Raw genomic sequence first — 226,165 nt, 5'->3', positions numbered from 1 at the left:
GAGGTCAGCGCCCAGCCCCAGCTCGAATCCCAGAGCGTGGACGCGATCAGCGAACCCATCGGCGCGGTGGTGAAGAGCCCCATCATCACCATGCCGACGGTGAGGAGCGAGAGTGCGACCCAGACGCCGCTGGCGAGCAGCAGGAGGAGCGAGCTGGCGAGGACCAGCGAGGCGAGAACGGTCGTGTCCATGATCGGCCCCTATGCCACCGGCCTGTCGAGCTCGATCTCGTCGGGCGCCTCGTAGCGCGGCTTGCCGCCGGCGAGGAGCCAGATCAGCTCGTCGATGAAGGCGATCGCCAGGGCGGCGATGCCGATGGCGACGCCGGTCTGCGGAATCCAGAACGGCATCGCCAGCAGGCCGGGGCTGACATCGTTGAACTCGCGCGACTGCAGCGCCAGCGATGCGACATGCCAGGCGAGGAACGACACGACGACCGTGCCGAGCAGGCAGTTGAAGACCTCGACGCCGTGCCGCCAGCGTTGCGGCAGGCGGTCGACGATCAGGTTGATCCGCACATGCCCACCACGCCGGAAGGTATGGGCGAGGCCGAAGAAGGTCGACGCCGCCAGGCACAGGCCCGCCGCTTCGGTCGCGTCCACGGTGACGCCGCGCATGCGCCCCACGATCTGGGTGACGATGGCCAGCCCGATGCCGACCATGAAGGCGGCGGCGATGTAGCCGCACGCTTCATAGAACCTGTCGAGAACTCCGCGTATCACCGGTCACCCCACTGGCCATGATTTGATTGAAAGAGTGGCGCGCGGAAGCCGGTTACTTCAGGCTCTTCTGGTAGTTTTCATAGACGGCCTTCTCCTCGGCCGTGGCGGTGCCCAGCCAGTCGGCGACCATGCCCTTTCCGGCCGCCTCGATGGCGTCGAGGATGTCCTTCGGAGACTGGGCGATCGTCACACCATGGCTCTTGAGCACGCCTTCGCGTTCCTCGCCGGCCTTCTTGGAGAGTTCCCAGCCGCGCTTCGTGGCGGCCTCGCCGGCCTCCAGCACCACCTTCTGCGTCGCGGCGTCGAGCTGGCGGAAGGCGCGCTCGTTGACCAGGATCGCATTCTTATTGTGCATCGTGCCGGTATAGGTGAAGTGCTTGACGTAGTCCCAAATTTGGACGTCGGTGCCGGTCTGGGCGCTGGTCCAGAGCGACTGGATCATGCCGGTCGAGAAGGCCTGGGGCACTTCGGCGAAGGGCAGGATCAGCGCTTCCATGCCGAGCTTTTCGCCCATGATCTGCGTCTGCTTCGAATAGATGCGCAGCTTCTGGCCCTTCAGGTCCGCCAGCCCCTTGAGCTCGGCCTTGGTATAGAAGCCCTGCCCCGGCCAGGCGACATAGGTGATGGCGCGAAGGCCGCTCTTCTTGAACATCGCCTCGAAGAACGGCGCCTGCGCCTGCGTCAGCTTGGTCGCCTGGTCATAGGTCGTGGCGACGCCGGGGATGTTGTCGAGATTGTACATCGCCGCCTCGTTGCCGTAGACGCCGAGGCGGATCTCGCCGATCTGGATCTGGCCGGACTGGACGGCGCGCTTGACCGCGTCGAGCTTGATCAGGCTGTCGTTCGAGCGCAGGTCGATCTTGAGCTTGCCGCCGCTCTTCTGCTCGATCTCCTTGATCATCTCCCGGATGTTCTGGGTGAAGAAGCTGCTTTCCGGATAGCCCGAGGCCATGGTCCAGCTCGTCTGGGCGCTGGCGGGAACGGCAAACCCGATGCTCAGGGCAAGGGCGGCGGAGGCGATCAAAGCTCTGCGGTTCATGGTTCCCCTCGTTCTTGTCGCGCTGTGGAGACATCCATGCGCGTTTGGAGCCGGAGCCGAGCCGAAGCCCGATCGACGGCTAACGATAGTCCACCGCGTTCCGCCGATAGCAGCCAATTGAATTTTGCTGTTTTCGCGATGCATTTTCTTTATCGAGGATATGCCGCCATTATCTGCTCGCGCGGCTATGCCGGAAATAAGCGATGCCGAACTGGACGCTGAAGCAGCTCGAAAGTTTCGTCTGGGTGGCCAAGCTCGGCAGCTTCCGGGCGACGGCCGAGCGTCTGAACACGACCCAGCCGAACATTTCCGTGCGCATCTCGCAGCTCGAATCCGTCCTGGGCGTCAGGCTGTTCCACCGCGATTCCGGCTCGGTCGCGCTGACGCCGATCGGCCATTCGCTGCTCGGCCAGGCCGAGCGGGTGCTGCAGGCCTCGGAGGAGTTCTCGCAGCAATCGATCCGCTCCGACCAGCAGATCGGCATCCTCAGGCTCGGCGTCGCCGAGCTCATCGCCCAGACCTGGCTCCGCGACTATCTGCTCGACCTCAGGCAGGTCTTTCCGAATGTCGATGTCGAGCTCAGGGTCGACCTGACGATCAACCTGCGCGAGGAGCTGGTGTCGCGATCGCTCGACCTGTGCCTGCTGAACGGCCCGATCTCGAACTTCAACATCACCAATGTCGATCTCGGCTCCGTGCCCTATCTGTGGGTGGCCTCGCCGCAGCTTGGGCTCACCGGCTCCGAACTGGCGACGATGGCCTCGCACACGATCCTGACCCATGCGCGCAACACACGCCATTTCGTCGAGCTCTCGGCGCATTTCCGCGACAACTGGGAGAGGCCGGTCCGGATCGTGCCGTCGAGCAGCCTCGCAGCCAGCCTGCAGATGACCATCGACGGCCTCGGGATCGCGCCGATGTCGCGGACGCTGGTGGAGAAGCTTCTCGACACCGGAGAGCTCGTCGAGTTCCCCTACGAATGGAAGCCGAGCGCTTTGATCTTCACGGCCTCATACGCCCATACGCCTGCCAGTTTCCTGCTCAAGCGGGCGGCCGAACTCGCCAGCGAGCGGGCAACGCGGCATCATCAGGGCGATGCCCGGCAGCCCGTCGAACACGCCGAGCGCGGACCCAACTGATAAATATCCTTTATCAAATATCATAGATAATAATAATTCGACGACATCGATGCCACATTCCATCCTCGCCTCATCAGACAACGGAGGCGCGTAAGCCATGTCCATTCTCGGGGCCCGACTGGGCGTCGATATCGGGGGAACCTTCACGGATGTCGTGCTCGAGCAGGGCGGACAGCGGTTCTCGACCAAGGTCCTGACCACGTATACTGCCCCTGAGGATGCGATCATCGAAGGCATGCACCGTGTCTGCGAGAAGGCCGGCATCGCGGCCTCGGCGATCGGGCAGATCATCCATGGCACGACGCTGGCGACCAATGCGCTGATCGAGCGACGCGGCGCCAAGACCGCTCTCATCACCACCGAAGGCTTTCGCGACGTCATCGAGATGCGCACCGAAAGCCGCTTCGAGCAATACGACCTCAACCTGACGCTGCCGGAACCGCTGCTGCCGCGCAACCGCCGCTACACGGTCAAGGAGCGCATGGATGCGCGCGGCAACGTCCTGATCCCGCTCGATCGCACCGCGGTCGAGACCCTCGTCGATGAATTGCGCGAAGCTGGCTACGAGAGCGTGGCGGTCGGGCTGCTGCATTCCTATGTCAACGACGCGCATGAGCGCCTGATCCAGGAGGTGCTGACTGCGCGCCTGCCGGGCGCGATGGTTTCGCTCTCATCGGAAGTCTCGCCGCAGATGCGGGAATACGAGCGCTTCAACACGACGATCGCCAACGCTTTCATCAAGCCGCTGATGAAGAGCTATCTCGTCCGGCTCAAGGGGCGACTGGCAGCCGAGGGCGCTTCCTGCCCGATCTTCCTGATGCATTCGGGCGGCGGCATCATCTCGCTGGAGAGCGCCTCGGAATTCCCGGTCCGCCTCGTCGAATCCGGCCCGGCAGGCGGCGCCGTCTTCGCCGCCGACATCGCCGCGCGGCACGGGCTGAAGAAGGTGCTCTCCTTCGACATGGGCGGCACCACCGCCAAGATCTGCCTGATCAAGAACTATACGCCCAAGACCGCCCGCGTCTTCGAGGTCGCCCGGACCTACCGGTTCAAGAAGGGCTCGGGCATGCCGATCTCGATCCCCGTGATCGACATGGTCGAGATCGGGGCCGGCGGCGGCAGCCTCGCCCATGTCGACTCGATGAACCAGATCCGCGTCGGGCCGGAAAGCGCGGGCTCCGAGCCCGGCCCGGCCTGCTACGGCCGCGGCGGCAAGCGCCCGGCCGTGACCGATGCCGACGTCATCCTCGGCAAGATCGATCCGGACAACTTTGCAGCCGGCACGATCCCCCTCTTTGCCGACCAGTCGGCTGCGGCGCTGACGTCGGAGATCGGCGGCAGGCTGGGCATGGACGCCCAGGAAAGCGCCTGGGGTGTCGCCGAGGTCGTCGACGAGAACATGGCCAACGCCGCCCGCGTCCATGCCGTTGAGAACGGCGAGGACCTCTCGGAATACACGATGATCGCCTTCGGCGGCGCCGCCCCGCTGCATGCCGGCCGCCTTTGCGAAAAGCTCGGGATTGCGCGCTGCCTCGTGCCGCCCGGCGCTGGCGTCGGCTCGGCGATCGGCTTCCTCAGGGCGCCGTTCAGCTTCGAGGCCAACCGCACGCTGTTCATGCGGCTTGCGCAGTTCGACACGACGCGTGTCACCAAACTCTTCGACGAGATGGAAGAGGAAGCGACGCGGGTGGTGCGCTCCTGCGGCTGGGCCGGTGCGATCCAGGCCGAGTACAAGATCTACATGCGCTATGCCGGCCAGGGCTGGGAAATCCCGGTGATCCTGACGCCGGAAGAGGCTCGCGCCGCCGATCCGGCCGTCATCCTCCAGCGCTTCGAGCACGAATACGCCAATCTTTTCGGACGCACGGTGAAGGGCCTCGCGGCCGAGATCACCGTCTGGTCGGTCAACGCGCATACGCCACAGGAGGCGGTTGCTCCGGTCGCTCCGGTCTCGCAGATGCGCGAAGCCCCGGCTGAGGGCAGCCGCTCCGTCTTCGATGCCGGGCTCGGCCGCCGCGTCGAGGCTGAAGCCCATAGCCGCACCGCCCTGCCCGCCGGCAGCCGGATCAGCGGCCCCGGCATCGTCACCGAGGACGAGACCACCATCATCCTGCCGTCGAGCCGCTTTGCCGTCACGCTGAACGACGGCTGCATCGACATCCGCCTTGCCGAAGCCGCACCCGCCGCTGCCGTCGCCGCGCGGAAGGAGCCCGCCCATGTCTGAGATCTCCAAGGTCGCCTATCAGGTCATGTGGAACCGCCTGATCTCGGTCGTCGAGGAACAGGCCCAGGCGCTGATCCGCACCTCCTTCTCGACCTCGGTGCGCGAGGCGGGAGACCTTTCCGCTGGCGTCTACAACGAGAAAGGCGAGATGCTGGCGCAGGCGGTGACCGGCACGCCCGGCCACGTCAACGCCATGGCCGATGCCGTTGCCCATTTCATCCGCCGCATCGGGCGCGAGAATATCGCCGAGGGTGATGTCTACATCACCAACAACCCCTGGGAGGGCACCGGCCACCTGCACGACATCACCGTCGTCAGCCCGTCCTTCCACCAGGGCCGCCATGTCGGCTTCTTCGCCTGCACGGCCCATATCGTCGATATCGGCGGGCGCGGCTTCGGTGCCGATGCCAACTCGGTCTATGAGGAAGGCCTGCATATCCCGATCATGAAGTTCGTCGACCGCGGCACGGTCAACGAGACCCTGGTCACGATCATCCGCGGCAATGTCCGCGAGCCCGACCAGCTTGTCGGCGACATCTATGCGCTGGCGACCTGCAACGAGATCGGCCATCGCCGGCTAGTCGACATGATGGTCGAGTTCAGGCTCGCCGACCTCGCCGGCATCTCGGATTTCATCCTGACCAATTCGCGCCAGGCAACGCTCGACAAGATCGCCGCCCTGCCGCGCGGCGAGGCCGAGGGCCATATGCGGATCGACGGCTACAGCCGGCCGATCGACCTCAAGGTGAAGATCTCGATCGAGCCGGACGGCGTGCTCTGCGACTGGGCCGGCACCTCCGGCGTCGACAAGAACGGCATCAACGTCCCGCTGGTCTATACGAAGGCCTATACCTGCTACGCGCTGAAATGCGCCATCGCGCCGGAAATCCCGAACAACGCCGCCTCGCTGGAGCCGTTCCGCATCACCGCGCCGGAGCACACCATCGTCAACGCAGTCTGGCCGGCTCCGGTGGCGCTGCGCCACATCATCGGCCATATGGTGCCGGACACGATCTACGACGCGCTCGACAAGCTCCTGCCCGGCCTCGTCCCGGCCGAGGGCGCCGGGAGCCTCTGCAACTTCCAGGTCTCGCTCCGGCCGCGCAGCGACGGCCCCTGGCCGGCCGATCCCGTGCGCGCCGAGGTCCTGACCTTCAATTCGGGCGGCTCCGGTGCCCGGCCGGCGCTCGACGGCATGAACGCCACCGCCTTCCCTTCCGGCGTGATGACGATGCCGGTCGAGGCGACCGAGCAGGTCGGCCCGGTGATCGTCTGGCGCAAGGAGCTCCGGCCCGATTCCGGCGGCAAGGGCCAGCATCGCGGCGGCCTCGGGCAGCATATGGAGGTCGGCGCCTGGGAGGGCTACGAGTTCGACATCCAGGCGATGTTCGACCGGGTCCACCATCCCGCCCGCGGCCGGCGCGGCGGCGGCGGCGGCGCGCCGACCACCATCGCGCTCGACGACGGCACGGCGATGAAGGGCAAGGGCAAGCAGTTCGTGCCACATGGCCGCAAGGTCGTCATGGCCTTCCCGGGGGGCGCGGGCTATGGCGCATCCGCCGAGCGGCCCGCAAGCAGCGTGGAGCGCGACCTCGCCCTGGGCTATGTCTCGGCGGAGGCGGCCCGCGCCGATTATGGCCTGTCCGAGGAGCGGGTGGCCGATGTGCTGGCCGCGTCCCGGCGCGGTGAGTTGCCCCGTTAGAGGCAGCGGCATGGCGGCCTGCGCAGTGCTGCGGCTTGTCAGCGATCGCCTGTCGATGCCTCACTGCGGCCTTCGACCGGGATGGCCCGAACATGGCCGCACTGGCACGACGGGGCCGTCAGACGCGAGGATAGCATGCCGCATTACAACCGCATCCTGATCACCGGCGCGGCCGGGCGTCTCGGCTCGCAGCTTCGCGCCGGCCTTGCTCCGCTCGCTGGGGTGATCCGCCTTGCCGATCGCGAGCCACTAGGCCCGCTTGCCGCCCACGAGGAGGCGGCGATCTTCGACCTCGCCGATATGGAAGCGACGATCGCCGCGACCGAAGGATGCGATGCCATCGTCCATTTCGGCGGCGCGCCGACCGAACGCGAGTGGCAGGTGATCCTCGATTCCAGTATCCGCGGCTCCTATCACATCTACGAGGGCGCGCGGAAACACGGGGTCAAGCGCATCGTCTACGCCTCGTCCGTCCACGCGATCGGCTTCCACGAGATCGGCGCGCATATCCCAGTCGATGCGCCGGTGCGGCCCGACTGCCTCTATGGCGTCGGCAAGACCTTCGTGGAGAGCCTCAGCCGGCTCTACTGGGACAAGCACGGCATCGAGACGGCGTGCCTGCGCATCTTCTCGTCCTTCCCGGAGCCGGCCGATCGCCGGATGCTCTGGTCCTATCTGTCCTTCGCCGATTGCGTGCGCCTCGTCACGGCGGCGCTGAGCGCGCCCTTCGTCGGGCACACGATCGCCTTCGGCACCTCCGACAACGCGGTGAAGGCGGTGGACAATAGCGGTGCCGGCCATCTCGGCTATCACCCGCAGGACAGTTCGGAGCCGTTCCGGGCCAAGGTCGAAGCCAGCTCCCCGGCACTCGACCCGCTATCGCCCGCGGGACGCTATCTCGGCGGCAAGTTCTGCGAAATGCCGCATCCGGATGACGAAGCGAAAGGCTGAAGGCCATCCCCCGTCAAGCCGCCGCAGGGCAGCTTCGATTGCTGCTCGGGCGTTATGCGTGGTCATGAACTGCGCGGGTGCGCCGGTGACAGCATCGAAATTATAGGCGCGGTGCATTGGACAGCTTCGGAACGAATACCCATTTCTTGGGCCTGAGTTCGAAGGAGAAATCCATGGCAGTCTACAGGAAGACAGAAGCTGCGATCGCCAGGCTGTCGCCCGAGGAATATCGAGTCACCCAGCAGAATGGGACCGAGCGCCCTGGAACCGGGGCACTTCTCCACAACAAGGAACCCGGCATCTATGTCGACATCGTCTCGGGTGAGCCGCTGTTCGCATCATCGGACAAATACGAGTCGGGTTGCGGATGGCCGAGCTTCACCAAGCCGATCGAACCGGCGAACGTGAATGAGCTGGGCGACGACAGCCACGGCATGGTCCGTACGGAAGTGCGTTCGACCCATGGCGACAGCCATCTCGGCCATGTTTTCCCGGACGGGCCCCGCGATCGCGGTGGCCTGCGTTACTGCATCAACTCGGCCTCGCTGCGCTTCGTGCCACGCGACGAGATGATCGAGCAGGGTTACAAGGACTATCTCGACCAGGTGGAGGATATCTGATGACGACCGAACGCGCTGTTCTCGCCGGGGGCTGCTTCTGGGGCATGCAGGATCTCATCCGCAAGCTGCCCGGCGTGGTTTCGACCCGGGTCGGTTACTCCGGCGGTGACGTGCCGAATGCGACCTATCGCCATCACGGCACCCATGCCGAGGCGATCGAGATCACCTTCGACCCCTCGCAGACCAGCTATCGCCGATTGCTTGAATTCTTCTTCCAGATCCACGATCCGACCACGCTCAACCGCCAGGGCAACGACCGCGGCACCAGCTACCGCTCGGCGATCTATTTCAGCGGCGATGAGCAGAAGGCTGTTGCCCTCGATACGATCGCGGACGTCGAGGCGTCGGGACTGTGGCCGGGCAAGGTCGTCACCGAAGTCGAGCCGGTCGGTGATTTCTGGGAGGCGGAGCCCGAGCACCAGGACTACCTCGAACGCATTCCGCACGGTTATACCTGCCATTTCATCCGCCCGGACTGGGTGTTGCCGCGCAGGACAGGTGCCGCAGCCTGACAAATCCAGGGCTCTTCGCGTCCAACCGGTTTCGGCTCGACGCGGAGAGCTTGTCGGTTGATCGCGCCATCGCGCACGCCTCGCCTCACCCGGATACGACCAGACATCGGGCGCGAATCGATCCGGGCCAAGGCCGCTCGATTTGAACGAAACCTGCGGCAAGCGGCTACAAATACAGCGCTTTCCGAACCACCATGATCACCGCAGGCGATTAGTTCGACGGGCACCCTGTCCGCCATGTCCTGACATCGACATGTCTTGTCCAGCGCCGGCGCCTGCTGACCAGCATGCAGGGCGCCCCTTCGCCCGCGCGTGCTTCTCAAGCCGGCGGCTTGCTCCTACGGTCACCGCAGGACACAGACGCAAATCCCGCTCAGGAAGGTTTCCATGGCGCGCCATCACTTTGCTCCCACGCAATATTCGAACGTGCTCGCCACCCTGCCGCCCGTGCTGGAGATCGCCAGCGGCGACAGTGTCGTCACGACCACGCTCGATGCAGCGGGCTTCGGCGGCGATGGCGCGCAGCATGCCCCGCGCGGCAACCCGATGACCGGACCGTTCTTCGTTGCCGGCGCCGAGCCGGGCGATGCATTGCTCGTCACGATCGAGCGGATGACGCCGAACCGGAAGACCGGCTGGACCTATTCGCCATTGGCGCCCGGCGTGCTCGACCCCGCGATGCTGCACGAATTGCCGAAGCGCGAGCGCTATGAATGGGCGATCGATGCGCAGGCCGGCACGGTGAAGCTGCTCGAGCCCTCCGCCCGGATCAAGGACTGGAGCTTTCCGCTCGCGCCGATGCTCGGCTGCTTCGGCGTCGCGCCGGAACGCGCCCAGGCGATCTCGACCGCGACCAGCGGCGCCAATGGCGGCAATATGGATTATCGCCTGTTCGGACCGGGCGCGACGATCGCCTTCCCGGTCTTCGTCGATGGCGCGCTGTTCTTCCTCGGCGACGGCCATGCCTGCCAGGGCGATGGCGAGATCGCCGGCACCGGTGTCGAGACCTCGTTCGAGGTCGAATTCTCGGTGAAGCTCGTCAAGAAGCAGGGCCTCCGCTGGCCGCGCTGCGAGACCGAGACCGACCTGCTGGTGATCGCGAGCGGGCGCCCGCTCGACCAGCCGCTGCAATTCGCCACGACGGAATTGCTGCGCTGGGTCGGCGAGGCTCTCGGCGTCGATCCGATCGAGGCGAGCCATCTGCTCGGGCAGGCGGTGCGCTACGACATCGCCAATGTCTTCAATCCCGCCTATTGCGTCGCCGCGCGGCTGGAGAAGACCGATCTCACGCGGGCGATGTCGTTCCGCGCCCGTAGCTAAGCACTCCATCCTTTTCGAAACGCCGTCCAAGAAGACCACGACCATGTCCGAGACTACCGCCGCCCTGAAGGCCGAACTGCTTCAGGCGATCGATCAGCGCCGCGACGAGATCATCGCGCTGCTGCAACGCTTCCTGCGCATCAAGAGCGTCAACCCGCCGGGCGATACGCGCGAGGCTGCCGCCTTCGTGCGCGAATTGCTCGACGCGGCGGGCGTATCGCATCGCACGGAAGCCTTCGTGCCGGAGATGCCGAACATCATCAGCCGCTGGGAGGCGGGCCAGCCCGGCCGTCATCTCATGCTCAACGGCCATATGGACATCTTCCCGGTCACCAACGAGAAGCTCTGGGAAGCCGAGATCATCGACGGCAAGATCATGGGCCGCGGCGCTTCCGATATGAAGACCGGGACGCTCGCCTCGATCCTCGCGTTCTGCCAGCTCTATCCGCATCGCGAGAAGCTTAATGGGGCGCTGTCCCTGACCGTGGTTTCGGACGAGCAATCGGGCGGGCGCTACGGCACCAAGTTCCTGTTCGATGAATTCGGCGACGAGATGGAGGCTGATTGCTGCCTCAATGGTGAGCCGAGCGGCCTCGCCAATCTGCGCTTCACCGAGAAGGGCACGCTGCGCTTCTCGCTCTCGGCCAAGAGCATCGGCGGCCATGGCGGCTATGCCCACCGGGCGCGCAACCCGATCGCGGATGTGAGCCGGCTCGTGACCGCGATCTATGACCGCTACCATCTCAAGCTGGCGGCGCTGCCGCCCGAGATCGACGCGGTGCTGACCTCGGCGGAGACGATCGCGGCCGCCGATCTCAACCTCGGCAAGGGCGCGGGTGACGTCGCCCGACGCATCACCGTCAATGTCGGCATCCTGCAGGGCGGGCAGAAGGCGACGCAGATCCCGACGCATTGCATCGCCCATCTGGACATGCGCATCCCGATCGGCTCCGACCGCGACGCGATCCGCGCCGATCTCGAAACCCTCGCCCGCGAGGCCGATTGCGAGATGGTGGTCAACGAGGACCACAGCTATCCGGCGAGCCTGACGGACCCGTTCAGCGAGATGGCCAATATCCTGCGCGGCAATATCCGCGAACTGCTCGGCCATGACGCCCCGCCGGTCTCCAGCCTGGGCGGCACCGACACCCGCTACTGGCGCTGGCGCGGGGTTCCTGCGCTGATCTGCGGCCCCTCCCCGATCAGCATGGGCACCGACGAGGAGCATGTCACCATCGACGAGGCGATCGCGGTGATGAAGCTGCACGTCGCCTGCGCGGTCGACTATCTCGGCTCGACGGGGCCGGCGGCCAAGTAAGGCTCAGGCCTCGGGGACCGGCGCCTCTTCGGCCAGCAGGCCCTCGGCCTTTAGATCGCGCCAGAGCGCGGCCGGTACCGGCCGCGCGACGAGGTCGAGATTGCGGGCGACCTCCTGCGGCGTCACCGCGCCGAGCACGATCGTCGCCACCGCCGGATGAGCGGCGCAGAAGGCGAGCGCCGCTTGCGGCAGGGCGACGCCATGGCTGGCACAGACCGCCTCGATCCGGGCGACGCGCGCCAGTACCTCCGGCGGCGCCGGCTTGTAATTGTAGAAGGCGCCGGGTCTGGCCCCGGTCGCGAGAATGCCGGAGTTGAAGACTCCAGCCAGCATCACCGCGATCTTCTTCTCCAGCGCCAGCGGCAGGAACTCAGGCAGCGCGCCCTGCTCCAGCAGCGAATAGCGGCCGGCCAGCATCATCACATCGAAATCGCCTGACCGGGCGAAGCGAACGCACATCTCGGCCTCGTTGACGCCGACGCCGATCGCCTTCACCGCGCCGGACGCGCGCAGCCTCTCCAGCGCGCGATAGGCGCCGTCCATCGCCTCGGAGAAGCGCTGCTCCATCCTGTCGCCATGGGTCCAGACATCGACATCGTGGATCAGCAGGATGTCGATATGGTCGGTGCCGAGCCTGAGCAACGACTGCTCGAAGGAGCGCATCGCGCCATCATAGGAATAGTCGATCACCGCCGGATGCGGCAGGCCGCCGGCATAGCCCGAGCCGTCGCGCTTCGGCTCGCCGGCTTGCATCCAGCGCCCGACCTTGGTCGAGATGATGACGCTGTCGCGCGGCACGCTACGGAGCGCGGCACCGATGCGGTGCTCGGACAAGCCATGACCATAGAGCGGCGAGGTATCGACGAGATTGATGCCGGCCGCGAGCGCGGCACGGACCGTGTCCTGCGCCGTCACCTCGTCGAGATGGCCATAGAGATCGCCGAGCGGCGCGCCGCCAAAGCCGATCGGGCTGGGGATGAGGCCCGCGAAGGGACGGCCCGGCGGAACGAGGGAGGACGGAGCGGCCGCGTTCGCCATGGAAGACCCGTTTCAGACGAGAGGATCGGAATGAATATCCTATTCAGTCCGATCCTCTCAGTCTTTGGTTTTGCATCGACCTTGTCCGAAAACCGCGGGCCACTTTTCGGGCCGATGCTCTGGCCAGCAGAGTTGCGGATCGGCGGCGGGCACGCAAGCCCGCCGCCGATCGCGGGCGCAGATCAGCTGCGCTGGGTCAGGTCGGCCGGCAGGTCGCGATTGTGGAATTTCTTGAAGACGGCGTTGAGTTCGCCATCGGCAACCTTCTTCTTGATCCAGCCGTCGAGCCAGGACTTCAGTTCCGTCTCGCCCTGCGGCAGTGCGATGCCGAGATTAAGCTCCTGCTGCACGAACTTGGTCGCGAGCTTGGCGCCGCTGCGCTTCTCGTTCATCGCCGAGAGCACGGCGGTCTGGGTCGAGACGATGTCGACCTGGCCGGAGACGACGGCGGTGATCAGCGTCGCGTCATCCTCGAAACGGACGATCTCGGCGCCCTTGGAATTCTGCGTCACCATCTGGTCGTTGACGGTGGCGCGGGTCACCGCGATGCGCTTGCCGGTCAGGTCCTTGTAGTCCTTGATCTCGACGCCGTCGGGACCGGCGACGATAATGTTCAGCGTCGCGTAGGGCACAGAGAAATCGACCGCCTTCTTGCGCTCGGCGGTGATGCCGAGATTGGCAACGAGGATGTCGGCCTTGCGCGTCTGGATCGTCGGCACGCGCGCGGCGTTGGTGATCTCGATCAGCTCGAGCTGGACGCCGAGATCCTTGGCGATGAGCTTGGCCGTCTCGACATCGGAGCCGGTCGGCTTGAGCTGGCCGTCGACGAAGGCGAAGAGCGGCACGCCCATCGCGACCGCGACGCGGATCTTGCCGGCCTTCTTGATGTCGGCGAGCTGATCGGCATGGGCTGCGCTGCCCAGGGCAAGGAAGGCGCCGGCGGTCGCGGCGAGACCGAGGGCAGAGCGGCGGGTGATCGTGGTCATGGTCGTTTCCCTTTTCGTTGTCGTTATGGTCGTCGGGCGGCCGGACGGCCGCGGGATCGTCAGAGCCCGTTGGCGAGGAATTCCCTGAGCTCGGGGGTCTGAGGATTTGCGAGCATCTCGCCGGCGCCGGTCTCCCAGACCTTGCCGGTGTGCATGAAGATGACGCGGTCGGCGACGCGCCGGGCGAAGGCCATCTCGTGGGTGACGACGAGCATGGTCATGCCGCCCTTCGCCAGCGCTTCCATGACCTTGAGCACCTCGCCGGTGAGATGCGGATCGAGCGCGGAGGTGACTTCGTCGAAGAGCATGACCTTGGGCTCCATCGCCAGCGAGCGGGCGATGGCGACCCGCTGCTGCTGGCCACCGGAGAGCTGCTCGGGATAGGCGTCGATCTTGTCGGAGAGGCCGACGCGGGCGAGCGCCTCCACGGCGATATGGCGGGCTTCCGCCTGCGGCGTCTTGCGCACGCGCCGGGGGGCCAGCGTGATGTTCTCGGCCACCGTCAGATGCGGGAAGAGGTTGTAGCTCTGGAAGACCATGCCGACATCGCGGCGCAAAGCGCGCAGGTCGAGCTGGGGATCGTCGACGCGCCGGCCATGGACCTCGATCTCGCCGGACTGGATGGTCTCCAGCCGGTTGACACAGCGCAGAGCGGTCGACTTGCCCGAGCCGGAGCGGCCGATGACGGCCACGACCTCGCCCGGCGCTACGTCGAAGGAGACGCCCTTCAGGACCTCCACCTCGCCGAAGCGCTTGTGGACGTCACGCAGGCTGACGGCGGCCGACATTGAGTTTCCTTTCGAGCGCCCGGCTGAGCCGCGACAGCGGGTAGCAGAGCGCGAAATAGAGGGCGCCCGCGATGCCGAAGACGAGGAAGGGCTGAAACAGCGAGTTGTTGATGACCTGGCTGGCGCGGGTCAGCTCGACGAAGCCGACGACCGAGGCGAGCGAGGTGTTCTTGAGCACCTGGACGAGGAAGCCGACCGTCGGCGGCGTCGCGATCCGCATCGCCTGCGGCAGGATGACGTCGACCAGCGTCTGCCAGCGCGTCAGGCCGAGGCATTCGGCCGCCTCGCTCTGGGTGCGCGGCACGGACAGGACGCAGCCGCGCCAGATCTCGCCGAGGAAGGCGCTGCAATAGATCATCAGCGAGATCGCGGCGGCGAGCAGCGCCGGCAGTTCGATCCCCACCACGGCGAGGCCGAAATAGATCAGGAACAGCACGATCAGCAGCGGCGTGCCCTGGATGATGTCGACATAGATCATCGACACCGCCCGGATCCAGCGGGTCCGCGCCGTGCGCGCCAGCATCACCACGAAGCCAGCGAGGCTGCCGAGCCCGAAGGCGAGCGCCGTCAGCACGACCGTCCAGAGCGTCGCCTGCAGCAGATAGAGGAAGTGAACGAGGGTAAAGCCGCCCATCACACCCTCACAGAGCCGTGCCGAGGCGCCGGCGGCGCGGGAAGATGATCTGGCCGAAGCCGTAGAAGGCGAGCTTCAGGAGGACGGCGAGCAGGAGATAGAGCACCGCGACGACGATGTAGGTCTCGAAGGCGCGGAAGGTGAAGGACTGGATGTTGTTGGCGACCGCCGTCAGCTCCTCGGCGGAGATCTGCGAGGTGATCGAGGAGGCCAGCATCATCAGCACGAACTGGCTGGTGAGCGCCGGATAGACCCGCTCCAGCGCCGGGCGCAGGATCACGTCCCAGTAGATCTGCGGCTGCGACAGGCCGAGCGCCTGCGCCGCCTCGATCTGGCCGGGATGGATCGTGTCCATGCCGGCGCGGACGATCTCGGCGGTATAGGCGCCGACATTGATGACGAGCGTCAGCACGGCGGCGACCAGGATCGGCAATTTGATGCCGATGCTCGAGAGCCCGAAGAAGATGAAGAAGATCTGGATCAGGTAGGGCGTGTTGCGGATCGTCTCGACATAGAAGCCACAGAGCCATTGCAGGGCGGGTGAGGCGCTGCGCCGGCCGATGGCGCAGAGAATGCCGATCGCCAGCCCGAAGACGACGGCGAAGGCGGTCATCTGCAGCGTCGTCAATGCGCCGCTCAGGAATTCCGGCCAATGCTCGACGAGGGCGCCGAAATCGAATTTATAGCGCATCGTCCGGCCCTCCCCGTCAGCGCGCGAGCCAGCCGCCGTCGACCGGCAGAACGACGCCGTGGACATAGGCAGCAGCATCGGAGGCGAGGAACACGGCGGCGCCGCCGATTTCCTCCGGCTTGCCCCAATGCCCGGCCGGGATGCGCGCGAGGATCGCCTCGTTGCGGACGGGATCGGCGCGCAGGGCTTCCGTGTTGTTGGTGACGAAATAGCCCGGCGCAATCGCGTTGACGTTGATGCCCTTCCCCGCCCATTCGCAGGCGAGCAGACGCGTCAACCCGGCGAGCCCGCTCTTCGAGGCCGTATAGGAGGGGATGCGGATGCCGCCCTGGAAGGAGAGCAGCGAGGCGATGTTGATGACCTTGCCGCCCTTGCCGTCGGCGAGCATGCGCTTGGCGACCCCTTGAGTCAGGAAGAAGGTCGACTTCAGGTTGACGTCCATCACCGCGTCCCAGTCGGCCTCGGTGAAGTCGATGGCATCGGCGCGGCGGATGATGCCGGCATTGTTGACGAGGATGTCGAGACGCGAGCCGTCGGCCTTCGCGGCGGCGGCGGCCTGCTCGACGATGCCTGCGATCGGTTCCAGCGTTGCCAGATCAGCGGTGATCTCATGGAAAGGATTGCCGGTTTCCGCCACCAGCGCCTTCGTCTCGGCCATGCTGGAACGACCGACCGCGACGATGCCGGCCCCCGCCTGAGCCATGGCGACCGCAATCGCCTGGCCGAGCCCGGTATTGGCGCCGGTGACGATCGCCGTGCGGCCGGTCAGGTCGAAGGGCGAGGCCATCAGCGCAGGTCCCCGGTGGCGACCATGTCCATGTCGGTGTAGTCGACATTGTCGCCGCCCATGCCCCAGATGAAGGAATAGGCCTTCGTTCCGACGCCGGAATGGATCGACCAGCCCGGCGACAGGATCGCCTGCTCGTTGGCGACGACGAGATGACGGGTCTCCTGCGGCTCGCCCATCAGATGGAAGACGCGGGCATCGGCCGGCACGTCGAAATAGAGGTAGATCTCGCAGCGCCTGTCATGGGTGTGCGAGGGCATGGTGTTCCAGATGCTGCCCTCGTCCAGCGTGGTCACGCCCATCACGAGCTGGCAGGTCTCGCAGACACCAGGGATGATGTATTGGCGGATCGTCCGCTTGTTGGCGGTGGCCTGCTCGCCGAGATGCAGCGTCTTGGCATCCGCTTCGCGGATCACCGTGGTCGGGTGCACGGCATGGGCCGGGGTGGAGAGCAGGTAGAACTTAGCCGGATTCGCATCATCGTCGCTGGCGAAGGAAACCTCGCCAGCTTCCTTGCCGACATAGAGCGCATCGCGTTTGGCCAGAGCGTAATCCTTGCCGCCGACCGAGACCTTGCCGGGACCGCCGACATTGACGATGCCGAGTTCGCGGCGCTTCAGGAAGGCATCGGTCCCGACCGCCTTCGGCGTCGGCAGCACGACCGGCTTGCCCGCCGGCATGGCGCCGCCGACGATGACGCGGTCGAGATGGCTATAGGTCAGCTTGACCTCGCCGGAAACGAACAGCGTCTCGATCAGGAAATGGCGGCGCAATTCGGCGGTGTCGAAGCCCTTCACGGCCTCCGGATGCGAAACTTGGCGGATGTCGATGGTCATGTCGTCTCCAGTCGGGCGACCGGCGGAGCGGCGCGCCGTGGCCGCTCCGAACCGTCGCCCATGTCGAAATAGGGGCTGTTGAGGGCGGCGACCGCGTCGAGGTCGTCGAAGAGCTTGCCGAGATGCTCGCCCATGGCGTGGGCCGCGGCGTCCGCATCGCCGCGGCGGATCGCCTCGACCACCGCGCCATGCTCGCGCAGCACGCGCTCCATGCGGCCCTGCTGCGGCAGGGTAAGCCGGCGGAAGCGATCCATCTGCAGCTTCACCTGCTGGGTGAAGCGCCAGATGCCGGGATAGCCGGCAAGCTCGGCGATGCCGGCATGAAAGGCATCGTCGGACTGGTGGAAGAGCTCGCGCTCGCCGCGATCGGCTCGCGCCGCCAGTTCATCCATGATGCGGGCGAGACCATCGGCCCGGCCGGCGCCATGTTGGGCGGCGAGCCTCGCGCAGGTCTCTTCCAGCGAACGGCGGATCACCAATGCCTCGGGCAGGGCCCGGAACGGGATCAGCGCGGCGAAAGTACCCGATTGCGGGAAGATCGAGACCAGCCCCTCGTCGGCGAGCTTCAGCAGGGCCTCGCGCACCGGCGTGCGGCTGACGGCATGGGCCTCGGCGATGTCCTTCTCGACGATCGGGGTGCCGGGCGGGATGGCGAGCGAGACAATCTCGGCGCGCAGCGCATCGCGGATCACCGCGGCGGCCGTGCGCCGTCCCGATGAACCCGAACCCGCAGCCGTGATGCCGCCGACCGTCAATTGCGCGCCCTCCCGAGGCTTTGTTTCGCGATTCATATACTAGTATATTAGTTGCGATCAAGCCGATTTTCGGAAGGGCGCGCAAATGCATCAGGGCCGCTGCAGAGGCAGCGGCCCTGATGCGACCAGCGGGACTATCGCGTGATTTCAGACGGCCGAAGTCAGGCGCCGACCTTCGCGAGTACATCGGCGCGCAGGAAGCGCTCGATGAACAGCATGAACAGCACCGAGGGCACGAGCAGGATCAGCGCCGTGATCGAGGCGACCTGGTAATTGCCGCCCATCGCCGCGCTGTAGAGCAGGAGCGGCAGGGTCGTGACCTGCGGCACACCGACGAAGAAGGTGCCGGTGAACTCGTCGAGCGATTCTAGGAAGACGAAGATGCCGCTGGCGATGATGCCGGGCGCGGCCAGAGGCAGCGTCACCGTGAAGAAAGCCTTGAGCGGCGAGGCCCCGATATTGCGCGCGGCGAGTTCGAGGTCCTTGTCGACGGCGGCGAAGGCCGCGGCCGCGATCCAGACGGAATAGACCAGGCCATGCGCGGCATGGACCAACACCACGGCGAAAACGGTTCCGTTGATGCCGAGCGAATAGAAGACGCGGGCGACGTTGATGTAGATCGCAACCGAGGGGAAGGCCTGCGGCAGCAGGAACAGCACCATGAAGAAGGCGCGCGCCGGCAGCTTCAATCGCGCCAGCGCGTAACCGGCGGGGATCGAGAGCGCGAGCGCGACGAGAACCGTCAGCACCGCGATCCAGACTGAGGTGCCGAGCGAGGCCATGGCGTCGCCGGTCGGCCGAAAGACCTGCTCCCAGTAGCGCGTGCCGTAGACGACCGGCAGCTTGTAGGGCGTGTACCAGCGCTCGGCGACGGACCAGAGCGCCAGATTGACCAGCGGCCCGATCAGGAAGAAGGCGAAGGCCGCGAGCGCGAAGGCCGCAAGGACCATGCGCAGGCCGGAGACGGCGCGGATCATGGCGCGTTCTCCTTCGCCATGCCGCGCTTGAGGTAGATGATCGCCGCGCCGGCCGAGATCAGATAGGTGATGACGCCAAGCGCATTGGCCGTGGCGTAGTCGCCATAGGCGTTGATGCGGAAGGCCATATCGACGGTCAGCATGGTCGGCTGCGAGCCCGCCACCATCATCGGCACCGAGAGCACCGACAGCATCGTCACGAAGGAGAGGACGAGCGCGACGAGGAGTTGCGGCATCACCTGCGGCAGGGCGAGCTCGACGAGGACGCGCATCCGCGAGGCGCCGAGATTGCGGCCGGCCTCCAGCGTGGCCCGGTCAAGCGCGGCGAGCGCGCCGGCCAGCAGCAGCGCGACGAAGGGCGTCTGCTTCCAGACGAAGGTCGCGATGATGCCGCGCCAGTCGAGGAAGCTCATCGCCTGCAGCGGCTCCATCAGGCCGAGCGAGACGAAGGTGTTGTTCATCAGGCCGTTCTTGGCGAGGAAGGTGCGCATGCACTGCGCCGCGACGATGAAGGGAATGAAGAGCGGCCAGCGATAGAGCGCCTTCAGCGTGCCGACGATCCAGGGATTCTCGCCGAGCGTCAGCGTGCCGGCGATGACGATGGCGGCAAGCCCGGTCAGCAGGCAGGACGACAGGACGATGATGACGGTGAAGACGACATCGCCGGAATAAAGCTCCCACGCCTTGCCGAAGGCCTGCAGCGAAAAGCCTCCCTCAGGCCCGGTGAAGGCCGAGATCAGCGAGAAGCAGAGCGGATACAGAAACAGCGCCGCGACCAGCGCGAGGCCGGGCGCGATCAGCAGCAAGGCGAGATTGCGTTGGGAAAGGGACATTCGCGGTTCCGGCTGACCGATCACGACTGGCGGGGAAGGCCGTCATCCTCGGGCTTGACCCGAGGATCTCATGACCAGTTCGCACTGGTTGAAGAGATGGTCGGGTCAAGCCCGACCATGACGGCCCTTGCCCAGAGCGAACCTCAGTTCGCGACCTTCTTCTCGTAGCCCTCGAGGATGTCGTTGAAATAGGGCGCGATCGGGAAGGGCTTGCCGTTCTTGGCGAGCTCGGCCGGGGTGACGTCGGTGAAGAGCTTGTCCCAGGCGGCCTTGTCGAGCTTGCCTTCGAGGTTCTTGGCATCGATGCCCGGATACCAGTTGAACTTCTTGACGATGCCGTCGGCCTGGACCTGCGGCGAGGTCGCGAGCGCGATGAAGGCCTCGGCCAGCTTCTTCTGGGCAGACTTCTCCGGCACGGCGTAATACATCGGCTGGCCGGGCATGCCGGGCGAAACGAGCTTCAGCTTCATGTTCGGCGGCAGCTTGCCGTCGGCCTGCCAGGAATAGAACATGTCGACCCAGACCGGGCCGATCGCTATCTCGCCGCGGTTCAGCATGTCGAGCGTGCCGGCATTGCCGGGGGTGATCACGACATTGGCATTGAAGGCCTTGAGATCGGCGAAGGCCTTGTCCCAGCTCGTCTTGGTGGCCGCGTCATAGGGGCCCTTCATCAGCTTCTCGGCGTCGCCGCCGAAGGCATAGACCCAGCCGGCGACGAAGGAGACGCCGGACATGCCGCCCTTGATGCCGTTATAGCCGAACTGCTTGGGGTTCTTCTTGGCCCAATCGGCGAGCTCGGCGAAGGTCGCCGGCGGCGTCTTGACCATGTCGGCATTGTAGGCGAGCGCGGTCTGCGACTGGAACATCGGAATGACGAAGCCGCTGACATCGGTGCCGAGCGAATTCTTCGCGGAGTCACCGGTGGCGAGCTTGGCCGTCTCGACATTTGCCGTGTACTTGTTGAGCAGGCCTTCCTTGACCATCTGGCCGGCCGCTTTCTGATGGATGACGAGCACGTCGAAATCGGTCGCGCTTGCGCCCTTCTGGGCGTCGAGCTTCTCGTAGATCTTCTGCGAACCGGAATCGCCCGGGCCGGTACCGACCGAGACGACCTTCACGCCGGGATGGGCCTTCTCGAACATCGGCCCGAGATAGTCCTTGACGTAGTCGACCATGTTCTGGTCGCCGGCGGAGGCGACGTTGAGGGTCTGCGCGGATAGCGGCGATGCCACGATCAGCGCAGCAAGCGAGCAGGCAAGCGTGATGATGCGCATGGGTCTGACTCCCTGTCAGGCGGCAATCCCGGCCTCGGTCGCCGGGAAGATGTGAAGGCGCTGCAGCGGAATGCGCAGCCCGACCTTCGTTCCGAGTTCGTGACGGCCGGTATCGTCGACCGTGATCTGGCGGCCGGCGGCTTCGACCTTGTAGCGGTAGATGCCACCGGGATAGGCACGCGCGGCGATCGTGCCGGGGACGACGAGATCGCCGCCGGCCGCCGCCGCATCAAGGGCGCCGAGGCTCGCGACGTCGTCGCGGAAATAGGCGAGCGCATCGCCGTTCGGCAGCTCCGCTGCCGCAGCGCCTGCAAGCGTCGCGCGGGCCTCGCCGGCCGCAACGGAAGCCCGGCCCTCCTCGCGGTTGATGCTGAGCGGCAGGACGTTCTCCGCGCCCATGAAATTGGCAACGAAGGCGCTGGCCGGGCGATCATAGACCTCCTCGGGCGTGCCGACCTGGGCGACCCGGCCAGCCTGCATGATGACGAGCCGGTCGGCCATGGTCATGGCCTCCTCGCGGTCATGGGTGACATGGACGGCGGTCAGGCCGAGCCGCTGCTGGATGGCGCGGATCTCGTGGCGCATGGTCATGCGGATCTTGGCGTCGAGATTGGAGAGCGGCTCGTCGAGCAGGAGGATGCCGGGATCGATCGCCAGCGCCCGGCCGAGCGCGACGCGCTGGCGCTGGCCGCCGGACAGCGCCGTGACCTTGCGGTCCTCATACCCGGCAAGCCCGAGGAAACCCAGCATCTGACCAACCTTGGCAGTGATCTCGGCCTTCGACTTGCCCCGCAGCTTGAGGCCGTAGCCGATATTCTGGAGCACGGTCATATGCGGCCAGAGCGCATAGGACTGGAAAACCATCGCCATGCCGCGCTTTTCCGGCGGCAGTCCGGCGACATCCTTGCCGCCGACGACGATCGAGCCTTCCTCGACCGGAACGAAACCGGAGAGCGAGCGCAGCAGCGTGGTCTTGCCGCAGCCGGAGGAGCCGAGGAGCGCGGTGAAGCTGCCGGGCGTGAAGTCCAGATCGATGCCGTGCAGCACGCGCGTGCCGCCATAGGCGACCTTGAGCCCGCGCACGCCGATGGCTGCGCCGCTACCCGCTCTGGCTTGCGTTTCCGGCTGCAAGGCGCCTACTCCCCCGGTTCTGCTCTTATCGCCTGACAATGGAATATTTCTTCCATCGTCGGCCCAGTTGAAATAAACGTTACGCACGGGGCGCAGTCTATGCAAGAGCTTTGTGAAACTCGGATGACAGTGCGGATTCATTCTCTCTGGCTGATGCCGGCGCCTGCGGACGAAGCGATGCTGGCCGGCATCATCGGCGAGCTGTCGGGCCGTTTCGGCACGCCGCTCTTCGCCCCGCATCTGACATTGCAGGGCGACACCGAGACGACGCCCGAGCTGCTGAGGCAGGCGATCACCGCGGCCGCCGGGGCGGTCGAGGCCTTCGCGGAGCCGGTCTCCGCCGTCGAAGGCAGCGACGCCTATTTCCGCTCGTTCTATGCCCGCTTCGCCGTCTCGCCCGCCCTGGCGAAGCTGAAGCAGGCGCTCGATCCCGACGGCTTCGCGAGCTTCATGCCGCATGCCTCGCTGCTCTATGGGGAAGTCGAGGCGGGTGCGAAGGCTGCAGCCATCGCCGAGATCAACGCCCGCCTCGCCGGGCGCGCCATCCGCTTCGACCGCGTGGGCATCGTGACCTCCGGACAGGATGTGCCGATCGCCGACTGGCAGGTCGTGGCGAGCGTCGCACTGCGTTCAGCCTGAGCCTTCCGGCTATTCCCCGGTCAGCTCGCGATTGCGGCGGCTGACCTCGTCGCTGTAGCGCTTGATCGCATGCGCCTCGCTGAGGATGCCGACAAGGCGGCGGCTGTCGCGATCGGCGACGACCGGCAAGGCCTCGCTTTCCGCCTCATTGAACAGCTTCAGCGTGTCGCGCACCGACATGTCGGCGAGCAGCATCCGATCCGTATTGCGCAGGAGATGGCGAACGGTGCGTGGCGCGGGCTCGGCTGCCGCCTCCTCGTCCAGTGCCGGATCGGGCTCGTAGAGCGCACCGGGCGGCACCATGCCGGCATAGGCATCGCCCGGGCCGACGGCGACGAGATAGCTGGTCGAGCCGGGCGGGTATTTCAGCCGCGCTTCGGCAATGGTGGCATCGGCCGCGATCTTCGGCACCTCGATGCGCATCATGCTGCCGGCCGTGAGATCGCGCATCCAGCCGACATCATGGGCGCCGCGGATGCTCTCGCCGCGCAGGTGGAAGCGCCAGGTCGCGAAGGAGAAGCCGAAGAGGCGGCGCGTCACCAGCGAGGCCGCACCGGCCGCGCCGACCACGGCGAGCGTCAGCTTGAGATCGCCGGTCATCTCGAGCGCGAGCAACGTCATCGTCATCGGGCCGCCGACGATCGAGACCGCAAGCGAGCTCATCCCGACCAGCGCAAACAGCGTCTCGTGGCCGGCGAGGTTGGGGAAGGCGAGCGTCAGCACGCCGATGAAGAGGCGGCCCGTCAGCACGCCGAGCAGGAGCGAGGCGAAGAACAGGCCGCCGCGAAAGCCCGAGCCGATCGAGACCGAGGAGGCCAGCGCCTTGGCGACGAGCACCAGCGCGAACAGCATGAGGCTGGCATCGATGCCGAGATAGAGATTGATCGCGCCGTGGCCGGCCGAGAAGACGGAAGGGTTCCAGACCGCGAGCGCGCCGACGACGAGACCGCCGAAGGCAGGCCGGAGCCAGGTCGGGATCCGCGAGCGCCTGAAGCCTGCCTCGACAAAGGCGGCGGCGCGCATCACGACGATGCCGACGAGCCCGCAGGCGGCGCCGAGCATGACGACCAGAGGCAGGTTCGCCATGGTGATCGACCCGATCGGCGGCACCTCGACGGCGAGCAGCGCGGGTGCAAGCACGCTATGGGTCACGGTCGCCATGAAGGTCGCGGCCATCACCGGCACGAAGGCCGCGATCGAATAGCTGCCGAGGATCAGTTCGAAGGCGTAGAAGGCGCCGGTCAGGGGCGCATCGAAGGCGGCACCAATGGCGCCGCCGGCGGCACAGCCGACCATCAGGCGCATATCCGCCCGGCGCAGGCGCAGGCGCCGGCCGATATGCGAGGCGAGCCCGCTCGCCGCCTGCGTATAGCCGGCTTCGAGTCCAACCGAGGCGCCCGCGCCGCTGGAGCCCATCGTCTGCAGCGCGACGAAGACGCTGTCGCGGAAGGACATGCGCCCGCCATGCAGGGCATTGGCCTCGATCGGATCGATCGGCTGCTTGCGGCGGCGGAAGAACAGCCAGGAGGCGCAGCCGATGACGAGGCCGCCGAGGACTGGTCCTGCGAGCGCGCGCCAGGGCGGGATCGTGGTCGTGATCGAGAGCCGCTGCGTATGCGGCAACCCGAAGATCATCTCATGCAGGAGCTGCGTCGTGAAGGACATCGCCAGCACGACGAGCCCCGCGAGGACGCCGACCACGCAGGCCAGTACCACGATACCGATTTCGCTGGAGCGGACGAGCGCGCGCCAACCCTGCGGCGCATCGCCTGTCCCGGCCGGCGTTTCGGTGGCTTTCACGGTGATCACGGCAAGGCCCGTCAGGCTCGTTCGTCACGTCCGTCCGCGGTCGCATATCGCAGCGGCCGGAACAAGACGGCTCGGCGATAGCAGCCCCGCCCCCGCCGCAGGGCGGTTACGAAATCGGCACCGCAAGCCCGGTCTTGACCCGGTCCATGGCGACGAAGGAGCGGAACTTGCGGATATTGGGATCGGCGAAGAAGAGGCGCCGCGTCAGCGCCTCATAGGCTGCCATGCTCGGCACCAGCACGACCAGCATGAAATCGACCTCGCCGGTGACGTAATAGCATTGCTGCACCTCCGGCGCGGCGAGGAAAGCGCTCTTGGCCGCATCGATATCGGGGGCCGTCTCGCTGACCAGCTCGATCTCGACGAAGAGCGTGATCGGATGGCCGAGCGCGGCGGGATCGACGACCGCGACATTGGCCTGGATGACACCCGTCGCCTCCATCCGGCGGATGCGGCGCTGCACCGCCGGCGCCGACAGATTGACGCGCTCGCCGATCACCCGCTGGGGCGTGGTGTTGTCCTGCTGGAGGATCGCGAGGATCGCACGGTCGAAAGCGTCGGGTTGATGAGCGGTCGGTTCGGCCATGCCTCACCCCGAGAAAGAAACTTGCAAGGACATAGGACAAATCCAGCGCCTTTTTCACCTGGGATGCAATATCCATTCAGGCAACCCAGCCAGACGAGGCCGCCATGTTCCTGCTCAACCATCACCCGGATTACCGCTCGGCCCTGCATCCGGAGGATGTCGCGACGCTGGGGCCGGCCGGCGCCGATGCGATCGCGGCGCATCTGGCGGTGCGGCCGAACCATGTGCCGACGCCGCTGCACAGCCTGCCGGGCCTCGCCGCCGCGCTCGGCATCGGCGCGCTTTCCATCAAGGACGAGGGCCAGCGCCTGGGGCTCGGCAGCTTCAAGGCGCTCGGCGGCGCCTATGCTGTGATCCGGCTTGCGCTCGAAGCGGCTTCCGAAAAGCTCGGCAGGCAGCTCGCCGATGCCGACATGAACGATCCCGCCGTCCGCGCGGCGGCGGCCGGCATGACCTTCGCCTGCGCGACCGACGGCAACCATGGACGCTCGGTGGCGCAGGGCGCGCAACTGCTCGGCGCGAGGGCCGTGATCTTCGTGCATGGCGGCGTCAGCGACGAGCGCGTCGCGGCGATCGCCCGCTTCGGCGCCGAGATGGTGCGGGTCGACGGTACCTATGACGATTCCGTGGTCGAGGCCGCCCGCGTCGCGACCGAGCGCGGCTGGACGATCGTCTCCGACACCTCCTGGGACGGCTATGAACGCATCCCCGGCCTCGTCATGCAGGGGTACACCGCCATCGCCCGCGAGGGGCTGGCGCAGATGCCGGAGCGGCCGAGCCATGTCTTCGTGCAGGCCGGCGTCGGCGGCATCGCCGCCGCGCTCGCCGCCCAGATGCAGACGAGCTTTGGCGACAAGCGGCCGTTCTTCACGGTGGTCGAGCCATCGCGCGCCGCCTGCATCTTCGAGGCGGCCAAGAACGGCAAGCCCGGCAAGATCCCGCATGGCGCACCGACCGTGATGGCAATGCTCGAATGCTACGATCCCTCGCCATTGGCGCTGCGCGTGCTTTACCGCGCCGCCGATGCCTTCATGACGGCCGAGGATTCCGATGCCGTCGAGGCGATGAACCGCCTTGCGCGTCCCGTCGCAGGTGACCCCGCCATCGTCGCCGGCGAAAGCGGCGGGGCGGGGTTGGCCGGCTTGCTGGCAGCCTTGCGCGAACCGCAGGCCCGCGCAGCGCTGAAGCTCGACAGCAAGTCCCGCGTCTTCCTCGTCAATACCGAAGGAGCGACCGACCCCGCGCGCTATACCGAACTCGTCGGCCTCAAGCCGGAGGACGTCGCGTGAGCTTGCCGCCCACCGAGCGATTAACGCTGCATTCGCAGAGCCATTCGCCCTATGCGCGCAAGACCATCGTCTTCGCGCATGAGGCGGGCATCGCCGAGCGGCTCGCGATCATCGACCAGGAGACCAGCCCGACCAACCGCAACCCGGACGTGTTCGCGGTCAATCCGCTCGGCAAGGTGCCGGTGCTGATCACGCCGGAAGCCGGCGCGATCTTCGACTCGCTGGTGATCTGCGACTATCTCGACGGGCTTCATGGCGGGCGCCGGTTGATCCCGGCCGAGGGCAAGGCCCGTTGGCAGGCTTTGCGCCTGCATGCGATCGCCCAGGGGCTCTGCGATGCCGGCATCGCTTTGCGCTGGGAGACGTTGCGACGGCCGGAGCACCTGCGCTATCCGCCCTTGAGCGAGGGACAGACCGCGAAGCTCGTCGAATCCTTCGACCTGCTGGAACGCAGCGAAAGCTTCGACGAGCCCGTCCATATCGGCCATATCGGCCTGGCCACGGCGCTCGCCTGGCTGGAATTCCGCGACCTCCCGGATTTCCGGATCGGACGGCCGAGGCTGACGCGCTGGCATAAGGCGTTCTCGGCGCGCCCCTCGATGCGGGCGACCGCCTATCACGGCGAGACGCAGGATCGGCCGGCGGCCCGGGCCATTGCCGGATGACCGGCTGACGTCGTAGCAGGGCAGCGCGGCCCTTCCGGCTGCGCCGGAGGCCGTGCATGAAGCTTCGTCCCGATACGCTGGCGATGACCGCCGTCCTCGCCATGCTGACGGCGCTAGGGCCCCTCTCGACCGATTTCTACCTGCCGTCCCTGCCCGAGATCGCGCGGGTGATGGAGACCGATGTCGCCGGCGCGCAGGCGACGCTTTCCTCGTTCCTGTTCGGCTTCGCCGCCGGGCAGATCTTCTGGGGGCCGCTCTCGGATCGACTTGGACGCCGGCCGGTGCTGCTCGCGGGCCTTGCCCTGTTCGGGCTCGCGACGCTGGCTTGTGCCTTCGCCCCCTCGATCGGCGCGCTGACACTGGCGCGGGCCTTTCAGGCGCTCGGCGCATCCGGGCCGATCGTGCTCGGCCGCGCCATGGTGCGCGACCTCTATGACGGGCCGCGCGCCGGCCGCGAACTCGCCCGCATGGGCATGATCATGGGCCTCGTGCCAGCGGTCGCGCCGGTGATCGGCGGAGTGCTGCAGGTCGCCTTCGGCTGGCGCTCGACCTTCCTCGCCTCGCTCGCCTTCGGGCTGGTGCTCGCCGTGGTCATCATCACCGTGATGCCGGAGACGCTGCGGGCGCGCTCGCCGCAGCCGCTCTCGCTCGTCAGCATCTTCAAGGGGTTCGGTACGCTGCTGCACAACCGCGCCTTCCGCGTCTATGTCGCGCTGACGGCGCTGGCCTATGCCGGGCTCTTCGCCTTCATCTCAGGCTCGTCCTTCGTGCTGATCGGCGTCTACGGGCTGACGCCGGTCGAATACGGCTTCTCCTTCGGCTTCGGCGTGCTCGGCTACATCACCGGCACGATCATCGCCCAGCGGCTGGTCGGACGGCGCGGCATGGACGGGGTCATCGCCATCGGCGTCGCCTGCCTCGCCGGCGGCGGGCTCGCCATGCTGGTCGGGGTACTGACCGGATTCGGCGGGCCTGCCGGCGTCGTCGTGCCGATGGCGCTCTATGCCTGCGGCGTCGGGCTGACCATGCCGCAGGCCCAGGCCTCGGCGATGATGCCCTTCCCGGATCGGGCGGGCGCGGCCTCCTCCTTCAACGGGCTGTGCCAGATGCTGCTCTCGGCCTGCGTCGGGCTGCTCGTCGGGCATCTCCTGAAGAACGCGGCGCTGCCGCTGCCACTGGTGATGTCGGCGCTGGGCGTCGCCGCCCTCGTCCTGTTCCGCGCGACGCGGGGCATCCGCGCGGCGAAGAGCTAAAGGACCCGCTTCTCACCCGGCAAGAGATTCTCGGGATCAAGCCCGAGAATGACGACAGGGTTCGTCAGCCGCCGAAAAGACGCTCGAAGAAGTTCTTCTCCTGCGGCGCCGGCGGCACCCAGGCCCGGTCGCTGGTCGGCGGGGGCGCCTCCGGCTGGCGGGCCTCGGCGACCGGCGCGCCCAGATCGAGCGGCCGCGGCGCGCCCTGCCAGAAGCCGCCGGGCAACGGAATCGGCTGCGCTCCGGCATGGGCGGCCTTCATGTACTTGCCCCAGATCTCGCCGGGCAGGCCGCTGCCGGTGACGCGCTTCATCTTCGAATTGTCGTCGTTGCCGACCCAGACGGCCGTGACGAGCTTGGCGGTGAAGCCGACAAACCAGGCGTCGCCGTAATCCTGCGTCGTGCCGGACTTGCCGCCGACCTGCCAGCCCGGGATGTTGAACTTGCTGCCGGTGCCGCCGTTCATCACGCCGGTGAACATCGTGTCCATCATCGCGAGATATTGCGGCTGGATGACCTGGCCGAGGCTCGTTGCCTTGCGGGCATACACGACCTTGCCGGTGGTCTGGCGCACCTCGCGGATGACATAGGGCAGCACCGACTGGCCGCCATTGGCGAAGGTCGCGTAGGCCGCGGTCATCTCCAGCGGCGTCACTTCCGAGGTGCCGAGCGCCAGCGACAGGTTCGGCTGCAGGGCCGAGGAGATGCCGAGGCGCTGGGCGGTGCGGACGACCTCCTTGGGCGTCACCTCCTGGATCAGCCGCGCGGCGACCGTATTGAGCGAATGCTGCATCGCCGTCGCCAGCGTCACCGGGCCGCGATAGTTGCGCGAATAATTCTCCGGTTCCCAGCCCTTGATCGAGACCGGGGCGTCGTCGCGGATGGTGTCGGGGGTCAGGCCCTTCTCCATCGCCGTGAGATAGACGAGGGGCTTGAAGGACGAGCCCGGCTGGCGGCGCGCCGCCGTGGCGCGGTTGAACTGGCTCTTGGTATAGTCGCGGCCGCCGATCAGCGCGCGGATCGCCCCGTCGGGCGCGAGCGAGACAACCGCGCCCTGAGACGCGTTCAGCTTGGCGCCCTGCGCGGACAGCGCATCGACCAGGATCGTCTCGGCCGACGCCTGCAATTTCGAATCGATCGTGGTGAGGACGGTGACATCGCCGTCGACCGCGCCGATGAAGTCGTCGAGCACGTCCATCACGTAGTCGGCGGCATAGTTGACCGAGCCCGCCCCGACGCGCTCCGGCACCTCGGCCGGCGCCGTCAGCGCGGTCTTGGCCGCGGCCTGCGTGATGAAGCCCTGGTCGGCCATCGCGGCGATGACGAGCTGGGCGCGCTTCTCGGCCGCCTCGGGATTGCGGTTGGGCGCCAGGCGCGACGGCGCCTGGACGAGGCCGGCCAGCATCGCCGCCTCCGCGATCGTCACCGAGCGCGCCGACTTGTTGAAATAGCGCTGGGCGGCAGCCTCGACGCCATAGGCGCCGGAGCCGAAATAGACGCGGTTCAGGTAGAGCTCGAGGATCTGGTCCTTGGTGTAGGTGCGCTCCAGCCAGAGCGCCAGGATCGCCTCCTGGATCTTGCGGGCGGCGGTACGCTCCTGCGTCAGGAACAGGTTCTTGGCGAGCTGCTGGGTCAGGGTCGAGCCGCCCTGCGCCACGCCGCGCCCGCGCAGGTTGGTGACGAGCGCGCGAGTGATGCCGATCGGATCGATGCCGAAATGCTCGTAGAAGCGCCGGTCCTCGATCGCGACGAAGGCCCGCGGCAGATAGGGCGGAATCTCGCCGATGGTGACGGTGCGCCCGCCGGTCTCGCCGCGATTGGCGAGGAGCGAGCCGTCGGCGGCGAGGATCGCGATGTTCGGCGGCCGCTTCGGCACGGTGAGCTGGTCGATCGGCGGCAATTGCGACGCGTGATAGGCGATGAGCCCGCCAAGGCCGATGACGCACCAGAGGCCGAGCACCATCGTCCAGTAGAACAGCCCGCCCAGGAACGAGCGGCGGCGATGCCGGCCACGGCGCTTGCCCCCACCGCCGCCACCGCTACGCTTGTTGCCGCGCTTGGGCGGGTTGCGGAGCTGCCGGCTCGGCTCGGGCTGTGCCGGAGCGTTCCGGAAACGCGAAGGGCGATCGTCTGGAGAAAGGCGCATGTCACCGTCCACATGGCCTTCGCCACGCTCATATCCAAAGGAGGGCTCGCGCCGCTCGCCTCGTGCAATCCGGTCGTTCATCCTGCCCCGTTTTCGGCCGCCATGCCGCATCGCAATGCGGTCAGGTCACACAGGATTCAAACATGGCGCTTTTAAGGGTTCGTAAAGCGTGCACTGCGGCGGTAAGGACACAGCCGTCGCGCAAACGTGATCGAACTTGCAAACACGCAAACGAAATCGTCATCAAATCGGATATTGCGCAAATTCAGGAGGCTCGCCTAGAACCCGGAACTTGAACACCTGAGCCATCCGCAGTTCTCCCCAACCAAGGACCACCGCATGCAGTTTCTGTCGCGCTTCCAGCCCTATGCACTCGGCCTGCTTCGCATCTTCGCCGCGCTGAGCTTCATCTCGCACGGCACGCAGAAGCTGTTCGGCTTCCCGGCTGCTCCGTCCTGGGGCCTGCCCTCCGCCATGAGCCTGCCCTGGACCGCCGGCGTGATCGAGATCGTCGGCGGCGCGCTCGTCCTCGTCGGGTTCTTCACCCGGCCGGCCGCCTTCGTTCTCTCTGGCCTGATGGCCGTCGCCTACTGGATGGCCCATGGCTCGAAGGGCTTCTATCCGCTGCTGAACGGCGGCGAGGCGGCGATGCTGTTCTGCTTCATCTTCCTCTATATCGCGACCGCCGGCCCCGGCGCCTTTGCGCTCGATTCCCGCAAGAACTGACATTCGACGGCGCATGACGACGAAAGGCCCGCCTCCTTATCGGAAGCGGGCCTTTTTTCATGTCTGAAGCAGGCGGATCAGACCGCCGCGGAGATCCAGCGCGAGAGATCGCTCTTGGGGGCGGCGCCGACCTTCTGGGAGGCGAGCTTGCCGTCCTTGAACAGCATCAGCGTCGGGATCGAGCGGATGCCGAACTGAGCCGGAATCTGCTGGTTCTCGTCGACATTCATCTTGACGATCTTGACCTTGCCGCCGAGCTCGGTCGCGATTTCCTCGAGCGCCGGGCCGATCATGCGGCAGGGACCGCACCATTCCGCCCAGAAATCCACCACGACCGGCTCGGACGACTTCAGGACATCGGCCTCGAAGCTCGCGTCGGTTACCTTGCTCGTTGCCATGACTGGCTGCCTTTCGAATCCATGGGCGGCATCGTCGCCCTTCGCCAGCGAAGCTATGAACGCCGGCCCCTCCGGTCAAGGCGCGTGCACCGCAGGGCGGAGGTGAGGCCGGCGCGTCACGACCCGCCCGAGACCAGGCTCGCCCCGACATTGATCGCCATCGCCAGGATCGAGGTGTTGAAGACGAAGGCCAGGATCGAATGCACAAGCACGACGCCGCGCGCGCGGCGCGTGGTCACGCCGACATCCGAGGTCTGCGAGGTGCAGCCGATCGTGCAGGAGAAATACAGGAAATCGACATAGTTCGGCGTGCCGCTGCCAGGAAAATCGAGGCAGGGCTCGGTCTTGCCGCCGCGATAATAGATGCCGGCATAGTGCAGGGTGAAGAAGGCGTGCAGCAACGTCCAGGAACACAGGATCGTGACGCCGCCGAGCGCGAGATGGGCGCCGCGCTCAGCCGCCGGCACCGCCCCGATGCCGGTGAGCTGGACCGCGATGGCCGCAAGGCTCGCCGTCGCCGCGAGGCAGGATATGACGAGGATGGCGACGGCGCCCTCGTCCTGCTGCTCCGCCCGCGCCCGGATCTGATCGACCGTCTCCGTGAACATCGTCGCCGCCAGCAGGCCGAGATAGAGGACGGCCCCGGCATCCCAGGCGACCAGCAGGCGCGTCGCCCAGCGCCAGTCGCCCGGCAACAGCATGGCGAGCAAGGCGCCCGCGGCCAGAGCGATCAGCAGACGCGGGCGCAGAGCGAGGGAATGCGGCACGAATTTCATGGCGGGAACGATCCCTCGGCGGAAGCGGCTTCCTCACCGGCTGCCAGGGCCGCGAGCGCGGCGTCAAGGCGGCCGGTATCCAGTTCGAAACAGGCGAGGCTCGCCGTATAGATCACCAGAGCCCGAACCTCCCGCCCCGGATAGATCTCCCGCATCAGCGCGGCATAGGCGGCAAGCTGGGCGATCGTCGTGACCGGGATCGCATCGGCCTCGCGCGGGGGCCGGGCCGTGGTCTTGAAATCGGCGACGACGACGCTCTCGGCGGTCACCGCCAACCGGTCGATCCGCCCGGATACGGCCCGCGCCGCGCCATCCGCCAGGCGGATCGAACCCGCGACGGGGACTTCCGCCAGGGCATCCGGGGCGAAGAGCCCGGCCAGCGCCGGGGCGGCCAGCAGGTGCAGGGCGTCCGTGGCGATGGTTGCCCGCCTTTCGGGCGGCAGGGCTCCGCCGCGCGCCTGCGCCAGGGCCGCTGCCGTCGCCGGGCGACGCGCCTCCGGAACGCCCGGCAGGACCTGCAGGAGCAAATGTGCCAGCCGGCCGGCCGCCGCCGCCAAGGCGAGGAAAGGACCGTCGCCCGGCCGCTCCTCGCCATCAGCCGCGGCAAGCGCGCTCGACGGCTTCAGCGGCGGCAAGGGTTCGGCTTCGCGCGCGACCCGCTCGGACAGCCAGGACGGCACGGCGGAAGGCACGGCCTCTCGTTGTATCCGGCCGGTCTCCTCTTCTGCCGATGACGGCGCGGAGACCATGAAGCGCAGCATCGCCTCGTCGCCGTCGCCGATCGGCTTCAGGCCAGCTTCCGACCGCATCAGCCCCTGCTCGATCATCGCGTACCAGCTTCCGGGCGGCGCCTCGCCCGTGGCCTGCACGCCGCAGACGATCAGCCGGTCCTCGGCGCGGGTCATCGCGACATAGAGCAGGCGATGATGCTCCTCGACCATCTGGGCGACCACCACGGCCTTGGCCGCAGCGGTCGCCGATACGTCCTCCGCGGCGGCGGGTGGCCAGAGCGGCACGAGCTCACCATGGGGCGACGGCACGGCCAGGATCTTCGGCAGGCGCCTCGCACCGGGCTCGGTGCCGAGATCGGCTAGGATGACGATCTTGGCTTCCAGGCCCTTCGAGCCGTGCACCGTCATGACGCGGACCTCGCCAGCGCTGGCCGAGAGATCACGCTTCACATCGGCGGCGCTGCCGGCGACATGCTGGAGGAAACCGGCGAGCGAGGGGCCGTAGCGGCGCTCGTGATCGAGCGCGGCGTTGAGGAAGGCATCGAGCGCGTCGCCGGACTCGGCGCCCAGCCGGGCCAGGGCGAGATTGCGCCCGCCGCCGGGGCCAAGCAGGTCGGCGAAGAAGCGGAACGGCCCGCAACGCCCGGCCTCCCGCGTCCAGTGGGTGAGCTTCGCCTCGGCAGCGGCATAGCGCGGTTCGCCGGCCGCCGCCTGCAGGGCGGCGCGCAGCGAGCCCTTGCGGTTCGGCGCAAGGCGCAGGAGATCGTCGTCGTCGAGATCGATCAAGGGCGTCTTGAGCGCGGTGGCGAGCGTCAGGTCATCGTCGGGCAGCAGCAGGGCGCGGCCGAGCACGACGAGATCCTCCACCGCCGGATGCTCGGCCAGCGTCAGGCGGTCGCGGCCGGCGACGGGGACGCCGGCATCCTTCAACGCCTTGACGATCGCCTCGAACAGCGCGCCGCGCTGGCGCAGCAGGATCATGACGTCGCCGGCCGCGAAGGGATGGCCGAGATCGTCGCGGCCGGCGTCGTGCCAGCGCCGCAAGGTGCGCGCGATGCGCTCGGCGAGCTTCACCGTGCCGCTGCGCCGCTCGGGTGCGTCGACCGGCGTCGTCCAGGCATCGGGCGGCTCGCCGGTATCGTTCGCGGCAAGCGGCCAGATATCGACGGTTCCGGGTGCGTTGCGACGGACCGTATCGTGGATTTCCGGCCGCGCGGCGCCGTCGAAGACGAGGCCGCGCGCATGCTCGGGCAAGGCGAAGACGGCGTCCACCGCCTGCATGATGTCGGGCGCCGAGCGGAAGGAGGTGTTGAGGCTGATCGCCTCGAAATCCTGTTTCGCGGCCGTAACCCGCGTCTCGAGCGCCCGGCGTTCCTCGCCGAAGGCTGCGGGAGCAGCGCCCTGGAAGCCGTAGATCGACTGCTTCTCGTCGCCGACGACGAAGATAGTGCGCGGCTTCGCCCGGAGATCGCCGCCGCTGGTGAATTCCTCGGCAAGCTTGCGCAAGATCGCCCATTGCGCCTCGCCGGTGTCCTGCGCCTCGTCGAGCAGGATGTGGTCGATGCCGGCATCGAGCTTGTAGAGCACCCAGGCGGCCTCGACCCGCTCCAGCAGCGAGCGCGTGCGTGCGATCAGATCGTCATAGTCGAGCAGCGAGCGCAGGCTCTTCTGGCGCTGATAGGAGGCGAGCATGCGCGTCACCAGCAAAGCGAGCGCCGCGCTGCGGTCGCGGATGGCGACGGCGTTTAATTGCTCGGCGGCGCCGAGCAGACAGGCGGCGAGCGTCTCCAGCGTTACCAGCAGGGCGCCGTCGAACTCGGATTTGCCCTTGCCGCGGATATTGGCGTTGATCGCGCCGGCTTCGGTGATGAAGCCGCGCCGGCAGAAGCCGATGGGGTCGCCGTCATCCTGCCCGGCGAGGAGCGTTCGCAGGTTCGCCGCGCAAGTCTGGCGAGTCGCGCTGCCGGCCTGAAGCGCGTCGACCAGCGCGTGAAGGCCCGGCAGCACGGCCAGATCGGCGCGGAAGTGCGTCCTGATCGCGTCGGCCGACAGATCCGGCGGGATACCGAGGAAGGCGGCGATGCCGGCCTTCACCGCCTCTGGATCGCGAGCCCGGCCATTCTCGTCGCTGAACAGGGCGCGCTGGCGCAAAGCCTCCTGGAACATCGTCTCGAACGAGTCCTGCGCCGCGAGCCTTGCGAGCAGGTCGAGTGCGCGCGCTTCCGGCCCATTCGGCTCGGCAGTGACGAGGGCAAGCAACTCGCGGCGCGCGGCGCGCAGCATCTCCGCCTGCGCCAGATCGTCGGCGACCTCGAAGCGGGGCGGCACATTCGCCTCGAACGGGGCTGCCTGCAGCACCCGCGTGCAGAAGGCGTGGATCGTCTCGATGCGCAGACCGCCCGGCGTCTCCAGCGCCTGCGCGAAAAGGCGGCGGGCCTTGGCTCGCTCGGCCGCATTCGGTGCCCGGCCGGTGAGGTTCGCCAGCTCCTTGGCGAGCGCCTCGTCGGAGAGCGTCGCCCAGGCACTCAAGGCCCTGAAGATGCGGTTGGCCATATTGGCGGCCGCCGCCTTGGTATAGGTGATGCAGAGCATCCGGCCGGGCGCGACATCGTCGAGCAGCAGCCTGAGCACGCGGTTGACCAGCACATGGGTCTTGCCCGAGCCGGCATTGGCCGAGACCCAGGCGGAAAGGCCGGGATCGGCGGCCTGCGCCTGGCGCTGGTTGGTCAGCGACGGGACGATCCAGCCGGGCCTCATACCTCGCCCCCCTCGTCACCACCGGGCGCCGCCGACCATTCCTTGACGCGGGCGAGGTGGTCATAGGGGCTGGCATAGCGGATATAGTCGGGCGCGCGGCGCGAGACGAAGGGCTCGCGGCCCGAGCGCAAGGCATCGAGATATTCGAGCAGACGTTCGAGATGAAGCGCGGCGACATCGGCCAAAGACTCGTCGCCGAACTTGAGCGGCGTGCTCGTTCCCCAGCTCTTGGGATCGTGGTGGAGCTTGATATAGAGCACGTCGTCGACCGGCAGCGGCCCGGCCAGCCCCTTGAAGCCGGCGCGCGCCGCCAGATCGGCTTCCAGTGTCAATTGCGGTGCAAAGCCCTTCTCGACCTGCTTCTTGGAGGGCGGCGCACCCGTCTTGAAATCGACGATGCGCAGCGAAGGTATTCGCGTCAGCTCGATCCGGTCGGCCTTGCCGCTCAAGCGGAATTCGTTGCCATCGGCGAGCGGGAAACTCGCGGCCGTGAAGAGCTCGACGCCGATGCGGCCGATATCGCCGCGTCGGCGCTCCTCCCAGCGGATGAAATGGCCAGCCGTCAGCAGGAAGCGCGGCCACCAGAAGGCCTTGACCTCCGGCACGTCGTCATAGGCGCGGAAAAGCCGGGCGCCGATCTCGACCAATTGGCCGAGCGCATCGGCCGGCAGCCCTTCGGGATAGGTCGTGGTGAATTCCTCGACGATGCCGTGCAGGAGCTTGCCGCGATCCTGCGCGGTCGGGTCCGCGACGAGGTCATCGAGCGCGTCGAGCTTCAGGATCTTGCGGGCATGGATCTGGTAGGGGTCGCGATAGAGCGTCTCGACCTCGGTAACGCTGAGCGAGAGCGGCTGGAGATCGCGCGGCGGGCGCGGCGCCGGACGGGCGATCGGCCTGGCATCGGCGGGAGCGCTCAGGACACCGGCCAAAGCCCGCAGCTTCGCCCCCTCGTCCACGGCCTTCGCCCAGACCGGCTGCGGCGTCACCGCCTGCAGGCGCTGCCAGAAGCGCGAGGCGATGGTCTCGGCCTCGCCGGCCTTGCGGGGGCGCGTCAGCGTCACCTGCGGCGCCAGAGCGGCCATGACGAAGTCATGCGCAGTCTGGCCGACGCGCCGTTCGGGCGGTGACAGGCCGAGCTCGGCCCGCATCGGCCGGTTGATGAAGGAATCGGTCGTGGTCTGCGGCGGCCAGACGGTCTCGTTGAGCCCGCCGAGCACGACATGGTCGGCCTCCAGCAGGCGCGCTTCGAGCAGCCCCCAGATCGCGACGCGCGGATAGCCGGGGGCGGCTCGCTTGACCACGGTCTCGGCCAGAAGGCCGTCGAGGATGGCGACGAAATCCCGCGCCGTGCCATCCGGCGGCATGACGGCCTCGGCGGCGGCGAGTTCGTCGAAGAGCCCCGACAGGGCCTCGCCATCCGACCCGACGAAGGCGAGCGGCGTGCCCGCCTCGCTCTGGCTGAAGGCAGCGACAGCTTCGCGCGCTGCGGCGACGACGGCGGCCAATGACAGCGTCGCGGCGGCGAATGCCTCGCGCAAGGATGCGCTTGCTGCCCCGAGCCCACGCAATACGGCAGCGGCGGCCGCCTGGTCCTCCGCCGCCAGCCGGGCGCGCGGACGCGGAACGTGCCCGCTTTTGCGGATCGCCTCCCAGTTTGCGAGCGCGACTTCCAGCCCGGGCATCCCCCGGCCCACCGCCTGCCCGCGCCATGTCCCGATATCGAGCGCGGCAGCGCCGTGTGTCAGCGCCGCCTTCCCGAGGCTGAGCCGGCAGAGCGGGTGGGCGAGCAGCGGCACAAGCGCGACCGGCGCCATCTCGGCCAGTACCGCTTCGAGGATCAGGCGCAGCAGCGAACCGGCCGGCCAACGCCCCAGCGGCAGGCCGGCGGAATCGTCGACCTCGACGCCCCAGCGCCTGAGCTCGACCGCGACGCGCTCGGCCAGCCCGCGATCCGGCGTCACCAACGCTGCATGGGCGCCGGGCCGCTCCAGCGTCTCGCGCAGGGCGATGGCGACGATGAGCGCCTCCTCACGCTCATCCGCAGCCTCGACGACGCGCAGATCCTGGAAGCCCTCCGCCGCCATCCCGTCCGGAACACGCGCCCCGAGATCGGACCAGAGTTCGGTGACCGAGGCCGGCAGCATCGCCTCGCGCAGCAGCGCGGCGCGGGCTTCGCGTGCGGCGGCGGGTTGCGCCAGCTCGCGAACATCGTCGCGATCCGCGGCGAGGGTCTCCATCAGGTGATGCAGGGCGGCCTGCGGATGCGAATGGGCCGGCTCCTTCGCGATCGCATCCCAGGCGCGAGCCTCCAGTCCGAGATCGATGCCGGGCAGGACCACCGCTCCGTTCGGCAGTCTCGCGATGGCGGCGAGCAGCCGCGCGGTCGCCGGAACCGTACCGGTCGAACCGGCGGCGATGATCGGCCCGCTCGCCCCGCCGCCGATGAGCCTGTCGCGCTCAGCCGCGAGCATGCGGTTGCGGAAGGCGGCCGGATCGCAGGCGCCGCGCTCGACGAGGATTTCGGGCCAGGCCTCGCCGAGAATGGCTAGGAAGCCGGCATTGAGCTGCCAGACGCGATCGAAACGGGCGGCATCGAGCGAGGCGAGTCGTTCGACCGAAACGCCTTCGGTCTGCATCTGGTCGAGCAGGGCCGCGAGGTCGCCGGCGAGCCCATAGGCCTCGGCCAGCGTCGCCGGCACCAGCGCGGGCTCGGCCGGATCGAGCTTGAGATGGCTGCGATTGGCTGTGCGGCCCCAGGCATCGACCAGCCGCGTCAGCAGCATGCGGCGTTCAAGCGGGGCGATCGGAGAGACGCGTTCTTCTGCCCAGGCACCGGCGCCGATCAGCGCCGTTTCGGCTTCGTCGACATCGCCCAGCGGGACGATGCGCGGCAGCAGCAGCGGCCGACCGCCGAGCTTTCCGGCGAGGATCGCGGCGAAGGCGCGGGCGGCGCGGCGCGTCGGCAGGTAGAGTGTCGCGCGCGCCATCGCCGCGGGATCGGCGGGGTCGTGGACCGGCCCCAGCCGCCCGTCGAGCATCGCCTGCGCCAGCACCTCCAAGAAGGGGGCGCCGGCCGGGATGCTGAACAGGTTGAGCTCAGGCATCGACCGGCTGGGCGGCGGCGAACACGGCCTCGGCCGGCGCGATGGCCTCGGGCGTGCCGACATGCAGCCAGCGGCCTTCCAGCCGCTCGCCGAACAGGCGGCCGCGCGCGATGGCACGGTCGAAGAGCAGGTTGAGCGAGAACGGCCCTTCCGGCGTATCGGCAAAGAGCTCCGGCTTCAGGATCGCGACGCCGGCATAGACGTAAGGTGCGCTCGCGGCGCTGCCCCGGCGGGACAGGCGGTCGTCATCGGCCAGGACAAAATCGCCGGCGCCATCGAAGCCGAGGCTGGTTTCGCGATCGGCGAGCAGGAGCAGCATGTCCATCCGCGCGGGGTCCCAGGCCGTGGCCATCGCCTTCATCGCGGGCCGGCCGGTCTCGCGCCAGAGCGCATCGGAATTGACGTGGAAGAAGGGCGCGGCACCCAGCAAGGGCAGCGCCTTCCGGACGCCGCCGCCGGTCTCCAGCAGCTCCGCGCGTTCGTCCGAGATGGTGATGCGGGGACGGGTGCGATCCACGAGATGCGTTTCGACCTGCCCGGCGAGATGGTGGACGTTGACGACCGCTTCCTCGACGCCGGCCTCGGCCAGCCGGTCGAGCATATGGTCGAGCATCGCCTTGCCGCCGATCCTGACCAGCGGCTTCGGCAGCGTGTCGGTGATCGGGCGCATGCGCTGCCCGAGCCCGGCCGCCAGCACCATCGCCCGGCGGATCGGCGGCGAAGCGGTTGTGGTCACGCGAATCTCCGTAGTGATCGGCTTGAGACTAGAGCGGATTGCGATCGGATACCAACGGCGCTCGCGTCTGTCTCATCGTCATTGCGAGCGTAGCGAAGCAATCCAGGGGCGGCAGAGCGCTACGTCCCCCTGGATTGCTTCGGATCTTGCGCTCCTCGCAATGACGGTCAGTCAGGTCACAGATTGCTTTCATCTGCCGCTTCGGTCTCGAACAGCTTCGGCATATGCGCCTGGTACCAGGCCTTGAGCTCTTCCAGGGCAGGATGCTCGAGGTTGCGGCGCAGATAACCTTCGACGCGCGGCAGATGCTTCAGATAGTCGGGCTTGCCGTCGCGCTTGTCGAGCCGGGCGAAGATGCCGGCGATCTTGGTGTTGCGCTGGGCGCCGAGGATCGCATAGGCGCGGGCGAAACCGGCGAGATCGAAATCGGGGGCATCGCCGCGCCGCGCCGCGCCATAGGCCGCGAGCAAGCGCAGTTCCAGCGAGGCGGGGACGTCGATGCGGGCATCCTGGCCGAGCGAGACCAGATCATAGGCGGGATGGCCGAGCACCGCATCCTGGAAGTCGATCAGGCCGAGCCGGGCATGGCCCTGGCGCTGCTCCAGCCAGATCAGGTTGGGCGAGTGCACGTCGCGCATCGTCCAGGTCTGGGGCGCCGCGAGGATCTCGTCGAAGAGCTTGCTCCAGATGCGCGCGAACTCGGCCTGGGTGACGGCCGGAAGCGTCACGCCGGCGATATGCGGCGCATACCATTCGAGGATCAGCTCGGTTTCGATGGCGAGCGCCTGGCGGTCGTATGGCGGCAGCGTGTGGTCGCGCCCCTCCGCCACCGGCAGGATCGTCGGCAGCGTGTGGCGATGCAGATCGGCGAGGAGCTGCGCCGTAGCCTCGTAGCGCTCGGCGATCGGGCGGCGCTCGGCATCGATCACGCCCTCAGCCCCCAGATCCTCGATCACCAGCAGGCCGGTCGTCAGATCCTGCGCCAGGATCTCCGGCGCCGAATAGCCGAGCGAACGCAGGCCGCGATCCATCGCGACGAAGGCCTCGATCGTCTCGGCGAGATGGGCGAGCGCGCTATAGGGCTTGCCGAGCCGGACCGGGGGACCGTCCGGCCGCGGCGGCGAAATCATCAGCACCGCGGTCTCGCCGCTCGGCCGGGTCAGGCGCTCATAGGCACGCGTCGAGGCGTCGCCGAGCATGAAGTCGCGGCGGGCCTCGCCCCAGCCGGCATTATCGAGGAGACGGCGCGATGCCACCGCAATGGCCACGCGCTGCTTCCAGAGGACACCGCCCGAGAGATCGGCGATGCGGCCGGTTTCCGGATTGTCGGGGTCGACATCGAGCACGATATCGATGCGGCGGGCCGCCGGCAGGCGCGTGCCGGCCCGGTCAGGCCACTCGACCAGCATGATCAGGCGATCGATATCCTCGACCAGCCCGATATCGTCGAGCTCGTCGGGCGAACGCACGCGGTAGAGATCGGCATGCAGCACCGTGCCATGGCCCGTCTCGTAGCTCTGGACCAGGGTGAAGGTCGGGCTCGGCGCCTCCAGCGCCGGATCGTCGGCGAGCTCGCGCAGGATGGCGCGCGCCAGGAACGATTTGCCGGAACCGAGATGGCCGGAGAGCGCGACGATGTCGCCAGGCTTGAGGATGGCGGCGATATCGGCAGCGAGGCGCAGCGTCGCCGCCTCGTCAGCCAGCGAGAGCCGGTGCGTCCCGGCCTTGCGGGCTTCTTCGGTCATTCGGCGGCATCCGAGAGCGGCACGCCCTGTGCCGGGAAGACAGCCGTCACCCGCGTGCCGCGGCCGGGCACGGAATCGAGCTCGACATGGCCGCCATGCAATTCGACGATCGAGCGGACGATGGACAATCCCAGCCCGACGCCGCGATGGCTGGAGCCGAGCGAATGGCTCTCGAAGCGTTCGAACACCTTTTCCACCACCTCGGCCGGGATGCCACGGCCCTGATCGACAACCGTGATGCGGATGTCCCCGCCTGTGCGCGTCGCGTTCACCGTCACGGTCTGGCCGGCGGAGGAGAAGCCGATGGCGTTGGAGAGCAAGTTGAACAGCACCTGGCGCAGGCGCTTGCCGTCGGCCCGCAGCGGGCCGGTGCGCGGATCGATCTCGACCTTGAGGTCGAGTTTGGTGTCGGTTAGCCGGTCGTGCAGCCCGGCCGCCGCCTGGGCGATGGTGTCGGCGACGTCGACATCCTGGATTTCGAGCGTTAGCGCGCCGTTGTCGATGGTGGCGAGGTCGAGGATGTCGTTGATGATGGCGAGCAGCGCGCCGGAGGAGCGTACGATATGGGAGGTGTAGTCGCGCTGCTTGTCATTGAGCGCGCCGACCGTCTCGGTGCCGAGCAACTGCGCGAAGCCGATGATGTTGGTCAGCGGCGAGCGCAGTTCGTAGGAGACATGGTGGACGAAATCCTCGCGCAGCCGCGAGATCGTCTCCAGCGCCTCGTTCTTCTCGGTCAGCGCCCGCTCGACATTCACGCTGGCCGTGACGTCGGCGAAGGAGATCAGCGTCGCGCCATCCGGCAGGGGCGCTGCAGCCATGTCGAGCACCGTGCCGTCGCGCCGCTCGATGCGGCTGCTGTAATCCTCGCGCGCGTCACGGACGCCGGTGACGACGCTGTGCAATTCGCTCCAGACCTCGTCCTGCGGGAAGAGCGGCCGGCAGAGCCGGATGACCTCATCGATATGCGGCGCGCTGGCCGCGAGGTCGCCGCCCTGGATGCGCCAGGACTGGGCGAAGGCCGGGTTGGAGAGCTTGAGCCGCCCGTCCGAGCCGAACACCGCGACGCCTTCGCGCAGCGAGTCGAGCGTCTCGCGCTGGGTGCGGGACAGGGCGTTGAAGCGGGATTCCAGCGTGAAGCGCTCGGTGACGTCGTCATAAAGATAGGTAACGCCGCCCTGCGGATTGGGGCTGGCGACGACATGGACGGTGCGCCCGTCCGGCAGGTACCACCAGTCCTCGCTGGCGCGCGTCGCGGTATAGGCGGCCTGCGCCGCCGCCTTCCAGCTGCGGTAATCGCCGAGCTCGGGCAGGCGCCGCTCGGCGCGCAGCTTGTCGAGAATCTCGCCATCGGTCGGCTGGCCGTCGAGGAAGCCCGCTTCCAGCGACCAGAGCGCATCGAAGCCGGAATTGCGATAGACGAGGCGCTGGGTGCCGTCGAAGACGGCGACCGCCGTCTTGAGCCGATCGAGCGTGCGGACATGGGCGTCCATCTGGCGCTGGAGATCGGCCCGGACCGCCTCGAGCTCGCTCATGTCGGTGGCGAAGCCGGCATATCCGGTCGCGGTCGGCAGTTCCATGATGTCGAGCGTGCGCCGCTGTCCGGAGACGACGGCCGGCGCCCGCAGGGCGAAGGTCGCGCCTTCCCGGCGCGCCCGCGAGGCGGCATCGCGCTCGGTGCGGTCGAGCAGCTCCAGCCCGCTCTTCGCGACGGCGGCCGGATCGGCAGCTTCCACCGCACGCGCATAGGCGGCGTTGACCCAGGTGAGGCGGCCATCGGCATTGCGCATCCAGGCGGGATGCGGCAGCCCCGCGAGCAGGCTCGAAAGCGCCGCGTGGCCCACGGTCACGCGTTCGAGCTCGCCGCGCAGGGTCATGACCTCGGCCCGCTCGCCCGTGACCTCGCGGAAGCGGATCACCGCGCGCCCGGCGACGGGCCGGCCCTCGACGTCGATGAAAGGCCCCGCCTTGCTGCGCAGCGTGAAATTGAAGGCCTCGCCGCGCTGCTTCAGCGCATCGGTCGCGAGTTCCAGACGCTTGGCGTCGACCGGCGGCGCCCAGCTGCCATAAGCCAAAGCGAGCGTCGCACCGGGAGCCCCGAGGAAGCCGCTGTCGCCCTCGAAGATGGGCTCGGCATCACGGCCCTTCCAGCTCACCACCACCTGTGGATCGGCTGCGAGCAGGATCGAGAGCCGCTCCTGGTGGCTGCGCGCCGCTTCGAGATCGGCCGCGAGCTTGGCCTCGCGCTTCTGCCAGCGCGTCCGCTCGCGCACATAGATCAGCGATGTCGTCGTGGCGAAGACGGTCAGGCCCGCCAGGACCAGCGAAAGCCCGCCCGAGCCCATGGTATCGAAGGGTACCGGTGCCAGCCACTCGCTGCGCGCCATGGTCGGAACGGTGACCGACGCTGCCGCCAGCGCGGGCAGCAATGCGCGCGGTCGCCAGCCGCCATCTCGCTCCTGTCGCCTCGCCCGTGTCATCCCTGCGTCCGTCGTCTCTCCGGCGGCCTTGAGCCGCCCTGTCCATCGGGCCCGTCGGAATCGGCCGGGGGAGCTGGCAGGGCTGCCATCTCCGGAGGGGCCGATCCACGCTCGCCACCACGCCAATCACGTCAGAGCTTTCGATCCGGCCCGCGCATCGCGGCGGCCGAATCAGCCCCACTCTAATCATCGCTGGAGTCCGTCAGGAAGTGCTTAATGGCAGGTAAATCGTTCGATTTGCCGGCCGAGCCGGCGCATTGCCGGAGATCGTCAAGCAGTAGATGCCGTTAGCCGACGAGACACAATTTGTAGTGTCCCGGAGCCTGATTCCCGGAAGGCACAGACATGAAAAAAGGCCCGGCTGACGCCGGGCCTCGCGATCGAGAGCGCCGTGGCGCCTTGTCAGTAGCGGTAGAGCTCCGGCTTGAACGGGCCGGTCACCGGCAGGCCGAGATACTTCGCCTGCGCATCGTTGAGCACGGTCAGCTTGGCGCCGACCTTGGCCAGATGCAGCGCCGCGACCTTCTCGTCGAGATGCTTCGGCAGCGTGTAGACCTTGTTCTCGTACTTGGCGTGATGGTTCCAGAGTTCGACCTGGGCCAGCGTCTGGTTCGAGAACGAGCAGGACATCACGAAGGACGGATGGCCGGTCGCGTTGCCGAGGTTCACGAGGCGGCCTTCCGAGAGCAGGATGATGCGCTTGCCGTCGGGGAACTCGATCTCGTCGACCTGCGGCTTGACGTTGTCCCACTTGAAGTTCTTCAGGCCGGCGACCTGAATCTCCGAGTCGAAATGGCCGATATTGCAGACGATGGCGCGGTGCTTCATCGCGCGCATATGCTCGACGGTGATCACGTCGAGGTTGCCGGTGGCAGTCACGAAGATGTCGGCGCGCGGAGCGGCGTCCTCCATGGTGACGACCTCATAGCCCTCCATCGCCGCCTGCAGGGCGCAGATCGGATCGATCTCGGTGACGAGCACGCGGCAGCCGGCCTGACGCAGCGAGGCGGCCGAGCCCTTGCCGACGTCGCCATAGCCGGCGACGGCCGCGACCTTGCCCGACATCATGACGTCGGTGCCGCGGCGGATGGCGTCGACCAGCGACTCGCGGCAGCCGTAGAGGTTGTCGAACTTCGACTTGGTGACGCTGTCGTTGACGTTGATCGCCGGGAAGGGCATGCGGCCGGCCTTGGCCAGCTCGTACAGGCGGTGCACGCCGGTGGTTGTCTCTTCCGAAACGCCCTTGATCGCGGCGCGGGTCTTGGTGAACCAGCCCGGATTGGCCTTCAGCTCGCGCTTGATCAGCTTGAAGAAGATCGTCTCTTCCTCATTGCCCGGCTTGTCCAGGAACTCGGCCTTGCCGGCCTCGGCCTCGGCGCCGAGGATGATCAGCATGGTCAGGTCGCCGCCATCGTCGAGGATCATGTTCGGCGTGCCGCCGTCACCCCAGGTCGCAGTCTTCAGCACGTACTCCCAGTACTCTTCCAGCGTCTCGCCCTTGATGGCGAAGACAGGGGTGCCGGTCGCGGCGATCGCGGCGGCGGCATGGTCCTGGGTCGAGAAGATGTTGCAGGACGACCAGCGCACATCGGCGCCGAGATCCTTCAGCGTCTCGATCAGCACGGCGGTCTGGATCGTCATGTGCAGGCAGCCGGCGATGCGGGCGCCCTTGAGCGGGAACTTGCCCTTGTGCTCGGCGCGGATCGCCATCAGGCCCGGCATCTCGTCCTGGGCCATGTTGATTTCCTTGCGGCCGTAATCCGCAAGCGAGATGTCCTTGACGATGTAATCCGACACGGGTGGCTCCAATCGCTCAGCCTGAATGATGGCGCGCTCTCTAGCAGCGCACGGAGCGAATGGCAATCAAAGATATAAAGATGTCTTTATATGATTGCCTAAGCCTGCACAGCCGCCGTCATGCTCGGGCTTGACCCGAGCATCTCATGACGATGAGGCCATCGACCCGCAGCCTATCTGGAACGAGATTCCCGGATCGGCGCTGCGCTCGGAAATGACGCGCGAGCTACGCCCCTACTCGCCTTCGCCGAACCTGTCGGCGATCAGGGCCGCGAGGGCGTCCAGCGCCGGTTTCGCCTCCGCGCCCTTCGCGACGATGGTGATCGTCGAGCCGATGCCGGCGCCGAGCGTCAGAACGCCCATGATCGAGGTGGCGCCGACCGTCTCGCCGCAGCGGCTGACCGTGATGTCGGCTTCATAGCGGGCGGCGCATTGCACGAATTTCGCCGTGGCGCGGGCGTGCAGCCCCTTCTTGTTGACGATCTGGAATTCACCGTAGAGGGCCCCGGCGGGAATTTCGACTTCGGGGCAATCGCAGTCTTCGTCCATCCGCCCCTCTCGGCGCCGTTACTTGCCGGCCAACACGCGGCTGGCGACGGTGATGTATTTCCGACCCGCATCCTGCGCGCTGGTGACGGCTTCGTCGAGGGTCTTCTCCTCGCGCACGCTGGCGAGCTTGATCAGCATCGGCAGGTTGACGCCCGCGACGACGTCGATGCGGCCGGGCTCCATCACCGAGATCGCCAGGTTCGAGGGCGTGCCGCCGAACATGTCGGTCAGGATGATGACGCCACGGTCGGTCTCGACCTGCTCGACGGCGGCGATGATGTCGCGGCGTCGGCTTTCCATGTCGTCATCGGGAGCGATGGCGATGGTCGCGAGGTTCTTTTGGGGGCCGACGACGTGTTCGAGCGCAGCGCGGAACTCCGTCGCCAAATGCCCATGCGTCACGAGGACCAGTCCGATCATTCAATCCAGCACCGGCGAGCGCCGTCGGGCGCCCGGACAAGGTCGCGGGTTATGCGGCAGACGCGAGATATGCGCAAGCCATCGGCCGTCAAACTTGTCGAAATCGTGGTTAGCGGCCAGCGTCTGTGAATAAGTCGAGCGCGTTCAACGCAAGCCTCTCGTCGCCGGCGCGACCCGTCATGCGCAAGCGAGGGAGATCGATGCCCGCGAGGCTGTCGACGAGATCCTCGGGTTCGGGCATCCGCGCCGGCTCCTCGGCCGCCAGATCGACGAGGAGCCTGATCACGACCGCTCCAGTGTGGGGTTCGGGCGTCAGGCCGAGGCCGCGCCGCTCGACGATACCCTCCAGCGGCGCAACCGGTCGCGCCACCAGCCGATCGCCGGTCGCGACGAGTTCCGTCCGGTCATCGGCGACCAGCCGGGCGAAGCGCCCGGTCTGTCCGGCAAGCGCGATCAGGGCCAGCGCGAGCGTCGACTTGCCGCTTCCCGAAGCGCCGCGGATCAGGATGCCGGCCTCGCCGACGGCCACGACGGTCGCATGGATACGCGTTCGCTGACGCGCCTCGGCAGCCATCCCGCCGTCAGGCTGCATGGGCATAAGCCGCCGGCAGGCAGACGATGAAGCGGGCCCCAAGGCGCTGCGCCTCGCCATCCGGACCGACCGGCCCCAGCCGGTTCTCGGCCCGGATCGAGCCGCGATGCGCTTCGATGATCTGGCGCGAGATCGACAGGCCGAGGCCGGAATTCTGGCCGAACCCCTCGTTCGGACGATCGGTATAGAAGCGCTCGAAGATGCGCTCCAGCGCATGGGGCTCGATACCCGGCCCCTCGTCCTCGACGGTGATGAGCACGTCGTTGGCAACGCGCGAGAGCATGACCTTCACCGGCTTGTCGGGCGGCGAGAAGGAGCGGGCATTGTCGATCAGGTTGACCAGGACCTGGCCGATGCGGGAATCATGGCCGAGCACGAGGAAAGCATCGTCGCCCAGGCGCTGGTTGCGGCGATCGCTGCCCAGCTCGATCAGGGCCCGGCCTTCGCGGCGGGTCTCGTTCTGGATCGTGACCACGGCCTCCAGAACCTGGCTGACATCGACCGGGGCGGAATCGTTGCGAGCGAGTTCGGCATCGAGCCGCGAGGCATCGGAGATATCCGAGATCAGACGGTCGAGCCGGCGGACATCGTGCTGGATCACGGCCATCAGGCGCCCGCGCGCATCCTCGTTGCGGGCGCGGGGCAGGGTCTCGACGGCGCTGCGCAGCGAGGTCAGCGGGTTCTTCAACTCATGAGCGACGTCAGCCGCGAAGCTCTCGATCGCCTCGATGCGGCTGTAGAGCGCCTTGGTCATGTCGCGCAGCGTGCCGGACAAATGGCCGATCTCGTCGTGACGGCTGCTGAAATCCGGGATCTGCTCGCGCGACTTGACGCCGCGCCGCACGCGCTGGGCGGCATCCGCGAGCTTGCGGATCGGCTCGGCGATGGTGCCCGCCAGCAGGATCGAGAGCACGATCATCACGCCGGCGGCGACCGCGAAGACCTGGAAGATCGCGAAACGCTCGGCAGCGATCACCGCATCGATGTCGCCGCCTTGCGTGGAGAGCAGCAGCGCGCCCTTCACGGTGCGGAAGCGCTGCACCGGCACCGCCACCGAAACGATAGTCTGGCCGCGGGTATTGACGCGCACGACGCTCGCCGGCGCGCCGTTCAGGGCGCGGGCGACCTCCGGATAGGATTTGCCGTTGGCGTTCTCGAAATCGTCATAGGTCGGGACATCGGCCTTACCGAGCCGGTTGCGCAGCATGTTCCAGGTGCGCTCCAGCAGCGGCGGCTCGTCGGGCTCGCCGACGCGCGGCAGATCGAGGCGCAGCACGTCGCCGCGCGAATACAGGCTGCGCGAGTCGATGGTGAGCATGCCGTCCTTGTCGTAGACCCGGGCCCGGGTCTTGGTCGGCGTCACCAGCCGGCGCAGCAGCGGCGCGACCTTCTCGGGATTGATCGAGAAATCGAGCGGGTCCTCGGCAATGCCGGCGCTCTCGCCGGCCTGGAGCTGCAGCAGCTTGTCGGGATCGATGGTGATCGTGTCGATCTCGACCGTGGCGGAGGCCGCGATCGCTCCGGCGATGATCTCGCCCTGGGTCAGCAGGCTCTGGACGCGCGCCTCGATCAAGCCCTCGCGGAACTGGTTGAGATAGAGGAAGCCGATCAGCAGCGCGACGAGCCCGCCGAGATTGAGGACGAGGATGCGCCGCGTCAGGCTGGAGGCGGCGCGCAGCGAAATGGCGCGCGCCAGGCGCCGCCACGCGATGCCGGTGCGGCGACGCAGCACGGCACGCCAGCCGGCAGGCGGTGCTGACGCTCTAGCCTCGTTGTCGACGGTTGCCATGGCTGCGGCTTGCTTCCGCTCGGGAGGGTGGCTGCGGCGAATCCGCCGCGCGTCGGCCTTCCTTGCCTCAGGTTTCCTTGAAGCGATAGCCCACGCCGTAGAGCGTCTCGATCATGTCGAAATCGGCATCGACCTGATTGAACTTCTTGCGCAGGCGCTTGATGTGGCTGTCGATGGTGCGGTCGTCGACATAGACCTCGTCGTCATAGGCCGCGTCCATCAGGGCATTGCGGCTCTTCACCACGCCGGGGCGCTGCGCCAGCGATTGCAGGATCAGGAACTCGGTGACGGTGAGGGTCACCGGCTCGCCCTTCCAGGTGCAGGTATGGCGCTCGGGGTCCATGCGCAGCAGGCCGCGCTCCAGAGCCTTGGCATCCTCGGTGCGCGGGGCGGCGGTCGCATCCTTGGCGCCGGCGCGGCGCAGGATCGCCTTGACGCGCTCGACCAGCAGGCGCTGCGAGAACGGCTTCCGGATGAAATCGTCGGCGCCCATCTTCAGGCCGAAGAGCTCGTCGATCTCCTCGTCCTTCGAGGTCAGGAAGATGACCGGAAGATCGGATTTCTGGCGCAGGCGGCGCAGCAACTCCATGCCGTCCATGCGCGGCATCTTGATGTCGAAAATCGCGAGATCCGGCGGGTTCTGCTTCAGCCCGTCGAGGGCCGAGGCACCGTCGGTATAGGTCAGGATGCGATAGCCCTCGGCCTCGAGGGCGATCGAAACCGACGTCAGGATGTTGCGGTCGTCGTCGACCAGCGCAATCGTTGGCATAAGGCCTTCGTCTCTTTTTCTCGTTGCAATATACGGGCTCCCCTCTCGCGGGAGAGAGGCCAAAGCATGGCGGCAATCTAGCCGGAGCGGGGCGATTTGCCTATGTCCCCGTATCACAAGCCGGAAATCGCAGGGAGGTTCCATGGCCAGGGATGTCAAGGACGTGATTCAGCCGATGGACGAAGCCGTCCGACAGGAGGCCAGGGGCCTGCTGCGCGAGGCCCGCTCCGCCGCGCTCGCCACGCTCGGTCCCGATGGCCATCCCTCCGCGAGCCTGGTCGGGCTCGCCACCGACATCCAGGGCACGCCGATCATCCTGATCTCCGGGCTCGCCGCCCATACCGGCAATCTCGCCAACGACCCGCGCGCCTCGCTGCTGATATCGCCCGGCGGCAAGGGCGACCCGCTCGCCCATGCGCGGATCACGCTGAAGGTCCGTGCCCGCAAGATCGACCGCGAGAGCGAGGAAGGCGCGCGCATCCGCCGCCGCTATCTCGCGCGTCAGCCGAAATCGGCGCTCTATGCTGATTTCCCGGATTTCAGCTTCTTTGCACTGGAGATCGAGGGCGCGAGCCTGAACGGCGGCTTCGCCCGCGCCTTTGCGCCGTCACCGGCCGATCTCATGAGCGATCCAGCCCATGCCGCCGCGCTCGCTGAAGTCGAAGCCGGCGCCGTCGCTCATATGAACGAGGACCATGCCGAGGCGATCGGCCTCTATGCCACGCGATTGCTCGGGGCGAAGGCCGGCGATTGGCGGGCTATCGGGCTCGATCCGGACGGGCTCGACATGGCGCTCGGCAGCGCGGCGCTGCGCCTGCCTTTCCCGACCTCTGTGGACGGGCCCGCCAGCCTGCGGCGCATCCTCGCCGAACTGGCAGACAAGGCGCGTTCCCAGGCGACGTGACATCCCGCAAGCCGCCGGCATGCCCGGCTCCGGGAAGACACGCGGCCATTTACCACAGGTTGAAATTCAATCGATTTAGAAAACCTCGCGGCGACGGCGGGCCTTTTCAATGACTTGAGCGAGGCGACGCATCGCCTTAAAGAGCATCGTGGCCGCAAGGCCTCGCCTTCGACGCCCTGGGCCTCGCCACCGGCCCCGGCGCATTCGTGAAGACAACGGGCCGCCCTCAGCATGGCCGGCCTCCGGAGGAATTCAGTGGACATTATCGGTCAGTTCAATGTCGCCCATGGTGCCGAAGGCTTCGGCTTCCGCAAGCTCAAGGCCGTGCACTGGAACCTGGAAGCGCCGCAGCTCTACGAGGAATCGCTTCACCGGGGCGAATCCCAGCTCGCCCGCGGCGGCGCGCTCTGCGCCGATACCGGCAGCCATACCGGCCGCTCGCCCAAGGACAAGTTCACGGTGCGCGACGCGCTGACCGAGAACACGGTCTGGTGGGACAACAACCAGGCGATGAGCCCAGAGCATTTCGAGACGCTGCTCGGCGACTTCCTCGCCCATGCCGAGGGCAAGGAGCTGTTCGCGCAGGATCTCTATGGCGGCGCCGACCCCGTCCATCGCGTCAAGGCCCGCGTCTTCACCGAGATGGCCTGGCATTCGCTGTTCATCCGCAACCTGCTGATCCGGCCGCCGCGCGACGAGATCAACGCCTATGTGCCGGAGATGACGATCGTCGACCTGCCGAGCTTCAAGGCCGACCCGAAGCGCCATGGCTGCCGCAGCGAGACCGTCGTCGCGATCGACTTCACCCGCAAGATCGTGCTGATCGGCGGCTCGGCCTATGCCGGCGAGATGAAAAAATCGGTCTTCACCTATCTGAACTACGTCCTGCCGACCAAGGGCGTGGTGCCGATGCACTGCTCGGCCAATGTCGGCCCGAAGGACGATTCCGCGATCTTCTTCGGCCTGTCCGGCACCGGCAAGACCACGCTCTCGGCCGATCCGGAGCGCACGCTGATCGGCGACGACGAGCATGGCTGGTCGAAGGACGGCATCTTCAATTTCGAGGGCGGCTGCTACGCCAAGACGATCCGCCTCTCGGCCGAGGCCGAGCCGATGATCCATGCGGCCTCGCTGCGCTTCGGCACGGTGCTCGAGAACACCGTCATGGACCCGCTGACGCGCGAGGTCGATTTCGACGACCAGAGCAAGACCGAGAACACGCGCTCGGCCTATCCGCTCGACTTCATCCCGAACGCCTCGCGCACCGGCCGCGCCGGCATCCCGAAGAACATCGTGATGCTGACGGCCGACGCCTTCGGCGTGATGCCGCCGATCGCCAAGCTGACCCCGGCCGAGGCGATGTATCACTTCCTCTCCGGCTACACTGCCAAGGTCGCCGGCACGGAGCGTGGGCTGACCGGCGTCGAGCCGGAATTCTCGACCTGCTTCGGCTCGCCCTTCCTGCCGCGGCACCCGTCGGAATACGCCAACCTGCTGCGCGACTTCATCGACAAGCACCATGTCGATTGCTGGCTGGTCAACACCGGCTGGACCGGCGGCCAGTACGGCACCGGCCGGCGCATGCCGATCCGCGTCACACGCCGCCTGCTCTCCTCGGCGCTCGACGGCTCGCTCAACCGCGCCGATTTCCGCCGCGACCCCTATTTCGGCTTCGCGGTGCCGAGCTCGGTGCCCGGCGTCGAGCCGCATATCCTCTACCCCGTGAAGACCTGGGCCGATAAGGCCGCCTTCGCCGAGACCGCGAAGAACCTCGTCGGCATGTTCGCCAAGAACTTCGCCAAGTTCGAGGACCATGTCGACGACGCCGTGAAGGCGGCGGCGCCGACGAATTACCTCGCGGCCTGACGCCAAGCCCTCCGGGCTGTGCTACGAGAGGCGGCCATGGGCCGCCTCTTTTTCATTGTGCTGAAGCTTCTCCTCACCCTCGTCATTCTCGGCGCCGCGACCTGGGGCGCGGGGCTCCTGCTGTTCCGCCTCTCGGGCACGACCGCGACAATCGCCGCGATCGGCTTCGGCATCGCGGCGCTCGCCGGGCTCGTCGGCATCTGGACCAGCGACGCGCGCCTGTCGCTCGGCTTCGCCATGGTCTTCGTCGGCCTGCTCGGGTGGTGGAGCAGCCTCCAGCCCTCGCATGACCGCGACTGGATTCCAGAGCTCGCGCGGCTGCCCACCGTCACGCGCGAGGGCGAGGCCATCACCGTCTCCAACCTGCGCGATTTCCGCTGGCGCACGGAGGAGGATTACGACCAGCGCTGGGAGACGCGGCGCTATAACCTCGCAGCCGTCACCGGCGCCGATGTCTTCCTGACCTACTGGTCCGGCGAGGCGATCGCGCATCTGATGATCAGCTTCACTTTTTCCGATTCGGTGCCGCTCACCATCTCGATCGAGGTTCGGCGCGAGAAGGGCGAGGACTGGTCGGCGCTGGCCGGCTTCTTCCGCAGCTATGAGATGGCCTATGTCGCGGCCGACGAGCGCGACATCGTGGGCTTGCGCACCCATGCGCGGCGCGAGGATGCAAGGCTCTTCCGGCTCAGCGCCTCGGGAACGCAGGCCCGCGACCTGCTCGTCGCCTATATCGCGGATATCAACGACCTCGCCGCCAAGCCGCGCTGGTACAACACGCTGACGACCAATTGCACGACAGTGGTCTACCATCTCGTCGGCAGCGTCGCGCCGGGCTGGACATTCTCGCTACCGCTCGATCCGCGCGTGCTGCTCTCCGGCTACCTGCCCGGCTATCTCCAGCAGATCGGCGCGATCCGGCAGGATATCCCGCTGGAGGAGCTGGTCCGGCGCGCCCGCATCGGCGATCACGCGCGCACGCTCTCATTGGACGACCCGCAGTTCTCGGCGAAGATCCGCGAGGGCGTTCCGGCAGGGCGGCCGTGACACCCTGCTTTACCGGAAGAACAAGAAGGTCTGCACCACGAAGAGCGGGATCAGGATCGCCCCCGACCAGAGCATGTAGCCGAAGAAGGAAGGCATCTTCACCTTCCGGTCCTTGGCGATGGCGTAGACCATGAAGTTCGGGGCGTTGCCGATATAGCTGTTGGCGCCCATGAAGACCGCGCCGGCCGAGATCGCTGCCAGCGTCAGCGCCCCCGTCGTCATCAGCGCCTTCGGATCGCCGCCGGCCAGCTCGAAGAAGACGAGATAGGTCGGGGCGTTGTCGAGGAAGGAGGAGAGCGCGCCGGTCAGCCAGAAATAGGCTACCGTGTTGGCGCTGCCGTCGGCATTGGTGACGAGCCCGACCAGCGGCGCGAAGGCGCCCGCCTTCCCCGCCTGCAGCATCGCCAGAACCGGGATGATGCAGATGAAGATGCCGGCGAAGAGCTTGGCGACCTCCTTGATCGGCCCCCAGGAGAATTCGTTGCCGGCGCGGATGGGGCCGGGCGTGAGCTTGAGCGAGAGGCCGGCAAGCACGAGCAGGACGACGTCGCGCAGCAGGTTCTGGCCCTCGACGGGGACGCCATGCACGGTGAAGGCGACGCCCGGCTTCCAGTTCGCCGACATCAGGATCGCGACGATGACGCCGGCCAGCAACAGGATGTTGACCTTGCCCCAGAGCTTGATGGCGCGGTCTGGCGTCGGGTCCTTGAGCTTCGGAAAGCCCTCTTCCTTGCGGAAGAGAAAACTGTCGAGCGCGTAGAACAGGGCAAGCAGCACGATGACGGCGAAGGCCGTCTCGGGCAGCAGATGTTTCGTGGTCCAGAAGAAATCGACGCCGCGCAGGAAGCCGAGGAACAGCGGCGGGTCGCCGAGTGGCGTCAGCGAACCACCGATATTCGAGACCAGGAAGATGAAGAAGACGACGACATGGACGTTGAAACGCCGGTCGTCATTGGCGCGCAGCACCGGCCGGATCATGATGATCGAGGCGCCGGTGGTGCCGACGAAGCTTGCGAGCACCGTGCCGATCGCCAGCAGCACCGTATTGGTCGCCGGCGTGCCGTGCAGGTTGCCCGAGATCAGAATGCCGCCCGCGATGGTGAAGAGCGCGAAGAGCAGGATGATGAAGGGGATGTAGTCGAGCAGCGCGGTGTGGAGCAGAGCCCCCAAAGCCGGATCGGCGCCGCGCAGCAGAAACAGCGGCACCAGCGTCAGCAAGGCCCAGAACGCGGCGAACTTGCCATAGTGATGCTCCCAGAGATGCGGGAACAGCACCGGGCCGAGTGCGATCGAGAGCAGCATGCCGGCGAAGGGCAGGGCCCAGCCGACACCCATGCTCGCGCCACCGATATCGCCCGCGGCCCAGGCCGTGCCCGGCGTTACGGCCAGCGCGAGCGACGCCATCGCGATCAGCCTGCCGACGCGCCTCTTCATCGCCCGGCCTCGCCTCAGGGCTTCGGCGGTGCGCCGATGACCGGCGGCGCATTGAGGTCGAACCCACCCGGCAGACCCGAAGCACCAAGGCCGGGGATCTGGATCGAGTCGAACTGCTTGTCGATCGCCTTCTGGTCGAGCTGAATCGCGGAGGCCTTGTAGTGCATCACCATGCTCGGGAAGAGCACGACGAGGGCGACCATGATGCACTGGATCACCACGAAGGGCACCGCACCCCAGTAGATCTGGCCGGTGGTGACGGGCTCCATCATCCGGCCGGTGACGCGATCCTTGTAGGCGTTCTTCGGCGCGACCGAGCGCAGGAAGAACAGGGCGAAGCCGAAGGGCGGGTGCATGAAGGAGGTCTGCATGTTCACGCCGAGGATGACACCGAACCAGATCAGGTCGATGCCGAGCTTTTCCGCCGCGGGTCCGAGCAGCGGCACGATGATGAAGGCCAGCTCGAAGAAGTCGAGGAAGAAGGCGAGCAGGAAGACCATCACGTTGACGACGATCAGGAAGCCCGTCGCGCCGCCCGGCAGGCCGACCAGCAGATGCTCGACCCAGAGATGGCCGTTGACGCCGTAGAAGGTCAGCGAGAACACGCGCGCGCCGACCAGGATGAAGAGCACGAAGGCCGAGAGCTTGGCGGTCGATTCCGTCGCCTGCTTCAGCAGGTCGAAGGTCATGCGCTTCTTGCCGTAGGCGAGCAGGATCGCGCCGGCAGCACCCATCGCGCCGCCCTCCGTCGGCGTGGCGACACCGATGAAGATGGTGCCGAGCACCAGGAAGATCAGCGCCAGCGGCGGCACCATCACGAAGACGACCTGCTCGGCCATGCGCGAGAGCAGGCCGAGGCCGAGGAACTTGTTGACCAGCGCGATGACGAAGGAGATCGCCACCATCAGCGACATCGTCAGCACGACGAAATCGGCGCCCGCCTGCAGCTTGGTGAAGAGCTTCATGTAGGCATAGGCGAGGACGAGCGAGATGACCGCGACCACGAGCAGCGACAGACGGCGGGTCTTACCATCGGCATCCCGCAGGGTCTGCGCCTCCGGCGGCAGGCCGGGCGCGCGATTGGGATAGACGATCGTTATCAGGAAGACATAGCCCGCATACATCGAGGCCAGCACGAGGCCGGGAATGAAGGCGCCCTCGTACATGTCGCCGACCGAGCGGCCGAGCTGGTCGGCGAGCACGATCAGGACGAGCGAGGGCGGGATGATCTGGGCGAGCGTGCCGGAGGCCGCGATGACACCTGACGCGAGGCGCCGGTCATAGCCGTAGCGCAGCATGATCGGCAGCGAGATCAGGCCCATCGAGATCACCGAGGCCGCGACGACGCCGGTGGTGGCAGCGAGCAGCGCGCCGACGAAGATCACGGCATAGGCCAGGCCGCCGCGGATCGGCCCGAAGAGCTGGCCGATGGTGTCGAGCAGGTCCTCCGCCATGCCGGAGCGTTCGAGGATCAGCCCCATGAAGGTGAAGAACGGCACCGCCAGCAGCACGTCGTTGTTCATCGTGCCGTAGATGCGCTCCGGCAGCGCCTGCAGGAAGTTCTCCTGGAACAGGCCGAGCTCGATGCCGATCAATGCGAAGAGCAGGCCGTTGGCGGCCAGCGCGAAGGCGACGGGATAGCCGAGCAGCAGGAAGACGACGAGGGCGGCGAACATCACCGGCGCCATGTTGACGCGCAGGAAATCGCCGACACCGCCGCCCGCCGCAAGGGCGTCGCCGGTATGAAGGCCGAAGAAGACGAGGAGCGTGAGCGCGAGCAGCAGGCCGGCGGCGCGCGGAAGGCGATGAGCGTGCATGGGACGGTTCCGGACTTCTTGCGGGCCGCTCACGAGGCGAGGCCCTGTTCCTTGGCTTGGTCGAGCAGGCGCTGGGCTTCCGCCTCGGCCGCCGCGGCATGGCCGAGCGCCGCCTCGTGATCCTCCAGGTCGCCACGCATGATCGCGATCTGCTTGATGATCTCGGAAACACCTTGGAAGGTCAGCATCACGAAGCCGATGACGACGAGCCCCTTGGCCGGCCATTGCGGCAGGCCGCCAGCCGAGAGCGACTGCTCGTTGATCGCGTAGGAGCGCATGAAGAACGGCCAGGAATGATAGACGATCAGCAGGCAGAACGGCATCAGGAAGAGCACATGGCCGATGAGCTCGATCCATTGCCGCACGCGCTGCGGCAGCATGCTGTTCACGATGTCGATGCGGATGTGCTCCTTCACCTGCATCGTCCAGGACGCGCACATCAGGAAGACCGCGCCGAACAGCATCCATTGCAGTTCGAGCCAGGCATTCGACGAGACGTTGAAGACCTTGCGGATGATGGCGTTGATCGCCGCCACGAGGACCGCGACGAGGATCAGCCAGGCGATCTTTTTGCCGATCTGGCTGTTGACCGCGTCGATGACCCGGCTGATGGCAAGGAGACCCTTCACATTCCCGCTCCCGTGAGGGCGCAATTCTGCGCCGTTTCCGCCCCTTTGTCGGCAGGATCGGTATAGGAGGGATGCGCGCCACGCAAGACGGTACGGGTCTTATCCATTGGACGAAAGGCGGGGTCGCGGCTGCCTGTTTTCGCGTCAGCAGATGGCGGGAGAGTGTCGTCGGCGGCGAAGCGAATAATCGTTATGTTCGCATTCATCTTCGGAGAACATTATTCTCCCGGCTGCTTCCACCCCATCGATTCGAGGCGCAGATGTGCCGCTTCCTCGCCTATTCCGGCGTTCCCGTCTTCCTCGAGGACTTCGTCGCCTCGCCCTGCCATTCGCTGATCCACCAGTCGCTCCATGCCGAGGAAGCCAAGACCGGCACCAATGGCGACGGCTTCGGCGTCGGCTGGTATGGCGAGCGGCCCGAGCCCGGCCAGTACCGCGAGGTCAGGCCCGCCTGGTCCGACGAGAACCTGCTCTCGATCGCACGGCAGGTGCGCTCGCATCTGTTCTTCGCCCATGTCCGCGCCGCGACCGGCACAGCGACGACGCGGGCGAACTGCCACCCCTTCGTCCATGGCCGCTACCTCTTCATGCATAACGGCCAGATCGGCGGCTATGGCACGATCCGCCGGCGGCTGGAGGCCCTGATTCCGGATTCGCTCTACGACGCCCGTGCCGGCTCGACCGATTCCGAAGCGCTGTTCCTGCTCACCCTTTCCCATCTGGCCGAGGGCATGGCGCCCGGCCAGGCGCTGGCCGCAGCGATTGTCGATGCGCTCGCGCTGATGGAACAGGCCGGCATCCGCGAGCCGCTGCGCTGCGCGGCGGCGCTGGCCGACGGCGACAGCATCCATGCGGTCCGCTGGTCCTCGGACACCAAGCCGCCGAGCCTCTATGTCTGCGAACGGCCCGACAGCGTCGTCGTCGCTTCCGAGCCCGTCGATGCCGCGCGCGAATGCTGGCAGGCCCTGCCCTGCAACACGCTGGTCACGGTGCGGGGCGGCGCGGTGACGTTCTCGCCCTTCGAGATTGCGCTGAAACAGGCGGCCTGAGCCGGTATCAGCCCATCATCGCAAGCCGCTGGCGGGCAGAACAGCCATGCGCCGCTCGCCCTGACACGCCCCCGGTTGCGTTCCTACGTCGAGAGCCTAGCCTTGCTGTCCGGCGAGGCTCTCTCCGCGAAAGGCACGGGCGATGAAGAAGGGTTCCGATCTTCTGGTCGAGGCGCTTGAGAACGAGGGCGTCGATCGCGTCTTCGGCGTTCCCGGCGAGGAAAATCTCGACGTCGTCGAATCCCTGCGCAAATCGAAGATCGAGCTGGTGCTGACGCGGCACGAGCAGGCCGCCGCCTTCATGGCCGCGACGCATGGGCGCCTGACCGGCCGCCCCGGCGTCTGCATCGCGACCCTCGGGCCGGGCGCGCTCAATTTCTCGACCGGCGCGGCCTATGCCCATCTCGGCGCGATGCCGATGATCCTCATCACCGGGCAGAAGGCGATCATGACCGCCAAGCAGGCGCGCTTCCAGATCGTCGACGTCGTCGCCTCGATGCGCCCGCTGACCAAGATGACGCGCCAGATCGTCAGCCCCGCCAGCATTCCCTCGGTGGTGCGCGACGCCTTCCGCGTCGCGATGGAGGAGCGGCCGGGCCCCGTCCATCTCGAACTGCCGGAGGACGTGGCGGCCGAGGAGGTCGAAGACATTCCGGCGATCCCGGTCCATCCGCTGGACCGGCCGATCGCGCCGGCCGGAGCGATCGATCGGGCTGCACAGATGATCCTCGCCGCGAAGCGGCCGCTGGTGATGATCGGCGCCGCCGGCAACCGGCCGCGCCTGGTCGAGCCGCTCTCGGCCGCGGTACGCCGCATCGGCTTGCCCTTCTTCAACACCCAGATGGGCAAGGGCGCCGTCACCGGCGGCTCGAACCTCTATCTCGGCACGGCGGCGCTCTCCGAGGGCGACTATGTCCATGAGGCCGTCGCCGCAGCCGACCTGATCATCGCCGTCGGCCACGACACGATCGAGAAGCCGCCCTTCCTGATGCGCAATGCCGGCGGGCCGAAGGTGGTCCATCTCGGCTTCCAGTCGGCCAATGTCGAGCAGGTCTATCACCCCGACGCTGAGGTGATCGGCGATATCGGCGTCACGATGACCGGGCTTGCCGAGCGGCTGGAAGGCAAGCTGCCCGAGCAGAAGCAGACGCTGGAACTGCGCCAGAAGATCCTGGCGAAGATCAATGCCCGCTCGGAAGAGGACCGTTTCCCGGTGACGCCGCAGCGGCTCGTCCACGACGTGCGGGCGGTGATGCCGGAGGACGGCATCGTCTGCCTCGATAACGGCATGTACAAGATCTGGTTTGCGCGGAACTACCGCACCCATGTCGCCAATACGCTCCTGCTCGACAATGCGCTGGCGACGATGGGGGCTGGCCTGCCCTCGGCGATGATGGCGGCGATGCTGCATCCGGAACGGCGCGTCATGGCCGTCTGCGGCGATGGCGGCTTCATGATGAACTCGCAGGAGATGGAGACGGCGGTCCGGCTCGGGCTCAACCTCGTCGTGCTCGTCCTCAATGACGGAGCCTATGGCATGATCCGCTGGAAACAGGCCGTCGACCAGTTTCCGGATTACGGCATGACCTTCGGCAATCCGGATTTCGTCGCCTATGCCAAGGCCTATGGCGCCAAGGGCTCGCGCGTGGCCTCGGCCGAGGCACTGGTGCCCACTCTGGAAGCCGCCTTCAAGGGCGGCGGTGTCCACCTCGTCGATTGCCCGATCGACTATTCCGAGAACACCCGCGTCCTCGTCGAGGAACTCCGGAACAAAGTGCCGGACGTCGATCTCGCCTGATCCCCGGCACTTCAAGCGAATTCAAGGAGACGACCATGCTCCAGGTTGTTCAAGCCTATGACCGCGCTCCGATCACCGAGATCGAGACCGATGACGAGGCCGCGCTCGAACGCAAGCTCCAGGCGGCTGAGGCCGTCTTCAAGGATCGCGACAACTGGCTGAAGCCGCATCAGCGCATCGCGATCCTGCGCAAGCTCGCCGGCCTCCTCGAAGCCAGGCGCGACCATTTCGCCATGCAGATCGCGCGCGAAGGCGGCAAGCCGCTGCCGGACGCCATCGTCGAGGCGAACCGGGCCGTCGACGGCGTCTACAATGCCGCCGAGGAGCTCCGGAACTTCGCCGGGCGCGAGATCCCGATGGGCCTCTCCGCAGCGGCGGCCGATCGCTGGGCCTTCACCACCAAGGAGCCGATCGGCATCGTCGCGGCGATCTCTGCCTTCAACCACCCGCTCAACCTGATCGTGCATCAGGTCGCGCCGGCGATCGCGGTCGGCTGCCCGGTCATCGTCAAGCCGGCCGGTACGACGCCGCTCTCCTGCATCGATTTCGTCAAGCTGGTGCATGAGGCCGGGCTGCCGGAAGCCTGGTGCCAGACCTTCGTGCCCGCAGAGACGGCGCAGGCGGAAAAGTTCGCGACCGATCCGCGCATCGCCTTCCTCAGCTTCATCGGCTCGGCCAAGGTTGGCTGGTACCTGCATTCGAAACTCGCCCATGGCGCCCGCTCGGCGCTGGAGCATGGCGGCGTCGCGCCCGCGATCGTCGACAGGAGCGCCGATCTGGACGCAATCATCGAGCCGATCGTGAAGGGCGGCTATTACCACGCCGGCCAGGTCTGCGTGTCGACGCAGCGGATCTACGTCCATGATGCGGTCATCAACGACTTCACCGAGCGGCTGGTCGCCCGCGTGAAGAAGCTGCGCACCGGCGATCCGACGCTCGCCGATACCGAGGTCGGCCCGCTGATCATCCCGAAAGAGGCTGACCGCGTCGCTTCCTGGATCGACGAGGCCGTGAAAGGCGGTGCGAGGCTCGCGACCGGCGGCAAGCGGCTCTCGGAGACGACGCTGGAGCCGACCGTGTTGATCGATCCCGATCCGGAAGCCCGCATCTCCAGCGAGGAGGTGTTCGGCCCGGTCGTCGCGATCTACCGCTACAGCAAGCTCGACGACGCAATCGCGCGGGCGAATTCCCTGCCCGTCGCCTTCCAGGCCAGCATCTTCGCGCAGGACATCGATGTCGCGATGCGTGCGGCGAACCGGCTCGACGCCTCCGCCGTGATGGTCAACGATCCGACCAGCTTCCGCGTCGACTGGATGCCCTTCGCCGGCCGGCGCGTCTCGGGCTACGGCACTGGCGGCATCCCCTACACGATGCATGACATGACGCAGGAGAAGATGATCCTGCTGAAGCGGCGGTGAGGAGGCGCGGCCTCGCCGTCATGGTCGGGCTTGTCCCGGCCATCCACGTCTTCCCTTGTCCGATGCGGTGTTCAAGACGTCATGCTCGCCACCGGGGCGAGCATCACGGTAGCGGCAAGACGACAACGCCGAGACGCGTGCAGCTCCATGCTCTCGCAAGTATCCGGAGCATTCTCAATAGTTTACGATCATTCTAAACTATCAGGATTTGGTTGACCCCTGCGCTGCGCCTGCCTAGGCACGGAGGATCTGCGCCGCGAATAGCCTGATCGCGACGTGCAACCGGGCCGGGTTCGCCGTGATCGTACCGTTTCTCATCATGCTCCGCGAAGGCATCGAGGCCGCGCTGATCGTCGGCATCGTCGCGAGCTATCTGGTCAGGAGCGGGCGGCGCGAGTGGCTGCCGGCGCTCTGGATCGGCGTCGGCCTCGCCTGCGCGGTGAGCCTCGCGGCCGGCGCGGCGCTCGACATCATCGTCGGTGAATTGCCCCAGCGCGGACAGGAATTGTTCGAGGCCGTGATCGGCCTGATCGCAGCGGCGATGCTGACCTCGATGGTGTTCTGGATGCGCAAGGCGGCGCGCTCGATCAAGGGCGAATTGCAGGCCGGCGTCGATATGGCGCTGGCAGGCCCACATCAGGGGCTCGCGCTGGTCGGACTCGCCTTCCTCGCCGTCGTGCGCGAGGGGCTCGAATCCGTCTTCTTCCTGCTCGCCACCTTCCAGCAGAACAGCGGCTGGGCTCCTGCGATTGGAGCCGGACTCGGCATCGGATTGGCGGCCATCATCGGCTATGCGATCTATGCGCTCGGGGTGAAGCTCAACCTGCGCAGCTTCTTCCGCTGGACCGGCATCCTGATCCTGTTCGTTGCGGCCGGACTCGTCGCGAATGCGGTACGTTCCCTGCACGAGGCCGGGCTCTGGAACCATCTCCAGCAGAGCGTCTACGATCTCGGTACGATGCTGCCGGCCGACAGTGCGCTCGGCACAGTCCTTTCCGGCTTCTTCGGCTATCAGGAGCGGGCGGTGCTCGGCGAAGTCATCGCCTATCTCGCCTTCCTGATCCCGATGCTCGCCCTGTTTCTGGCTGGCGGCCGGCCGGAACAGGCAGCCGCAGCGCCCCGCCTCGAAACGCGGCGCTCGCCCCGCCTGAAACTGGCGGGCATCGGCACGCTGCTGCTGGTCTGTGGCGGTGCCGGCGCCTTCATCTATGCGGCCGGCACCGGCGCACGGCGAGCGGCCCAGGCCGGCACGGCCGATATCGCCATCGCGATCACCGACCGGACCTGCCAGCCGGCATCGCTGACGATCCCCGCCGGCAAGGCCAGCTTCGTCGTGACCAATCGCGGCGAGCGCGTGCTGGAATGGGAGATCCTCGAGGGCGTCATGGTCGTGGAGGAACGCGAAAATATCGCGCCCGGCCAGTCGCGGCGGCTGACGACACGGCTCGATCCGGGCGAATACGCCATCACCTGCGGATTACTGAGCGCACCGCGCGGCCGCCTGGTCGTGCAGGCTTCGACGACGCAGCCGCACCCGGCCCTGACCCTGATGGACGTGGTCGGGCCGGCCGCCGAATATCGCGCCTTCCTGAGCGAACGTTCGGTCGCGCTCGGCACCACGCTCGACGCCCTCGAAAAGGCACGGGGCGCCGGCGATACGCAGGCCGCGGGCAAGGCCCATCGTGAGGCTGCTGCGCTGCTACCCGCCCTCCGGCCCGCGGCGGCGGGCGATGCCGAACTCGAAACCCTCTTCGGCAAGCTGCAGGCGGCCCTGGCGGGCGATGCAACGGCAGCGGATGCCGAGGCCTTCCGCGCCGCGCTCGCCCAGCGCACCGTCCTGCCCGATACGATGCTGGCCGGCGCGATCAACCTCCTGTCGCCTCCGGACAGCGAGACCGGCTCGCCCGAGGATGTCGCCGCCGCGCGCGATATCGCAAAGCTGCTGCTGCCGCTGACGGCACGCGTCGACCCCGAGCTGGCAGGGCGCGTCCGGGCCGACCTCGTGGCCTTGCCCAACGACGCCAAGCCGGGCGGGGCGCTGCGGGCGCTGGCCGAGGATCTCGCGGCCATGCGCAAGGCGCTCGCTTTGCCCGAAGCGGAGCGCAAGTCATGACCAAGCCGACCAATCCCTTCACCCCTTCGCGACGCGCGCTCCTGACCGGCGGCGCAGTCGCCCTCGGTAACGCCTCATTGGCGCAGGCAGCGACCGAACCGGCCCAGAACCCGGCGGCAGCGCCGGAAAGCGGCACGACCGCACAGCGCCAGCCCTTCCATGGCATCCATCAATCCGGCATCGTCACGCCGCGCCCGGCGACCGGGCTCGTCGCCGCCTTCGACGTCACCGCGACCTCGCTCGACGAGCTCGAACGGCTGTTCCGGCTGCTCAGCGAGCGCATCGCCTTCCTGATGCAGGGCGGAGAAGCCCCGACCGCCGATCCGGGCTTTCCGCCGCCGGATAGCGGCATCCTCGGGCCGGTCATCGCGCCCGACAATCTCACCGTCACCATCGCGCTCGGCGCTTCGCTCTTCGACGAGCGTTTCGGACTCGGGCCGCTCAAGCCGAAGCATCTGCAGCGGATGAAACGCTTCCGCAACGATGCGCTCGACGGCGCGCTCTGCCATGGCGACCTCTTGCTGCAATTCTGCGCCAACACCGCCGATACCAGTATCCATGCGCTGCGCGACATCCTGAAGAACGCACCGGACCTGCTCCTGCTGCGCTGGAAGCAGGAGGGCACGGTGCCGGTGCTCAAGCCGAAGCAGGGCGAACCGGCCGAGAGCGCACGCAACCTGCTCGGCTTCCGCGACGGCACCGCCAATCCCGACGCCGCCGACACCGCGCTGATGGACCATCTCGTCTGGGTGCAATCTGGCCCCAGTGAGCCGGACTGGGCCGCAAATGGCAGCTATCAGGTCGTCCGGATCATCCGGAATTTCGTCGAGCGCTGGGACCGCACGCCGCTGGGCGAGCAGGAAGCGATCATGGGCCGCGAGAAGGCGAGCGGCGCGCCCTTCGGCGGCAGACGCGAATATGACGAACCGGTCTATGCCGACGATCCCGAGGGCAAGCGCACCAGGCTGGATGCCCATATCCGGCTCGCCAATCCGCGCCGGCCGGAGACCGAAGGCAGCCGCATGTTGCGCCGGCCTTTCAACTATTCCAACGGCGTCACGCGCGCCGGCCAGCTCGACATGGGGCTGCTCTTCATCTGCTTCCAGCAGGACCTCGAGCGCAGCTTCATCGCCGTGCAGAAGCGGCTCGATGGCGAGCCGCTGGAGGAATACATCAAGCCCGTCGGTGGCGGCTATTTCTTCGCCCTGCCGGGCGTGCCGGATGGCGGGAGCTATCTAGGCGCCGGGCTGATCCAGGCCGCGCGCGGCATCGCACCGGCCTCGACGACCTCTTCCCCCCGCAAGACAGGAGATTGATATGAGCTTGCGTCTCGCAGGGCTGGCCGGAGCCAGCCTGATCGCCGCTGTGACCGTCGGATCGGCGCAGGCCGCCTCGCCGCTCGACCTCGTGGCGCCGGTCGCCGAATACAAGCTCTATGTCTCGAAAGGCGTCGACCAGCTGGTGAAGGACACCAAAACCTTCACCGACGCGGTCAAGGCCGGCGACCTCGCCAAGGCCAGGGCGCTCTATGCGCCGACGCGCGTCTCCTACGAAATGATCGAGCCCGTCGCCGAGCTGTTCAGCGATCTCGACGGCAAGATCGACGCGCGCGCCGACGACCATGAGAAGAAGGAAGAGGACCCGGAATTCACCGGCTTCCACCGCCTCGAATACGGGCTCTTCGCCAAGAACAGCACGGAAGGGCTTGCTTCCTTCGCCGACAAGCTCATCGCCAACGTCACCGAATTGCAGAGCCGCATCAAGGGCCTGACGGTTCCGCCGGACAAGATGGTCGGTGGCGCGGCGGCGCTGATCGAGGAGGTCGCGGCGACCAAGATCTCCGGCGAGGAAGACCGCTACAGCCATACCGATCTCTGGGACTTCCAGGCCAATGTCGACGGCGCCAAGAAGATCGTCGACCTGCTGCGGCCGCTCGTCGTCAAGGAAGACAAGGCGCTGGCCGGCAAGATCGACGCCAATTTCGCGACCGTCGACAAGACGCTGGCGAAGTACAAGCTCAAGGACGGCGGCTTCGAGACCTATGACAAGCTGAGCGAGGCCGACCGCAAGGTGCTGGCCGCGATGATCACGACGCTGGCGGAGGATCTCTCCAGGCTGCGCGGCGTGCTCGGCCTCGGCTGACATCAACCGGTTACGCAAGCGCGCCACTCGACAGGTGGGAGCCGATGCGCCATGGACGGCGCATCGGCGCGTGACGCCCCTCGCAATCCTGTCAACGGACCGCCAGCATGACCGCCTCCACCACGAACGCTCCCGCTTCCCAGGGCCGCATCGCCCTGCTCGGTGCGCCCATCGAGGTCGGCGCCTCGCGCCGCGGCGCCCTGATGGGCCCGGCCGGCTTGCGCACCGCCGGCCTCGTCAGCGTGCTGGAAAGCCTCGGCTACACGGTCAGCGACCATGGCGACATCCTGCCGCGCGACCTGACCACGGTCGACGGCCCGGCCCCGGCCAATGCCCGCTTCTACAACGAGATCGCCGCCTGGATGCGCGCGCTCAGCGCCCGCGCCTACGAGCTCGCCCGCTCCGGCGACACGCCGATCTTCCTCGGCGGCGACCACAGCCTGTCGATGGGCTCGGTCAACGGCGTCGCCCGCCACTGGCAGGAGCAGGGCCGCAAGCTCTTCGTGCTCTGGCTCGACGCCCATGCCGATTTCAACATGCCGGCGATCTCTCCTTCCGGGAACATGCACGGCATGTCCTCGGCCTTCCTCTGCGGCGAGGCCGGGCTCGACGACCTGCTGGGCTCCGAGCCGCGCGCCTCGATTTCGCATGAGCAGCTCAGCCTGTTCGGCATCCGCTCGATCGACCCGCTCGAGAAGGCGGCGGTCAAGGCGCGCGGTGTCGATATCGCCGACATGCGCGCCATCGACGAGCATGGCGTGGGCGTGCTGATCCGCAAGGTGATCGAGAAGGTGCGCGCCGCCAACGGCGTCCTGCATGTCTCGTTCGACGTCGATTTCCTTGATCCGCCGCTGGCGCCCGGCGTCGGCACCACCGTGCCGGGCGGCGCGACCTATCGCGAGGCACATCTGGTGATGGAGCTCTTGCACGATTCCGGACTGGTCCGCTCGATGGACATCGTCGAGCTCAACCCCTTCCTCGACGATCGCGGCCAGACGGCCCGCCTCGCGGTGGAGCTCGCCGGCAGCCTGTTCGGCCAGCAGATCACCGATCGGCAGACGCCGTCGAACGCGATCGGCGCGGCATAAGCCGCATTTCCGCGAAAGCCGATCTTCATCCTTGCCTGATAGAGGCCATTTCGTCGGCTTTCGGTCGATGGAATGGGTTCAAGCATGAAGATCGCGCTCGTCGGTACGGGTTTCGTCGCCGACTACTACATGACGACGCTGGCGAACCACCCGACGCTCACGCTCGCCGGCGTCTGGGATCGCGACAGCGCGCGGCTGGAAGCCTTCCGCGCCTTCCACAATGTGCCGGCCTATCCGGATCTCGATGCCCTGCTGGCTGACGCCGCAGTGCAGATCGTCGTCAACCTGACGACGCCGGAGAGCCATTACGAGATCACGAGTCGAGCACTCGCGGCCGGCAAGCATGTCTATTGCGAAAAGCCGCTGGCGATGGAGCTGGCGCAGGCCGAGGCGCTGGTCGCGCAGGCGCAAGGCTCCGGGCTGACGCTCGCCACCGCGCCCGCCAACGGGCTCAGCGATGCCCATCGCCTCGTCGAGGACGCCTTGCGCTCCGGCCGGATCGGGACGCCTCGCTTGGTCTACGCCGCGCTGGAGGACGGCCCGGTCTTCCGCGACAAATGGGCAAGCTGGCGCTCGCGCTCGGGCGCGCCCTGGCCGGGGCTGCACGAGTTCGAGATCGGCTGCACACTGGAACATGCCGGCTACGCGCTGTCCTGGCTGGTGACGCTGTTCGGCCCGGTCGAGAGCCTGACCGCCTTCTCCGCCGTGACCTTCCCCGACAAGGGACCGGGCACCGAACGGATCACGATGGCACCGGATTTCTCCGTGGGGTGCCTGGTCTTCCGCTCGGGCGTCGTCGCAAGGCTGACCAACGGGCTTGCCGCGCCCCGCGACCGCTCGCTACAGGTCTTCGCCGAGAAGGGCTCGCTGACGGTGCGGGACCTCTGGGACAACCGTTCCGTCGTCCAGGTCGGGGAGACCGGTGCGCCGCGGCCGCTGATCGGGCGCATTCTGACGCGGGCCGAAGCGAAGCTCGGGCGTGCGCTGCCGTGGAAGCCGACGCCGGGGCGCAAGCTGACCTATCCGGCCCAGCCGATGAGCAGGGCCCTGCCGGGCTATCCCTCTCAGATCGATTTCATGCGCGGCGTGGCGGATCAGGCCGAGGCGATCCGGCGCAGCGAACCGCCGCGTTTCTCGGGCGCGCTCGCGCTGCACATCACGGAGCTTGCGCTCGCCCTCAACAATGCCCGCGACCTGGCTCAGCCCTACAGGCCGCGCTCGCGCTTCTGATCGGGGTCGAGGCCGGGCCTCTCAGCTCACAGTCCTGAACTGCTCGCGCTGCGAGAACAGCGAGGCCGTCCCGCCGGTATGGAGGATGCAAGCCGGCTCGCCCGGCGGAATCGTGCCGTTGGCGACGAGATCGAGGAAACCGGCGCAGGTCTTCGCCGTGTAGACATGCTCGATCAGGATGCCCTCGGTGCGGGCGAAGGCGACGATCGCCGCTTCCGATTCGAGGGTCGGCACGCCCCAGCCGCCACCGAGATGAGCCATGTGATAGTGCAGCGGAGCCTCGCCGAGATCACCGACCGCCAGGCCAGTCCGCTCACCGATGCCCTCGTAGATCCGGCGGATGCGCTTCCCCAGCTCTGCCTGCCCGTATTCGACGCTGACGAGATGAACCTGAAAGGGGTGGCCGAGCATGGCATTGCCGAAGATGAAGCCGGCCTCGGTCGGCCCCATCGAGCCCGCCAGGAAGACATGGCGGAGCGGTGCCGATTCGCGTTGCGACTGCTCATGCAGTTCGAAAGCGGCGAGGATATAGCCGAGCGCGCCCAGAACGGCATCGCCGACGATGTAAGGCGCCCGTCCCTGCCGCATCAGCTCCGCGGCCGCAGCCTTCATCGCCGCCCCACGCTCTTCCTCGCCGACCGGGCCGATGAAGCGGGTTTCCGCGCCGAACAGCCGGTTCAGGAACGAGCGCTCGCGATTCGCAGGGCTGTCCTCGGCATTGTGAATGATCACGCAATCCAGCCCCGCCATCGAGGCGGCGGCAGCGGTGAGGCGGCAGAGATTCGAGGTCGCCCCGCCCGCGACGAGCACTATGTCGGCGTGCTCGCGCAGCGCGGCGCCGAGCCAGAATTCGAGGCTGCGCAGCTTGTTGCCGCCGAGCCCGATCTCCATCAGGTCATCGCGTTTCATGTAGAGGCGCGGACGACCGAGCTTTCGCTCGAAACCGGAGAGCCGCTGCAAGGGCGTCGGCGCCTTGACCAGGTCGTAGCGCGGCTCGCGCAGAATGCTCTGCAAACCCGACGTCACGCCGACCGCTTCTTGCGATCGTCCTTGCGCGGATCCGGCTCGGCCGCCGACTTGGACGCCCGCGCGAGCGTCTTGATCGCCAAGGGCGGCTTGCCCGACTTTTCCGAAATGACCTGATCCTGCTCCATGATGGCGGTGCGGGCCGGCTCATCGCCGTCCAGGCCGCCGAGCAACGCCGTCGGAACGCGCCGGTTCGAGGTCCTCGAGCCGTCCTCGTAGACGACATCGAACATGGTGAACTCGGTATCGAGGGCTTTGGATTTCGTGCGCTTGGCCATTCCTGCTTCCTTGTCCGGAGCGTGCAACTCTCACGCTGACGCTCGCACGGCAAGCCGCCGGGATGATTCGCGGCTTCCAGCGGAGCAAAGGGACGCGCCAGCGTGTCGATGAGGCGAGAGGGAGGGAGCGCTTGGCCGATTCCGCCGCTCGGGCTCGGCCGATCCGCGATATGCGGCAGAGCTTGGACGAATCAGGCCAGGCGCGGCGATGATCTTCCATCACGCTTTCAGCCGGCCCCGGACCGTTCGCAATTTGGGGAGCGCCGAAGCGTCGATCCGCAACGAACCAAGGCAGCCGTTCGCGGAGGAAAGAGATTTGGTGGAGCCAGGCGGAATCGAACCGCCGACCTCTTGAATGCCATTCAAGCGCTCTCCCAACTGAGCTATGGCCCCACTCGCGATGATCGGCTTGGGGACCGATCACCAACCGGATTTTGGTACCGCCTCGGCGGTTCCGTCCGGGCCGCCCGGCGGCGACGAAGCGCTCTATAGGCGGCTCGGGCGGAAGACACAAGCGCCTAATGTCGCTTTGTCGTCATCTTTTTCAGAGGCTGAGGATCAGTTGTCCTCGTCGCCCTCGATGTCGCCATCGATCAGGTCGGCGACGTCGTCGTCGCCTTCCTCATCTTCCTCGAGGAAGGTGTTGTCGTCCTCGTCGTCGCCGACGTCCTCGACCTCGATATCGTCCTCGCTGGTGACGACGGCTTCCTTCTCCGACGCCTCGGCATCGGCCTCGTCGAGCGAAACGATCTCGACGGCGCTGTCGGCGGACTCGGTCTCGTCCTCCTCGTCGGGCTCCGGCTTCGGCGCCGGTGCGGCCTTGGCCTGCGGCTCGAAGATCGCCCGGGGATAAGCCTGCCCCGTATAGGGCGAGACGATCGGGTCCTTGTTCAGGTCGTAGAATTTGCGCCCCGTGACCGGGCAAACGCGCTTCGTTCCGAGTTCCGGTTTCGCCACTGCGTCGGACCTTCAACTATCATGTTCTGAAAAGCAGGCGCGTCCGTTAGTCGGGGCGAGCGATGCTGTCAAATACTGATTTGCAGGGAGCGTCAAACCCGGAGCTCGAAGCGACGGTTTCGCGCACCGCGCCGCGCGCGTCTTGGCGCGCCGCGCGCGACCATGCTACGGCCTTGCGCGCATTCCTTTTCGGCCCGCTTGCAGAGACCGCGCCCCGTGTCCCACGACCATGAACCCGTCCCCGTCACCGCCCGCGCAGGCGGCCCCCTCAAGGGCCGCGTCCGCGTGCCCGGCGACAAGTCGATCTCGCACCGGGCGATGATCTTCGGCCTGCTCGCGATCGGCGAGACCAAGGTCACCGGCCTGCTCGAAGGCGAGGACGTGATGCGCACCGCCGCAGCGGCCCGCGCGCTCGGCGCCATCGTCCATCATGACGGTCCGGGCGCCTGGCGCGTGCAGGGCGTCGGCGTCGGCGGCCTGCGCGAACCGGCCGGCATGCTCGATTTCGGCAATGCCGGAACCGGATCGCGCCTGATGATGGGCGTCTGCGGCTCGCATCCGATCACCACGACCTTCGACGGCGACGCCTCGCTGCGCAAGCGGCCGATGCGGCGCATTCTCGACCCGCTCGAACAGATGGGCACCGTCGTCGTCTCGCAGCAGGAAGGCGGGCGCGTGCCGCTGACCCTGCGCGGTCCGAAGGAGGCGATCCCGATCGTCTATCGCCCGCCTGTCGCCTCGGCGCAGATCAAGTCGGCCGTGCTATTGGCCGCGCTCGCCGCGCCCGGCGAGACCACGGTGATCGAGGCGGAAGCGACCCGCGACCATACCGAGAAGATGCTGGCGCATTTCGGCGCCGAGATCACGGTGACGCCTGAGGGCGAACATGGCCGGCGCATCGTGCTCAAGGGCCAGCCGGAGCTGAAGGCGGCGCCGATCGTCGTGCCGGCGGACCCGTCCTCGGCCGCCTTCCCGCTGGTGGCGGGGCTGATCGTGCCGGGCTCGGACATCCTGATCGAGAGCGTGATGACCAATCCGCTGCGCTCCGGCCTGCTGACCACGCTGCGCGAGATGGGCGCCGACATCACCGTCGAGCGCGAGGCCAATGAGGGCGGCGAGACGGTCTGCGACCTGCGGGTGCGCGCCTCCGGCCTGAAGGGCGTGACGGTGCCGCCGGAGCGGGCACCGGCGATGATCGACGAGTACCCGGTGCTGGCGGTGGCCGCCTCCTTCGCCACGGGCACGACGCGGATGCGCGGCCTGCAGGAACTGCGCGTCAAGGAATCCGACCGCCTCGCCGCGGTCGAAGCCGGGCTGAAGGCTGCCGGGGTAAACTGCCGGATCGAGGGCGATGACCTCATCGTCGAAGGCTCGGGCGGCGAACCGGTGCGTGGTGGCGGGCCGATCGCGACCCATCTCGACCACCGCATCGCGATGAGCTTCCTCATCCTCGGGCTGGCGACAGAGCAGCCGGTCGTGGTCGACGACGGCGCCATGATCGCCACGAGCTTCCCGAGCTTCATCCCGCTGATGAACGGCCTCGGAGGCCAGATCGGATGAGCCCGGCGACGCGGCCCGGCCGCCTCGTCATCGCCGTGGACGGCCCGGCCGCTTCGGGCAAGGGCACGCTCGCGCGCCGGCTGGCAGCGCATTACGGGCTGCCCTATCTCGATACCGGCCTGCTCTACCGGATGGTCGCGCGCGCCATGCTCGATGCCGGCCACGACATCCACGACGCCGTCGCAGCCGAGCAGGTCGTCAATAGCTTCGACGAGACCGCCTTCCCTGAGGAGCGGCTGCGCGGCCGCGAGATCGGCGAGGCGGCCTCCGTGGTCGCGGCGATGCCGGTGGTACGCGCCGGCCTGCTCACCCGGCAGCGGCGCTTCGCAGCGCAGCCCGGCGGGGCCGTGCTCGACGGGCGCGATATCGGCACGGTGATCTGCCCGGAGGCGCCGGCCAAGCTCTTCGTCACCGCGACACCAGAAGTCCGCGCGGCACGCCGGCACAAGGAGCTGATCGGGCGCGGCGAGGCGGTCACCCTCGACGGCATCCTCGCCGATATCCGCCGCCGCGACGCGCGCGATTCCGGCCGCAGCGATGCCCCGCTCAAGGCGGCCGAGGATGCGGTGGTGCTCGATACCTCGGCGCTGACCGTCGAGGAGGCGGCCTCCGCCGCGATCGGCATCGTCGAAGGCCGCCGCGCCGCCTGAGAGCGCCGCTCGCGAATTTGCTATCGAAACAGGCGCCGTCAGCCGGATTTTCCGGCTTGGCGAGCGTCCCGGCCAAGCGCACACTTCCCTTCGCGAATAGGCGACGGAGGTGGCGATGCGGCGCTGGCTGTACGGTCTCTCATGTCTGGCAGTGGCGGCGCTCTGGCAGCCCGCCCTGCCACGAGCGCAGACGGCGGCGCCACCGCCCGAGGAGGTCGACGTCGCGCTCGTGCTGGCGGTCGACGTTTCCTATTCGATGGATCTGGACGAGCTCGCTTTGCAGCGCAACGGCTATATCGAGGCCTTCCGCTCCAAGCAGCTTCACGACGCCATCGACAAGGGCGCGATCGGCAAGATCGCCGTGACCTATTTCGAATGGGCCGGCGGCGGTTTCCAGTACATCGTCCGGCCGTGGAAGGTGATCGACAGCCCGGCCGCGGCGATGGCCTTCGCCGAAGAGCTCGGCGAGGCGCCGACACGACGCGGCCGGCGCACATCAATCTCGGGCGCGATCGATCTCGGCGTGCAATTGCTGGAGCAGTCGAACGTGACGGCGATGCGGCGCGTGATCGACATCTCCGGCGACGGCGCCAACAATGACGGGCGCCCGGTCACCACGGCGCGCGACGAGGCTGGTGCCAAGGGCATCGCCATCAACGGCCTGCCGGTGATGCTGAAACAGGCAGGCTATTTCGACATCGACAATCTCGACACCTACTACACCGACTGCGTCATCACGGGGATCGGCGCCTTCGTCATTCCAATCCGCGAGAAGAGCCAGTTCGTCGAGGCGACGAAGACGAAGCTGCTGCGCGAGATCGCCGAGGCGCCGGCCGATGCCACGGTCCAGAAGGCGCAGTCCGGCAATATCGCGACCTGCCTTGCCGGCGAGCGGCAATGGCGCGACCGGATGGGGAACTAGATTTACGTCCCCCTCGGCTTCGCCCGCGTCGTCGGCAGCGCGGCGGCGGGGTCGTCCGGCCAGAGATGGCGGGGATAGCGGCCCTTCATCTCCGATTTCACCGCAGCCCAGGAGCCGCGCCAGAAGCCGGGTAAATCGCGGGTGACCTGGATCGGGCGGTGTGCCGGTGAGAGCAATTCCAGCACCAGCGGCACGCGCCCGCCGGCTAGCGCGGGGTGGATCGCAAGACCGTAGAGTTCCTGCACACGCACCGAGATTGTCGGGCCGGCCTCGGCGGCGTAGTCGACCGCGAACGAGGAGCCGGTCGGCGCGGTGAAATGGGTCGGCGCCTCCTGATCGAGCCGGCGCTTCAGTTCCCACGGGAGCAGCCCTGCCAACGCAGAATCAAGATCGGAAGGCTGTATCGCGGCGAGTGAGGCGCGGCCGACGAGGTGCGGCGCCAGCCAGAGTTCCGGCTCCTCGGCCAGGCCTTCATCGGAAAGGGCGGGCCAGCCAACTTCCGGTTCTGCCTTGCGCAGGAAGGCGGTGCGCTCGCGCAACTGGTTCTGCCCCTTGCTCCAGGGCAGGAGACCGATGCCGAGTGCGGCGATGCCCTTGGCCAACGCCTCGGCATTCTCCGACGTGTTCGCAACGGAGAGGGGTCGCTCGGACAGGGAAAGCGCTCCGTAACGGCGCACGGCCCGGACGCGCAGGGCGCGCGCCGTGCGATCGAAGCTCGCCTCCTCGCGCTCCGCGATGGCGAAGGGAGCGAGGCCATGCGAGACGAGCGCCGCGATCTCGGCTTCGCTGATCGCGGCGGCGGCCATGATGCGGGCCTGCTGGGCCGCGCCGGTCATCTCCGCGACGACGATGTAAGGCTCGCGCGCCAGGCGCTGCGACGGCTCGAGCGCGCCGCCGCGGCCATTGGCGAGGAGGTACTGGCCCGAACCCGGCGCGCGGGCCTTGGCGACACGGTCGGGATAGGCGAAGGCGAGCAGGAGCCCGGGCGACAGGATATCGTCGGTTGAAGCCTGATCCTTGCCGACGCTGCGCCCGGCGATTCGTGCCCAGCCTTCGGCAAGACGGCGCATATCGCCGGCCCGGCCACCGCGCTCGCGGCCGTAGCGTTCCAGCCGTTCGGCCAGATCGATCACATCGCCACCGAGGCCACGCTCGACCAGCACGGCGGCGAGATCGGCGGCAGCGTCCGCCTGTCCGAAGCGGGCGGCAGCCACGACCATGCGAGCCAAGCGCGGCGGCAGGGGCAGCGCCTGCAAGGCGCGCCCGTCCGGCGTGATCCGGCCATCGGCATCGAGCGCGCCGATATTGCTCAGGAGCGCGCGGGCTTCTTTGAGAGCCGGCGCGGGCGGCGGATCGAGGAAGGCGAGGCTCAATGGATCGCCCACCCCCCATGCCGCGCAGTCGAGCAATAACGGACTGAGATCGGCCGAAAGGATTTCGGGCCGGGCGAAGGCTTCGAGCGCGCCGGTCGCGGCCTCCTCCCAGAGCCGGTAGCAGACGCCCGGCTCGGTGCGGCCGGCGCGGCCGCGGCGCTGATCGGCGGCGGCGCGGCTGACGCGGCGGGTCTCCAGCCGGGTCACGCCGATATCGGGTTCGTAGACGGGAATGCGGGCGAGGCCGGAATCGATCACGACGCGCACGCCCTCGATCGTCAGCGAAGTCTCGGCGATGGCCGTCGCGAGCACGATCTTGCGCCTGCCGGCGGGTGCCGGCAGTACGGCACGATCCTGCTCGCGCTGGTCGAGCGCGCCGTAGAGCGGAGCGATCTCGACAGCCGGATCGCGCAATCTCTCGCGCAGGCGCTCCTCGACGCGGCGGATCTCGCCCTGACCGGGCAGGAAGACGAGCTGCGAGCCCGGCTGCTCGTTGAGCGCCAGCAGAACCGTCTCGGTGACCTGATCCTCGATGCGCTTCAGCGGGTCGCGGCTGCGATAGCGCGTCTCGATGGGATAGGCGCGGCCCTCGCTTTCGATCACCGGGGCATCGCCGAGCAATTTCGCGACACGGGCGCCGTCCAGCGTCGCGGACATCACGAGGATGCGCAGGTCCTCGCACAGGCCGCCCTGCGCATCGAGCGCCAGCGCCAGCCCGAAATCGGCATCGAGCGAGCGCTCGTGGAATTCGTCGAACAGCACAGCGGCGACGCCGTCGAGCGCGGGATCGTCGAGGATCATCCGGGCGAAGACGCCTTCGGTGACGACCTCGATACGCGTCTTCGGCCCGATCTTCGAGCCGAGGCGGACGCGTAAGCCCACGGTCTCGCCGACGCGCTCGCCCAGCGTCTGTGCCATCCGGTTCGCCGCGCCGCGGGCCGCAAGGCGGCGGGGTTCGAGCACGATCAGCTTGCCGCCTTTCGTCCAGGGCTCGTCGAGCAGGGCGAGCGGCACGCGCGTGGTCTTGCCGGCACCGGGCGGGGCGACCAGCACGGCATTCGGCCTCGCGCGCAAGGAAGCGGCGAGATCGCCGAGGACGGCATCGATCGGGAGGGGCGTGTCGAAGGCGCGCATGCCCGGCCGATGTGGCGCAGGCGCGTGCCGCACGCAAGCCACTCGCCAGCCGGCGCTCATCATGCTAACCGCTGCGGCATGACTGAGACCGGCCAGACCCGCATCCAGAATCGTTTCCAGGCCTGCGCCCGCGAGGGCCGGGCGGCGCTCGTGACCTTCGTCACCGCCGGCGACCCGGATTTCGAGACCTCCAGCGCGATCCTCGCGGCCCTGCCCGGAGCCGGCGCCGATGTGATCGAGCTCGGCGTGCCCTTCACCGATCCGATGGCGGACGGCGTTCCCGTCCAGCTCGCCGGCCAGCGCGCGCTCAAGGCCGGCCAGACGCTGCGCAAGACGCTCGCCATGGTCGAGAGCTTCCGCAAGGCCGGCCATGACACGCCGATCGTGCTGATGGGCTATTACAATCCGATCTACGCCTATGGCGTCGAAGCCTTCCTGACCGATGCCCGCCGCGTCGGCATCGACGGGCTCATCGTCGTCGACCTGCCGCCGGAAGAGGACGAGGAGCTCTGCCTGCCAGCGCTGCAAGCCGGCGTCTCGTTCATCCGGCTGGCAACGCCGACGACGGACGACAAGCGCCTGCCCAAGGTGCTGCAGAACACCTCCGGCTTCGTCTATTACGTCTCGGTGACCGGCGTGACCGGCGGCGCCATCGCCGATTATGGCGCTGTCGGCGATGCCGTCGCCCGGATCAAGCGCCATACCGACCTGCCGGTGGCCGTCGGCTTCGGCGTCAAGACTGCCGAGGATGCGGCCACCATCGCCAAGCGGGCGGACGGCGTCGTCGTCGGCTCGGCGCTCGTCGAACGCATCCGCCTTTCGCTCGATGACCAGGGCAAGGCCACGGAAAAGACGGTTTCGGCTGTCACCTCGCTGGTCAGCGAACTCGCCCAGGGCATCCGCTCCGTCGCCAAGGCGGCCTGAGCCCGGTTTCATGCGACGGTCGCGCCGCTTGCCCATCGACCGGCGCGACCTATTTCAGGCCTGACGGCGCGCAAGCGCTGAAAGCCCATCAGGGATTCATCCGATGAACTGGATTTCCGAAGTCGTCCGGCCGCGCATCAAGACGCTGTTCAAGCGCGAGAGCCCCGAGAACCTCTGGATCAAGTGCCCCGATTCCGGGCAGATGGTGTTCCACCGGGATGTCGAGGCCAATGGCTATGTCATCCCCGGCTCCGAGCATCATATGCGCGTCACCGCGCCGGAGCGTTTGCGCCTGACCTTCGACGACGGCAAATGGCTCGACGTCGCGCTGCCGGAGGTCGCGGTCGACCCGCTGAAGTTCCGCGACGAGAAACGCTATGTCGACCGCTTGAAGGACGCCCGCGCCAAGACCGGCGCGCAGGACGCCTTCAAGATCGGCTATGGCCGGGTCAAGGGCCTGCCGATGACGCTGGCCGTGCAGGATTTCCACTTCATGGGCGGCTCGCTCGGCATGGCCGCGGGCGAGGCCTTCGTGAAGGGCGCCGAGACCGCGCTCGACAAGAAGACGCCCTATGTCGTCTTCGCCGCCTCGGGCGGCGCGCGCATGCAGGAAGGCATCCTCTCGTTGATGCAGTTGCCGCGCACGACCGTCGCGGTCAGGCGCCTGCGGGCGGCGGGCCTGCCCTATTTCGTGGTGCTGACCAACCCGACGACCGGCGGCGTCACCGCCTCCTACGCCATGCTCGGCGACATCCACATCGCCGAGCCCGGCGCGCTGATCGGCTTCGCCGGCCCGCGCGTGATCGAGCAGACCATCCGCGAGAAGCTGCCGGAGGGCTTCCAGCGCTCCGAGTACCTCAAGGATCACGGCATGGTCGACATGGTGGTGCATCGCCGCGACCTGCCGGAGACGCTCGCCCGGCTCGGCCGCCTCCTGACGAAGCAGCCGGCCGCGAAGGACGAGGCTGCGCCCGCGCGCCCGGTGGCCGAGGCGGTCTGAGCGGTTCGAGTTAGTTCACGGCTGGGGGCCGTTACGTCATGGGGTCTTCCGACGCCTTGCTCGCGCGCTTCATGGCGCTGCATCCCAAGCTGATCGATCTCTCGCTCGGCCGCATCCTGACCCTGCTCGAACGACTCGGCGACCCCCAGAAGAAGCTGCCGCCGGTGATCCATGTCGCCGGCACCAACGGCAAGGGCTCGACCATCGCCTTCATGCGGGCGATCCTCGAGGCAGCCGGGCTGTCGGTCCATGTCTACACCTCGCCCCATCTGGTGCGCTTCCATGAGCGCATCCGGCTGGGGGCGCCCGGCGGCGGGCGCTTCGTCCCCGAGGACAAGCTGGTCGAGGCGCTGGAGCGCTGCGAGGCCGTCAATGCCGGCGATCCCATCACCTTCTTCGAGATGACGACGACGGCAGGCCTCCTGCTCTTCGCCGAGCATCCGGCCGATGTCCTGCTGCTGGAAGTCGGGCTCGGCGGGCGCTTCGACGCGACCAATGTCATCGCCCACCCGGCCTGCACGGTGGTGACGCCGGTGTCGCTCGATCATTCCGAATATCTCGGCGACACCGTCACCAAGATCGCCGGCGAGAAGGCCGGCATCTTCAAGCGCGGCGCGCCCGCCGTGATTGCGCCGCAGGAACCGGAGCCGACCGCGGTTCTGGAAGCTGCCGCCGAGCGCGCCGGCGCCTCGAAGATCCTGATCGGCGCGCAGGATTTCAACGTCCACGAGGCCGGCGGGCGGCTGGTCTATGAAGACCAGGACGGTTTGCTCGACCTGCCGCTGCCGCGCCTCTCCGGCCGGCACCAGCACATCAATGCCGGCACGGCCATCGCGGCCTTGCGCGCTGCAGGCTATGGCGCCCTGCCGGCGCGCGCCTTCGAGGACGGCATGCGCAACGCCGACTGGCCGGCGCGGTTGCAGCGCCTGTCGCGCGGCGCGCTGGCCGAGATCGTGCCTGATCGTGCCGAGCTCTGGCTCGATGGCGGCCATAATCCCGATGGCGGGCGCGTCCTCGCCCAGGCGATGGCCGACCTCGCCGACCGCAATCCGGCACCGCTGGTGATGATCGCCGGCCTGCTCTCAACCAAGGACGCCGCTGCGACGCTCGGGCATTTCAAGGGGCTGGCGCAGGCGCTCTACGCCGTGCCGATCCAGAATTCGCTAGCCGCGCGCCCGGCCGAGGAGGTCGCCGAGGCCGCCCGCAACGCCGGGCTCGCCGCCGAAACCTCCAGCTCGGTGGAACAGGCGTTGCGGACGATCGCAGCACGGGACTGGCCGGCGCCGCCGCGCATCCTGATCTGCGGCTCGCTCTATCTCGCCGGCGAAGTGCTCTCGGCCAACGGCACGCCGCCGACCTAGGTCTTTCCGCGTCTCGACCTGTCTTGCCATCGAGGAAAGCCATGCCCATTCCAGGACTGACCGTCCTCGCCGCCGCCCTGCTCTGCAGCCTGCTCGGCGGCTGCGTCACGACCGAAGGAACAGCACAGGGACAGAGCGAAGGCACGGAGCGGGTCGCATCGGGCAAGCGCACCTTCCTGCAGAAGACCTTCATGACGATGGACGAGCGCTGCCGGCCGATCCCGCGCCCTAAGGGCGTGCTGACCGAGCCGCCCCGGCATGGCAAGGTCAGGCTGGCGACCCGCAAGGCCGCGGCCGAATACGGGCCGGGGCCATTCCGGCATTGCAACGGCAGGGTCGGGCCGTCTCTCGCGTTCGAGTATACCTCCAAGCGCGGCTATCGCGGCGCCGACAGCTTCCTCGTGCGCATCCGCTACAATGACGGCGAGATCCGCTACGAGCGTTTTGAGATCACCGTCGACTAGCTGGAGAAAACGTTATGCAGCGAAGCTTCGGAGCGTCAGGGCCATCCGTCCCGCCGATCGGCCAGGGCAGCTGGTATAGCGAACAGGGTGACCGGCGCGAGGCGATCGCCGCCTTCCGGCGCGGGCTCGATCTCGGGCTCTCCCATATCGACACGGCCGAGATGTATGGCGACGGCCGCTCCGAAGCACTGATCGGCGAGGCCATCGAAGGCCGGCGCGACGAGGTCTTCCTCGTGTCGAAAGTCCTGCCGCATAACGCCTCGCGACGCGGCGTGCAGGCCGCCTGCGAGCGCTCGCTGAAGTATCTCAGGACTGACCGGCTCGACTGCTACCTGCTGCACTGGCGCGGTCCGCATCCTCTAGCGGAAACCTTCGCCGCCTTCGAGGCGCTGAAGCAGGAGGGCAAGATCCTGTCCTGGGGCGTCAGCAATTTCGACGAGGACGATCTCGACGAGGCGCTCGCAACCGCAGGCCCCGGCAAGATCGCCTGCAACCAGGTGCTCTACCATCTGCGTGAGCGCGCCATCGAGCATGCGGTGATCCCGTGGTGCGAACGCAATGGCGTCGCCGTCACCGCCTACAGCCCCTTCGGCCATGACGATTTCCCGGCTGCCGGCAGCGCGCCGGGCAAGGTCCTGGCCGAGATCGCCGCAAGCCATGGCGCGACGCCCCGGCAGGTCGCGCTCACCTTCCTGACGCGGCGCGAAAGCGTCTTCACGATCCCCAAGGCCGGCCGGGTCGCCCATATCGAGGACAATGCCGGGGCTTTGAACCTCGCGCTGTCCGAAGCCGAGATCGCCCGGATCGACGCCGCCTTCCCGCGTGGGCGCAAGCCCGCCTCGCTGCCGATGATCTGAGCCGCCGGAAACCACGTTCCGCCTTCCGGCTTTACAAGCCGGGGCCGTCGGCGCTTTCCTAGAGTCAAGGGCGGCGGCCACCAGAGCTCGACAACGCCTCATTCAGCAGCTTGCGTCTTTCGGAGTGAGTGTGATGCGTCGCGTTCTCGGCCTCCTGGCCGCCCTCGTCCTGTCGGCCTTCGCCGGCTCCGCCCATGCCGGCGTCAGCGTCAATGTCGACATCGTCGCCCAGCGCATGACGGTGACCACGACCGATGGCGAGGTCTACGACTGGAAGATCTCGTCCGGCCGCAAGGGTTTCCGTTCGCCCAACGGCGTCTATCGGCCGACCCGGCTGGAGAAGAACTGGTACTCGCGCAAATATGGCGGCGCGATGCCCCATGCCGTGTTCTTCCGCGGCGGCTACGCAATCCATGGCACCGGGGCCGTCGGCGCGCTCGGCCGCCCGGCCTCGCATGGCTGCATCCGGCTGCACCCCGCCAACGCCGCAAAGCTCTTCGCGCTGGTGAAGAAGCATGGCTCCAGCCAGACCCGGATCGCGCTGCACGGCGCCGTACCCGACAATCTCTCGCGCTTCGCCAAGGCCTCCTCGCCATCGAAGGCCAAGCTCGCGAAGACGACCTCGTCCAAGCACAAGATCGCCAAGGCGAAGCATCGCAGCAACGCCATGAGCGTCGCGCAGCAGCGCCGCGGCGGTGATTGGGAAGCGGCGCGCGGCCAGATCCTGCTGCGCCCCGCCCTGCCGGCCGGCGCCTATGGCTACCAGCCTTATTACCCGAGCGGCTACGGCTGGCGCTAAGCTTTAGAGAGCTTCCGGCGCGATCCTGAGCCAGCCTTCCAGCGTCTCGCCCGGCGCCAGGCGCTTGAGCGGCGCGGCGGCCCGCGCTGCCGGCTCGCTCGGTGCGCCGATCGCATGGCTCTGTGGCTCGACGCAGAGGAAATCCGCGCCTGCCGGCGCCCAGACCACCGGGCAGTCGAGATTGTCGCTCGCGGTCAGGGTGACGGCGAGACCGGTCGAAGGCGTCTCGATCCGGGCTGTGCCGTCCCAGCCGAGGAAGCTCCAGGCGGTCACGCTCTCCGCGCGGAAGGGGTGCGCTTCGGCATAGGGGCCGCCATCGGCGAAAGCCTGCTGGCCGGTGGCGCGGAAGGCTTCGCCGAAGACCAGCGCGCCCTTGCTGCGCATCACGAGGCTCGTATCGGCGGCACAGGGAAACCAGGGATGATGGCCGATGCCGAACGGTAGTGCCGCCTGCGCCTCGTTGGTGATCGCCAGTCGGATGGTCATACCGGCATCGTCGAGGGTGACTTCCTGGACCGCCCGGTAGCGATAGGGGTCCGCCCCCTCGGTGCGGCGATGTTCGAGGACGGTATGGCTGCGGTCATACCGCAGGACATCCCAGGCGGCTTGCCAGCCGAAGCCGTGAATGGCGCCGCCGGGATCGTTCTGCGGAACGAGGAAGCGCTGCTCGCCATCGTCGACGACGCAGCCGAAGGCGCGGTTGGCGAAAGGCAGGAGTGCCCAGGTCCCGAAGAAGTTCGGCGAGGTCGTGCCCGGCTGCCGCCCGGTCGGCGGATAGAGCACGTCATGGCTACGCCCGTCCGGCCCGCGCCAGCTCAGAGAGGAGACGATCCCGCCCGCCTCGGGAGAGATGGCGGCGTCGAGGCCCCCCGCTTGCAGTTCGAGCATCCGGCTTGTCCGATTCGTTCTCGCACCCAAGGCCAGCAGGGTTGCCGCGAAGGCCGACCATATACAAGGCCTCGGCGCCGGCCCTTGACCCGATGGAATGCGGCGGAGACAGTCGCCAGCCTTGGATCACCGCGCGTCCTATCGGACGTGCAGTGATCCATATATTTGCTGTCGCATCGGACCGAAAAGTGGCTCCCACTTTTCGGTCCAATGCTGCTGCCGGAGCCTGCCATGCCCAAACCTCTGATCGCGCTCGACTGGGGCACGACCCGCGCGCGCGCCTTCCTGATCTCGGAGACCGGGGAGGTGCTGGAGCGGCGCATCGCCGATCGCGGCATCCAGTCGGTTCCGGCGGGCGGCTATCCTGAAGCCTTTGCCGAGCTCGCCGGCGACTTCCGCGAGACTGCGCCCGATGCCGCGATCGTGCTCGCCGGCATGGTCGGCAGCCGCAACGGCTGGATCGAGGCGCGCTACGTCGCCTGTCCGGCCTCCCCTGCCGAGATCGCGGCCGCCGCGATCCAGGTCGCGCTCGATGCCGGGACGACGGCGACCATCCTGCCGGGCCTGAGCTGCGACGATGGCGCCTTCGACGTGATGCGCGGCGAGGAGACCCTGATCGTCGGCCTCGGCCTGAGCGACGGCATCGCCTGCCTGCCCGGCACCCATTCGAAATGGGCCGAGATCAAGGAAGGTCGCATCACCCGCTTCGCCAGTTTCATGACCGGCGAAATCTACGGGCTGCTGCGCAACGACTCGATCCTCGCCCGGCTCGCCGAAGCGCCTTCGGACGCTGACACGGCTGATGGCGCCGCGCGCGGTCGCCTGGCTGCCGGCCGGCCGGGAGGGCTGCTCAACACGGCCTTCGCCGCACGTACCGAAGTTCTCGCAGGCCGGATGACGGGTGGTGCGGTCGGCCCCTATCTCTCGGCGCTGCTGGTCGGGCAGGAAATCGCCGGGGCCGAAGCATTGTTCGGCAAGGGCCAGACGATCCATCTCGTCGCAGACGGGGCTTTGGCCGAGAGCTACGGCGCCGGCTTGCAGGCGCGGGGGCATGCCATTCAACTCGTCACGCCCGAGGCGGCCTTCGTCGCCGGCGTGAGGCGGCTCGCGGCGGATCTTTCTGCATGATCGTTGTCTTCGGCTCCATCAATATCGACCTCGTCACACCGGTCGAGCGCCTGCCGGGATCGGGCGAGACCGTGCTCGGACCGGGCTATGCCCTGCATCCGGGCGGCAAGGGCGCGAACCAGGCTCTCGCAGCCCGCCGCGCCGGCGCGGATGTCGTGCTCGTCGGCGCGACCGGGCGGGACCGATTCAGCGATGCCGCGCTGGCGCTGCTCACAGCCGACGGCGTCGATCTCGATCACGTCGCCCAGGTCGACGAACCGACCGGCGCCGCCTTCATCGCGACGGATCGCGAGGGCGCCAACCAGATCATCGTCGCAGCCGGCGCCAATGCTGCTGTCCGCCCGGATGCCTTGCGGCAGCTCGAGCTCGCGGCGGAGGATATCCTGCTCCTGCAACGCGAAGTGCCTGAAGAAGCCTGCCTGCAGGCCGCCCGAAGGATGAAGCAGGCCGGCGGGCGGGTGATCCTCAACCTCGCTCCGGCCGAGGCGCCGTCGCCCGCGCTGCTGGAGCAGCTCGACATGCTGATCGTCAACGAGCACGAAGCGATCGTGCTGGCACAGGCGCTCGGATGGGCGGACCGCGATCCCGACGCCATCGCGCGCCGGCTCGACAGCGAGCGACAGATCGCCACGATCGCGACGCTGGGGGCAGCCGGGGTCGTCGCCTGGATCGACGGCATCCGCCATCGCCTCGCAGCGCCGCAGGTTGCGGTCGTCGACACGGTCGCGGCCGGTGACAGCTTCACCGGCGCCTTCGCCGCAGCCCTCGCGGCCGGGAAGAGCATGGCGGCGGCGCTGCACGACGGGCTCGCCGCCGGCTCGCTTGCCTGCACGCGGCCGGGCGCCCAGCCGAGCATCCCCCGCGCAGCCGAGATCGCGGCATTGGCCGCCACGCTTGCAAACGGACCGCGCCGGTAAGCCTCGATTAAGCCTGTCCGCAATCGGGCAGCCTTCCCCGCCCCGCTTGCACGCAAATGCGTGCAAGCTCTTCACGCTTCGTCAGGGCTCGCTTCTGCATCGTGGAAGGGCTGTGGAAGGGTTGGGGAGCGCCGTGACGACACCACCGCTGATCTGGGCCTTGAGCGTCGCCGGTGTCGCGATCGCCGGAGCGCTGTCCTATACGCAGTTTCTCGCCCCGCGCATGGCGGACGAGGTGCCTTCCGCGGCCATGGCCGCGACCGAACAGAAACCGCCGGGACCCCGCATGCCCTCGACGCTCGCCGTCGCCGCCGATTATCGCGGGCACTATATCGTGCACCCCTCGGTCGACAACTACCGCATCAAGATGATGGTCGATACCGGCGCCAGCATCGTGGCATTGACGGCTGCCGATGCCCGCGCGCTCGGTGTCAGGAACGATGCCTCGTCACGCAAGATCGTGCTCAGCACCGCCAACGGCGCCGTCACGGGCTTCCGGACCGTGCTGCGGGAGATCCGGCTCGGCGATATCGTCGTGCGGAATGTCGATGCCGTCGTCCTGCCCGAACGCGCGCTCTCGATGAGCCTGCTCGGGAATTCCTTCCTCAGCAAGCTCCAGGGCTACGAGGTCCAGACCGGGCGCATGGTGCTGCGCGGCTAGGGCACTTCTGAGCGAACTGGACACCGGTTGGCGTGAAGAACCGAAGGTCCGCGTCAGCGAATAGGCGATAAGGCAAAGACCGGCAACATCGGGGAGCGCCGGCCCGGGCGCGAAGCCCCCTGCCGGCATGATCGCCCGATCGTCAATTGTAGAGCGGGCAGGGATTGGTGCCGGTCCGCACCACCTGTTCGATATTGTTGGTGCCGCCAGCCACGCCGTTACGCGGGCGTGCATAGATCGGGCTGTCGCCGAGCGTGAAGGATTTGGTCAGGACATAACCGACGATGGGCGTGTATTCGTAGCTCGCGCGCGCCATGATGACGGAGGTGCCCGGAACCCGGTAGGTGTCGGGAATGGTGATCGAGGTCCCACGGGCCGGTGCAGTGCCATCGCGCGGCTCGCTCCAGCAGACCTTCGCAACGCCCGCCGAATCGATGACGACGCTGGCGATCACCATCGTAACCTTGTCGCTGTCATACGGCATCAGGATCGACCGCGCAGCATTGAAGATGTTCTGGACATCCGTGGACGAAACCGACTGGACGCGCGCCGTGAGATCGCTGAGAGCCGAGGTCAATTGAGTGACCTTGCGGTTGACCATCACGAGCTGCACCACATCCACCATCCCCGTATAGGTGATGAGCATCACCGGCAGCAGCAGGGCGAACTCGACCGCAGCCACGCCGTCCCGATTGCGGCAGAAGCGGCGCCAAATACGGAGACCTGTCTTTTTCGGCATGTCCATCATTCCCGATCAAGAACCTGCCGGAGGAGGGGTCGCGCCCGACGAGACGAAGGGCTCGGCCCGGAAAGCCATGCTCACGACGATGCCCCGCCGGCCCGATCCGGCGGGCTTGATATTGGCCAGCGCGGAGGAAGCCCAGCTCGTCAGGAAGAGCTTGTAGTCGAGCACCGCGCGCACGACGACGATGTCGTTGCCCTGCGGCTGGACATAGGTGAAGCCGGAGGTGTCGAGGCTCCCGCCCGCAAGCGGATCGCCTGCGGCTGCCGTAGAGGCAAAACTGTCGTAGACCCGCACGTCGACGTAAAGTTTCGAGCAGTCGATCAATCCCAACGGCGCGAGTTCACAGATATTGTCGCGGAATTTCTTCGCGTTCACCGCGCCGGTCGATCCGGTATAGAGGGTCCGCGACTGCCCCGTGACCAGCGAACGGGAGACCTGCGACAGCGACTCTTCCAGGACCTGGCTGGTCCAGAACATCAAGGCCGTCTCGAAGATGGCGAAGAGGATCATCAGGAACGGCACGACGACGAACGCGAACTCTACGGCAGTCGCCCCGTCCTGCGAGCGGCGAAAGCGTCGGAGCAGCGGGCGACAGACGCCGCGGCGCGGCAACCCGTTCTTCGGCAAGGGCGTCTTTTTCGGTCGGTCGAACATCCGTTTGCCCCATCGAGCTTCGGCCCAGGCCGGAAATCTCTACGGCAAAAGAATTTCAGATCGGTTAGGGACGTCGCCGGTCAGCCGAAATCGGCGTGAAGCTTTCGCTAACCATGGGTTCGGCGCGTAACGGAGGTCTCGCGCGCGTACCTGCTAAGCTTCCGCCCCAGAACCTTGACTTTTCCCGGGAACCGCGCGCCGGGTTCGAGCCGGGGCCCTATTTCTTCGGGCCCCCGGTCGCGAGCATGTTGCGCGCGGCGGCCTGCCCGGCGACGCCAGCAAAGTAATCTTTCGCATCGCCCATCTGGACCGAGGGCTGGCAATCCGGGCTGCAGGCATAGCTTTCGCGATCCATGCCCCGCTGGACCGTCAGGACCGCGTCGGAGGCGGAACCGACCCGAACCAGTGATTCAGCCAGCAGCGTCCCGCTGGCATCCAGCGCGATCAGGTTGGTCACGCCGAAGCTCTTGCCGGTGACGATCATGACGCCGTTGCGCTGCATGGAGACATCGGCGATGGCCGGATTGCCGACGACGACCGTCTGAGCCTTCTCCGGGAGCCGCACGACCTTGGCGTGGTCGACCATGACGACCACGCTCTCGGATGGCGCGCGTGGCGCGGCGTGAGCAGCACCAGCGCCGCACAGGATGATCGCGAGGCTTGTCGCGGCCACCCGGCGCGTAAGCCGGCGGCACCCTTCAGGAGCACGGATGATCAACATGGCGGCGCCTCAAGCTCTGCGACCGTGCCAATAAAGCGGAAAATGATGAATCAAACCCTAAGCGCGCGACGAATAGCGATTTCACGCCGCGAGGCACAACTTGTCGCAACGGAACAGCGACCGGCACCAGCGTCGATTGCCGAGCGCCTCAAAAATAAATCAACGAGTCAGGATCAATTAAACACCCTGTTTACCGATAAAAACCCCCACGCCTGGCTTTATTCATAAGCTCACCGCGGTCTTAAGCCTGCTAAATCGAGTGTTAACCACAGAAAAAACCGAGCGCGAAACAAGCCAATTCTTCGATCCGCTTAACCGATCAGCAAGGCGAGCGGGCTAATGTCGTTCCTGTCGCTGACCGAAGCCACCTCAGAGCACAGGCAGCCGTCAAACCGTGGTGTAAAGGAGATCCAGCATGACCAATCTTTTCGCTCGCTTCGTCAAGGACGAGTCCGGCGCCACCGCCATCGAGTACGGCCTGATCGCCGCTCTGATCGCCGTCGGCATCATCATCGCCGCCACCAATCTCGGCACCGAGCTCAGCAGCATCTTCCAGCGTATCGCGAACAAGCTGCAGAACACCACGGTCTCCTGATCGTCGGTACCTTACCGATATGTCGGCAAACGCCCCGGTCATCCCGGGGCGTTTTTCTTTTCATGCTGCGTTTTATGCGGTCGCCGTAAGGGTTTGGTGAGGCATTTGCGGCATCATCGTTCCGTAGCGGAGGAAGTGTCATGACCCTGCCCCACATCGTCATGCTCGGCGTATTTCCCTTCGCCATGGCCTATGCCGCCGCCAGCGACCTGGTCTCGATGACGATCTCGAACCGGCTCTGCCTGTTCCTTGTCGCGGGTTTCGCGGTCTGCTGCGTCCTGTTCGGCCTGAGCCCGGCCGCAATCGGCTGGCATCTCGCAGCGGGTGGGCTTGTCCTTGTGATCGCCTTCGGCCTGTTCGCCGCCGGATGGATCGGTGGCGGCGACGCCAAGCTCGCTGCCGCGACCGCGCTCTGGTTCGGCTTCGATCAATTGATGCCCTATCTGCTCATGGCATCCTTCCTCGGCGGCCTGCTGACCATCCTCGTCCTGCGGCTGCGATCGCGCCCCCTGCCGGCCTTCGCCGAGAACTGGAGCTGGATGCGCCGGCTGCACGCCGCCAACGAGGGCGTCCCCTACGGCATCGCGCTGGCCTTCGCCGCGCTGCTGGTGCTGCCGGATACGACGATCTGGCACGCCGCGATCGGCGTCTGAAAAGCGCCGCGGACGTAACGGAAGCGAATTTCAAAAATATACGTCCAGTTAACCATAAGTTGACGTTTCCAGACGACGATCCGGGACGAGAGCCAATCACGCTTGGCTGAGGGTCGACCGTCAAATGAGTCCCGCACGCATCATCATTCTCGTGGTCGCACTCCTGGCAGGGCTGGGTGCAGCGCTGCTCGTCCAGAGCCCCAAGGCCCCCGCACCCGTCGCGAAGATCCAGCCGGCGCCGACCGTGCCGGTCCTGGTCGCGGCGGCCGAGATTCCCGTCGGCAATACGGTGACGGCCAACGACCTACGCTGGCTCGACTGGCCGCTGGCCAGCGTGCCGGCCGGCGTCATCCGCAAGGACGAAGCGCCCGAAGCCGAGAAGGAGATCATCGGGCAGGTGTCGCGCTACGCCACCCTCGGCGCCGAGCCGATCCGCCGCGAGAAGCTGATCAAGACGGACGGAACCGGCTTTCTCTCGGCCGTCCTGCCCGCGGGCATGCGCGCCGTCGCGATCTCGACCGACAGCCGCGGCGCCAACACCGCCGGCGGCTTCATCCTCCCCAACGACCGCGTCGACGTGATCTCCACCGAGCGCGGCGAAGCAGCGGGCGGCCAGGAATCCTACGCCAGCGAAGTGATCCTGCGGAACATCCGCGTGCTGGCCATCGGCCAGAACGTGCAGGAACGCAACGGCGAGAAGGTCGTGGTTGGCGAAACCGCCACGCTGCAAGTCGAGCCCGGGCAGGTCGAGAGCCTGGTCCAGGCCCAGAAGACGGGCACGCTCTCGCTCGCCCTGCGCAGTCTCAAGGATGCCAACGAAACCGCGCCACCGACCCAGGCAGACAACTCCATGACGCTCGTGCGCTACGGTGTGACCTCGAAGAGCGTGAAGCCATGATCAGATCTTCTCTCCGCATCGCGACGGCTCTCGCGCTCGCCCTCGCCGCCGGCAGCGTCGCCGCCCAGTCGAGCAGGAGCGGCCCCGCTCCCGTCATCAATGTCGGCTCGAGCGAGAACGCGATCTCCCGCAAGCTCGACCTCTCGATCGGCCGCTCGCTCATCGTCGAGCTGCCGCGCGACGCCAAGGAGGTCTTCGTCGCCAACCCGAAGGTCGCCAACGCGGTCGTCCGGACGGCACGCAAGCTTTTCGTGATCGGCATCGCCGACGGCGCGACCTCGATGTTCGTGATGGATGGCGACGGCCAGCAAATCACCGCGCTCGACATCAATGTCGGGCGCGACCTCAACGTTCTCAGGCAGACGCTGCGCACGGCGCTGCCGAACGCGCAGATCGAGATCAAGCCGGCGGGCGATTCGATCCTGCTCGTCGGGACGGTGCCCGATGCCTCGGATGCGACCCAGGCCGTCGACATCGCCAAGGCCTTCGTCGGCAGCGACGCGACAGGAAAGAGCGGGACGGTCATCAACTCGCTGACCATCCGCGACCGCGACCAGGTGATGGTGAAGGTCACGGTGTCCGAGGTCTCGCGCAAGGCGATCAAGCAGCTCGGCATCAATTCCAGCGGCGAATGGAAGCTCGGCAACTTCTCCATCACGCCCTCGATCGACAACCCGTTCTCGCTCTCGCCGCAGGCCTTGTCCGCCTCGGCGATCGGCGCCGGCATCGGCAACTCCCAGAACTTCACGCTGCGCGCCCTTGAACGGGCCGGCATGGCGCGCGTCCTCGCCGAACCGACGGTGACCGCGATCTCGGGCGAGAGCGCGAAATTCACGGCCGGCGGCGAGGTCCCGATCCCGACCGGCTACACCTGCGACCCGTCCAAGGCCGTCTGCTCGCTCGGCGTCTCCTACAAGCCCATCGGCGTCGCCCTGAACTTCACGCCGATCGTGCTCTCGGCCAACAAGATCAGCATGCGCATCGCGACCGAGGTCACCGAACTCGACTTCGAGAACCAGATCGTGCTCCAGGGCGGCTCCGGCCAGCCGACCGTCACCGTCCCCGCCTTCCGCGTGCGCAAGTCCGACACCACGGTCGAGCTGCCATCCGGCGGCACGCTGGCCACCGCCGGCCTGATCCAGCGCGTCTCCAAGAGCTCGATCAACGGCCTGCCCGGCCTGATGAACCTGCCGATCATCGGCGTGCTGTTCCGGTCGCGCGACTACCAGCGTGAGGAGACCGAGCTGATGATCACGGTCACGCCCTACATCGCCAAGCCGATGCAGCCGACCGAGGTCCAGCGACCCGATGACGGCTTCGTCGAAACGCACGACTCCCAGGCGATCCTGCTCGGCCGCCTGAACAAGATCTACGGCAGCGGCGGCGGCCCGGTTCCCCAGGCCTACAAGGGCCGCGTCGGCTTCATCGCCGACTAAGCGCCCGGCGACAACGATGATGGATGGCCCGACCATGACGGTTTCCCACCGGAACGACTCGACAGGACCGCGCCTGATCGTCGCCGTGCTGGCGCTCGGCGCCATCCTCGGCGGCTGCGCCAAGCGAACGGCGGAGAGCGACACGCTCGCCTTCGGGCCGGACGACGTGCGCGAGCGGCACCCGATCGTCCTGCGCGACGCCCCCCGTTCGCTCGACGTCTTCGTCGGGCGTTCCGGCGGCAGACTCGATATCAGGCAGGCCGAGGATGTCGCCAGCTTCGCCCGCGAATTCCGCCGCTCCGGCAAGGGTGGCCTGGTGGCCGAGGTCCCGACCGGAGCCCACCGCGACCATGCGACCCAGGATACGCTGAACGGCATCCGGGCGGCCTTGTCGCGCGGCGGCGTTTCGCCCGGCATCCTCAGCGTCCGCGGCTACCCGGTTCAGGATCCGGGCCTGGCCTCGCCGATCCGCCTGACCTTCGCCTCGCTCCAGGCGAGCGTGCCGCATCGCTGCGGACAATGGCCGACAGACCTGGGCAGCTCCGAGTTCAGGTTCTCGTCCTCGAACGCACCCTACTGGAATCTCGGCTGCTCCTCGCAGGCGACGCTGGCCGCACAGGTGGCCGATCCGATCGATCTCGTCCGGTCGCGCGACGAAGGCCGCCCCGACATCGTCAAGCGCATGGGCGCCATCACGAAGATCCGCGAAGGCAAGGACCCCTCGACCCAGTACCGGCAGGCGACGCCGCAGATCAACTCCACGGTCGGAGGCGGCAACTGATGCATTCCGAAACCCGCGAGAATTCGGCGATCGAGCTGCCCAGCGACGAGACCATCGCACCGTTGCCGCGCATCACGCTGCAGGCCTTCTGCGAAACGCCGGCCATTGCCGCGACCATGCAGGCCGCGGTCGCCGACCGGCGCATGGACAAGGCGCATGCCCGCGTCCAGATGGGCGGCCCGGCTGCCGCCGTCGAGGCCTTCCGCTCGGCCCCGACGCCCAACATCATCGTGCTCGAAGCCGTGGCAGACCCGGCGACGCTGGTCTCGCATCTCGAATCGCTGTCCGAAAGCTGCGACGCCGGCACCAAGGTCGTCGTGATCGGCCATGTCAACGACGTCCAGCTCTATCGCGACCTGATCCGGCGCGGCGTCAGCGAGTACCTGATCGCGCCGCTGGAGCCCCTCGACGTCCTGCGAACCCTGTCGGAGCTCTATGTCGCCCCGGAGGCCCGCAATCTCGGCCGCGTCATCGCGGTGATGGGCGCCAAGGGCGGCGTCGGCGCTTCGACGGTCGCGCACAACGTCTCCTGGGCGATCGCCCGCAATCTCGACGCCTCGACCGTCATCGTCGATCTCGACATCGCCTTCGGCACGGCCGGCCTGAACTTCAACCAGGACCCGCCGCAAGGCATCGCCGAAGCCGTGTTCGCACCCGAGCGCCTCGATTCCAACCTGCTTGACCGGCTGCTCTCGCGCTGCAGCGACAACCTCGCGCTGCTCGCCGCCCCGGCCGTTCTGGACCGGACGATCGATCTCGACGAGGAGGCGCTCGAACAGCTCCTCGATCTGCTGCGCGCCAGCGTGCCCTGCATCATCCTCGACGTGCCGCACCAGTGGGGCGCCTGGGTCAAGCGCACCGTGCTCAGCGCCGACGAGATCGTCATCGTCGCCGAGCCGGAGCTCGCCTCCCTGCGCAACGCCAAGAACCTGATCGACCTGTCGCGAGCGACGCGGCCGAACGATGCCGTCGCCCGGCTCGTCCTCAACCGGGTCGGTGTCCCGAAACGGCCGGAGATCAATGCCGGGGAGTTCTCGAAGGCGCTCGGTATCGACGTGCTCAGCACGATTCCGTTCGACGCCCACCTGTTCGGCACCGCCGCCAACAACGGCCAGATGATCGCCGAGGTGCAGGCCGGGAGCAAGGCGACCGAGGCCTTCACCCAGATCGCCAGCGCCCTGACCGGACGCGGCGAAGCCAAGCGGGGCCGGCGCAGCCTGCTCGAACCGTTCGTCGCGAAGCTGAAGCGCCGCAAGGCCTCGTGACGGGCAGGAACCGACGATGACGGGACGATGCCCGCTCACCAGGCAAGAGACCGGCCCGGACCGGGCGGGAGAGTGACGAGATGTTCGGCAAGCGATCCGCAGGCGCAGGTCACGCGCCCAATCTGAGCGCAAGGGCGCCCGCGGCCATGCCGGCTGCGCCGCGCAGCAAGCCCGAGCCGGTTCAGACCGCCGCGGAAGAGCGCAGGATCACGCCGGTCGCCGAGACGGCCCCGCGATCCGAAGACTACTACCAGATGAAGAGCACGATCTTCGGGGCGCTGATCGAGGCCATCGATCTGTCGCAGCTCGCGAAGCTCGACGCCGAATCCGCCCGCGAGGAAATCCGCGACATCATCAACGAGATCATCTCGCTGAAGAATGTCGTGCTGTCGATCGCGGAGCAGGAGGAACTGCTCGACGACATCTGCAACGACGTGCTCGGCTACGGACCGCTCGAGCCCCTGCTGGCCCGCGACGACATTGCCGACATCATGGTCAACGGCGCCGGCCGGACCTTCATCGAAACCGCCGGCAAGATTCAGCTCACCAACATCCGCTTCCGCGACAACGCCCAGCTGATGAATATCTGCCAGCGCATCGTCAGCCAGGTCGGCCGCCGCGTCGACGAAAGCTCGCCGATCTGCGATGCGCGCCTCGCCGACGGCTCGCGCGTCAACGTCATCGCGCCGCCGCTGGCGATCGACGGCCCGGCCCTCACCATCCGCAAGTTCAGGAAGGACAAGCTGACGCTCGACCAGCTCGTCAAGTTCGGCGCGATCTCGCCGCCGGGCGCCGAGCTCCTCAAGATCATCGGGCGCGTCCGCTGCAACATCGTCATCTCCGGCGGCACGGGCTCGGGCAAGACGACGCTGCTCAACTGCCTGACCAACTATATCGACCATGACGAGCGCGTTATCACCTGCGAGGACGCCGCCGAGCTCCAGCTCCAGCAGCCGCATGTGGTGCGGCTCGAAACCCGCCCGCCCAATCTCGAAGGCACCGGTGCGGTGACGATGCGCGATCTCGTCAAGAACTGCCTGCGCATGCGCCCCGAGCGCATCATCGTCGGCGAGGTGCGCGGACCCGAGGCCTTCGACCTGCTCCAGGCGATGAACACGGGCCATGACGGCTCGATGGGCACGCTGCACGCCAACTCGCCGCGCGAGTGCCTAAGCCGTATCGAATCGATGATCACCATGGGCGGCTTCTCGCTGCCCTCGAAGACGCTGCGCGAGATGATCTGCTCCTCGGTCGACGTCATCATCCAGGCCCAGCGCCTGCGCGACGGCTCGCGCCGGATCACCCACATCACCGAGGTGATGGGCATGGAGGGCGAGGTGATCACGACACAGGATCTGATGCTCTACGATATCGTCGGCGAGGATGCCGCCGGCAAGCTCATCGGCCGGCACCGCGCCACCGGCGTCGGGCGGCCGCGCTTCTGGGAGCGCGCGCGCTATTTCAACGAGGACCAGCGCCTCGCCGCCGCTCTCGACCAGCTCGAAGATGCGGGCGTCAGCAATGCCGTCTGAGCGGAAGGCCTTACCGGGAGGCGGGGCATGAACACGAGCACGCTCGCCGTCGCCCTGCTCGCCATGTTCGCCGTCGGCGGCGTGGTCTATGCGCTGTTGTATCCGACGCTGAGCGGCCAAAAGCGCGCCGAGAAGCGACGCAAGGAATTCGCCGGGCCGAGCACGGTTCGCGGCATCGACCGGGAGGCACAGGCGCGCCAGAAGCGCGGCCAGGTCGCGCAGAGCCTCAAGGAACTCGAGGACCGCGAGAACGCGCGCAACAAGGTCCCGCTCGAGCAGCGCATCGCCCAGGCCGGACTGACCTGGACCGCCAAGAAATATTACGCGATCAGCGCGGGCGTCGCGGCCGTGCTCGGGCTCACGCTGTGGCTCGCGAGCGGAACCTGGGTCCTCGGTCTCGCCGGTCTCTTCATCGGCGGCTTCGGCATCCCCGCCTGGTTCCTGAAACGCTGCAAGATCAAGCGACTGAAGAAGTTCGGGGCCGAATTCCCCAACGCGCTCGACGTCATCGTGCGTGGCATCAAGGCGGGCCTGCCCGTCAACGACTGCCTGCGCATCATCGCCAACGAGGCGGTGGAGCCGGTGAAGAGCGAGTTCAGAATGATCATCGAAGGACAGGCGCTGGGCCTGCCGCTGTCGGAGGCCACGGTCAAGCTGTTCGAGCGGATGCCCTGTGCCGAGGCCAATTTCTTCGGAATCGTCATCGCCATCCAGCAGAAGACCGGTGGCAACCTGTCCGAAACCCTCGGGAACCTCTCGCGCGTGCTGCGCGAACGCCGCAAGATGCGCGACAAGATCCAGGCCGTGTCGACGGAGGCGAAGGCCTCGGCGGCGATCATCGGATCGCTGCCCCCGATCGTGGCATTCCTCGTCTGGCTCACCACCCCGAAATATATCGAGCTTCTCTGGATCACCAATTCCGGCAAGGTCGCGCTGGTCGCGAGCGGCCTGTGGATGCTGATCGGCATCCTGGTCATGCGCAAGATGATCAACTTCGAGATCTGAGGCGGACGATGATTTCCCAGATCGCCAGCGCCGTCACCAATCCGCAGTTCATGATGGGCCTGCTGGCCGCCATCGCGGCGGCCGCGACCGTGCTCACGATCGCGATTCCGCTGACCGAGGGCAACAGCCTCCAGAAGCGGATGAAGAACGTCGCGACGGAACGCGAGAAGATCCGCGCCCGCGAACGTGAACGGCTCAACCGGCAGAACGAGAAGGTCTCGCTGCGGCAGGAGCCGAAAGCCTACATGCGGCGCATCGTGGAGCGGTTCAAGCTGGGCGACTGGCTCGGCACCGAAAACGCCAAGAAGCAGCTCGCCATGGCCGGCTATCGCGGCCCCCAGGCCGAGATCACCTTCCTTTTCTTCCGTCTCGCCGTGCCGGTCGGGCTGTTCCTGCTAACACTGTTCTACGTCTTCGCCATCAACGGTTTCGGCCAGCCCTTCGCGGTCAAGATCGCCATGGCCATCGCCGGCGCCTATATCGGCATCAAGGCGCCGGAGGTCTTCCTGACGAACCAGGCCGGCAAGCGGCAGGCGTCGATGCGCCAGGCCTTTCCGGATGCGCTCGACCTGCTGCTGATCTGCGTGGAAGCCGGCATGTCGATCGAGCATGCCTTCCGGAAGGTCTCCGGCGAGATCGGCAATCAGTCGGTTCCGCTGGCGGAGGAATTCGCGCTGTGCACCGCCGAGCTCTCCTATCTCTCCGACCGCCGCATCGCCTACGAGAACCTCGCGCTCCGCACCGGCCTCGAAAGCGTCCGGTCGGTCTCGACGGCCCTGATCCAGGCCGAGCGCTACGGCACGCCGCTGGGAACCGCACTGCGCACGCTCGCACAGGAAAGCCGTGACCAGCGCATGAACGCGGCCGAGAAGAAGGCGGCCGCGCTGCCGCCGAAACTCACGGTGCCGATGATCCTGTTCTTCCTGCCAGTGCTGTTCGTCATCATCATGACGCCCGCGCTGATTCAGGTCTTCAAGTGGAAGTGAGGTCGATCGACCGCCATGCCTGTCGGGTCTCATTCAAGATGAGACTGTCTCGCTCACGGTGAGACTGGAGCATGCGCGAATCTCACGCGGGTGAGATCGATAGGCCGCTAGTACACGCCAAAAACCCCCGCAATTACAGTTGTTGACCTGATTTCAAACGCATCAGGCCTTGAAGGAGATTTCTGGCGCGGAGCTCTCATGCAACCTAACGGATATCCTTCGTCGTCAAGCGCGGCCAGCTGCCGTCAGCGCGGGCGATATAGGTCCTGGTCCGCCCCAGCCAGGTCTTCCGTACGCTCAGGTCGTAGTTGAGGTAGAGCCGTCCATCGACGATCGACCAGGCTTCCGGCTCGATCTTCACGAGATACCCCCGCGAAGTCCCATAGGCGCAGAAGCCGCCATAGGCCGGCAGGTAGCGCTGCGGATCGGCCTCGAACAGTGCCTTGTGCTCGGCGCTGACGAAACGCCAGGTCGCACCGCCATAATGGGCCGCGAATTCCGGCTTGCCGAGCCGCGGACCTCCGTCGCGAAAATAGGCGACGGGATCGTAGCCGCGGATCGCGACGCCATCCGGCGAGCCGAGCGTGTTGACCGGGCGTCGAGCCTCGGCGCGGACCTCGCCGCCGGCAGCGAGCGTCGCCGCGGCGAGACCGATGAAGGCGCGTCTGTCCAGCATGGCGTCACCTCTCGCGCGCTTCCAGAGCCTCGAAGACATAGGCCGCGAGATAGCCGTAGAGCGCGTGGCCGATGAGGCTCATGAAGGAGAGGCGCGGCACGTCGTTCAGCAGGAAATGCTGCCCGGCGAGCGGCGCGAAGAAGGCGAGCGCGATGAAGTAGGTGATCACGCCCCAGATCCAGCCATCGGCCGGCATGCCGAAGCTCTTCACCCGGCGCGTCAGGATCCAGTAGCCGAGCGGATAGAACAGGAAGCCGGTGACGAAGTGCAGCAGCTTGGCGGTCGGCGTCGAGATCGTCAGGCCGAGCTGATGATAGAAGAGCGACTTCACCAGCTCCGGCGGTTCCAGCGGAAATTCGGCGAACCAGGCGGTCGGTACGGCCGAGAACAGTTCCCAGAAGCCGAGGCCGGCAAAGCCGCCGAGAGCCAGGTTGATGACGGTGCGGGTCGAGGGCAGCGCGAAGCTGCGAGTCATGGTCGTGGTGGTCATGGCAGGGGGCCTTTCCGGTGTCAGTGGGCGATGGCAAGCGGGGTGGAAGCGATGGCGAGGCCTGCGAGCCGCCCGGCTCTGCTGCCGTGCAACTGCGCCAAGCGGCGGGCGGCGAAGAGATTGGAGCCGCCGCGGCGCCTGAGGCGCTCAGTGAGGATTTCGGCGGCACGCTCGTGCTCGTCGGCGCGGATCAGGCTCTCGGCATAGGCCTGCTCGAACAGGTCACGCTGGGCATGGCTGCCGCCGATCGCGATCAAGCCGTTGCGGGCTGAGCCGAGCAGACGGACGGCCTCGTCATAATCGCCCTCATGGAAGGCGATCAGCCCGAAGGCAGCCAGCCCGCCATGACGGGCAGCATCGCGCCGCTCGCTGCTGGGATGCGCTTCCGCATCCTCGATCAGGCTGCGGGCGATGCTCTCGGCCCCGTTGGCATGGCCGGCGCCGAGCAGGGACAGCGCGTAGTGCAGATCGGCAAAGACGAGACGGCCGTCATGGATGCGCCCCTCGGCCTTGGCAGCCAATTCTTCCCAGCGATCGCCGATATCGACGCCGGCATAGTCGAGCCGGGCGAGCAGCGAGGCGCCGTTGGCGATGTCGCGGTAATCGTCGGTCGGCTCGGCCCGGATCTCCTCGTCATAGAGCCGCAGCACCTCGGCGGTCTCGCCGCGTTCCAGACGGAACAGCGCGAGATGCCAGAAGATGTGGAAGCGCAGGTTGTTGGCGTGGGCAACCTCGCGCCCGTCGCCGAGCCAGACGATGCCCTCGTCGGTGCGCCCCGTCATCTCCAGCACATGGGCGACGGCGTGGCGGCCCCAGGCGTCGCGCGGGCTCAAGGCGACGGCACGACGACCGATACGCTCGGCCTGCGCATAGAAGCCGCGCTCCTCCAGCGCGAAGGCATGGCAGCCATGGACGAAGCCGGCGAGCGGATGGCTCTCGCCGAAGCCTGGCGCGAAACGGTTGAGCGTCGCGAGCATCTCGCCCTGGTCGCCGAGCATGAAGCGCAGCCCATGCGAGAGCTTGAGCGCCAGAACGTCGAAGGGATGGGCGAGGAGGATCGCCTCCAGCCGTTCGGCCGCCCGGCGCGGCTGATCGTCGAGCCAGAACGCCAGGGCCTCGACGATCATCGTTTCGCGCCGCGTCACCGGCCGCAACAGCGCCGCCGCGCGCGCTCTGAGCAGGCACTCGCGGGCCGGAGCGACAAGCTCGGCACGGGCCAGCGAGAGCAGCATCAGCCCCTTGGCGGCATGGGCCAGCGCGAAATCCGGGTCGGCTGCGAGCGCCCGGGCGAGATGCTCGGGCGTCGCGGCGGCATGGGCCATCAGCGCTTCGAGCATGTCGTTCCAGGCGAGGCGCGCGGCGTCGTTGAAGACGGTGATGCGATCGCCGGAGAGGTCGTGATGAACGGCATAAGACATGGGCTGCTCCATTGCCGCGCCGGTGAAGGGCGCTCGTCAGGGAGTTCGCAACGGCGCGATCAAGCGGCGTTCAACTCGCTTCACGGACCCGTGTTGTCAGCGGGGCCTGCGCGGCCGGTTCGCTCAGCGGCCCGGCGAGTGGCCTGCGCCCCGGGCCGGCCCATGGCGCGCTCTTGAACCAGCCGACCACGAGCGCGGTGACGAGGATCAGCGCGAAGCCAGTGAGATTGAGCGCCGCCACGATAGGCTCGCTGCGCCCGGCCATATCAGCGATCGTGCCCAGCAGCCGCGCCAGCACGACGCTCGCCAGGAAACACGCGAGCGACTGCCGCCCGATCAGGATGAGCAGATGGCCTGCGCCGCGATCGAGCCGGTCCCGCCAGGGCTCGATCAGGCTCAGCACGAGATAAGCCAGCGCCAGGAAATGCAGCACGCGCAGGATATGCAGGTCGCTCTTCTCGCTGGCCGGGATGACGAGATCGCGAGCCGCTTGCGCCAACGGCCAGTGTTCCAGGACGCCCCAGAAGGACAGCGGCACCGAAAGCAGGAGGAAGAGCGCGGCCGCCAGCATCAATCGCCGGTCACCAAGCGGGGGCATCGGCAGCCATTTCATGGCGATGAAGAAGCCGATGAAGAAGATGAACTGCCAGGCGAACGGATTGAGGAACCAGCCGGCGCCGTTCCACGGGTTGCCGGAAAGATTGAGGCCGGTCGCCCAAACCGCGGCATAGAGGGTTGCCGCGATCAGGAGCGGCAGGGCGGCATGGAGCCGACGCCCGAGCATCATCACGGGCACGAGCGCCAGGATGACGAGATACATCGGCAGGATGTCGAGATAGTCCGGCTGCCAGGACAGCGTGGCAAGGCCGAGCAGAGCGTTCTCGGGATCGGCGAGCAGCGGCTGGAACTGCTGCGCGACCACGGCGAGGCCGAGGAACCGGTCCAGCGCGGCGGCGAGCGCGATCAGCGCCAGCACGAGGCCGATCTGCGCCCAGTAGACCTGCCAGATCCTGTAGGCGATGCGCGCCGTACCCAGCCGCCACCCGCGACGCGTGAAGACGCTGCCGAAGGCGAGCGCGCTAGCGATGCCGGAGCAGAAGACGAAGAGCTCCGCGCCGGAGGAAAAGCCGAAGCGCGCGGGAATCCAGCCGTTCCAGCTGTTCTCCGGCAGATGCGCGACGAAGATGATCAGCATGGTCAAGCCGCGAAAGAGGTCGAGTCGCTCGTCGCGAGGCCGCTTCGCGGGAGCGGTGGAGGCTGCGGCCATCAGAACGCTCCCTCGTAGCTGGAAGCGTCGATGCGGCAGGCGAGCACAGTGAAGCGATCGCGGCGGAAGGCCGCCTCCGCCTCGCGCGCCAGCGATTCGCGGTCGTCGATCGTGGCGCCGTGCCCGCCCATTGCGCGGGCGATGGCGGCGAAATCGGTCTCGCCGATATCGACGCCGGCGCGGACCAGGCCGAGCTGGCGCTGCTTCAGCGCGATCAGCCCGAGCGCCCGATCGACGAGCGCGACGACGATCACCGGCAGGCCGAGATCGCGCAGCGTCGCCAGCTCGCCCAGCACCATTTCGAGCCCGGCATCCCCGACGAAGCACAATATCGGCCGGCCGGAGCCCCGCGCCGCGCCTATCGCCAGCGGCAGGGCGCAGCCCATGGTGCAGAATCCGCTCGATTGCAGCAGGCGGCGCGGGCCGTCGCAGCCCCACATCTGGCTGAGCAGGATGCGGTGCGCCCCGGAATCGGCGGTCGCGATGATGCCGGCCGGCGCGGCCCGGCGCAGCGTCTCGAAGACCGCATGCGGCCCCCATCCGTCGGGAGCGGCGAAGGCGGCGCGGAAGGCCCTACGGATCGCGGCAGGCTCATCGTCCGGCCAGCTTGCCTTCGCCACCCGCTCTTCCGAGAGCCTCGTCAGCGTCATGCCGACATCGCCTTCGAGCAACAGGCTGGAATGATGCATGCCGTGCTGGATCGGCTCCGCAACGATATCGATAACGGGCGTGCCGGCCGGCCAGGGGTTTCGCCAGCCCTGGCGCATCTCGATCGGGTCATAGCCGGCGAGCACGATCAGGTCGGCGGCCTCGATCAGTGGGCGGACGATTGCGTCGGCCCTGGGCGAAAGGCCGACGGCCCCGATCACGCGCGGGTCATCCTCCGGCACCAGTCCCTTGGCCTTGTAGGTGGTGAGCAGCGGCGCGCCGGTGCGGGTCAGGAACTCGTCGAGCGCAACCGCTGCGCCGTCCTGGCCGACAAGATCGAGTCCCGCGATCACCAGAGGGCGCTGCGCGGTGGCGATCAGCGCTTGCGCAGGCCGAAGATCGGCCGGGACGGAAGGCGCCACGAAGAGCACGGCTGGCGCCGTACGCCTGATGGTACGGGCTTCCGCGACCGAGATCGGCAGGTCGATATGGACCGGTCCCGGCCGCCCGCGCCGGGCTATGGCGACGGCCTTGGCCACGACAAGGTCCTCGGTGCCCGGCGCGATACGGAAGCTCGCCTTCACCAGCGGGCGCAGCACGGCCTGATGATCGAAGACCTGATGCGTGTAGCTCTCGGCCAGAGCCTGGTCGACGCAGCCGGTCACGACGATCAGGGGCACGCGGTCCTGCTGGGCATTGGCGACGACATTGACCGCATTGGCGACGCCAGGACCTAGCGTCGCGACCAGCACGGGCAGCGCGCCGGTCGCATGCCAAAGCCCTTCCGCCATGAAGCCGGCCGCGTTCTCGTGCCGCGCGAGCTGGAAGCGGATTCCAGCGCGTTCGAGCGCATCGACCAGCGCCAGCACTTCGCCGCCTGGGATGCCGAAGGCATGGGTCGCGCCGGCCGCCGCCAACCGGGCCGCCAGGAGATCGGCACCGGTCACGAATTCTTCCGGATCGGCTCCAGTCGACTCCACGGCCGCTATCCGTTCGTGACGCATCGTCTCTCTCCGCCTTGCCGCAAAAGCGGCTCTGCGGGAGAGATCGCGCGGGAGCCCGGTTTGGTTACACGATCACGGAGACGTGAGACCGGCAGCCGAGGCAGGCGGCCGCATCGTCAGGCGCCAGGCGCGTTCGACCCAGGCAGCGTCTGCGACATGGCCACCGCCATGCAGGCAGAGCTCCAGCCGCGCCGGGCTGCCACAACCGGTCGCGACGCGGCAGGTCAAGTCTTCCGGCTTGAGAGCGGCGCGGGCAGCTTCCGCCCAGCCTGCGGTACAGCCGCCCGGCGCGAAGACCGCGAGGCTCTTGAAGACATCGGCCTGCCGGGAGCCCTGCCGCAGGGTGCGGCCGGCGAGCGGCACGGTCGTGTCGCTCATGCCATGGACATGGATCAGCGGCGGGCGCGGACCTGCGCAGCTTTCCGGCACCGGCTCCCAGAAAGCACCCGCGATCGGCGCGAAGGCAGCAAAGCGCCCGGGCATCCGGCAGCCGAGATACCAGACCATCGAACCGCCCTGCGAAAAGCCGCTCGCAAGGATGCGGCCGGCATCGATGGGAAAGCGCGCGGCGACATCGTCGAGCACCTGTCCGACGAAGACGAACTCATCGCGATGACGGGCAGGCGAGCCAGGATAGGACCATGAGCGCCCGGCGCCGTCGGGCGCGATCAGCGCGACGCCAAGACGTCGGGTAACAGCGACGAGGCCGGCATCGGCGATCACCTCCTCGGCCGAACCCTGATAGCCGTGGAAGTACATGATCGCGCCGACCTTCCGCCCTGCCGACGCCTGCGGCGGCAGCACGATGCGATAACGGCCGCTCGCCACGCTGCAGCCTGCATCCGCAGGGCAGGCATCGTGGGACTGGACAGGGGCGAGCGTCTGCGCAGCGGCCGACGCCATCAGGACGAAGCCGGCCAGCGCACCGACGAGCCCTAGCCTCGATGCCATTTGCGATCTCTCCGCTGCTTCGCTGAAGCCTGCCCTTGCGCGCGAGCGTAGCCGGAGCGCGCCGGCGCTTCACCCGGCCATCGCGGGCTTGTGAGCCGGCCCCGGCCATGCAACGGACTTGCGTTGCGAATCCCCCTGCGAACAAGCGCAAGACGTGTCGCTGCAAGAGCTCGAAACCCAGCTCCGACCGATCTTCCTCGCGGCCCTTGCCGGCGATGCCGCGGCCTATCGCCTGTTCCTCGACACGATCAGCCTGCGGCTGCGCGGCTATCTCCGCCAGATGCTCGCCCGTGCCGGTCGGAGCGAGGCGAGCGAGGCCGAGGACGTGCTGCAGGAAACCCTGCTGGCGCTGCACCTGTCGTGCCACACCTACGACGCCGCGAGCCCGGTGACGGCCTGGGCGCATGCGATCGCGCGCTACAAGCTGGTCGATCATCTGCGCCGCTCCGGCCGCCATGTCGGAGCCCTGCCGCTCGAGGACGAAGCCCATCAGCTCGCAGGCCCTCCGGAGAGTGCCGCGGTCGACGCAAGGCTCGATCTGGCACGCGCGATGGAAGCTCTGCCGGAGCGCACACGGCGCCTGATCGATCAGGTCAAGCTCCAGGGCACCAGCGTCGCCGACGCCGCCACCGCTGCCGGGATGACGGAAACGGCGGCCAAGGTCGCGATCCATCGCGGCCTTCAGGCCATGGCACAATTCCTCTCGAAACGGAGGAAACAACCATGACGATGTGCATCAGGCATCGACGCGCCGTAACCTTTCGCCGGCTCCGCGCGAACTCCCCTTGAACCGGACCATCTTCGAAGATCGGACATGCAGACCGACGATTTGATCTCCCTGATGAGCATGGACAGCCGGCCGGTGGATAGCGGCTGGCTGCGCCGCACGACCTGGCTCTCGGCATTCGCGGCGCTCGCGGCAACCGCCGGGCTTGTCCTGCTGACGCTCGGAACCAGGCCCGACCTCGCAAGCGCCTGGACGACGCTGCCGGTCATCGCCAAGGCCGCATTCGGCGCCAGCGTCGCGGCCATTGCGCTCGTGCTGTTCCAGAGCAGCCTGCGGCCCGGCCTGAAGCCGGCGCGGCACCTGCCGCTCGTTGCGCTCCCGCTGCTGGCTGCTGCTGGCTGGGCCCTCCTGACGCTGGCGCAGGCGCCGGCCGAGCAATGGCATGCCTTGATCTTCGGCCGCTACTGGCGAGCCTGCCTCATTGCGGTACCGCTCTACGCGCTGCTTCCGCTCGTCGTGCTTCTGCTGCTGGCTCGCCGCGGCGCACCGGTCGACAGCGCCTTGACGGGGGCCTGCGCCGGCCTCGCCTCCGCCGGGCTCGCCACGATCGCCTACAGCCTGCACTGCCCGGACGATACCGCGCCCTTCCTGGCGACCTGGTACACGATCGCGACCGCGATCATGACCACGTTCGGCGCGCTCATCCTGCCACGTTTCCTGCGCTGGTGACGCGAATGCGCACGGTGCACCAAAACGATGCTCTGACTTCCAGCAATTGTCGTCGCCGCTGGTACGGAGGGCCCTGCACGCGTGCGGAAGAACTGCGTCTGCTTATGGCGCGGGCAGCCCTGTTTCCTTAAAGACCCGCCGTCTGGGCAACAACCGTTCGCAGCGCTGCTCGGTGCCGCACCAAGCTCCGGTCGCCACTTCCAGCATGTCTCGACAGCGTCTTCGAGACGGCCCGGATACCAGCGCCGGGCTTTTTTGAACCCGCCGATCCCTGGAAATGGCAGTTCAGGCGGACGGAGTTGCGGCCGGCGGGGAACCCGCTCCCCGCGCCGGCGGCGGCTGCCTGGCGGGCGACTGGGCCTGGCCCGACTGGGACTGGCCATTCTTGCTGCCCTTCAGCATCTCCCAGCTGTTGCGCTGGCTGACGCTGCGCTTGAGATAGGCGATCGTCTGGGCGGCTTCGGCCGGGCTCTGGTCGCGCCGCGCCCAGGTCTCCGCCTCCCCGAAGCGGCCCTGCAGGCCGAGGACCAGGACGAGGTTCTGACGGACGCGGGCATCGGCGCGCTCGGAGGCCGCGGCCTCGGCGAGGATGCGCTCGGCCTCCGGCAGATTGCGCGAGAGGGCGAGCGACAGCCCGTAGTTCGACATGATCGTCGGCTCGTTGGGAGCGAGCTTCAGCGCGGACTGGTAGATCTGCTGGGCACGGGTGTGATCGCCCAGCTGATCGGCGACCGTGCCTTGCGCCGACAGGATGCGCCAGTCGGGGCGCTCGGGCGAATGCGCCCGCGAGAGAACGTCGTCCGCCTCCCGCAGGCGCCCGTTATCGGCGAGCGAACGGCCATAGGCGCCAAGAAGCTCGCGATCGTTCTGGTGGATCAGGACGGCGCCCTGAAGCACGGCCAGGGCCTGTGCGTTCTGGTCGAGGCTGCGCAGCGCGCGCGCATAGTAGAAGGCGGCGTCCCGGTCCTTCGGATTGGCGTCGTAGCGCTTCGCCCAGGTCTCCCGGTCGGCCTGCCAGCCCGCCGCCGTACGCGGCTGGCTCGCCTGGCTGCGGCCGATCGAGCCGGTGATGTCGCCCGGGCCGCCGCGCCCCTGGCAGCCCGCCAGGACGAGCGCCGCAAGGCAGACCGCGAGGCCGAGGCCGGCCCGCGAGCCGCGATGGGCCACGGGAGCGGACAGGGGCTGCATCGAGGCTGCAAGGCGGACTGAGGAATGGGGCCGGGCTAAAGAAGACATGGGCCGGATCGCCTCCCGAACACGGGTCGTCTGGATGGGTTTGTCTGGTCGATCCGGTGATAAAGCGTTAACCCTAATGCATTCTTAATCGCCGCCCCGATGCTCCCGCTCGAAATCGAACACCGCTCGTGCACAGCCTCCTGACCTCGACCGCCGCAGGCATTCCCGTTCACGCCGTCTCGACCGGCACATGGCCCGCCCTTCTGGACCAGTTATCGCCGGCCAACCGCAGCTTTGCCCTCGCCCAGGGTTTCGCCGGCCGTGCCGGCCAGCATTGCCTGCTGCCGGATCCGCAAGGGGCCATCGCGACCGTCCTGTTCGGCGTCGACACCACCGGGCGCCGACCCGATCCGTTCGCGCCGGGCCGCCTCGCCGCATTGCTGCCGGCCGGCGACTACACGCTGTCCGGCGCTATCGACGATCCGGCACTGGCGACGCTGGGCTGGCTGCTGCAGGGCTATCGCTTCGATCGCTACCGCAAGCCGAACCCGGCCCGCGCCCGGCTGGTCGTACCCGACGGCGTCGACGGCGAGGAAATCAGCCTGATCGCCGAATCCGCGATGCTGGCGCGCGACCTCGTCAACACGCCGGCCAACGAACTCGGGCCGGGCGAAATCGAAGCGGCGATCCGCGGACTCGCGGCCGAATGCGGCGCGACGGTCGCCAGCATCGTCGGCGACGACCTGATCGCCCGCAACTTCCCGATGATCCATGCCGTCGGCCGCGCCTCAACGCGTGCGCCGCGGCTCGTCGACCTGGTCTGGGGCGACCCTGCCCATCCCAAGGTCACGCTCGTCGGCAAGGGGGTCGCCTTCGACACGGGCGGGCTCAACCTCAAGCCCGACGCCTCGATGCTGCTGATGAAGAAGGACATGGGCGGCGCGGCGGCGGCGATCGCGGCGGCGCGGATGATCATGCTGGCGAAGCTGCCCGTGCGGCTGCGGCTGCTGGTGCCGGCCGTCGAGAATTCCGTGTCCGGCAACGCCTTCCGGCCCGGCGACGTGCTGGCGAGCCGCAAGGGCCTCTCGGTCGAGATCGGCAACACCGATGCCGAAGGCCGGCTGATCCTGGCCGATGCGCTGGCGCTGGCCGACGAGGAGGCACCCGAGCTGCTCGTCGATTTCGCGACGCTGACCGGCGCCGCGCGGACCGCGCTCGGCCCGGACCTGCCGCCGTTCTACACGCATGACGAGGGCCTCGCCGCCGAGATCGCGCGGCTCGGCATGGCCGTGAACGACCCGGTCTGGCGGCTGCCGCTCTGGCCGCCCTATGACGGCCTGCTCGATTCCAAGATCGCCGACGTCAACCATATCTCCACTGGCGGTATGGCCGGCTCGGTCACGGCAGCCCTGTTCCTCAACCGCTTCGTCGAGAAGACGCAATCCTATGTCCATTTCGACATCTATGCTTGGAATCCCTCGGCCAAGCCGGGGCGGCCGGAGGGCGGCGAATGCCAGGGCGCGCGGCTGATCCATGCGCTGGTGAAACAGCGTTTTTGATCCCGCATCGGCTGGTCCGAAAACCGGTCTCCACTTTTCGGGCCGATGCTTCATCCGCGCGGTTAAGGCTGATCAGCAAAGGCGATTGCGCGGCAGCCCCGCCGGGATAATGATACGGGTCCGTAACGATCTGGACCCGTTCATGCCCCTGGAGATCAGGCCTTCGCAGGCGCTCAAGCTGTGGCGGCAGGTGCATCTCGATCTGGTGCGGGATCATGATGCCGATCTCTCGGCCCGCCAGACCGCGATCCTGCTCACCGTCTACCTCGAATTGCCGCCGCATACGGTGCGGGGGCTCGCCCAGCAGCTCGGCGTGACCAAGCCGGTGATCACCCGCGCCCTCGATACGCTCGGCAAGCTCGGCCTGCTGACACGCAAACGCGACGAGGCCGACCGCCGCAATGTCGTGATCCAGCGCACCGTCGCCGGGGCGCTCGCCGTCGAGCGCCTGGCCGATCTGGTGACAGAGCATGCCAGGGAGATCGGCGGAAGCTGAGGCCCCTCCCGAACCGTCTCCCGCCACGCTAGATTGCCGCCATGACCGCGATTCTCGACCGCCGTATCCATGCCTTCCGCCCCGATCTCGCAGCGCGCGCGCTGACGGGCCAGGTCGAGGCCGCCCGCTTCGCCGATCCGCAACCGATGCGCATCGTCGCGGCCTCCGCCCCAGTACGGCGTGAACCGCGCCCCGATGCCGCGCTCGATACCGAGGCGCTCGCAGGCGAACTGGTTGAGGTCTATGAGCGCGAGGAGGGCTGGGCCTGGGCGCAGCTCGCCCGTGACGGCTATGTCGGCTACATCCCCGACGATGCCTTGCGCCCGGACCAGCCGGCGCCCACGCATCGCGTCGCTGGCTTGCGGACCTTCGTCTATCCCGGCCCCTCGATCAAACTGCCGCCGCTCACCGCGCTCTCGCTCGGCGCCAATGTCGCCGTGGTCGAAAGCAAGGGCGATTTCGCGGTTCTGGCCGATGGCGGCCATGTCTTCGCCGCCCATCTCGCGCCGCTCGACCAGTCGGAGCCGGATTTCGTCGGGGTCGCCGAGCGCTTCGTCGGCGTACCCTACCTCTGGGGCGGCAAGACCAGCCTCGGGCTCGACTGCTCGGGGCTGACGCAGCTCAGCCTCGCGGTGGCCGGGATTTCCGCGCCGCGCGATTCCGACATGATGGAAGCGACGCTCGGCCGCCCGGTCGAACTGCGCGAGGATCTATCGGGACTCCAGCGTGGAGACCTGATCTTCTGGAAGGGCCATGTCGGCATCCTGACCGCCCCCGACACGCTGCTCCACGCCAGCGGGCATGTGATGAGCGTCTACCGCGAGCCGCTGCGCGAGGCGCGAGACCGCATCCGCGCCAAGAGCTTCGGCGAGATCACCAGGATCAAGCGACTGGACTAACTCAGCCCAACCCCTTCAGGCGGTAGAGCGCTTCCAGCGCCTCGCGCGGAGTCATCTCGTCCGGGTCGATACCGGCCAGAGCCTCACGTAAACCGTCCGGCTCGCCTTCGACAGCGACCGGCGCTGGCCGGCGCTGCGGCACGGCGAAGAGCGGGAGGTCGTCGACCAGCGAAGCCACCGGCTTCTCGCGCTCGGTCTTCTCCAGTTCGCCGAGGATGGCGCGCGCACGCTCGACCACGGCCGGCGGGAGGCCAGCGAGCTTGGCGACCTGGATGCCGTAGGAGCGGTCGGCCGCGCCCGGCACGACCTCGTGCAGGAAGACGACCTCGCCCTTCCATTCGGTGACGCGCACGGTGGCGTTGGCGACGCGGTCGAGCCGGTCTCCGAGCGCCGTCAGCTCGTGATAGTGGGTCGCGAACAGGCTGCGGCAGCGGTTGATCTCGTGGAGGTGCTCGATCGCAGCCCAGGCGATCGAAAGGCCGTCGAAGGTCGCGGTGCCGCGCCCGATCTCGTCGAGGATGACCAGCGCGCGCGGGCCGGCCTGGTTCAGGATCGCCGCCGTCTCGACCATCTCGACCATGAAGGTCGATCGCCCGCGCGCGAGGTCGTCGGCGGCGCCGACGCGCGAGAACAGCCGGTCGACGATGCCGATATGCGCGGAGGTCGCCGGCACGAAGGAGCCCATCTGGGCGAGCACCGCGATCAGGGCGTTCTGGCGCAGGAAGGTCGATTTACCCGCCATGTTCGGGCCGGTGATCAGACAGATGCGCCCGCCCTTGGCCTCGCCGCCCGGCGGCGACAATTCGGTGTCGTTGGCGACGAAGGGTTTCCCGTCCCGCTTCAGCGCGGCCTCGACCACGGGATGGCGGCCGCGCTCGATGGTGAAGGCAACGCCGTCATCGACCTGCGGGCGGCTCCAGCCCTCGCGGGTGGCGAGATCGGCCAGCGCCGCAGCGACATCGAGCTCGGCCAGCGCCAGCGCCGCGGCCTTGATCGGTTCGGCCTGGGCGAGCACGGCCTCGCAGAGCGCGGCGAAGATCGCGAGTTCGAGCTTCAGCGCCCGGTCGGCGGCGGAGGCGATCTTGGCTTCGAGCTCGCCGAGCTCGACCGAGGAAAAGCGCATCGCGTCGGACATGGTCTGGCGATGCACGAAGGTCGCGCGCCAGGGATCGCGGAGGAACTCCTCGCCGGCTGCCTGCGGCACCTCGACGAAATAGCCGAGCATGGCGTTGTGCTTGATGCGCAGCGTCCGGCAGTTGGTCTCGGCGGCGTAACGCGCCTGCAACTGGGCGATGACCTTGCGCGAGTCGATCTGGAGCAGGCGCAATTCGTCGAGCGCGGGATCGAATCCCTCGCGCACGAAACGGCCGTCGCGGCGGTTGAGCGGCAATTCGTCGGCCAGCGTCGCATTGAGGCGCACCGGCAGATCGGGATCGCTCTCGCCCAACGCTCGCATGGCGCGGGCCAGCTCGACCGGAAGCTCGCCTCGCCGGACGAGCAGCGCCGCGATCGCGCGGGCCGCATCGAGCCCGGCACCGAGCGCCGCGAGATCGCGCGGGCCGCCCCGGTCGAGCGAGAGGCGCGCCAGCGCGCGGGCGACATCCGGCACCTTCTCCAGGGCGGAACGCAGATCCTCGCGCAAGCCGGCATCCGCGACGAGCAGCTCGACCGCATCATGGCGCGCCGCGATGGCGGCGGAGTCGGTCAGCGGGCCGGCGAGGCGTTCGGCCAAGAGGCGCGCTCCGCCCGGCGTCACCGTGCGGTCGATGGTGGCGAGCAGGCTGCCCTGGCGCTCGCCACTGAGGGTGCGCGTCAGTTCGAGATTCGCGCGCGTCGCCGCGTCGATCAGCATCGTCGCCGAGCCGGCATCGCGCACCGGGGCCGAGAGCGGCGGGCGGGCGCCGAGCTGGGTGCGCTCGACATAGGCGAGCGCCGCACCGGCCGCGGCGATCTCGGCCCGCGTGAAGGCACCGAAGGCATCGAGCGTGGCGACGCCGAAGAATTCCTTCAGGCGCCGCTCGGCCGAGGCCGCGTCGAGTCCGTCACGGGCGAGCGGCGTCACCGGAACCGCGATCTCGCGCCAGAATTCCTTGAGCTCGGGATCGTCATGGATCGCGTCCGGGCAGACGATCTCGCGCGGCTCCAGGCGCGAGAATTCGATGGCGAGCCGTTCCTGCGGCGTCTCCATCACGGTGAAGCGGCCGGTCGAGATGTCGATCGCCGCGAGCCCGTAGAGGGAGGCCGATTCTCCGGTCTTGCGGCGCGCGACGGCGACCAGCAGGCTGGCGCGGCCGGGTTCGAGCAGGCGCTCCTCGGTGATGGTGCCCGGCGTGACGAGGCGCACCACGTCGCGCTTCACCACCGACTTGTTGCCGCGCTTCCTGGCCTCGGCCGGATCTTCGGTCTGCTCGCAGACGGCGACGCGATGGCCGGCGGCGATCAGGCGCTGGAGATAGTCGTCGGCACGCTCCACCGGCACGCCGCACATCGGGATGTCGTCGCCCTGGTGCTTGCCGCGCTTGGTCAGCACGATGCCGAGGGTGCGCGAGGCGATCTCCGCGTCGGTGAAGAACAATTCGTAGAAATCGCCCATCCGATAGAAGAGCAGGCAGTCCGGGTTGGCGGCCTTGATCTCGACGTACTGCGCCATCATCGGCGTGACGCGGTCGGCGGCCGCAGCCGGGGGCGCGGGACGGGCGGGTTCGGAAGAGGAATTCTGGCGCATTGCGCGGCACGCTAGCAAAATGCCCGGGCAAGGCCATCCGTTAGGACGGCTTTCAACAATTGAAAGCAATATTCGGGCGCCGAATCGGGCCAGGGCCTCCACATTGCTGCTGATCAATCTCGCCGAGAGCCTGTTCTTCCTGCTGCTGGCGGGACTGCTGCTGACCGTCGCGACGCCTCGGCTCAATGACCGCTCCTGGCTGCGTCAGGTCATTGTCGGCGTGCTGTTCGCGGCCGGCGCCCTCGTCAGCATGGGCAACCCCTTCGAGATCATGCCCGGCCTCGTCGTCGATTCGCGGAACAGCTTCGCGATCCTCGCCGGCCCGGTCGGCGGACCGATCGCCTCCGTCCTGACGGCTGCGCCGCTCGTCGTAATGCGTTATCTCAGCGGCGGCGTCGGCATGGTGACGGGCATCACCGGCATCCTCGCCCGCGCCGCGATCGGCATCGCCTATGCCCTGTGGCTGGCGCGCCGCCGCCGGCCGCTCGGCATCGGTGATCTCGCCGCGCTGAGCGCCATCGACGCCCTCATCCTGATCGCCTCGGTGGGCTTCATCCCCGGCGCGGCCGGCGAGCGCTTCCTGCGCGAAGCCGTGCCGGTGATGATCCTGGTCGGAACGATCGGCATCTTCCTGACCGGCATCATCGTCATCAACGACAGCGAAAGACGGGAAACGGCCTATCGGCTGCGCACGCTGATCGATCGCGCGCCCGGCACGCTCTACCAGCGCATCGTGCGACCGGACGGCACGCTGACCTATCAGTTCGCCTCCTTCGCCATCGACAGGCTGCTCGGCATCACCAGGGAAGAGGTTGAACGCGACCCGGAGATCTGGCTTGGAAAACTCGTGCCGGAGGATCGCGCCCGCTTCGAGCAGCAGCGCCGCGACCAGCAGGACACCGAGACGCTCTGGCGCTTCGAGGGACGCTATCACGCGCCCGACGGCGGTATCGTCTGGCTGCGCAGTGAATCGACCAAGCGGCGCCTGCGTGACGGAACGCTGGTCTGGGACGGCATCCTGCTCGACGTGACAGCCGAGAAGACGCTGGAAACCCGCCGCGGCGAGATCGAGACGCTGCGCAAGACGACCCTCGACGCGCTGGCCGGTGATCTGGAGCGAACCGTCGGCAAGGCGCTCCGCGATGTCGGCGCCTCGCTGCGCGGCATGCACGATGCTGCCGGCCAGATGGTCGAGAACGCCAACAAGACGACTCAGCGCGCCGAAAGCGTGACGCAGGAGGCCGGCAGCGCCTCGCGCCGGATCGGCAGCGTCGCGATCGCGGCCGAAGAGATCGAGGCCTCGATCCGCGAACTCACCCAGCAGACCAGCCATGCTGACGACACCGTGCGCGCCGCCGCATCCTATGTCCGCAGCACGCGCAGCGACGTCGCCGGGCTGACGGAAGCCGCCGACAAGGTCCGCGCCGTGCTCGACTTCATCGAGGAGATCGCGGCCCGCACCAACCTGCTCGCCCTCAACGCGACGATCGAGGCGGCCCGCGCCGGGGCGGCCGGACGCGGCTTCGCGGTGGTGGCCGGCGAGGTCAAGACGCTCGCCGAGCAGACGCAGAAGGCGACCCGCGACATCGCCGCGACGCTGGCCGATATCCGCGGCGCCGCCGCGGCCGCCTTCGAGGCCGTCGCCCATATCGAGGGCACGATGACGACGATCGAGCAGACCTCGGGCGCGATCGCCGCCGTCGTCAGCCGCCAGGCCGGCATCGCCTCGACGATCGCCACCGATGCGCAGGCCGTCGCGCTGAGCGCCGACACCGTCACCACCAATGTCGGGGCCGTCGGCGCGGAGGCACGCGTCACCGGCGATGCCGCGATCCATGTCGCGGAGGCTGCCCGCAAGGTCGACGAGCAGGCCGAGGCGCTCGACCGCTATGTCGCGGATTTCGTGCGCAGCGTGCGCACCGCCTCGCAGACCTGACCCGCCCGGGATATCCCTTCGCCACGACAAGAGTTCTGTGAAGCACTCGCCGCTTGTGATCTCGGGCGCCGCCGCCTTATGGTCGGTACCCCTCGAGGAAACGCACAAGAAAAGACGCTTCGATGAACGACCGTCCGAAGACCAAGAGAGCCCGCCCGACCTTTACCGATCAGGAAGCCCTGCTGTTCCATTCGCAGGGACGGCCCGGCAAGCTGGAAATCGTGCCGACCAAGCCGATGGCGACGCAGCGCGACCTCTCGCTGGCCTATTCGCCCGGCGTCGCCGTACCGGTGCTGGCGATCGCGGAGGACCCGTCGCGCGCCTATGACTACACGACGCGCTCGAACCTCGTCGCCGTGATCACCAACGGCACCGCGATCCTCGGCCTCGGCAATCTCGGCGCGCTCGCCTCGAAGCCGGTGATGGAGGGCAAGTCGGTCCTGTTCAAGCGCTTCGCCGATGTCGACTCGATCGATCTCGAGGTCGATACCGAGGATCCGGACAAGTTCATCGACGCCGTGCGCTATCTCGGCCCGTCCTTCGGCGGCATCAATCTCGAGGATATCAAGGCGCCCGAGTGCTTTATCATCGAGCAGCGCCTGCGCGAATTGATGGACATCCCCGTCTTCCATGACGACCAGCACGGCACCGCGATCATCGCCGCCGCCGGCCTGATCAACGCGCTGGACATCACCGGGCGCGACATCAAGACGACCAGGCTTGTCATCAACGGCGCGGGTGCCGCCGCCATCGCCTGCATCGAACTGCTGAAGGCGATGGGCTTCAAGCCCGACAACGTCATCCTCTGCGACACCAAGGGCGTGATCTACCAGGGCCGCACCGAGGGCATGAACCAGTGGAAATCGGCCCATGCCGCCGTCACCGACCGGCGCACGCTGGCGCAGGCGCTGGACGGCGCCGACGCCTTCTTCGGCCTGTCGCAGAAGGGCGCGGTGACGCCGGAGATGGTCGCCGCGATGGCGCCGAACCCGATCATCTTCGCCATGGCCAATCCCGATCCGGAGATCACGCCGGAGGAGGTCCATGCCATCCGCGACGACGCGATCATGGCGACCGGCCGCTCGGACTATCCGAACCAGGTCAACAACGTGCTGGGCTTCCCCTTCATCTTCCGCGGCGCGCTCGACGTGCGGGCGACCACGATCAACATGGAGATGAAGATCGCCGCGGCCGAGTCGCTGGCGATGCTCGCCCGTGAGGACGTACCTGACGAGGTCGCCGCCGCCTATCAGGGTTCGCGGCCGCGCTACGGCAAGGACTACATCATCCCGGTGCCCTTCGACCCGCGCCTGATCCATGTCGTGCCGATGGCCGTCGCCAAGGCCGCAATGGACTCAGGCGTCGCCGGCAAGCCGATCGTCGACGTCGCCGCCTACAAGGCGCAGCTCTCGGCCCGGCGCGACCCGATCGCCGGCACGCTCAACCGCATCTTCGAGCGCGTCCGGCGCTATCCCAAGCGCGTCGTCTTCGCCGAGGGCGAGGAGGAGCAGGTCATCCGCGCCGCCGCCTCCTTCGTCGCGCAGGGGCTCGGCCATGCCATCCTGGTCGGCCGCGAGGACCGCATCACCGAAGCTGCGACCTTCCTCGGCGTCGATCTCGAAGCCAAGGGCATCTCGATCCAGAATGCCCGGCTCTCGCATCGAAACAGCGCCTATGCGCAATATCTCTACGAGCGGCTGCAGCGGCAGGGCTATCTGTTCCGCGACTGCCAGCGCCTGATCAACCAGGACCGCAACCATTTCGCCGCGGCGATGGTGGCGCTTGGCGATGCCGATGCGATGGTGACCGGCGTCACCCGCAACTACTCGATCGCGCTGGAAGAGGTCCGCCGCGTCATCGACGAGAAGCCCGGCCACCGGGTGATCGGCATCTCGGTCGTGATCTCGCGGGACCGCACCGTCCTCGTGGCGGATACCGCGATCACCGAGATGCCGACCGCGCGGCAATTGTCGGAAATCGCGATCGAGGCGGCCGGCGTCGCCCGCAGGCTCGGCTACGAGCCCAAGGTCGCGATGCTCGCCTTCTCGACCTTCGGGCATCCGGCCGGCGAACGTTCCGAGAAGGTGCGCGAGGCTGTGGCGCTGCTCGACGGCCAGCGCGTCGATTTCGAGTATGACGGCGAGATGGCGGCGGATGTCGCGCTCAATCGCGAGGTGATGAGCCAGTACCCGTTCTGCCGCCTCTCGGGGCCGGCGAACGTGCTGGTGATGCCGGCCTTCCACTCGGCTTCGATCTCGACCAAGCTGCTGCAGGAGCTTGGCGGCGCGACCGTGATCGGCCCGCTGATCGTCGGCCTCGACAAGCCGATCCAGATCGTGCCGCTCGGCGCCAAGGATTCCGACATCGTCAACATGGCCGCGCTGGCCGCCTTCAATATCGGCGGCTGATTGCCCGACAACGCCTGAGCCGGACGGATCGTTCGGCTCAGGATGCCTTCTTCCTGCGCGTCTCGGCTGCCTTTTTCGCTGAAGCGGAACGCGCCGCTTTCGGCCGCGCGGCGGAAGTCTCGCCACCCAATTTGCCACCCCGTTTTGCGGCTTCATCGGTGTCCGGCTGCCCCCGACCTGAGCCGGACTTGTTGCCGCCGCCGCTGTCCTTGTTGACGGTCGCCCAGGCGCGGCGCTCAGCCTCTTCGTGCGAAACGCCACGTTCCTCGTAGCTTTCCTCGATATGCTCAGCCTTGCGCTTCTGCTTGTCGGTGTAGGCGGACTTGTCTCCCTGAGGCATGGCAAAACTCCCCTGTGAATTCGAACTGGAAACGCAAGGCTCCGCATCGCTGTTCCCACCCCCGCGATCGCACGCTCCTGGCCATGGTCGGGGGGTGAGCGCATCGCGCCAGTCGCCTCCTTCATCGGCGTCATTCGTCGCAGCGGCTTGTGCATTGCCGCCGAGGCGTTATCTGTCGGGCGGAGCTTGAACCCGAGCCCCGCCCGCCACCGCGCCGCCGCGATCCCGCAGCGCCGCGCAACCCCGAGAGCGCATGTCGTTCGGCCCGCATGAGCCAGGAATGCCCCTGCGCAAGCGCAGCCGCTGGTGGTGGCTCGGCCCGCTGGCGAGCTTCGTCATCTTCGGCGCCTCGCTGGTCGTGCTCTGGCATATCATCAGCGGGATGGAGCCGGGCCAGCTTGCCGGCGCCTTCGCCAATGCCAGCCTGCGCCAGCTCGGCCTCGCCGTGGCCTTCACCGCGCTGAGCTATCTGCTGCTGACCGGTTACGACAAGCTGGCACTGCGCCGGCTCGGCCTCTCGATTCCCTATCGCACAACCGCGCTCGCCTCCTTCACCAGCTATTCCGTCTCGTTCACGCTCGGCTTCCCGATCGTGACCGGCGGCACGGTGCGCTACTGGATCTATTCGCCGAAGGGAGTGCGCGCCTCCGAGGTGGCGAGCCTGACGGTGATCGCCGGCATCACCTTCTGGCTCGGGCTCGGCGCCATCCTTTGCGCCAGCCTGATCTATTCGGCCGATGCGGTGGCGATGCTGGCGCGGACCTCGCCGCTGGTCGTCCAGATCGTCGGCGGGCTCGTGGGCCTGGGCATCCTCGGCTATCTCGCCTGGATCGCCACGGACGAACGGACGATCCGGGTGCGCGGCTGGAACCTGCACCTGCCCGGCCTCGGCACCACGCTCGGCCAGATGGCGCTCGGCGCCTGCGAGGTCTGCGCGGCCGCCGCCGTGCTCTTCGTGCTGCTGCCCGGCGGCTACGGCCTGGAATATCCGACTTTCCTCGCCGCCTATATCTTCGCCTGCCTGATCGGCATCGCCAGCCATGCGCCGGGCGGGCTCGGCGTGTTCGAGGCGACGATGCTCGTCGCGCTCAACCGCTTCCCCTACGAGCATGTGCTGGGCGCGCTGCTGATATTCCGGGTGGTCTACTACATCCTGCCGTTCATCCTGGCGCTGGTGCTGCTGGCGCTGAACGAGATGATCCGCCGCATCCGTCGCCACGAGCCTTAAGGGCTGCCCGCTACTTCATCGCCACGATGATCAGCAGGAAGGCCAGCATCAGCAGGAGCAGGCGGAAGCTCCAGTTGATTTTGCCCAGCTGCTCGGCAGCGGTTTCCGGCCAGTCATCCTCGGTCTCATGGACGGGAGCCGGCACGGGATCGGGGATCGGCGCGGTCTCGATGGCGACCGGAAGCTCGCGAGGCCGCCACTCGATCGTCTCGATGAAGCCGCGCGCGGGCTGGGCCGAGCGCCCATCGGCGTCGAGGCCGAGATACCAGTCGAGCGGCTCGCCCTGCGTGCGCCCGCGATCCTCCTCGCGCATCCAGAGGCTCGTCGTAGCGCTCAGCGAGATGTCCTGCGCCAGGCCCGCGAGCATATCCGCCTCGAGCGCTGCGAACACGGCGGGCGCCAGAAAGGCCTCGGCGAAGGGCTGCGAGGCGCCATCTTCGTCGCGGCAGCCGAGCATCAGGAGGAGGCGCGGCTGCTCGCCAGCCTGCGACAGCGGGCGCAAGGTCAGGGCGATCGTGCCGGCCTCGCCTTCGCGCCCGGCGCGGCGCAAACCGCCATCGACAACCGTCGCCTCGGCGAGGAAGCGCCGGCTTTCATCCAGACGGCCGTCGCGGCTTTCGAAGCCGCCGACGAAACGCAGGCCCGAAGCCGACAGCCGGAAGCGCCGCGCCGCATCCTGGACATAGCGGGTCGACAGACCCTCGATCGCCATCCGCCCGTCGCTGACGGAAACGCTGCGCGCCACGCCTGATTCGTTCATGTTTCCGTCCTGTTTCGCCGCGACGATAACAGCTCAGGCTGCCCGCGTCAGGCGACGGGCTCCTGACAGCGTCACGCCGATGCCGCAGGATAAGGGCATCCTCGAACCATCACGGAGGCAAAAGACGATGGCCGACGAACTCGTCCTTTACACCAACCCGATGTCACGCGGACGCATCGCCCGCTGGATGATGGAGGAAATCGGCCAGCCCTACCGGGCCGAGATCGTCGGCTTCGGCACGCCGATGAAGAGCGCGGACTACAAGGCGCTGAACCCGATGGGCAAGGTGCCGACGCTGGTCCATGGCGATACGGTCATCACGGAATGCGCCGCGATCTGCGCCTATATGGCCGATGCCTTCCCGCAGGCTGGGCTCGCGCCCGCGCCGAACAGCCGGTCGCGCGGCCCCTATTATCGCTGGATGTTCTTCGCCGCCGGCCCGGTCGAGGCCGCCGTCGCCAGCAAGGCCTTCGGCCTGGAAGTGCCGCCCGACCGGGCGCGAGCCATCGGCTACGGCACCTATGCCGATACGATGGACACGCTCGAATACGCGGTGACCCGCGGCGAGTACCTGACCGGCGACCGTTTCAGCGCCGCCGACGTCTATGTCGGCTCGCAGGTCCTGTGGGGGCTGCAATTCGGCACGATCGAGAAGCGGCCGGCTTTCGAGGCCTATGGCGCCCGCATCTCCGCGCGGCCGGCGGCTCGGCGCGCCGCCGAGATCGACGATGCGCTGATGGCCGAGATGCAGAAGCAAGGGTGAACGCGCCCGGCGCATGGCGCATGGCGCATGGCCGATTGGACCGGTTGCCCGGCGGACCCGGCGGGGCTAATGCTGCGGGCAGAATTTTGCCCGCCGCTGCCGCATGACCGCAGCCGCCGGGTCTAGCAGCAAGCTTCGCGATCGCCATGAACGACATGTCCGCCCTTGCCCGGCCGCGCCACGGCATGGGCTTCTACCCCTTCGTCGGCCTGACCGCCGCCTTGATGGCGACGAACGCGCTCGCCATCGATTCGATGCTGCCGGCCCTGCCGCAGATGGCCGAGGCGCTCGGCATCGCCGAGGCCAACCAGCGGCAATGGATCATCACGGCCTATCTGCTCGGCTTCGGCGTCTCGCAGATCTTCTACGGCACGATCTCGGATCGTTTCGGCCGGCGCCCGGTGCTGCTCACGGGCCTTTCGATCTATGTCGTCGCCAGCATCGCCGCTGCCTTCGCCGGTTCGTTCGAGGCGATGATGGCAGCGCGCGTGGTGCAGGGCATCGGCGCCGCCGCGACGCGCGTGCTCGTCGTCTCGATCGTGCGCGACTGCTATTCCGGCCGCGAGATGGCGCGCGTCATGTCGCTCGCCATGATCGTCTTCCTGGCCGTGCCGATCCTGGCGCCCTCGATCGGCCAGGCGATCCTCTGGGTCGCGCCCTGGCGCTGGATTTTTGGCGTGCTGACCAGCTTCGGCGCTGTCGTGATGGTCTGGGTCCTGCTGAAACTGCCCGAGACCCAGCATCCCGAGGACCGCAAGCCGATCGAGCCGGCGAGCGTGCTCGCCTCCTTCCGGACGACCCTGACCAGCCGCATCGGCGTCGGCTACATGCTGGCCATGGCCTTCGTGCTCGGCGGCCTCTTCGGCTTCATCAACTCGGCACAGCAGGTCTTCGTCGACGTCTTCCACGCGCCGGAGCTGTTCACCACCATCTTCGCCTTGATCGCGATGTTCATGGCGGCGTCCTCGCTGCTGAATTCGCGCATCGTCGGCAAGCTCGGGATGCGCCGCGTCTCGCATGGCGCGCTGCTCGGCTATATCGCGCTGACCGGCATCCATGCGCTGGTGGCGCTGGCCGGCCATGAATCGCTCTGGAGCTTCGCGATCCTGCAGGGCGGGGCGATGTTCTGCTTCGGGCTGATCGGCCCCAATTTCGGGGCGATGGCGATGGAGCCGCTCGGCCATGTCGCCGGCACGGCCTCCTCGGTGCAGGGCTTCGTCACCACGGTGATCGGCGCGCTGCTCGGCTTCTATATCGGCCAGCATTTCAACGGCACGGTCGTGCCGCTGACGCTGGGCTTCGCGCTCTGCGGCATCGCGGCGCTCGTCGTCGTGCTGATCGTGGAGCGAGGCCGGCTGTTCCATCCGGCGCCGGGCCGGGTCTGAGAAAGCCCTTAGGCCATTGTCATCGCATCGGGTTTTTCCGAAAAGTGGGATCCACTTTGCGGCCCGATGCTTTCACCTTCGCACCGCCGCCTGCGGCGACGGGTATGCCTGGAATCCGCTTCGGTCCGACCTGGACCGAGAGCGGTCCGCCTAGGCTCGGGAAAGACGCCGCCACCGCCTTCCCGCAGAACGCATAGACGCGCTCAGGTCGTCTGCAGGTTCACGGCCGAATTCTTGCCGGTCTTGCGATCGGGCTCGAGATCGTAGCTGACCTTCTGCCCTTCGTTCAGACCGCGCAGACCAGCGCGCGTCACTGCGCTGACATGGACGAAGACATCATTGCCGCCGCCATCCGGGGTGATGAAGCCGTAACCCTTGGTCTCGTTGAACCATTTCACGGTTCCCGTACTCACATGCCGTTCCTTCCATAGGCTCGCCGGTTCCCCCGGCGGGGTAATGTAAGGAGCAAATCGTCCCACTTGCAACGACGCGCCGCACAACCCGTGCCGCGCCTGCGAAAAGCGTGCCGCAATGCCTCCCGTGCAGGCCCGCCGCCGCCGCAAGCCGCTTGCGGTCCGGGCGCCGCTCGCCCATGAACGGCGCAAGCTTGTGATCAAGGGAGCAGCAGGATGAGCAATTTTGTGATCGACCCGCCGGCCGTGACGGCCGTCCCGGTCGCGGGCGGCGGCTCCTTCCCCGTGCGCCGCATCTTTTGCGTCGGCCGCAACTACGCCGAACATGCCCGCGAGATGGGTCATGATCCCGATCGCGAGGACCCGTTCTTCTTCACCAAGCCGGCCGACGCGCTGCTGATCAACGGCGCCGACATGCCCTATCCGAGCAAGACGAAGGACCTCCACCACGAGATGGAGCTCGTCGTCGCCATCGGCACCGGCGGCAAGGACATCCCCGAATCCGAGGCGCTGGCCCATGTCTACGGCTATGCCGCCGGCCTCGACATGACCCGCCGCGACCTGCAGAACGTCGCCAAGAAGGCCGGGCGCCCCTGGGACATGGCCAAGGGCTTCGACCTCTCGGGCCCGATCGGCGAGATCGTACCGGCGAGCCATGCCGGCCATCCCAGCGCCGGCAAGATCGAGCTCACCGTCAACGGCGTCGTGCGCCAGACATCCGACCTCGCCAAGCAGATCTGGAATGTCGAGGAGACGATCGCCTATCTCTCCGGCCTCGTCGAACTGAAGCCGGGCGACCTGATCTTCACGGGCACGCCGGAAGGCGTCGCCGCGGTGAACAAGGGCGACGTACTCGAAGGCGAGATCGTCGGCGTCGGCACCGTCCGCACCCGCATCGCCTGACCTAACGACACGACAAGGACCGCATCATGCGCCTCACCCCCGACGCTTCCGGCGTCTTCCCGATCGCGCCGACCCCGTTCAACCCGGACGGCAGCATCGACTGGGCCTCGGCCGACCGGCTGTTCCAGTTCTATCACGACATCGGCTCGGACGGCGTCACCGTGCTCGGCATCATGGGCGAGGCGCCCAAACTGGAGCCCGAGGAATCGGTCGAGCTGGTCAAGCGCTGCGTCGCCCGGATGGGCGGCAAGCCGATCATCGTCGGCGTCTCGGCGCCCGGCTTCGCCGCGATGCGCTCGCTCGCCCGGCAGGTGATGGATCTCGGCGCCGGCGGCGTGATGATCGCCCCGCCGCCGTCCCTGCGCACCGACGACCAGATCACCGGCTATTACGCGCAGGCCGTCGAGGCGATCGGGACCGACATCCCCTTCGTCATCCAGGACTATCCGCTGACGCTCTCGGTGGTGATGACGCCGGCCGTGATCCGCAAGATCGTCATGGACAACCCGTCCTGCGTGATGCTGAAGCACGAGGACTGGCCGGGGCTGGAGAAGATCTCGACGCTGCGCAAGTTCCAGAAGGAAGGCTCGCTGCGCCCGATCTCGATCGTCACCGGCAATGGTGGGCTCTTCCTCGATTTCGAGATGGAGCGCGGCGCCGACGGCGCCAATACCGGCTATGCCTTCCCGGAACTGCTGATCGACGTGGTTCGCCTGCAGAAGGCCGGCAAGCGCGACGAGGCCCATGACATCTTCGACGCGCATCTGCCGCTGATGCGCTACGAGCAGCAGCAGGGCGTCGGCCTTGCCGTGCGCAAATATACGATGATGAAGCGCGGCATTCTCAGTCACGACGCCCAGCGCAAGCCGGGCGCGGCGCTCAGCGCCGCGGCCAAGGCCGAGGTCGATTACCTGCTGTCGCGCATCGCCAAGCGTGATCCGCGCGCGAAGATCTGAAGAACCGCAACCGTCATGCTCGCCCCCGTGGCGAGCATCCACGGCTTGAACTCAGCCTTCGACCAGGGAAGACGTGGATGGTCGGGACAAGCCCGACCATGACGGCATGTGGCAGCCTGGGGGCTCAGTGCCCCTTGTGCTCGCCCTCGCCGCCCTTGGCGGCGATCGAGTCGACCTTGAACTCGACATCGACGGTCCCGGCCTTCTCGAAGGTCAGCGTGCCCTTCATCATCTCGCCCTGCTTGAGCTGCTGCTTCAGGTCCATGAACATGATGTGGTAGCCGCCGGGCTTGAACTCGACCTTGGCGCCGGCCGGAACATCGACGCCATTATCCAGTGGCCGCATCGTCATGATGCCGTCCTTGACTGCCATCTCATGGACTTCCGCGCGCGCCGCGAAGGGAACGGACACCGAGACCAACCGGTCCGCGACCGTGCCCGTGTTCTCGATCGAGAGATAGCCGCCGCCGACCTTGGCGCCGGCCGGCGTGGCGCGCGACCAGGGATGGCCGATCTTGAGCGGACCCGCCTTGAATTCATGGGCGGTGGCGAAGCCGGCCGAGAGCAGGAGAGCCGCGGCGGCGAGTGAATAGGAAAGCTTCATGATGGATATCCTGGATGAACGGGCCGCTGACGCAGCCTCGTGAAGACGTGCCCTCGCTCCCAAACGAAGCGGACAGGCCGGAATTGGATGCGGATGGGCAGGCGGAGGTTTCAGCCCAGCGGCGGCGCGCGCGATTGCGCGAGCCCGGCCGCGAAACGATGCGGCAAACCCTCGGCCCATAGCTCGACCGCAACGAGCCGCGTGGCGAGGCGTCCCGGTACGGGCGCAGCCTCGACTGGCGGGCCAGCGAGAACGGGATTGAGCGGGCAACCCTTGCAATGGGCGAGATCGCCGAGAGGAACCGGCTGGCCTTCATTGGGAACCGGAGCGCCCGAGCAGAGCACGACGCCGTCCGAACCACCGAACGCCGCCATGGCAGGAGCCGGCGCGAGCGCCAGGGCCATGACGCAGAGCGCATAGGCCATCGCCAGCCAGGCCCCGAGCCCGGAGCGGCGAAGACGATCGAGAAGGGCGGCGCGAGCCTGCATGGCCGCAAATGGCGCCGCTTCCCCGGCTTCGTCAAGCCGCGCATTGCCGCATCCGTCATCGAAGCAGCGAGTCTGCGGAGAAAATTCTTCTCCACGCCCTAGTTTCTTTAAAAGAACGATCCGGTTGACAAAGAGGACGCTCTCCATCAGATTGCAGATCGTTCCTTGAGCGATCAGGGAGCCGCGGAGATTTGAGCAGCAGCTTGCGCCGCGTCACCAAACGCTAAAGCGCCACGACTGGGTCGTGGGCTCCAGATCGAGGAGACTGACATGACCGTTGCGAAAACGAGCCGAAGCCAATCCCGCTTCCGCCGAATGTCCTGCCGCTGTCGACGCTGAGATCGCAAGGCCGAGAGGCCATTCCCATTCGATCGTTTCGACGAACGCCGCCAGCGGCGAAAGGCAGTTCCATGTCCCAGATTCAGTCTCTTCCCAGCCGGGCGCGCCCGGCGCAGCAGGCTTATGTCATCGAGCTCGGCGAGGCCCAGATCGGGCTGGTGAGTCGCCGCGCCGACGAGCGCGACTTTACCTTCGTCTCGGCCTCCGCCGCCTTCCGGGCTCTGGACGGGCAGCGTTTCGCGACGCCGGGCGCCGCCGAGACAGCCGCGCGCCGGTTGTCCCGCTTGCAGCGGCGATCCCCCCTGCTGCTGGCTTCGTGAGGCGGCGATGCAGCTTCTTGCCGCTCTCTGGAACGGTATCGCGAACTGGTTCGCGCAAGCCGTCCCTGCCACCTTCGACCCGCTCGACGCCGCGACCGCGGACGACCAGCGCCGCTCGGTCCATGACGTGACCATCGAGCAGCTCGGCATCGCCCACTGGTCCTGCCACACGCATTTCTGAGGACATGATGAACGCCCCCGTCAGACCCGGCACGCTCAGTGCCGGCGTCTCTTCTGTTTCCTTGCCCCTATCCTTGCCCGAACCGGCGATCCGCTTCGAGCGGGTCGGCAAGACCTATCCGGGCCGCCGCGGCCAGCAACCGGTCGGCGCGCTCGCCGGGATCGATCTCGACGTGCCCGCCGGCACCATCCTCGGCGTGATCGGGCGCTCCGGCGCCGGCAAGTCGACCCTGATCCGCCTCGTCAACGGGCTGGAGCGCGCCACCGAAGGGCGCATCCTGATCGAAGGCACCGATGTCACGGGCCTCAGCGAATCCGGCTGGCGGCAGCAGCGCCGGCGGATCGGCATGATCTTCCAGCATTTCAACCTGCTCTCGTCGCGCACGGTCTTCGACAATGTCGCGCTGCCGCTGGAGATCGCCGGCGCCGGCAAGGCCGAGATCACGGCCAAGGTCGAGCGCCTGCTCGCGCTGGTCGGCCTGTCCGACAAGAGCGCGCGCTATCCGGCCGAGCTCTCGGGCGGGCAGAAGCAGCGCGTCGGCATCGCCCGCGCGCTGGCCACCGATCCGAAGGTGCTGCTCTGCGACGAGGCGACCTCGGCGCTCGACCCCGAGACGACGCGCTCGATCCTCGCCCTGCTGAAGCAGGTCAATCGCGAACTCGGCATCACCATCCTGCTGATCACCCATGAGATCCCCGTCATCAAGGAGATCTGCGACCGCGTCGCCGTGATCGAGGGCGGGCAGATCGTCGAGCAGGGCGAGACCTTCGCGGTCTTCACCAACCCGCAGCACCCGACGACGGCGAGCTTCGTCGAGACGGTCACGGGCGTCGAATTGCCCGAGCACCTCGCCCATCGTGTCCGCAAGGAGGCCCGTCCCGGCGACAATATCGTGCTGCGCATCACCTTCCTCGGCGAGAACGCGACCGCGCCGGTGATCAGCCGGCTCAGCGCCATCGTCGGCGTCGACGTCAACATCCTGGCCGGGCGGATCGACGCCATCGCCGGCCAGCCCTTCGGCAGCCTGCTCGTCTCGGTGCCCTCACGTGCCCCTGAGAGCGACGCCGTGCTCGGCGCCCTCAGAAGCCTCGGACTCAAGGCGGAGGTGATCGGCCATGTCTCCTGAAATCATCCGCCTGATCGCGCAATCGACGCTGGACACGCTGGCCATGGTCGCGGTCGCGGCAGGCATCGGCACGGTCTTCGGCCTGCCGCTCGGCGTCTTCCTCGCCACCAGCAAGCGCGGCGAGCTCTTCGCGGCGCCGGCCGCCAACCTCCTGCTGGGCACGCTGGTCAACGCCACGCGTTCGACGCCCTTCATCATTCTGGTCGTCGCGATCATCCCGTTCACCCGCCTGATCGCTGGCACCTCGATCGGCACGGCAGCGGCGATCGTACCGCTGACCGTCGCCTCCACGCCCTTCATCGCCAGGTTGATCGAAGGCGCGGTGCGCGAGGTCGATCAGGGGTTGGTCGAGGCGGCGCGCGCGATGGGCGCCACACCCGTCCAGATCGTGCGCAAGGTTCTGGTGCCCGAGGCGCTGCCGGCGATCGTGCTCGGCCTGACGCTGGCGCTCGTCAGCCTGATCGGCTTCTCCGCCATGGTCGGCGCGGTCGGCGGCGGCGGGCTCGGCGACCTCGGCATCCGCTACGGCTACCAGCGCTTCATGCCGGACGTGATGGCGGCGGTCGTCGCCGTACTCATCGTCCTCGTCCAGCTCGTCCAGAGCATCGGCGACCGGCTCGCCCGCCATCTCAACAAGCGCCTGCGTCACGCCTGACGCTTTCAAGCTCATCCGCATCCGACAGAAGGAACGACCCTCATGACGACCCTCCTCAACCGCCGCGCCGCGCTCCTCGCCGGCCTCACCCTAACGCTCGCCGCCGTCCCCGCCCTTGCCCAGCAGAACCAGGTGATCCGCATCGGCGTCTCGCCCGGCCCGCATGCCGAGATCCTGGAGAAGGTGAAGCCCGTCCTCGCCAAGAAGGGCATCGAGCTCAAGATCATCGAGTTCTCCGACTATGTCGTGCCGAACCAGGCACTCGACGCCGGCGAGCTGGAGGCCAATTCCTTCCAGAACCAGCCCTATCTCGACAACCAGGTGAAGGATCGCGGCTTCAAGATCGAAAGCGCCGGCCTGACCGTGAACTTCCCGCTCGGGATCTACTCGGCCAAGTACAAGGAATGGTCGCAGGTGCCTGATGGTTCGACCGTCGCGATCCAGAACGACCCGACCAATGGCGGCCGCTCGCTGCTGCTGCTGCAGGACAAGGGCGTGATCAAGCTGAAGGACGGCGTCGGCTTCAAGCCGAGCCCGGCCGATATCGTCGGCAACCCGAAGAAGCTGAAGATCATCGAGATCGAGGCGGCGCAGACCCCGCGCTCGCTGGCCGATGTCGCGGCCGCCGCGATCAACACCAACTATGCCGTCGATGCCAAGATCGACCCGGCTTCTGCGATCCTGCGCGAGGATGCCAAGGGCCCCTATGTCAACCTGATCGCCGTGCGCAGCGCCGACAAGGACAAGCCCTGGGTCAAGACGCTGGTCGAAAGCTACCACACGCCCGAGATCAAGACCTTCGTCGCCGAGCGCTTCAAGGGCGCCGTCCTCGCCGGCTGGTAACCGCTCCTCCCCACCTGGCTCTCCAGTCATATGGCCAGGCGCCTTGCCCCGGATGCGACCCGCACCCGGGGCTTTTTATTTGCGAGATCAGCGCGGCAGCGGGCCGAAGGCGAAGAACTGGGTCTCGCCGGAGGAATCGTCGACGCCGTCATTATCGGTGACGACGAAGAGGTTTCCGGCCTTGTCGACCGTCATGCCCTCGACCTTGTCGAGGCCGTAGCCGCCGGCCTTCATCAGGTCCGGCGTCAGGTCGCGCAGCAGGGTCTTGGTCACGGTCGGGATTTCGGTCGCGCCGATCGCTGCCGGCTTCAGGCCCTTGATCGAGAAGGTCTGGAGCGTCTTCACCGCCTTGGCGCCGAAGCCGTTGTCGCGCTCGATCACGGCGAAGCGGTCGTCCCCGAGTGCGACAAGCTCCGACAGCCCCATCCAGAAACCGGCGGCCGGTTGCGACAGCGGGTAGTGCAACACGCCCCACTCCTTGGTCGCCGGCTTGTAGGAGAGGAGCTTGGCCTTGCCCTTGGGATCGTCCTTCCACTCGCGCTGCACGGCGAGCCAGACGGTCTCGTCCGCGCCCGTGCCGATCACTGCCACGCCCTCGAAGCCGAAGCGGACCGCATGCTTGGCGAGCGCCTCAGGCAGGTGAATCTCCTCCTCGACCTCGCCCTTGGCTGAGACACGCAGCAGGATATCGGCGAGCGGCGCATCCTTCTTCTCGGGGTTGCCTTCAGAAGCCAGCCAGAAGCCGCCCTCGCGGGTGGCGATGCCCTCGAGGTCGTAGGAGGCGGGCTTGCCGTCCCTGGTCACGGTGATGGCCCCCGTGATCTTCACCGGCTTCTGCGTCGCGTCGATCTGAAGGAGGCGCGAGGGCGTATAGGCACTGTCGGTGATCGCGAAGAGCTTGCCGGGTGCCGTGCGATCGGCCGCGAGGCCGGAGAGCGCGCCCCAGCCGATCGGCAGGCCGTTCTCGTCGGCGGACTGGATTGTCGGATAGGCGGCAACCTGCTCGGCGCGGCGATAGATCATCACGGCCGAGCGGGCACCGCCCTTCTCGCCGACATCGGTCTCGGAGGCCGAGACGAAGAGATCGCGCTGCGGGATGGCGAGCAGGCCTTCCGGGCCGATGCCGGTCGGCAGCGCCTGCAGGAAGCGCGGTGCCTTGCCGGCCCCCTCGTCCTTATAGACCAACACCAGCGAGGCGCGCTCCAGCCCGACGAAGATCAGACGGTCGTTGCCGTAGGTCGCAACCTCGATGCCCTCGGGCTCGCTGCCCTTCGCGCCCGAGCGCTTCTCGGGATAATGGCCGAGGCGCATGGCGGTGTGATCGACATCGGAGCCGGAATCGAACTCGACGGTGCCGTCCTTGCGGAAGATCGTGAAGCCGCGCGAGCCACCCTTCCAGTCGCCCTCGTTGGCGGTGACGAAGCGGTCATTATCGAGCCAGCGCACGGCGTCGGGTTCACGCGCGACACCTTTCAATTCCTCGGCCGGGCTGATCTTGCCGTCGCGGGTCTTGTCGATGTTCTTCAGGTCGACCGAGCCGGCGGAGAAATGCGTCACGACCTTGCCGGTCTTCGAATCGACGATGGCGAGGTGGTTGTTCTCCTGCAGCGTCACCACGACGAGACCGTCCTGGTTGACGTCGACGAATTCCGGCTCCGGATCGGTCGGCTCGACGGCGGCGATGCCGGTCATGTCGACGACCTGGCGGGTGGCGCAGTCGATGGCGCCGCCCTTGATGCCGATCAGGGTGAGATTGCCGGCGGGAAGCTGCGGCAGGGCGCCCTTGTTGAGCTTCTCGTCACGCTCGTTCTCGATGGCGATGACGATCTTGCCCTTGTCCTTGGTCAGCGTGACCGAGTCCGGCTGGCCGCCGAGATCGCATTTCGCCACGACCTGCTTCGTCTTGAGGTCGACGGTGGCGAGATGGCCAGCCGGCTCCTTGAAATTGTCGCCGGATGTGACGACGGCGACGAAGGCCTTGTCGCCGAGGATGGTGACCGAGGTGGATTCGCCTTCGAGCGGCACGAAGCCGGCGGGCTTGGGGTTGGCGGGATCGGCGATGTCGATGATCCCGAGCGCCTTCTGCTCCGCGTCGGTATAGGCGAGCAGCGTGCCGTCGCCATTGGCGGCGATGATCTCGGAGACGGTCTTCTTCTTCGGATCGCGATCGGCCGGCAGGTTCTGCGGCACGGAGAAGGTGGCGATCCGGTTGAAGAGCGGCTCGGCCATGGCCGTGCCGCTGAGCAGGACAGCGGCGAGAGCCGCGAGGACGAAGGGCTGGCGCATGGGATCTCACCGCTGACGGGGACAGAGGCCCGTCGGCTAATCAGCCCATGCGACAGTCACATGACGGTTTTCAACGAAGCGACGCGGCCTCGCCGGAAAGGGCTGCCGCACCCGAGCGCTTGAAGCCGATGACTTCGAGCTCGGTCACGATCGCAACCGCAGCAGCCTGGGCCAGGACGAAGGCGATGCCGAGCCCGGTCGGGGCGAACCAGCCCATCAGCAGGATCGCGATGCTGTCGGCGATCCAGAGCAGATTGATGCCGATCACGGCATAGACCGCGAGGCGCGGCAAAACCCTGCGGCTGGCGAACCAGGCGATCAGCGCCGCGCAAGGCAGCAGCACGAGGCCGGCGCCGCGCAGGAACTCCGCGGGCAGACCAAGCGGGGCGGCGAGCGGCCCGGCCGCAGCGGCGAGGATCAGACCCATGCCGCCGCAGGCCGCAGCATCGAGGGCGAGGGCGTTGCGCAGCAGGGGCGAGGACTGGATGAGCGACATGGCATTCTCCTTCGCGATTTGGGGCCTCAAGCCCGTTTCGATGAGGGGAATGCTGACGGAACCGCGTCAGCCCGTCGATTAAGCGGGAGGTAATTGGAACCGACCGTCGGGATCGCTAGCTTCTCCGCCATGACGACACACCACCCTCCCCCGATCGGCGCGCTGCTGCGCGACTGGCGCCAACTCCGCCGCTTCAGCCAGCTCGATCTCGCGCTCGAAGCCGAGATCTCGCAGAAGCATCTCAGCTTCATCGAAAGCGGGCGTTCACGCCCGAGCCGCGAGATGGTGCTGCTCTTGGCCGAGCATCTCGGCGTGCCCCTGCGCGAGCGCAACGCGCTGCTGCTGGCGGCGGGCTACGCCCCGATCTATCCGGAGCGCCCGCTGGAGGACCCTTCGCTGAACGCCGCCCGCAGCGCGATCGACCTTATCCTCAGGGGGCACGAGCCCTACCCGGCTGTCGCCGTCGATCGGTACTGGACGCTGCTGGCCTACAACAGCGCGGTGACGCGATTGCTCGGCCTCGTTGCGGATGCGGAACTGCTGAAGCCGCCGGTCAATGTGCTGCGCCTGTCGCTGCATCCGCAGGGGCTTGCGCCCTTCATCCTCAATCTCGCGGAATGGCGCGCGCATCTGCTGGCCAGGCTGCGCCAGCAGGTCCGGGCGACCGCCGATCCCAAGCTCGGCGAATTGCTGGGGGAGCTCATGGGCTACCCCGACCCTGGCGGGGGGACGCAATCGCGTCACGAAGCCGAGGCGGAAGCCGCGATCGTAGTCCCCATGCAGTTGAAGCTCGGCGAGACCACGCTGTCGCTGATCTCGACGACGACCGTGTTCGGCACGCCTGTCGACATCACGCTTTCGGAGCTGGCGCTGGAGACGTTCTTTCCGGCCGATGCGGCGACGGCAGAGGCGCTGCGTGGCCTCGCCGCTCAGGCGGAAAGTGCGGCCTGAAACCCGGAACCTTTCCGCGCCGCGCCGGTTTCTTCAGCGGAAAACGGCTGGGGGCCGACCTTTCAGGAGTCAAGCGCGATGGGCAGCACGACCGACAAGATCAAGGGCCTGGCCAACGAGGCCGCCGGCAACGTCAAGCAGGCCGCCGGCAAGGCGTTCAACAAGCCGGACCTCGAAGCCGAGGGCGCGGCCCAGGAGCTGAAGGGCGAGGCCCAGCAGGCGCTGGGCAAGGGCAAGGACGCGATCAAGAAGGCCGTCGACAAGGTCTGAGGCATCCGCCTCAAAGCAAAAGGGCCGCCGAAAGGCGGCCCTTTTCATATCCGGGTCCAATTGCGGCTCAGGCCGTGCCGCCGAAACCGCCGAGGAAATCCTTGACCCGGCCGAAGAAGCCGGCCGTCTCCGGATGGTTGTTGTGCGAGCTCTCGCGCTCGAACTCCTCGAGCAGCTCGCGCTGGCGGGCCGTCAATTTCTGCGGCGTCTCGACCACGACCTGGATGTAGAGGTCCCCGACATCGCGCGAGCGCAGCACGCTCATGCCCTTGGCCTTCAGGCGGAACTGCTTGCCGGTCTGGGTGCCCTCGGGAATCTTGACCCGCGCCTGCTCGCCCGACAGCGTCGGCACTTCGATCTCGCCGCCGAGCGCGGCGGAAGCCAGCCCGATCGGCACGCGGCAGAACAGGTCGGCGCCATCGCGCTGGAAGATCGCGTGCGGCTTGATCGAGAGGAAGATGTAGAGATCGCCCGCAGGCCCGCCGCGCAGGCCCGCTTCGCCCTCGCCGGCCAGGCGGATGCGCGTGCCGTCCTCGACGCCGGCGGGGATGTTGACCGAGAGCGTGCGCTCGCGCGTGACACGCCCGGCGCCCTGGCAGTTCTTGCAGGGATCGTCGATGACCTCGCCGCGGCCCGAGCAGGTCGGGCATGTCCGCTCGACCGAGAAGAAGCCCTGATTGGCACGGACGCGGCCATGGCCGCCGCAGGTCGGGCACTGGCGCGATTTCGAGCCGGGCTTGGCGCCGGTGCCCGAGCAGGAGTCGCAGGAGATCGAGGTCGGCACCCGGATCGACTCGTTCTTGCCGGTGAAGGCCTCTTCCAGCCCGATCTCGAGATTGTAGCGCAGGTCGGCGCCACGCTCGCGGCCATTGGCGCCGCGCGCGCCGCCGCGCCGTGCATCGCCGAAGAAGGAATCGAAGATATCCGACATGAAGTCGGAGAAATCGGCATTGCCCCCGGGGCCACCGCCGCCGCCATTCTCGAAGGCCTGATGGCCGAAGCGGTCATAGGCCGAGCGCTTCTGGCCGTCCGAGAGAACCTGATAGGCCTCGTTAATTTCCTTGAACTTGATCTCGGCTTCCTTGTCGCCGGGATTCTTGTCGGGATGATGCTGCATCGCGAGCTTGCGGAAGGAGCCCTTGAGCTCGACCTCCGTCACGGTCCGGCTGACGCCGAGAATCTCGTAGTAATCGCGTTTCGACATCGAAATGTCTGTCCCCGCAGCTTTGACGCGGCATGGCCGGGCAGCGAGCCCGGCCATCCGTACAGCATGCAATTCCTGGACGCGATGACCGGGTCGAGCCCGGCCAAAACGTCGCTTGCGTTACGAGCGCGCGATCACGCGCTCTTCTTCTTGTCGTCCGAGACGTCCTTGAAGTCGGCGTCGATGACGTCGTCCTTCTTGGCTTCCTCAGTCGGCTCGCCCTCGGCGGCGGCAGCGCCTTCGGCCTGGCTCGCCGCATACATCGCCTCGCCGAGCTTCATCGAAGCCTGCATCAGCTCGTTGGTGCGGGCCGTGATGGCCTCGGCGTCCTCACCGGTCAGCGCGGTCTTGAGGGCCTCTACCGCGGTCTCGATCGCCGCCTTGTCGGCTTCGGAAACCTTGTCGCCGTAGTCGTTCAGCGACTTCTCGGTCGAATGCACCAGGCTCTCGCCCTGGTTCTTCGCCTCGACCACCTCGCGGCGCTTCTTGTCCTCGGCGGCGTTGGCCTCGGCATCCTTCACCATCTTCTGGATATCGGCCTCGCTGAGACCGCCCGAAGCCTGGATCTTGATCTGCTGCTCCTTGTTGGTGGCCTTGTCCTTCGCCGTCACGGACACGATGCCGTTGGCGTCGATGTCGAAGGTCACCTCGATCTGCGGCATGCCGCGCGGGGACGGCGGAATGCCCATCAGGTCGAACTGGCCGAGCAGCTTGTTGTCGGCCGCCATCTCGCGCTCGCCCTGGAAGACCCGGATCGTCACCGCGTTCTGGTTGTCCTCGGCGGTGGAGAAGACCTGGCTCTTCTTGGTCGGGATCGTGGTGTTGCGGTCGATCAGACGGGTAAAGACGCCGCCCAGCGTCTCAATGCCGAGCGACAGCGGGGTCACGTCGAGCAGCAGCACGTCCTTGACGTCGCCCTGCAGCACGCCGGCCTGAACCGCGGCGCCGATGGCGACGACCTCGTCAGGATTGACGCCCTTGTGCGGCTCCTTGCCGAAGAACTGCTTCACGACCTCCTGCACCTTCGGCATGCGGGTCATGCCGCCGACGAGGACGACCTCGTCGATCTGGCCCGCCGACAGGCCGGCATCCTTGAGCGCCTTCTTGCAGGGCTCGATGGTGCGCTGGACGAGATCGTCGACCAGGCTCTCGAACTTGGCGCGCGAGAGCTTGATGGCGAGGTGCTTCGGGCCCGAGGCATCCGCCGTGATATAGGGCAGGTTGATCTCGGTCTGGGCCGTGGTCGAGAGCTCGATCTTGGCCTTCTCCGCCGCTTCCTTCAGGCGCTGGAGAGCGAGCTTGTCCTTCTTCAGGTCGATGCCCTGCTCGCGCTTGAACTCGTCCGCGAGATACTCGACCAGGCGCATATCGAAGTCCTCGCCGCCGAGGAAGGTGTCGCCATTGGTCGACTTCACCTCGAAGACGCCGTCGCCGATCTCGAGGATCGAGACGTCGAAGGTGCCGCCGCCGAGGTCATAGACAGCGATCGTGCCGGCCTGCTTCTTGTCGAGGCCATAGGCCAGCGCAGCCGCGGTCGGCTCGTTGATGATGCGCAGCACTTCGAGGCCGGCGATGCGGCCGGCATCCTTCGTCGCCTGGCGCTGGGCGTCGTTGAAATAAGCGGGAACCGTGATGACGGCCTGAGTGACGGGCTGGCCGAGATAGGCCTCCGCCGTCTCCTTCATCTTGGTCAGCGTGAAGGCCGAGATCTGCGACGGCGAATAGTCCTTGCCGTCGGCTTCGACCCAGGCATCGCCCGAGGAGGCCTTCTTGATCTTGTAGGGAACGAGCTTCAGGTCCTTCTGCGTCATCGGATCGTCGAAGGTCCGGCCGATGAGGCGCTTGATCGCGAAGAAGGTGCGCTCCGGGTTGGTGACGGCCTGGCGCTTCGCAGGCTGGCCGACAAGGCGTTCGCCGTCATCCGTGATGGCGACGATGGATGGCGTGGTGCGCGCGCCTTCCGAATTCTCGATGACCTTGGGCGTCGAGCCTTCCATCACTGCAACGCAGCTGTTGGTCGTGCCGAGGTCGATACCAATGACTTTACCCATGGATGGGATCCCTTTCGATTGAGCAGATCGCCGACCTGCGACGGTTGTCCGTCGCCTGCCGGCCCATGGACCGGATCGCCCCCGCTTCAGCGGCGAACGAAACCGGCATTCCACGTTTGACGGTGGTTAAACCGCCCCTTGGCGGCGTATATAGTGAGGGTGTTCCACCCCTTGCAAGACAGGCGAGCCGATTAAGCAACGGGGAGCACCGGCCGGGCTGCCCGCGAAACGCGCTTTCCGGCCGGGTGTGGCCTTCCCGTCCTTGTCTAACCCGGCTCGCGCCTGCATGCAGAAAGGCCGTTCAGGCTTCACTGGGCCGCCATGACTCGACCGATGCGCCTTATCCTGGCCTCGATAGCCCTCGCCACGGCCGCAACCGTGGCGCATGCGCAGCCACTGCAACTGCCCGGCGCCCAGCCGTTCAACGCGCCCGGAACCCAGCAGGCCGCGCCCTCCCGGCCCGGCGCCCCGGCAGCGCCGCGCCCACCCAGCATGCCCGCCATCAAGGTCGCCGGCGAGGATGCCATCATCGGCAAGACCCTGCACCGCCACGGCCATCACGGCGAGGCGGTGTTCTCGAAGACGGCGACGGGCTATGGCCTCAAGCTCAATCTCGACGGTTTCCAGAGCACGAACCTCGTCGAGCCCTGCGCCGTCTCCTTCGGCGACGCGCCTCTCCCCGTCACGGCGCTCGGGCGCCCGGCCGGCGTGCCGCGTTACCGGCTGGAGGCGCCGATCTGCCCGATCGTCTTCGACGTGCTCGACGGCGCCTTCCTCGTGGTCGAGCCGACGGAGCCTTGCGTCGTCCAGGCCGCGCAATGCCGGATCGACCCGCGCGGGCTGTGGGGGCCCGATGCGCGCGTGGTTTCAGGGCAGGCCAAGGAGATCGAGCGCGCGCGCGGCGTCGCCGAGCGCGCCGTGCGCGAGGGCTACCGGACGCTGACCGCCAAGTCCGACGCCATCGAGCAGCGCGTGCTCGCGCGCGAGCAGGCCGGCTTCTCGGCCGAGCGCGAGATGATCTGCCGGGATTTCCAGCGCGAGGGCCAGTTCGGCTTCTGCGGCGCGCGGGTCACCGAGGCGCGGGCCGCCTCGCTGCGCGCCCGGCTCGGCCTCAACACCGAGCCGAAGGCCGCCGCGACCAAGCCGAGGCCACGCCCGAAGCCTGCGCCGCTCTCGCTGACGCCGACGCAATAGCGCGGCAGAGCACCGCCATAGAGCGCTGTCATCCCGTGCGCGCTGCGGCATGAAATGCCGCTGCGCAGACACGGGACCGCGTGACGAGAGGGCGCCTTTCAAGCGCGCGCCCTGCCCGAGAGGGCGCCTTTTCCTGCGGACGGTCCCGCATCTGCGCAGCAGCACTCTCGTGCCGCAGCGCGTGCGGGATGACAGCGGTGGCTTCAACTCATCCGGGCCGCGAGCGAGACCTCGTCGAGCCCGGCGAGCGCATCGATCAGATGCATCGCGAAGCTGCCGGGCCCGGCGGCCCGTTCGGCCGCGATCTCGCCGGCGATACCATAGGCCGTGAGTGCCGCCGCCGCCGCGATCATCGGGTCAGGCTCGACCGCCCGGCAAGCCGCGACCAGCGCGCTCGATGCGCAGCCGAGGCCGGTGACCTTCGTCATCCACGCATGGCCATGCGCCAGCGACAGGCTCCGGCCTTCGGTCTCGATCCGGTCGACCGCGCCGGTGGTGACGCGCACGATATCCCGCTTCGGTACGAAAAGTGGCTCCAGCACGGCCATTTCGGTGGCATTGCCGCGCACCAGCACGTCGAACGATGCCAGGACGTCGCCGACCAGCCGCAATCTCAGGGGTGAGAGCTCGACGAAGACGGGGTCGAGCACCAGTGGAATGCGGTGCTCCTGAGCCACGGCCAGGAGCTTCGGGATGGCCCGCTCGCCCTCCGGGCTGATCGTGCCGAGATTGATCAGGATCGCGCCCGCGCCCGCCGCGACGGCCGCGACCTCGTCGGGGTGACCGGCCATCGAGGGCATCGCCCCGAAAGCCAGCAGCATGTTGGCGGTGACGTTCTGCGCCACCGTATTGGTCAGGCAATGGACGCGCGGGCGGCGTTCTGCCACCCGCGCGAGGATCGATGCGACGCCGGCGGCGTCGAGCTTTTCACTGAAAGCGCTCATTCTGCCGCAGGTAGATAGATGCTGCCGCCCTTGTCGAGGAATTCCTTCGACTTGGCGGCCATACCCTCGTCTGCAAGCGCCTCCAGCGCCTTGCGCTCGTTTTCACCCATGGCCAGCACCTCGGCGCGCAAATCCTGCGTGATCTTCATCGAGCAGAATTTCGGGCCGCACATCGAGCAGAAATGCGCGACCTTGTGGGCGTCCTTCGGCAGGGTCTCGTCATGGAATTCGCGCGCCGTGTCGGGGTCGAGCGCCAGGTTGAACTGGTCCTCCCAGCGGAAGTCGAAACGGGCGCGGCTGACCGCGTCGTCCCGGATCTTCGCGGCCGGATGGCCCTTGGCGAGATCGGCAGCATGGGCCGCGATCCGGTAGGTGATGACGCCGGTCTTGACGTCGTCGCGGTTCGGAAGACCCAGATGCTCCTTCGGCGTGACGTAGCAAAGCATGGCACAGCCATACCAGCCGATCATCGCCGCGCCGATGCCCGAGGTGATGTGGTCGTAGCCCGGCGCGATGTCGGTGGTCAGCGGTCCAAGCGTGTAGAACGGTGCCTCGCCGCATTCGCGCAATTGCTTGTCCATGTTCTCCTTGATCTTGTGCATCGGCACATGGCCGGGACCCTCGATCATCACCTGGCAGCCCTTGTCCCAGGCGATCTTGGTGAGTTCCCCTAGCGTCTCCAGTTCGGCGAACTGGGCGCGGTCATTGGCATCGGCGATCGAGCCGGGCCGCAGGCCGTCGCCGAGCGAGAACGAGACGTCGTAGCGGCGCATGATCTCGCAGATCTCGTCGAAGCGCTCGTAGAGGAAGCTCTCCTTGTGATGCGCCAGACACCAGCGCGCCATGATCGAGCCGCCGCGCGAGACGATGCCGGTGACCCGCGATGCAGTCAGCGGGACATAAGGCAATCTGACGCCGGCATGGATGGTGAAATAGTCGACGCCCTGCTCGGCCTGCTCGATCAGCGTGTCCTTGAACACCTCCCAGTCGAGCTTGATCGGATCGCCGCCGACCTTCTCCAGCGCCTGGTAGATCGGCACGGTGCCGATCGGGACCGGCGAATTCCTGAGGATCCAGGAGCGGATGTTGTGGATGTTGCGGCCGGTGGAGAGGTCCATCACCGTGTCGGCGCCCCAGCGGATCGCCCAGACCAGCTTCTCGACCTCCTCGGCCGCGCCGGAGGTCACGGCGGAATTGCCGATATTGGCGTTGATCTTGACCAGGAAATTCCGGCCGATCGCCATCGGCTCCAGCTCGGGGTGGTTGATATTCGCGGGGATGATCGCTCGGCCGCGCGCGATCTCGTCGCGGACGAATTCCGGCGTGACGAATTCCGGTACATTGGCGCCGAAGCTCTCGCCATCGGCATGGCGTTCGCGCGCGCCCTCCAGCATGGCGGCCCGGCCGAGATTCTCGCGATGCGCGACATAGATCATCTCGGGGGTGACGATGCCGGCCTTCGCGAACTCGTATTGCGTCGTCATCTGCCCTGGCTTCGCCTCGAGGATCGGACGCTCAGCCGGACAGGCGGGAACGAGCTGCGCTTCGCTGATATAGCCGTTATCGGCGGCCGTCACAGCGCGCCCGGGCACAGTCTGGAAGCCACGCGCATCGAGCCAGGCGCGGCGCGGCTGATTGAGGCCGGCATTGAGATCGATCTTCGCATCGGTCTCGGTGAAGGGCCCAGACGGATCGTAGAGCCGTACCGGCGGCTCGGCATCGGTCGTCAGCACGACCTCGCGGAAGGGCACGCGCATCTCGGGATGCTCGGGCGCCGCGACATAGATCTTGCGCGAGCCGATGATCGGCCCGGTCGTCACGCTCTGGGGAGCGGTCTTGACGCTGTTCTTCTGGGGTTTTGCGTGGGCATTCATAAGGGGATCTCCTCCTTGGTACAGGTCAGGAGATCCGGCGTCGAAGCGGTTCAAGCGCTGTGATGCGGGTGCAGGCCAAGGCTGCACCGCGTTCCAGTCCCTCCGCCGGTATGACCCGGATCAGGTTCGATGGGTTCAGCTTCGAAAGCCGTCTCAGCCCTTGCGGGCACCCCTCGGAACGCAGACGAGGTTAGGCGCAGCGCCGCCGCTTGGCAACGGGCTGTGCAAAGGTCTGGTCGGATAGGACGGAGGGCTCAGACAGTCAGGTCGACCAGCGTGCCCTGCCCGGCCGGCAGCGCGGCTTGCGTCTGCTCGGCGCTCTGCTGGAGCATGGCGACCAGAGCCTGATCGGCCTGCGCATTCTGCCTGAGCATCTCGACGGACAGCGCCTGCTGGGTCGAGGCGGCCTGCATCGTGACGATGCTCTGGGCAAGGGAAACGGTGTCGCTCATGGCGGGCACCCTAGCCGGGCAACCCTACCAAATCCTCAACCCGGTTGCTCAAGGTGCGATGATCGAGGGCACCGGCTTGGGCATCGGCGGATCACGCTCGGGCCGGACCTGCGCCTTGTCCTCGCCGGTACCGCGCTTTTCGTCGCGGGGCGCCACAGTGTTGGGCGTCGTCGGACGAGCCGCCTCCCCCGATCGCGGCGCCGGCGGCACGCCGGGAGCCTGCGGCCTGGCCGGAGGCGATACCGTCTGGGCCTGCACCGGCACTGCACCAGGCAGGCTGGCGGCCAGTAATCCAGCCAGAACCGGAACGAACTTTCTCATGGCGGCATCTCCCTTCGGCCTGGACCATTGCTTGTCGCATTTTCTTCACGCGAACCGGTGCCCACCTCGCTCGAAAATGCTCTGTCCTCCGCAAATGAAACAGGCGCAGGGAACGGGTGTTCCCTGCGCCTGCGGAAGAGCGGGGCTGCCTGGAAAGCCGCCCCGCCCGGGTGTCACTGGTTCTGGCCGTTGAGCAGCGGCGTGATGCGCCGGAGCGTGACGCGCCGGTTCTCGCGGGAAGCCTCCTGCGTGTTCAGCTTCAGGTACTGCTCTCCATAGCCCTGGGTCGTCAGGTTTTCCGGCGGGATCTGGAAGTCGCGCGTCAGGATCTCCGCGACCGACTGCGCCCGGCGGTCGGAGAGCGAGAGGTTGTCAATATCGGCGCCGACAGCGTCGGTGTGGCCCTCGACGAGGAAGACCTCGTTGGGCGAGCGCTGCAGCGCGCGCTTCACCGAATCCGCGATCACCGAAAGGCGGCGCGCCTGATCCTGCCCCACCTGCCAGGAGCCGGTATCGAAATTAATCGTATCGATATCGACGCTGCGCATGCGGGCGCGCAGATCCGGCGAGTAGCGGACCTCGTCCAGCGTGTAGCGGCGCGGAATCGCGGCGATCGGCGGGGCGATGATCGTCTCGTAGATCAGGTCCTCGTCGGCCTGGTCCGCATCGACGATATAGCGCTCGCGCGGGATCGGCAGCGGCGGCGGCGGCAGCACGACGACATCGTCGGCAAAGCGCCCCGGACGGTCGCGCAGCGTGTTGTCGATGATGATCACCTCGCGGTTGTCGCGGTCGATGCGGGTGCGGCGGATCAACCGGCCCTGCTCGTCCGTGACGGTGACGATCCGTGTGCCGTCGGGGCGCTCGAAGATCGTGCGGTTCTCGTCGCCACGGCGTTCGGAGCGGCCCTGCCAGCCGAGATCGCGGAAGCGCTGGTCCTCGTCGCGGCGGATGATGGCGCGGCCGTCATCGTCGCGGATGATGGTGCGGCCAGGCTCGCGGATGATGGTGAGGTCGCCCTCGCGCTGCTCCCGCCGCTCGCGACGGATGTCGTCGAAGCGCTCGGCGCCCTGCGTCGCCATGATGCCACCGATGACGCCGGCGCCGAGGCCGATCGCACCGGCCACGCCCGGCGAGATGCCGCCGCGGCGGCCCTCACGCTGGGGCGGCTGGCCGGGAGGTCCGGCTGGCGGCTGGCCCGGAGCGGCGCCCGGCTGCGCGGGAGCAGCCGTACCTGGCGCTCCCCCGGAAGGCATGCCGGGAGCCGTGCGTCCCGGCTGGACCGGCGCGGCACCGGCGGGCGGCGTCGGGACTGCGGCGCCCGGCTGTGCAGGAGCCGGAGCGCCCGGCGTCCCGGCCGGAGGTGTTCCCGGAGCCGGGCGCGACGGCCGCGTCGGGGCCGTCCCTGCAGGCGGCGTCGGAACGGTCGCATCCGGCTGGACGGGAGCACCTGGCTGCGGCGCTGCGGCCGGCGGGCGCTGCCGGTCCGGCGCAGCCGAAGGCGGAACGGCCGGGCCGCCACGCGGAACCGCAGAGGGCGGCGCGCCGGCACCGGGCTGGGACGGAGCGGCCGGCGCCGTCGCAGGCGGTGTTCCCGGCGGGCGGGGCTGGGTCGGCGCAGCCGAAGGCGGAACCGACGGACCACCACGCGGAACCGCAGAGGGCGGTGCGCCGGCACCGGGCTGGGACGGAGCGGCCGGCGCCGTCGCAGGCGGCGTTCCCGGCGGGCGGGGCTGGGTCGGCGCAGCCGAGGGCGGAACAGCCGGGCCGCCACGCGGCGCGGCTGCCGGCGGCGCGGCAGCCGGAGGTGCGGAAGGTTTGGGAGCAGCGCGCGGTGGCGTCGGCGCAGTCGGCTCGGCCGGCGGGCGTGGCGCTGTCGGGCGGGCGGCCGGGGCCTCCCGGGGAGATGGCGCGGCATTCGGCGCGGGGCGAGGCGCAGCAGGCACCTCACGCGGCATCGCCGGGCGCTCGGGCTGCGGACGCGCGGCCGGGGGCTCGGCGCGCGGCGCGGGCATGGCGGGAGGCTGCGGCCGGGGTGCCGCCGGAGCGGGCTGCATCTGCGGCGGGCGCGGCGCATGCGGCTGGGCGGGGGCGCTCGGGGCAGCAGGGCGTTCCGGGCCACGCTGACCGGGCTGTGCGCCTGGCTGTTGCGGGCGCCGCGGCCCGCGCGGATCATCCTTGTCTCCGGGACCCGGGGCCTGTGCGACCCGGTATCCGGCCTCGGCGAAGGCCTGCCCGGCTTGCGAAAGGACGAGGGCCGGCAGGACGGTCCCGACCAGCAACCAGCGTTTCGTGCGCATTTTCTTTTCCCGTCGTTCGTTTCAACGTGCAGGTATCAGGCCGCCTCCGGCCTGAACCCCCGATGAAGCGAAAACGGCAGGAATCGGGCAGCGGTTCCGCCGCCCTGCCGATTTAGATGCCCGCCTCAGCCTTCACATAGGCCGCGATCTCGGCATGGGTCGCGAACCAGCAATCGCCCTTCGCCTTGGCCAGCCGGACCAGCTCCTCGAGGATCCAGAAGCGCGAGCGATAGGTGATGACGTGCGGATGCATGGTCAGCAGGAAGAGGCCGCCATCCGCATAGGCCCCCTCGAACTCGCGGCGGAAGATGTCGAAGACCGCTTCCGGCGACGTATAGGGCCGGAGCGCCTGGAAGCGGTTCATGCTGAGATAGGGTGCGTCGTCGCGGATCCACTCGACCGGCAGTTCGACGATGCCGGTCGCCTCACCCTTCTCGACGATCTCGTAGGGATCGTCATCGGCGAAGAGCGAGCTGTCGTAGAGCAGGCCGAGCTCGCGCTCGATCGCAAGCGTCACCTCGGAAAAGTCCCAGGACGGGGTGCGCATGCCGACCGGGCGGATGCCGGTGATCTTCTCCAGCGTATCGGCCGAGCGCAGATGCAGTTCGCGCTCGTTTGCGGGCGGCACCGCCGTGTTGACCTCATGAATCCAGCCGTGAAGGCCGATCTCATGGCCGGCGCCGACGATGCGGCGCTGCTCTTCGGGATAGAGCAGGGCGGTGACGGCCGGCACGAAAAAGCTCGCCGGGATATCGTGCCGCTTCAGCAGATCGAGGATGCGCGGCACGCCGACGCGGTTGCCGTACTGGCCCCAGGAGAGCCGCCCGACCGACTTGCCGCCGTCGCGCAGTTCGTTGGTCTCGTGATCGACGTCGAAGGAGAGGGCGACGGCGCAGCGGGCGCCGTTCTTCCACCTGGCCGGCTTCAGGTTCCGGCCGGCGCGGACCTGCTCGACCTTGCCGCGCCAGACCTCTTCCGGCCATTGCCAGGGCAGGAGTTCGTTGGCGTCGGTCATGGCAGCTCTCCTCAGGTCGTAGCAGTGCCCGGCAGCACCGGCACCGCGGCAAGCAGGCGCTTGGTGTAGTCGTGCTGCGGATGGTCGTAGACCGCGCCGGCCGGGCCGCTCTCGACGATCCGGCCGCGATACATGATGGCAACGCGGTCGCAGAGATGGCGGACGACCGAGAGGTCGTGCGAAATGAAGATCAGCGTGAGATCCAGTTCCTGCCGCAGGCGGATCAGCAGGTTGATGATCTGCGCCTGGATCGAGACGTCCAGCGAGGCGACCGGCTCGTCGCAGACGACGACATCGGGCTGCATCGCGAGAGCACGGGCAATGGCGACGCGCTGGCGCTGGCCGCCCGAGAACTGATGCGGATAGCGGGCCGCGAAATCGGGATCGAGCCCGACCGCCGCCAGCCATTGCCGGACATAGGTCTTCGCCTGTGCGCGCTCGACGAGCCCGTGCGCCAACGGCCCCTCGGCGATGCTGTCGCCCACGGTCATGCGCGGGTTGAGCGAGGCGAAAGGGTCCTGGAAGATGGTCTGGACGCGGGTCGTGACCTTATGCGGGTTGTCGCCCGCGCTCATTACGGCTGAGCCGTCGATGCGGACGAGACCCTGATCCGGTGCGTAGATGCCGGCCGCGACGCGCCCGAGCGTCGACTTGCCCGAGCCGGATTCGCCGACAAGGCCGAGCGCCTCGCCGCGCTTCAGCACCAGCGTGACATCGTCGACCGCCTGCACCACGGCCGGCGCCTTGGACAGGCCCGCCTTCTGGGCCAGCTTGCGGAACAGGCCGGGCGTCTGGGTGAAGCGCTTGGCGACATGCTCGATGCGGACATAGTGCACGGCGTCGGCGACGGCAGGCGGCACCTGCCTGGCGAGGCGCGGCGGCGGCGCGACGTCGGAGCCGACACCGCCTGCCAGCAATTTTCCGGGCTCGGAACGCGAGGGCAGGGCGTCGAGCAGGGACTGCGTATAGGGGTGCTGCGGATGGGTGAGCACCGCGAGCGTCGGTCCGGCCTCGACGATCCTGCCGTGGCGCATGACGCAGACATGGTCGGCGAGCGAAGCGACGACGGCGAGGTCATGGCTGATCCAGATCAGCGCCGTGCCGAGCTCGGCGACCAGCTCCTTCATCTCGGCGAGAATCTCAGCCTGCACGGAGACGTCGAGCGCCGTGGTCGGCTCGTCGCAGATGATCAGCTTCGGCCGGTGCAGCAGGGCGATCGCGATGGCGACGCGCTGGCGCATGCCGCCGGAGAACTGGTGCGGGTAGAAATCGACCTTGGCTTCCGCGTCGGGAATGCGGACCTGCGCCAGCGCTGCAACGGCGCGGCGGCGCGCCTCGGCGCCCGAGACCGTCTCATGCGCTTCCAGGGCGAGCCGGATCTGCGTGCCGATGGTCAGCATCGGGTTCAGCGTCATCATCGGGTCCTGGAAGACCATCGAGATCTGCTTGCCGCGGATTTTTCGCAGATCCGACGGCGCCAGACCGACGAGTTCACGCCCCTCCAGCTTCACCGAGGAGCCTGCCTCGACGCGGCCCGGCTGGTCGATCAGGCCGATGATCGAGAAGCCGGTGATGCTCTTGCCCGAGCCGGACTCGCCGACGAGCCCCATCACCTCGCCGCGCTTCAGGGCGAAGGAGACGCCGTCGACCGCCTTAACCACACCGGCGCGAGTATGGAAATGGGTTGTGAGATCGGTCACTTCGAGGAGAGGCGTGTCGCTCATCGCTTCAGCCTCGGATTGACCTGGTCGCGGATGCGGTCGCCGACGAGGTTGATCGCGACGATCAGCACGATGAGAGCGATGCCGGGATAGATCGAGATCCAGTAGCGGCCCGAGAGCATGTACTGGAAGCCGTTCGCGATCAGCATGCCGAGCGAGGGCTCGGTCACCGGCAGGCCGACGCCGAGGAAGGAGAGCGTCGCCTCGAGCGCGATGGCATTGGCCACCTGCACGGTCGCGACCACGATCAAAGGCGGCAGGCAGTTCGGGAAAATGTGGCGCAGCACCACGCGCCAACCCGGCAGCGGCGTCGAGAGCACGGCCTCGACATAGTCCTTGCCGCGCTCGGCCGAGGCCGCGCCATGAGCGGTGCGGGCGAAATAGGCGTATTGCGCAGCGGCGAGCGCGACGATGAGCTGCATCTTGCCCTGACCGAGCGAGGCCGAGAGCACGAGCGCCAGCAGAATCGCCGGGAAGGCGAGCTGCAGGTCGATGACGCGCATGATGAAGGCCTCGCGGCGCCCGCCGGCATAGGCTGCGCCGATACCGAGCGAGACACCGAGTACGAAGGCGAAGGCGCCGGCGACAAGCCCCATCTGCAGGGAGATGCGCAGGCCGTAGAGGATGGCCGAGAGCAGGTCGCGCCCCTGCGCATCGGTGCCGAGCCAATGGGTGTAGCCGCCTTCGCCAACGAAACCGGGCGGGCGGCGCGCATCGGAGAGCGAGAGATTGGCGAGGTCGTAAGGGTCCTGCGGCGCGACCAGCGGCGCAAGCAAGGCGATGCCGATCATCAGGACGACGACGGCGAGCGCGATGACAGCGGTCCGGCTCTCGCGGAACTCGGCCCAGAAGCGGGCGGCGGGGGACGCGTCCTTCATCGCGCGCCTCCCTTCCGCAACCGCGGATCGAGCCCGACATAGGCGAGATCGACGAGGAAGTTGATGGTGATGAAGACGAAGGCGACGAGCATGAGATAGGCGACCATCACCGGCCGGTCGAGCGACTGGATGGAGTCGATGATCAGCTTGCCGATGCCAGGCCAGGAAAAGATGGTCTCGGTAACCACGGCGAAAGCCAGCGTCGAGCCGAATTCGAGGCCGAAGACGGTGACGAGCGGGATCGCGATCAGGCGCAGCACATGACGACGCAACACGGTCCATTCGGAGAGGCCTGCGGCGCGGGCGAATTTCACGGTGTCGGAGAGCATGGTCTCGCGCGTGCCGGCGCGGGCGAGCCGCGTCATCAAAGCAAGCTTGAAGAAAGCCAGATTCAGCGCCGGCAGCAGCAGATGGCTCAGGCCGTTCAGAGTGAGGAAGCTCCACTCGACGCCGAAGAGCGAGACCGTCTCGCCGCGCCCGCCCGCCGGAAGCCATTGCAGTTCGACGGCGAAGGCCATGATCAGCACGAGGCCGATCCAGAAGGTGGGCACGGAGAAGCCGAGGATCGAGATCGTCATGATCAGCTTGGAGGCGTAACTGTCCGGCCTGTAGCCGGCATAGATTCCAGCGGGAATGCCGATCAGCGCCGCCCCGCAGACCGCGGCCAGCGTCAATTCCAGCGTCGCCGGCAGCCGCGACAGGATCAGGTCCATCACCGGCATGCCGAAGACAAAGGAGCGGCCGAAATCGCCATGCAGCACGCGGCCGAGGAAGGTCAGGTACTGCTCCCAGAGCGGCCGGTCGAGCCCGTAATGGGCGATGGTCTGAAGGCGCAATTCCTGGCTGACATCGGGGCCGATCAGCACGTCGATCGGGTTGCCGATGGCGTAGACGCCGACGAAGACCAGCACCGACATGACGAGCATGACGACGAGCGCCTGCGCGAGCCGGCTGGCGACGTGGCCTAGCATCGGTGAAGCTTTCGGCGCGGCATCACGGCCAGTTCTCGACCATCGCGGCCCGCGTCTCCTCGACGCCGACCTGCCAAAGCCCAAGCATCTCCTCGTCCGGCCGCTGGTAGAGGCCGTGGAAATTGCCGTCGCCGAGGATCTCGCGACGCTTCGCCGGGCTCGCCGCCTGATATTCGGCCGCATTGAAGGGCGGCTTCGACGTCTCGGGCATGGCAACGCCGGCGAGCCGCGTCCAGGGGAAATTCTCCATCCAGGAGGCGTGCGAGGCGGCCGGATCGACGGCCTTCACCGCCGCCTGGAATTGCGGCGCCGCCCACCAGTTATGCAGGCGGATGCTCGCATCGGGGTGCTTGTCCAGCCATTCGGTCGAGAAGTTCAGGGCCGGCGAATTGCCGCCATGACCGTTGACGAGGACGATGCGGCGGAAGCCGGAGCGGTAGAAGCCGTCGAAGATGTCGCCCAGCAGCGCCGCATAGGTGCTCAGGCGCAGCGAGATGCTGCCGGGGAAATTCAGGAAGCCCGGCGTCAGGCCATAGGCGAGCACCGGAAAGACCGGAATGCCCAGCGGTTCGGCCGCTTCCTGCGCCACGCGCTCGGACAGGATCACATCGGTCGCGAGGCTCAAATAGGCGTGTTGCTCGACGCTGCCGAGCGGCAGCACGCAGCGGTCGTCCCGCTTGGCCTGGGCCTCGATCTGCATCCAGTTCAAATCGGCGACACGCACGGCGCGATCCTTGCTTCGCTCTGACAAGCGGTAGACAATCCCGGCAGGCGGCACGGGCTGCCCGCCACAGCCATCCTTGACTCCGGCGTCCGGGAGCGTCAAGTTCCATTTGGAACTAAATCCGCCGAGAGATTTCCTGATGCGGCGCGCGCCGACCTCTCCTTCCCGCGTCGACCCGGAGCGCGAAGCCGCGCTGGCCGATCTCGACCCGCTGACCGTGACCAAGCTCTGGGACAATCCCTGCTGGCTCTCGTTCCGGCTGAACTTCATTGCGTTCCGCTTCAACGACCCGGTCTATCGCTGGATCGAAACCCGCTACGGCCTCGTGCGCCCCGAATTCGTCGCGCTCTATGCGGTCGGGCTCAAGGAGGGCGTCGCCGCCAAGAACATCGTCGCCTCCTCCGGCCTGCCGAAGAACACGCTCTCGCGCGCCGTGCAGAAGCTGCTGCAGCGGCGCCTGCTCAAGCGCGAGACCGATCCGGCCGATCTGCGCAGCTACGTGCTCCATCTCACGCCGGCCGGCCGCAACATCTTCGACGAGACCATGGGGCCGATGATCCAGCACCAGGCGACGATGCTCGCCGGCCTCAGCGGAGACGAGCAGCGGCAGCTCTGCGTGCTGATGGACAAGCTCGTCATCGCCTCGCCCGCCTGGCCTCAGGAACTCCAGCCAGAACCACACAAAACAACAGGGGATCTCGCATGAAACTCGCGCAAAGCTTCCGCCTCGCCGCCTTCGCCGCCCTGCTCGGCGCCGCCGTCTCGACCGGCGCGCTTGCCCAGACCCTGACCATCGGCGTCCGCGCCGGCCCGGAATCGATCGACCCGCATTACACCGCGACCGGCACCCATGCCGAAGCGCTGAAGCAGGTCTTCGACACGCTGATCTGGTCCGGCGACAAGCTGCAGCTCGAGCCGCGGCTGGCGACGAGCTGGAAGGCGGTCTCGCCCGATGTCTGGGAGTTCAAGCTGCGCCCCGGCGTCAAGTTCCATGACGGCTCGGACTTCACGGCAGAGGACGTCAAGTTCTCGATCGAGCGCATCCCGGTCGTCGCCGGCCCGAACCCGACGACGATCTATGTCCGCCGCGTCAAGGAGGTGAAGATCGTCGATCCGCTGACCGTCAGGGTCGTCACCGACGGCCCTGCGCCGAACCTGCCGAACGACTTCATCCGGCTCTTCATCGTCTCGCATAAGGCGGCGGCCGGCCTGACCAAGGACAATGCCAACGAGGCCTTCAATTCCGGCAAGGCCGCGATCGGCACGGGCCCCTACAAGTTCGTCTCCTGGACGCCGAAGGACCAGCTCCTCCTCGAACGGTTCGACGGCTTCTGGGGCGAGAAGGAGCCCTGGGCCAAGGTCGTGCGCAAGGAGCTGCCGAACGACGCCGCCCGCGTCGCACAGCTCAAGGCGGGGCAGGTCGACATCATCGTGCGCGCGCCGGCCTCGGACGTGCCGACGCTGAAGCGCGACCCGAAGCTTTCCGTCGCCACGGTCGAGACCGTCTACCTCTTCAACATGGAGCTCGACCTGCGCGACAAGCCCCCGCAGATCACCGCCAAGGACGGCTCCGCCCTGCCGAAGAACCCGCTGCAGGATGTCCGGGTGCGCGAGGCAATCGATATCGCCATCAACCGGCCGGCGCTTGCCGAAATCGCCATGGAAGGGCTCGGCGCCGCGGCGAACCAGCTGGTCACCCCCACGATCGCCGGCTTCAACAAGGAGCTGCCCGCGATCAAGGCGGATACCGTCAAGGCGAAGAAACTGATGACGGATGCGGGATATCCCGACGGGTTCAAGGTCACCTTCTCCTTCACCAGCGACCGCCTGCCCGGCGACCGGCAGGTTGGCACCTCGATCGCCCAGATGCTCGCCCGCATCGGCATCGAGGTGGTGGCGAACGCCCAGCCGGCGGCCGTCTTCTTCCCGGCGCGCGCCCGTTCCGAATACTCGATGGCGATGTCGGGCTGGGGCACGCTGACCGGCGAGGCCAACTACACCCTCTCCTCGCTGGTCCACTCCAATGAGCCCGCCAAGAAGCTCGGCGCCTTCAACCTGCTCGGCTACAAGAACGCCGAGGTCGACAAGCTGATCGAGGACGCCTCGGTCGAGATGGACGAGGCGAAGCGCAACAAGATGCTGTCCGACGTCGCGGCGATCGTCGCCAAGGACCGGCCGCGCATCGCCGTCACCTCGATCGGCTCGGCCTGGGCGATGCAGAAGGACAAGGTGACGATCTCGCCGCGCGTCGACGAGGACACCCTCGCGATGGACATCAAGCCCGTTAAGAAGTAACGCGGCCGCCTTCCACGCCACGGCCGCTTGTCCGGCCGTGGCGGATCACGCCTTCAAGACCCGACAGGATACCGATATGACCCTCGCGCTTGCCATCCACGGCGGCTGCGGCACGCTGCCGAAGGCCGAGATGACGGAGGGCGAATGGGCCCAGGCCCGGTCCGACCTCGCCAGTGCGCTCCGCGCCGGCTGGGCGATCCTGAGCAAGGGTGGCGCGGCGGTCGACGCCGTCGAGGCGGCCGTGCGGGTGATGGAGGATTCCCCGCATTTCAACGCCGGCCATGGCGCAGCCTTCAACAGCGAGGGCGAGCACGAGCTCGACGCCTCGATCATGGACGGGGCGACGCTCGCCGCCGGCGCGATCTGCGGGGCCAAGCGCATCCGCAACCCGATCAGCGCCGCCAAGGCACTGATGCTGCGCGGCGACCCGCTGATGCTCGCCGGGCCCGCCGCCGACGACTTCGCCGAGCATGACGGCGTCGACACCGTCGAGAACGAGCATTTCTCGACCGAGCGCCGGCGCAAGAACCTCGCCTCGATGAAGCTGCGCGAGATCGTCGGCACCGCCGCCGAGGCGAGCGAGGCCGAGAAGCATGGCACGGTCGGCGCCGTCGCCTGCGACGCGCAGGGCCATCTCGCCGCCGCGACCTCGACCGGCGGCTACACCAACAAGCCAGTCGGCCGCGTCGGCGATTCCCCGATCATCGGCGCCGGCACCTATGCCCGCGACGGGCGCTGTGCCGTCTCCGGCACCGGCAAGGGCGAGTATTTCATCCGCTATTGCGTCGGCCACGAGATCGCGTCGCTGATCGCCTATAAGGGCCTCTCGCTGGAAGCGGCGACGGACGCGGTCCTGGCCGAACTGTCCGAGCACAGGATCGGCGCCGGGCTGGTCGCGGTCGGTGCCGACGGCACGGTCGTCGCGCCCTACAACACCGAGGGCATGTATCGGGGCTGGGTGACGGCGGACGGGCTCGTCCATGTCGCGACCCACGACCATGTCGAATTGGCGGGGCAGGCGTGAGCGAACCCATCCTGATCTGGGGCGCAGGCGCCATCGGCGGCACGCTCGGTGCCTATTGGGCGCGCGCCGGCGTGCCGATTCTGCTCGTCGATATCGTGCCGGAGCATGTCGAGGCCTGCCGCACGCGCGGGCTCGCCATTTCCGGGCCGGTCGAGGAATTTACGCAGGTCGTGCCGGCCGCGACGCCGGGTGAACTGACCGGCCGCTACAGCCGCATCGTGCTCGCGGTGAAGGCTGGCGCGACGGAAGCTGCGCTCGCCGCGCTGAAGCCGCATCTGACTGACGACGGCTTCGTGCTCTCCGCCCAGAACGGCCTGAACGAACTCGCCATCGCCAAGGCGGTCGGCGAACAGCGCACCATGGGCTGCTTCGTCAATTTCGGTGCCGACTGGCTCGGGCCGGGCGAAATCCTCTACGGCAATCGCGGTGCGACGGTCGTCGGCGAACTCGACGGCTCGATCAGTGAACGCGCCGTCGAGATGCACCGGCTGATGAGGCTGTTCGAGCCGGACGCGATCCTGACCGACAACATCTTCGGCTATCTCTGGGGCAAGCTAGCCTATGGCGCGATGCTGTTCGCCACCGCCCTGACCGACGATTCGATGTCGGCGAACTTTTCGGACCCGGAACGGCTGCCGGTCTGGCTCGCGCTCGGACGCGAGGTCGGGGCTGTCGCGGCCAGACGTGGCGTGACCTCGCTCGGCTTCGGCGAATTCGACCCGATGGTGTTCGCACCCGGCCGACCGGAAGGGCCGCAGATCGAAACGATCAACTGGCTCGCGCATTACACTTCGCAAACCGCCAAGACCCATTCCGGCATCTGGCGCGATCTCGCCGTGCGCAAGCGGAAGACCGAAGTCGATCCGCAGATCGGCGTCATCGCCACGCTCGGCCGCGAGGTCGGCATCGCGACGCCCGCGATCGAGACGCTGGTCTCGCTGATCCACGACATCGAGGACGGCCGCCGCCCGATGGCCTTTGAGACGCTGAAAGTGCTGGTCGACCAATGCAGATCCGCTTCGACAACCGCGTAGCCCTCGTCACCGGCGCAGCCCAGGGCATCGGGCGCGCGATCGCCGTCGCGTTGGCCGAGGCCGGGGCGCGGGTCCACCTCGCCGATATCGATGCGGCGGGGGTGCAGGCCACGGCGAAGGAGATCGGCGCGACCGGACATGCGGCCGATCTCGGCTCGCCCGATGCGGCGCAGGCGCTGGTGCGCGCGATCGTGGCGGCCGATGGCAAGCTCGATCTTCTCGTCCATGCTGCCGGCGGCGTGCGCGGGCAGGTCGGCGGGGCGATCGAGGCGGTTTCCGAGGAAGACTGGCGCGTGATCTTCGCCGCCAATGTCGATGCGGCCTTCTTCCTGGCGCAGGCGGCAGCGCCCGTGATGAAGCAGGCCGGCTATGGGCGGATCGTGACGATCTCGTCGGGCGCGGGCTTGAGGCCAAGCCTCACCGGCATCCAGGCCTATGCCAGCGCCAAGCATGCGCTGGTCGGCCTGACGAAGCAGCTCGCCTGGGAATTCGGGCCGCATGGCATCACCGTGAATTCGGTGGCGCCGGGCTTCGTGCGCTCCAACCCCGCGACCGAGCGGCAATGGCAGAGCTACGGGCCTGAGGGGCAGAAAAAGCTGGTCGAGAGCATCCATACCCGCCGGCTCGGTACGCCCCAGGATATCGCCAACGCCACGCTGTTCTTCCTGAGCGAGCAGGCCGGCTGGATTTCAGGGCAGGTGCTCTCCGTGGATGGCGGGCGGTCGTAGAGACGGCTGGAGCACGTCGTCATGCTCGGGCTTGGCCCGAGCATCTCGTCCCGAAGGAGGCTCCAGCGCCTTGTTCTGAGTGAGATTCTCGGGCCAAGCCCGAGAATGACGCCACCCCTATCTCAGCCGCAATTCGCCTGATCCGCCGGCATCTCGGCACCGACCATCCAGCTCGTGCCGAAACGGTCGGTCAGCATGCCGAAGCGCGGCGACCAGAAGGTCTCGGCCATCGGCATGGCGATCCTGATGGCTCCTTCGGCGAGGCCGGCGAAGATGCGGTCGGCCTCCTCGGGCGTCTTCACCCCGACGCTGACGGAGACCGAGCGCATCGGCCCGTCGCTCTGATTGGGCGGCGCGTCGGAGGCCATCAGCATCTGGCCATCGATCTCCAGGCAGGCATGCAGGATCTTGTCCCGCCATTCCGGCGCGACATGCTCCTCGGCCGGCGTGCCCTTGTGGTCCATCATGGCCAGCATCTTGCCGCCGAGAACCTTCTCGTAATGGGTGAAGGCCTCGCGGCAATTGCCTTCGAACATCAGATAGGTCGAGAGTTTCATCGCGTATCCTCCTGCGTGCTTACGGGAAGCGTTCAGCGCTTGCGGTAATACTGGGCGGCCATGAACTCGGCCCACTGGCCGTCGGCCCCAAGCGCACGCGAGGTCAGGGTGCGGTGGTCAGGCGACAGAAAGGTGATGACGTCCTGATATTTCGCCATCGAGCCGTCGCCGGTCATGCTCGGCCCCTCGGTGTCGAGGACCAGCGACTTGCCGTCGTCCGAGAGCGCGCCGTCATAGGTCCACATCATCGTCATCATCGAGGCGACGAAGCTGCCGACGAAGCGGCCCTTGGCCGGGTCGAAGCCGAGCGTCATCAGGCTGGTGACCGGCTTGCCGTCCGGCCCTTCGCCCTGCCCCTCGCCGAGCGTCCAGAGCCCGCCGAGCGAGCGCACGCTCTCCGTCCCCTTCGACGAGGATGGCGGCTGATCCGGGCCCATCGAGCAGTTCATCTCGGCAGTCCAGTCACCGATCAACTGGTGGAGCCACTCATGTTCCTTCTGCGGTTCGCCCATCATGGTTTCTCTCCTCTGGTTTTTGGTTCTCTGGGTGATCGGGATCAGGCGGGGCGCTCGGCCGCGGCCTTCATGGCCTTGAGACCGGCCTCGAAATCGCCGCCGACCATGCGGTCCATGTCCATGAAGACATGGATGATCTTGCCGATGAAGGGCGTCGGGCCGGTCATGATCCAGGTCACGTTCGTACCCTGGCTCTGTGGCGTCAGCGCGAAGACGACATCGTTATGCGCCTCGAAGGGCTTGAGGAAATCGAGCTTGAGCGCGAGCTTGCCCGGCGCCTGCGCCTCGGTGATGCGCATGCTGCCCTCGCCGACATTCTTGTCGCCGGCCCAGGCATAGGTCGCGCCAACGCCGGTCTCGGGGCCGCCGAAGGTCCGCTTCATCGCCGGGTCCTTCTTCTCCCAGGGCGACCAGGCGCTCCAGGCCCGGAAATCGGCGATCAGCGGATAGATGCGCTCCGGCGCGGCATTGATCGCGATGGAGCGGGTGACCTGAAAGGTATCGGGCTTGCGGGCGGCGAGGATGAGCACGACGACGAGGCCAGTCGCGAGAAGGCCGAGCAGGCCGAGAAGAATGGTCTTGAGCATGACGAACACCTGAAATGGGGCTGAAGGAATGGCTTCGGCGTCAAACGCCTGATTTATCGGGTGGTCTCGCCTTGATCGCGCGGAGCATCTCGTCCAGCCGCCCCAGGCTCTGGTCCCAGAAACGGCTGTAATGCTCCAGCCATTGCGAGACATCCTGCAGCGGGCCGGGATCGAGCCGGCAAGGTCGCCACTGGGCTTCCTTCCCCCGCGTGATCAGCCCGGCACGCTCCAGCACCTTCAGGTGCTTGGAAACCGCGGGAAGGCTCATCGCGAAGGGCTCGGCGAGTTCCTTCACCGAACTCTCGCCTTGCGACAGCCGGGCCAGGATGGCGCGGCGCGTCGGATCGGCGAGGGCTGCGAAGGTCAGGCTGAGCGGGTCCGTCGACATCACATGAAACCGATCAGTTAATTAACTGATCGGTTTACTAACTACATTCCTCCTGCCTGTCAACCATGCCGGCCGCAAGCTGGCGCGGGCCACCGCCGGTTGTTGTCAGGAGCGGCGCCCCACGGCTAGAACCAGTGCAATACGAGGAGGGTTCATGAGCTTCGAGACCGCAGCGACACCGGAAGCCGCCGTGGACCGGCTCGAACGGCTCTATGACGAGGCGCGCTCGGCCCTGCGCGGCGACCTGCAGCGCTTCTTCGACACCGGCGAGGCGCCGACGCCCGATGACCGGGAGCGCTATCGCTACCCGATGCTGCGCGTGACCTACGAGCCCTCGAGGCTGCCGGCGGCGACGCGGCGCGGCTATGCCAAATTCGCGGTGCCCGGCATCTATTCGACCACGGTGACGCAGCCGGCCGAGTTCCGCACCTATCTGCTCGACCAGTTGAAGCCGCTCGTCGCCGAATATGGCGCGACGATCGAGACGGGCGTCAGCACGCAGGAAATCCCCTACCCCTACGCGCTCGAAGGCGGCGACGAGCTGGGGCGCGGCAAGATCACGGCAGCCGAGCTTGCACGCCATTTCCCGACGCCGCTGCTGGCGCTGGTCGGGGACGAGATTGCGGACGGCAGCTATGAATTGATCGAGGGCGAGCCACGCCCGCTTTCGCTGTTCGACGCGGTCCGGGTCGACTATTCGCTGCGGCGGCTGGTGCATTACACCGGCACCGACTGGCGGGCCGTGCAGCCCTGGGTGCTGCTCACCAACTACCATCGCTATGTCGACCAGTTCGTCCGGCTCGGCCTCGCCGAGATCGAGGCCGGCACGGCCGAGGCGCTGATCGCACCGGGCGGCATCCGCATCGACAAGGACGGGATCGACGTCTCGGCCGCCGAGCGGGTGATGTCGGCGCCCTGGCACCGCTTCCAGATGCCGGCCTATCACCTGATCCGAAAGGGCGGCGAGGGCGTGACGCTGGTCAATATCGGCGTCGGCCCTTCCAACGCGAAGAACATCACCGACCATCTCGCAGTGCTCAGGCCGAATTGCTGGCTGATGGTCGGCCATTGCGGGGGCCTGCGCCAGACCCAGATCATCGGCGATTATGTGCTGGCCCATGCCTATCTCCGGCAGGACCGCATCCTCGACGACCTCGTGCCGCCGGATATCCCGATCCCGGCGCTCGCGGAGGTGCAGGTCGCGCTCCAGCAGGCGGCGGCCGACATCACCGGCGAAAAGGGCGACCGGCTGAAGCAGCGCCTGCGCACCGGCACCGTCGTGACCCAGGACGACCGCAACTGGGAATTGCAATGGACCAAGGAGCGGCGGCGCATCAACCTGTCGCGCGCCATCGCGGTCGACATGGAATCCGGCACGATCGCGGCCCAAGGGTATCGGCTGCGCGTGCCCTATGGCACCTTGCTCTGCGTCTCCGACAAGCCGCTCCACGGCGAGATCAAGCTGCCCGGCGCCGCCAACGCCTTCTACGAGCGCGCCGTCGGCGAGCATCTGCGGATCGGGCTCGATGCGCTGGAGAAGCTCAAGGAAGCGGGCGCCACGATCCATTCGCGCAAGCTCAGGAGCTTCGACGAGCCGCCGTTCCGGTAAGCGCTGCTCAGCCGAACAGACCGTAGGCTAAGAGCCCCGCAATCACCCAGAGCGCGAGATTGCCCCAGCGGTTGCGCCGGGCTTCGGCCCGGCCGATCGCCTCGACGCTGCGCTCGTCGAGCGAGAAGCCGTGGCGCGAGGCATCCTCGAGCTGGCCGAGCACGCGCTCGGCGCGGATGACCGTGTCAGGCAGGCTCGCGAGCGAGCCGAGCAGGGAGCGGGCGCCACGCCCGGCCTCTTCCAGACGGCCGAGCGGACCGAGATTATGGGTGATCCAGGACCGCACCACCGGATCGGCCGTGCCCCACATGTCGAGATGGGGATCGAGCGTGCGCGCCACGCCCTCGACCACCACCATGGTCTTCTGCAGCATGACGAGCTCGGTGCGCGTCGCCATGTCGAACATGCCGGTGATCTCGAAGAGCAGGGTCAGGACCTTGGCCATCGAGATCTGGTCGGCGCTCTTGTCGTGGATAGGCTCGCCGACCGCGCGGATCGCCTGGGCGAAATCGGCGACGTCGTGATGGGCCGGGACATAGCCCGCCTCGAAATGCACCTGCGCCACGCGTGTGTAGTTGCGGGTGATGAAGCCGAGCAGGATTTCCGCGAGGAAGCGCCGCTCCTTCAGGCCGAGCCGGCCCATGATGCCGCCATCGACCGCGACGAGGCGCCCCTCCGCATCGACGAAGAGGTTTCCGGGATGCATGTCGGCATGGAAGAAGCCGTCGCGGATCGCATGCTTCAGGAAGGACTGGATGATGTTGCGGGCGAGCTCCGGCAGATCGTGGCCGGCGGCACGCAGGCCCTCGACATCGGAGAGGCGGACGCCGTCGATCCATTCGTCGACCAGCATCTCCCGCGCCGTGAGCTGCCAGTCCGGCTCCGGCACGCGGAAATCGGTGTCGCCCTTGGTATTCTCCGCGAATTCGGAGAGGGCGGCGGCTTCCAGCCGCAGGTCCATCTCCATCGCGACCGAGCGCGCCAGGGTCTCGACCACGCCGCTGAAGCGCAGCCGCCGCGCCTCCGCCGAGCGTGCTTCCGCCGTTTCGGCGCCGAAACGCATCGCGGCGAGATCGCGGTTGAAGCGGTCGCGGATGCCGGGCCTGAGGATCTTGACCGCGACCTCGCGGCCGTCCTTCAGGCGGGCGCGATGAACCTGAGCAATCGAGGCGGCGGCGACCGGCTCGCTGAATTCGACGAAGAGATCTTCGAGCTTTCCGCCATGCGCGGCTTCGACGATGGCGCGCGCTTCCGCCATCGGGAAGGCCGGCATCCGGTCCTGCAGGGCCGAGAGGTCCTGCGCGATCCTCATGCCGACGACATCGGGCCGCGTCGCCAGGAACTGGCCGAACTTCACATAGGAGGGACCGAGCCGGGTCATCGCCGCCGCGAGCCTTGTCGCGGAGGAGCCAGCGCCGCGGCGCTCGATCAGGCGGCCGACGCGGATCAGCCCGCGCGCCAGCGGCGGCAGCACGGAGGGGTCGACCAGCGCCAGCGCACCCTCGCGCGCCAGCACGAAGCCGACGCGCGCGCCGCGCAGCATGTGGAAGAAGGACGAGATCATGCTGCCTGAGCCAGCATCACAGCTTCCAGCCGGAATGCAGCGCCACGACGCCGCCGGTCATCGGCGTGAACTTCGCGCGGCGGAAGCCGGCATCCTCGATCATGTTGGCGAAAGTCTGCGGCTTCGGGAACTTGCGGATCGATTCGACGAGATACTGATAGGGCTCGGCCTCGCCGGTGACCATGCGGCCCATCGGCGGGATGACCTTGAAGGAATAAGTCTCGTAGATCTTGTCGAGCAGGGGGACGTCGACATGGCTGAATTCGAGGCAGAGGAAGCGCCCGCCGCGCTTCAGCACGCGATAGGCCTCGGCCAGCGCCTTGTCGATCTGCGGCACGTTCCGGATGCCGAAGGCGATGGTGTAGCAGTCGAAATGGTTGTCCGGCAGGCCGAGCTCTTCGGCATTGCCCTGGACGAAGCGGATGCGATCATTGTCCGGGAAGCGCTTGTCGGCGCGCTCGCGCCCGACGCGCAGCATGTCGGCGTTGATGTCGAGCACGGTGACATCGGTCTCGGGGCCGCCGGCCTCCAGCACCGAGAAGGCGACATCGCCCGTGCCGCCGGCCACGTCGAGATGATGGAAGGGGCGATCCTTCGCAGGATTGATCGCGGTCAGCAGCGCGCTCTTCCAGGCCCGGTGGAGCCCGCCCGACATCAGATCGTTCATCAGGTCATAGCGGTTGGCGACCTTGTGGAAGACGTCGTCGACCTTGGCCTGCTTCTCGGCGAGCTTCACCGTCTCGAAGCCGAAATGGGTGGTGTCCCCGGGTCCGGTATTCTGGGCTGCTGTCACGTTTCTGGCCGCTCTTGTGTTTGGCTGAAGCGATGAATAGCCAAAGGTTGCGGGCTTGTCGCGGCCCGTCTCGACGCAGGCTTTACGAAGGTCGTTGATATGCCGGAGCTACCCGAGGTCGAAACCGTCCGGCGCGGGCTGGAGCCCGCTATGCTGGGCGAGCGCTTCCAACGCGTCGAGTTGCGCCGGCCGGATCTGCGCTTCCCCCTGCCCGAGCGCTTCGCCGAGCGGCTGACCGGGCGGCGGATTGACGCCCTGTCGCGGCGGGCGAAATATCTGATCGCCGATCTCGACGACGGCGCGGCGCTCGTGATGCATCTGGGCATGAGCGGGCGCTTCATCGTCGAGGCGCCCGGAACGCCCCCGACCGAGCCCGGCTCCTATTATAATGAGATCGGCCGGCACCTGATCCACGACCATGTCGTGTTCGAGATGGGGACGGGCGCGCGCGTCACCTATAACGACGTGCGCCGCTTCGGCTTCATGGACATTCTGCCGCGCAACGAGCTCGAGACCTGCAGACACTTCGCCGGGATGGGCATCGAGCCGCTCGGCAACGAACTCTCCGGCGAGACGCTGGCAAAACTCTTCGCGGGCAAGTTCGCGCCGCTGAAGGCCGCGCTGCTCGACCAGCGGCTCGTGGCGGGCTTAGGCAATATCTATGTCTGCGAAGCCTTGTTCCGGGCCGGCCTCCATCCGGAGGCGGAAGCGGGAACGATCGCGACCCCGACGGGGCGACCGCGCGAGAAGGCCCATGAGCTCGCCCGCATCATCCGCGAGGTGCTGGAGGAGGCAGTCGCGGCCGGCGGCTCGACGCTGCGCGACTTCGCCCATGCCGACGGCTCGCTCGGCTATTTCCAGCACCGCTTCAAGGTCTATGATCGCGAGGGCGAGGTTTGCGTCACGCCGGGCTGCGGGAAGCTGGTGAAGCGGCTGGTGCAATCGGGACGCTCGACGTTTTATTGCGAGAGCTGCCAGAAGCGGGCCGTTCGCTAGCGGTCCGATGTCCGCTTAGGGTTGGAAGCGGAAATCGATGGCAGCGCCTCCACCTTCTCCGAGGCACCCCTAAGCTCACGATATCAACTTGTCGTAACCGACAAACGTGAACATGCGTTCGCCCAGCACGAGAGGGGAAGGTTTTCCCCGAAACTGGTGGACCCCGACGGCCAACTCTGTCTCGGGGGCAGATAGCCAATGTTGTTCGAAGTCTAGCCTTTCGAACCGTCGACAAATCATGGGCACCCGATCCGGCTTTCGGCGGTGGCGGGTCCAGATAACGCGTCCACCAGTTGCGCACAGATGCGGACAGCGGTCGATCGTGCGCTCGATATCACCATCATGGATGTTGCCGAACACGCCGCAGATCAGCACGAGATGCGCTGGCGTCATGCCGCGATAATGATCGCTGATCGACGCGTCAGCGGTCATGACCTCGATCTGATGAAGTCCGCTGGAGAAGGCGAGCCGCTCGGCAAACTCCGTATTCCGACGGTCCAGCTCGACAAGGCGGGCCTGAACGTCATTCCGGCGCGGATGACCCTGCAGGACCTCGAGCAAATCCCGGCCTTGGCCTGCGCACAGGCTGATTACGCGGATCGGACCCGGATCGCAGCTGTTGAGAGCAAGGTCGATTTGCGCTTGAACAGTCCGCAGTCGCTCGGCCATCCGTGAGTGGGGAGTGTCGTATTTGCCGTGCCAAGTTTGCCAATCCACAACGGCCTCGGATCAAAACGTCGCCTCACACAGAGTAGCCTCTGCTACGATGCCTGCAACGGGTCGGCAGCCGCCATTGGCGTCCGCCCGGCAATGCACCAGCCAAAGCTCGCGTCGACGCGGCGTTGGCTAATGGCTGCCTCCGGCAAGACCGATTCCGGCGATCAGTGCGCCCCACACCTTCAGGCGCAAGCCGACAGCCTTGACCACGCCCGTGGCCGCGATCAGGTGCCCCGTGAATCCGCCGAGATCGTTGGTGTAGGTCTGAACGATACAGCCGGTACCGTCGACCATGATCTTCTCTTGGTCCTTATGCTCAAGCTCCAGATAGACCAGAAGCGATCCGCGCGTGACTCGCTGGCTGAGATCGATCAGTTGCCCTCCCGGCACGATCTGGCCGGTCGCTATCGCCGGCTGAATGTGGCGGACCCGTGCAGGGAGGACCGTGTTGCTGAAGCTCAGGCCGATATTGGTGTCGCAGGAAATTTCCGCTGGCATCCCTTCGTAGAGGGCTGAACGCGCGACCTGGGGAAAGCCCGCCGTGATTCTCAGCGGAAGATCGTTCGGGCGGTCGGGAATGATCACCATCGCGGGGCTCAATATCAGCGTGGACGCGGGGCTTCCCGTGCTCATGGCCAATTGGGTCACGACGCCATCGGTGAACGAGCGCACCTCGGTCATCCCCAACGCAACCTTGGCGCTTTCCAGAGCGGCCTCGGCAGCTTTTCGCTGCGCCGGGATGGTTTGGGAAATCTCGGCCTGGGCCAGGCTTTGTTGTGCCTGCGCCGACGCCAGATTGGCCTCGCCGATCGCGAAGGAAGACTCCGCCAGGCGCACGGCTTCCCTTGTGCCGGAGTTCCTGGCGACCAGAGCCTGCGCGTTTTCGAGGTCGCCTTTCAGCTTGTCCAGCGAAGCGCTCGACACGGCCACGCTCGCCTCCGCGACCTTCAGAGTGTCAGAGGCTTTGGCCGCGGCGGCCGTGATCTTGTCGAATTCGGCCTCCGCCTGCTTCAGCGCCGCCTTCTGGGTGTTGTTCTCGATCCGGAAAAGCAGATCGCCGACAGAGACCCTCTGCATGTTCCTGACGGCGACCTCCGTGACCGGGCCGCTCGTCTGCGCGACGATCGATACGGTGCGGTAAGGCAGGAGACCGGAATAGGACTTCGGATGGAAATAGAAGATCGTGACGAACAGTAAGAATGCGAGGAAGGCCCACAGGAACACCGCCGTGCGCATGTTCCAAACGGTCATGGCTTCGCCACGACGCTTCAACTGGTAGTAGCGGAAGATCGCCGGAAAGGAGGTCAGAAGGAGCTCGATCATTTCTGCCCCCCTTCGGCCGGGGCAGGGCCGGCAACGACCGCAACCTCCGGAGATCCCGCTCCGACGGCCACCGGCGAGACGACGGCGTGCCCTTCGCCCGCGCCTTCACCTTCGTGAATTCGCGGAACGTGGAAGCGCGACCAGTCCGCCATCAAGGCGATAAGGATTGCGCTCAGCGGAAGGAAAACGTGGAAATGCTCGAGCGGAAAGACTTCGTAGAGCAGGGCGATTGCCAACAATGTCGGGATTGTCTTTGCAAGCGGGGTGCCCTTCGAGCTGTGTTCGGCCCAACGGTCGAACGCAGCATAGAGTGTCACGATCCCGTACAGCGCGAGGCAGATGAGTGCCAAAGCCACCCACGCCAACATGTCGGTCTCGCCTGGAGCGGTGAACCAGGATGGGCTTGAGTGCCCGAGACTGGCTTCTGTCGCCATAAAACAACCCCTTAGCAAGCAATACGCGGCAGCCTATCAGGCGTTCGTATACGAACTGCGAATTGTAAGCGCGTTAGGACATGTCGGGAATGGGCCGTCAGCCGACATTGGCCGGAAACTAATTCCCGCCCTTCATACCACCTTTATCCTCGTTCCACCTCATCCCGAGAACCCTTCTCCCCCTGCGGGAGAAGGGTTCTCGGCGTAGTCGGGACGGATGAAGGGTCTCGCGGCGCTTCGCCATGTGAATGCCTGACAAAGGGCAAACGATCACGAGATGGCCTGGACAAGCCCGACCATGACGACAGGCGGCGGCGGGGAGGCAGCGCGAATGCGCGGATGCGTGCGACGCGCATGGACCGCTCTCCCGCCGCCCGCTAAAGCTGGCGGCACAGGAGCATCCGGGAGGCCGCCATGGCTTATGAGACCATTCTCGTCGAGACGAAGGGCAAGGTCGGGCTGATCACGCTCAACCGCCCCCAGGCGCTGAACGCGCTGAACGGCCAGCTCATCGGCGAGATCAACCAGGCGCTCGACGGGTTCGAGAAGGATGCCGGCATCGGCTGCGTCGTCCTCACCGGCTCGGAGAAGGCTTTTGCCGCCGGCGCCGACATCAAGGAGATGCAGAGCCGGACCTTCCCCGGCACCTATCTCGACGACAAGTTCGAGGACTGGGACCGGATCGGCCGGCGCCGCAAGCCGATCGTCGCCGCGGTCGCGGGCTTCGCGCTCGGCGGCGGCTGCGAGCTCGCCATGATGTGCGACTTCATCATCGCCGCGGACAACGCCAAGTTCGGCCAGCCCGAGATCAATCTCGGCGTCATCCCTGGCGCCGGCGGCACGCAGCGCCTGACCAAGGCGGTCGGCAAGGCCAAGGCGATGGACCTGTGCCTGACGGGCCGTATGATGGGCGCCGAGGAAGCCGAGCGCTCCGGCCTCGTCGCCCGCGTCGTGCCGCTCGCCGACCTCATGACCGAGACGCTGAAGGCGGCCGAGGCGATTGCGGCGAAGTCGCTGCCTTCCGTGCTGATGGCGAAGGAATCGGTCGAGCGCGCCTTCGAGGTGACACTGCAGGAAGGCCTGCGCTTCGAGCGCCGCGTCTTCTCCTCGCTTTTCGCGACGGCCGACCAGAAGGAGGGCATGTCCGCCTTCGCCGAGAAGCGGAAGCCCGACTTCAAGAACGCCTGAGCGGCCGGTCCTCACCTGCCGCATGGCCGCGTCGAGTCCCGCCGCCTTGATGAAACGACGCTCCTGCTGGCAGATAGCTCCCGTCTTTCGCCAGCAGGAATTCCCGCGATGAACGCCCAAGCCAGACCGTCCCTCCCGACCTATGCCGATGTCGAGGCCGCGGCAGGGCGGCTCAAGGGCATCGCCCATCACACGCCGGCGATGAGCTCGGCCACCGCCAACCGGCGGACGCAAGCCAGCCTCGTCTTCAAGCCCGAGAACCTGCAGCGCATGGGCGCCTTCAAGTTCCGCGGCGGCTACAACGCGATCGCCTCGCTCTCGGCCGAGCAGAAGAAGGCCGGCGTCGTCACCTATTCCTCCGGCAACCATGCCCAGGCCATCGCCTATGCCGGCCAGCTTCTGGGCGTGCCGACCACGATCATCATGCCGAACGATGCACCGGCCGCGAAGGTCGCGGCGACCGAGGGCTATGGCGGGCAGATCGTGCGCTATGACCGCTATAAGGAGAACCGGCTCGAGATCGGCAACAAGCTCTCCGCCGAGCGCGGGCTGACGATCATCCCGCCTTACGACCATCCGCATGTCATCGCCGGCCAGGGCACCGCGACCAAGGAGCTGATCGAGGATGCCGGCCCGCTCGACATCCTGCTCGTGCCGCTCGGCGGCGGCGGCCTGCTCGCCGGCGCGGCGCTGACCGCGAAGGCGCTGAACCCGGGCTGCCGTGTCTTCGGCGTCGAGCCGGAAGCCGGCAATGACGGCCAGCAATCGCTGCGCAAGGGCGAGATCGTCGCGATCGGCGTGCCCAAGACCATCGCCGACGGGGCACAGACCGCCTTCCTCGGCGACCTGACCTTCCCGATCATCCAGCGCGAGGTCGAGGATATCGTCACCGTCAGCGACGCAGCGCTCGTCGACGCGATGCGCTTCTTCGCCGAGCGGATGAAGCTCGTGGTCGAGCCGACCGGCTGCCTCGCGGCGGCGGCCGCCTTCACCGGCGCCGTGCCGGTCGCCGGCAAGCGGGTCGGCATCATCCTCTCCGGCGGCAATGTCGATCTGGCGAGTTTCGCGGCCTTCATCGCGCCGTCCGCCTGAGATCGGCAGGCTTGCGACGATTCCGGCGTTGACGTAGCGCCGGCAAGCGACTATAGCCCCACCACTCGCGGCGGCCCGCGCAAGCTCGGCCGCCGCGCACGTTTTTCCAGCAAGGATGCGGCCAGCCCCGCCGGCAATGACGCCAGGCGACCGGTCGCGATGAAGAGACGAGGACGTTTCGATGGCCAATACGACGTCGGCCAAGAAGGCTACGCGCAAGATCGCTCGCCGCACCGAGGTCAACAAGGCGCGCCGCTCGCGGATGCGCACCTTCCTGCGCAAGGTCGAGGAGGCGATCGCCTCCGGCGACAAGGCCAGCGCTGCCGAGGCCCTGAAGGCCGCCCAGCCGGAAATCATGCGCGCCGCGCAGAAGGGCGTGGTTCACAAGAACACCGCCTCGCGCAAGGTCTCGCGCCTCGCTCATCGCATCGGCGCCCTGGCTTCCTGAGCCAAACGTCTTTAGCGTTTCGACGATCAAAAAGCCCGGCCGCAAGGCCGGGCTTTTTCGTTGGCTTCAAGGTCTCTGTGGCAGCCCCGCCACAACCTTCCGAGGAACAAAACAAAGCTGCCTTCAAGCTATTTTCCCAAGCTTTCCACGGCTTTGCCGACTTGACTCTCGGGCGCCATTCAGGGCGCGAAGCCGAGCTCCGAGCCCGGCTTGGCCGCTCATAAAAAGATGTGATTTTTCATCACCTTAGCAGGCAAAGGATTTTGGAAGACGGAATCACGGCGACTCTGTGGCAGGCTTTCCGGGGGCGCGCAAAAAAAGATTCGGCCGACTCCGAAAGGGGGACCGTGAAGAAAATCTTAAGTTCCCCAACCAATTGCGGCGGTCTGCCCCATGGTCACGAACAGCCGCCGCGCGGCGAGTCTCGGAAGCCGGCTGAAAGGGGTGTTGCAGCCCGTCGAGGGCGCCTTGTAAGGTCCCCTCATCGCCGGGCGGACAGCAATGACCGCCACGGGATTTCCAGAGATGATCAGCGTTTTGGCTCGCGACCATGGAGGTTGGAGGATGTGACCCTTTGTCTTTCTTGATCGAGATGAAGGGTGGCGTCGTCTCTCGGCGAGCCTTCCAAGCGTAATCAACACAAGCGGGACCGGAGCCTGCCGCGGCGTCATGCGCCCGCCGGGACCGGAACCATTTTGACCAGACAGCAGCGCCGGGACGGTGGCCAGGAAGCGACCGCCGAACCCCAGCTGCGCACATTTTCAAAGAACGGGGCCATTGATGTTCGAGCGGCAGGATTTCGGGGACATGGTCGAGACGACGCCGGTGGTGGTGACGATCGCTGCGGAAGAGACCGCCGTCATCCGGGTGGAGGAGGCATCGATTCAGGACGCATGGGAGCGTGTGCGCCGGCGCCTGCGGGCGGAACTCGGCGAGGATGTCTTCTCGAGCTGGTTTGGCCGGCTGGAGATCGCGGGGATCGTCGAGGGCGTGGCCTATCTCACCGTCCCCACCCGCTTCCTGAAGAGCTGGCTCGAGGCGCATTATACCGAGCGCCTGCGGGTGAACTGCATCGCCGAGCTGCCGGCCCCGAATGGCGTGCTGCTCTCGGTCCGCACCGTCTCGCGCGACCCGGCCGCCCAGCCGCAGATCGAAGCCCTGCGCAGCCGCCCGGCAACGGTAGCGAGCCCCACGCCGGCCGAGGCCGGCCGCCCTGCCACTGTCAGCCTGTCCCAGGCCGGCGAAAGCGACCTCGTCGATGCCTGCGGCACCGGGCTCGACCGGCGCATGAGCTTCCAGAGCTTCGTCGTCGGCAAGTCGAACCAGCTCGCCTTCGCCGCGGCCGAGCGCATTGCGGCTGCGCCCGCAGGCCAGAGCCCCTATAACCCGCTCTACCTTCATGCCGGCGTCGGCCTCGGCAAGACGCATCTCCTGCAGGCGATCGCGCAGGATGCGCGCCGCCAGGGCAAGCGCGTCGCGTATTTCACCGCCGATCGCTTCATGTACGGCTTCGTCGCGGCGCTGAAGTCGCAGACGGCGCTCGCCTTCAAGGAGAAGCTGCGCGGCATCGACCTGCTCATCGTCGACGACGTGCAGTTCATCCAAGGCAAGTCGATCCAGCAGGAGTTCGGCCACACGATCAACGCCCTGCTCGATGCCGGCAAGCAGATCGTCGTCGCCGGCGACCGCCTCGCCGGAGAGCTCGAAGCGCTCGACGAGCGCATCCGCTCGCGGCTCGGCGGCGGCCTGGTGGTCGAAGTCGGAGAACTCGACGAGACCCTGCGCGCCACGATCCTGTCCAGCCGGCTGGAGGCGCTGCAGGCGACCCACCCGAACTTCCGGGTCAGCCCGGACGTCGTCGCCTATGTCTCACGCGTCGTCGCGACCAATGGCCGCGACCTCGACGGCGCCGCCAACCGCCTGCTCGCCCATGCCACGCTGTCCGGCCAGCTCGTGACGCTGGAAACGGCGGAAGCGGCGATCCGCGATCTCGTCCGCACCCGCGAGCCGCGCCGGGTCAAGATCGAGGACATCCAGAAGCTCGTCGCGACGCGCTACAATGTCAGCCGCGCCGACATCCTCTCGGAGCGCCGCACGGCGGCCGTGGTGAAGCCGCGCCAGATCGCGATGTATCTGTCGAAGGCGCTGACACCCCGCTCCCTGCCCGAAATCGGCCGCCGCTTCGGCGGGCGCGACCACACGACGGTGCTGCACGCCGTGCGGAAGATCGAGAAGGCGATCAGCGAGGATCGCTCGCTGCATGACGAGGTCGATCTGCTGAAGCGCATGCTGCAGGAGTAAGCCTGGAAAGCGTTCGCCACGCCCGTGAAATGGTTGTGGTTGCCCGGGCGGGCAGGCCTTGCGCCCCCGCCCGGTGTCCTGCAATGTCGCTGGCCATTCATTCGGCTCGCGCGTTCGCGCGCGGGCGACCAGCGCCAGAAGACTAGACAATCATGAAGGTCACGGTCGAACGTTCCACGCTGCTCAAGTCGCTCAGTCACGTCCATCGCGTGGTCGAGCGCCGCAACACGATCCCGATCCTGTCGAACCTGCTGCTCTCGGCCTCCGAGAGCGGCCTGCGGCTGAAGGCGACCGATCTCGATATCGAGGTGGTGGAGACGATCGCGGCGGACGCGCCCGAGCCCGGCGCCACCACCGTTCCGGCGCATACCCTCTACGACATCGTCCGCAAGCTGCCCGATGGCGCCCAGGTCTCGCTGGAGACCACCGGCGATAGCGGCCTCGTGCTGCGCTCGGGACGCTCGCGCTTCCAGCTCCAGACCCTGCCGGAAAGCGATTTCCCGGATATCACCGCCGGCGACATGGCGCATCGCTTCGTGCTGCCGGCCGGCGAGCTGAAGCGCCTGATCGACAAGACCCAGTTCGCGATCTCGACCGAGGAGACGCGCTACTACCTCAACGGCATCTATCTCCACACCATCGATGTCGACGGCCGTCCCGTCCTGCGTGCGGTCGCGACCGACGGTCACCGTCTCGCCCGCGTCGACACCGCCGCGCCGCAGGGCTCGGTCGGCATGCCCGGCGTGATCGTGCCGCGCAAGGCCGTGGCCGAGATCCAGAAGCTGCTGGAAGACGGCGAGAGCGAGGTCGCGGTCGAGCTGTCCGGCTCGAAGATCCGCGTCGCAACCGCCGATGTCGTGCTGACCTCGAAGCTGATCGACGGCACCTTCCCCGACTATCAGCGCGTCATCCCCAGCGGCAACGACAAGCGCCTCACCGTCGACAGGGGCGATTTCGCCGCTTCCGTCGACCGCGTCTCGACGATCTCCTCCGAACGCGGCCGCGCCGTGAAGCTCTCGATGGCCGAGGGACGCATGACGCTTTCCGTCACCAACCCGGATTCCGGCTCGGCGACCGAGGAGATCGAGGTCGATTACGAAGCGAGCCCGCTCGATATCGGCTTCAACGCCCGCTACCTGATGGACATCGCCGCCCAGCTTGACGGCGACACCGCCCTGCTCAAGCTCGCCGATCCCGGTTCGCCGACGGTGATCCAGGACCGCGAAGGGGCCTCCGCGCTCTATGTGCTGATGCCGATGCGCGTCTAGCAGCTGGCTCATGGCCGCCGTCGCGCGCCTGATCCTGCAGGATTTCCGTTCCTACGAGGCCCTCGATCTCCCGGTCGAGGGCCAAATCGTTGCGCTCGCAGGCGAGAACGGAGCCGGCAAGACCAATATCCTCGAAGCGCTCTCGCTGTTCACGCCGGGGCGGGGCCTGCGCCGCGCCGAGATCACGGCGATGGCACGGCAAGGCGGCAACGGCTCCTTCGCCGCCTCCGTCACCCTGGCTGACGACGCGGGCCGGCTCGGCATCGGGCTGGGCGCACTCGATGCGGAGGGGCGTAGGCCGCGTCTCGCCCGGATCGACGGGGCCAATGTCGGCTCGGCGCTCGCCTTCAGCGACTACCTTCGCGTGGTCTGGCTGACGCCCGATCTTGACGGGCTGTTCCGAGGTGCCGCCGGCGATAGGCGCCGCTTCCTCGACCGGCTCGTGCTGGCGATCGATCCGAGCCACGCCACCCGCTCGAACGCGCTGGAGCGGGCGCTGCGCTCACGCAATCGCATCCTCGAGGAAAGCCCCGGCCAGGGCCAGTGGCTCGACGCGGTCGAGCGCGAGGTCGCGGAGCTCGGCGTCGCGGTCGCGGCCGCGCGAGCCGAGACGGTGGCCCGGCTCTCCGCCATCATCGCCGAGACGCGCGACGAGGCCTCGCCTTTCCCCTTCGCCGATATCGCGCTCTCCGGCGAGATCGATGCGCTGGTCGCCCGCCTGCCGGCCGTCGATGCCGAGGACGCCTATCGCGACCTGCTGCGCCAGAGCCGCCATCGCGACAAGGCGGCCGGGCGCACGCTTACGGGGCCCCAAGCCTCCGATCTCGAAGTCCGGCACGGACCGAAGGACATACCCGCAGGCCAGGGCTCGACCGGCGAACAGAAGGCTCTGCTGATCGGGCTCGTGCTCGCCCATGCCAGGCTGGTCGCGGCGATGAGCGGCATCGCGCCGCTCGTTCTGCTCGACGAGATCGCCGCCCATCTCGACCCGCGCCGGCGGGCTGCGCTCTACGAGGGGCTGACGGATTTGGGCTGCCAAGTCTGGATGACCGGTGCTGACGCCGCCCTGTTCGGCGACCTGCCGGCCGGGGCGCAGCGCTTTTCGGTCACGCCGGGACGGATCGATCCGCTCGATTGATCGGTCAGGCCACGGCTTGCGATGGGACGCCGGCCGCTGGTCCTGCTAGTCTCCGCCATCCTCGGAGACTTGGACCATGGACATCTCCAGCCTTGCCCTGTTCGCTGGCGTGTATTTCCTCGCCGTCGCCTCGCCCGGACCGGCCATCGCGGCCTTGGTCGCGCGCTCCCTGTCCTCGGGCTTCCGGCGCTCCTTGCCCTTCCTCGCCGGCATCGTCGCGGGCGATCTTGTCTGGTTCACGCTGACCGCGCTGGGCTTGAGCGTGCTGATGCAGAGCTTCCATGGCGTCTTCGTCGCGATCAAATATGCCGGCTGCGCCTATCTGCTCTATCTCGCCTGGAAGGCCTGGACCCCTCCGCCGCTGCGCGCGGCGAGGGCGTGCGCCTCTTCCTCGGCGGCATCGCGCTGACGCTCGGCAATCCCAAGGTCATGGTCTTCTTCCTGTCGATCCTGCCGCTGGTCATCGATCTCAACGCGATGAGCACGCTCGCCTTCGTCGAGGTCGCCGCGCTGATCGCCCCGATCATCACGGGCACGTTGATGGCCTATGCCTATGCGGCCGACCGGGCACGGCGCCTCGTCGCCAGCCCGCGCGCGATGCGCTGGATCAACCGGACGACCGGCGGTGTGATGGCGGGCGCGGCTGCCGCGATCGCGACCCGGAGCTGACCGGACTTGGCTCTGGCGGCGGGCCTCATCGATCTCGGCTTCGCGCTGTTCCACGCCGCGTTCCGGCGGCTGTTCGGCTGGCCGGAGCGCCTTGCGCCTTCCGGCAGCCTGAACACGGCGATCACGCAGACGCTCAACGCGATGCTGATCTTCGTCTTCCTCGCCTATGGTGCGACCTTGATCTGGCAATCCGGGCAAGGAGGCGTGCATCCCGTGCTGCCGCTGGTGGGGGCGGCCTTCTGGGGCCTGCGGCTCGCTCTGCAATTCATCTGGTTCGATCTGAAGCCCTGGCCGTCGAAGCTGATCACGGCGGTTTTCGCAGTGACCGCCGTGGTCCATCTGCTCGCCATACGGGTCTAGGCACAGGATATCCGGCGAAAGGCTGGCCAAGCGCCTCCGGCTGCGGCACATCCCTTCTTCATGTCGCCATCCCGCGAATCAGACGCCCGCGCGATCCTCAAGTCGGTCTGGGGCTATGACGATTTCCGCCCCGGCCAGTGGGAGGTGATCGCAGCCGCCCTTGCCGGCGAGGACGTCTTCGCGGTGATGCCGACCGGCTCCGGCAAATCGATGTGCTACCAGCTTCCGGCACTGGTCGCGGGCGGGCTGACGCTGGTCGTCTCGCCGCTCATCGCGCTGATGCGCGATCAGGTCGGCCAGCTCGTCCGGGCCGGCGTATCGGCCGCCTCGCTCAACTCGATGAATACGGAGGAAGAGGCGGCACAGGCCTGGGATCGGCTGAATTCCGGCGATCTCAGGCTGCTCTTCGTCTCGCCCGAGCGGCTGGCCGGCGATGGACTGGTTTCCCGACTGAAGCGCCTCGGCGTGAACCGGCTCGCCATCGACGAGGCCCATTGCGTCTCGCAATGGGGCCATGATTTTCGGCCCGAGTATCGCCTGCTCGCCAAGACGCGCGAGGCGCTCGGCGGCGTGCCGGTGACGGCGCTGACCGCGACCGCCGACCGACAGACCCAGGCCGATATCGCGAGCCAACTCTTCCCGCAGCCGCCGCATATGGTGGTGCATTCCTTCGACCGGCCGAACCTGAAGCTCGCCTTCGCGCCGAAGGAACAGCCGCGCCGGCAGATCGACGATTTCCTGCGCCGTCACCGCAACGGCTCCGGCATCGTCTACTGTTCCTCGCGCAGCAAGACCGAGCGCCTTGCAACCGCCTTGAGCGAAAAGGGCTGGAACGCCCTGCCCTATCATGCCGGGCTCGAACAGGAGACGCGCAACCGCAACCAGGACGTCTTCCTGCAGGAGGACGGCGTCGTCGTCTGCGCCACCATCGCCTTCGGCATGGGCATCAACAAGCCGGACGTCCGCTTCGTCGTCCATGCCGATATGCCCGGCTCGATCGAGGGCTATTACCAGGAGATCGGCCGCGCCGGGCGTGACGGCCTGCCGGCGGATACGCTGACGCTCTACGGCGTCGACGACATGTCGCTCCGGCGCCGCCAGATCGACGAGAAACAGATCGACGACGAGCGCCGGCGCATTGAGCACAAGCGCCTCAACGCGATGATCGATCTCTGCGAGAACGCCTTGTGCCGGCGCAGTGCGCTGCTCGCCTATTTCGGCGAGGAGACGCCGCCCTGCCGGCATGGCAACGCTCCGTTCCGCTGCGATCTCTGCAGCGCGGAGGCGCCGGCGCTGGCCGACGTGACGCTCGATGCGCGAAAACTGCTTTCAGCCGTGATCCGTTCCGGCCAGCGCTTCGGCGCCGGCCATCTCGCCGACATCCTGACGGGCACAACGACCGAGGTCATCCGTCGCCAGAACCATGACGGCCTCAAGACCTTCGGCGTCGGCGCCGACAAGCCCAAATCCGCCTGGATGGGGCTGACGCGCAAGCTCTTCGCGGCCGGCGCGCTGGCCGAAGCCAGCATGGAGCATGGCGGGTTCTGCCTGACAGCGAAAGGCGAGGACATCCTGTTCGGCCGCGAGAGCATCGCGCTCCGGGCCGATCCCTTCACGGAGAAGCGTTCCCGCCGCTCCGAGCGCGATGCGGCCCGCGCCGACGGGCTCGACGAGGGCACGGCCGGCCTGTTCGAGCATCTGCGCAAGCTCAGGCTCCAGATCGCCCGCGAGGAGGGCGTCGCGGCCTATATCATCTTCACCGACCGGACCCTGATCGCCATGGCGCGGGAACGGCCGCTCGGGCTCGACGAGATGCGGACGATCGAAGGCGTCGGCGAACGCAAGCTCGCGCAGTATGGTGAGGCCTTCGTCGAGGCGATCTCGGAGTTCCGGGGGTAGGGAGCCTCAGCCGTCAATGCGAGTAGCGAAAGCGACGAAGCAATCCAGGGGGATGTAGCGCTCGGCCGCCCCTGGATTGCTTCGCTTCGCTCGCAATGACGGCAGTGGCTAACGAGGGCGACTCGCGCACGCACGCGTAGGCGCGTGAAAAAGCCATCGTCTGCCCCTATATTGTCGTTTCGAATCAGGATCATCGCGGGCGCTCGCTCGCCCGCTCAGGAACCACTTCATGACCGATGCCGCCCTCAGCGCCCAGCCCGACGACTACGGCGCCGATTCCATCAAGGTTCTCAAGGGCCTGGACGCGGTGCGCAAGCGGCCCGGCATGTATATCGGCGACACCGATGACGGCTCGGGCCTGCATCACATGGTCTACGAAGTCGTCGACAACGCGATCGACGAGGCGCTCGCCGGCCATGCCGACCTCGTCACGGTGACGCTGAACGCCGAGGGTTCGGTCACCGTGACCGACAATGGCCGCGGCATCCCCACCGATATCCACAGCGAGGAAGGCATCTCGGCGGCCGAGGTCATCATGACCCAGCTCCATGCCGGCGGTAAGTTCGACCAGAACTCCTACAAGGTCTCTGGCGGCCTGCACGGCGTCGGCGTCTCCGTCGTCAACGCGCTCTCGGTCTCGCTGAAGCTGCGCATCTGGCGCGGCGGCAACGAGCACTACATGGAATTCCGCCATGGCGACGCGGTCGCGCCGCTCGCCGTCGTCGGCCCGCAGGGCGACAAGCGCGGCACCGAGGTGACCTTCCTGCCCTCGCAGGAGACCTTCACCATGGTGGAGTTCGACTACAAGACGCTGGAGCACCGCCTGCGCGAGCTCGCCTTCCTGAACTCGGGCGTGCGCATCGTCCTGACCGATGCGCGCCATGCCGAGGTGGTGCGCGAGGAGCTGATGTACGATGGCGGCGTCGAGGCCTTCGTGCGCTATCTCGACCGCGCCAAGTCGTCGGTGATCGAGAAGCCGATCATGCTGACCTCGGAGAAGGACGGCATCACCGTCGATGTCGCGCTGTGGTGGAACGACAGCTACCACGAGAACGTGCTCTGCTTCACCAACAACATCCCGCAGCGCGACGGCGGCACCCATCTTGCCGGCTTCCGCGCCGCGCTGACGCGCCAGATCACCGGCTATGCCGAAAGCTCGGGCATCTCCAAGAAGGAGAAGGTCTCGCTCACCGGCGACGATTGCCGCGAAGGCCTGACCGCGATCGTCTCGGTCAAGGTGCCCGACCCGAAATTCTCGTCGCAGACCAAGGACAAGCTGGTCTCGTCGGAGGTTCGCCCGGTCGTCGAGAACGTCGTCAACCAGGCGCTGTCGGAGTGGCTCGAGGAGCATCCGGGCGAGGCCAAGACCATCGTCGGCAAGGTGGCGGAAGCCGCGGCCGCCCGTGAGGCCGCCCGCAAGGCCCGCGACCTCACCCGCCGCAAGGGCGCGCTCGATATCGCGTCGCTGCCCGGCAAGCTCGCGGATTGCCAGGAGCGCGATCCCGCCAAGTCCGAACTCTTCATCGTCGAGGGCGACTCGGCTGGTGGCTCCGCCAAGCAGGGCCGCGCCCGCGAATACCAGGCCGTGCTGCCGCTACGCGGCAAGATCCTCAACGTCGAGCGGGCGCGCTTCGACAAGATGCTCTCGTCGGACCAGGTCGGCACGCTGATCACGGCGCTGGGCGCCGGCATCGGCCGGGCGGACGCCGAGCAGGGCGGCTTCAACCTGGCGAAGCTGCGCTACCACAAGATCATCATCATGACCGACGCCGACGTCGACGGCGCCCATATCCGCACCTTGCTGCTGACGTTCTTCTACCGGCAGATGCCGGAATTGATCGATGCAGGCCATCTCTTCATCGCCCAGCCGCCGCTCTACAAGGCGGCGCGCGGCAAGAGCCATGTCTATCTCAAGGACGAGCGGGCGCTGGAGGAATACCTGGTCGACTCGACGCTGGACGGCGCGACCTTCCGCACCAGCGAGGGCGTCGAACGGGGCGGTGCCGACCTGCGCGTGCTGATCGAGGAAGCCCGCAACGTGCGCAACGCGCTGGCGCAACTGCATTCGCGCTATGACCGCCGCGTCGTCGAGCAGATGGCGATCGCCGGCGTGCTGCATCCGATCAGCGAGGACGACGAGGCCAAGGCCAACGAGGCGGCGGCTTATGTCGCACGCCGGCTCGATGCGATCTCGGACGAGCTGGAGCGTGGCTGGGAAGGGAAGGTCAGCGAAGGCGGCTTCGTCTTCTCGCGGATGATCCGTGGCGTGAAACAGGCCGCGACGATCGATGCCGGGCTGCTCGCCAGCACGGAGGCCCGCAAGCTCGACGCTGCGGCGACCTCCTTGCAGGAGGCCTATGCAAAGCCCGGCGTGCTCAGCCGCAAGGGCGACACCTTCACCGTCAACGGCCCGAGCGACCTGTTCGACGCGGTCTCCAGCATCGGCAAGAAGGGCGTTTCGCTGCAGCGCTACAAGGGTCTGGGCGAGATGAACCCCGACCAGCTCTGGGAGACGACGCTCGACCGCGACGTGCGCTCGCTGCTGCGCGTCAAGAACGACCAGAACGACGAGGCCGACGATCTCTTCGTCAAGCTGATGGGCGATGTCGTCGAGCCGCGGCGAGAGTTCATCCAGAGCAACGCGCTGAACGCGACGGTCGACATCTGATCGTCGCGACGACTGTGAAACCGCGATTACGGGCTCAGTCTTTAGCCATTTGGTGTACTGGGAGGCGAGGTCGCCGGGCCGTTGGCTGACAGGGTTTTTTGGGTAAGCTCGGACCAGCCTTTGTGGTGATCGGACGGTGCGCTGCGCTGGTCGAGCAGACTTCGCTACCGGCGCGAAAAGATCGACGGGCGTCGGGGCGTCACGCTGCCGCTTCGAGCGGATGATGGCAGCGGAACATCCCCCCGGCGGCGGCGGTCTGCTCCGGCATTTGCGAGCGGCAGATGTCGCTCGCCCGCGGGCAGCGTGGGTTGAACGGGCAGCCCGGCGGTGGCTCGACCGGGTTCGGCGGCTCGGCGATAACCTCTGACCAGGATGGGCGCCGTCCAGGGGTCGGCGGCAGCACGGCGTCGAGCAGTGAGCGCGTATAGGGATGGCGCGGTCGCGCGAACAGCTCCTCGGTCGGCCCGGTCTCGACCACGGTGCCGAGATACATCACCGCTACCCGCTCGGCCATGTGGTAGACAACGGCGAGGTTGTGGCTGATCAGCAGCACGGTCAGCCCGAGCTTCTTCTGCAGCGCGCCGATCAGGTTGATGATCTGCGACTGCACGGAGACGTCGAGCGCCGAGGTCGGCTCGTCGCAGATCAGGATGCGCGGCTGCGCGATCAGCGCGCGCGCGATGGCGACGCGCTGGCGCTGCCCGCCCGAGATCTGGCTCGGATAGGCGTTGAGCAGATGCGGCGGCAGGCCGACGGCCTGCATCATCTCGGCCACCGCGGCCTGGCGGCTGCGGGCATTCCCGTCGCCGCGCACGGCGAGCGGCGCCGCGATGATGCTGCCGAGCGTCTGGCGCGGATTGAGCGAGGAATACGGGTCCTGGAAGACGGGCTGGATCAGCCCGGCACGCTCGATGCGATGATAGGACGCGATCGGCTTTCCGGCGACCGCGACGGTGCCGCTGGTCGGCGGCTCGATGCCGAGCATCAGCCGCGACAGCGTGGTCTTACCGCAGCCGGATTCGCCGACGATCGCGACAACCTCGCCCTGCCCGACCTCAAGATCGATGCCGCGCAGCGCCCGCAGGATCCGCCGCTGGCCATGGAAGGAGACGGCGTAGTCGCGCGTCGCGCCGACGATGCTCAGTGCGGCCTGCGCGCTCACGACACCACCTCGCCCTGCTCTTCGAAACCCGGTTCGCCCGCCCGCTCCGCAATGGGGCGGACGCAGCGCAGCGCACGCTCCCCGTCGAGCGGCACGAGCGGCACCGGCGCGGCGCAGACGGGCCGCGCATAGGGGCAGCGCTCCATGAACAGGCAGGCTTCCACTGTGCCGGTCGGCGGCGGCACGATCCCGGGGATCGAGCCCAGCAGCGCGCCCCGCGCGGTGCGCCCCGGCGTCGGGATCGCCTGCAGCAGGCCTTCGGTATAGGGATGCGCCGGCGCGGTCAGGACGGCTGCGGTATCGCCGGTTTCGACCACCTGCCCGGCATACATCACCGCGACACGGTGGGCCATCGTCGCCACCACGCCGAGATCGTGCGTGATCAGAATGATGCCGACGCCGGTCTCGTCCTGCAGCTGCGCCAGCAGGCCGAGGATCTGCGCCTGGGTGGTGACGTCAAGCGCCGTCGTCGGTTCGTCGGCGATGATCAGGTCCGGGTCGCAGGACAAGGCCATGGCGATCATCACGCGCTGGCGCAGGCCACCGGAAAGCTGGTGCGGATACTGCTCCAGCCGCGCCGCCGGCGACGGGATGCCGACCCGTGCCAGCAGAGACACCGCCCGCTCGCGCGCCTCGGCCCGGCCGATGCCCAGATGCGTGCGCATCACCTCGGTCATCTGGCTGCCGATGGTGTAGCAGGGATCGAGCGAGGTCATCGGATCCTGGAAGATCATCGCGATGCGCGGGCCGCGCAGCTTGCGCCACTCCGCCTCGCGCAGGTCGATCAGCGACTGTCCCGAAAAGCTCAACCTGGAGGCGTCGACGCGGCCGGGCCTCGGCACGAGCCCCATCAGCGAGAGAGCGGTGAGGCTCTTGCCGCAGCCGGACTCACCAACGATCGCCAGCGTCTCGCCACGCGCGACGGAGAGCGCGATGCCGCGCACCGGCTGCAGGATGCGGCCCTGCGCGGTCGGGATCGTGATCTTCAGATCCTCGAGCTCGATCAAGGCGCTGTTCGTCGGGGCGCTCATGCCCGGCCCTCCGGCGCGACGACATCGCGCAGCGCATCGCCGAGCAGGTTGATCGCCAGCACCAGCGTCACCAGCGCGACACCGGGGATCGCGATTAGCCAGGGCCGGAACAGCAGCTGGTTTTTCGATTCCGCCACCATCAGCCCCCAGGACGCGAGCGGCGGCTTGACGCCGAGGCCGAGGAAGGAGAGCGCGGCCTCCAGCAGTACGGCATGGGCGACCTCGACGGTCGCGACCACGATCAGCGGCCCGACGATGTTGGGCAGGATCTCGACCAGCAGTATGCGCGGCGTCGAGGAGCCGATGGCGCGCGCCGCAATGACGAAGTCGCTATGCGCCAGCCGTTGCGTCGCGCTGCGGGTGACCACCGCGAACCGGTCCCAGAGCAACAGCCCGATCACCACGACGAGCACCGTCAGCGAGGACCCGACGACCGCGACCACCACGAGTGCGACCAGCACCACCGGAAGGGTCAGCCGGATCGTGATCAGGAAGTTGATGACGAGGTCGACTCGCCCGCCGAAATAGCCGGCCGCCATGCCCATCGCCGTGCCGATCAGGCCCGAGACCAGTACGGTCTGGACGCCGATGAACATTGAGACGCGGGCGCCGTCCACCAGCCGCGCCAGCAGATCGCGCCCGAGCTGGTCGGTGCCCAGCGGATGCGTCCAGCTGCCGCGCACGTCCCAGACCGGCGGGATGAGGCGGGCGCCGAGATTCTGCGCCACGGGGTCGAGCGTGAACAGCGGCCCGACGAGCGCGACCAACAGGATCAGCAGGATCGCGCCGCCGCCGAACCAGAAGCTGCCATGCCGCAGCATGCGGTGCAAAGCGAGCCGGCGGGGACTCATCGCAGTGAGTGTCGCCGCCGTCATGAGATGCGGATCCTCGGGTCGATCAGGGCATTCAGGAGGTCGGCCAGCAGCGTCAGCAGCGCATAGATCAGCGCGATCACCAGCAGGATGGACTGGATCACCTCGATGTCGGAGCGCTGGATCGACTGCCAAGCGAGCAGGCCCAGCCCCTTCAGCGAGAACACCGTCTCGACAACGATCGAGCCGCCGAGCATGAAGCCGAGCTGCACGGCCGCGAGCGAGACGACCGGGATGATGGCGCTGCGCAGCGCATGCAGAAGCACGACGCGCCAGGCTGGCAGACCATAGGCCCGCGCGGTGCGGACATGATCGGACTGCATCACGTCGATTATGCCCGAACGCGTCAGCCGCATCAGCGCAGGCGCCGCGTAATAGCCAAGCGTCACCGAAGGCAGCACGAAATGCAGCCAGGTCGCCGAGCCGGAGATCGGCAGCCAGCGCAGCTGCACGCCGAAGATGTAGACCAGCAGGAGCGCGAACAGGAAGGATGGCAGCGCCTGCCCGGCGACCGCGAGCCCGAGCGCGAAGCGGTCGATCACCGTATCACGATAGAGCCCGGCGAGGATGCCGAGCGGGATCGAGAGCAGGAGCGCGAAGGCGAGCGCCGACAGGCCGAGCTTTGCCGTGACCGGCGCATGCTCGGCCAGCACGCTCACCACCGGCTGGCGCAGATAGAAGGACCGGCCGAACTCACCCGACAGGATCTTGCCGAGCCAGGCGAAGTACTGCGTGTGGATCGGCTGGTCGAAGCCATAGAGCCGGCGGATCGATTCCACATCCGCGGGCGAAGCTCCCTCGCCCGCCATCGCCGCGGCGGGGTCGCCGGAGAGATGGACGAGCGAGAAGGCGAGCACCGAGGTGCAGGCGATCACCAGCAGGGTGACGAGCAGTCGCCGCGCGAGAAAGCGTAACATGATGTTCGATCAGACTGCGGCGGCCGCCTCCATGCTCACTTCTTCCAGCGTGCCAGATAGAAGTGGGCGAGCTCGTCCGGCGTCACCGGCAGGTCGAGTTCGGCGTTGAAGGCATAGGTCCGGCCGTAGCTGAACAGTGGCACCATATAGGCCTGCTCGTTGATGCGGGCGAGCGCCTTGCCGTAAAGCTCCTTGCGCTTCTCCGGGTCGACGCTGGTGTCCGCCGCCTGCAGCCAGTCGCGCACCTGCTCGTCGCGGGCATAATCGTCGATGCTGAACTTGAAATAATTGCTCACCGAGGCCGAGGCATCGAGCACGCCCTGCGAGCCCCAGCTCAGATGCGCCACCTCGGCCTTGCCCTCCTGCAGGATCGGGCGCAGCGCCCGCCACTGCAGGTAGCGCAGATCGGTCTTGATGCCGACGGCACGCAGATAGTTCATCACCGCCTCGGTGTAGGGTCGGTCGCGATAGGCGTAGATCGGGATGGTGAAGCCGTCGGGATGCCCGGCCTCCTTCAGCAGCGCCTTGGCCTTGGCCGGATCGTAGGCATATTCCTCGGTCTTGGTGTCGCAGCCGAACTGGCGGGCGTCGCACATGAAGCGCAGCACCTCGGAGCCCTCGCCGACGAGCTCGCGCGAGATCGCCGCCCGGTCGATGGCGTGGAACATCGCCCGGCGGACGCGCACATCCTTCATCGGGTTGTCGCCGGAACGCCCCGCCGCGTCGAGCGAAAGGAACGACATGCGCGTCGTCGGCGCGGCCTTGACCGTGACGCTCGGCATCGCGGCCAGCTGCTTGGCGTTCTCGGACGGCACGCCCCAGATCCAGTCGAGCCCGCCGGTCACCAGCTCGGCGAGCTGCGTGTCGGTGTCGGGGATGGTCTTGTAGATCAGCGTGCCGATCGACGGCTTGCCCTTCGGGCTGTCGGCGAAATAGGCGTCGTTCTTGACCAGCGTCACCGAGGAGCCGGATTTGAACTCCTTGAGGTTATAGGGGCCGACGCAGACCGGCTGGACGGCGCCCCAGTCGCGCCGCGCCTTGCCGCCGGTGTTGACCGTCGGCGCCTTGTCGTAATGCCCTTCGGGATAGATCGGCGTGATGCCGGAGAAGTATTCGATCGCGGCCGGCGTCGGCGCCTTGGCCTTGAAGATCACCGTATCGGCGCTCGGCGCCTCGACATTCTCGATCCAGTCGACCAGCAGGCGCGTGACGACGCCGCTGTCGGGCTGGCGGGCATGGTTGTAGGTGTAGGCGACGTCGGCCGCCGTCAGTTCCTTGCCGTTCGAGAATTTCAGCCCCTTGCGGAGCTTGAACTCGAGAGTCTTGTCGTCGATCCAGCGATAGCCGGTCGAGAGCAGCGGCTTGTATTCGCCCTTGATCGGGTCGCGATACATCAGCGTGTCGCACATCTGCTGCGCGATGATCACGACCTCGCGCAGGTTCTGGTAGTAGAGATCGACCGTGTCGACCTCGCTGGCCGAGGCGAAGACCAGCGTGTCGTCCGCCTTGCCGGCCTGGGCCGCGCCGGCCCCCAGGCCGAGTGCCGCCGCGACGGTCAACGCCGCCGCCATGCTCCGAGTCGTCATCATCGTTCCCCTCCGTCCCGTTTCAGGATCAGTCTCCACGCCCGCCCATCTCCTCATGACCGAGCGTGATCTTTTGCGACCTTCTCAGACTGCGGGCCTCACCGGCAATCTGATCGTCGAATTCGTTGTGCCGCCGCGATGCAGCGTCAGCTTCGGCGGCCGGCCATGCGGCACCTGCCCGCAATGATCGGCATCGGCGCCCGCGATCGCGATGCGGATGCGGCTGCCTGCCTTGAAGGTCCACGACGTCGGCAGCAGCGCGAAATGCAGGCGCTGCGGCTCGCCGACCGGCATCGGCGCGGCGTCGGCCCGGGTGAAGCTGCGGAACGGCCAGGTCGTGCGATGCTCCGGCGGGCACTCGCTCTCCTTGCGATGCAACGCCCGCAGCAGCCCCTCGGTGACGTAGCGCACGGTGGCGTCGGCCTCGACCTCCGAAAGATACACGAAAATCGCGGCGTCGGGCTCGCTCGACGAAACAAGCAGATCGGCGATCACATGTCCCGAAACCTGCCAGTCCCGCTCCAGCGGCGCGGAATCGTAGCGCAGCATCGCCTCGTCGCGGCCCTGCCAGTCGATATAGTAGTCGCGGCTGTCGATCGCGGCGATGCGCTCGTAGCGGGTCTGGCCGCCGGTGCCCTTGCTGAAATCGACTTGATACCCGTCCGCGCCCGCGGCGCCGGCCTGCGGCGAGAGGCGCGCACCGTCGTCGAAATGCAGCGTTTCGCTGGCTTCGATCGGCGGCCAAGCGGCCGCCTCCTGCCAGGCTTCCTCATGCATGGTGTAGTAGTGGATCGGCGCCTCGTCGCGGAGCCCGGTGTCGAGCCCCATCAGGTACTCGTCGAAGAAGCGCAGCACCTCACCGACGATCGGGAAATCGGGCTCCACCTTCGGCCGCCAGGGCGAGCAGTCGATGCGCGCGCCATGGTCCCAGGGGCCGAGCAGCAGATGACGCTTCGGGTTCGGCAGCGTCAGGAAGCGGCTGATCGAGCCGTTGGCGTAGCCCGCGCCGTCCATCCAGCCCGAAACCGAATAGACCGCCACCTCTGGATCGATCCCATCATAGAAGCCGTAGGGGCTGAACTTAGCGGAGGTGAATTCCGGGTCGTAGGGCAGCGTGTCGCCCTTGAATTTGAACTCGGTGATGAAATCCGGCATGTGGAAATTGCCGATATGCTCGGTGATCGCCTGCCGGCAGAGCGCCCCGTCCGCATCCTCGTCCACCGGCTGCGGGCCGGCATAGTTCGGGTTGGCGTAGTAGGCGATGTTCTTCAACAGGTCGCGCCGGTCGTGGTCCATCGCGATCATCAGGTCGTCATAGACCCGCGCCAGCTCCTTCAGCAGGATGCCGCCCGGATAGTAATGGTCGGAATACGTGTCCCAGACCGCAAACAGCGGCGCGATCGCCTTGACCGCCTTGTGGCCGGTGCTTGCGAGGAAGTCGGACGCCGCGCCGAGATAGGACACGCCGGTGGCGCCGATCGCCCCGTTCGACCAGGGCTGCGCCACGATCCAGTCCGCGATGGCGCGGCAGTCCTCGCGCTCGCGCGGCGAACGGAAGCTGTCGCGCGTGCCGAAGCTCGCCCCCGTGCCGCGCACATCGATCACCACCAGCGCATAGCCGGCGGGTACGAAATTGTCGCGATAGCGAAAGGAACCGGGCGTGACCTCGTCGCCCTTCGTGACGTCCGACAGCGCGAAGCGGCGGTAATAGGGGGTAAAGATGGTGATCGTCGGAAACGGCCCCTTGGCCGCAGCGCCTTCCGCAGTCTGCGGCAGGTAGACATCAACGGCGAGCCTGCAGCCGTCAGGCATCGCCACATAGTGCGAGAAAGGCTTCTTCGAGACGCCGTAGGGGCGCTTCCGCTCCTTCAGATAGGCCCACGGAGTCACCCGCCAGGCTGGATTCTCGGTCCCCATCACAATCGCCCGTTTCATACCATTCCAGTTTGAAACACGAGCGTCGCAACACTCGACATATGCGTCAAATGCGTAATAACGAATCAATAGTGCCTTTTTCACATAAGAGCGGCGTCGAATGCTGGGGTTGCGAGGTTTGGAGGCGCTGCGCGCCTTCGTCGAGGCCGGAACGGTATCGCAGGCTGCGGTCCGGCTCGGACGTACCCAGCCGCAGATCGGGCGGCTGCTCAGCGCGCTCGAGGCCGAGCTCGGTTTCCAGCTCTTCGATCGGCACAACAAACGCCTGACGCTGACCGCCGAAGGCCGCGAGTTCTACCAGCATGTCGAGCGGCTGCTGCAGGGCCATGACGGACTCGAGCGCTTTGCCTCCCAACTGCGCCGCGGCGGACGCCACCACATCCGCGTGCTCGCCGCGCCGCATGTGGCCGAAGCGATCGTCATCGATGCGGTGGCCACGCTGTCCCGGAGCGACCCACGCTTCACGGCCAGCGTCGATTCGCGGGTTCGCATCGACATCGACAACTGGCTGGGCCAGGAGCATTTCGATCTCGGCATCACCGTTCTCCCGATCAGCCATGCCGGTTTCGAGACTGAGGAATTCTTGCGCATCGAGGCCGTGGCAGCCATGGCGGACAGCCATCCGCTAGCGCGGCTGGAGGCGGTGACGGTCGCGGACCTCGCCAGCACCAGCTTCATTGCCACCCACCGCCGCTCGCTGATCCAGAAGGAGATCGAGCGCCAGGCGGACGAGACAGGAGTTGCGCCTGATTCGCGCTTCGAGACGCAGAGCGGCATGATCGCATGCCAACTCGCGGCGCGCGGCCTCGGCTGTTGCGTCGCGGACCCCTTCGTCGCGCATTCGAGCGGAACGCCAGGCTTGATCTTCCGGCCGTTCCGCCCAGCCATCGAACTGCGCTACGGCTTCGTTTTCCCCGCCTGGCAAAGCCGCTCGCGATTGGGACGGGAACTTTCGGGCGCGATCGCAGAGCGCGCGAAAGCGCTTTGGGGCACGATCAGGACGTCTTTCGGTTAATCTGCCGAGCCGGAGGCTCGGGATGATAACCCGCCCGATGAGCCGATTGCCGGATTGAAGGTCCGCTCATCGACACCAAATCGGGAGCATCCAGATTCTTTCGATGTCGCGCGAGCGTTGTTCTCGTAGCCAAATGCGTTTAGCCCTTCGGAGTGGCCGGCAAGATCGTTTTTGCGGGCCGCTCCGTTCTGAGGCCCGCAATGTTCCGCGCTGCGGTGCGCTTCCCTGCTGCTGGAAGGCAATGCGATTGCCGTCAGGAGCCAATGTTCGCCCATGGCGCAACGCCGCAGAACGTGCGGTGGTCATCCGCTCATTTGGTATAGATCGACGCTGCGATGAGGGTGCCGGTCTGGACGGTAGCCACGAACGGCTCTGCCGCTTCAAGGGCGATCGCGTCTCCCGCCGAGACGTGATGCATGGTGCCGGTTAGACAAAGGTGGGCGTCTTCCTTCACGGCATAAAAAACATGGGCGCCCGGTCGAAAATCTGCACTGCTCCCTGCGCCCATGGCCGTCATTCCACCGGTAGCCTCGGATCGGTTGATCATCAGATTGAGGACTTTTACCGGTCCATTTTCCAATCGGCTGACAATCTTCAACTCGCCGCCATACTGAACCGGCTTCAAAGCCTCGGACAGGTCGATCGTCGCTGAGCCCGCGTCGAGAAACAGGCCTTCGCCTTCTACGACAACCTGATGGCGATCGTAGCAAGGGCGCGAGCGCGGGCCCGAAGACCACGGCCACCATCAGCACCGAGAGGATGACGACCCCGGCAATGCCCAGGGGGTTCCTCAGCAGGCGGCCGAGCCAGGGCGGCATGAGGTCAGTCATACTTGATGCGCCTGTCGACGAGAGCATAGGAGAGATCCGCGATCAGGTTGGCGAGCGCGTAGATCGCCGAGATGATCAGCGCGACGCACTGCAGAAGCGGCAGGTCCCGGTTCTGGATCGCGAAGATCATCAGCCGCCCGATTCCGGGATAGGCGAAGACCTCCTCGACGACGAGAATGCCGCCGATGAGGTAGCCGACATCGAGGGCGATGATCGTGATGGTCGGCAGCAGGCTGTTGGGGAGCGCGTGGCGCCAGAGCACGGCGCGGTGCGAGAGCCCCTTGAGCCGAGCCGTTCGGACATAGTCGCTCTCGAGCACTTCGACCATTTCCGACCGGGTCTGGCGTGAGATATGGGCGGTCATGACGATGGTCAGCGTCACCGCAGGCAGGACGAGATGGCTCAGGAAGGCGGCCACGCCGCCTTCGGCGACCGAGACATATCCCCCGGCAGGAAACAGGCCGAGCTCGGGGCGGGTGAAGATCACCAGCAGCAGCGTGGCGGTCACGAACTCGGGCAACGAAACGCCGATATAGGACCCGACGCTGACCGCGACGTCCGTCGGCCGCCCCTGCCGGTCGGCGGCGAGGACGCCGAGGGGGATCGCTACGATCGTCACCAGAATGAGCGCGACGGCCCCCAGCACCGCAGAGCGCGCGAGCGCCGTCAGCGTCAGGTTGAGGACAGGCTGTCCGATCGCCAGCGAGGTGCCCCAATCGCCTCGAAGAATGCCACCCAGCCAGTCGCCATATTGGACGATGCTCGGCCGGTTCAGCCCAAGCTTGATGACGAGTTCTTCGATCTGCCCGGGCGCGGCATGCTCTCCCAAGATCATCTGGGCAGCGTTGCCCGGGAGAATTTGGGTAACAAAAAATATCGCAGCCGAAATGAGAAATAGCGTAACAATGATGTAAGCTAATCTCTTGAGGATAAACTCTGCGGACATCCTGTTCTAAATTCCCCTGCGTCGTCAGGCCGCCTCAAATCAAGGGCGTTCTTATGCCGACTAAGGCAGGTTAGAAGCATTCAATCCGATCTCAAGATGGTTTCTCGTTATGTCGTTATACGATCAGGTTATAAGCGAGCCGACGAGCGAGAAGCACTCCTATAGGCATCTTCGATTGGTTGTGGCTCGCCATTGCTTGCAGCATGTCGGAAGGGACACGCAGACGAGCGCTCGGATGCGCGAAATCCGTTCCCCAGGCCTGCAACGCCAGTTCGGCTTGAGTGTCGACGTGCGCACCGAAATTCTCGATAGCCCCGTTCTGGTCGATGCCTAGATCGGCCAGCGGGCTAACAAGACAGGACAGCTGAACTTCAGCTCCTCGATCGCTTTTGCGAGCGGCAGCGAATGACTGCTTTGCCGCAGTATGGGAGGTAATCAGCGGGTGCCGATACGCAGCCCGAACACCTTCGGAATCGCGGCAGCCGCGCGCATCGCCACCGAGGGCGTCTCGCGGCGTTCGTCCGCCTCCTCGCAGCCGATAATGCCCCAGCGCACGAAACGGCCTCCGACAACCCGGAAAGGCTCCGGCGGCAGCGCGGACAGCTCTCGGCGGCAAAACGGAAGATTGGCCCATTCATCCTGCTCGCCGAGGACGAGCGAAGCGAGAGATTGTCCGCCGATATAGGTGGGGTTGACGCCATGGCCGGAATAGCCGCAGCCATAATGCACGCGCGTGCTGGGCAAGGTCCGGAAAAACGGCAGGCGATCGGACGAGACGTCGAGGCCACCACCCCAGATCCTGGCCACTCCGACATTGCCCAGGCCGGGCAGAAGTCGCCGCAGGCCACGCTCAGCCCTGGCGGCCGATGCCGCATCCTGCGTCAGGATGGGGTCGACCGCGTTGCCATTGTAGCTGATCGGGCCCGAGCCCGATCCCATCAACACACGCCCGTCGATGGTCGTGCGGAAATAATGCACGAACATGCGCATGTCGGCGAGGCCTTGCTCGCCCGTCCAGCCGATCTCCTCCAGCTTCTCAGGCACGGGCTCGGTCATCAACGCATAGCTTGAAAAGACGCTGACATAGGGTTTGATCTCGCGACGGCTGGCGAGACCGGTATTGGTGGCGAGAACGACGTCGCGTGCGAGAATCTGCCCGCCCGGCGTCCGAAGCCGGTTCGGCGAGCCGCTGTCCAGACCGGACAGAGGCGTGTTTTCGTAGATCGTGACGCCTGCCTCGATTGCGGCGCGGCGCAATGCCCGGGCGAGCCGGGCCGGGTGCACATTGGCACCTTCGGGGAGGTAGATGCCGCCGCGGAAGACGGGCGACTTGCAATAGGCCGCGACTTCCGCCGGTGAGAGCGCCCTGGCGGTGTCGGAGACTCCCAGCCGTTCGGCCGTCGCGACGGAGGCTGCGACCTTGGCGTCCTGCGCTGGACAGGTGGAGATCCGGACATTGCCGCTTTCACGCCACCAGACGTCACGCCCCGGCGCGGTCGCGAAGCGGCGGATGGCATCCTGCGCCTTGGTGCCGGCACGGGCGACGGCGAGCGCGGCATCGGCGCCGAGCGAGGCTTCTATCCCGCCGAGCGAACCCCAGTAACCATGGGTCTTGCCGCCATTCTTGCCGCTCGCCCCCGAGCCGCAGAGCGAGGCCTCGATGAGCACCACGCTCAGTCCAGGCGCGCGCTCGCGCAGAGCCAGAGCCGTCCATAATCCCGTGAAACCGCCGCCGACGATGGCGACATCGGCCGTGATCTCACCGCTGAGCGAGGGCGACGGCGCCACGCCGCCCTCCGCCTTCAATGCATCGGTGAACCACCAGGACGGATCACCTGGGAGCATGCTGGGAACAGCAGGATCTCGTGACATGTCGCAACCGATTTTCTTGAAGAAGGACGTGGAAAGGCGCGGCGCCTGCGGCGCCCCTAGACGAGCGCCTGAACCTGAACCTCGACCAGGATGTCGTCGGCCGCGAGCCGGGACTCGACCGTCGCGCGCGCCGGCGGCCGCTCGGGGTCGACCCAGGTTTCCCAGACGGCGTTCATTTCGTTGAACGTGCCGACATCCTTCAGCCAGATATTGGCCGTGACGAGACGGGTGCGGTCGGTGCCGGCCATCGCGAGGTAGGAATCGATCTGGGCCAGAATATCGGCCGTCTGTTCACGCACGCCGCCGCTGCGGTCCTTGGCGGTCAGCCCGGAGAGGAAAGCGAAGCCGTTCGCAATCAGGACCTTGCTCAGGCGGCCGGTGACTTCATGACGGGTGATCATTGTGCCTCTGTTCGTTGCGCGAGTGGAAGAAGACCGGCGGGGCGGAACCAACCGCCGCCTACCGCTTAAAGGTGTGCCTCTCTGATACGGATGATCCAGACCAGCTTGGCCTCTTCGCTGCTGCGATTGACCAGGTGATGCGGGATGCTGCTCTCGAACTGGAAGCTGTCGCCCTCGCGGATCTCCGCCACGGCGTTGCCGACAGCCAGCTCCACCCGGCCGGAAAGGACGTAGCCGGCCTTGTCGCCCGGCCCGGTCAGGACGTCGTCGCTGGTCGCGCCCGGCGGCAAGGTCAGGATCATGAAGCGGAGCTGGTTGTTATCCTTCGGCGACAGCAGCTCCTTGGTCAGGAGGCCGGGCCCGACGACGAAGCGCGGGCGGTTTTCCCGGCGACGCACGAAGGTTGGCTCGTCATTCGTCTCCGGCTCCCGCTCGAGGAAGGCCCAGAGATTCACCCCGAGTGCGCTCCTCAGCTTCTGCAGCGTGCTGATCGAGGGGTTCGAATTGCCGCGCTCGATCTGGCTGATGATCCCGGCGGACAGCCCCGCCTTTGTCGCCAGTTCGAGGATCGTGAGCTTCCTGTCGGTGCGGAGCGCGCGCAGCCGCTGCCCGATCTGGGCGGCGTCATCATCGGAGGGCGCCGGATCGGTCGCGACAGAGAGAGGCTTCGGCATGCAGGGAAATCCATTAAAGTGAAAACAGACCATAGTGAAATTCATTGAAGGGCGCAATTGCCTTGATGCGATATTGGCCTCCAACAAAATTATCAAACGATATCAGCACTATTAGAGACCTCGCGGCGCAGCAACCCTCATGGGACACCTCAATCTCTTGACATCGAATTCAACATAGTGAAGCAATGTTCACGAAGCCCCGGAGAAAGTCGCCTTGGGAGGCTCGAATGCCGCAGTTTCGCAGATGCCTTCCGGGAAAGGCGTCGCTGTCGCCGACATCGCTGTCAAATCGGCATGCCCGCCGCAGCGCCGGGGTTCCTCCTGCGCTTGCTGACCTTCGGAGTTGTGACCCGTCCAGATGGCCAGGCGAAACGGCTGCCGCTGCGCGGCCGGAGAACTCGATCATTTCCAACGATATCAAGGGGATTGCGATGACCGTCTCACGCGCTGCTGCTCTGTTGCTCGGCCTTGCTGCCGCAACTCCTGCCTTTGCCGGAAAGGCCAACGACACGCTCACCGTGTCATGGGATCGCGAGCAGACCACCCTCGACGTCTATTACTTCACGGATCACTCCGGCCTCACCCTGATGAACAACGTCTGGGACGGGCTCGTCGATCGGGATCCCAAGACCGGGGAGTATGTCGGTAATCTCGCCACGAGCTGGAAGTGGGAGGGCCCGACCAGCCTCCTCTTCGAGCTGCGGAAGGGCGTCAAATTCCATAACGGCGAGGATTTCGACGCCGACGACGTCGTCTACACGATCGACTACGTCAAGGATCCCAACAACAAGATCCTCCTGGTGCAGATGGTCAGCTGGATCGACGCCGTCGAGAAGGTCGATCAATACACCGTGCGCATCAAGCTGAAGCGCCCGTTCCCGGCCGCGCTGGAATATCTCACGCTGGGCGTGCCGATCTATCCGGATCAATACTACAAGAAGGTCGGCACCGCCGGAATGGGCAAGAATCCGGTCGGCACCGGTCCCTATAAGGTCACCTCGTTCTCCCCCGGGCGCGAATACGTGCTGGAACGGAACGACGCCTATTTCACAGGCGGGACGAAGCCCAAGGCGCGCATCAAGCGGATCGTCGTCCGGACCCAGAAAGACCTCAACCTGATGATGGGCGAACTGATGACCAAGCGCGCCGAATTCCTGTGGCGGCTGACGCCGGACCAGGCCGACCAACTGGAGAGCATCCCCACCATCCGGGTCGAGCGCTCGCCAACCCTGCGGGTCGCCTTCCTGACCTTCAATGCGCTTGACCCGCAGTCGCCGCTCGCGCGCCCCGAGGTCCGGCGCGCCGTCGCCCATGCGGTCAATCGCGACGCGATCGCCAAGAATCTCATCCGTGGCGGAGCGGCCACGCTCAAAACCGTCTGCGCGACCAAGCAGCTTGCCTGTCCCGCGCCGGGGGTCGATTACGCCTATGATCCGGCCAAGGCCAAGGAGCTTCTCGCCAAGGCGGGGCTCCCGGACGGTTTCGAGACCTCGATCGGCTCGACCTCGGACCGCTTCATCACCGAGGCGGTGATCGGCGATCTCCAGCGCGTCGGTATCCGCGCCGCCATGAACTTCAACGTCTGGGCCGCCTTCCGCGACAAATGGGTCAAGCGCGAGATGCCGCTCTTCCACGCCTCGACCGGCTTCTGGGGTATCAGCGACGCCTCGATCGCCTTCGGGACCTATTTCGGCGAGGCGCCGCAGGACCTTTCGCGGGACCCGGTCGTGACCGAGGCGATCCGCAAGGCGGACGGCACGCAATCTGTCGAGGAGCGGACGAAGTTCTACAAGGAGGCGCAGGACCGCATCCTGGATCAGGTCTATTGGCTGCCTCTCGTTGAAATCGTCAACAATTACGCTTTCTCGAAAGAGCTCGATTTCACGCCGTCTCCGGATGAGATCAACCGCTTCTACCGCGCTTCCTGGAAGTGACCTTCATGAACCTTTCGATCGGCCCCAATTCTGAGGGAGGTTCGCATTGGCAAGTTTCGCGCTGAAACGAATCCTCGTCGCCGTCCTGGTCGCCTTCACGGTCTCGGTCGTGTCGTTCACCGTGCTGCGCCTCTCGGCCGATCTCGCCCAGGCGCTGGCCGGTGAGGGCGCAAGTTCCGAGCAGGTCGAGCAGATCCGCATCAGCTATGGTCTGGATCGGCCGCTTGCGCTGCAATATCTCGACTGGCTCGGGAACATCATCCGCGGCGATCTGGGGGAATCGTACTACTTCAAGCAGCCGGTCTCGGCGCTGATCCTGGAACGCGTCCCGGTCACCTTCACCGTCGCGACGCTGGCGATCGGGCTGGCCCTGCTGCTGGCGATCCCGCTCGGCATCTGCGCGGCCCTGAATCGAAACAGCTGGCTGGACCGGCTCTGCCTGACGACGGCGGTGGTTGGCCAGGCGGTACCGAGCTTCTGGCTCGCGCTGATGCTGATCTACATCTTCGGCCTGCACTGGCAGTGGTTGCCCTTGTCGGGAAGCGAGGAGTGGCAGGGCTTCATCCTGCCGATCATCGTGCTCGCCTATTATGCGATGCCGGCGATCATGCGCCTGACGCGGGCGGGGATGATCGAGGTGCTGCATGCGGACTACATCCGGACCGCGCGCGCCAAGGGGCTGAGCCTCAGGGCCATCGTCACAACCCATGCCCTGCGCAACGCGCTGATGCCGGTCGTGGCGCTCGCTGCGGTCCAGTTCGGCTTCCTGCTCGGGGGCTCGACGGTCGTCGAGACGGTCTTCGCGCTGCATGGCGTCGGCTATCTCAGCTGGGAATCGATCCAGCGAGCCGACTTCCCCGTCGTCCAGTCGATCGTGCTGATGTTCTCGATGATCTTCGTGGTCCTCACGCTGGCGTCCGACCTGCTGAATGCCGCAATCGATCCCCGGGTGCGTCTGCAATGACCGATATGTCTCTCTCCGGGCCGTCGTCGGCCTCGGTGCTGGGCGCGCGCGCCAGGCGTTGGCTGCGCAACACCGGCGCGAGCGTCGGCGGCGCGATCGTCCTCCTCGCCGTTCTCTGCGCGGTCGCGGCGCCGCTCCTGGCCCCGTATGACCCTTATCTCCAGGACCTGCCGATGCGGCTGAAGCCGCCGGTCTGGGCAGCGGAAGGCAGTTGGGCCCATATGCTGGGGACCGACCAGCTCGGCCGCGATTATCTCAGCCGCCTGATCTACGGCAGCCGGATTTCGCTGCTGATCGGCTTCGGCACCGTCCTGATCTCGGGCTCGATCGGTATCCTGCTGGGCATGCTGGCCGGCTTCTATGGCGGCCGCCTGGATCTGATGATCTCCTTCTTCGTCACCGTGCGGCTCGCCATGCCGATCGTTCTGGTCGCGCTCGCGGTTGTCGGGCTGATCGGAAGCTCTCTGACCGTCGTGGTCGCTGTTCTCGGCCTGCTGCTATGGGATCGCTTCGCTGTGGTAACGCGGGCCACGGTCATGCAGTTGCGCGACAGCGAATATATTATCGCAGCGCGCTCCTATGGCGGCTCCGACGCCAGGATCATGCTGCGCCATGTGCTGCCGAACATCCTGGGTCCGATCCTGGTCGTGTTCACGCTCGAAATCGCCCACGCGATTCTGCTCGAGGCAGCGCTCTCGTTCCTGGGGCTCGGTGTTCAGCCGCCGCTTCCATCCTGGGGACTGATGATCGCGGAAGGGCGGAATTACGTCTTCTTCACGCCCTGGGTGATCACGATTCCCGGTGTCGCGCTCGTGGTCCTGGTGCTCGGCATCAACCTGCTGGGCGACGGGCTACGCGACCTGAGCTCGCCGAGAGACGCTGCCGACTAAATCCCAGACATGTCCAGCCCGGCAAGTTGCCGTGGATCTGATGCCTTCCGAGTGGCCGATGCCGCGCCACGAATGACCGAAGAAGAGGAACGCCGAAATGATTGAACATGCGATGACGGAATACAAGAAGCGGGTGAGCGAGGTTCGCGGTGGGTCGAAGGCCCGCCCGCGCGATCCCAATGAGCGCCGCGCGCAGTTCGAGGCCTATGCCGACATCTTCAAGGAGCCGTATCCGGCGAGCATCACCGTCACCAACTGGTTCATCGCCGCGCCGGGGCGCGAGATTCCGATCCGGATCTACAGCCAGAAGACGGACGAGAAGCAGCCGACGATCGTTTACTTCCATGGCGGCGGTTATATGTCCGGCAGCCTCTATACCCACGATACGGTGGTTGCGAACCTGGCGGCCGGCACCGGCGCCCAGATCGTCGCCGTCCATTATCGCCGGGCTCCGGAGAACCCCTATCCGGCTGCGGTCGATGACGGCTTTTTCACGCTGCAATGGCTCGAAAAATACGCCGATCGCTACAAGATCGACCTCGACCGCCTCGCGATCGCCGGTGACAGCGCGGGAGGCGGCCTGACCGCGGCCATCTCGATGATGTCGCGTGATCGCCAGGGGCCGAAGCTGGCGATGCAGGTTCTGCTGTATCCCGGCCCGATGAACACGAATATCGAGACCGACAGCTATGTCCGGATCAACCACGATCCGCAGTTCAACAAGAACGACCTCGAATTCTATCTGAAGGCCTATCTGTCGGATAAGCTCGACACCAAGGATCCTTATGCCGTGCCGCTGCAGGCCACGAACTACGCCGATCTGCCGCCGGCCTTCATCCATGTCGCCGAGCTCGATCCGCTTTACGACGAAGGCCTGCTCTACGGCGAGCGGATGAACGCGGATGGCGCGAAGGCCGAGGTCCGCGTGGCCAAGAACCTTGAGCACAGCTTTCTGCGTGCCGTCACGGTGTCGCCCGAAGCCCGGGAAGAAGCGGCCTATCTCTACGCCACGATCAAGCGTGGCCTGAGGATCGGCTGAGCGATCTTTGGGGTGGGGGCAAGGTTTCCACGCCGCCCGCCCCATTGCTCAATGCAGGACAGCACCTCGCGCCGCGGTCCACGGGTCGGCCCCAAATCCCGTGTCACCCCCGGATCTGGTCTTCAGCATGGCTGCGGATTTGAGCTGAATGTCCGGTTTCTGGTGATGGATCAATGTCCGCCCCTGGCGCTTGCGCCTCTTACAATACCCGCCCAGCCTCAGTCAGCACGTCCCCGAGCCTCGACCATCCATAGCGCAACCAGCTTCTCGTTCTGGACCACGTGAAGGACGTCATGCAGGTTGATGGTGGGGTCGCAGTGCGGAACAGTGCACTCGACAACCGTGCCGATTGGCAACGCAGATTGTCCTTCCGACGCAAGGACGCGGCCGAATTCGTCGCCGCACCATTCGATCCGCCCGACCAATTCTCCGTTCAGGAAGACGCGTGGCGGCGGCCCGTCGAGCGCGAAGCTCTTGCTGCCGCCATCGGTAATGGCGAAGCCGAGTGAACTGTGCCCGATCACGGTGACGGCGATGCGCAGCGCCGGCTTGAACTCCGGGCCGCCTCGGCCATGCATGTCGACACTGCCATAGGCTTCGTCCATGAAGACATAGGAGCCTGCCTGAATCTCGGTCAGCAACCGATCCTCGCCATCGAGGAGATGGCTGCCGGTGCCGCCGCCCGAGACGATCTCCGGTGCCATCCCAGCCTCGCGCAGCGCCTCGATCATCGACGCCAGCAACCTGCCCATCTCTTGATTGGCGGCGCGACGCGCGATGAAGTCGTCGATATGCTGGACACGGCCTTGATAGGCCTGGACACCGCGATAGCGCAGCCCGTGCAGCCCAGAAACGAGCCTCGCCAGTTCGACAGCCTCAACCGGCGTCGCGACGCCGCTGCGCTTCAGCCCGACATCGAGATCGACCAGCACATCGAAGGCGGTGCCGTGCCGCTGTGCTGCCTCGGCATAGGCGGTGGCGAGATCGGCTCGGTCGACGACGACGCCGATACGCCCGCCCGCGGCGGCTGCGCGCGCCAACGCCTCGATCTTCGCTGGGCTGGCGATCGGGGCGCTGAGCAGGAGATCGCGCACGCCGCCCTCGAACAGCGCAAGCAACTCGCCTGGCTTGGCGCAGCAATTGCCGAGCGCACCTGCTGCCATCTGCCTGCGCGTGATCTCGGCGCATTTGTGCGATTTCGCGTGCGGTCTCAGGCTCAATCCGGCCTTCCGGCAGGTCTGTGCCATCAACGCAATATTGTGCTCGAACAGATCGAGATCGAGTACGGCGGCCGGCGTCTCCAGCCGCGCCCGGCTGCCCTCCTCGCCGACGAGATTCGTGTTGAGCGCAGCCGCGCCGAACAAGGTCCTGCTCATGTCCTCGTCTCCACAAGCGCAGCGCGGCGGTGAACCGTGGCGTCGTGATCGATGCTCACGCCGTCGGCGGCAAAGACCACGCCGTAATCGCGCGCAGCGCCCTCGGACGTGACCTTGCCCTCGCGCAGGTCGTCCTCAACGCGGATGGGATCGCGGCGCAACGCATCGCCAGAACCGCCGCCGCCAGCGCCGATCAGGCGGAAGACATCGCCGGCTCGCGCCGTGAAGCTCTCCATCGGCATGGTGGGCAGGCCCTGCTCCGTGCCATCCGCGCGGATCAGGACATGGGCCGAGGGCGCGCCGGGGCGGCCCCCCTCGAAACCGAAGGGCGGATGGTCGCGCCGGTCGCCACGCAGCACGAAGCGGACCGGTGCGAGGAAGCGGAACTCGCGGATGAAGGAGAGCCCGCCGCGGAACTCGCCGGGCCCACCCGTATCCGGCACGAGACCATAGCGCAGTACCTCGACCGGCATGTCGGCCTCGATCATCTCGACCGGCTGGTTGGAGAGATTGGCGGCGGGGTTGGAGATGCCCTCGATCCCGTCCTTGCCGGCGCGTGCGCCCCAGGTGCCGACCACCATCTCGTTGAGCACGAAGGGCCGACCCTCATGCGTGCCGCCGGCGGCGAGCAGATAGGGCCCGCCCTCCGAGCCGCCGATGGCGCGCTCCGGCACGATTTGCGCCAGTGCCTGCATGATCGCATCGAAGACGCGATAGCCGACGACGCCGCGCGCCCCGCAGGCAGCCGGATAGCGCGGATTGACAAGGCAGCCCTCCGGCGCCCTGACCGTGATCGGCCTGAGATAGCCCTCGCAATTCGGGATGTCCTGCTGCGACAGGCAGCGTATGGCGCAGAAGGAGGCCGATTCCGGCAGCGAGATCGGGCAGTTGATCGAAGCCGCGACCTGGTCGGCCGTTCCGGCGAAATCGATGTCGATCGTGTCGTCCGCCACCGTGACGGTCGCGACGATCGGCAATGGTTCGGGATTCACCCCGACGCCGTCGATGTAATCGGTCGCGCGGTAGACGCCGTTCGGCAGGGCGCGGATGACCTCGCGCATCATCGCCTCGGCATGGTCGTGCAGCGCGTCGATATAGATGTCGAGAATCCCGGCCCCATACCGGGCGACGAGCGTCTTCAACCCTTCCTCGGCTACATTGCAGGCGGCGATCTGGGCGCGGATGTCGCCGAGCACCTCGACCGGCGAGCGCGTGTTCGCCTCGAGAATGCGGAACACCGCTTCGACCGGTTCGCCTGCGTCGTAGAGCCTGAGCAGCGGGATGCGCAAACCTTCCTGCTGGATCTCCGTCGCGTAGATCGCGACGCTGCCGGGCACGATGCCGCCGAGATCGGTGTGATGCGCCACCGTCGCGGCAAAGCCCGAAAGCCGGCCGCCGACGAAGATCGGCTTCAGGATGTAGATATCCGGCAGATGCTGGCCACCCGAACCATAGGGATCGTTGGCGATCAGGATGTCGCCCGGTTTCAGGCCGTCGCCATAGCGCTCGCGGACGAAGCCCATGATCCGCGGGAAGGAGCAGAGCTGGATCGGCAAGGTCAGGCCCTGCGCGATCACCCGGCCCTGTGCATCGCAGAGCGCGGTGGAATAATCCATGATGTCGCGCACGACGGGCGAGTAGGCAGAGCGCATCACGATCAGCGCCATCTCGTCGGCGGTCGAGGCCAGCGCGTTGCGGATGACTTCGAGGGTGATCGGGTCGATCTCGCGCTTGCTCATGCAGCCTCCAGAGCGATGTCGATATTGCCGGCCTCGTCGAGCCTGGCGCTCTGGCCAGGTCCGACCACGCAAGTGCAGTCGTATTCCTCGATGACGAAGGGTCCGCGCCGCGCCGTGCCGTCGAGATCGGCCCGGCCGATCACGGCGATGGCCGCAGCCGGCGCGCCTGCAGCGAAGGAGACCGGCCGGTCGGTCCGGCGCATCGGCGCTTCCCCGGCGAATTGCTGGGGCGGGGCGACCAGCGGCAGACGCGCCGTCAGGCGGGCATTGACGAGATGGACCGCATCCTTCTGCGAGCGATGGCCGTAGGTGCGCTCGTGCTCGCGATGGAACAGCTCATTAAGCTCGGCGATGTCGAAGCGTCTGGCCGGCACGGTCAGTTCATAGGCCTGCCCGACATAGCGCAAGTCGGCGGCATAGCGGAACTCTGCCTGCGCGAGATCATAGCCTTCGAGCGCCAAGATACGGCGGGCATCGGCGCCGAGCGCGGCGAAGAGCTGCTCAAGCCCGGCATCGTCCAGTTCGCCCGCCCGCCGTCGCGAGGGGCGCACGAACTCCTGCTCGACATCGGAGCGCAGCAGGCCGAGCGCGCTGAAGACACCGGCGGCGCGCGGGACGATGACGCGGCGGATGCCGAGCGCGCGCGCGACCTCGGCCGCGACCACCGGGCCATTGCCGCCGAAGGCGACCAAAGTCGCCTGGCGCGGATCACGGCCCCGATAGGTCGAGACCGCCTTGACCGCCCGCGTCATGGTGGTGACCGCCAGCGTCAGCACGCCACGGGCCGTCTGCTGGAGGTCGAGGCCGAGCGGGCGCGCGACCTGGTCGTCGAGCGCTGCGCGGCCCGCATCGGCCTGGAGCGGGAAGCTGCCGCCGGCAAGCGCGACGTCGTTGATGTAGCCCAGCGTGAGGAAAGCGTCGGTCAGCGTCGCCTGTCGGCCGCCCAGCCCATAGCAGACCGGTCCCGGATAGGCGCCGGCGCTCTGCGGGCCGACCGAGACCTGGTTCATCCGGTCGATCGCGACGATGCTGCCGCCACCGGCGCCGATCTCGGAGACGTCGATGAAGGGCATCTTGATAGGGTAGCCGCCGCCCTTGACCAGCTTGCTCGACAGGTTGATGCCGGCGCCGACCTCGTATTCGGTGGTGCGGGCCGGCTCGCCATGCTCGATCAGCGCCGCCTTGGCGGTGGTGCCGCCCATGTCGAAGGAGATGATGCTGGGCTCGTCGCTCCCGGAAACCAGCCGCGCGCAGGCGATGACGCCGGCTGCCGGGCCGGATTCGACCAGCGAGGCCGCGCGCTTCACCGCCGAACCCAGCCGCATGATGCCGCCGCCGGAATGCATCATCTCGACCTGGCAGGTGACGCCGATGGAGGCGAGCCGCGCCGTCAGCGCGCTGGCATAATTGCGCACGACCGGGCCGATATAGGCGTTCACCACCACGGTCGAGGTGCGCTCGTATTCGCGGATCTCCGGCAGGATCTCCGAGCCGCGGCAGATATAGACGCCCTCGCCGAGCTCGGCGCGCAGGATGCCCTCGGCCTCGATCTCGTGCTGCGGGTTGGCATAGGCGTGGAGGAAGCTGATCGCGACAGCCTCGACGCCTTCGTCGCGGAAGCGCTGCGCCGCTGCGACGACATCTTCCCGCGAGAGCGGCACGCGCACCGCGCCATCGGGACCGAGACGCTCGCTGACCTCGAGACGCAGGCGTCGCGCCGCCAGCGGCTTCGGCTTGTCGTATTGCAGGTCGTAGAGCACCGGGATGCGCAGGCGGCGCATCTCGAGCACGTCGCGGAAGCCGGCCGTGGTGAGGAGCCCGGTGCGAGCACCCTTGTATTCGAGGATGGCGTTGGTCGCGACCGTGGTGGCATGAACGATGCCGGTGATGCGGTCGGGCGTGGTCTGGTAATCCTCGACCAGCGCCTTCAACGCCTGAGCGATGCCGCGGCTGTAATCATCCGGGGTCGAGGGCACCTTGCGGGTCTCGATCAGCCCGTCGTCGCGCGCGACGACGATATCGGTGAAGGTGCCGCCGATGTCGATACCGATCCGGTAGCTATGCTGCGCCATGGATGTCTTCCCGGGTTTCTGGGGTCGCCACATCGGCACGCACGGGCAACGGCGTGCGTCGGCCGGCGAGGCCTTTGGGCACGGCGGCGATCAAGGCTTGGGTGTAGGGGTGCTGCGGCCGGTCGAGCACGTCGAGGCAAGGGCCCTGTTCGACGATCGCGCCCTTTCGCATCACGACGATACGGCTGCACAGCGTGCGCACCAGCGCGAGATCATGGCTGATGAAGAGCAGCGTCAGCCCGAGTTCGCGGGTCAGGCGAGAGAGAAGATTGATCACCTGCGCCTGCAAGGAGACGTCGAGCGCCGAGACCGGCTCGTCTGCGATCAAAACCTCCGGCTTCATCGCCAGCGCCCGCGCCAGGCCGATGCGCTGGCGCTGCCCGCCGGAGAGTTCATGCGGCAGGCGCGACCCGATCTCGCGGCCGAGTCCGACCAGCGTCAGCAGGTCGACGATCTCGCTCTCTCGTTGCGGCTTGGGCACGCCGCGCAATGCCAGTGTCTCGCCGAGGCAGCGGGCAACGCTCTTGCGCGGGTTCAGCGCGCTGCTCGAATCCTGGAAGACCATCTGGACACGCCGGCGCCATGGTCCGGCATGGTCGCGCATCAACTCCGTCATCGACTGACCGTCGAGCAGGACCTCGCCCGAAGTCGGCTGCGCCAGCCCGACTGCGAGGCCCGCCAAGGTCGATTTGCCCGAGCCGCTTTCGCCGACGATGCCGACGACATCGCCGCGCATGACATCGAGGCTGACACCGTGGAGCGCGACGAGCCGATTGTCGCGCCTGCGCAGACGATCGAGCAGCCCGCCTTGCGAGAAGGATTTCGAGACGCCGCGCAACGAGAGGACCGGGCCGGTCATCGCGGCCTCCAGCAGGCAGTGCGGTGCCCGGCCTCAGTGACCAGCGCCGGCATCTGGCTGGCGCAGGGCTCGGCGGCATCGGGGCAACGCGGCGAGAACGGGCAGCCGGCCGGCAGGCGCCCGAGCCGCGGCGGCGCGCCTTCGATCGCCGTCAACGGGCCGACCGGGCCGGACAGGCTCGGCACACAGGCCTTGAGCAGGCTGGTATAAGGATGGCGCGGAGCGCGCTCGATCGCCTCGACCGGCCCATCCTCCACGACCTTGCCGCCATACATCACCACGACGCGGTCGACGATCTCGGCGACGAGCTGGAGGTTGTGCGAGATGAAGACGACGGCGAGGCCGAGCTCGCGGCGCAGTTCCGCGATCAGGTCAACGATCTGGGCCTGGACGGTGACGTCGAGGGCCGTGGTCGGCTCGTCGGCGATCAGGAGGCGCGGCCGGCAGGCGATCGCCATGGCGATCAGCGCGCGCTGGCGCATCCCGCCGGAGAATTCGTGCGGATAGGAGGCAAGGCGCCGGCCGGCATCGCGGATGCCGACGCGCTCCAGCGCTTCCGCCGCGATATGCCTGGCTTCGGCTGACGAGACGCCGTGATGCGCGCGCACCACATCGGTGATCTGGCGGCCGATGGTCAGCGCCGGATTGAGCGAACTCTGCGGGTCCTGGAAGACCATGGCGATGTCGCGTCCGCGCAGCGCCCGCATGCGCTTCTCATCAGCGGCGAGCAGGTCCTCGCCATCGAAGACCACCCGCCCGCCGGTGACGCGCGCAGGCGCGCCGAGCAGGCGCATCACCGCCAACATGCTGAGGCTCTTGCCCGAGCCGGATTCGCCGACGATGCCGACGGCTTCACCGGGCGCGACGCAAAAGTCGACGCCGCGCACGGCCTCGACCACACCGCCATCGGCGGAGCGGAAGCCGACGCGCAGGCCCTCGACGCTGAGCAGGGCCGGGCTCATGCGACCAGCGTCCTGGCTTCGCTGCGCGGGTCGAACAGGTCGCGTACCGCATCGCCCAGCAAGTTGAAGCCGATCACGGTCAGCGAGATGGCTAGCCCCGGAAACACGGGCAGCCACCACTCGCCAGAGTAGATCGCGCTGCGGGCATCCGAGAGCATGGTGCCCCAGCTCGGCTGTGGCGGCTGCACGCCGAGGCCGACGAAGCTGATCGAGGCCTCGATGACGATGCCGATCGCGACCAGCAGCGTGCCTTGCACGATGATCGGCGAGAGGCAGTTCGGCAGCACGTCGCCAATGACGATCTGCCAGTGCGAGGCGCCCTGCAGGAAGCGAGCGCGGACATAGTCGGCCCCGGCGATGCGCTTGGCGACCGCGTAGGTGACGCGCGCGAAGACCGGAGAGAACAGGCAGCCGACGAGGACCACGATCTTGACCTCGTTGGGCAACAGCAACGGGCCGAGCGGCATCGGCCCGACGCCGAGGATGCCGACGATGGCGATCGCCCAGACCAGCAGCGGGATTGAGGCGACGCCGTCGACGATGCGCATCACGATCTGCTCGCCGAGGCCGCCCTTGTAGGCGGCGAAAACCCCGGCGGAGACGCCGATCAGTCCGCCGATCAGCACGGCACCGATCCCGACAAAGAGAGAGGCGCGTGCACCGAACAGGATGCGGCTGAGGATATCGCGCCCGCCTTGGTCGGTGCCGAGCCAGTGCCTCATGTCGGGCGCGGCCAGCCTGTCCTCGATATTGAGCGCGAGCGGGTCGTAAGGCGCGATCAGCGGCGCGAAAATCGCGGCGAGCACGATCAGCCCGACGATCCCGGCACCGAGCCAACCACTCCAGTCGAGGCCATGCAGGGCTTTGCGCAGGCTGCTCATGCCGTCGCCCTCTGGCGCGGATCGAGCACGCGGTTGATCAGGTCGGCACCGAGATTGGCGAAGACGAAGATCGCGGTGAACAGGAAGACGATGCCCTGCAGCAGCAGGAAGTCGCGCTGCGAGATCGCGTTCAGCAGCGCACGCGACAGGCCGGGAATGTTGAAGACCTGCTCGATGATCAGCGCCCAGCCGAACATGTAGCCAAAGGACAGCGCCGCGAGGTTGACCACCGGCGGCAGCGCGTTGACCAGCGCGTAGAACACGACCTGCCGGGAGGAGAGGCCCATGGCCCGGGCGGTGCGGACATAATCGCCGCGCAAGGTTTCCTGCAGGCTCGCCTGCGTCATCCGCGCCAGCACGGCAATGTAGTAGACCGCGAGCGAGAGCGAGGGCATCAGGATGCTCTGCAGGTGCAGCGACAGGCCGGCCGAAAGCGGGACATAGCCGCCCGGCGGCAGCAGGCGCAGATCGACCGCGAGGAAGCGGATCAGCACGATGCCGAGCCAGAAGGCCGGGATCGAGAGGCCGAGCACCGAGGCGAAGCGGCTCACCCGGTCGAAGGCTCCGCCCGGCTTGAGCGCGGCGAGCACGCCGATGCCGATGCCGAAGACGAGCGCGATCAGGAAGGCGAAGAGCACGATCGCCAGCGTCACCGGCAGCGCATCGGCGATTTCGTTCGCGACATCGCGGCCGGTGACGAAGGACTTGCCGAAATCCCCATGCGCGACATCCCCGAGCCAGGCGACATATTGCGCCAGGAAGGGGCGGTCGAGGCCGTGTGCCTGCTCGAACTGCACGATCTGCTCGGCGGTCGCATCGGCCCCGAGCACGATCCGGGCCGGGGAGCCCGGACCGGAGCGCGTCAGCGCGAACAGCGCGAGGCCGACGAAGAGCAGCGTGCCGATCGAGGAGACGATGCGGCCTGCGACGAGGCGGAGCATGAGCGATCAGGCCCTCAGAGCTTCACTTCGCCGACGCTCATCGTCAGCGCCTGGTTCACCTTGAAGTTCTGCACGCCCTGGCGCCAGAGATTGGAGGCATGCACGAAGCCGAGCACGCCGATCGGCGCATCGCGGGCCAGGATCATCTGCATCTTGCCGTAAATGTCCTTGAGCTTGGCCTGATCGCTTTCGGCGAAGGCAGCCGACATCAATGCGTTGAGCTCGGCATTGTCGTAGCCGGTGCTCTTCGACAGGAACTGCCCGGGCATCACGGTATTGGCGATCGTATAGGTCGGCTCACCCGGCGACATGTAGACCTGCATCGCCATCTGATGCTCGCCCCGGGCGATCTGCTGGATCAGCACCGAGAACTCGTAGACCTTGAGGTTGAGCTTAATGCCGATCTTGGCGAGCTGCGCCTGCAGGAAGATCGCCGCGTCCTTGGTGTCGAGCAGATAGGGCTCTGCCTGGATGCTGATGTCGATCTCGGCGCCGTTGGGATATTTCGACTTGGCCAGGAACTGCTTCGCTCTCTCCAGGTCGAAAGCGATTTCCTTGTCGGCCTCAGGATTGTACCACCAGCCCCGCGGTGGCGCGAGCCCGCCGGTCGGGTCGAGCAGGCCGTAATAGACCTTGTCGGCTATGGTCTTGCGATCCGTGGCGCAGGCCAGCGCCTTGCGGAAATTCACATCGTCGAACGGCGCCTTGAGATTGTTGGTGAACATCAGCAACGAGCCGCCCAGCGTCGGCCGCGAGGCGCCGGTCACGTTCGGCATGGTCTTCAGGCGATTGAACTCGCGCGGCGGCGGGGCGCTGATGATGTCGACCTGCCCGGTCAGCAGATAGGCGACACGCGTCGCATCCTCGGGGATCATCTTGACCACGAGCCGGTCCCAGGCCGGCAGGCCCTTGCGCCAGTAGTTCGGGTTCTTCCTGAAGCTGATATAGTCGTTCGGCTTCCACTCCTCGAAGACGCCGAACCCGGTCCCAACGCCAGCGGGCCTCTGCTTGAAGTACTCGTCGCCATGCTCCTTGCGGGAACCGGCGGGGAAGATGCCCATGTACTTGGTGAGGAAATAGACCCACTGCCCGTAGGGCTCGGCGAGCTCGACCTGGACCTTAAGCGTATCGAGCACGCTCACCTTCGCGATCTTGGCGAAGATCGGCCGGCGGAGCGCTTTGTTGGCGGGATCGAGGAGATAGTCGAAGGAGTATTTCACGTCCTCCGCCGTCATCTTCTTGCCGTTGTGGAAGGTGACGTCGTCGCGCAGCTCGAAAGTATACGTCTTCTGGTCGGCCGATACGGTCGGCAGGGCCTTGGCGAGCTGCGGCTTCAGCACGCCGTCGACATCGTATTCGACCAGGTTCTCGAACACGGTCTGGCCGAGCACCATGGCATCGTGATTGAGCTGATTTATCGGATCAATGGTGATTGGATTGCTCGGCAGGACGATGGTCAGCGTCTTGCCGTTATTGGGCTGGGCGTGAAGCAGGCTTGCGGGCAAGAGGCTGCCCAAGGCTCCGCCTGCTGCAGTTGCGAGAAAAGCACGGCGATTTGTCGGCACGGTCAGCATCGAACTTCCCCTGTTTTATTGGCAATGCCTTGGCGGCGCCGGAAGCCGGCGCCGCGCCGAACGAGAGAAAGCTAGATCGCTGCGCCGACGATTAAAAATAGGAAGTGCTTGCCGCTTGATTGCCTTTCGCTATCGTCTTGAACGATGCGCTATACCTTCGGCCAGGCGGAAGCGTTCTACTGGGTGGCCCGGCTCGGCGGTTTCCGCGCCGCGGCCCAGCATCTCAACCTGTCGCAGCCGACGGTCAGCCTGCGCATCAAGGAGCTGGAGCGCATCCTCGGCGGAGAGCTCTTCGACCGCTCGCTCTACCGTCCGGCGCCGACGACGCTCGGCAATGCGATCTATGCCGATACCGAGCGCATGCTTGCCCATGCCGAGCAGGTGCAGCGTCACAGCAAGGACGGCCTGCGCGGCAGGAGTCTCCTGCGGATCGGCGCCGCCGATTCCTTCGCAGCCGCGATCCTGCCCGATCTGCTTGCCCAGCTGGCGCGCCGCCATGCCGAATTGCAGGTCGACGTCACCGTCGACTTCAGCACCAAGCTTGAACAGCTCCTGCTCGATCGCTCGATCGACATCGCCTTCCTCTCGCAGCCGCGCGCCCATGAAGGGGTCACCATCGTCCCGCTCTGGCTGATCGATCTGGTCTGGGTGATCGGCGAGGGCCTTCCCTTCAGCGGCAATATCGCGACGCCCGAGAACCTGGTCGACTTGCCGATCTTTACCAACAGCTCGCCGTCGGGCCTGTTCACGACCATCCAAATGTGGTTCGGCGCGCACGGGCTGAAGCCGCGTCGGCTGAATACGTGCAATCCGCTGACGGTGATAGCTCGCCTCGCGAGCGCCGGCACCGGCGCGGCGATGATCCCGCGCGAGATGATCCATCTCTCGGGAGAGAAACTGGCATTACGCGTGCTGGAAGCGCGCCCGGCGATCCCATCGCACAATCTATGCGCGATGTGGTGGAACAACGAATCTGCCGATGAATGCAGTTACCTCGTTAACCTCGCTGCCGATATCGCGAAGATCGGACGGTAACTAGTCTCGGTATATAAGTGTCCGCTTCCTGGCAGAACTTGAATGTCAGCTTGTGGGGCGCCCCTACCCTTGTCGACGTGAGGCCAAACGCTCGGCCTCATCGAGGGTATGATGGGTCCCGAGATTGTAAAACGATGCCAACCAGCGATGCGTAGCCTCGACGAGAAGAGGGTTGTCGCCCAACTCGCCGAACAACGACCGCTCAGAAAGAAGCGGCCGAGGATCGCAGCCCCCCTCGATCGCTCTCTCACGCAGAATCTCAGCAATGGGATGCGAAACCTGGATAGGCTTCCCCTGCTCATCCGTTCCGCGAACACGACGCAGCCAAGCCGCGAGAGCCAGTGCGAGGAACGTCACATCGCCGCCGGACTGCAATCTGTCGCGGATCGGATCGACGAGGTAGTTCAAGGGCGCGTCGGTATTGACGCGCTGCACGGTGTCCCGAATGGCCGGATTGGCGAAGCGTTCGATGAGCCGCGCCTTGTAGGCCGCCAGATCGACGCCCGGAATGTCCGGCAATGTCGGTCCTGTTTCGCGCTCCATCAAGGCCATCATGACCGCGCGGATTCGCGGATCGGCGAGGGATTCATCGATCGTGACGTATCCAGCGAGCTGACCCAGGCCGGAAACAGCGAGATGGCTGGCGTTGAGCAATCGCAGCTTCATGAACTCGTACGGCGCGACGTCCGGCACGAACTGGGCTCCGACCTGCTCCCAGGCCGGGCGACCTGCTGGAAAGCGGTCCTCGATCACCCACTGGCTGAAGGTTTCGGATATGACGGGCCAGCGATCCGCGAGACCGTGCCGGGTGGCGAGCTCATCGATATCCGCCTGCGCCGTGACAGGCGTGATGCGATCGACCATCGTCGAGGGAAAGGCGACCTCGCGTTCGATCCACGCCGCAAGTGCATCGTCTCTCAAGCCGGCCAATGCCAGGACAGCCCTGCGGAGAACCTCCCCGTTGTGCTGGATGTTGTCGCAGGTCAGCAGCGTCGGAGGGGCCGTTCCGGCATGCTTCCGCCGACGAAGCGTCTCGACGATCAGGCCGATCGCGCTGCGGGGATTGCCGGGGCTTTCGAGGTCGGCGCGAATCAGCGCGTGATCGGGATCGAGCTGCTTCGTCGCCGGATTCAGGCAATAGCCGTTTTCCGTGACCGTGAGGCTGATGATCCTGATCGCCGGGTCGTCGAGCTTCGCCAGCAGTGCTTCACTTGACTGCGTGGCATCGACAAGGCCGACAAGCGAAGCGATGACCCGAGCGCGCTCCTGAGCCCCCTCCCGCTCGACGAGGGTGTAGAGCGCGTCCTGCGGAGCCAGGCTTTCTCCCATGCGCCGATCATTGGGCACCAGCAGGCAGCCGAGGATTCCCCAGTCGAGCGCTTGGGGATCCTCCTCCATCAATTCCTGCGTGTATCGCGCCATATGAGCGCGATGAAAGCCGCCCAGACCGATATGAGCGATGCCTGCCTTGACCTGCGCCGGGTCGAATCGAGGACGTTCCACGGAGGGCGGTAAGACCGGCAGGTTACGACGGTTCAGCGCGATGGGGGGCATGGCAGTCTCATTCTCGCGAACGGGTGGCCTCTAGCGGACGGCGTCTGCGCGGACGGTGTCTGCGTTGGCCGGATTTGGCGGCATCTCGGCCAGCCGCGGAGGGTCGGCTCCGCGGCGAGAGCAGGTTATCGCGGCGGCGGTCACGGCGAAGGCCAGGACCTCTGACACATGCGCGTCGTCCAGCGCGGCCACGCCTTCGCGTGACAGGAGGCCGTACTGATCCAGCCGCGCGAGCAGGGCGGCGTGGAAGCTGTCGCCCGCACCCACCGTATCCACGGTCTCGACCGGCCGACCGGTTTCGACGATGGGGTCCCGCCCCGGGCGCCAGGCAACCGCACCTTTTGCACCATGGGTGATGACGCAAAGCGCGGCGCCGGCGGCAAACCAGTTGGCCGTCACCTCGCGATGGGACATGCCGGGAAACGCGATGCCGAGATCCTCGTCGCTTGCCTTGATGATGCCGGCATCGGGGAGGAACTCGGCGAACTGCCGGCGCCAGCGCGCAAGGTCAGGGATCACCGTCGGTCGCAGGTTGGGGTCGATGGAGATCAGCCGTTTGCCCGCCTCGCGCCGGGCGAGCGCAAGATGCGCGCTCGCGACGGGCTCGACCGCCAGCGTGAAGGAGCCCATAACGATGGCGCGCGTATCCTTGTCGAGCTCCTTCGGCAGGTCGGCGACGTCGATGCTGCGATCCGCCTTGCCTTCACCATGGAACGCGTAGGCGGGTTGCCCGTCCGTGTCCTTCCCGACGACGCTGATGGTGGTCAAGCGCGCGCTTTCGACGGCGTGCGCGACGCCGACCCCCTCAGCGACGAGGCGTGAACGGATGGCGGCGCCGAATATGTCGGAGGACAACCCGCCGAAGAAGGATGTCGTCACGCCGAGCCTGGCAAGGCCGATGGCCACATTGTAGGGCGAGCCGCCGAGGACCGGCTGCGCTCGCATGGTTCCGTCGTCGATGCTCACGAACAGGTCGACGATCGCCTCGCCGCACACCAGAATGCTCATGAAGCAGCGCCTTCCGCTCGAGCGTTTGCCGCAGCGTCGATCATGGCAGCGAATCCAGCACGAACTGGGCCGTCTTCGCATCGGTCACGAGCGTGGTCGCGGCCTTGGCGCGAACGCAGGCCAGGACCGCGTTGGCGCGCGCATATCCGCCGACGGCCACGCGGTCTGGAACGATGATGAAATCTTCGTAGGAGATCGTCAGACAGCGCTCGGACAGGGAGCGGCAGATGCGTCGCCCGTCCGCGTCAAAAATGTGTCCCAGGATCTCGGCCGTCGCGCCGGCTTCGGCCGCTTCGGCGCGCGCGGTCTCGTCGAGACTCTCGAAGACCCCCGAACCGTCCGGTTTCCAGGCCCCGACTGAGAACAGCACGCGTGTCAGCTTCTCGAACTGCGCGATGCTGTCGGCGATACCAATCTGCTCGCGCAGGGATGCGACCAGAGCCGCGTCGGCGAGCAGCAGCGGGGCATAGATCGGAAAGGTCTGGCCGCGGAAGCGCATGGCCATCGCACGGATCATCTCGGCCGGGTTATGTTCGAAATAGGTGGCACGGCTGACACCCGACAGCTGGACGATCGAGCGGCCGGGCAGTTCGCCGATCCGATCGAGGATGCGGCTGGTCGTCCGCCCCGCGACAAGGCCCACGACGTCCTCCGACGCTCCCGCCTCGACGAGGTAGGAAGCGGCGGCGGCGGCGAGTATCGCAAGCTCGGACGCCGGATCGGTGGCGGGAAGCACGATCGCGCGCCGCAAGCCCGCCTTGTGCATCAGCGCTGACGACAGGGTAAAGTCCACGTCGGCCGGCGGGCGGATATCGATGCGGACGAGCCCGGCGCTGCGCGCCTGTTCCAGCAGGCGGGATACGGCGAAGCGGCTGATTCCCAGGCGCTTGGCGATCGCCACCTTCGGCTCCTCGTCGATGTAGAAGCTGCGGGCGACTTCCAGAAGCTGGATAGTGCGGGCCGCGGATCGAGCCCCGCGCGCGCGCGGGACGCTCTCGTCTCCGATCGGCTTCTCGCTCATGACCGTCCCCGTTCCAGCATCGCGTGGCTCCCAGCTACGTCCATCGACCCTCGTTACACGATCATGTTGCGAGGCAGGAGCCACGCGATTGCGGATACCGTCTCTTCAGCCAGCTAAATTGACCGTCCTGCTCATATGTGCATACATGCGCTCAAATGGGCAAACAAGCCTTAACGCGGGAGAGAAACATGGCTTTGTCACGTCGCGAGATTCTTCTGTCCGGTGTCGTGTTCGGCATGACCGGTGTGGCGTTCGGGAGCGCTCAAGCGGCCGAATTCGCGGCCTGGGAAGCCGGGCTGAAGGGCAAGCCTGCTCGCGAGATCCGCATCCTCGCGATCTCGCATCCCGCCTCGGACGCCATGAAGGCGCTGACGCCGGAATTCGAGGCTGCGACCGGGATCAAGGTAACGTGGGAGGTCGTCGGCAGCGGTGAGATCATGTCCAAGCAGCTGCTGGCCCAGACCGCGCGCGACACCTCCTATGACGTCTATATGGTGCGCGGCACGGCGCTCGCCGAATACGAGGCCAAGCGGATGCTGGCGGATCTAGGCGACCTGCTCAAGGACAAGGACGCGACACCGGACGACTACGATTTCGAGGATATTCATGTCGCCTACCGGCAGGGCATCGGTACGGCGAAGGGCAAGACGCTCGGTATTCCCGTCGCGGGCGAGACGTTCTTCCTGTCCTATCGCAAGGACCTGTTCGAGAAATACGGCCGCAAGGCGCCCGACACGATGGACGAGCTGCTGGAAACGGCCCGCTTCTTCCAGAACAAGGAGCCGGGGCTCTATGGCATCTCGATGCGCGCCGAGACGGGGCGGACCCTCGCGTTGAGCTGGGAACTGTTCACGCCGGCCTTCGGGGCGAACGTCATCGATCAGAAGACCTGGGACGTCGCCGTCGACAGTCCCGAGACGCAGCAGTCGCTGGAATATCTTCTCGCCCTTCTGTCCAACGCGCCCCCGGATATCGAAACCTATAGCTGGGATGCGGCAGTCTCCGCCTTCGCCTCCGGCAAGACGGCCATGTGGTTCGATGCCACCTCGTTGCAGCCCTGGCTCACCGACACGACGAAATCGAAGATCGTCGGCAAGGTCGGCTATGTCGCGCCCCCTTCCGGACCGAAAGGTCGCTTCGGACCGGTCGGCGGCTGGAGCCTGGGCCTTCCCGCGAACAGCCGCAACAAGGAGGCAGGCTGGGCCTTCATCGCCTGGATGACGTCGAAGCAAAAGGCGAAGGAGGTCGTTGCGAAGGGCGGCGTCCCCTCGCGTCTTTCGACCCTGACCAGCCCGGAATTCACGGCGCAGGACCCGGTGCTTGCCAAGGCGATCAAGGACAGCCTCGACGCCGCCGGCAACCTTCTCTCGATCGGGCGAAACTGGGTTCCACAGACAGCCGAGGCCAACAAGATCCAGCAGACCGCCGGCTTCTATGCGGGACAGGCGCTGCTGAAGAAGATGTCGCCGAAGGAGGCCCTGGCCGCTGCGAAGCCGGAACTGGAGCAGATCTCCGCCCGCATCAAGAAAAGCATCTGATCGTCGCAGGATGACGATGTATCGGCTCACGACATGATGAAGCGCCTGACGCCCTGGCTATGGGTGGGGCCTTCGGCTCTGCCCTTGCTGCTGCTGAGCGCCGTGCCGATCGCGCTGCTCGGCTATATCAGCCTGACCTCCTTTGAGATCGGCTACACTTGGTCGGATCGGGAGTTCGTCGGGCTCGACAACTACCGGCGCCTGCTGTCCGGCCGGGAGGTCGAGTTCTGGCCCGCCGTCAGGCTCAGCCTGATCGTCACCGTGGTCAGCGTCGTGGCCAAGACCTTGCTGGGGCTGGGCGTGGCGACGCTGCTCAGCAAGAAACTCCGTTTCTCATACGTCGCGACGACGCTGATCATCCTGCCCATGGCGGTCAACCCAGCCATCGCCGGGCTGATGTGGAAGCTGATGCTCAGCTACGATTTCGGCATCGTGAATGCCGCGGCCGAAGGCGCGTTCGGTGTGAAGATCGTCTGGCTCGGCCAGAGCTATGCCCTGTTCTCGGTTCTGCTCGTCCTGGTCTGGATGCATTTCCCGCTCTCGGCGCTGATGATCCTCGCGGGCTTCCGCAACATTGCGCCAGAGCCGCTCGAAGCCGCACGGCTCGACGGATGCAGCGACCGCCAGGTGTTCTGGCTGATCGTCGTGCCGCAGCTGCGTCCCGTGATCCTCAGCAGCAGCATCTTCCAGGCGATCCTGGCTTTCCAGGCTTTCGGGCCGATCTTCACGCTGACCGATGGCGGCCCAGGCAACGCCACGACGATCCTGCCGCTCTACGTCTACAAGACGGCGTTCACGCTGGGTTCGGTCGGGCTTGCTGCAGCGGCCGCAGTCATCCTGGTCCTGATCATCACTGCCCTGTCCGGGCTGATGGTCGCGACGGGGCGCAAGGGGCAGCCGACATGATGCAGGCCCGCCCCCGCGACTATCTCTGGCTTGGCCTGGCCTGCGCCTTCGCCGCCTTTCCGGTGTTCTACATGGTGGTGACTTCGCTCAAAACGCGAGCACTGCTCTACGAGCCGGCGCGCTTCGTCTTCAGCCCTACCCTCGACAACTACCGGGCTGCGATCGTCAGCCACGGTCTCTACAAGTACATCGCTGACAGCCTGATCGTGTCGCTGTCGAATGTGGTGCTCTGCCTGACATTGGGGACGGTCGCGGCCTACGCGATCCACAAGTTCAGCTTTCCGCGCAAGGAAGCCGTGGTCTTCGGCATCCTGTCCTCGCGCATCTTTCCCTCGATCGCGCTGGTCCTGCCCTTCTACGTGCTCGGCCTGACCTTCGAGATGCTGGATACCTACGCGATCCTGATCCTGACCTTCATGGTCTTCAACCTGCCCTTCGTCGTGCTGATGATGCGCAGCTATCTCGCTGCGCTCGCGCCGGAGGTCGAGGAGGCCGCGTTGCTCGACGGTTGCAGCCGGTTCGGGGTGCTGATGAGGATCGTGCTGCCGCAGGTCCGGACGGGATTGTTCGCCACGGGGATCATGTGCTTCCTCGCCGCCTGGAACGAGTTCACCTACGCGCTCTTCTTGAGCTCCTCCAAGGTCAACATGGTTTCGACGGCGGTCGTCTTCTTCAAGACCGAGCGCGGGATCCTGTGGGGCGAGGTTTCCGCGCTCGGCGTGGTCGCCGTCCTGCCCGTCGTCATCCTCTGTTTCGTCGCCCAGAAATATCTCGTCAAAGGCATGTCGTGACCATTCATCAACCACCCGGCAGCACCAGTCACCGCGCATTCGCGGAGCAGCTGTTTCGCGAATACGAAGACATCACCTTGCCGCTCCACGGGCGTCTGAGCGCGCAGGACAAGCGCGACGGATCGGCGGTGACCGAGGCCGACCAGGCCGCCTCGGCCCATGTGCTGCGGAGGCTCGTCGCACACACGCCGGATATCGGCGTGATCTCCGAGGAAGAGGCGGAATCCTATCTGCCGGCCGCCCAACGCCAATGGGCGATCGACCCGCTCGACGGCACGGCGTCCTTCGCCCGCGGCTTGCCGGTCTGGGGACTGGGCATGGGATTGATCGACGGCGCGATACCGGTGAGCGGATATCTGCACTTCCCGGTGACGCGCCAGACCTTCATCTACGAGGATGGCCTGGCGCTGCTCAACGGCGCACCCATGCCCGCCCGGCCGGAAAGCCTCGCGGCGGACACGCTCAACATCATGATCACCGCGATCCACGATGTCATCGATGTTCGCCGGATCGAGGGCTACCGCCTGCACAATCTCGGTTCGAACCTTTACCACCTGATGATGCTGGCTGCGGGGCGCTGCGACACCATCATCACCGGGCCCTGCTATCTCTGGGACCTGGCGCCCGCGCTACCGTTCACCCGCGCGCTCGGGCACGTCGAGCGCTACCTCGATGGGTCCCCGCTCGCCTTGGCGGATCTTCTGAAACCGGACTACGGGTTTCCGGTCAGGCAGCCGATGCTGATCGGCCCGCCTGAGATCGTCGAGGCGCTTATCTCCAGATTGACCTGACCTGCTGGAAGCAGCGCTTGTGACGCCGCTCTCAGACCACGGCGCCCGAACAGTTTCCGGTACCAAAGGAAGGCAGGGCCACTCGCGTTTGAGCTCAGGCAAAGTTGAGCGCCCGCCAAGGAGCAGGCCGCTTTCGACCTGGCAATGTCCGGTTCCGAGTGATCGCCTCATGTCGGTTTCTGGCGCGATCCAATGTCGGAGATGGCGCAGGAGAGTTCGAGTTGTCCATCGGCGGTAAAGACGGCGCGGAGGCCTTGCCATTGTTATCGCCGTGATCGGTGCCGTTGCGCAGGCGCAGATCGATCGGGTCGATCTGCGCGGCGATCGCCAACTCGTCCATCGCGCCGGATGAGCTTGGAGGCAGCGAATTGAATTCGTCGCCGATCGATGGTTCCGCCCCAGGGAGCTGCGTCAAGCCAGGCCGTCCGCGAGCTTTTCCGACAGCATCGTGGTCGGCAGATTGGTGTTGGCTCGCGGCACACAGGGCATCACGGAAGCGTCGATTACGTGCAGGCCACTGATGCCGTGGACGGCGCCATCTCGTGGAGAGACCACGGCTGCCTCGTCATCGGCACGCCCCATCCGGCAGGTTCCTGAAGGGTGATAGCCGCCGATGGTATGCTTGCGGATCATCTCCTCCATCGCCTCGTCATCCTCCAGGGCGGTCGGGATATCGTCGCCGCTGGCGAAGAGGCGGTCGACAAGCAGCTTGCGCAGAGGCGCCGGCCCCTCGGTCAGAAGCGCGGGACCGAGCGTGACCAGCCAGTTGCGCAGGCTGACGCCTCCGACGAGCTTGGCCATGGCACCATGGGTCGCGGCAAAAGGAGTGCTGCAGGCTTGTCGCAACTCGTTCGAGGCGTAGAGCGACCACATCCGCCGCACGGCCAGCTTCATCCGCGCCATGTCGCGCGGATCGGACAGCATCTGGAAGGCGATCTCGGGTCGCCCGGCCGGGTTTTCAGGATTCAGCCGCACCCAGCCGGTGGAATAGGGCTTGTTGATCCAGCTGAAGAGCGAGCCGATTCGCCGGCCGATCGGGTGCCAGGCCGACTTCGAGACGACCACCATGAACATGTCGCCATGCCCGCAGCCTTCGATCTCGGAGGAGTAGCGCCAGGCCGCCTGCACATGCCGCCGTGGCGTCTTGCCGAGACGATGCCCGCGTCGGATCCATGACGACATCGCCATGGAGGGGTGTTCGTTCAGGTTTCGGCCGACGCCGGGCAAATGGTGGAGGACCGCGACGCCGGCCTCGTTCAGGTGGGTTGCATCCCCGATGCCGGCACGCAGCAACAGCGCCGGACTTTCCAGCGCGCCGGCGGACAGGATCACACGGCGCGCGGCGATACGCTCCTCTCCGATCTGGACGCCGACGGCCCGACGGCCTTCGATCAGCAGACGGTCGACCTTTGTACCGGACCGGATCGTGAGATTCGGCCGCCGTCGGGTCGTCGTGTCGAGATAGCCCATGGCAGCCGAGCGACGCGAGCGCCGATCGGTCGTCAGCGACATCGGGAACCAGCCATCTTCGAAGACCGCATTCTGGTCGCCGATATTGCGATAGCCCGCGGCCGTCAGCGCCTGCATCGTCGCGCGGGTAAAGCCGGGCCATTCCTCCGGCATCACGCGGCTGATCGCAATCGGACCTGACGAACCGTGCAGCGGGCCGTCATAGTCCATGTCGGTCTCAAGCTTGCGGAAATACGGCAGCACGCCTGCCCAGCCCCAGCCCTCCGCGCCAAGCGCCGCCCATTCTTCATAGTCGGCCGGCAGCCCGCGATTGCCGATCTCGCCGTTCATGCTCGACCCACCGCCGATCACGCGCGGCTGGATATAGGGTTTGACCGGGGAGCGGGAGGGATCGTTGTGCGAGACCGGCATCAACCGGGCACGCAGGTCGCGCCACTGATAGGCAGGGTTGAAGGCGGCACGATAGGGATAGACGTCGCGGATCTCCTCCGGCTCCTGTCCCGGCTCGAAATCGGGGCCGGCCTCGATCAGGAGGACACGGTTCTGCCCCGAAGCCGACAGCCGATTGGCCAGCACACAGCCCGCCGGCCCGCCGCCGACGATGATGTCGTCATAGGAAGCGGTCATTTCGCGGTTCCGCCATCCTTCTTCAGGGTGAATTCCTGATAGGCGGTGCGGTTGGCGAGGATGTAATCCCAATCGTAATCGACACCGAGGCCGGCCTCGTCAGGAACCGGCACGCAGCCGTCCTCGCCGATATCCTCCAGCGCATCGCTGTAACCGGAACCGAAGACCGGCGGCACGGGATTGGCGACGCCGGGGGCGACGAGCGAGAGTTCATACCAGCTCGAATTGCGCATCGCGGACATGCAATGCCGCTGGGCCGGGCCGGCAGCGTGGATCTCGCAGTCGAGGCCGAAGGCCTCGGCCAGGTGCGCGACCTTCATCGTGCCGGTGATGCCCATGTCGTAATCGGGATCGACGCGCATGTAGTCCGTCGCCCGGTCGCGGAGCCAGGCCGCCTTACTCTCGAGGCCGCGCACATGCTCGGTCAGCATCAACGGGGTGCGGATGTTCTCCTTGAGCTGCCGGGCGGCATGCGGGGACCAGCCGGCATCCATGAACGGGTCTTCGTACCAGAGATAGCCACCCTCGTCGCAGGCCTTGCCGACATAGATCGCGTCGGCCAGGGTGCGCAGCTCGCTTGCGGCGTCGTACATCAGCTCCATCCGGTCGCCGACGCGCCGGGCGCAGAGCAGCAGGTTCGCGGCCTCCTCCTTCGGGTCGCCTTCACCCCAGCCATGGATCTTGTAGCCGCGATAGCCGAGCGCGAGGCACTCCTCGGCGAAATCGGCATAGGCCTCGATGCTGTCCAGAATTCCGCCGCGACCGCCATTCAGTGTGCTGGCATAGGTCGGAAGCCGCTGCCGGTAGCCGCCGAGGAGCCGCCAGACCGGACGATCGACGGCCTTGCCGGCCAGATCCCACAGCGCGATGTCCAGCGCGGAATGGCCGATCGCCATGTAGTGGCGATGGGCGCGCTTCAGCTTGTTGTAGATCGCCTCGCGCTCCTCGGCGTCCTCGCCCAGGATCAGGCCGGCCGCAGCCTTCACCTGCCCGATCATGACGCCGTTCTTGCCGCTATGGACGCTGCAATACTCGCCGCGATGTCCGCCTTCGGTCTCGATCCGCAGGGCAAAGGCGCTCAACCGGGACTGCGCGCCCTTCATCACGCTGCGGTTGCCGCTGGCATCCACCCCGAGACCGTCGACCGTGTAGCCGAACTCATGCACCTCGATCCGTGCGATCCGCGCTTCCGGCCGCGAGCCGATCAATCTGTTCATGGCGATCCCTGACAATTTCGGCTTGCAACCGGCAAAGCTGTCTGACAACATAATTGTAAGCAGACTGATTTAGCGTCGTCAACGGGACAGGATCGCCAGGATGGACTCGGACGAAAGCCGCTCCGCGATCGCCTATCGGCAGATCGCCGGCTATATCGACAATGTCGCGGATGGCGCGCGGCTGCCGCCCGAGGCGGATTTCGCCGAGATGTTCGGGCTGTCGCGCGCCAGCATCCGCGAGGCGCTGGCCCGGCTGCGCGCCGAGGGCATCGTCCGCTCGCGCAAGGGCTCGGGCACCTTTGCGATACGCACCGGCGCGCCCGAAATGGTCAGGCTTTCGGCGATTTCCTCGCTGCGCGAACTGGCTCAATGGCACGAGGTTCGTCTTGCTCTGGAAAGCGAGGTCGCGGCTTTGGCCGCAGATCGGCGAACCGAGGACGACCTCGCGCGACTTCAGGCGGCGCAGGAGGCGCTGCTTGCCAGCCTGCTGACCGGCCGAGGCGAGCGCGAGGACGTCGCCTTCCACGCCGCGCTGGCGGTCTGCGCCCATAATCCCAAGCTGTCGGACGCGCTGGGGCGGTTGACCTCGCACATCTTCAGCTGGGGCAATCTTTCGGCGCAGCGCTCCGTGCTGACCATGGCGGAGCGCCGCGAGCTGATAGCGCTCGAGCATGGCGCGATCGTCGCCGCAGTCGCAGCGCGTGACGGAGATCGCGCCCGCGCCGAGATGCGCCGTCACCTTCTGGCCGGTCGCATGCGCGTGCTCAGCGACCTGCAGACGTAAGCCAAAGAACAATCGGGGAGGAGCTCATCTCATGACATCAATGCTCTTTGACAGAAGGTCCTTGCTGCGCGCCGGCGCTGCCGGGCTGGCACTGGCAAGCCTGCCGAAACAGGCTCGCGCACAGGGCCTTTCGGGCACGGTCCGGGTCTGGACCTTCCTCGGGGCAGACGGACAATCGCCGCGCGAAGTCGTGCTGCGCGAGATCATCAAGCGCTTCAAGGCGACGCATCCCGGCGTCGATGTCAGGATCGAGGCCCAGCCCTTCCAGGAACTCGAGGTGAAGTTCGTCGCCGCCTCCGCCCAGAATCGCGCACCCGACGTGATCTGGATGCGCGACACCTTCCTCGACCTGGTGCAGCAGCGCGGTGCGCTCGCCAATCTCGACGATCTTCTGTCGGCGGAGTTCAAGGCCAAGGCGCTTCCCGATCTCTATCCGGTCTTCGTCGAGAAATCGGTCTTCAGCACGAAGCGCACCTCCCTGCCGCTCTGGCCGAGCCCGGCTCAGGCGATCTTCTATCGCAAGGATGCGCTGGCCGAACTCGGCCTCGACTCCCCGCCTCTCACCTGGGACAAGTTCATCCCCGTCGCAGGCAAGCTGACCAAGGGCGACCGGCTGGGCTTCGGCCTGCCGACCAACGACAACAGCGTCTCGGCCTTCATCAACATCATGTCCGGGTTCGGCCCGTCGATCTTCGATGCCGCCACCGGCCAGTTCAACGTCACCGGTCCCGAGGCCAAGGAGGCCGCGAATGTTGTCAGACAGCTCGTGGCGAACGGGGCGCTGTCGCCGACGCTGCTGAATGCGATGGGCGACGATATCCAGGATCAGTTCGCCTCCGGCCGCTTCGCGATGGTGCAGGCCTTCGCGCCGCGCTTCCAGCAGTACAAGCAGATTGCCGCCGGCTATAGCGGCAAGGATCTGGCGGTCTCGGCCTGGCCCGCCTTCGGCACGAATCCGCCCGCAGTCCTGCTCGGCCCGTATTGGACGGTGGGCATCTCCGCCAAATCGGCCAATCCGGCCGCAGCTACCGCCTTCGTCGAAAGCCTGTTCACCGAAGAGGCGTCGCTGGAATGGGCCAAGACCGCCGGTCTCGTGCCCGACCGGCGCTCCGTGCTGCAGAACCCCTATTTCGCGACGCCGGCCGCGTCGGACATCCACGCCTTCACCGCGCTGCTCTCGGCGCCGGGCGTGATGACCTTCCCGCAGCGCATGCCCAACATCACCAAGATATTCCCGGTGATGAACACGGCCCTGCAGGAGCTGATCGGAACCAAGGAAAGCGTGGACGCCATTCTCGGACGGGCCAAATCCACGCTGGGCTGGTAGCGCGCCATGCACGCCATGCCTCTTGCGAAGCCGCGGAGCCTCGACGCCGTCGCGCGCCAGGCCCGGCTGGTCGGCTCGTCGCTGGTGGCGCCGGCCCTGCTGTTGGTCATCGCCATCAACATCCTGCCGGCGCTCTACGGGTTCTATCTGAGCCTGCACAAAGTCTTCTTCTTCGGGAACGAGGGCTTCGTCGGGCTCGCCAACTATCTCGAGCTGTTCCGCGACCCCTTCGCCTGGCAGGCGATCGGCCGGTCGCTGCTCTTCACTTTCGCCGCGCTTGCCGTCGCCGTTCCGCTGGCGCTGCTGGCGGCGATGGGCATCCGGCGGCTGGGCCGCTGGGGCAGCATCCTGCTGACGGTCCTGCTCGTGCCCTGGGCGATGAGTCCCATCGTCGTGGCGCTCCTGTGGAAATGGATTCTCGTGCCTTCGCCGGGCGGGCTGGTGGGCGCGGCCTTCAATGCGTTCGGCCTGCCGCCGCAAGACCTGCTGACCGACCCGTTGCTGGCCATGCCGACGCTGATCATCGTGGCGGTGTGGCGCAACTTCGCCTTCGCCACGATCATCCTGATCGGCGGCCTCGGGCAGATCCCGCGCGATCTCTACAAGGCGGCGGCGGTCGACGGACTCGGCGCCTGGGAGAGCTTCCGCAAGATCACGCTGCCATTGCTCGCGCCCTCGCTGCTGATCGTGATCTCGATGCTGACCATCAGCTATTTCAACGAGGTGCAGCTCATCATTGGCCTGACCGGCGGCGGCCCGATCCGGCAGACCAGCACATTGGCCTATGCGCTCTACCACACCGGCTTCGTCGAGCTGGATCAGGGACGCGGCAATGCGATCGCGGCGGTGATGTTCCTGATCAATATGGGGCTGATCGCCGTCTATATCCGCATTCTGGGCAAGCAGCCGGGAGCAGCCGCATGAAGATACTCTCCCGCGCCTCGCTTCTCCTCGTCTGCCTGCTGGCCGGCCTCGTCGCCCTCGGCCCGATCCTCTGGGCCGCATCGACCTCGTTCAAGGCAACCAACCGCATCTTCGCCGTTCCGCCCGAGCTCCTGCCGCAAAGTCCGACCATCGAGCACTACGCCAAGCTGGTGGCAGAGGGCGTCAACTGGGCGTTCCTGAACAGCTCTGCCTATGCGGTCGTGGCCGTTCTGGCCTCGCTGATCCTCGGCGCGACCGCGGGCTATGCGCTGATGCGCTATCCCGTTGCGGCCAAGCCCGCGGTGCTGCTCGTCTTCCTCGGCACCATGGCGGTGCCCGGCTTCGCCGTTCTCCTGCCGACGCAGATGCTGGCAACCAGCATCGGCTTGCACAACACCTGGGCGATCCTGCCGATCCTCTATGCCGGGCACATCCTGCCCTTCGCGGTCTGGGTCACCCGCTCGCATTTCGCCACCGTACCGCGCGAACTTGAGCAGGCGGCCGAGATGGATGGCTATTCGCGGGCCGAGGCCGTCTGGAAGATCGTGCTCCCCGGCGCAAAGCCCGCGCTGCTGGCGGCTGCGACCTTCGGCTTCCTGCATTGCTGGAACGACTACGTCACCGGCTCGACCATGGTGGACTCGCCCGAACTGCGCACGCTCCAGGTCGCGCTGATCTTCTTCCAGGGCTTCCACGGTCGCGATTGGGGCTCGCTGATGGCGGGCGTGATCATCGCGACGATCCCGCCCGTGGTGGTCTTCCTCCTGTTCAGAAAATTCCTGATCGGCGGCTTCGCCGATGGGTCCGTCAAAGGCTGAATGATATGACCGAAGCACGGCCGAGCACGGCCCAATCCGTCCGCTTCCGTAATGTCGGGAAGAGTTATGGCTCCGGCTGGGCGGTGTCGGGCGTCAACATCGCCGTCGAGCCCGGGCAGTTCGTCACCCTGCTCGGCCCCTCCGGCTGCGGCAAGAGCACGACGCTCAACATGATCGCCGGGCTGGAGACGCCGACCGAAGGGCAGATCATGATCGGCGACCGGGACGTCACCACCATGAAGCCGGCAGATCGCGACATCGCCATGGTGTTCCAGTCCTACGCGCTCTACCCGCATATGACGCTCTACGAGAACATCGCCTTTCCCTTGAGGGCGCGCCGGCGCCGCACGCCCGAGGCGGAGGTCGACCGCAAGGTTCGCGCCGCCGTGAAGATGCTCGGCCTCGAGGCGATGCTCGACCGCTTCCCGCGCCAGATCTCGGGCGGCCAGCGCCAGCGCGTCGCGCTCGGCCGGGCCATGGTGCGGACGCCGACCGTCTATCTGCTGGACGAGCCCCTCTCGAACCTCGACCAGCAACTGCGCGTGCAGATGCGATCCGAGCTGAAGGACATCCACCAGCGGCTAGGCGCCACCATGCTCTACGTCACTCATGACCAGAGCGAGGCGATGACCCTGTCGGATCTGGTCGTGGTCATGTCGAACGGACGGGTCGAGCAGGCCGGCAGCCCGCGCGAACTCTACAACAATCCGGCCAATCTCTTCGTCGCCCGCTTCCTCGGTGAGCCCGGCATGAACATCCTCGACGGCGAGGCGACCGACGGACGGCTGCGCGGACCGGGCTTCGACATCATGCTTCCTGCCGTGGCGCAGAAGGCCGGGCGCCGGATTTCGGTGGGGATCAGGCCCGAGGATCTGAAGCACGACGCCTCCGAGGCCGCAGCGATCCGCGGCACCGTCCGCACCGTCGAGTATCTGGGGTCGCGCAGCCTTGTCCGCGTCGAAGTGGGCGAGCGCCTGATCGCGGCCTTTCTGCCACCATCCGTCGAGCTTCCGACCGGAGCCGCCATCGGCCTGTCACCGGCCGATCCGGACAAGGCGCGCTTTTTCGAAACCGATGGCGGCGCGTCGCTGCACTACCATCAGAACCTTGCAGGCTGAGCCCATGAACAGGATTTCCCTCGACGACCAGGTCGCGGTCGTCACCGGCGGCGCCCAGGGGCTGGGCCTCGCCATCGCCAAGCGGCTCATCGCGTCCGGCGCGCGCGTCAGCCTCTGGGATCGCGACGCGGACGAATTGAAGAAGGCGCTGGCGCTGCTGGGCTCCGGAGCTTCCGCCAAGCAGGTCGACATCACCGATCTCGACCGCCTGACGCATGCCCATCGCGAAGTCGAAGCCGAAACCGGTCCGGTCTCGATCCTCGTCAACTCGGCCGGCATCGCCGGCGGCAACGCCCCGCTCGACGCCTATGACCCCGACGAGTGGCGCCGTGTCGTCGAGGTCAACCTGAACGGCACTTTCTATGTGAACAAGGTCGTCGTGCCCGGCATGAAGGCGCGGAATTATGGGCGGATCGTCAATATCTCGTCGGTCGCAGGCAAGGAAGGCAACCCGAACCTCGCCGCGTATTCGGCCGCAAAGGCGGGCGTGATCGGCCTGACGAAATCGCTGGGCAAGGAGCTCGCCGGTTACGACATCGCCGTGAACGCGATCTCGCCAGCCACGGCCAAGACCCGCATCCTCGACACGCTTAAGCCGGAATTCATCCAATACATGCTGTCGCGCATTCCCCGCGCCCGCTTTCTCGAGGTGGACGAGGCCGCCGCCATGGTCGCCTGGCTGGTCAGCCGCGAGAACAGCTTCACCACCGCCTCGGTCTTCGATCTCTCGGGTGGGCGCTGCACATACTGAGCACGGGAGGCACCATGACTCTGGAACGGGCGCAGAGCCTGATCGCCGCGGCTCTGGCAGCCGGCCGCGCACTGGGCGCCCGACCGCTGGCGGCGGTGGTCGTCGATGCCGGGGGCCATATCGTCGCATCAGCCCGAGAGGACGGGGCCACGATCGCCCGGCACGAATTCGCCCTGGCGAAGGCCTGGAGCTGCATCGCGCTCGGATTGGATACGCGCGACCTCGTCGAAAGAGCGGAGGCGAATACAGCCTTCTTCTCCGCAGCCGCGATACTCTTGTCCGGCAGGTTGCTCCCTGCTGCCGGCGGGGTATTGGTGCGCGAGGATAAACAGATCCTAGGCGCGCTCGGTGTCTCCGGCGACGCTGCAGACGTGGATGACGCCTGCGCAGTTGCAGCCATTGGACGGTAAACTGGCAAGCGAACAAGCTTCGTGGCTTGGTTCAAACCGAGATTGACATCCGTTTGCAGTTTTTTGAGCGGGCCTTCGATGTCCGTTTCAGGACAGATGTTCAAGGTCCGCTTGTCGGCAATCAGCCTATGTCTGGTTGTGGCGCGTAGCACAAATGCAGGTTGCTGGCGCGGCTTGGTGGCGCTTCTCGCCATTCGCGTCTTCGCGGCGGCCATGGCGAATGCCGACTGGCTTTAGGCAATCAGCGAATTATGAATGGAGTTCCAGGCTAGCGTTCGATCGATTAAGCCGCTCGTCCGGGCGCCGCTCTCCCGGCCTCGGGAGACTGCAACCTAATTTTTGATCGATGCAGACGCGCCACTCTGATTATTTGCTGGAAATCCTCTCATTTTTGATGGACATCAGATTCCTAAGTCACTGTAAAATAACAATGTTCATTCTCGGTTTTTGACTTACGGACCACGACGGGACGATGGCCCAGACGACCCCCGCCACGCTGGCGCTGAAGCAGCTCGGAATCCGTTTCGAGCTGCACAGCTACACCTATGATCCGAATGCCGAGCGCGTCGGGTTGCAGGCGGCGGAGGCGCTGGGCGAGGCGCCCCATCGCGTGCTCAAGACATTGATCGCGCAGGTCGACGGCAAGCCGGTCTGCATCGTGCTCGCCTCCGACCGCGAGGCCAGCATGAAAAAGGTCGCGGCCGCCTTCGGCGGGAAGGCTGCGGCGATGATGCCGGTGCCCGATGCCGAGCGCCTGACCGGCTACAAGGTCGGCGGCGTCAGCCCCTTCGGCCAGAAGCGTAAACTGCCGACGATCGTGGACGAGCCGGCCTCGTCCGAGGTGCTGGTCTATGTCAATGGCGGCCAGCGCGGCTTGCAGATCGCGCTGGCGCCTGCCGATCTGCTGAGCGCGGCCAATGCCCGCAGCGCCGTCATCTCGGCCTGATAGCAGGCTCTCCAAGCTTTCCCGATACGCCCCGATGGCTTAGTGCCGCGGGAGCATTCCTCCAAGGTTCCCCATTTCCATGATCCGCCTCGAGAACATCAGCAAGCAGAACGGAAAGCAGATCGTCTTCATCGAGGCCTCGGCAGGGCTTCTGAAGGGCGAGAAGGTCGGGCTCGTCGGGCCGAACGGTGCCGGCAAGACCACGCTGTTCCGGATGATCACCGGCGAGGAGGCGCCCGACGAGGGTGTGGTCTCGACCGATCGCGGCATCACCATCGGCTATTTCAGCCAGGATGTCGGGGAGATGGCCGGGCGCAGCGCGGTCGCCGAGGTGATGGATGGCGCAGGCCCCGTCAGCACGGTCGCGGCCGAGCTCGCCGAGCTCGAAGCCGCCATGGTCGATCCCGACCGGGCCGACGAGATGGAGGAGATCATCACCCGCTACGGCGAGGTGCAGGGCCGCTTCGAGGAGCTCGACGGCTATGCGCTCGATGGACGCGCCCGCGAGGTGCTCGCGGGCCTCGGCTTCAGCGAGGAGATGATGGAGGGCGATGTCGGCGGCCTCTCCGGCGGCTGGAAGATGCGCGTCGCGCTCGCCCGCATCCTGCTGATGCGCCCGGACGCGATGCTGCTCGACGAGCCGTCGAACCATCTCGACCTCGAAAGCCTGATCTGGCTGGAATCCTTCCTCAAGAACTATGACGGCGCCGTGCTGATGACCTCGCATGATCGCGAGTTCATGAACCGCATCGTCGGCAAGATCATCGAGATCGATGGCGGCGCGCTGACCAGCTATTCCGGCGATTACGAGTTCTATCAGCAGCAGCGGGCTCTGGCCGAGAAGCAGATGCAAGCGCAGTTCGAGCGCCAGCAGGCGATGCTCGCCAAGGAGATCGCCTTCATCGAACGCTTCAAGGCCCGCGCCTCGCATGCCGCGCAGGTGCAGAGCCGTGTGAAGAAGCTCGACAAGATCGAGCGCGTCGAGCCGCCGCGGCGGCGCCAGAGCGTTGCCTTCGAGTTCCAGCCGGCGCCGCGCTCGGGCGACGACGTGGTCAGCCTCAAGAATGTCGGCAAGGCCTATGGCAGCCGCAGCATCTATGACGGGCTGAACTTCCAGATCCAGCGCAAGGAGCGCTGGTGCGTGCTCGGCGTCAACGGCGCCGGCAAGTCGACCCTGCTGAAGCTCGTCACCGGCACGACCGAAGCCGATACCGGCACGGTCAACATGGGTGCCAGCGTCAAGCTCGGCTATTTCGCCCAGCACGCCATGGAGGTGCTCGACGGCGAGCGCACCGTGTTCGAGGCGCTGGAGGACCGTTTCCCTCAGGCCGGACAGGGTTCGCTCCGGTCCCTCGCCGGCTGCTTCGGCTTCTCGGGCGACGATGTCGAGAAGCGCTGCCGCGTGCTCTCGGGCGGCGAGAAGGCGCGGCTGGTCATGGCGATGATGCTCTACGATCCGCCGAATTTCCTGGTGCTGGACGAACCGACCAACCACCTCGACATCGCCACCAAGGAGATGCTGATCACCGCGCTGTCGAACTACGAGGGCACGATGCTCTTCGTCAGCCACGACCGGCATTTCCTCGCCGCGCTCTCCAACCGGCTGCTGGAGCTGACGCCCGATGGCGTCCATGCCTATGGCGGCGGCTATACGGAATACGTCGCCCGCACCGGGCAGGAAGCGCCGGGGTTGCGCAGCTAATCGCTGCGCTATCTGGCGAAGACCGACCAGCCCGTCGCTTCGGTCAGGCGTTCCAGCGCCAGCGTGCCGAGCAGGGAATTGCCGTTGGCATTGAGACCGGGCGACCAGACCGCGATCGCGGCCTTGCCCGGCGCGATCGCCAGGATGCCGCCACCGACGCCGGACTTGCCGGGCAGGCCGACGCGGAAGGCGAAATCGCCGGAGGCGTCGTAATGGCCGCAGGTCAGCATCAGCGCGTTGATGCGGCGCGCCCGCTGGCCTGAGACGACGCGCGGCCCGCCGGGCTCGTAGAAGCCACCATGCATCAGGAAGCGCCCGGCCATGGCGAGCTGGCGACAGCTCATGGCGATGGCGCATTGGTGGAAATAGACGCCGAGCGTCAATTCCGGCGGATGGGTGATGTTGCCGAAAGCCTTCATGTAATTGGCGAGCGCGATGTTGCGGAAGCCGGTCGCCTGCTCGGCCCGCGCCACCGCTTCGTCGATAATGATCGTGTCGTCATCGGCGAGATAGCGCATGAAGCGCAGCAGTTCGCCGATGGCGACGCGCGGCTCGTGTCCGGCGAGGTTGATATCGGCGACGACGAGCGCGCCGGCATTGATGAAGGGATTGCGCGGCACGCCCTCCTCGCGCTCGAGCTGGACGATCGAATTGAACGGCGTGCCCGAAGGCTCGCGCCCGACCCGGCGCCAGAGCGTGTCGCCGACCTTGCCGAGCGCCTGCGTCAAGGCGAAGACCTTCGAGACGCTCTGGATCGAGAAGAGCTCCTCGCTGTCGCCGGCGGCATGGATCTCGCCATCCGCCATCACGACGCAGAGCCCGAACTGGCGGGGATCGATCCGGGCCAGCGGCGGAATATAGGTCGCGACCTCGCCGCGCTCCTCGGCGCCGCGCATCTCATCGGCGATGTCGCGGACAAGCCGCCCGATATCCGTCACGCTTCCCGCTCCGGCTGCTCCGTCTCGGCGCGACAGCCAAGCCTCAGGCCGAGCTTGCGGTCAAGCGCCGGCGAAAGCCATTGCGGCCGAGACGAAACTGCGATGATCTGAAGCTCCGAAGCCGGAGGCCCTCAGAATGCGCCGCGCCGCCGCCGTTTCCGCCCTGCTGATCGCAGCCCTGCCGGCCACCGCCCGGCCGCTCGAAAGCGAGCTTCCTCCGAAGCGGGACGCCTGCTGGGAGCGTTCTTACGACGCGGCCCATCTCAGGGCGCATCCGCAGCAGAAGGTCGTGAAGATCCGCCTGGTCCACAAGCCCGGCAACTGGCAGGCGGAGCCGCATGCGGCGGTCTATGTCGTGCTCTATTTCAACCTGAGGCAGCGCACGACCGCGAACCGCTTCGACTACCAGCTCGGCGGCTTCTGCAAGCCGCAGGGCAAGGGCCTGCGCTGCGTGCCGGAATGGGATGCGGGAAGCTGGCGCCTGGAGAGCGGGCCGCAGGGTGCGCTCGATATCCGCAATGGCGGGATCGTCGCCAACCCGAATCCCTACGATGCCGAGGAGATCGCCGACGGCGCGGTGAAAATCCCGGCGAAACCCGATGACGGGCTCTGGCGCCTGATGCCCGCGAGCGACGCCTGCGAGATCGAATAGGCCTTACTGCAATCGCGGATGGCGCCCGCTCGAAACGCGCGCATCCAGAACGGAGCGCTGTCCGGCGATGACGCAGAGCGACTTACCGCGCGACTTCGCCTGATAAAGCGCGGCATCGGCCGCCGACATCAGGCTGTTCATGTCGCGCCCGTGCTCCGGCGCGAGCGCAATGCCGACCGACGCACCAATGGCGAGCTGGTGGCCGCTGTCGAGCTCATAGGGTTCCGAAATCTCGCGCACGATGCGTTCGCCGAAGCGCTGGAGCTGCGTCCGCTCGGTCTGCTCCGAGAGCACGACGAATTCGTCCCCGCCAATGCGCGCCGCGATATCGGAGCTGCGGACGAGGCCGCGCAAGCGCTCGGCGACGAGCTGGAGCAAGGCATCGCCCGCCATATGGCCATGATTGTCGTTGACCGCCTTGAAGCCGTCGAGGTCGAGATAGACCAGAGCGAGCCCGCGCGGCGCCGTCTCGCTCTCGAAGCGCGTCGCGAAGGCCTTGGCCAGGCCGGCCCGGTTGGAGAGGCCGGTGAGCACGTCATGGCGCGCGTGAAAGGCGTTCTCGCGCTCGGCCCGCATGGTCGAGATCAGCATGGCGTTCAGCTTGTAGGCCGCGACCGCCATGCTGAAGAGGTAGAAGGGGATCTGCATGAAGGTGATCAGCATGATCGGCTCGGACAGGAACGGGGCGGCGAGCACGCAAGGCCCCAGCGTCAATCCGATCATCAGGCCGGCCATGCGCGGCGCGGCGAAATTCCGGAAGCAGATGCCGCCGACCATCGCGGCAGCGGAAAGGCAGGCCAGCGTGGCCACGACCCAGTCGCCACTCGTCAGGCTGAGGAAGGTGCCAGCGCCGATGCCGGCCGCCCAGGCGACCCCGAGCAGGAGATAGAGATCGGTCGGCGTCGAAGCACCGCGCGCGGCCCGGCGGCGGGCGTAGATCAGGACGACCAGGCGGATGCCGCAGCAGAGC

At 67.0% G+C, this 226,165-nt stretch carries 207 protein-coding genes, 1 tRNA gene, 2 pseudogenes and 1 riboswitch (2 of these 211 running past the window's edge); of the genes and pseudogenes, 104 read left to right on the top strand and 106 right to left on the bottom strand.

The window, feature by feature from the left end; genetic code table 11:
• The 3 genes in view from FHT98_RS14345 to FHT98_RS14335 are tightly spaced (at most 52 nt apart) and all read right to left on the bottom strand, a layout consistent with a single transcriptional unit that may run on beyond the window.
• Positions 1-191 carry the 5' end (the start) of a TRAP transporter large permease gene (locus FHT98_RS14345; protein WP_113586290.1) on the bottom strand. Its footprint begins 1,114 nt before the window's first position, so the window shows 191 of its 1,305 coding nt (coding positions 1-191); its start codon is at positions 189-191; its stop codon lies off the left edge, out of view.
• A 9-nt stretch (positions 192-200) separates the two neighbouring features.
• Positions 201-722, bottom strand: coding sequence for a TRAP transporter small permease (locus FHT98_RS14340; protein ID WP_142114441.1), 522 nt, complete (start codon positions 720-722; stop codon positions 201-203).
• 52 nt (positions 723-774) lie between these two features.
• Positions 775-1,761, bottom strand: a complete 987-nt coding sequence (locus FHT98_RS14335; protein ID WP_142114440.1) for a TRAP transporter substrate-binding protein — start codon at positions 1,759-1,761, stop codon at positions 775-777.
• A 203-nt stretch (positions 1,762-1,964) separates the two neighbouring features.
• Here FHT98_RS14335 and FHT98_RS14330 point away from each other — a divergent pair, with 203 nt between their 5' ends.
• The 8 genes from FHT98_RS14330 to FHT98_RS14295 all read left to right on the top strand — a co-directional run bounded on the left by FHT98_RS14330 (position 1,965) and on the right by FHT98_RS14295 (position 11,547).
• On the top strand, positions 1,965-2,900 hold the full coding sequence (locus FHT98_RS14330; protein ID WP_142114439.1) for a LysR family transcriptional regulator: 936 nt from the start codon (positions 1,965-1,967) through the stop codon (positions 2,898-2,900).
• Positions 2,901-2,997: 97 nt separating this feature from the next.
• Positions 2,998-5,124 carry a hydantoinase/oxoprolinase family protein gene (locus FHT98_RS14325; RefSeq protein ID WP_142114438.1) on the top strand — a complete coding sequence of 709 codons (2,127 nt, stop codon included), beginning with the start codon at positions 2,998-3,000 and terminating at the stop codon, positions 5,122-5,124.
• On the top strand, positions 5,117-6,826 hold the full coding sequence (locus FHT98_RS14320; RefSeq protein ID WP_185745167.1) for a hydantoinase B/oxoprolinase family protein: 1,710 nt from the start codon (positions 5,117-5,119) through the stop codon (positions 6,824-6,826). Before FHT98_RS14325 ends, FHT98_RS14320 begins: the two co-directional genes overlap by 8 nt.
• Positions 6,827-6,961: 135 nt before the next feature.
• Positions 6,962-7,777, top strand: a complete 816-nt coding sequence (locus FHT98_RS14315; RefSeq protein ID WP_142114437.1) for an NAD-dependent epimerase/dehydratase family protein — start codon at positions 6,962-6,964, stop codon at positions 7,775-7,777.
• Positions 7,778-7,950: 173 nt separating this feature from the next.
• Positions 7,951-8,397 (top strand): peptide-methionine (R)-S-oxide reductase MsrB, encoded by a 447-nt coding sequence (gene msrB, locus FHT98_RS14310; RefSeq protein ID WP_113586369.1) that lies wholly within the window; start codon positions 7,951-7,953, stop codon positions 8,395-8,397.
• The gene (gene msrA, locus FHT98_RS14305) at positions 8,397-8,909 is read left to right on the top strand and encodes a peptide-methionine (S)-S-oxide reductase MsrA (RefSeq protein WP_061971817.1); all 513 of its coding nucleotides are present in this window, start codon (positions 8,397-8,399) and stop codon (positions 8,907-8,909) included. The genes msrB and msrA overlap by 1 nt, the downstream gene beginning before the upstream one ends.
• Before the next feature lie 387 nt (positions 8,910-9,296).
• On the top strand, positions 9,297-10,229 hold the full coding sequence (locus tag FHT98_RS14300; RefSeq protein WP_113586370.1) for an acetamidase/formamidase family protein: 933 nt from the start codon (positions 9,297-9,299) through the stop codon (positions 10,227-10,229).
• 43 nt (positions 10,230-10,272) lie between these two features.
• Complete coding sequence (locus tag FHT98_RS14295) at positions 10,273-11,547, top strand: M20/M25/M40 family metallo-hydrolase (protein ID WP_162766340.1); 1,275 nt, start codon at positions 10,273-10,275, stop codon at positions 11,545-11,547.
• Between the two features lie 3 nt (positions 11,548-11,550).
• Here the strand turns inward: FHT98_RS14295 and FHT98_RS14290 are convergent, their stop codons facing one another.
• The 12 genes from FHT98_RS14290 to FHT98_RS14235 form a co-directional block, all read right to left on the bottom strand.
• Positions 11,551-12,585, bottom strand: coding sequence for an aldo/keto reductase (locus tag FHT98_RS14290; RefSeq protein ID WP_142114436.1), 1,035 nt, complete (start codon positions 12,583-12,585; stop codon positions 11,551-11,553).
• Between the two features lie 182 nt (positions 12,586-12,767).
• On the bottom strand, positions 12,768-13,571 hold the full coding sequence (locus FHT98_RS14285) for a transporter substrate-binding domain-containing protein (RefSeq protein WP_113586298.1): 804 nt from the start codon (positions 13,569-13,571) through the stop codon (positions 12,768-12,770).
• 59 nt (positions 13,572-13,630) lie between these two features.
• Positions 13,631-14,359 (bottom strand): amino acid ABC transporter ATP-binding protein, encoded by a 729-nt coding sequence (locus tag FHT98_RS14280; RefSeq protein WP_061971808.1) that lies wholly within the window; start codon positions 14,357-14,359, stop codon positions 13,631-13,633.
• Positions 14,334-14,993: an amino acid ABC transporter permease gene (locus tag FHT98_RS14275; RefSeq protein ID WP_113586299.1), complete on the bottom strand. Its 660-nt coding sequence runs from the start codon at positions 14,991-14,993 to the stop codon at positions 14,334-14,336. Before FHT98_RS14275 ends, FHT98_RS14280 begins: the two co-directional genes overlap by 26 nt.
• Positions 14,994-15,000: 7 nt before the next feature.
• Complete coding sequence (locus FHT98_RS14270) at positions 15,001-15,684, bottom strand: amino acid ABC transporter permease (protein WP_061971804.1); 684 nt, start codon at positions 15,682-15,684, stop codon at positions 15,001-15,003.
• Between the two features lie 16 nt (positions 15,685-15,700).
• A complete protein-coding gene (gene kduD / locus FHT98_RS14265) occupies positions 15,701-16,471 on the bottom strand; it encodes a 2-dehydro-3-deoxy-D-gluconate 5-dehydrogenase KduD (RefSeq protein ID WP_142114435.1) in 771 nt (256 codons plus the stop codon).
• A complete protein-coding gene (gene kduI / locus FHT98_RS14260; RefSeq protein WP_142114434.1) occupies positions 16,471-17,307 on the bottom strand; it encodes a 5-dehydro-4-deoxy-D-glucuronate isomerase in 837 nt (278 codons plus the stop codon). The genes kduD and kduI overlap by 1 nt, the downstream gene beginning before the upstream one ends.
• Positions 17,304-18,098, bottom strand: a complete 795-nt coding sequence (locus tag FHT98_RS14255; RefSeq protein WP_142114433.1) for a GntR family transcriptional regulator — start codon at positions 18,096-18,098, stop codon at positions 17,304-17,306. Before FHT98_RS14255 ends, kduI begins: the two co-directional genes overlap by 4 nt.
• A gap of 125 nt (positions 18,099-18,223) precedes the next feature.
• Complete coding sequence (locus FHT98_RS14250) at positions 18,224-19,039, bottom strand: ABC transporter permease (protein WP_142114432.1); 816 nt, start codon at positions 19,037-19,039, stop codon at positions 18,224-18,226.
• Positions 19,036-19,872: an ABC transporter permease gene (locus FHT98_RS14245; RefSeq protein WP_142114431.1), complete on the bottom strand. Its 837-nt coding sequence runs from the start codon at positions 19,870-19,872 to the stop codon at positions 19,036-19,038. The genes FHT98_RS14250 and FHT98_RS14245 overlap by 4 nt, the downstream gene beginning before the upstream one ends.
• Before the next feature lie 143 nt (positions 19,873-20,015).
• A complete protein-coding gene (locus FHT98_RS14240; protein ID WP_142114430.1) occupies positions 20,016-21,146 on the bottom strand; it encodes an ABC transporter substrate-binding protein in 1,131 nt (376 codons plus the stop codon).
• Between the two features lie 15 nt (positions 21,147-21,161).
• Complete coding sequence (locus FHT98_RS14235) at positions 21,162-22,277, bottom strand: ABC transporter ATP-binding protein (protein ID WP_248309224.1); 1,116 nt, start codon at positions 22,275-22,277, stop codon at positions 21,162-21,164.
• A 123-nt stretch (positions 22,278-22,400) separates the two neighbouring features.
• On the opposite strand from FHT98_RS14235, the gene FHT98_RS14230 reads away from it, so the two are divergent.
• Positions 22,401-22,916 carry a haloacid dehalogenase gene (locus FHT98_RS14230; protein ID WP_210244374.1) on the top strand — a complete coding sequence of 172 codons (516 nt, stop codon included), beginning with the start codon at positions 22,401-22,403 and terminating at the stop codon, positions 22,914-22,916.
• A 9-nt stretch (positions 22,917-22,925) separates the two neighbouring features.
• Here FHT98_RS14230 and FHT98_RS14225 read toward each other — a convergent pair whose 3' ends face one another.
• A complete protein-coding gene (locus FHT98_RS14225; protein WP_113586372.1) occupies positions 22,926-24,716 on the bottom strand; it encodes a chloride channel protein in 1,791 nt (596 codons plus the stop codon).
• 115 nt (positions 24,717-24,831) lie between these two features.
• Positions 24,832-25,311: an Lrp/AsnC family transcriptional regulator gene (locus FHT98_RS14220; RefSeq protein ID WP_142114427.1), complete on the bottom strand. Its 480-nt coding sequence runs from the start codon at positions 25,309-25,311 to the stop codon at positions 24,832-24,834.
• Positions 25,312-25,415: 104 nt separating this feature from the next.
• On the opposite strand from FHT98_RS14220, the gene FHT98_RS14215 reads away from it, so the two are divergent.
• Genes FHT98_RS14215 through FHT98_RS14205 form a run of 3 tightly spaced genes read left to right on the top strand, consistent with a single transcriptional unit; the run spans position 25,416 to position 28,518 of the window.
• A complete protein-coding gene (locus tag FHT98_RS14215) occupies positions 25,416-26,600 on the top strand; it encodes a diaminopropionate ammonia-lyase (RefSeq protein WP_142114426.1) in 1,185 nt (394 codons plus the stop codon).
• Entirely contained in the window at positions 26,597-27,265 is a 669-nt protein-coding gene (locus FHT98_RS14210) for a glutathione S-transferase family protein (protein WP_248309223.1), read from the top strand. Before FHT98_RS14215 ends, FHT98_RS14210 begins: the two co-directional genes overlap by 4 nt.
• A 56-nt stretch (positions 27,266-27,321) precedes the next feature.
• On the top strand, positions 27,322-28,518 hold the full coding sequence (locus FHT98_RS14205; RefSeq protein WP_091857234.1) for a multidrug effflux MFS transporter: 1,197 nt from the start codon (positions 27,322-27,324) through the stop codon (positions 28,516-28,518).
• A gap of 64 nt (positions 28,519-28,582) precedes the next feature.
• Here FHT98_RS14205 and FHT98_RS14200 read toward each other — a convergent pair whose 3' ends face one another.
• On the bottom strand, positions 28,583-30,745 hold the full coding sequence (locus tag FHT98_RS14200; RefSeq protein ID WP_061971785.1) for a transglycosylase domain-containing protein: 2,163 nt from the start codon (positions 30,743-30,745) through the stop codon (positions 28,583-28,585).
• A gap of 258 nt (positions 30,746-31,003) precedes the next feature.
• Here FHT98_RS14200 and FHT98_RS14195 point away from each other — a divergent pair, with 258 nt between their 5' ends.
• On the top strand, positions 31,004-31,390 hold the full coding sequence (locus tag FHT98_RS14195) for a DoxX family protein (protein ID WP_061971783.1): 387 nt from the start codon (positions 31,004-31,006) through the stop codon (positions 31,388-31,390).
• Positions 31,391-31,467: 77 nt separating this feature from the next.
• Here FHT98_RS14195 and trxA read toward each other — a convergent pair whose 3' ends face one another.
• The 13 genes from trxA to FHT98_RS14130 form a co-directional block, all read right to left on the bottom strand.
• Positions 31,468-31,788, bottom strand: a complete 321-nt coding sequence (gene trxA, locus FHT98_RS14190; protein ID WP_061971781.1) for a thioredoxin — start codon at positions 31,786-31,788, stop codon at positions 31,468-31,470.
• A gap of 116 nt (positions 31,789-31,904) precedes the next feature.
• On the bottom strand, positions 31,905-32,564 hold the full coding sequence (locus FHT98_RS14185; RefSeq protein ID WP_061971780.1) for a DUF1345 domain-containing protein: 660 nt from the start codon (positions 32,562-32,564) through the stop codon (positions 31,905-31,907).
• Positions 32,561-36,052: a double-strand break repair helicase AddA gene (gene addA, locus FHT98_RS14180; RefSeq protein WP_142114425.1), complete on the bottom strand. Its 3,492-nt coding sequence runs from the start codon at positions 36,050-36,052 to the stop codon at positions 32,561-32,563. Before addA ends, FHT98_RS14185 begins: the two co-directional genes overlap by 4 nt.
• The gene (gene addB, locus FHT98_RS14175) at positions 36,049-39,156 is read right to left on the bottom strand and encodes a double-strand break repair protein AddB (RefSeq protein ID WP_185745164.1); all 3,108 of its coding nucleotides are present in this window, start codon (positions 39,154-39,156) and stop codon (positions 36,049-36,051) included. Before addB ends, addA begins: the two co-directional genes overlap by 4 nt.
• On the bottom strand, positions 39,149-39,856 hold the full coding sequence (locus FHT98_RS14170) for a nucleotidyltransferase family protein (protein WP_142115764.1): 708 nt from the start codon (positions 39,854-39,856) through the stop codon (positions 39,149-39,151). Before FHT98_RS14170 ends, addB begins: the two co-directional genes overlap by 8 nt.
• Before the next feature lie 212 nt (positions 39,857-40,068).
• On the bottom strand, positions 40,069-41,637 hold the full coding sequence (gene tsaE, locus FHT98_RS14165) for a tRNA (adenosine(37)-N6)-threonylcarbamoyltransferase complex ATPase subunit type 1 TsaE (protein WP_142114423.1): 1,569 nt from the start codon (positions 41,635-41,637) through the stop codon (positions 40,069-40,071).
• Positions 41,634-44,114, bottom strand: coding sequence for a sensor histidine kinase (locus FHT98_RS14160; RefSeq protein ID WP_113586314.1), 2,481 nt, complete (start codon positions 44,112-44,114; stop codon positions 41,634-41,636). Before FHT98_RS14160 ends, tsaE begins: the two co-directional genes overlap by 4 nt.
• Positions 44,115-44,516: 402 nt before the next feature.
• Complete coding sequence (ahcY, locus tag FHT98_RS14155; protein WP_413813555.1) at positions 44,517-45,923, bottom strand: adenosylhomocysteinase; 1,407 nt, start codon at positions 45,921-45,923, stop codon at positions 44,517-44,519.
• 222 nt (positions 45,924-46,145) lie between these two features.
• A complete protein-coding gene (locus FHT98_RS14150) occupies positions 46,146-46,460 on the bottom strand; it encodes an HPr family phosphocarrier protein (protein WP_061971768.1) in 315 nt (104 codons plus the stop codon).
• Positions 46,461-46,478: 18 nt separating this feature from the next.
• The gene (locus FHT98_RS14145; RefSeq protein ID WP_061971766.1) at positions 46,479-46,880 is read right to left on the bottom strand and encodes a PTS sugar transporter subunit IIA; all 402 of its coding nucleotides are present in this window, start codon (positions 46,878-46,880) and stop codon (positions 46,479-46,481) included.
• A gap of 109 nt (positions 46,881-46,989) precedes the next feature.
• A complete protein-coding gene (locus FHT98_RS14140) occupies positions 46,990-47,472 on the bottom strand; it encodes an HPr kinase/phosphorylase (protein WP_248309222.1) in 483 nt (160 codons plus the stop codon).
• Entirely contained in the window at positions 47,462-49,261 is a 1,800-nt protein-coding gene (locus tag FHT98_RS14135) for a sensor histidine kinase (RefSeq protein ID WP_113586316.1), read from the bottom strand. Before FHT98_RS14135 ends, FHT98_RS14140 begins: the two co-directional genes overlap by 11 nt.
• A gap of 67 nt (positions 49,262-49,328) precedes the next feature.
• On the bottom strand, positions 49,329-50,030 hold the full coding sequence (locus tag FHT98_RS14130) for a response regulator transcription factor (protein ID WP_061971764.1): 702 nt from the start codon (positions 50,028-50,030) through the stop codon (positions 49,329-49,331).
• A 142-nt stretch (positions 50,031-50,172) separates the two neighbouring features.
• On the opposite strand from FHT98_RS14130, the gene FHT98_RS14125 reads away from it, so the two are divergent.
• The 3 genes from FHT98_RS14125 (at position 50,173) to FHT98_RS14115 (ending at position 53,847) form a co-directional block, all read left to right on the top strand.
• On the top strand, positions 50,173-50,934 hold the full coding sequence (locus FHT98_RS14125; protein WP_142114422.1) for a HugZ family pyridoxamine 5'-phosphate oxidase: 762 nt from the start codon (positions 50,173-50,175) through the stop codon (positions 50,932-50,934).
• Between the two features lie 255 nt (positions 50,935-51,189).
• Positions 51,190-52,800, top strand: coding sequence for a phosphoenolpyruvate carboxykinase (locus FHT98_RS14120; protein WP_142114421.1), 1,611 nt, complete (start codon positions 51,190-51,192; stop codon positions 52,798-52,800).
• 36 nt (positions 52,801-52,836) lie between these two features.
• On the top strand, positions 52,837-53,847 hold the full coding sequence (locus FHT98_RS14115) for an Lnb N-terminal periplasmic domain-containing protein (RefSeq protein ID WP_113586319.1): 1,011 nt from the start codon (positions 52,837-52,839) through the stop codon (positions 53,845-53,847).
• Positions 53,848-53,856: 9 nt separating this feature from the next.
• Here FHT98_RS14115 and FHT98_RS14110 read toward each other — a convergent pair whose 3' ends face one another.
• From FHT98_RS14110 to FHT98_RS14100, 3 genes are all read right to left on the bottom strand, one after another.
• Positions 53,857-55,281 (bottom strand): sodium:proton antiporter, encoded by a 1,425-nt coding sequence (locus tag FHT98_RS14110; RefSeq protein ID WP_465246909.1) that lies wholly within the window; start codon positions 55,279-55,281, stop codon positions 53,857-53,859.
• Positions 55,282-55,295: 14 nt separating this feature from the next.
• The gene (locus FHT98_RS14105) at positions 55,296-56,969 is read right to left on the bottom strand and encodes a TRAP transporter large permease (RefSeq protein ID WP_142115761.1); all 1,674 of its coding nucleotides are present in this window, start codon (positions 56,967-56,969) and stop codon (positions 55,296-55,298) included.
• Between the two features lie 158 nt (positions 56,970-57,127).
• A complete protein-coding gene (locus FHT98_RS14100) occupies positions 57,128-57,727 on the bottom strand; it encodes a TRAP transporter small permease subunit (RefSeq protein WP_061971754.1) in 600 nt (199 codons plus the stop codon).
• 260 nt (positions 57,728-57,987) lie between these two features.
• Here FHT98_RS14100 and FHT98_RS14095 point away from each other — a divergent pair, with 260 nt between their 5' ends.
• The 9 genes and pseudogenes from FHT98_RS14095 to FHT98_RS14060 all read left to right on the top strand — a co-directional run bounded on the left by FHT98_RS14095 (position 57,988) and on the right by FHT98_RS14060 (position 68,565).
• Positions 57,988-58,776 carry a class II glutamine amidotransferase gene (locus tag FHT98_RS14095; RefSeq protein ID WP_091857245.1) on the top strand — a complete coding sequence of 263 codons (789 nt, stop codon included), beginning with the start codon at positions 57,988-57,990 and terminating at the stop codon, positions 58,774-58,776.
• A 142-nt stretch (positions 58,777-58,918) separates the two neighbouring features.
• Positions 58,919-60,574 (top strand): acetolactate synthase large subunit, encoded by a 1,656-nt coding sequence (locus FHT98_RS14090; RefSeq protein WP_091857246.1) that lies wholly within the window; start codon positions 58,919-58,921, stop codon positions 60,572-60,574.
• 35 nt (positions 60,575-60,609) lie between these two features.
• Positions 60,610-61,992 (top strand): aldehyde dehydrogenase family protein, encoded by a 1,383-nt coding sequence (locus FHT98_RS14085; protein ID WP_142114420.1) that lies wholly within the window; start codon positions 60,610-60,612, stop codon positions 61,990-61,992.
• A 298-nt stretch (positions 61,993-62,290) separates the two neighbouring features.
• Positions 62,291-63,106 (top strand): annotated as a pseudogene (gene efeU / locus FHT98_RS26475) (iron uptake transporter permease EfeU); the annotation flags it as partial.
• A gap of 33 nt (positions 63,107-63,139) precedes the next feature.
• Positions 63,140-64,105 carry a cupredoxin domain-containing protein gene (locus tag FHT98_RS26470; protein ID WP_465246931.1) on the top strand — a complete coding sequence of 322 codons (966 nt, stop codon included), beginning with the start codon at positions 63,140-63,142 and terminating at the stop codon, positions 64,103-64,105.
• Complete coding sequence (gene efeB / locus FHT98_RS14075; protein WP_142114418.1) at positions 64,102-65,421, top strand: iron uptake transporter deferrochelatase/peroxidase subunit; 1,320 nt, start codon at positions 64,102-64,104, stop codon at positions 65,419-65,421. Before FHT98_RS26470 ends, efeB begins: the two co-directional genes overlap by 4 nt.
• 1 nt (position 65,422) lies before the next feature.
• Positions 65,423-66,247, top strand: coding sequence for an iron uptake system protein EfeO (gene efeO / locus FHT98_RS14070; RefSeq protein ID WP_142114417.1), 825 nt, complete (start codon positions 65,423-65,425; stop codon positions 66,245-66,247).
• A 107-nt stretch (positions 66,248-66,354) separates the two neighbouring features.
• Positions 66,355-67,335, top strand: coding sequence for an arginase (rocF, locus tag FHT98_RS14065; protein WP_061971742.1), 981 nt, complete (start codon positions 66,355-66,357; stop codon positions 67,333-67,335).
• Positions 67,336-67,419: 84 nt separating this feature from the next.
• On the top strand, positions 67,420-68,565 hold the full coding sequence (locus tag FHT98_RS14060) for a Gfo/Idh/MocA family protein (protein ID WP_142114416.1): 1,146 nt from the start codon (positions 67,420-67,422) through the stop codon (positions 68,563-68,565).
• A gap of 21 nt (positions 68,566-68,586) precedes the next feature.
• On the opposite strand, the gene FHT98_RS14055 is transcribed toward FHT98_RS14060, so the two are convergent.
• From FHT98_RS14055 to FHT98_RS14040, 4 genes are all read right to left on the bottom strand, one after another.
• Positions 68,587-69,591, bottom strand: a complete 1,005-nt coding sequence (locus tag FHT98_RS14055; protein ID WP_248309221.1) for a 1-aminocyclopropane-1-carboxylate deaminase/D-cysteine desulfhydrase — start codon at positions 69,589-69,591, stop codon at positions 68,587-68,589.
• Positions 69,588-69,869 carry a hypothetical protein gene (locus FHT98_RS14050; protein WP_061971738.1) on the bottom strand — a complete coding sequence of 94 codons (282 nt, stop codon included), beginning with the start codon at positions 69,867-69,869 and terminating at the stop codon, positions 69,588-69,590. The genes FHT98_RS14055 and FHT98_RS14050 overlap by 4 nt, the downstream gene beginning before the upstream one ends.
• Before the next feature lie 317 nt (positions 69,870-70,186).
• Positions 70,187-70,262 (bottom strand) — tRNA-Ala (locus FHT98_RS14045).
• Positions 70,263-70,427: 165 nt separating this feature from the next.
• Positions 70,428-70,826, bottom strand: a complete 399-nt coding sequence (locus FHT98_RS14040) for a TIGR02300 family protein (protein WP_061971736.1) — start codon at positions 70,824-70,826, stop codon at positions 70,428-70,430.
• 216 nt (positions 70,827-71,042) lie between these two features.
• Here FHT98_RS14040 and aroA point away from each other — a divergent pair, with 216 nt between their 5' ends.
• The 3 genes from aroA (at position 71,043) to FHT98_RS14025 (ending at position 73,958) form a co-directional block, all read left to right on the top strand.
• The gene (aroA, locus tag FHT98_RS14035; protein ID WP_142114415.1) at positions 71,043-72,386 is read left to right on the top strand and encodes a 3-phosphoshikimate 1-carboxyvinyltransferase; all 1,344 of its coding nucleotides are present in this window, start codon (positions 71,043-71,045) and stop codon (positions 72,384-72,386) included.
• Positions 72,383-73,036 (top strand): (d)CMP kinase, encoded by a 654-nt coding sequence (cmk, locus tag FHT98_RS14030; protein ID WP_142114414.1) that lies wholly within the window; start codon positions 72,383-72,385, stop codon positions 73,034-73,036. Before aroA ends, cmk begins: the two co-directional genes overlap by 4 nt.
• A 115-nt stretch (positions 73,037-73,151) precedes the next feature.
• Entirely contained in the window at positions 73,152-73,958 is an 807-nt protein-coding gene (locus FHT98_RS14025; protein ID WP_142114413.1) for a DUF1194 domain-containing protein, read from the top strand.
• 2 nt (positions 73,959-73,960) lie between these two features.
• Here the strand turns inward: FHT98_RS14025 and hrpB are convergent, their stop codons facing one another.
• Complete coding sequence (gene hrpB / locus FHT98_RS14020) at positions 73,961-76,465, bottom strand: ATP-dependent helicase HrpB (protein WP_142114412.1); 2,505 nt, start codon at positions 76,463-76,465, stop codon at positions 73,961-73,963.
• Between the two features lie 78 nt (positions 76,466-76,543).
• On the opposite strand from hrpB, the gene trpA reads away from it, so the two are divergent.
• The 6 genes from trpA to FHT98_RS13990 all read left to right on the top strand — a co-directional run bounded on the left by trpA (position 76,544) and on the right by FHT98_RS13990 (position 81,870).
• Positions 76,544-77,389: a tryptophan synthase subunit alpha gene (gene trpA, locus FHT98_RS14015; protein ID WP_142114411.1), complete on the top strand. Its 846-nt coding sequence runs from the start codon at positions 76,544-76,546 to the stop codon at positions 77,387-77,389.
• 103 nt (positions 77,390-77,492) lie between these two features.
• Positions 77,493-78,389, top strand: a complete 897-nt coding sequence (gene accD, locus FHT98_RS14010) for an acetyl-CoA carboxylase, carboxyltransferase subunit beta (protein ID WP_142114410.1) — start codon at positions 77,493-77,495, stop codon at positions 78,387-78,389.
• A gap of 38 nt (positions 78,390-78,427) precedes the next feature.
• The gene (locus FHT98_RS14005; protein ID WP_142114409.1) at positions 78,428-79,750 is read left to right on the top strand and encodes a bifunctional folylpolyglutamate synthase/dihydrofolate synthase; all 1,323 of its coding nucleotides are present in this window, start codon (positions 78,428-78,430) and stop codon (positions 79,748-79,750) included.
• Between the two features lie 41 nt (positions 79,751-79,791).
• Positions 79,792-80,214, top strand: coding sequence for a hypothetical protein (locus tag FHT98_RS14000; protein WP_142114408.1), 423 nt, complete (start codon positions 79,792-79,794; stop codon positions 80,212-80,214).
• Between the two features lie 14 nt (positions 80,215-80,228).
• Positions 80,229-81,071, top strand: a complete 843-nt coding sequence (locus tag FHT98_RS13995) for an aldo/keto reductase (protein WP_142114407.1) — start codon at positions 80,229-80,231, stop codon at positions 81,069-81,071.
• 133 nt (positions 81,072-81,204) lie between these two features.
• On the top strand, positions 81,205-81,870 hold the full coding sequence (locus tag FHT98_RS13990; protein WP_142114406.1) for a L,D-transpeptidase: 666 nt from the start codon (positions 81,205-81,207) through the stop codon (positions 81,868-81,870).
• Positions 81,871-81,873: 3 nt separating this feature from the next.
• On the opposite strand, the gene FHT98_RS13985 is transcribed toward FHT98_RS13990, so the two are convergent.
• The gene (locus FHT98_RS13985; RefSeq protein WP_142114405.1) at positions 81,874-82,758 is read right to left on the bottom strand and encodes an aldose epimerase family protein; all 885 of its coding nucleotides are present in this window, start codon (positions 82,756-82,758) and stop codon (positions 81,874-81,876) included.
• 231 nt (positions 82,759-82,989) lie between these two features.
• Here FHT98_RS13985 and FHT98_RS13980 point away from each other — a divergent pair, with 231 nt between their 5' ends.
• From FHT98_RS13980 to FHT98_RS13970, 3 genes are all read left to right on the top strand, one after another.
• The gene (locus tag FHT98_RS13980; RefSeq protein ID WP_185745163.1) at positions 82,990-83,886 is read left to right on the top strand and encodes a 2-dehydro-3-deoxygalactonokinase; all 897 of its coding nucleotides are present in this window, start codon (positions 82,990-82,992) and stop codon (positions 83,884-83,886) included.
• Complete coding sequence (locus tag FHT98_RS13975; RefSeq protein WP_185745162.1) at positions 83,883-84,803, top strand: ribokinase; 921 nt, start codon at positions 83,883-83,885, stop codon at positions 84,801-84,803. The genes FHT98_RS13980 and FHT98_RS13975 overlap by 4 nt, the downstream gene beginning before the upstream one ends.
• Before the next feature lie 133 nt (positions 84,804-84,936).
• Positions 84,937-85,464, top strand: a complete 528-nt coding sequence (locus FHT98_RS13970) for a retropepsin-like aspartic protease family protein (protein WP_113586336.1) — start codon at positions 84,937-84,939, stop codon at positions 85,462-85,464.
• Positions 85,465-85,606: 142 nt separating this feature from the next.
• On the opposite strand, the gene FHT98_RS13965 is transcribed toward FHT98_RS13970, so the two are convergent.
• The 3 genes from FHT98_RS13965 to FHT98_RS13955 all read right to left on the bottom strand — a co-directional run bounded on the left by FHT98_RS13965 (position 85,607) and on the right by FHT98_RS13955 (position 87,584).
• Complete coding sequence (locus tag FHT98_RS13965; RefSeq protein WP_185745161.1) at positions 85,607-86,203, bottom strand: TadE/TadG family type IV pilus assembly protein; 597 nt, start codon at positions 86,201-86,203, stop codon at positions 85,607-85,609.
• A 15-nt stretch (positions 86,204-86,218) separates the two neighbouring features.
• A complete protein-coding gene (locus tag FHT98_RS13960) occupies positions 86,219-86,821 on the bottom strand; it encodes a TadE/TadG family type IV pilus assembly protein (RefSeq protein WP_185745160.1) in 603 nt (200 codons plus the stop codon).
• 259 nt (positions 86,822-87,080) lie between these two features.
• Positions 87,081-87,584, bottom strand: coding sequence for a pilus assembly protein N-terminal domain-containing protein (locus FHT98_RS13955; RefSeq protein ID WP_082617747.1), 504 nt, complete (start codon positions 87,582-87,584; stop codon positions 87,081-87,083).
• Between the two features lie 415 nt (positions 87,585-87,999).
• On the opposite strand from FHT98_RS13955, the gene FHT98_RS13950 reads away from it, so the two are divergent.
• From FHT98_RS13950 to FHT98_RS13910, 9 genes are all read left to right on the top strand, one after another.
• The gene (locus tag FHT98_RS13950; RefSeq protein WP_142114401.1) at positions 88,000-88,179 is read left to right on the top strand and encodes a Flp family type IVb pilin; all 180 of its coding nucleotides are present in this window, start codon (positions 88,000-88,002) and stop codon (positions 88,177-88,179) included.
• A 140-nt stretch (positions 88,180-88,319) separates the two neighbouring features.
• Entirely contained in the window at positions 88,320-88,832 is a 513-nt protein-coding gene (locus FHT98_RS13945; protein ID WP_142114400.1) for an A24 family peptidase, read from the top strand.
• A gap of 124 nt (positions 88,833-88,956) precedes the next feature.
• A complete protein-coding gene (gene cpaB, locus FHT98_RS13940) occupies positions 88,957-89,730 on the top strand; it encodes a Flp pilus assembly protein CpaB (RefSeq protein ID WP_061971703.1) in 774 nt (257 codons plus the stop codon).
• Positions 89,727-91,166, top strand: coding sequence for a type II and III secretion system protein family protein (locus FHT98_RS13935; protein ID WP_142114399.1), 1,440 nt, complete (start codon positions 89,727-89,729; stop codon positions 91,164-91,166). Before cpaB ends, FHT98_RS13935 begins: the two co-directional genes overlap by 4 nt.
• A 34-nt stretch (positions 91,167-91,200) precedes the next feature.
• Positions 91,201-91,947, top strand: coding sequence for a CpaD family pilus assembly protein (locus tag FHT98_RS13930; RefSeq protein ID WP_142114398.1), 747 nt, complete (start codon positions 91,201-91,203; stop codon positions 91,945-91,947).
• A complete protein-coding gene (locus FHT98_RS13925) occupies positions 91,947-93,212 on the top strand; it encodes a CpaE/TadZ family protein (protein WP_091857268.1) in 1,266 nt (421 codons plus the stop codon). Before FHT98_RS13930 ends, FHT98_RS13925 begins: the two co-directional genes overlap by 1 nt.
• 80 nt (positions 93,213-93,292) lie before the next feature.
• On the top strand, positions 93,293-94,744 hold the full coding sequence (locus FHT98_RS13920) for a CpaF family protein (protein ID WP_061971699.1): 1,452 nt from the start codon (positions 93,293-93,295) through the stop codon (positions 94,742-94,744).
• A gap of 27 nt (positions 94,745-94,771) precedes the next feature.
• The gene (locus FHT98_RS13915) at positions 94,772-95,749 is read left to right on the top strand and encodes a type II secretion system F family protein (RefSeq protein ID WP_061971697.1); all 978 of its coding nucleotides are present in this window, start codon (positions 94,772-94,774) and stop codon (positions 95,747-95,749) included.
• A gap of 8 nt (positions 95,750-95,757) precedes the next feature.
• The gene (locus FHT98_RS13910) at positions 95,758-96,735 is read left to right on the top strand and encodes a type II secretion system F family protein (protein WP_061971695.1); all 978 of its coding nucleotides are present in this window, start codon (positions 95,758-95,760) and stop codon (positions 96,733-96,735) included.
• 205 nt (positions 96,736-96,940) lie between these two features.
• Here FHT98_RS13910 and FHT98_RS13905 read toward each other — a convergent pair whose 3' ends face one another.
• From FHT98_RS13905 to FHT98_RS13880, 6 genes are all read right to left on the bottom strand, one after another.
• Positions 96,941-97,411 carry a YHS domain-containing (seleno)protein gene (locus tag FHT98_RS13905; protein WP_142114397.1) on the bottom strand — a complete coding sequence of 157 codons (471 nt, stop codon included), beginning with the start codon at positions 97,409-97,411 and terminating at the stop codon, positions 96,941-96,943.
• A 4-nt stretch (positions 97,412-97,415) separates the two neighbouring features.
• Positions 97,416-97,901, bottom strand: a complete 486-nt coding sequence (locus FHT98_RS13900) for a DUF6789 family protein (RefSeq protein ID WP_142114396.1) — start codon at positions 97,899-97,901, stop codon at positions 97,416-97,418.
• Between the two features lie 20 nt (positions 97,902-97,921).
• Positions 97,922-99,319 (bottom strand): tetratricopeptide repeat protein, encoded by a 1,398-nt coding sequence (locus FHT98_RS13895; RefSeq protein ID WP_142114395.1) that lies wholly within the window; start codon positions 99,317-99,319, stop codon positions 97,922-97,924.
• A gap of 70 nt (positions 99,320-99,389) precedes the next feature.
• Positions 99,390-100,586: an OpgC family protein gene (locus FHT98_RS13890; RefSeq protein ID WP_142114394.1), complete on the bottom strand. Its 1,197-nt coding sequence runs from the start codon at positions 100,584-100,586 to the stop codon at positions 99,390-99,392.
• On the bottom strand, positions 100,586-102,214 hold the full coding sequence (locus tag FHT98_RS13885) for a thiamine pyrophosphate-binding protein (RefSeq protein ID WP_248309220.1): 1,629 nt from the start codon (positions 102,212-102,214) through the stop codon (positions 100,586-100,588). Before FHT98_RS13885 ends, FHT98_RS13890 begins: the two co-directional genes overlap by 1 nt.
• A gap of 96 nt (positions 102,215-102,310) precedes the next feature.
• Entirely contained in the window at positions 102,311-103,189 is an 879-nt protein-coding gene (locus FHT98_RS13880; protein WP_142114393.1) for a CE1 family esterase, read from the bottom strand.
• Between the two features lie 154 nt (positions 103,190-103,343).
• Here FHT98_RS13880 and FHT98_RS13875 point away from each other — a divergent pair, with 154 nt between their 5' ends.
• Together FHT98_RS13875 and FHT98_RS13870 are read left to right on the top strand one after the other, a co-directional pair.
• On the top strand, positions 103,344-103,916 hold the full coding sequence (locus tag FHT98_RS13875) for a sigma-70 family RNA polymerase sigma factor (protein ID WP_248309219.1): 573 nt from the start codon (positions 103,344-103,346) through the stop codon (positions 103,914-103,916).
• A gap of 87 nt (positions 103,917-104,003) precedes the next feature.
• Positions 104,004-104,645 (top strand): NrsF family protein, encoded by a 642-nt coding sequence (locus tag FHT98_RS13870; protein ID WP_142114392.1) that lies wholly within the window; start codon positions 104,004-104,006, stop codon positions 104,643-104,645.
• Between the two features lie 285 nt (positions 104,646-104,930).
• On the opposite strand, the gene FHT98_RS13865 is transcribed toward FHT98_RS13870, so the two are convergent.
• Positions 104,931-105,833, bottom strand: a complete 903-nt coding sequence (locus tag FHT98_RS13865) for a tetratricopeptide repeat protein (protein WP_142114391.1) — start codon at positions 105,831-105,833, stop codon at positions 104,931-104,933.
• A 176-nt stretch (positions 105,834-106,009) separates the two neighbouring features.
• Here FHT98_RS13865 and FHT98_RS13860 point away from each other — a divergent pair, with 176 nt between their 5' ends.
• From FHT98_RS13860 to FHT98_RS13850, 3 genes are all read left to right on the top strand, one after another.
• Entirely contained in the window at positions 106,010-107,380 is a 1,371-nt protein-coding gene (locus FHT98_RS13860) for a leucyl aminopeptidase family protein (RefSeq protein WP_248309218.1), read from the top strand.
• A gap of 142 nt (positions 107,381-107,522) precedes the next feature.
• Complete coding sequence (locus FHT98_RS13855; RefSeq protein ID WP_091857277.1) at positions 107,523-107,876, top strand: MarR family winged helix-turn-helix transcriptional regulator; 354 nt, start codon at positions 107,523-107,525, stop codon at positions 107,874-107,876.
• Between the two features lie 41 nt (positions 107,877-107,917).
• A complete protein-coding gene (locus FHT98_RS13850; RefSeq protein WP_142114390.1) occupies positions 107,918-108,775 on the top strand; it encodes a C40 family peptidase in 858 nt (285 codons plus the stop codon).
• A gap of 1 nt (position 108,776) precedes the next feature.
• On the opposite strand, the gene mutS is transcribed toward FHT98_RS13850, so the two are convergent.
• A complete protein-coding gene (gene mutS, locus FHT98_RS13845; RefSeq protein WP_142114389.1) occupies positions 108,777-111,500 on the bottom strand; it encodes a DNA mismatch repair protein MutS in 2,724 nt (907 codons plus the stop codon).
• A 103-nt stretch (positions 111,501-111,603) separates the two neighbouring features.
• Between mutS and FHT98_RS13840 the strand changes: the two genes are divergently transcribed.
• On the top strand, positions 111,604-113,436 hold the full coding sequence (locus FHT98_RS13840; protein WP_185745158.1) for a methyl-accepting chemotaxis protein: 1,833 nt from the start codon (positions 111,604-111,606) through the stop codon (positions 113,434-113,436).
• 122 nt (positions 113,437-113,558) lie between these two features.
• The gene (locus FHT98_RS13835; RefSeq protein ID WP_113586349.1) at positions 113,559-115,844 is read left to right on the top strand and encodes an NADP-dependent malic enzyme; all 2,286 of its coding nucleotides are present in this window, start codon (positions 113,559-113,561) and stop codon (positions 115,842-115,844) included.
• Positions 115,845-115,881: 37 nt separating this feature from the next.
• Here the strand turns inward: FHT98_RS13835 and FHT98_RS13830 are convergent, their stop codons facing one another.
• On the bottom strand, positions 115,882-116,184 hold the full coding sequence (locus FHT98_RS13830) for a plasmid stabilization protein (protein ID WP_142114387.1): 303 nt from the start codon (positions 116,182-116,184) through the stop codon (positions 115,882-115,884).
• Between the two features lie 280 nt (positions 116,185-116,464).
• Here FHT98_RS13830 and FHT98_RS13825 point away from each other — a divergent pair, with 280 nt between their 5' ends.
• Positions 116,465-117,412, top strand: coding sequence for a lysylphosphatidylglycerol synthase domain-containing protein (locus FHT98_RS13825; protein ID WP_061971670.1), 948 nt, complete (start codon positions 116,465-116,467; stop codon positions 117,410-117,412).
• Between the two features lie 10 nt (positions 117,413-117,422).
• Here the strand turns inward: FHT98_RS13825 and FHT98_RS13820 are convergent, their stop codons facing one another.
• Complete coding sequence (locus tag FHT98_RS13820) at positions 117,423-118,172, bottom strand: hypothetical protein (RefSeq protein ID WP_142114386.1); 750 nt, start codon at positions 118,170-118,172, stop codon at positions 117,423-117,425.
• 127 nt (positions 118,173-118,299) lie between these two features.
• Here FHT98_RS13820 and FHT98_RS13815 point away from each other — a divergent pair, with 127 nt between their 5' ends.
• Positions 118,300-118,935 carry a glutathione S-transferase family protein gene (locus FHT98_RS13815; protein WP_142114385.1) on the top strand — a complete coding sequence of 212 codons (636 nt, stop codon included), beginning with the start codon at positions 118,300-118,302 and terminating at the stop codon, positions 118,933-118,935.
• A 146-nt stretch (positions 118,936-119,081) separates the two neighbouring features.
• The gene (locus tag FHT98_RS13810; RefSeq protein WP_248309217.1) at positions 119,082-120,320 is read left to right on the top strand and encodes a multidrug effflux MFS transporter; all 1,239 of its coding nucleotides are present in this window, start codon (positions 119,082-119,084) and stop codon (positions 120,318-120,320) included.
• 203 nt (positions 120,321-120,523) lie between these two features.
• Here FHT98_RS13810 and FHT98_RS13805 read toward each other — a convergent pair whose 3' ends face one another.
• On the bottom strand, positions 120,524-120,733 hold the full coding sequence (locus tag FHT98_RS13805; protein ID WP_061971665.1) for a cold-shock protein: 210 nt from the start codon (positions 120,731-120,733) through the stop codon (positions 120,524-120,526).
• A gap of 216 nt (positions 120,734-120,949) precedes the next feature.
• Here FHT98_RS13805 and FHT98_RS13800 point away from each other — a divergent pair, with 216 nt between their 5' ends.
• Together FHT98_RS13800 and FHT98_RS13795 are read left to right on the top strand one after the other, a co-directional pair.
• Positions 120,950-121,636 carry a fumarylacetoacetate hydrolase family protein gene (locus FHT98_RS13800; RefSeq protein ID WP_061971663.1) on the top strand — a complete coding sequence of 229 codons (687 nt, stop codon included), beginning with the start codon at positions 120,950-120,952 and terminating at the stop codon, positions 121,634-121,636.
• A gap of 26 nt (positions 121,637-121,662) precedes the next feature.
• Positions 121,663-122,592, top strand: coding sequence for a dihydrodipicolinate synthase family protein (locus tag FHT98_RS13795; protein WP_142114384.1), 930 nt, complete (start codon positions 121,663-121,665; stop codon positions 122,590-122,592).
• 124 nt (positions 122,593-122,716) lie between these two features.
• Here the strand turns inward: FHT98_RS13795 and FHT98_RS13790 are convergent, their stop codons facing one another.
• Positions 122,717-123,196 carry a copper chaperone PCu(A)C gene (locus FHT98_RS13790; RefSeq protein ID WP_113586355.1) on the bottom strand — a complete coding sequence of 160 codons (480 nt, stop codon included), beginning with the start codon at positions 123,194-123,196 and terminating at the stop codon, positions 122,717-122,719.
• Positions 123,197-123,306: 110 nt separating this feature from the next.
• Entirely contained in the window at positions 123,307-123,831 is a 525-nt protein-coding gene (locus FHT98_RS13785; protein WP_139163538.1) for a hypothetical protein, read from the bottom strand.
• Between the two features lie 263 nt (positions 123,832-124,094).
• Between FHT98_RS13785 and FHT98_RS13780 the strand changes: the two genes are divergently transcribed.
• Genes FHT98_RS13780 through FHT98_RS13765 form a run of 5 tightly spaced genes read left to right on the top strand, consistent with a single transcriptional unit; the run spans position 124,095 to position 127,148 of the window.
• Positions 124,095-124,343, top strand: a complete 249-nt coding sequence (locus FHT98_RS13780; RefSeq protein ID WP_142114383.1) for a hypothetical protein — start codon at positions 124,095-124,097, stop codon at positions 124,341-124,343.
• Between the two features lie 7 nt (positions 124,344-124,350).
• Complete coding sequence (locus FHT98_RS26200) at positions 124,351-124,524, top strand: hypothetical protein (protein ID WP_185745157.1); 174 nt, start codon at positions 124,351-124,353, stop codon at positions 124,522-124,524.
• 7 nt (positions 124,525-124,531) lie between these two features.
• A complete protein-coding gene (locus tag FHT98_RS13775) occupies positions 124,532-125,650 on the top strand; it encodes a methionine ABC transporter ATP-binding protein (protein ID WP_210244372.1) in 1,119 nt (372 codons plus the stop codon).
• Positions 125,640-126,305, top strand: a complete 666-nt coding sequence (locus tag FHT98_RS13770) for a methionine ABC transporter permease (protein ID WP_142114381.1) — start codon at positions 125,640-125,642, stop codon at positions 126,303-126,305. Before FHT98_RS13775 ends, FHT98_RS13770 begins: the two co-directional genes overlap by 11 nt.
• A gap of 42 nt (positions 126,306-126,347) precedes the next feature.
• The gene (locus FHT98_RS13765) at positions 126,348-127,148 is read left to right on the top strand and encodes a MetQ/NlpA family ABC transporter substrate-binding protein (RefSeq protein ID WP_142114380.1); all 801 of its coding nucleotides are present in this window, start codon (positions 126,348-126,350) and stop codon (positions 127,146-127,148) included.
• Positions 127,149-127,235: 87 nt separating this feature from the next.
• On the opposite strand, the gene FHT98_RS13760 is transcribed toward FHT98_RS13765, so the two are convergent.
• Together FHT98_RS13760 and FHT98_RS13755 are read right to left on the bottom strand one after the other, a co-directional pair.
• Positions 127,236-129,434, bottom strand: coding sequence for an esterase-like activity of phytase family protein (locus FHT98_RS13760; protein ID WP_113586361.1), 2,199 nt, complete (start codon positions 129,432-129,434; stop codon positions 127,236-127,238).
• Positions 129,435-129,504: 70 nt separating this feature from the next.
• Positions 129,505-129,930 carry a hypothetical protein gene (locus tag FHT98_RS13755; RefSeq protein WP_091857289.1) on the bottom strand — a complete coding sequence of 142 codons (426 nt, stop codon included), beginning with the start codon at positions 129,928-129,930 and terminating at the stop codon, positions 129,505-129,507.
• Between the two features lie 129 nt (positions 129,931-130,059).
• On the opposite strand from FHT98_RS13755, the gene FHT98_RS13750 reads away from it, so the two are divergent.
• Both FHT98_RS13750 and FHT98_RS13745 read left to right on the top strand, forming a co-directional pair.
• Positions 130,060-130,881, top strand: coding sequence for a helix-turn-helix domain-containing protein (locus tag FHT98_RS13750; RefSeq protein WP_113586362.1), 822 nt, complete (start codon positions 130,060-130,062; stop codon positions 130,879-130,881).
• Positions 130,882-130,959: 78 nt separating this feature from the next.
• Positions 130,960-131,151, top strand: a complete 192-nt coding sequence (locus tag FHT98_RS13745) for a CsbD family protein (RefSeq protein WP_113586363.1) — start codon at positions 130,960-130,962, stop codon at positions 131,149-131,151.
• A 67-nt stretch (positions 131,152-131,218) separates the two neighbouring features.
• Here the strand turns inward: FHT98_RS13745 and dnaJ are convergent, their stop codons facing one another.
• Both dnaJ and dnaK read right to left on the bottom strand, forming a co-directional pair.
• Entirely contained in the window at positions 131,219-132,355 is a 1,137-nt protein-coding gene (dnaJ, locus tag FHT98_RS13740; RefSeq protein WP_061971644.1) for a molecular chaperone DnaJ, read from the bottom strand.
• Between the two features lie 134 nt (positions 132,356-132,489).
• Positions 132,490-134,406, bottom strand: a complete 1,917-nt coding sequence (dnaK, locus tag FHT98_RS13735) for a molecular chaperone DnaK (protein WP_061971642.1) — start codon at positions 134,404-134,406, stop codon at positions 132,490-132,492.
• Positions 134,407-134,739: 333 nt separating this feature from the next.
• Here dnaK and FHT98_RS13730 point away from each other — a divergent pair, with 333 nt between their 5' ends.
• Positions 134,740-135,600: a hypothetical protein gene (locus FHT98_RS13730; RefSeq protein WP_091857292.1), complete on the top strand. Its 861-nt coding sequence runs from the start codon at positions 134,740-134,742 to the stop codon at positions 135,598-135,600.
• 203 nt (positions 135,601-135,803) lie between these two features.
• On the opposite strand, the gene FHT98_RS13725 is transcribed toward FHT98_RS13730, so the two are convergent.
• The 10 genes from FHT98_RS13725 to FHT98_RS13680 form a co-directional block, all read right to left on the bottom strand.
• Positions 135,804-136,544 carry a hydroxyethylthiazole kinase gene (locus tag FHT98_RS13725; protein WP_142114379.1) on the bottom strand — a complete coding sequence of 247 codons (741 nt, stop codon included), beginning with the start codon at positions 136,542-136,544 and terminating at the stop codon, positions 135,804-135,806.
• Complete coding sequence (thiC, locus tag FHT98_RS13720) at positions 136,541-138,418, bottom strand: phosphomethylpyrimidine synthase ThiC (RefSeq protein ID WP_142114378.1); 1,878 nt, start codon at positions 138,416-138,418, stop codon at positions 136,541-136,543. The genes FHT98_RS13725 and thiC overlap by 4 nt, the downstream gene beginning before the upstream one ends.
• 79 nt (positions 138,419-138,497) lie before the next feature.
• Positions 138,498-138,602, bottom strand: a riboswitch (TPP riboswitch).
• 70 nt (positions 138,603-138,672) lie between these two features.
• The gene (locus tag FHT98_RS13715) at positions 138,673-138,870 is read right to left on the bottom strand and encodes a hypothetical protein (RefSeq protein ID WP_091857295.1); all 198 of its coding nucleotides are present in this window, start codon (positions 138,868-138,870) and stop codon (positions 138,673-138,675) included.
• A 48-nt stretch (positions 138,871-138,918) separates the two neighbouring features.
• Positions 138,919-139,191 (bottom strand): hypothetical protein, encoded by a 273-nt coding sequence (locus FHT98_RS13710; protein WP_139163539.1) that lies wholly within the window; start codon positions 139,189-139,191, stop codon positions 138,919-138,921.
• 173 nt (positions 139,192-139,364) lie between these two features.
• Positions 139,365-140,447 (bottom strand): OmpA family protein, encoded by a 1,083-nt coding sequence (locus tag FHT98_RS26745; RefSeq protein ID WP_349236269.1) that lies wholly within the window; start codon positions 140,445-140,447, stop codon positions 139,365-139,367.
• A gap of 1,156 nt (positions 140,448-141,603) precedes the next feature.
• Positions 141,604-142,506: a polysaccharide deacetylase family protein gene (locus FHT98_RS13700; protein ID WP_113586128.1), complete on the bottom strand. Its 903-nt coding sequence runs from the start codon at positions 142,504-142,506 to the stop codon at positions 141,604-141,606.
• Positions 142,507-142,517: 11 nt separating this feature from the next.
• The gene (locus FHT98_RS13695) at positions 142,518-144,230 is read right to left on the bottom strand and encodes a dipeptide ABC transporter ATP-binding protein (RefSeq protein WP_142114376.1); all 1,713 of its coding nucleotides are present in this window, start codon (positions 144,228-144,230) and stop codon (positions 142,518-142,520) included.
• Positions 144,227-145,105 carry an ABC transporter permease gene (locus FHT98_RS13690; RefSeq protein ID WP_091857299.1) on the bottom strand — a complete coding sequence of 293 codons (879 nt, stop codon included), beginning with the start codon at positions 145,103-145,105 and terminating at the stop codon, positions 144,227-144,229. Before FHT98_RS13690 ends, FHT98_RS13695 begins: the two co-directional genes overlap by 4 nt.
• The gene (locus FHT98_RS13685) at positions 145,102-146,076 is read right to left on the bottom strand and encodes an ABC transporter permease (protein ID WP_142114375.1); all 975 of its coding nucleotides are present in this window, start codon (positions 146,074-146,076) and stop codon (positions 145,102-145,104) included. Before FHT98_RS13685 ends, FHT98_RS13690 begins: the two co-directional genes overlap by 4 nt.
• A 22-nt stretch (positions 146,077-146,098) precedes the next feature.
• Complete coding sequence (locus tag FHT98_RS13680) at positions 146,099-146,800, bottom strand: creatininase family protein (RefSeq protein ID WP_142114374.1); 702 nt, start codon at positions 146,798-146,800, stop codon at positions 146,099-146,101.
• A 139-nt stretch (positions 146,801-146,939) separates the two neighbouring features.
• On the opposite strand from FHT98_RS13680, the gene FHT98_RS13675 reads away from it, so the two are divergent.
• The 5 genes from FHT98_RS13675 to FHT98_RS13655 all read left to right on the top strand — a co-directional run bounded on the left by FHT98_RS13675 (position 146,940) and on the right by FHT98_RS13655 (position 151,881).
• Complete coding sequence (locus FHT98_RS13675; protein ID WP_142114373.1) at positions 146,940-147,506, top strand: MarR family winged helix-turn-helix transcriptional regulator; 567 nt, start codon at positions 146,940-146,942, stop codon at positions 147,504-147,506.
• A complete protein-coding gene (locus FHT98_RS13670) occupies positions 147,503-149,095 on the top strand; it encodes an ABC transporter substrate-binding protein (RefSeq protein WP_142114372.1) in 1,593 nt (530 codons plus the stop codon). Before FHT98_RS13675 ends, FHT98_RS13670 begins: the two co-directional genes overlap by 4 nt.
• 76 nt (positions 149,096-149,171) lie before the next feature.
• Positions 149,172-150,119 carry an isoaspartyl peptidase/L-asparaginase family protein gene (locus FHT98_RS13665; RefSeq protein WP_142114371.1) on the top strand — a complete coding sequence of 316 codons (948 nt, stop codon included), beginning with the start codon at positions 149,172-149,174 and terminating at the stop codon, positions 150,117-150,119.
• On the top strand, positions 150,116-151,153 hold the full coding sequence (locus tag FHT98_RS13660) for a ketopantoate reductase family protein (RefSeq protein WP_142114370.1): 1,038 nt from the start codon (positions 150,116-150,118) through the stop codon (positions 151,151-151,153). Before FHT98_RS13665 ends, FHT98_RS13660 begins: the two co-directional genes overlap by 4 nt.
• Positions 151,126-151,881: an SDR family NAD(P)-dependent oxidoreductase gene (locus FHT98_RS13655; protein ID WP_113586133.1), complete on the top strand. Its 756-nt coding sequence runs from the start codon at positions 151,126-151,128 to the stop codon at positions 151,879-151,881. Before FHT98_RS13660 ends, FHT98_RS13655 begins: the two co-directional genes overlap by 28 nt.
• Before the next feature lie 122 nt (positions 151,882-152,003).
• On the opposite strand, the gene FHT98_RS13650 is transcribed toward FHT98_RS13655, so the two are convergent.
• From FHT98_RS13650 to FHT98_RS13635, 4 genes are read right to left on the bottom strand one after another with little or no spacing between them, the layout of a single operon-like run.
• The gene (locus FHT98_RS13650; protein WP_142114369.1) at positions 152,004-152,438 is read right to left on the bottom strand and encodes a VOC family protein; all 435 of its coding nucleotides are present in this window, start codon (positions 152,436-152,438) and stop codon (positions 152,004-152,006) included.
• Between the two features lie 32 nt (positions 152,439-152,470).
• Positions 152,471-152,953 (bottom strand): DUF1579 domain-containing protein, encoded by a 483-nt coding sequence (locus FHT98_RS13645; RefSeq protein ID WP_142114368.1) that lies wholly within the window; start codon positions 152,951-152,953, stop codon positions 152,471-152,473.
• Between the two features lie 41 nt (positions 152,954-152,994).
• Positions 152,995-153,540: an SRPBCC family protein gene (locus tag FHT98_RS13640; RefSeq protein WP_091857764.1), complete on the bottom strand. Its 546-nt coding sequence runs from the start codon at positions 153,538-153,540 to the stop codon at positions 152,995-152,997.
• A 40-nt stretch (positions 153,541-153,580) separates the two neighbouring features.
• Positions 153,581-153,928 carry an ArsR/SmtB family transcription factor gene (locus tag FHT98_RS13635; protein ID WP_091857767.1) on the bottom strand — a complete coding sequence of 116 codons (348 nt, stop codon included), beginning with the start codon at positions 153,926-153,928 and terminating at the stop codon, positions 153,581-153,583.
• A 154-nt stretch (positions 153,929-154,082) separates the two neighbouring features.
• On the opposite strand from FHT98_RS13635, the gene FHT98_RS13630 reads away from it, so the two are divergent.
• Entirely contained in the window at positions 154,083-155,537 is a 1,455-nt protein-coding gene (locus tag FHT98_RS13630) for an AMP nucleosidase (RefSeq protein ID WP_142114367.1), read from the top strand.
• 7 nt (positions 155,538-155,544) lie between these two features.
• Here the strand turns inward: FHT98_RS13630 and ubiB are convergent, their stop codons facing one another.
• Together ubiB and ubiE are read right to left on the bottom strand one after the other, a co-directional pair.
• Entirely contained in the window at positions 155,545-157,101 is a 1,557-nt protein-coding gene (gene ubiB / locus FHT98_RS13625) for a 2-polyprenylphenol 6-hydroxylase (RefSeq protein ID WP_142114366.1), read from the bottom strand.
• A 16-nt stretch (positions 157,102-157,117) separates the two neighbouring features.
• Positions 157,118-157,894, bottom strand: a complete 777-nt coding sequence (gene ubiE / locus FHT98_RS13620) for a bifunctional demethylmenaquinone methyltransferase/2-methoxy-6-polyprenyl-1,4-benzoquinol methylase UbiE (RefSeq protein ID WP_142114365.1) — start codon at positions 157,892-157,894, stop codon at positions 157,118-157,120.
• A gap of 99 nt (positions 157,895-157,993) precedes the next feature.
• Between ubiE and mutM the strand changes: the two genes are divergently transcribed.
• The gene (gene mutM, locus FHT98_RS13615) at positions 157,994-158,890 is read left to right on the top strand and encodes a bifunctional DNA-formamidopyrimidine glycosylase/DNA-(apurinic or apyrimidinic site) lyase (RefSeq protein ID WP_091857310.1); all 897 of its coding nucleotides are present in this window, start codon (positions 157,994-157,996) and stop codon (positions 158,888-158,890) included.
• A gap of 75 nt (positions 158,891-158,965) precedes the next feature.
• On the opposite strand, the gene FHT98_RS13610 is transcribed toward mutM, so the two are convergent.
• The 3 genes from FHT98_RS13610 to FHT98_RS13600 all read right to left on the bottom strand — a co-directional run bounded on the left by FHT98_RS13610 (position 158,966) and on the right by FHT98_RS13600 (position 161,364).
• Entirely contained in the window at positions 158,966-159,559 is a 594-nt protein-coding gene (locus FHT98_RS13610; RefSeq protein WP_142114364.1) for a class I SAM-dependent methyltransferase, read from the bottom strand.
• 177 nt (positions 159,560-159,736) lie between these two features.
• Positions 159,737-160,930, bottom strand: a complete 1,194-nt coding sequence (locus tag FHT98_RS13605; protein WP_142114363.1) for an HlyD family secretion protein — start codon at positions 160,928-160,930, stop codon at positions 159,737-159,739.
• Positions 160,927-161,364, bottom strand: a complete 438-nt coding sequence (locus FHT98_RS13600) for a hypothetical protein (protein ID WP_185745155.1) — start codon at positions 161,362-161,364, stop codon at positions 160,927-160,929. Before FHT98_RS13600 ends, FHT98_RS13605 begins: the two co-directional genes overlap by 4 nt.
• A 414-nt stretch (positions 161,365-161,778) precedes the next feature.
• On the opposite strand from FHT98_RS13600, the gene FHT98_RS13595 reads away from it, so the two are divergent.
• The 11 genes from FHT98_RS13595 (at position 161,779) to gyrB (ending at position 174,395) form a co-directional block, all read left to right on the top strand.
• Positions 161,779-162,552, top strand: coding sequence for an enoyl-CoA hydratase (locus FHT98_RS13595; protein ID WP_091857312.1), 774 nt, complete (start codon positions 161,779-161,781; stop codon positions 162,550-162,552).
• 108 nt (positions 162,553-162,660) lie between these two features.
• On the top strand, positions 162,661-163,644 hold the full coding sequence (locus FHT98_RS13590; RefSeq protein ID WP_142114362.1) for a threo-3-hydroxy-L-aspartate ammonia-lyase: 984 nt from the start codon (positions 162,661-162,663) through the stop codon (positions 163,642-163,644).
• A gap of 181 nt (positions 163,645-163,825) precedes the next feature.
• Complete coding sequence (gene rpsT, locus FHT98_RS13585) at positions 163,826-164,092, top strand: 30S ribosomal protein S20 (protein ID WP_061970750.1); 267 nt, start codon at positions 163,826-163,828, stop codon at positions 164,090-164,092.
• Positions 164,093-164,872: 780 nt separating this feature from the next.
• Positions 164,873-166,393: a chromosomal replication initiator protein DnaA gene (gene dnaA, locus FHT98_RS13580; RefSeq protein WP_244512008.1), complete on the top strand. Its 1,521-nt coding sequence runs from the start codon at positions 164,873-164,875 to the stop codon at positions 166,391-166,393.
• 152 nt (positions 166,394-166,545) lie between these two features.
• A complete protein-coding gene (gene dnaN, locus FHT98_RS13575; RefSeq protein WP_061970752.1) occupies positions 166,546-167,661 on the top strand; it encodes a DNA polymerase III subunit beta in 1,116 nt (371 codons plus the stop codon).
• Between the two features lie 10 nt (positions 167,662-167,671).
• A complete protein-coding gene (gene recF, locus FHT98_RS13570) occupies positions 167,672-168,799 on the top strand; it encodes a DNA replication/repair protein RecF (RefSeq protein WP_142114361.1) in 1,128 nt (375 codons plus the stop codon).
• Between the two features lie 76 nt (positions 168,800-168,875).
• On the top strand, positions 168,876-169,208 hold the full coding sequence (locus FHT98_RS26740) for a LysE family translocator (RefSeq protein ID WP_349236268.1): 333 nt from the start codon (positions 168,876-168,878) through the stop codon (positions 169,206-169,208).
• Positions 169,178-169,468, top strand: a complete 291-nt coding sequence (locus FHT98_RS26735) for a LysE family transporter (RefSeq protein WP_349236267.1) — start codon at positions 169,178-169,180, stop codon at positions 169,466-169,468. The genes FHT98_RS26740 and FHT98_RS26735 overlap by 31 nt, the downstream gene beginning before the upstream one ends.
• A gap of 6 nt (positions 169,469-169,474) precedes the next feature.
• Positions 169,475-169,828 (top strand): hypothetical protein, encoded by a 354-nt coding sequence (locus FHT98_RS13560; protein ID WP_142114360.1) that lies wholly within the window; start codon positions 169,475-169,477, stop codon positions 169,826-169,828.
• A gap of 60 nt (positions 169,829-169,888) precedes the next feature.
• Complete coding sequence (recQ, locus tag FHT98_RS13555) at positions 169,889-171,727, top strand: DNA helicase RecQ (protein WP_142114359.1); 1,839 nt, start codon at positions 169,889-169,891, stop codon at positions 171,725-171,727.
• A gap of 229 nt (positions 171,728-171,956) precedes the next feature.
• Positions 171,957-174,395, top strand: coding sequence for a DNA topoisomerase (ATP-hydrolyzing) subunit B (gene gyrB, locus FHT98_RS13550; RefSeq protein WP_113586146.1), 2,439 nt, complete (start codon positions 171,957-171,959; stop codon positions 174,393-174,395).
• Positions 174,396-174,594: 199 nt separating this feature from the next.
• On the opposite strand, the gene FHT98_RS13545 is transcribed toward gyrB, so the two are convergent.
• From FHT98_RS13545 to FHT98_RS13520, 6 genes are all read right to left on the bottom strand, one after another.
• Entirely contained in the window at positions 174,595-175,557 is a 963-nt protein-coding gene (locus tag FHT98_RS13545; protein WP_142114358.1) for an oligopeptide/dipeptide ABC transporter ATP-binding protein, read from the bottom strand.
• Positions 175,554-176,588, bottom strand: coding sequence for an ABC transporter ATP-binding protein (locus FHT98_RS13540; RefSeq protein WP_142114357.1), 1,035 nt, complete (start codon positions 176,586-176,588; stop codon positions 175,554-175,556). Before FHT98_RS13540 ends, FHT98_RS13545 begins: the two co-directional genes overlap by 4 nt.
• Positions 176,585-177,463 (bottom strand): ABC transporter permease, encoded by an 879-nt coding sequence (locus tag FHT98_RS13535; protein WP_142114356.1) that lies wholly within the window; start codon positions 177,461-177,463, stop codon positions 176,585-176,587. The genes FHT98_RS13540 and FHT98_RS13535 overlap by 4 nt, the downstream gene beginning before the upstream one ends.
• On the bottom strand, positions 177,460-178,377 hold the full coding sequence (locus tag FHT98_RS13530) for an ABC transporter permease (RefSeq protein ID WP_061970766.1): 918 nt from the start codon (positions 178,375-178,377) through the stop codon (positions 177,460-177,462). The genes FHT98_RS13535 and FHT98_RS13530 overlap by 4 nt, the downstream gene beginning before the upstream one ends.
• Positions 178,378-178,412: 35 nt before the next feature.
• Positions 178,413-179,966, bottom strand: coding sequence for an ABC transporter substrate-binding protein (locus tag FHT98_RS13525; RefSeq protein WP_210244370.1), 1,554 nt, complete (start codon positions 179,964-179,966; stop codon positions 178,413-178,415).
• An 81-nt stretch (positions 179,967-180,047) separates the two neighbouring features.
• Positions 180,048-181,898: a CocE/NonD family hydrolase gene (locus FHT98_RS13520; protein WP_248309216.1), complete on the bottom strand. Its 1,851-nt coding sequence runs from the start codon at positions 181,896-181,898 to the stop codon at positions 180,048-180,050.
• Between the two features lie 100 nt (positions 181,899-181,998).
• On the opposite strand from FHT98_RS13520, the gene FHT98_RS13515 reads away from it, so the two are divergent.
• Complete coding sequence (locus FHT98_RS13515; protein ID WP_061970772.1) at positions 181,999-182,913, top strand: LysR family transcriptional regulator; 915 nt, start codon at positions 181,999-182,001, stop codon at positions 182,911-182,913.
• 310 nt (positions 182,914-183,223) lie between these two features.
• Here the strand turns inward: FHT98_RS13515 and FHT98_RS13510 are convergent.
• The 5 genes and pseudogenes from FHT98_RS13510 to FHT98_RS13490 all read right to left on the bottom strand — a co-directional run.
• Positions 183,224-183,613: pseudogene (locus tag FHT98_RS13510) on the bottom strand (HutD family protein); the annotation flags it as partial.
• A 122-nt stretch (positions 183,614-183,735) separates the two neighbouring features.
• Positions 183,736-184,689 (bottom strand): ABC transporter permease, encoded by a 954-nt coding sequence (locus tag FHT98_RS13505; protein ID WP_061970776.1) that lies wholly within the window; start codon positions 184,687-184,689, stop codon positions 183,736-183,738.
• Between the two features lie 435 nt (positions 184,690-185,124).
• Positions 185,125-186,534, bottom strand: a complete 1,410-nt coding sequence (locus FHT98_RS13500) for an NAD(P)/FAD-dependent oxidoreductase (RefSeq protein WP_248309215.1) — start codon at positions 186,532-186,534, stop codon at positions 185,125-185,127.
• 83 nt (positions 186,535-186,617) lie between these two features.
• On the bottom strand, positions 186,618-186,962 hold the full coding sequence (locus FHT98_RS13495; protein WP_142114353.1) for a RidA family protein: 345 nt from the start codon (positions 186,960-186,962) through the stop codon (positions 186,618-186,620).
• A 65-nt stretch (positions 186,963-187,027) separates the two neighbouring features.
• Positions 187,028-187,636: a cupin domain-containing protein gene (locus FHT98_RS13490; RefSeq protein ID WP_061970784.1), complete on the bottom strand. Its 609-nt coding sequence runs from the start codon at positions 187,634-187,636 to the stop codon at positions 187,028-187,030.
• A 431-nt stretch (positions 187,637-188,067) separates the two neighbouring features.
• Between FHT98_RS13490 and FHT98_RS13485 the strand changes: the two genes are divergently transcribed.
• From FHT98_RS13485 to FHT98_RS13470, 4 genes are all read left to right on the top strand, one after another.
• Positions 188,068-189,570, top strand: a complete 1,503-nt coding sequence (locus FHT98_RS13485) for an ABC transporter substrate-binding protein (protein WP_185745154.1) — start codon at positions 188,068-188,070, stop codon at positions 189,568-189,570.
• 46 nt (positions 189,571-189,616) lie between these two features.
• Positions 189,617-190,534: an ABC transporter permease gene (locus FHT98_RS13480; RefSeq protein WP_091857331.1), complete on the top strand. Its 918-nt coding sequence runs from the start codon at positions 189,617-189,619 to the stop codon at positions 190,532-190,534.
• On the top strand, positions 190,531-191,424 hold the full coding sequence (locus FHT98_RS13475; protein WP_142114351.1) for an ABC transporter permease: 894 nt from the start codon (positions 190,531-190,533) through the stop codon (positions 191,422-191,424). Before FHT98_RS13480 ends, FHT98_RS13475 begins: the two co-directional genes overlap by 4 nt.
• A 97-nt stretch (positions 191,425-191,521) precedes the next feature.
• A complete protein-coding gene (locus FHT98_RS13470; protein ID WP_142114350.1) occupies positions 191,522-192,463 on the top strand; it encodes an alpha/beta hydrolase in 942 nt (313 codons plus the stop codon).
• A gap of 218 nt (positions 192,464-192,681) precedes the next feature.
• Here FHT98_RS13470 and FHT98_RS13465 read toward each other — a convergent pair whose 3' ends face one another.
• Genes FHT98_RS13465 through FHT98_RS13430 form a run of 8 tightly spaced genes read right to left on the bottom strand, consistent with a single transcriptional unit; the run spans position 192,682 to position 202,810 of the window.
• Complete coding sequence (locus FHT98_RS13465) at positions 192,682-193,839, bottom strand: DSD1 family PLP-dependent enzyme (protein ID WP_142114349.1); 1,158 nt, start codon at positions 193,837-193,839, stop codon at positions 192,682-192,684.
• Entirely contained in the window at positions 193,836-195,578 is a 1,743-nt protein-coding gene (locus tag FHT98_RS13460; protein WP_142114348.1) for a hydantoinase B/oxoprolinase family protein, read from the bottom strand. Before FHT98_RS13460 ends, FHT98_RS13465 begins: the two co-directional genes overlap by 4 nt.
• On the bottom strand, positions 195,575-197,650 hold the full coding sequence (locus FHT98_RS13455) for a hydantoinase/oxoprolinase family protein (protein ID WP_142114347.1): 2,076 nt from the start codon (positions 197,648-197,650) through the stop codon (positions 195,575-195,577). Before FHT98_RS13455 ends, FHT98_RS13460 begins: the two co-directional genes overlap by 4 nt.
• Positions 197,637-198,509 carry an ATP-binding cassette domain-containing protein gene (locus FHT98_RS13450; protein ID WP_142114346.1) on the bottom strand — a complete coding sequence of 291 codons (873 nt, stop codon included), beginning with the start codon at positions 198,507-198,509 and terminating at the stop codon, positions 197,637-197,639. Before FHT98_RS13450 ends, FHT98_RS13455 begins: the two co-directional genes overlap by 14 nt.
• A complete protein-coding gene (locus FHT98_RS13445) occupies positions 198,506-199,471 on the bottom strand; it encodes an ABC transporter ATP-binding protein (protein WP_142114345.1) in 966 nt (321 codons plus the stop codon). The genes FHT98_RS13450 and FHT98_RS13445 overlap by 4 nt, the downstream gene beginning before the upstream one ends.
• A complete protein-coding gene (locus tag FHT98_RS13440; protein ID WP_142114344.1) occupies positions 199,468-200,352 on the bottom strand; it encodes an ABC transporter permease in 885 nt (294 codons plus the stop codon). Before FHT98_RS13440 ends, FHT98_RS13445 begins: the two co-directional genes overlap by 4 nt.
• Entirely contained in the window at positions 200,349-201,293 is a 945-nt protein-coding gene (locus FHT98_RS13435; protein ID WP_142114343.1) for an ABC transporter permease, read from the bottom strand. Before FHT98_RS13435 ends, FHT98_RS13440 begins: the two co-directional genes overlap by 4 nt.
• A gap of 14 nt (positions 201,294-201,307) precedes the next feature.
• Positions 201,308-202,810: an ABC transporter substrate-binding protein gene (locus tag FHT98_RS13430; protein ID WP_185745153.1), complete on the bottom strand. Its 1,503-nt coding sequence runs from the start codon at positions 202,808-202,810 to the stop codon at positions 201,308-201,310.
• Positions 202,811-203,011: 201 nt separating this feature from the next.
• Here FHT98_RS13430 and FHT98_RS13425 point away from each other — a divergent pair, with 201 nt between their 5' ends.
• Positions 203,012-203,902, top strand: coding sequence for a LysR family transcriptional regulator (locus tag FHT98_RS13425; protein WP_142114341.1), 891 nt, complete (start codon positions 203,012-203,014; stop codon positions 203,900-203,902).
• A gap of 63 nt (positions 203,903-203,965) precedes the next feature.
• Here FHT98_RS13425 and FHT98_RS13420 read toward each other — a convergent pair whose 3' ends face one another.
• Genes FHT98_RS13420 through FHT98_RS13410 form a run of 3 tightly spaced genes read right to left on the bottom strand, consistent with a single transcriptional unit; the run spans position 203,966 to position 207,485 of the window.
• Complete coding sequence (locus tag FHT98_RS13420) at positions 203,966-205,456, bottom strand: mannitol dehydrogenase family protein (RefSeq protein ID WP_142114340.1); 1,491 nt, start codon at positions 205,454-205,456, stop codon at positions 203,966-203,968.
• A gap of 30 nt (positions 205,457-205,486) precedes the next feature.
• A complete protein-coding gene (locus FHT98_RS13415; RefSeq protein ID WP_142114339.1) occupies positions 205,487-206,464 on the bottom strand; it encodes a carbohydrate kinase family protein in 978 nt (325 codons plus the stop codon).
• Positions 206,465-206,504: 40 nt separating this feature from the next.
• The gene (locus tag FHT98_RS13410; RefSeq protein WP_142114338.1) at positions 206,505-207,485 is read right to left on the bottom strand and encodes a sugar-binding domain-containing protein; all 981 of its coding nucleotides are present in this window, start codon (positions 207,483-207,485) and stop codon (positions 206,505-206,507) included.
• Positions 207,486-207,673: 188 nt separating this feature from the next.
• Between FHT98_RS13410 and FHT98_RS13405 the strand changes: the two genes are divergently transcribed.
• From FHT98_RS13405 to FHT98_RS13390, 4 genes are read left to right on the top strand one after another with little or no spacing between them, the layout of a single operon-like run.
• Positions 207,674-209,023: an ABC transporter substrate-binding protein gene (locus FHT98_RS13405; protein ID WP_185745152.1), complete on the top strand. Its 1,350-nt coding sequence runs from the start codon at positions 207,674-207,676 to the stop codon at positions 209,021-209,023.
• Positions 209,024-209,056: 33 nt separating this feature from the next.
• Positions 209,057-209,929 carry a carbohydrate ABC transporter permease gene (locus FHT98_RS13400; protein ID WP_091857346.1) on the top strand — a complete coding sequence of 291 codons (873 nt, stop codon included), beginning with the start codon at positions 209,057-209,059 and terminating at the stop codon, positions 209,927-209,929.
• Complete coding sequence (locus tag FHT98_RS13395; RefSeq protein ID WP_142114336.1) at positions 209,926-210,720, top strand: carbohydrate ABC transporter permease; 795 nt, start codon at positions 209,926-209,928, stop codon at positions 210,718-210,720. Before FHT98_RS13400 ends, FHT98_RS13395 begins: the two co-directional genes overlap by 4 nt.
• The gene (locus FHT98_RS13390) at positions 210,717-211,511 is read left to right on the top strand and encodes an inositol monophosphatase family protein (protein WP_170843404.1); all 795 of its coding nucleotides are present in this window, start codon (positions 210,717-210,719) and stop codon (positions 211,509-211,511) included. Before FHT98_RS13395 ends, FHT98_RS13390 begins: the two co-directional genes overlap by 4 nt.
• A gap of 94 nt (positions 211,512-211,605) precedes the next feature.
• Here FHT98_RS13390 and FHT98_RS13385 read toward each other — a convergent pair whose 3' ends face one another.
• Genes FHT98_RS13385 through FHT98_RS13375 form a run of 3 tightly spaced genes read right to left on the bottom strand, consistent with a single transcriptional unit; the run spans position 211,606 to position 214,825 of the window.
• Positions 211,606-211,926, bottom strand: a complete 321-nt coding sequence (locus tag FHT98_RS13385) for a hypothetical protein (RefSeq protein ID WP_139163540.1) — start codon at positions 211,924-211,926, stop codon at positions 211,606-211,608.
• Positions 211,923-213,608 carry a GMC family oxidoreductase gene (locus FHT98_RS13380; RefSeq protein ID WP_142114335.1) on the bottom strand — a complete coding sequence of 562 codons (1,686 nt, stop codon included), beginning with the start codon at positions 213,606-213,608 and terminating at the stop codon, positions 211,923-211,925. The genes FHT98_RS13385 and FHT98_RS13380 overlap by 4 nt, the downstream gene beginning before the upstream one ends.
• The gene (locus FHT98_RS13375) at positions 213,605-214,825 is read right to left on the bottom strand and encodes an enolase C-terminal domain-like protein (RefSeq protein WP_142114334.1); all 1,221 of its coding nucleotides are present in this window, start codon (positions 214,823-214,825) and stop codon (positions 213,605-213,607) included. Before FHT98_RS13375 ends, FHT98_RS13380 begins: the two co-directional genes overlap by 4 nt.
• Before the next feature lie 100 nt (positions 214,826-214,925).
• Here FHT98_RS13375 and FHT98_RS13370 point away from each other — a divergent pair, with 100 nt between their 5' ends.
• The 9 genes from FHT98_RS13370 (at position 214,926) to FHT98_RS13330 (ending at position 223,605) form a co-directional block, all read left to right on the top strand.
• Positions 214,926-215,609 (top strand): FadR/GntR family transcriptional regulator, encoded by a 684-nt coding sequence (locus tag FHT98_RS13370; RefSeq protein ID WP_142114333.1) that lies wholly within the window; start codon positions 214,926-214,928, stop codon positions 215,607-215,609.
• 31 nt (positions 215,610-215,640) lie between these two features.
• Positions 215,641-216,936 carry an ABC transporter substrate-binding protein gene (locus FHT98_RS13365; RefSeq protein WP_185745151.1) on the top strand — a complete coding sequence of 432 codons (1,296 nt, stop codon included), beginning with the start codon at positions 215,641-215,643 and terminating at the stop codon, positions 216,934-216,936.
• Between the two features lie 6 nt (positions 216,937-216,942).
• Positions 216,943-217,860, top strand: a complete 918-nt coding sequence (locus tag FHT98_RS13360; protein WP_061970832.1) for a carbohydrate ABC transporter permease — start codon at positions 216,943-216,945, stop codon at positions 217,858-217,860.
• Positions 217,857-218,678 (top strand): carbohydrate ABC transporter permease, encoded by an 822-nt coding sequence (locus tag FHT98_RS13355; protein ID WP_142114331.1) that lies wholly within the window; start codon positions 217,857-217,859, stop codon positions 218,676-218,678. The genes FHT98_RS13360 and FHT98_RS13355 overlap by 4 nt, the downstream gene beginning before the upstream one ends.
• 5 nt (positions 218,679-218,683) lie before the next feature.
• Entirely contained in the window at positions 218,684-219,796 is a 1,113-nt protein-coding gene (locus tag FHT98_RS13350) for an ABC transporter ATP-binding protein (protein ID WP_142114330.1), read from the top strand.
• Between the two features lie 4 nt (positions 219,797-219,800).
• The gene (locus FHT98_RS13345) at positions 219,801-220,547 is read left to right on the top strand and encodes an SDR family NAD(P)-dependent oxidoreductase (protein ID WP_142114329.1); all 747 of its coding nucleotides are present in this window, start codon (positions 219,801-219,803) and stop codon (positions 220,545-220,547) included.
• 14 nt (positions 220,548-220,561) lie between these two features.
• On the top strand, positions 220,562-220,957 hold the full coding sequence (locus FHT98_RS13340) for a GlcG/HbpS family heme-binding protein (RefSeq protein WP_142114328.1): 396 nt from the start codon (positions 220,562-220,564) through the stop codon (positions 220,955-220,957).
• 472 nt (positions 220,958-221,429) lie between these two features.
• Positions 221,430-221,903, top strand: a complete 474-nt coding sequence (gene ybaK / locus FHT98_RS13335; RefSeq protein ID WP_142114327.1) for a Cys-tRNA(Pro) deacylase — start codon at positions 221,430-221,432, stop codon at positions 221,901-221,903.
• A 79-nt stretch (positions 221,904-221,982) separates the two neighbouring features.
• The gene (locus FHT98_RS13330) at positions 221,983-223,605 is read left to right on the top strand and encodes an ABC-F family ATP-binding cassette domain-containing protein (RefSeq protein WP_142114326.1); all 1,623 of its coding nucleotides are present in this window, start codon (positions 221,983-221,985) and stop codon (positions 223,603-223,605) included.
• Between the two features lie 8 nt (positions 223,606-223,613).
• Here the strand turns inward: FHT98_RS13330 and FHT98_RS13325 are convergent, their stop codons facing one another.
• On the bottom strand, positions 223,614-224,543 hold the full coding sequence (locus tag FHT98_RS13325; protein WP_091857357.1) for a glutaminase: 930 nt from the start codon (positions 224,541-224,543) through the stop codon (positions 223,614-223,616).
• 136 nt (positions 224,544-224,679) lie between these two features.
• Between FHT98_RS13325 and FHT98_RS13320 the strand changes: the two genes are divergently transcribed.
• The gene (locus FHT98_RS13320; protein ID WP_142114325.1) at positions 224,680-225,195 is read left to right on the top strand and encodes a hypothetical protein; all 516 of its coding nucleotides are present in this window, start codon (positions 224,680-224,682) and stop codon (positions 225,193-225,195) included.
• Positions 225,196-225,198: 3 nt separating this feature from the next.
• On the opposite strand, the gene FHT98_RS13315 is transcribed toward FHT98_RS13320, so the two are convergent.
• Positions 225,199-226,165, bottom strand: the 3' portion of a protein-coding gene (locus FHT98_RS13315) for a GGDEF domain-containing protein (RefSeq protein WP_061970850.1). It continues 227 nt past the right edge of the window; only the last 967 of its 1,194 coding nucleotides appear in the window; its start codon lies beyond the right edge, outside the window; its stop codon occupies positions 225,199-225,201.

Origin of the sequence: Allobosea sp. AK1, assembly GCF_006714945.1 — a bacterium.
In the GTDB taxonomy this organism is placed as follows: domain Bacteria; phylum Pseudomonadota; class Alphaproteobacteria; order Rhizobiales; family Beijerinckiaceae; genus Allobosea; species Allobosea robiniae.
Note: the sequence above shows the minus strand (reverse complement) of the source record. Positions and strands in the feature narration are given on the sequence as shown.

What these genes read in the sequence shown, in the direction of transcription:
- FHT98_RS14335 (WP_142114440.1), bottom strand. Translation starts at nt 1,761, where the DNA reads ATGAACCGCAGAGCTTTGATCGCCTCCGCCGCCCTTGCCCTGAGCATC.
- FHT98_RS14330 (WP_142114439.1), top strand. Translation starts at nt 1,965, where the DNA reads ATGCCGAACTGGACGCTGAAGCAGCTCGAAAGTTTCGTCTGGGTGGCC.
- FHT98_RS14325 (WP_142114438.1), top strand. Translation starts at nt 2,998, where the DNA reads ATGTCCATTCTCGGGGCCCGACTGGGCGTCGATATCGGGGGAACCTTC.
- FHT98_RS14320 (WP_185745167.1), top strand. Translation starts at nt 5,117, where the DNA reads ATGTCTGAGATCTCCAAGGTCGCCTATCAGGTCATGTGGAACCGCCTG.
- FHT98_RS14315 (WP_142114437.1), top strand. Translation starts at nt 6,962, where the DNA reads ATGCCGCATTACAACCGCATCCTGATCACCGGCGCGGCCGGGCGTCTC.
- msrB (WP_113586369.1), top strand. Translation starts at nt 7,951, where the DNA reads ATGGCAGTCTACAGGAAGACAGAAGCTGCGATCGCCAGGCTGTCGCCC.
- msrA (WP_061971817.1), top strand. Translation starts at nt 8,397, where the DNA reads ATGACGACCGAACGCGCTGTTCTCGCCGGGGGCTGCTTCTGGGGCATG.
- FHT98_RS14300 (WP_113586370.1), top strand. Translation starts at nt 9,297, where the DNA reads ATGGCGCGCCATCACTTTGCTCCCACGCAATATTCGAACGTGCTCGCC.
- FHT98_RS14295 (WP_162766340.1), top strand. Translation starts at nt 10,273, where the DNA reads ATGTCCGAGACTACCGCCGCCCTGAAGGCCGAACTGCTTCAGGCGATC.
- FHT98_RS14290 (WP_142114436.1), bottom strand. Translation starts at nt 12,585, where the DNA reads ATGGCGAACGCGGCCGCTCCGTCCTCCCTCGTTCCGCCGGGCCGTCCC.
- FHT98_RS14285 (WP_113586298.1), bottom strand. Translation starts at nt 13,571, where the DNA reads ATGACCACGATCACCCGCCGCTCTGCCCTCGGTCTCGCCGCGACCGCC.
- FHT98_RS14280 (WP_061971808.1), bottom strand. Translation starts at nt 14,359, where the DNA reads ATGTCGGCCGCCGTCAGCCTGCGTGACGTCCACAAGCGCTTCGGCGAG.
- FHT98_RS14275 (WP_113586299.1), bottom strand. Translation starts at nt 14,993, where the DNA reads ATGGGCGGCTTTACCCTCGTTCACTTCCTCTATCTGCTGCAGGCGACG.
- FHT98_RS14270 (WP_061971804.1), bottom strand. Translation starts at nt 15,684, where the DNA reads ATGCGCTATAAATTCGATTTCGGCGCCCTCGTCGAGCATTGGCCGGAA.
- kduD (WP_142114435.1), bottom strand. Translation starts at nt 16,471, where the DNA reads ATGGCCTCGCCCTTCGACCTGACCGGCCGCACGGCGATCGTCACCGGC.
- kduI (WP_142114434.1), bottom strand. Translation starts at nt 17,307, where the DNA reads ATGACCATCGACATCCGCCAAGTTTCGCATCCGGAGGCCGTGAAGGGC.
- FHT98_RS14255 (WP_142114433.1), bottom strand. Translation starts at nt 18,098, where the DNA reads ATGAATCGCGAAACAAAGCCTCGGGAGGGCGCGCAATTGACGGTCGGC.
- FHT98_RS14250 (WP_142114432.1), bottom strand. Translation starts at nt 19,039, where the DNA reads ATGATCCGCGCCGTCTCCGGCCTGCGCATGGTCCTTGCGGCCTTCGCG.
- FHT98_RS14245 (WP_142114431.1), bottom strand. Translation starts at nt 19,872, where the DNA reads ATGTCCCTTTCCCAACGCAATCTCGCCTTGCTGCTGATCGCGCCCGGC.
- FHT98_RS14240 (WP_142114430.1), bottom strand. Translation starts at nt 21,146, where the DNA reads ATGCGCATCATCACGCTTGCCTGCTCGCTTGCTGCGCTGATCGTGGCA.
- FHT98_RS14230 (WP_210244374.1), top strand. Translation starts at nt 22,401, where the DNA reads ATGACAGTGCGGATTCATTCTCTCTGGCTGATGCCGGCGCCTGCGGAC.
- FHT98_RS14220 (WP_142114427.1), bottom strand. Translation starts at nt 25,311, where the DNA reads ATGGCCGAACCGACCGCTCATCAACCCGACGCTTTCGACCGTGCGATC.
- FHT98_RS14215 (WP_142114426.1), top strand. Translation starts at nt 25,416, where the DNA reads ATGTTCCTGCTCAACCATCACCCGGATTACCGCTCGGCCCTGCATCCG.
- FHT98_RS14205 (WP_091857234.1), top strand. Translation starts at nt 27,322, where the DNA reads ATGAAGCTTCGTCCCGATACGCTGGCGATGACCGCCGTCCTCGCCATG.
- FHT98_RS14200 (WP_061971785.1), bottom strand. Translation starts at nt 30,745, where the DNA reads ATGAACGACCGGATTGCACGAGGCGAGCGGCGCGAGCCCTCCTTTGGA.
- FHT98_RS14195 (WP_061971783.1), top strand. Translation starts at nt 31,004, where the DNA reads ATGCAGTTTCTGTCGCGCTTCCAGCCCTATGCACTCGGCCTGCTTCGC.
- trxA (WP_061971781.1), bottom strand. Translation starts at nt 31,788, where the DNA reads ATGGCAACGAGCAAGGTAACCGACGCGAGCTTCGAGGCCGATGTCCTG.
- FHT98_RS14185 (WP_061971780.1), bottom strand. Translation starts at nt 32,564, where the DNA reads ATGAAATTCGTGCCGCATTCCCTCGCTCTGCGCCCGCGTCTGCTGATC.
- addA (WP_142114425.1), bottom strand. Translation starts at nt 36,052, where the DNA reads ATGAGGCCCGGCTGGATCGTCCCGTCGCTGACCAACCAGCGCCAGGCG.
- addB (WP_185745164.1), bottom strand. Translation starts at nt 39,156, where the DNA reads ATGCCTGAGCTCAACCTGTTCAGCATCCCGGCCGGCGCCCCCTTCTTG.
- FHT98_RS14170 (WP_142115764.1), bottom strand. Translation starts at nt 39,856, where the DNA reads ATGGTGCTGGCGGCCGGGCTCGGGCAGCGCATGCGCCCGATCACCGAC.
- tsaE (WP_142114423.1), bottom strand. Translation starts at nt 41,637, where the DNA reads ATGACCGAAGAAGCCCGCAAGGCCGGGACGCACCGGCTCTCGCTGGCT.
- FHT98_RS14160 (WP_113586314.1), bottom strand. Translation starts at nt 44,114, where the DNA reads ATGACACGGGCGAGGCGACAGGAGCGAGATGGCGGCTGGCGACCGCGC.
- FHT98_RS14150 (WP_061971768.1), bottom strand. Translation starts at nt 46,460, where the DNA reads ATGGACGAAGACTGCGATTGCCCCGAAGTCGAAATTCCCGCCGGGGCC.
- FHT98_RS14145 (WP_061971766.1), bottom strand. Translation starts at nt 46,880, where the DNA reads ATGATCGGACTGGTCCTCGTGACGCATGGGCATTTGGCGACGGAGTTC.
- FHT98_RS14140 (WP_248309222.1), bottom strand. Translation starts at nt 47,472, where the DNA reads ATGCAGCCTGACGGCGGGATGGCTGCCGAGGCGCGTCAGCGAACGCGT.
- FHT98_RS14135 (WP_113586316.1), bottom strand. Translation starts at nt 49,261, where the DNA reads ATGGCAACCGTCGACAACGAGGCTAGAGCGTCAGCACCGCCTGCCGGC.
- FHT98_RS14130 (WP_061971764.1), bottom strand. Translation starts at nt 50,030, where the DNA reads ATGCCAACGATTGCGCTGGTCGACGACGACCGCAACATCCTGACGTCG.
- FHT98_RS14125 (WP_142114422.1), top strand. Translation starts at nt 50,173, where the DNA reads ATGGCCAGGGATGTCAAGGACGTGATTCAGCCGATGGACGAAGCCGTC.
- FHT98_RS14115 (WP_113586319.1), top strand. Translation starts at nt 52,837, where the DNA reads ATGGGCCGCCTCTTTTTCATTGTGCTGAAGCTTCTCCTCACCCTCGTC.
- FHT98_RS14110 (WP_465246909.1), bottom strand. Translation starts at nt 55,281, where the DNA reads ATGAAGAGGCGCGTCGGCAGGCTGATCGCGATGGCGTCGCTCGCGCTG.
- FHT98_RS14105 (WP_142115761.1), bottom strand. Translation starts at nt 56,969, where the DNA reads ATGGCGCCGGTGATGTTCGCCGCCCTCGTCGTCTTCCTGCTGCTCGGC.
- FHT98_RS14095 (WP_091857245.1), top strand. Translation starts at nt 57,988, where the DNA reads ATGTGCCGCTTCCTCGCCTATTCCGGCGTTCCCGTCTTCCTCGAGGAC.
- FHT98_RS14090 (WP_091857246.1), top strand. Translation starts at nt 58,919, where the DNA reads ATGAAGAAGGGTTCCGATCTTCTGGTCGAGGCGCTTGAGAACGAGGGC.
- FHT98_RS14085 (WP_142114420.1), top strand. Translation starts at nt 60,610, where the DNA reads ATGCTCCAGGTTGTTCAAGCCTATGACCGCGCTCCGATCACCGAGATC.
- efeB (WP_142114418.1), top strand. Translation starts at nt 64,102, where the DNA reads ATGACCAAGCCGACCAATCCCTTCACCCCTTCGCGACGCGCGCTCCTG.
- efeO (WP_142114417.1), top strand. Translation starts at nt 65,423, where the DNA reads ATGAGCTTGCGTCTCGCAGGGCTGGCCGGAGCCAGCCTGATCGCCGCT.
- rocF (WP_061971742.1), top strand. Translation starts at nt 66,355, where the DNA reads ATGACCGCCTCCACCACGAACGCTCCCGCTTCCCAGGGCCGCATCGCC.
- FHT98_RS14060 (WP_142114416.1), top strand. Translation starts at nt 67,420, where the DNA reads ATGAAGATCGCGCTCGTCGGTACGGGTTTCGTCGCCGACTACTACATG.
- FHT98_RS14050 (WP_061971738.1), bottom strand. Translation starts at nt 69,869, where the DNA reads ATGGCCAAGCGCACGAAATCCAAAGCCCTCGATACCGAGTTCACCATG.
- cmk (WP_142114414.1), top strand. Translation starts at nt 72,383, where the DNA reads ATGAGCCCGGCGACGCGGCCCGGCCGCCTCGTCATCGCCGTGGACGGC.
- FHT98_RS14025 (WP_142114413.1), top strand. Translation starts at nt 73,152, where the DNA reads ATGCGGCGCTGGCTGTACGGTCTCTCATGTCTGGCAGTGGCGGCGCTC.
- hrpB (WP_142114412.1), bottom strand. Translation starts at nt 76,465, where the DNA reads ATGCGCGCCTTCGACACGCCCCTCCCGATCGATGCCGTCCTCGGCGAT.
- trpA (WP_142114411.1), top strand. Translation starts at nt 76,544, where the DNA reads ATGACTGAGACCGGCCAGACCCGCATCCAGAATCGTTTCCAGGCCTGC.
- accD (WP_142114410.1), top strand. Translation starts at nt 77,493, where the DNA reads ATGAACTGGATTTCCGAAGTCGTCCGGCCGCGCATCAAGACGCTGTTC.
- FHT98_RS14005 (WP_142114409.1), top strand. Translation starts at nt 78,428, where the DNA reads ATGGGGTCTTCCGACGCCTTGCTCGCGCGCTTCATGGCGCTGCATCCC.
- FHT98_RS14000 (WP_142114408.1), top strand. Translation starts at nt 79,792, where the DNA reads ATGCCCATTCCAGGACTGACCGTCCTCGCCGCCGCCCTGCTCTGCAGC.
- FHT98_RS13995 (WP_142114407.1), top strand. Translation starts at nt 80,229, where the DNA reads ATGCAGCGAAGCTTCGGAGCGTCAGGGCCATCCGTCCCGCCGATCGGC.
- FHT98_RS13990 (WP_142114406.1), top strand. Translation starts at nt 81,205, where the DNA reads ATGCGTCGCGTTCTCGGCCTCCTGGCCGCCCTCGTCCTGTCGGCCTTC.
- FHT98_RS13985 (WP_142114405.1), bottom strand. Translation starts at nt 82,758, where the DNA reads ATGCTCGAACTGCAAGCGGGGGGCCTCGACGCCGCCATCTCTCCCGAG.
- FHT98_RS13980 (WP_185745163.1), top strand. Translation starts at nt 82,990, where the DNA reads ATGCCCAAACCTCTGATCGCGCTCGACTGGGGCACGACCCGCGCGCGC.
- FHT98_RS13975 (WP_185745162.1), top strand. Translation starts at nt 83,883, where the DNA reads ATGATCGTTGTCTTCGGCTCCATCAATATCGACCTCGTCACACCGGTC.
- FHT98_RS13965 (WP_185745161.1), bottom strand. Translation starts at nt 86,203, where the DNA reads ATGCCGAAAAAGACAGGTCTCCGTATTTGGCGCCGCTTCTGCCGCAAT.
- FHT98_RS13955 (WP_082617747.1), bottom strand. Translation starts at nt 87,584, where the DNA reads ATGTTGATCATCCGTGCTCCTGAAGGGTGCCGCCGGCTTACGCGCCGG.
- FHT98_RS13950 (WP_142114401.1), top strand. Translation starts at nt 88,000, where the DNA reads ATGACCAATCTTTTCGCTCGCTTCGTCAAGGACGAGTCCGGCGCCACC.
- FHT98_RS13945 (WP_142114400.1), top strand. Translation starts at nt 88,320, where the DNA reads ATGACCCTGCCCCACATCGTCATGCTCGGCGTATTTCCCTTCGCCATG.
- cpaB (WP_061971703.1), top strand. Translation starts at nt 88,957, where the DNA reads ATGAGTCCCGCACGCATCATCATTCTCGTGGTCGCACTCCTGGCAGGG.
- FHT98_RS13935 (WP_142114399.1), top strand. Translation starts at nt 89,727, where the DNA reads ATGATCAGATCTTCTCTCCGCATCGCGACGGCTCTCGCGCTCGCCCTC.
- FHT98_RS13930 (WP_142114398.1), top strand. Translation starts at nt 91,201, where the DNA reads ATGACGGTTTCCCACCGGAACGACTCGACAGGACCGCGCCTGATCGTC.
- FHT98_RS13925 (WP_091857268.1), top strand. Translation starts at nt 91,947, where the DNA reads ATGCATTCCGAAACCCGCGAGAATTCGGCGATCGAGCTGCCCAGCGAC.
- FHT98_RS13920 (WP_061971699.1), top strand. Translation starts at nt 93,293, where the DNA reads ATGTTCGGCAAGCGATCCGCAGGCGCAGGTCACGCGCCCAATCTGAGC.
- FHT98_RS13915 (WP_061971697.1), top strand. Translation starts at nt 94,772, where the DNA reads ATGAACACGAGCACGCTCGCCGTCGCCCTGCTCGCCATGTTCGCCGTC.
- FHT98_RS13910 (WP_061971695.1), top strand. Translation starts at nt 95,758, where the DNA reads ATGATTTCCCAGATCGCCAGCGCCGTCACCAATCCGCAGTTCATGATG.
- FHT98_RS13905 (WP_142114397.1), bottom strand. Translation starts at nt 97,411, where the DNA reads ATGCTGGACAGACGCGCCTTCATCGGTCTCGCCGCGGCGACGCTCGCT.
- FHT98_RS13900 (WP_142114396.1), bottom strand. Translation starts at nt 97,901, where the DNA reads ATGACCACCACGACCATGACTCGCAGCTTCGCGCTGCCCTCGACCCGC.
- FHT98_RS13895 (WP_142114395.1), bottom strand. Translation starts at nt 99,319, where the DNA reads ATGTCTTATGCCGTTCATCACGACCTCTCCGGCGATCGCATCACCGTC.
- FHT98_RS13890 (WP_142114394.1), bottom strand. Translation starts at nt 100,586, where the DNA reads ATGGCCGCAGCCTCCACCGCTCCCGCGAAGCGGCCTCGCGACGAGCGA.
- FHT98_RS13880 (WP_142114393.1), bottom strand. Translation starts at nt 103,189, where the DNA reads ATGGCATCGAGGCTAGGGCTCGTCGGTGCGCTGGCCGGCTTCGTCCTG.
- FHT98_RS13870 (WP_142114392.1), top strand. Translation starts at nt 104,004, where the DNA reads ATGCAGACCGACGATTTGATCTCCCTGATGAGCATGGACAGCCGGCCG.
- FHT98_RS13865 (WP_142114391.1), bottom strand. Translation starts at nt 105,833, where the DNA reads ATGCAGCCCCTGTCCGCTCCCGTGGCCCATCGCGGCTCGCGGGCCGGC.
- FHT98_RS13855 (WP_091857277.1), top strand. Translation starts at nt 107,523, where the DNA reads ATGCCCCTGGAGATCAGGCCTTCGCAGGCGCTCAAGCTGTGGCGGCAG.
- FHT98_RS13850 (WP_142114390.1), top strand. Translation starts at nt 107,918, where the DNA reads ATGACCGCGATTCTCGACCGCCGTATCCATGCCTTCCGCCCCGATCTC.
- mutS (WP_142114389.1), bottom strand. Translation starts at nt 111,500, where the DNA reads ATGCGCCAGAATTCCTCTTCCGAACCCGCCCGTCCCGCGCCCCCGGCT.
- FHT98_RS13835 (WP_113586349.1), top strand. Translation starts at nt 113,559, where the DNA reads ATGAACGACCGTCCGAAGACCAAGAGAGCCCGCCCGACCTTTACCGAT.
- FHT98_RS13830 (WP_142114387.1), bottom strand. Translation starts at nt 116,184, where the DNA reads ATGCCTCAGGGAGACAAGTCCGCCTACACCGACAAGCAGAAGCGCAAG.
- FHT98_RS13825 (WP_061971670.1), top strand. Translation starts at nt 116,465, where the DNA reads ATGCCCCTGCGCAAGCGCAGCCGCTGGTGGTGGCTCGGCCCGCTGGCG.
- FHT98_RS13820 (WP_142114386.1), bottom strand. Translation starts at nt 118,172, where the DNA reads ATGAACGAATCAGGCGTGGCGCGCAGCGTTTCCGTCAGCGACGGGCGG.
- FHT98_RS13815 (WP_142114385.1), top strand. Translation starts at nt 118,300, where the DNA reads ATGGCCGACGAACTCGTCCTTTACACCAACCCGATGTCACGCGGACGC.
- FHT98_RS13810 (WP_248309217.1), top strand. Translation starts at nt 119,082, where the DNA reads ATGAACGACATGTCCGCCCTTGCCCGGCCGCGCCACGGCATGGGCTTC.
- FHT98_RS13800 (WP_061971663.1), top strand. Translation starts at nt 120,950, where the DNA reads ATGAGCAATTTTGTGATCGACCCGCCGGCCGTGACGGCCGTCCCGGTC.
- FHT98_RS13795 (WP_142114384.1), top strand. Translation starts at nt 121,663, where the DNA reads ATGCGCCTCACCCCCGACGCTTCCGGCGTCTTCCCGATCGCGCCGACC.
- FHT98_RS13790 (WP_113586355.1), bottom strand. Translation starts at nt 123,196, where the DNA reads ATGAAGCTTTCCTATTCACTCGCCGCCGCGGCTCTCCTGCTCTCGGCC.
- FHT98_RS13785 (WP_139163538.1), bottom strand. Translation starts at nt 123,831, where the DNA reads ATGGAGAGCGTCCTCTTTGTCAACCGGATCGTTCTTTTAAAGAAACTA.
- FHT98_RS13780 (WP_142114383.1), top strand. Translation starts at nt 124,095, where the DNA reads ATGTCCCAGATTCAGTCTCTTCCCAGCCGGGCGCGCCCGGCGCAGCAG.
- FHT98_RS26200 (WP_185745157.1), top strand. Translation starts at nt 124,351, where the DNA reads ATGCAGCTTCTTGCCGCTCTCTGGAACGGTATCGCGAACTGGTTCGCG.
- FHT98_RS13775 (WP_210244372.1), top strand. Translation starts at nt 124,532, where the DNA reads ATGAACGCCCCCGTCAGACCCGGCACGCTCAGTGCCGGCGTCTCTTCT.
- FHT98_RS13770 (WP_142114381.1), top strand. Translation starts at nt 125,640, where the DNA reads ATGTCTCCTGAAATCATCCGCCTGATCGCGCAATCGACGCTGGACACG.
- FHT98_RS13765 (WP_142114380.1), top strand. Translation starts at nt 126,348, where the DNA reads ATGACGACCCTCCTCAACCGCCGCGCCGCGCTCCTCGCCGGCCTCACC.
- FHT98_RS13760 (WP_113586361.1), bottom strand. Translation starts at nt 129,434, where the DNA reads ATGCGCCAGCCCTTCGTCCTCGCGGCTCTCGCCGCTGTCCTGCTCAGC.
- FHT98_RS13755 (WP_091857289.1), bottom strand. Translation starts at nt 129,930, where the DNA reads ATGTCGCTCATCCAGTCCTCGCCCCTGCTGCGCAACGCCCTCGCCCTC.
- FHT98_RS13750 (WP_113586362.1), top strand. Translation starts at nt 130,060, where the DNA reads ATGACGACACACCACCCTCCCCCGATCGGCGCGCTGCTGCGCGACTGG.
- FHT98_RS13745 (WP_113586363.1), top strand. Translation starts at nt 130,960, where the DNA reads ATGGGCAGCACGACCGACAAGATCAAGGGCCTGGCCAACGAGGCCGCC.
- dnaJ (WP_061971644.1), bottom strand. Translation starts at nt 132,355, where the DNA reads ATGTCGAAACGCGATTACTACGAGATTCTCGGCGTCAGCCGGACCGTG.
- dnaK (WP_061971642.1), bottom strand. Translation starts at nt 134,406, where the DNA reads ATGGGTAAAGTCATTGGTATCGACCTCGGCACGACCAACAGCTGCGTT.
- FHT98_RS13730 (WP_091857292.1), top strand. Translation starts at nt 134,740, where the DNA reads ATGCGCCTTATCCTGGCCTCGATAGCCCTCGCCACGGCCGCAACCGTG.
- FHT98_RS13725 (WP_142114379.1), bottom strand. Translation starts at nt 136,544, where the DNA reads ATGAGCGCTTTCAGTGAAAAGCTCGACGCCGCCGGCGTCGCATCGATC.
- thiC (WP_142114378.1), bottom strand. Translation starts at nt 138,418, where the DNA reads ATGAATGCCCACGCAAAACCCCAGAAGAACAGCGTCAAGACCGCTCCC.
- FHT98_RS13715 (WP_091857295.1), bottom strand. Translation starts at nt 138,870, where the DNA reads ATGAGCGACACCGTTTCCCTTGCCCAGAGCATCGTCACGATGCAGGCC.
- FHT98_RS13710 (WP_139163539.1), bottom strand. Translation starts at nt 139,191, where the DNA reads ATGAGAAAGTTCGTTCCGGTTCTGGCTGGATTACTGGCCGCCAGCCTG.
- FHT98_RS26745 (WP_349236269.1), bottom strand. Translation starts at nt 140,447, where the DNA reads ATGCCTTCCGGGGGAGCGCCAGGTACGGCTGCTCCCGCGCAGCCGGGC.
- FHT98_RS13700 (WP_113586128.1), bottom strand. Translation starts at nt 142,506, where the DNA reads ATGACCGACGCCAACGAACTCCTGCCCTGGCAATGGCCGGAAGAGGTC.
- FHT98_RS13695 (WP_142114376.1), bottom strand. Translation starts at nt 144,230, where the DNA reads ATGAGCGACACGCCTCTCCTCGAAGTGACCGATCTCACAACCCATTTC.
- FHT98_RS13690 (WP_091857299.1), bottom strand. Translation starts at nt 145,105, where the DNA reads ATGAAGGACGCGTCCCCCGCCGCCCGCTTCTGGGCCGAGTTCCGCGAG.
- FHT98_RS13685 (WP_142114375.1), bottom strand. Translation starts at nt 146,076, where the DNA reads ATGCTAGGCCACGTCGCCAGCCGGCTCGCGCAGGCGCTCGTCGTCATG.
- FHT98_RS13675 (WP_142114373.1), top strand. Translation starts at nt 146,940, where the DNA reads ATGCGGCGCGCGCCGACCTCTCCTTCCCGCGTCGACCCGGAGCGCGAA.
- FHT98_RS13670 (WP_142114372.1), top strand. Translation starts at nt 147,503, where the DNA reads ATGAAACTCGCGCAAAGCTTCCGCCTCGCCGCCTTCGCCGCCCTGCTC.
- FHT98_RS13665 (WP_142114371.1), top strand. Translation starts at nt 149,172, where the DNA reads ATGACCCTCGCGCTTGCCATCCACGGCGGCTGCGGCACGCTGCCGAAG.
- FHT98_RS13655 (WP_113586133.1), top strand. Translation starts at nt 151,126, where the DNA reads ATGCAGATCCGCTTCGACAACCGCGTAGCCCTCGTCACCGGCGCAGCC.
- FHT98_RS13650 (WP_142114369.1), bottom strand. Translation starts at nt 152,438, where the DNA reads ATGAAACTCTCGACCTATCTGATGTTCGAAGGCAATTGCCGCGAGGCC.
- FHT98_RS13645 (WP_142114368.1), bottom strand. Translation starts at nt 152,953, where the DNA reads ATGATGGGCGAACCGCAGAAGGAACATGAGTGGCTCCACCAGTTGATC.
- FHT98_RS13640 (WP_091857764.1), bottom strand. Translation starts at nt 153,540, where the DNA reads ATGCTCAAGACCATTCTTCTCGGCCTGCTCGGCCTTCTCGCGACTGGC.
- FHT98_RS13635 (WP_091857767.1), bottom strand. Translation starts at nt 153,928, where the DNA reads ATGTCGACGGACCCGCTCAGCCTGACCTTCGCAGCCCTCGCCGATCCG.
- FHT98_RS13630 (WP_142114367.1), top strand. Translation starts at nt 154,083, where the DNA reads ATGAGCTTCGAGACCGCAGCGACACCGGAAGCCGCCGTGGACCGGCTC.
- ubiB (WP_142114366.1), bottom strand. Translation starts at nt 157,101, where the DNA reads ATGATCTCGTCCTTCTTCCACATGCTGCGCGGCGCGCGCGTCGGCTTC.
- mutM (WP_091857310.1), top strand. Translation starts at nt 157,994, where the DNA reads ATGCCGGAGCTACCCGAGGTCGAAACCGTCCGGCGCGGGCTGGAGCCC.
- FHT98_RS13610 (WP_142114364.1), bottom strand. Translation starts at nt 159,559, where the DNA reads ATGGCCGAGCGACTGCGGACTGTTCAAGCGCAAATCGACCTTGCTCTC.
- FHT98_RS13605 (WP_142114363.1), bottom strand. Translation starts at nt 160,930, where the DNA reads ATGATCGAGCTCCTTCTGACCTCCTTTCCGGCGATCTTCCGCTACTAC.
- FHT98_RS13600 (WP_185745155.1), bottom strand. Translation starts at nt 161,364, where the DNA reads ATGGCGACAGAAGCCAGTCTCGGGCACTCAAGCCCATCCTGGTTCACC.
- FHT98_RS13595 (WP_091857312.1), top strand. Translation starts at nt 161,779, where the DNA reads ATGGCTTATGAGACCATTCTCGTCGAGACGAAGGGCAAGGTCGGGCTG.
- FHT98_RS13590 (WP_142114362.1), top strand. Translation starts at nt 162,661, where the DNA reads ATGAACGCCCAAGCCAGACCGTCCCTCCCGACCTATGCCGATGTCGAG.
- rpsT (WP_061970750.1), top strand. Translation starts at nt 163,826, where the DNA reads ATGGCCAATACGACGTCGGCCAAGAAGGCTACGCGCAAGATCGCTCGC.
- dnaA (WP_244512008.1), top strand. Translation starts at nt 164,873, where the DNA reads ATGTTCGAGCGGCAGGATTTCGGGGACATGGTCGAGACGACGCCGGTG.
- dnaN (WP_061970752.1), top strand. Translation starts at nt 166,546, where the DNA reads ATGAAGGTCACGGTCGAACGTTCCACGCTGCTCAAGTCGCTCAGTCAC.
- recF (WP_142114361.1), top strand. Translation starts at nt 167,672, where the DNA reads ATGGCCGCCGTCGCGCGCCTGATCCTGCAGGATTTCCGTTCCTACGAG.
- FHT98_RS26740 (WP_349236268.1), top strand. Translation starts at nt 168,876, where the DNA reads ATGGACATCTCCAGCCTTGCCCTGTTCGCTGGCGTGTATTTCCTCGCC.
- recQ (WP_142114359.1), top strand. Translation starts at nt 169,889, where the DNA reads ATGTCGCCATCCCGCGAATCAGACGCCCGCGCGATCCTCAAGTCGGTC.
- gyrB (WP_113586146.1), top strand. Translation starts at nt 171,957, where the DNA reads ATGACCGATGCCGCCCTCAGCGCCCAGCCCGACGACTACGGCGCCGAT.
- FHT98_RS13540 (WP_142114357.1), bottom strand. Translation starts at nt 176,588, where the DNA reads ATGAGCGCCCCGACGAACAGCGCCTTGATCGAGCTCGAGGATCTGAAG.
- FHT98_RS13535 (WP_142114356.1), bottom strand. Translation starts at nt 177,463, where the DNA reads ATGACGGCGGCGACACTCACTGCGATGAGTCCCCGCCGGCTCGCTTTG.
- FHT98_RS13530 (WP_061970766.1), bottom strand. Translation starts at nt 178,377, where the DNA reads ATGTTACGCTTTCTCGCGCGGCGACTGCTCGTCACCCTGCTGGTGATC.
- FHT98_RS13525 (WP_210244370.1), bottom strand. Translation starts at nt 179,966, where the DNA reads ATGATGACGACTCGGAGCATGGCGGCGGCGTTGACCGTCGCGGCGGCA.
- FHT98_RS13520 (WP_248309216.1), bottom strand. Translation starts at nt 181,898, where the DNA reads ATGAAACGGGCGATTGTGATGGGGACCGAGAATCCAGCCTGGCGGGTG.
- FHT98_RS13515 (WP_061970772.1), top strand. Translation starts at nt 181,999, where the DNA reads ATGCTGGGGTTGCGAGGTTTGGAGGCGCTGCGCGCCTTCGTCGAGGCC.
- FHT98_RS13505 (WP_061970776.1), bottom strand. Translation starts at nt 184,689, where the DNA reads ATGTCCGCAGAGTTTATCCTCAAGAGATTAGCTTACATCATTGTTACG.
- FHT98_RS13500 (WP_248309215.1), bottom strand. Translation starts at nt 186,534, where the DNA reads ATGCTCCCAGGTGATCCGTCCTGGTGGTTCACCGATGCATTGAAGGCG.
- FHT98_RS13495 (WP_142114353.1), bottom strand. Translation starts at nt 186,962, where the DNA reads ATGATCACCCGTCATGAAGTCACCGGCCGCCTGAGCAAGGTCCTGATT.
- FHT98_RS13490 (WP_061970784.1), bottom strand. Translation starts at nt 187,636, where the DNA reads ATGCCGAAGCCTCTCTCTGTCGCGACCGATCCGGCGCCCTCCGATGAT.
- FHT98_RS13485 (WP_185745154.1), top strand. Translation starts at nt 188,068, where the DNA reads ATGACCGTCTCACGCGCTGCTGCTCTGTTGCTCGGCCTTGCTGCCGCA.
- FHT98_RS13475 (WP_142114351.1), top strand. Translation starts at nt 190,531, where the DNA reads ATGACCGATATGTCTCTCTCCGGGCCGTCGTCGGCCTCGGTGCTGGGC.
- FHT98_RS13470 (WP_142114350.1), top strand. Translation starts at nt 191,522, where the DNA reads ATGATTGAACATGCGATGACGGAATACAAGAAGCGGGTGAGCGAGGTT.
- FHT98_RS13465 (WP_142114349.1), bottom strand. Translation starts at nt 193,839, where the DNA reads ATGAGCAGGACCTTGTTCGGCGCGGCTGCGCTCAACACGAATCTCGTC.
- FHT98_RS13460 (WP_142114348.1), bottom strand. Translation starts at nt 195,578, where the DNA reads ATGAGCAAGCGCGAGATCGACCCGATCACCCTCGAAGTCATCCGCAAC.
- FHT98_RS13455 (WP_142114347.1), bottom strand. Translation starts at nt 197,650, where the DNA reads ATGGCGCAGCATAGCTACCGGATCGGTATCGACATCGGCGGCACCTTC.
- FHT98_RS13450 (WP_142114346.1), bottom strand. Translation starts at nt 198,509, where the DNA reads ATGACCGGCCCGGTCCTCTCGTTGCGCGGCGTCTCGAAATCCTTCTCG.
- FHT98_RS13445 (WP_142114345.1), bottom strand. Translation starts at nt 199,471, where the DNA reads ATGAGCCCGGCCCTGCTCAGCGTCGAGGGCCTGCGCGTCGGCTTCCGC.
- FHT98_RS13440 (WP_142114344.1), bottom strand. Translation starts at nt 200,352, where the DNA reads ATGAGCAGCCTGCGCAAAGCCCTGCATGGCCTCGACTGGAGTGGTTGG.
- FHT98_RS13435 (WP_142114343.1), bottom strand. Translation starts at nt 201,293, where the DNA reads ATGCTCCGCCTCGTCGCAGGCCGCATCGTCTCCTCGATCGGCACGCTG.
- FHT98_RS13425 (WP_142114341.1), top strand. Translation starts at nt 203,012, where the DNA reads ATGCGCTATACCTTCGGCCAGGCGGAAGCGTTCTACTGGGTGGCCCGG.
- FHT98_RS13420 (WP_142114340.1), bottom strand. Translation starts at nt 205,456, where the DNA reads ATGCCCCCCATCGCGCTGAACCGTCGTAACCTGCCGGTCTTACCGCCC.
- FHT98_RS13415 (WP_142114339.1), bottom strand. Translation starts at nt 206,464, where the DNA reads ATGAGCATTCTGGTGTGCGGCGAGGCGATCGTCGACCTGTTCGTGAGC.
- FHT98_RS13410 (WP_142114338.1), bottom strand. Translation starts at nt 207,485, where the DNA reads ATGAGCGAGAAGCCGATCGGAGACGAGAGCGTCCCGCGCGCGCGCGGG.
- FHT98_RS13405 (WP_185745152.1), top strand. Translation starts at nt 207,674, where the DNA reads ATGGCTTTGTCACGTCGCGAGATTCTTCTGTCCGGTGTCGTGTTCGGC.
- FHT98_RS13400 (WP_091857346.1), top strand. Translation starts at nt 209,057, where the DNA reads ATGATGAAGCGCCTGACGCCCTGGCTATGGGTGGGGCCTTCGGCTCTG.
- FHT98_RS13395 (WP_142114336.1), top strand. Translation starts at nt 209,926, where the DNA reads ATGATGCAGGCCCGCCCCCGCGACTATCTCTGGCTTGGCCTGGCCTGC.
- FHT98_RS13380 (WP_142114335.1), bottom strand. Translation starts at nt 213,608, where the DNA reads ATGACCGCTTCCTATGACGACATCATCGTCGGCGGCGGGCCGGCGGGC.
- FHT98_RS13375 (WP_142114334.1), bottom strand. Translation starts at nt 214,825, where the DNA reads ATGAACAGATTGATCGGCTCGCGGCCGGAAGCGCGGATCGCACGGATC.
- FHT98_RS13370 (WP_142114333.1), top strand. Translation starts at nt 214,926, where the DNA reads ATGGACTCGGACGAAAGCCGCTCCGCGATCGCCTATCGGCAGATCGCC.
- FHT98_RS13365 (WP_185745151.1), top strand. Translation starts at nt 215,641, where the DNA reads ATGACATCAATGCTCTTTGACAGAAGGTCCTTGCTGCGCGCCGGCGCT.
- FHT98_RS13360 (WP_061970832.1), top strand. Translation starts at nt 216,943, where the DNA reads ATGCACGCCATGCCTCTTGCGAAGCCGCGGAGCCTCGACGCCGTCGCG.
- FHT98_RS13355 (WP_142114331.1), top strand. Translation starts at nt 217,857, where the DNA reads ATGAAGATACTCTCCCGCGCCTCGCTTCTCCTCGTCTGCCTGCTGGCC.
- FHT98_RS13350 (WP_142114330.1), top strand. Translation starts at nt 218,684, where the DNA reads ATGACCGAAGCACGGCCGAGCACGGCCCAATCCGTCCGCTTCCGTAAT.
- FHT98_RS13345 (WP_142114329.1), top strand. Translation starts at nt 219,801, where the DNA reads ATGAACAGGATTTCCCTCGACGACCAGGTCGCGGTCGTCACCGGCGGC.
- FHT98_RS13340 (WP_142114328.1), top strand. Translation starts at nt 220,562, where the DNA reads ATGACTCTGGAACGGGCGCAGAGCCTGATCGCCGCGGCTCTGGCAGCC.
- ybaK (WP_142114327.1), top strand. Translation starts at nt 221,430, where the DNA reads ATGGCCCAGACGACCCCCGCCACGCTGGCGCTGAAGCAGCTCGGAATC.
- FHT98_RS13330 (WP_142114326.1), top strand. Translation starts at nt 221,983, where the DNA reads ATGATCCGCCTCGAGAACATCAGCAAGCAGAACGGAAAGCAGATCGTC.
- FHT98_RS13320 (WP_142114325.1), top strand. Translation starts at nt 224,680, where the DNA reads ATGCGCCGCGCCGCCGCCGTTTCCGCCCTGCTGATCGCAGCCCTGCCG.